A 226,712-nucleotide genomic window follows, 5' to 3' on the forward strand; every position below is an offset into this window, starting at 1 on the left:
CGGCAGCCGGTCCGCCGGGAGGCCGACTCCGCGCAGAGACCAGATGTCGTGGTGGTTGAGCGAGGCGGCCCGCACGTCGACCGGGACCCAGCCGTCCGGCACGGTGAAGGGCAGTTCGCCGACGGTGAGCCCACGCAGCGGCGCGTCGGGCTGGAGTGAGGAGGCGTAAGCGGCGCGCATGATCCGACCTTAGCGCCCGTTAAGTCCCCGCACCGCCCGGTGCCACGCAGTGTGTGAAGTTCGGGTGCGATACGCACCCGAACTTCCCACACCAGGGTTTTCCGTTGTGGAACCAGGCGGGTGGAACGGTCAGGCGAGCTGCGGCGCAGCGGCGACCGGCGGCTCGGCGGCGATCCGGCGCGCCACCCCGTCCTCGACGGCCGCGGCGGCCACCGCGGCCGCCACCGCCGGACCGACCCGCGGGTCCAGCGGCGACGGGACGATCGCCTCCGGCCGCAGGTCGTCCGCCACGATCGCGGCGATCGCGTCGGCGGCGGCCACCTTCATCCGGTCGGTGATCGTCGCCGCCCGCACGTCCAGCGCGCCCCGGAAGATCCCCGGGAACGCCAGCACGTTGTTGATCTGGTTGGGGAAGTCGCTGCGACCGGTCGCGACGACCGCCGCGTACCGGTGCGCGACCGCCGGCGGCACCTCCGGGGTGGGGTTGGCCAGCGCGAAGATGATCGCGCCCGGCGCCATCCCGGCCAGCGCCTCCTCGCCGATGCTGCCGCCGGAGACGCCGACGAGCACGTCCGCGCCGATCAGCGCCTCGGTGATCCCCCCGGTCCGCCCGGAGATGTTCGTGGTGGCCGCCAGCCGCGCCTTGACGTCGGTGAGGTCGCCACGCTCGGCGTGGATGATGCCGCGCGAGTCGCAGACGATCACGTTGGCGCCCTGGACGCCGGCCGCGATCAGGGTCCCGGTGATGGCGACCCCGGCCGCACCGGCCCCGCTGATCACCACGCGCAGGTCCGCGAACCGCCGGCCGAGCAGCCTGGCCGCGTTGCGCAGCGCGGCCAGCGTGACCACCGCCGTACCGTGCTGGTCGTCGTGGAAGACCGGGATGTCCAGCTCGGCGTCGAGCCGCCGCTCGATCTCGAAGCAGCGCGGCGCGCTGATGTCCTCCAGGTTGATGCCGCCGAAGGAGGGCGCCATCGCCTTGACCGTGGCGATGATGCCCTCGACGTCCTGGGTGTCCAGCACGATCGGGATCGAGTCGACGCCGCCGAACTGTTTGAACAGCACCGACTTGCCTTCCATGACCGGCATCGCGGCGCGGGGGCCGATGTTGCCGAGCCCGAGGACCGCCGAGCCGTCGGTGACCACGGCCACCGTGTTGGACGTCCAGGTGTAGTCGGGGTAGAGCGACTCGTCCTCGGCGATCGCCTCGCAGACACGGGCGACGCCGGGGGTGTACGCGAGGGAGAGGTCGTCGCGGCTGGCCAGCGGAACGGTGGCGCTCATCGTCATCTTGCCCCGGCGGTGCAGGTCGAAGACGGGGTCGGCGGCCAGGGCGGGATCGAGCTCGAAACTGAAGTAGGACACGGTGAAACTCCACACTGCATCGACATTGATACGTGGCACCTGCGCGCCCTGGTCGCGAATGTGCGCCGAGGGGGCGGTGCTATGCGGGGATCACCCGGTAACTCGACCACAGCGCGGGTGTGCGCTGGGGATCAGAGGACACTAACTTAACCGGAACGGTCTCGGGTAGTACCGAAATATCACACGCCCGATGACGTCGGCGACGCCGTGAGCACGGGAATCGTCCTGCACGAACGCGTTGTCGCCGAGCAGCCACCACCCGCCGTCGCGCTCCTCGGCGGCCCGTTTCACCACCAGCAGACCGGGCCTCGACCGGAACTGCGCGACGACGATGTCCCCGGTCCTTACCCGCCCGCCCCGGCGCACCACGAGAGCGTCGCCGGCGCGCAGCGTAGGGGCCATGGAGGGACCTCTGACGAGTGCGGTGAACAGTGGGAAATGCCATCTCAAGGCATCAAGCCTCCGTCGCGTTACGCCCCACAGGTAAGGGGTAGGGTCAATCTCGGATCATCGCAAACTCTTTGGAGGAGTCCTGATGCGACTTCCGCGTTTCCTCACACCGAGCACCGTGGTCAGCGCTCACTGCGACCTGCCCTGCGGGGTCTACGACCCGGCCCAGGCCCGGATCGAGGCAGAGTCGATCAAGGCGATCGCCGAGAAGTACCAGGGGAACACCGACCCCGAGTTCCGCACCCGGGCCATCCTGATCAAGGAGCAGCGCGCGGAGCTGGTCAAGCACCACCTCTGGGTGCTCTGGACCGACTACTTCAAGGCCCCGCACTTCGAGAAGTACCCGAACCTGCACCAGCTCTTCAACGAGGCCACCAAGCTCGCCGGCGCCTCGGGCGCCAAGGGCTCGGTCGACCCGGCCGTCGCGGAGCAGCTGCTCGGCAAGATCGAGGAGATTTCCAAGATCTTCTGGGAGACCAAGCAGGCCTGAGTCACGGGCCATGCGGTGGCTCCGTCCGGACGTTCGGACGGAGCCACGCTCGTTTCTCCGCGGCCCCGCACTCCCCCGTTCGCATAATGACCGGCTAAAGTCTCCTGCATCGGGAGGAGGGCTCGGGTGACTCAGCTGATGGAGACGGGGCCTGACGTCGGAGACGACGTCGTTCTGCTGACCGTCCCCGCCGACGGGGGCTATCTCGGTGTCCTCCGGACGGCCACCGCCGGTCTCGCCGCCCGCCTGCACTTCGCGCTCGACGAGATCGAGGACCTGCGCATCGCGGTCGACGAGGCGTGCGCCATGCTGCTCGCCATCGCCACCCGGGGCGCCGAGCTGGAGTGCCGGTTCGCGGTCACCGACGACGCGCTGACCGTCGAGGTCACCGTCTCCACGGTGCGCGGCGCGCGGCTGCCCTCCGAGTCGTCCTTCGCGTGGAAGGTGCTGACCGCCCTCACCACGTCCGCCTCCGCCGAGGCGAACGGGCGTTATGCGACGATCCGTCTGCTGACCCGCCGCACCGAGTTCTGACGTCTCAGCGCACCGTGTGCGCGATGAAGTCGAGGTGCTGCGCCGCGGCCCGCGTCGCGCCCTCGGTGTCCTGCCCGGCCACGCACTCCAGCAGCGTCCGGTGATCGGCGTCGATCCGCTCCCAGTACCCCTCGGGCAGCTCACCGATCACCTCCTCGCCGTACGAAGCCTGGTACAGCGGGCTGCCGACCAGCTCGAACAGCGGGTTGCCGGTGGCTTTGGCGACCGCCCGGTGGAAGGCCGCGTGCGCGGCCAGCATCGTGTCCACGTCGTCGATCGCCGGGTCGAAGAGCGCGCCGCGCAGCTCGACGAGGTGCGCGTCGGTGCGGCGCAGCGCGGCCAGGCCGGCGGCCGGCACCTCGAGTGCCCGCCGCAGCTCCAGCAGGTCGGCGAGGCCGATGTTCGCGGAGTGCGCGAGCAGGGCGAAGCCGGTGGAGAGCCCGTCGGCGAGCTGGGCGGCGTCGGGATGCGCGACGAAGCTGCCGCCGGTCACCCCCCGCGTCGTCACGATCAGATGCTGGCTCGCCAGCAGCCGTAACGCCTCGCGTACCGTGCTGCGGCTGACGCCGATCTTCACGCACAACTCCGGCTCCGGTGGCAGCCGCTCACCGGGTTGAAGTCGCCCTGACGTTATGTCCGCCCGCAACTCGTCTGCGAGCTGCTGATATGCGGGCGGCCGCACCACTGAGCCGGTCACCCGTCCAGGTTAGGCCCTGATCCGCCATCCGGGACCCGGTGAACCCTTTTCAACCCGCATCGAGCCCGCATGGCCCACGGATGCCGGTCAGGGATCGAGCATCGCCGCGCCGCAGCGGTCAGCTGTCGACACCCAGGGCGCGGCTGCTGGCCGGCATCAGGATCAGCACGGCGGTCAGCACGGCCAGCGCGATCATCGCCACGCCCACCGCGACCGGGCCGATCTGGAGCAGAAAACCACCGGTCGCGAGCAGGAAGAGCTGCACCACCACGGCCGGGCCACGAGCGCGGACCCGGCGGCGGCCGAGGGCACGCGCCACCGCGAAGACCGCGAGCGCGGCCAGGGCGGCCATCACGGTGAGCGAGGCGGCCACCGCGACGTTCACCCCACCCCGGGTCAGATCTAGGACGATGAGGTACGCCGTGAGCACAGCGAGTCCCGCGCTCTGCAGGTAGAGGAGCCGCACGCCCCAGTCGAGGGTCGGCGCGCCACTGGTCACGGAATTCTCACCGGTCACTGGTGCACCATACCGACAGCCCTGACGCGCTCCGCCCGGTACAGTGCCGCCCATGCGAGCGTTGCTGGTGGTCAACCCCCGGGCGACGACGACCAGTGAGCGCAGCCGCGACGTGCTGGTCCGGGCGTTACGCAGCGCGGTGGACCTGGAGGTCCGGTACACGGAGCGGCGCGGTCACGCCACCACGCTGGCCCGGGACGCCGCCGAGAACGGGGTCGACCTGGTCGTCACGCTGGGCGGCGACGGCACGATCAACGAGGCGGTCAACGGGCTGCTCACCGCGTCGACCGCGCTCACCGGACTGGCCGGCCCGCTGGCTTACAGGTTGCCCGCCCTCGCCGTGGTGCCCGGCGGCTCCACCAACGTCTTCGCTCGCGCGCTCGGCATGCCCCGCGACTGGGTGGACGGCACCAGCGTGATTCTCGACGGCATCCGGGACGGCCGGCACCGAGTGATCAATCTCGGACGTGCCGATGATCGCTATTTCACCTTCACCGCCGGGCTCGGCTGGGACGCCGCGACGATCCGCCGGGTCGAGCAGTCCCGGCTCCGCGGCCGCACCTCGACACCGGCCCTCTACGCGCGCTCGATGGCCGGTCAGTTCTTCACCGCGATGGACCGGAAGAACCCGCCGCTCGTGCTGGAACGCCCCGGCGAGGACGCGGAGCCCGGCCTGAGCACGGTCATCGTCCAGAACACGGCGCCGTGGACCTATTCCGGCGACCGGGCGGTCAACCCCAATCCGGACGCCTCGTTCGATCTCGGGCTCGACGTGTTCGCCCTGCGCAGGCTGGACGTCCTCCACACCACGCGGACTATGACACAGCTCGCGTGGCGGTCCGGTGATCTACGCGGTAAACAGGTATTACGGCTGCATGACATCGCGGAGTTCACCGTGGTGGCGTCCCGGCCGCAAGCCTTCCAGTTGGACGGCGACTACCTGGGTGAGCGTCAGAAGGTGCACTTCGTGTCCGTCCCGTCAGCGCTACGTGTGATCTGCTGACATCGGGGTACGTGTTTCGGGACGTGCTCACGATCCGTTACAGAAACACGGGCAAAAGGTCGGCGAAACGGCCGGGACCGTACTACATTGATGGGAGCGTTCGTCAACCGGCTCTGGCATGAACCGCAGAACCGGACATAAGGGTACGTGAGCCAGCTCACCCGGCGGGAGAAACTTCCAGCGCTACCCTTGACATCGCGCAAGTTCGTGAAAGCATTCACAAGCGATAAGAAGTAACCGGTTGCTGCTTGTACGCGTTCCTAATCCAGAAGCGCGGAACAGCCACCAAACACTAAAGCTTGCTGACGCTCCGGTGAGCGTACGGGTACAACCCGTCGGACACCACAGCGCACGCATATAGGTAAACAGCACTGTTTTCATTACCCCATCCGAAACAAGGAGTTTGCCGCCATGGACTGGCGTCACGATGCGATCTGCCGCGACGAGGACCCCGAGCTGTTCTTCCCGATCGGGACGTCCGGCCCGGCGCTCCTGCAGGTCGAGCAGGCCAAGGCCGTGTGCCGGCGGTGCCCGGTGACCGAGGAATGCCTCTCGTGGGCACTCGAGTCTGGACAGGACGCCGGCGTATGGGGCGGGATGAGCGAGGACGAGCGGCGCGCTGTCAAGCGTCGTGGTGGCCTTCGGATCAGTCCCGTCACCGCCTGAATCAATCCCCCACACAGCATTTGCGCCCCGGGCCGGACGGCACCGGGGCGTCTTGCTGTTTCGGCCCACTCACACGGCGTTTCCCATTCCCGTGCGCGCTAATGCGATCACGGTACGTTTCCCCGCCGCGGGAAATGATCTCGAAATGAAGATCGAAATGCATTGAGTCGTGACTCGCGCACACTCCGCATAGGACCATCGACAGTTGCCGCCGGATGCCCGTTCGTCGCATAGCGCAGAGTGACCGTCGCACTGAGTGAGTTCGGGCCTCGAAACGGCCGGTTCACAGAAAACTCACAGGCCGTCCCGCTCACTCCCCACGGCTGGTTCCCGGAGCGGTCCCCCGGTCTTCAACCGCACCAAAAGCCCAGCCGAACGTCTCAGGGCTGACGCAAGAGCCTGCGAACCGCACCAGCGACCCAGCCGTCTGTGAGGGCCGGCACAGAGTCTGCTGGACCACACGAAGGGCCCGCCGAGCTCGCTCAGCCGGCGCGCAGGGCCGGCACAGGCTCCAGGAACCGGCTCGACCCGCTCGACCGGCTCTCAGGACGGTCGGCAGGCGGTGGGGACAGCACTGGCGGCCGGCGCTCAGGATGGGCGGCAGGGTTAGGGGTAGCACCTGGGGAACCAGCTGTGGGAGCGGAGAGGCCGGAAAGCGCGGAGCGCCGGCGTCACTCCCCAGGGCGTACCCCGGATGGGTGAATCAGGCCGCGGCGCTCAGCGGGCCGCTGAGGACCGAATCCGCACGCGCTCCGACGAGCCGGACCAACTCGGGCGCGTCACCGAGCGGCTGAGCCGCCGCAACCGCGCCCGCCTCGAGCGCCGACCGCACGGCAAGGTCGTAGAGGAATCCCGGCGCCAGGAAGTAGGCCGCCATCACCACCCGCTGGGCACCGGCCGCCCGCAGCGCCGTGACAGCGTCCCCCGGCCGGGGCCCGGGACCGGAGGCGTAGGCCACCGCCGCAGGCACCCCCAGCCGCTGCCCCAGCACGTCAGCTGCCTCCGCCACCGTGGCACGCGCGGCCGCGTCACGGGTCCCGGCCGACGCCAGAACCACCCCGTCCCAGGGCACACCGTCCACCGGCGACCCACCCGTGGGGGAAAGCGACGCGGCAGAGAAGGACGCGGTCGAGGAGGACGCGACGGGCAGGCGCCGGCACAGGGCGGCGACCAGCAACGGCGAAACCGGCCCCAGAACGTCAGAAGCGGTCACCGAGATCGGCAACGCCTCGGCCTCCCGCACCACCGCCGGCAGGTCGACCCGACCGTGATACGCAGCGGTCAGCAGCAACGGCACCAGCACGGCCTGCCGCCCCGGGAGCGACGCCAGCACGTCCAGCGGCCGGGGCCCGGCATGGTCGAGGTACGAAGCCCGGACCACCCACTCCGGCCGGGCCCGGCGGACAGCCCGGGCCAGGGACTCGGTGGCCACCGCGGCCCGCGGGTCGCGGCTGCCGTGAGCCACCAGGACCACGGCCGGCCGCGCGGCGGAGGTCAGACGTGCAGTCCGCATTCGGTCTTCTCGAACATCGCCCAGCGGCCGGCACGCGGGTCCTCGCCGGCCTTGGTGCGCCGGGTGCACGGCCAGCAGCCGATCGACCCGTACCCCTTCTTGAAGAGTTCGTTGACCGGCACGTTCCACCGGCTGATGTACCGGTCGACGTCGGCCTGGGTCCAGGCGGCGATCGGGTTGACCTTGACCTTGCCCTTGCGGGCGTCGAAGGCGACGACGGGCGTGTTGGCGCGGGTCGGCGACTCGTCGCGGCGCAGGCCGGTGGCCCAGGCGTCGTAGTCGCTGAGGGCCCGTTCCAGCGGCTCCACCTTGCGCAGGAAGCAGCATTCGTCCGGGCTGCGAGCGAACAGCCGCGGGCCGTACTCGCCGTCCTGCTGGCCGACCGTCATCCGCGGGCGGATGGAGCGGACGTTCACGTTCATCGTGCGCGCGACGGTGTCCCGGACCTTGAGCGTCTCCGGGAAGTGCAGGCCGGTGTCGAGGAAGACCACGTCCACGCCGGGCGAGACCCGGGAGAAGATGCTGGCCACCACGGCGTCCGCCATCGAGCTGGTGACGCAGAAGCGCGCGCCGAAGGTGTCGGTCGCCCACTTGGCGATCTCTTCGGCGGAGCTGCCCTCCAGGTCACGGGCGGCCTGCGTGGCCAGCTCCCGAAGCTCGTCGGGCGACCGGCGGGCGGGGTCGGCCGCCCGCTCGGGTTCGGTGGTTCGGGGGGCGGGGCCGGTCCGGAGCGGGGCGGCGGGCGCGCCGAGACTTATCAGGCCCAGGCCCGAGGCGTTCAGGAGACTCATTCGGAAACTCCCTCTACCAGCGCTTTGATGGGTTGTGATCCGGACGGCACCGGCAGGATGCCGACGAACTTGACCGTGAAGACCCGGGCGCAGGAGTGGCACTCCCAGGACCCGTGTGACGTCTCGTTGGGACGGAGGTCCTCGTCACCGCAGTAGGGGCAGTACAGCGGGGCGGATCTGGCGTCGCTCATTTCAGGAGCTCCTCTTCCGCCCGCATCACCCAGTTGGCGAAGGTCTCGCCGTCGGTGCGGCCGTCCAGGTAGTGCCGGGCCACCCGCTCCACGTACTCCGGGAGCTCCTCGGCCGTGGCCTTCAGGCCGCGCAGCTTGCGGCCGAAGCCGGCGGTCTCGCCCTTGGCCATGCCCAGCGCGCCGCCCAGGTGGATCTGGAAGCCCTCGACCTGCTCGCCGTGCGAGTTCATGACGAGCTGGCCCTTGAGCCCGATGTCGGCGACCTGGGTGCGGGCGCAGGCGTTCGGGCAGCCGTTGATGTGCACCGAGATGTCGGCGTCGAAGTCCTTGAGCCGGTCCTCGAGCCGGGCCACCAGCTCCTCGCCGCGCGCCTTGGTCTCGACGATGGCGAGCTTGCAGTACTCGATGCCGGTGCAGGCCATGGTGCCGCGCCGCCAGGCCGAGGGCCGGGCTTCCAGCCCGATCGCGCGGAGACCTTCGATCAGCGGTTCGACCTTGTCGTCGGCGATGTCCAGGACCAGAAGCTTCTGGTACGCGGTGAGCCGCACCCGGTCGGAGCCGTGCGCCTCGGCCAGGTCCGCGAGCCTGGTCAGCTGGGTGCCCGAGGACCGTCCGACGACGGGTGCCGCGCCCACGTAGTTGAGCCCGTCCACCTGCTTGTGCACGCCGATGTGGTCGATCGGCTTCGCCGGCAGCTCCGGCGCCGGGCCGTCGATCAGCGCGCGGCCGAGGTATTCCTTCTCCAGGACCTCACGGAACTTCTCGACGCCCCAGTCGGCGAGCAGGAACTTGAGGCGGGCGCGGTGCCGCAGCCGGCGGTAACCGTAGTCCCGGAAGATCCCGACGACGCCCTCCCAGACGTCCGGGATCTCGGCGAGCGGCACCCAGGCGCCGAGCCGCTCGGCCAGCCGCGGGTTGGTGGAGAGGCCGCCGCCGACCCAGAGGTCGAAGCCGGGGCCGTGGTCGGGGTGGATCACGCCGATGAACGAGATGTCGTTCACCTGGTACGGCCCGTCGGCGAGCCAGGAGACCTGCGACTTGAACTTGCGGGGCAGGTTCGAGTAGCGGGTGTCACCGACGTACCGCTTGACGATCTCGTCGATCGCCGGCGTGCCGTCGAGCACCTCGTCGACCGAGATCCCGGCGACCGGGCTGCCCAGCACGACGCGGGGGCAGTCGCCGCACGCCTCGGTGGTCTGCAGGCCGACCGCCTCCAGCCGGCGCCAGATCTCCGGCACGTCCTCCACCCGGATCCAGTGCAGCTGGATGTTCTGCCGGTCGGTGATGTCGGCGCTGTCCCGGCCGAACTCGGTGGAGATCTGCGCGATGGTCCGCAGCTGGGCGACGCTCAGCGCGCCACCGTCGATGCGGACGCGCAGCATGAAGTACTCGTCCTCGAGCTCCTCCGGCTCCAGCACCGCGGTGCGGCCGCCGTCGATCCCGGCCTTGCGCTGGGTGTAGAGGCCCCACCAGCGGAACCGGCCGCGCAGGTCGGCCGGGTCGATCGAGGAGAACCCCCCGTGGGCGTAGATGTTCTCGATGCGGGCCCGCACGTTGAGCGGGTTGTCGTCCTTCTTGCTGCGCTCGTTCGGGTTCAGCGGCTCGCGGTGTCCGAGCGCCCACTGACCCTCGCCGCGCGCCTTACGAGGGCGGGCGGTCGGCCGTGCAGCGGGAGTGTTGCTGGGCGCCATCTCGGCGTTCCTCCGGGTTTCGTGGGCGCACGCTGCCACCCACGGCCCTGGAGGTTCGTGACATCTGTGTCAGGAGAGGGCCCGGCGGTCGCGCGCCCGAAATGAAAAACGGGCGTCGTCAGGAAGCCGGACACATCGCGCTGCGGACACGGCCGTAGTCCACGTGGCGCCGGGCCACGAAGCGGCGGTCAACTGCAGCGGTCATGTCGGCAAGCCTCTCACGGCGCGCCTATTTGGGCCAGCGCGGTCCAGATTCCGGGAGTGTGTCAGGTAGCACACGGCAAACCTCTTGTAACACTCCGCCCCTAGACTGCGGGCGTGGCGTGTGACTCCCGTCGGAACCGGACCGTGTCGCACCGGAACCGGTGATCCCCCACGATGGTCCGCACCTCGAAGAGCGGTAAACCCCGGGAGACGGTGAACTCCACGCCGTAGAACGTCTTAACCTCACTCGCCGCCCACAGTCCCGCGCCGGTGGCCGCCGGGTCCTGCCGGAACACCAGATCCGGACCGGGCCGCAGCTCCGGGCCCCTCAGCATCGCCGAGAAGCCCGGAGCCGTCGTGTCGTTGCGGTCAGGGTCTCGCGGGACCCGGCCGATAGGCCGTCCGGACCGCCCGCCGGACCGGCCGGCGGTGGTGCTTGCCGACCTTCTCCGCCGCGGGCCAGGCGGCCTCCGGGTCCTCGAGCAGCGGGCGCGGCACGCCCCGCACCAGGGTGTCGAGCGCGCCCGGCAACGGACCGTAGCTCGCGATGCTCTCCCCCACGTGGTAGAGCTCGCCGGTCTCGTCGACGGCCAGCACGAAGGGGTGCCCGACGACGAACGCGCCGACCGGGAACAGCGTCCTCCCGAGATCCGCGCCCCAGGCCGCGAGCCGCTCGCCGTCGCCTTCGCCCAGCAGCGGGTCGAAGTCGAACGCGAGCACCGGCCGGTCCACGAGGCGACCACCGATCGCCACCTCGAGCCCGCCGAACTCGGCGAGGAACTCCGCAGCGGCGCCGTGCATGGCGTACTCCCCGGCGAGGGCGGCACGCCAGGCCTCGACGTCGACCCTGCGGCCCGGGCGCCAGCCGGCCCGGTGCAGCGTCTCAGTCGTCACCTCGTGGAACCGATCCATTACGAAACCTTCCGCTCCAGCACATTCCAGCGGATCCCGAACCATCGTGACAAGAACTTGCACGCGTAGCACGGAACCCAGAGCCGGTTGTGGTTGTGATGTGACGTGGTGTTCTCGATGGTCCTCGCCGAGGCCCGGGCCCCGCGAGGATTGTGGCCGTCATAGACCGCGTCGCTGACGCACGCGACGAGCCCGCACCTGCCGAAGCCCTTCGCCTTCACCTGGATCAGGCTCGGCGCCTTCTGCAGGACCCGCTTCACCTCGGGGTGGACGGCCGCCGGGCTGATACCGCTGGTGCTCCGGTACTTGGCGCCGTTGGGCAGGTACAGCGCCTCGGCCATCTTCGGGCGCGTCTTGCGGGTGAAGTTCTCCTTGTCCTCGGCCACCTTGTTCGCCAGCGCCGTCGCATCGGCGTCGACGTCGCAGAACTCCGCCACGGCGTCGAGTTGGATGAAACCGCCGTTGGTGTTGTGGACGAGCAGGTAGCCGCCGGCTGTACCCACGAAGTAGGTGTGGATGTCGTCGACCGTGAGGTTGTAGACGGTGGTCACCTCGTCGCGGGGGTCCACCGCCAGAACGGTGACCCGGGAACCGTCCGGCCGCAGCAGCTCGTCGTCCCTCTCCAGGTCCTCGGCAGCGAGCCAGGTCCGCTCGTCCTCCTCCCAGAACGGGTGGTTGTGGGTCGCGGTGACCTCGCCGTCCGGCGCGGCGTCGCCATCGGCGTCGATCGTGATGTCGACCAGGTGCTTGGTGCCGGTGCCGCGGATGAGCGCGGTGACCGGGCGGACCCCGGCCGCACCGGTCTCCGGGTCCGACGCCACCACCTGATCGTCGAGCTGCACCTCCTCGATCGGCTTGGACGTGCCGTCGGCGAGCAGCACCGGGGTGCCGGCGGCGAAACTGTTGCAGCCACCGCCCCCACCACCACCGCTCGGCGCCGGGCCGTCGGCCTTCTTGGCCGCGGCCTTGACCGCGCCCGCGCCGCGGGCCGCGGTCTTCGCCTGCCGGACGCCGGGAACCATGCCGGCGATGCCCATGGCGCAGTTCATGGTGTCGCCGCCGGCACAACTCTTGGCGGTGTCGATGGCCCCGGCCACCACGGCGACCGCACCCGCGGCGGCGGCCACGACCTGAGCCGGCGGCGGCAGGACCGCCGCGACCACGGCGACCGCACCGGCCACGTCCGCGATCGTCCCGGCGTTGTTCACGACCGCCTTCGCCGCCGCTGTCGCGCCGGTGGCAACCGCGCTCGACGCCTTCTGCAAACCGTTCTTGACGGCGCCCCAGAAAAGGCCGTCGGGGTCGGCGAAAGTGGTCGGGTTGTTGTTGGCGTACGCGTACGGATGCATCCGCTGCGGTTCGTACTCGTCGATCTCCGGGTCGACGGAGAGGAACGAGCCGGTCCGCGGATCGTAGAACCGTGCGCCGAGCAGCGTCAGCCCGCTCGGATCGCTCACCCCGCCGACGAATCCGCGCTGGCCGGACGGCCACTGCTCAGTGGCGGCGCCGTTGCGCGGGTTGCCGTACGGATCGTTGTACTTGATCGTCTCGACCCGGGTGACCGAGTTGACCGCCCAGCTCGCGGAGTCCTGCTGATCCGCGCCGAGCCAGATGATGTCGCCCTTGCGGTTGGTCGTGTCGGTCCGCGAGGCGATCGTGTCACCGGCGTGCTCGAAGTAGCGCGTCGTGCTCGTGCCCGAGGCCGGCGTCGTCGTGTACTCGTGGCCGTAGAGGAACACGCTCGCCGCGCCGGCCGGGTCGATCCGGGCGATCCGGTTGCCGTCGACGTCGTACACCATGGTGGTGTCGCCCTCCGGCGCGCTGATCCTGGTCAGCTTGCCGTGCGCGCTCCAGGTGTACTTCTCGGTCCGGTCGCCGGTCCTGCGGTACTCGAGGTTGCCGGCGGCGTCCCAGTCGTAGTGCTCGACCTGGTCACCGGTGGTGATGCTGCCGATGGCGTGCGGACGACCGGGCGCCGCCTGATAGGTCGAGGTCCTGCCGGTGACGTGATCGGTCGCCGACGTCCGGGAGCCGTGCTTGTCGAAGGTCCAGGACTTGCGGTACGGGGCCTTGCCACCGATCGTGGCGGTGGACGCGGCGCCGCACTCGGCCGCCTCCTGCGACCAGGCCTGCGTCAGGCGGCGCAGGTAGTCGTACGAGAAGCACTGCACGTCCTCCTCGCCGGGCCGGACGTTGCCGTCCACGTCGACCGGCCGGTTGGCCATCGACAGGACGTTGCCGGCGTCGTCGTAGCTGTACTTCAGCGCGGCGATGTTCGGCACGCTGCCGTCGCGGTCGAAGTAGAACTCCGACAGCCGGCGGGTGACGTTGTCGTAGACGTAGTTCTGGTACGCCTGCGGCTTGTCGCCCACCGGGGTGCCGAGCCAACGGTTCAGCACCTCGCCGTAGGGCGAGTAGCTGGTGCGGTCGACGTAGGTGCGGACCGTTCCGGACGGCGACGACGTGCCCGCCAGCTTCGTGACGTTGCCGAGCTCGTCGTACGTACGGGTGATGATCTCCTTGTCCATCGGCCCGACCTTGGGCAGCGTCGAGCGGTGCAGCAGCCCGTTGGGGGTGTAGGTGTGCGTGGTGACATAGGTGCCCGCCAGGGCGGTCAGCCCGGGCATGGCCGGGATGGTCGACTCCTCGTCGATCACCTGGTAGGCGTCGTTGTACTCGTACACCTCACGGCCGAAGGCGTGACCGTCGACGAATGAGGTCGACCTGGTCGGATGCCCCTTCGCCAGGGTGTCGTAGGTCCACTCGGCCGCCTTGACCCCGTTGAACGTGCGCAGGGTCTGCCGGCCGAGGGCGTCGTACGCGGTGGTGACGACGTTCTTCCGGGCGTCGGTCGTCCTGACGACGTCGTCGGCGTTGTTGTACTCGACCGACGTCTCACCCTTGTCCGGGTCGACGGTGCGGATCTCCCGGCCGCGCAGGTCGTACTCGTACCGCCAGGTGAGCCCGTCCTTGACCACGGTCTCCAGGTCACCGCGCGCGGTGTAGGTGTATCTGGTCGCGTCGAACGCCCCGGCCGGCTCGTCGCCGTGGAACTCGCGCTTCTCGATCACCTCGCCGGTGGCGTTGGTGATCGTGGCGGTCGGCGTGGCGCCCTGCGGTGGCGCGACTGCCACCTGCCAGCCGTCCGGGTTGCCGCCGTAGACCGTGGCGGTGGTCCGCTGCTTGACGTTGGCCGACCACAGCTGCTCCTCGACCACCTGGCCGAGCCGGTCGTACACCGAGACGGTGCGGGCCCGGTCCTCACCCGGGGAGATGGCGAGCAGCGTGGCGCCCGGCCTGCCCTTGGCGTAGTTCTTCGCCGACTCGTACTCGACCTGACCGCGGTCGTTGTACCCGGTGGTGGTGACCAGGCGAGCGTCAGCGCCGTCCTTGGTCTTCAGCCCGTCCTGCTGGGTCTGCACCGCCCGGTACAGCGAGTCGAAGAGGCCGACCTCGGTGGTGTAGCCACCGTCGGCGTTCAGCCGCTTCGAGGTCACCGCGAGCGGGCCGTCGGTGCGTACCAGGTAGCTGAATTCCATGGTGGGCGTCGTGGTGGCCTTGGCCCGGCCGGGCAGCCACACCTTGGTGAGGCGTCCCAGCGCGTCACGCTGCAGATCGGTGCGCTTCTTGTTGGCGTCCAGGATGGACGTCGGCTCCGCCCAGGCCGGGTGCTGATCGGTGATGATCTCGTGGCCGAGCGGGTTGACCGTCCTGGTCTGGGTGACCGGTCCCGGTCCGGCCGGTGTGTAGTAGGTGCGGTTCACCTTGCCGAGCGCGTCCGTGGTGCTCTCGGTCCGCCCGAGGTCGTCGAATCCGGTCCGGGACGTGGTCGTGTACGTCGCGGCGCCGTCCTTCCACCCGGTGAGGGTGTCCACCCGGGTGACCAGACCCTTGCTGGGGACGGATCCGTAGGTTTCGGACTTGTCGTAATAGCTCTTGACGTCCGAGATGATGTCGGCGGGCCGGGACACCGTCGCGGTGCACGCCTTGGCGACCGTCTCCTCCCGCGACGGCAGACCGCGCAGCCACGCGTCCTGGTTGTCGAGGTAGGTGACCCGGGTGCACTGCTCGTCGCCGCCCTTGCTGGTGTCGCCGAGCTCGGACGTGGCAGTGGGAAGCCCCTCGTCGTTGTACTCGGTACGGGTCTCGGTCTGCTGCCAGACCCCGGAGGCGATCAGCTTGCGCGACTTCTCCACCGACGGCGCCACCCGGTACGCCTTGTCCGCGCCACCGGTGCGCTCACGCTCCGCCGTCTGCTTGATCCAGTAGGCGGTGGTCTTCGACTCGGCGACGGTGGCGCCGTCCAGCTTCGCCTCTTCCAGCGGGGAGCCGGCGAGCGCGGGGTGATCGGCGTAGGTGTTGCCCGCGGAGTCGGTGACCTGCACGTTGCGGGTCTTGTCGTCGGGCAGCGGCTGGTCGTCCAGGCCGCGGTAGAAGCGCTTACGGCTGGTCAGGACCGTGTTCGTGCCGGACTGCCCGACGGACGTGGTGACCTGGGCGTATCCCCGCCACTGACCGTACGTCCGGTGCTTCTTCTTGGTGAACTCGCCGTCGTCCCAGCCCCACAGGACGTTGGTGCCGCCGCCCTCGGTCGAATACGCGTACCGGGTGGTGATCGGCGGCTGGTCGGTGGTCCGGTCGTACTGGGTGATCTCGGTGACGACGTACTTGCGGTACCAGTCCAGCGTCGGCTCGCCGTAGCCGTCCGGTGTCCAGTAGACCGGATAGCAGAGCCGGTTGTTGTTCGACGCGGTCGGCAGGTCGTCGGTGTCGCAGTCGGGCTCGGAGTAGGTGACGGTGATGTCCGCGCCGGACTCGGTGCGGATGTTGCTGATCCGGGAGCGGGTGTAGATCGGCACGCCGGCGGCGGCCCTGACCCGGTTCGGCCGCTCGACCCCGGTGAAGATCACCGGCGGGTCGGTGACGGTCCCGCCGACGTGACCGGCGTGGGTGATCGATTCCAGCCACAGCGCGGCGGACTTGGCATCCTTCGGTGCCTTGAACTTGTGCGCCAGCGTCCAGGACTCGACCGGGTCGAACGCGCTGCCGTTGCGGATCTCAGCGGTGATCTTGGTCAGTCGCCGGGTGGAGAAAAAGACCGGCGCCAACTTGTCGGTGCACGGCTCGGCCGCGCACTCCTTGTCCCACGGGACGTCCGGCCAGCTCGCGGCGACCGGCTTGTCGTCCTTGTAGCACTCGTCGACCAGGCACCGGGTGGCGGTGCTGAACACCACGCGAGCCGTCGCGGCCACGCTCGGGTGGGCGGTGTTCAGGCCGTACTCGATGCGCTCGAGGTAGCCGCCGCGGTCGAAGGCGACCCGGTTGTCCTTCTCCCCGGCCGCGCCGTAGTGACCGGTCTCCTTCTTGTAGAAGTACCGGGTCATGTTGCCGTGCACGTCGACCTGCTTGTCCAGCAGCCAACGCCAGGCCTGCTGACACGAGGAGTCCTTGAGCTTGTCGGCGTGGCAGGATTCGCCGTCGTGGTTGCCGAAGACCGGCACGGTCCACCGGGAGTTCGACGAGGTCACCTCGGCGGCGAAGAAGCTGCGGGTGCCGTCCGGGGTGGTGACCACCCAGTGCTCCGTGGTGGCGGCATCCTTGGTCGCCGGGGCGCCCTCGTAGTCGACCTTCCAGTTCGTGGCGTCCTGGGCCGGCCGCCAGCGACCGGTCTTGTCGTCCTTGACCAGCGTCGCGGTGGTGCCACCGAGCGAGACCGTGAGGTTCGGGGACTTCCCCTTCCAGCACTGGTCGGCGGTCTTCTTCTCCTTGTTGTTGGGGTCCTTCTCGTCGACCTTGGCGACATCGTCGGCGCAGCCGACATAGGTGCGCTCGACGTACCCAGGCGAGTAGTCCCAGCCGTCACCGGCCCAGGAGGCCTGGTTGTTGCGGCCGGCCATCCGGCCGTCGACCGCCTGCGACGAGTAGCCGAGCGAAACCTCCGGCACCGGGCCGGGCGCCGGCGGCACCTTGATCGGGTTGCTGTAACTGAACCCGCCGGAGCTGTCGCCGGCCGTCCACGAGCCGGAGGCCTGCAGGTCACTGGCCTTGTAGTCGCCCTCGCCCGATTCGGTGTCCGAGGACACGCTCAGCACGCTGACCGTCCCGGCCGACAGCGCCATCGACGTCGACACCGCCGGCTTCGCCGCGTCCTTGCTCGTCACGATCGCAGTGGCTTCCTGGCACTGCGACACCTGCGGTGTGGTGGCCGCACAGGACGGCAGCCCGATCAGCTTGAGCCGGTCGGCCCAGCCGCCGCCGTAGAGGTCGGCGAAGCTGCCGTAGTCGACGGTGGCCCTCACCTCGCCGTTCTTGTCGCCCTCGACTGCGATCACCGGGCCGCTGAGGCCGAGCTTCTGTGACTGTTCCTCGGGCAGCACCGAGATCTGGACCCGCTCCGGGGCGGGCTTGCCCGGCACCGGCTCCACGGTCACCGGGATCGACCCGGCCTTCGCGGTGACCGCGCGTCCCTGCGCCGAGGCGAGGGAGATCTCCACCGTGCCGGCGGCCGGCCACTTCCCGTCCGCGGGGCCGGTCCACGTCGCGGTGTCGGCCGGGGGCGGAGTCGCCTGTACCCGGAGAGCTCCGAAGTCCTTGGCGGCGACCGGCGGGAGGTCGCGCTCGCCGCTGACCTCCCGGGCCACCCAGTGATAGGTGAGGAACGAGGTGGCCACCAGCGCGGTCACCCCGAGGGCCAGCCCTCGACGTGCCGGTGTGACTATCGTTTTTTCTTCTGACATATCCGTCTTTCTTGAGTCGGATGCGGCCGGCCGGGCGCCGCCGGCGTCCCGGAGTGGGACGCCGGCGACGGCCTGCGTTGATCAGGCGTGGGCGAAGGTGCCGAACAGCTCCGGGTCCACCGTGGACGACCAGACGCGGACGTCGTCGACGATGCCGCCGAGGTAGTTGGAGCGCTGGCCGCCGGTGGTGCCGGCGCAGCCGACGGTCAGCGGACCGGCGGCGTTCCACGGGGCGGACGGAGCGGCGGCGCCGTCGCCCTGCTCGTCACCGTTGACGTAGAACCGGAACTTCTTGGCCGGCAGGTCGTAGACCGCCGCCAGGTGCGTCCAGACACCCAGCTCCGGCGCCGCGGCCGAGGTGATCACCGTGTCCGCCGCGCCCGCGGTGTCACTCTGGGTCATCACGAACCGCCAGCGGCCCGCCGCGAACTCCATCCGGAAGCTCTGCCGGTTCGCGCCCGACTGGGCCACCACGGTGCGGGTGCCGGTCGCCTCGTCCAGGACCACCCAGGCGGTGACGCTGAACGAGCCGTCGGTCGGCACCACCGGACCGGCGGTCTGCGCACACGATCCGGCGGCCAGCGAGAGGCCGAGCGCACCCTGCCGGCCGTTGGCGCGGTCCCGTTCCCAGGAGTAGGCGCCGGCCACGCTCAGGTGCCGGTTGTTGCCGGACCGGTCCTGCAGCTCGGTGCGCTCAGCGGAGGATCCCGGCCCCTCCAGCGGCCACATGCCCTGCAGGGCGACCGGCGGGTTGGCGCCGCGCAGGACGGTCGCCTGGGCGTCGGTCAGCGCGCCGCGCCAGACCCGGACATCGGTGATGCCGCCGTGGAAGTAGTCCCCGCGGACACCGGCGTACTTGGCGCAGCCGATGGTCAGCAGACCCCCGGCCGACCAGTTGCCGCCGGTGCGAGCCACCGACGACACCTTCGTGCCGTTGACGAACAGGCTGATCGTCTTCGTGGTGGCGTTGTAGACGCCGACCAGGTGGGTCCACTTGCCGGCGGTGGCCGCGAAGGCGTCCGTCGTGGAGCCGGCGAACTCGGAGGCGGACGTCTCGTCGTCGGTCGCCTTCATCATCAGCGCCCAGAACGGCACGCCCTGAGCGTTGGTGCGGGCGCCGAGATACCAGCCGCTGACCCGGTTGCCTTCGGCACCGAGGATCGTCTGGTTCATCCGGGTGACGTCGTCGACCTTCGCCCACACGGCGAGGGAGAACGACTCGTCGCTGCGCACCACCGACCGCGGGCTGGTGGCGCACCGGTCACCGGTCACGTTCCACGCCGAGTCCGGCCGGGCGTACTGGTCGCCGGTCCACTCCGGAACCTCGACCGGCGGGGCCGGCGTGGTGGGCTGCGTGGTGGGTTCCTCGGTCGGCTCGGGGGTCTCCTCCGGCACCTCCGGGCTGCCGGTCGGCTCCGGCTCGTTCGGGTCACCGGTCTCGGTGGGCTCCGGTTCCGGGTCCGGCTCCTCGGTGGGTTCCTCGGTCGGCTCCTCGGTCGGCTCCTCGGTGGGCGTGGGCTCGGGGGTCGGCTGCGGGACGGGCCGCGCCGGGACGGTGAGGGCGTAACCGTGCTCGCTGTCGTCCTCGCCGTTCTTGCGCAGCGCCCACCTGGCGGCGATGCCGGCCGGCAGCTCGTTGGCCGCGTCGGCGATCTGCGCCTCGCTGAGCAGACCGCTCCAGACCCCGACCTGGTCGATCGCGCCGACCATGGAGGTGCCGTTGACGGTGGTGTTGGTGCCGCCACAGCCGAGCAGGAGCCGGCCGTCGGCACGCCACGACGGCGTGATCGCGACCGTCTTGTCCAGCTTGCCGTTGACGTAGAGGCCGAGCACCTTGCCGACCGGGTCGACCGTCGCCGCCACGTGGGTCCAGGTGTTGACGACCGGGGACGCGGAGCCGGTGACGACGGTCATCGGGGCGCCGGCGAGGTCACCGGTCGTCACGCCGGTGGCCCAGCGGTCCGCCGTCACGTTGTAACTCAGGACGAAGGACGGCTGGTGCGTACCGGTCATCACCATGATCGTCCGATGTCCGGTCTTGTTCGCCAGCTTCACCCAGGCGCCGGCCGTGAACGAGCCGTCGGTGCGGACCACCGGCGCCGAGTACGCGCAGCCGTTGCCCGCGAGGCTCAGCGCCGCTCCGCCCCGTCCGGCCCGGTCGGCCGTGTAGGTGAGCGCGTCGGTGCCCAGCCACCGCAGGTCCTTCTGCGCGGCGTCGTCGGCCAGGGTGCCGTCCGCGTCGGTGGTGCCGGAGTCGTCACGCAGGTCGTGGGTGAGCCGCCACAGGGCCATCGGCTGGACCAGGGTGACCCGGCCGGTGAACACGTTGTAGACCGCCCGCGCCGACAGGTTCCCCGCGTAGTCCCGGGCCCAGACATAGATCTGGGTCCGGCCGGTGTCCAGCGGGAACGTGTGACTCCCCGTCCCGTCGGTGGCGTTCACCGAGGACTGGACCACATCGGCACCGATGCCGAAGTCGAACCGCTGGACCCCGGAGAGGTTGTCGGTGGAGGTGAAACTCAACGTGATGGGCTTGCCGTGCTCCGGCGTGCCGGCTGACGTCCGCTTGATCACCGGCAGCGACGGCGGCGTGTGGTCCTGCCGGAAATAGCAGTACCCGGTCCAGCCCGTGCTGTCCGGGCCGTCCGTGCCCTGCACCCGCCACTTGTAGCTGCCGTCGGCCAGCGCGGTGGTCACCGGGAAGCTGCCCTCCGCACCCGACTTCACCCACGGTGACGTGAAGTCCGCCGGGGTGGTGGGTCCGGTCAGGTCGAAGACCACCCGCACCGAGCCGTCACCGTCGGACGCCTTGCCGTACAGCGTCGGCTTGCTGTTGTTCATCCACGGGCCGGGTGAGGTCTTGTTGCAGCTGCCGCCCGGGTTGGACCGGATCGCCACCGGCGAGGTCGGCTTGTGCGCGTAGGACGCGATCAGCTTGACCGTACCCCGCTTGATCTTGATCCAGTGGCCGCCGCTCTCGGTGGGCACCCGCAGACCGAAGGTGATCGTGTTGTACGGCTGGTTGACGTGCCGCAGCACGTGCTCCTGCAGCGTGGCCGAGTCGAACCGGAAGCCGGTCGTCGACTGGCCGGAGCAGGCGGTGTTCGCCTTGACCGTCTTGGTCTGCAGCGCCGCGCCGTGCAGCCACTTGCCCTTCATGCCGTCCCACGTGGGCGTGTTGCCGTCCAGCGTGTTGGTCTGCCACAGGCTCAACTTCTCCCCGGCACACCACGCGGTGTGGTTCAGGATGCCCTCGACGGTCGGCTTCGACGTGATCCGTTTGCCGTGCAGCGTCCGGATGTCGAACTGCGCGTGCGCCCGCCAGACCTCCGAGTGGTTGTCCCAGTTGGAGCCGACCCGGATGACCTCACGGGGATAGCTGTCCCCGGAGACCCACTTGGTGTCCGGCTTCAGCTTGTTGACCGGAATCCACTTCTGGTACGTCGGCTGGAACGTCGGGTCGATGTAGAGCGGATAGGTCGCCCCCGACGCGAACAAGGTGTCGTCGGCCTTCACCCGCATCTGGTCGCCGGTGACCGTGACGTCCACCTCGGCCTGCCGGGCATGGCCGCCCGGAGCGCGCACGGTCGACGGGTCCGCCGGGACCGGCGCCGCCTCCAGCACGCCGGCACGCCGGGTGGAGACGGTCGTGCGGTCGGTGCGGTTGGAGTCCCACGCCACCGCCGGCGGCGCCTGAGCGACCACGCCACCGGGGCCGGCGACCTTCAGCTCGCCGTTCGACTCGATCAGGGTGGCGTTGCCGCCGACGGTGTACGACGCCTCCCGGACGGCCGGGTTGTCCGCGGCCTCGGGCGTCTTCACCACCAGGACGTGCGAGAAGCCCCCCGCAACCGCTCGCACCACCAGGTCTGTGCCCGGGTAGACCTCCCGGTAGGTGACCGCGTCACCGTCAGCCTCGCCGGGTGGCAGCGGCTCCGGCCAGGACAGCGTGAAGTCCGCGCCACCCTGCCGGTAGACCACGAAGGGAGCGTCGCCGCCGGCGGAGAACGTCACGTCCGCGGCAGCCCGCGGCCGGAACCGCCCGTCGGCGCCCGGCTCCAGTCCGGTGTCCAGGTCGACCCAGCGCGACCCGCGCTCGACACGCTGGGGCTCCAGATAGGACTCGAAGGTGAACTCGCCGGACGGCAGCGCGACAGCCTTGGTGGTCTCGCTCGCCGCCTCGTTCACCTCGACCGGCTTGCCGCAGAGCTGGGCGAGTCGCTGCGCCGCGAGCTCGGTCTCGGCGACCGGAGCGGCGTCAGCCGTGACCTCGGCCGGGCAGGCCGGCGGGGCCTGAGCCGCGGCCGGAGTGGCCAACGCAGGGAGGAATGTAGACAGAACGGCGAGCGATGTGCAGCCCGCCAACCCGATTCGTATGGATGACACTGAGTGGACTCCCGTGACCCGCGCTCATAGGAATCGGTCGAGCGGGGCCCAGCCACGTGCACAGCCCAAGCAGCGAACTCCGGTCAGCCCCCGCTCGAACCGAGTACGTGGCGATGACCGTAGATACCAAGATCACTCGGTGTCAATATCAAATATCTCAATGTGTTGATCAGAATTTGCCGTACGGACACGGGCGGGGTCAGCGCTTGCCGAGCGGCACCACCAGGACCGCCTCGGTGCCGGCGCCGGACCGCTTGCGCAGCTCGATGCTGCCGCGCAGCTCGCCGGTCGCCAGGGCCCGGACGATCTGTAGGCCGAGCCGGTTGCTGCCGTCGAACTTGAAGTCGTCCGGCAGGCCGCGACCGTTGTCGGCGACCGTCACGTGCAGTTGCTTGCGGAACCGGTGCGCGGAGACCACCACCTCGCCGTACTGGTCCGGGGCCACCTCCTCGGTGTCGTCCTCGGACGCCGGGAAACCATGCTCCACCGCGTTGATCAGCAGCTCGTTGAGCACCATGACCAGCGATGTCGCGATCTCCGCGGGCAGCACGCCGAAGGTGCCCTCACGGCGCATCCGAACCGGGAAACTGGTGGCGGCGACCTCGGTGGCGGCGGTGGCGACCCGGTCGACGATGCCGTCGAACTCGACCGCCTCGTCACTGGACATCGACAGCGTCTCGTGGACCAGGGCGATCGAGGCGACCCGGCGCACCGACTCCTCCAGCGCCATCCGCGCCTCGGGCGCGTCCACCCGGCGGGCCTGCAGGCGCAGCAGCGCGGCCACCGTCTGCAGGTTGTTCTTCACCCGGTGGTGGATCTCCCGGATGGTGGCGTCCTTGGTCATCAGCGCGCGTTCCCGGCGGCGGACCTCGGTGACATCCCGGACCAGGACCAGCGCGCCGATCGGCACGCCGGCGGGCAGCAGCGGCAGCGCGCGGGTCAGCACAGTGGCGCCGCGGGCCTCCACCTCCATCCGGGGCGGGAACTCACCGCGCAGCGAGGCCAGGATCCGCTCGGCCGCGTCGTTGCCCTCCAGCGGGTCGGCGGACAGCCGGCTGGCCAGGTTCGCCAGCTCCTCGCCGACCAGGTGGGCGTTGAAGCCGAGGCGCCGGTACGCCGACTGCGCGTTCGGGCTGGCGTAGGTGACCTTGCCGGAGGCGTCCAGCCGGATCAGCCCGTCCCCGACGCGCGGCGCCGACGTGGTCTCCCCCGGATGCCGCCGCGGCGGGAACGTCCCGTCGGCGACCATCTGGGCCAGGTCGTCGGCGGTCGTCAGATAGTTCAGCTCCAGCTGACTGGGGGTGCGCGCGGTGCTCAGGTTGGTGTCCCGGCCGATCACCGCGATCACCTCGCTGAACGCCTCCTCGAGGTCGTTCTCGTCGCGGCGCCGGACCGGGATCGCCTCGTGGCGGGCGGGCGTGTCGCCGTACCAGACCGGGTCGCCCTCCCGCCAGATCCGCTCCTGGGTGATCGCCACCTCGAGGTGCGCCACCTCCGGCCCGCCGACGATCTTGCCGACCTGGTCGTCCTGGTACGCGGTCGGCGCGGTGACCGGCCGGACCTGGGCGACGCAGAGGAACTCGCGCGGCTGCCGGGGCTCGCCCTTGATCGGCACCCAGAGCAGCAGGTCCGCGAAGGAGAGGTCGGACAGCAACAGCCAGTCACCGGCGAGCCGGTGCAGGTGGTCGATGTCGGCGGGGCCGAGAGTGGTGTGCTCCTCGACGAGATCACGAAGGGTGGACACGGACCCAGCTTATTTCTAGAGGGTGGTGGTGACCTTCTTCAGCCCACGCGGCGCATCGGGATCTTCGCCACGGGCAAGAGCCAGCGCGAGCGCGAGCTTCTGCAGCGGCAGGATGTCGAGCAGCGGACTGTACCGCTCGTCGACCCGCGGCACAGGCAGCCGGACCGAGGCGCCGGGCACGTCGGCGGGACCGATCGTCACCACGTCGGCGCGGCGCTCGCCGAGCCGGGTGACCACGTCGCGCATCGAGCGCCCGCCGGGGCCGTCGCCGACCACCGCGAGCACCGGGATGTCCGAGTCGGCCATGGCGAGCGGGCCGTGCAGCAGATCGGCGCCGGAGAAAGCCAGCGCCGGCAGGTACGACGTCTCCATCAGCTTCAGGGCGGTCTCCCGGGCGGTCGGGTACGCGTATCCCCGGCCGGTGCTGACCAGGCTGGACGCGAACCGGTAGCGCTGGGCCAGCTCGTCGGCCGTGGTGTCGGCGAGGGTCTTCTCGGCGAGCCGGGGCAGCTCGCTCAGCGCGTCCCGCTCCTCGGCGGGCAGCCGGCCGTCTCCGGCCCGGACGCCCTCGACCAGCATCAGCAACGCGAGCAGCTCCGCGGTGTAGGTCTTGGTCGCCGCGACCGCCCGCTCGTGACCGGCCGCGACGTCGATCGACAGCTCGGCGGCCCGGGCCAGCGGCGACTCCGGGTTGTTCGTGACGGCGAGGGTGAGCGCGCCGTTCTCGCGGGCCACACCGAGCACCCCGGTCAGGTCGGGCGAGCCGCCGCTCTGGCTGACGCCGATCACCAGGGACCCGGTGTAGTCGGGCCGGGCGCCGTAGAGCGTGATCGCACTCGGCGAGGCGCTGGCCACCGGCAGACCCAGCCGGATCTCGGTCAGATAGGCGGCGTAGAGCGCCGCGTGGTCGGAGGTGCCGCGCCCGACGAAGACGACGTTGCGCGGCCGGCGGCGAGCCACCTCGGCGGCGACCTCGGCGATGGCCCCGGCGTGCTCGTCCTCCAGGAGCCGGGCGAATCCCGCCGGTTGTTCCGCGATGTCCGCCGACATGCCCTGGCCTCGTTGTGTCACCCGAACCCCCTCAGTGTCCTGTTCTCCGGCGATCCCCCAAGGATCACGCTCATTTGATGCGCAGTCTTGCAAGAAAGAGCTTACTTGGTCAAGGTTTCGAGCACGAGTGCGCAAAGGTGAGGACTGACATATGGCCGCCGTTCCCCTAGGGTCTTTCCTCGTGGATTCCCCCTCCGCCCGCCGTGACCTCGCGCGTGCCCGGGCCGCCCTCGACGCCGGTGAACTGACCGACGCGGCCGGCCACCTGGCGACCGCGCTGGCTCACGCACCCACCCTGCCGGAGACCCACGAGCTGCTCAGCCGTTTGGCTGCACGGTCCGGTGGGGCCCTGGAACTGTTCCCCCTCGAGCCACACCCGGCACTCGGCCGGATCGTGGCCCGCGCGCACCTGCTCGCCGCCGCGGGCCGCCCCGAGGACGGGCTCCCCCTGCTGGTCGCGGCCAGCGGCCAGACACCGGCGGCCGACTGGGCCGGGGTGCCATGGGTGCAGGAGCCGGCCCTCGGCGCGCGGATCGAGCCCGGGCTCCTCGCCCGCACTGTCATGCGCCTGTGCACCACCGTCGGCGACCCCGCGCCGCCGGACACGGTCACCCCGCTCCGGCCGTACCTCTCGGTGGTGCGGCACGCCATCGCGGCGCACGGCGAGCACGCGATGCTGCTCGGCGCCGGCTCCGCGCTGGCCCGGCGGCTCGGCGAGGTGCGGATCGCCGTCGACTGGGCCGGCCGCGGCGCGCGGTCACAGCCCTCCAAGCTGGGCGAGATCTGGCTCGGTTACGCCTTCCGCAGCGCCGGCCGGATGCCCGAGGCACTGGCCGCCCTGCGCCGGGCGGTCGCCTACGACCCCGACGACCTCTCGGTGTACGCGGACGTCGCCGCCACCCTCGCCGACCTCGGCCGCCTCGACGAGGCACTGCGCTGGACCGAACTGGCCCTGGAACGCGACCCGGCCTTCGACTGCGTGGTGCACACCGCCCACCGGCTGCGGTTCCGCGCCGACGGCGACGTCGCCCACCTCGTCTCGCTCGCCGACTTCACCCGCGACCACCCGGACGACGCGCACGAGCACACCGACCTGGAGGAGTGCTGCCGCAACACGCCGTGGCTCGGCGGCATCCCGGCCGGGATGCCGATGTCCGCCGGGCGCCCGCCGGTCAACGCGGAACCCTCGGCCGACGCGCTCGGGCGCCTGCAGCGGATCGCCAGCACGACATGGGCACACCCACCGGCGGCGTACGACCGGGCCCTCGGCCTGATCCTGGTCGAACCGTGGGAGCTGCTCGCCATGCTGGCCCACCCGTCCGTCACCGAGTCCGAGGAGGCCACCGGCGCGGAGGTCTGGGCCTGCCTGGGCCTGCTGCACCACGGCGCCGAGGAACCCTGGCTGGACTCCGCCCGCCGGCGCGTCCTGCTCGGGCTGCTGGACGGCGACGTCGACCGGGTGACCCAGGCCGCGCTGTTCGCGCTCGTCACCTACGCATGGGTCGACCCGGAAGCGCGCGCGGACGTGGCCGCCGTGGTCGCGGGCCGGCTCACCGAGGTGGCCTCCGGCCCGGCCGCGCGCGCAGTCGCCGAGCTGGCCCTCGCCACACCCGGCCTGGACCGGCCCACCCGGGAACTCGCCGCGGCCACCATCCGGGTGCCCGCCGTCCCCCGCCAGCGCGGCCGAGGCCGCTCCCTGCTCCGCTGGCGCCGCGACTGACCCCCGCGGCGCGCCCCGCCGACCGGCTCCCGGGCCAACCGGCTCCCAGCGCCGTCCCGGCAGGCACGACGGCACGCTGAGCGGCCAGAGCCGGGCGCGACGTGGGCGGGGCACGCTGAGCGGCAGAACCGGGCACGCCGGGCCGGTCAACGGCGGTGGGACCGGGATGCGGTCGAACGCCCCTCCGGGACGGAGGAGCGGGACCGCGATGCGGGAGCAGGCAGATCAGCCCGGCGGCCGCGGCACAAGCCCGACCGGGCAACCAGGCCGCGTGGACTCACGAGAGCACCGCGAATACACGTACCAGAAAAGAAATGAAGCGGAAGCGGACCGCTCAGCTCTCGATGACGGCGATGAGATCGCCCTCCTGGACGACATCGCCCTCGTTGACGGCGAGCTGCGCCAGCTTGCCGTCGGACTCCGCCACCACCGGGATCTCCATCTTCATGGACTCGAGGATCACCAGCGTGTCGCCGTCAGCGACAGTGTCCCCGACCGAGGCCACCACTTTCCACACGTTGGCCACCATCTCGGCCCGGATCTCATCCGCCATGTGCCGAATGCCTCCTCGTCCACGCTGTCGAGTTCACACTGCCGGTGAACGTCATCAAACCATGGAACGGGCGCGGGCGAGTCCCGGGCCTCCGGACCGGCCCACTACCATCAGCACCGAGTCAACCGCGGAGAACAGGAGGCCGGCCATGGCCAAGAAGGCCCGGAAGAAGAAGGCTCGTAAGAAGAGCAGCGCCAACCACGGCAAGCGCCCCAACAGCTGAGTTGGCGGACAACTGACGAGGGCCCGGCAGCAGTGCTGCCGGGCCCTCGGTGGGCGAAACACCCGTGTCAGGGGAGGAATTCCCTCGTCTCGCTCTGCACCTCGAGCTGGTCGAGCTTGTGCCGCAGCCGGTCACGCAACTCCGCCGGGGCGCGCTCGTCGCCGCAGCAGCGGCCCACCAGAGCCTTCACGTCATGCTCGATGCCGAACTCGCGCAGACACCCGGAACACTCGTCGAGGTGCTTCTGGATCAGCCGGCGGCGCTCCTCGGAACACTCCAGGTCCAGATAGTTGTAGACCTCGCCGAGGACCAGGCTGCAGTCGCTGTCGTGATCGTCGTTGCTCATCCCGGTCACGCCTCCTGCGGCTCGGCCGCGGGCGTGCGGGTGATACCCCGGTCGGACGCGTACTGCTCCAGCAGCTTGCGCAGATTGCGCCGGCCCCGGTGCAACCGGGACATGACGGTACCGATGGGCGTACCCATGATGTCGGCGATCTCCTTGTACGAGAAACCCTCGACATCGGCGAGGTAGACGGCGAGCCGGAAATCCTCCGGCAAGGACTGCAGCGCTTCCTTGATGTCACTGTCCGGAAGCCGGTCGAGCGCCTCGGTCTCAGCCGACCGCAGACCCTGCGACGTGTGCGACTCGCTCGACGCGAGCTGCCAGTCGGTGATCTCCTCGGTCGGCGCCTGCACCGGCTGCCGCTGCTTACGCCGGTACGAGTTGATGTACGTGTTCGTCAGGATCCGGTACAGCCAGGCCTTCAGGTTCGTGCCCTCTTCGAACTGGTGAAACGCGGAGTACGCCTTGAGGAACGTCTCCTGCACGAGATCCTCGGCATCCGCCGGGTTGCGCGTCATCCGCAGCCCCGCGGCATACAACTGATCCACGAACGGCAGCGCGTCACGCTCGAAGCGCCTCCGGCGCTCGTCGGTTCGCTCCTTCTGGGCCACCCTGGATTCTCCCCTCGACCGCCCCGCCGAGGATACGGGTAGTGCCCCTGTTACGCCTTCGAAAACCGCCGGTGTGCCGACGCTCACCGAAGGTGTCACGATCGGCGCCTCCGCCGCGGGCCACTCGGGAGAGCTCAACAGGCTGCGCACCCGGGTCGCCTCCCGGCCGTCACGCTGGACGTACTCGGTTCCGGCACCCACCAGAATTACCCCTTCCGCTGAAGCATCCAGGTGGTGTAACCGCGAAGGCGCAAGTTGCATTCCGTGCTTGCTGGCCTTCGCTGTCGCTCGGCGGTGGTGCTGTGCTTGCTGGCCTTCGCTGTCGCTCGGCGGTGGTGCTGTGCTTGCTGGCCTTCGCTGTCGCTCGGCGGTGGTGCGCCCCGAGGGGTCGGCGTCCCGGGCACCAAAAACAACGGACGGCTGCGCCTGGTTGTTTTTGGCGCCCGGGACGCCGACGGGCGCACCACGACTTGGGGTGCGGCCAATGGCTGGGCTCAGCGGGGGGGGACAGCGGGTTGAGCTGGGACAGTTGGACGAACTGGGTGGGTGGCGGAGGGATGTGTGAAGTTCGGGTTCGGATTGCGCCGCAACTTCACACACAGGGGTTAGGTGGCCAGGTTTTGGGTGCGGAGCCAGTGGATGGCCAGGGCGGCGGTGGTGGGTGCGTCTTTGCGGAGGTCGTGGGTGGCGCCGGGGCGGGTGATCACTTCGATCAGGCCGGTGGCGGTGGGGATGCCGAAAGGGTCACGGTCGCCGTTGAGGACCAGCGTGGGGATGTCGGTGGGTAGTTCGGCGGCGCGGGACTTCTCGGGCCTGCCGGGTGGGTGCAGGGGGAACGCGAGGGCGAGGACTGCGGCGGCCGCGAGGGGGTGAGCGGTGCGGCAGGCGACGCGGGCTCCGCTGGAGCGTCCGCCGAGGATCAGGGGCGTGGGGGGTACGGCCAGAGCGCGCACGACGGTGATCCACGCCTCGTCGAGGTGCGTGGCCGGGGCGGGGGCGCGGCGGCCGGCGACCCGGTAGGGCTGGGTGACCAGGGCCACGCGAACGCCGGCGGCGACCGCGGCGTCGTGCAGCTCGACGAGGTCGGGGGCGTCGACACCGCCGCCGGCGCCGTGGCCGAGGACCAGCAGGGCGCGGGCCTCGCCGTCGGGGTCGGTGACACGCACGGCGGCTGGGCCGCGTGGTGTGTCGATCGTCCGGGTCTCGCCGGGGCAGGGGGCAGTGGCCGGGGGCCTGCCGGCCCGGGAGCTGTGGGTCCCGGGCCGGGGCGCCTCGGCTTCGCCTGCCTGGGCTCGGCTCGCCTGCGTAGCGGTCTTGCGCGTGGAGCTGGGCACAAGCTCCGTTTCTATCAGCGGCTCACCGGGGTGAGGGTCAGGAAACGGCGTTCCTCGTCGCCTGATTCGTCCTCGACCAGTTCGCCGTCGGCCTGCACGCGTTCCCGCCAGGCCACCAGCATGGCCCGCCGTTCGCGTGGCGTGGTGCCGCCCCAGACGCCGTGGCAGTCGCCGACCTGCAGTGCCCAGGCCAGGCATGGCCCTTGCACATCGCAGGTGCCGCAGAGTGCGACGGCTCCGCCGGACGGCTCGTTCGGCGCCGGAAAGAACGTTTCCGGATCCACGCTCCGGCAGACGCCTCGCGTCCGCCAGGCCTCGTCGGTGCGTCGTTGCGCGATCGCCTCGAGCAGCCGCGGGTCGCGTCGCGCGATGGCCACTTCGTGCGGACGCGGCATGCGCGCTCGTGTCATCAGCCCACCTCCCCCGTGGGACCGGAACTGCTGTGGCGGCCGGGCCGCACCTTACGGTCCAGCACCACTCCGGCGCTGGTTTCTACCGCACCGTACAAGATCAGAACAAGGGGTTGATCTATCTTGAAACAAAGTTGTCGATTTCAAATACCCGCATAAACGACAAAGACCATCGCTGATCTTCTCTCGTTCAGAAAAGTGTCACCTGGACGGCAGGCTCGACGAGGGCCGGACCATTGTTGCGGACATTGCCGACATCGGGGCCGACCGCGCGCACCTCGATGGCGGCCAGATCGCTCTCCGGGAGGGGTCGCAACAGGCTGTCCGGGTCGCCGCCGCCGGCGAGCCAGTCGGACCACCGCTCGGCCGGCAGGATCAGCGGCATCCGGTCGTGCACCCGGGCCAGGCCACCGACCGCCGCGGTCGTCACCACGCTGCAGGTGAGCACCGACTCCGGGCCCCAGGCCGACCAGAGCCCGGCGAAGGCGAGCGGTGAGCCGTCCCCGGTGGTCATGTAGAAGGCCTGCTTCTCCTTGCCGGAGCGCACCCACTCGAACCAGCCGTCGGCCGGCACCAGGCAGCGGCGCCGGGCGAACGACGGGGCGAAGGACCGCAGCGTGGCCACCGTCTCGGCCCGGGCGTTGATCATGCGGGCTCCACCGCGCAGGTCGGGTGCCCACGGCGGCACCAGACCCCAGCGCGCGGTGTCGATCACCCGGGCACCGTGGCTCCGTGACTGGCGCACCAGCGGGACCGGGTCGGTGGGCGCCACGTTCCAGCTCGGCCGCAACGGCTCCGCGACATCGACGGCCTCGAAGAACGTGCTGAGGTCGGCGTTGCTCCGGGTGGTCGCGTATCGGCCGCACATGCGCAGCACGGTACGCCCTGAGCGGCCCTGACGTCCGCCCCTGCCGGCCGGGCCGGAGTCGTTCACGAGAACGTGGGAAACAGCGGGAAGTGTCCCGCCGGGCGGGAATGCGGCCGGGAATTGCCGGGGGCCGACGGCAGAATGGCGACCGTGACTGCTGAACCTCGCCCCTGGCTCGCCCCGTCCGCGTCCGGCCCGGTCACCGCGACCGTGCGGCTTCCCGGCTCCAAGTCGATGACCGCCCGCGCCCTGGTGCTCGCCGCCCTGGCCGAGGGGCCGTCGGTGATCGAGGCGCCGCTGCGGGCGCGGGACACCATGCTGATGTCCGCCGGGCTGCGGGCCCTGGGCGTCGCCGTCGACACCACCGACGACGACCGGTGGCTGGTGGAGCCGGGGCCGCTGCGCGGTCCGGCCCGGATCGACGTGGGTCTGGCCGGCACGATCATGCGCTTCCTCCCGCCGGCCGCCGCGCTGGCCGACGGCACGGTCGAGTTCGACGGTGACCCGCACGCGCGCAACCGCCCGCTGCGGCCGATCGTCGAGGCCCTGCGCTCGCTGGGCGTGGCGATCGAGGCCTCGCCCACCGGCGGGCTGCCGCTCACCGTCAGCGGCGCCGGCCTGGTCGAGGGCGGTGAGGCGGTCATCGACGCCTCCGGATCCAGCCAGTTCGTCTCCGGCCTGCTGCTGTCCGCGCCGCGCTTCACCAAGGGCCTGGTGCTGCGCCACGAGGGCCCGCCGGTGCCGTCCGCGCCGCACCTGCGGATGACCACACACATGCTGCGCGCGGCCGGCGCCACGGTCGACGAGAGCGTGCCCGACGTGTGGGCGGTCGAGCCCGGCGCGTTGCGCGGGCGCACCTGGACCATCGAGCCGGACCTGTCCGGTGCCGCGCCGTTCTTCGCCGCTGCCATGGTCACCGGCGGCGCGGTCACGCTGGCCGGCTGGCCGGCCCAGAGCTGGCAGCCGGTGGAGCGGCTGGCCGAGTTGCTCACCGGCCTGGGCGCCGAGGTGACCCGGACGGCAGACGGCCTCACCGTGCGGGGCACCGGCTCGCTGCACGGCATCACCGCCGACCTCTCCGAGGTGAGCGAGCTGACCCCGGTGGTCGCGGCGCTGGCCGCACTCGCCGACGGCCCGTCCGAGCTGCGCGGGGTCGAGCACATCCGGGGTCACGAGACCGACCGGATCCGCGCGCTCGCCACCGAGCTGGGCAAGGCCGGCGCGGGCGTGACCGAGTTCCCCGACGGCCTGCGCATCGAGCCGCGGCCGCTGCACGGCACCGCCTTCGAGACCTACGCGGACCATCGGATGGCGCACGCCGCGGCGGTTGTCGGCCTCGCCGTGCCGGGCATTCAGCTCACCGACGTAAGTTGTACGTCGAAGACGTTGCCCGAGTTCCCCGAACTCTGGGCGGGACTCGTGGCGAGGAGCTGAAGCTGCCAGGGCGTAAGCGGGAGTACGACGAGGACGACGTCCGGATCCGGCCGGGCCGGTCGTCCCGCCCGCGTACCCGGACCCGGCCCAAGCACGACGACGCCGTGGACGCCCTGGTGATCACGGTCGATCGCGGGCGGTACGGATGCGTCCGCGAGGACGTCGGCGACCTCGAGGTGATCACCGCGATGCGCGCCCGCGAGCTGGGCCGCAAGTCGGTGGTGGTGGGCGACCGGGTGGCCCTGGTCGGCGACGTCACCGGGGCGCCCGGCGCGCTGGCCCGGATCGTCCGCATCGGCGAGCGCACCTCGGTGCTGCGCCGCACCGCGGACGACGACGACACCACCCCCGAGGGCCGGCTCGAGCGGGTGGTGGTCGCCAACGCCGATCAGCTGGTGATCGTCAGCGCGCTCGCCGACCCGCCCCCGCGAACCGGTTTCATCGACCGCTGCCTGGTCGCGGCGTACGACGCGGGCGTCGAGCCGCTGCTCTGCCTGACCAAGGCCGACCTGGCCGGCCCGGAGCAGGTGCTGGACTACTACGCCGAACTCGACCTGCCGCACGTGCTGGTGCGCCCCGGCAGCGACCTGGACGAGCTGCGCGACCGCCTGGCCGGCCGGATCTCGGTCATGGTCGGCCACTCCGGCGTGGGCAAGTCGACGCTGGTCAACCGGCTCGTCCCGGACGCGTTGCGGGCGGTGGGGGTGGTGAGCGCGATCGGCAAGGGCCGGCACACCTCGACCAGCGCGGTGGCGTTGCGCCTGCCGGCGGTCGGCAGGTCACGCAAGGACCCCGGGTGGATCATCGACACCCCGGGGATCCGCAGTTTCGGCCTGGCCCACGTGAGCGCCGAGAGCCTGCTCCACGGCTTCTCCGACCTCGTCGAGGGCACCCTCGACGACCAGCCGAACTGCGGCCACACCGCCGCCGACGCCGACTGCAAGCTGGACGCCTGGGTGGCGGCCGGGCATGCCGACGCGCGCCGCCTGACGTCGTACCGCAGGCTGTTGAGCTCTCGCGCCGGCGAGCCGGACGCGCGTGACCAGGCAGCCGAGGACGGTCCGGCGCACTGACCCCGAAGCGATCTTGAGATCGGCGTGACCCACCCGACCGCGGGCGCTCTCGTGCACTAACTTTCTGGGCATGGCTGGTTATTCGGATGATCTTGCGCTTGCCCACCTGCTGGCTGACACGGCGGACGCCATCTCGACGGCACGGTTCCGGGCGCTGGATCTGCGGGTCGAGGCCAAGCCGGACCTGACGCCGGTCTCCGACGCCGACACCGCGGTGGAGAAGGCGATCCGCGCAACGCTGGCGCGGGCCCGGCCACGCGACGGGATGCTGGGCGAGGAGTTCGGCCGGACCGCCGCGGCGGCCGGCCCCGGCAGCCGGTACTGGGTGATCGATCCGATCGACGGCACCAAGAACTTCGTGCGCGGTGTGCCGATCTGGGCGACGCTGATCGCGCTGATGGAGGGTGACACCCCGGTGGTGGGCCTGGTCTCCGCACCGGCGCTGGGGCGGCGCTGGTGGGCGGCGCGCGGGCAGGGCGCGTTCGCCGGGAAGCACCAGCACGCGGCCACCCGGATCACCGTCTCGTCGGTGCGGAAGCTGACCGACGCGAGCTTCTGTTACGCCAGCCTGAACGGCTGGGCCGAGATCGGCCGGCTGGACCGGATGATGGACATCCTGCTGGGGGTGTGGCGGAGCCGGGCGTACGGCGACTTCTACGGCTACATGCTGCTGGCCGAGGGCGCGCTGGACGCGATGGCGGAGCCGGAGCTGTCGTTGTGGGACATGGCGGCGCTGATCCCGATCGTCACCGAGGCGGGCGGCAAGATCACCGACCTGGACGGGCGGCCGACGGCCGACAAGAGCTCGGTGGTCGGGACGAACGGCCTGCTGCACGAGAGCGTGCTGGCCGCCCTGGCCCGCCGGGGTTGATCGGCTTGGGGGGCCCGGATCGGGCATGAGACCACCCAGCGGGGGTACTCCTTGACCAAGCCCCACAAGGGCGTATGACCGCATTTATGGATTCATGCTCGTCAGCGGCGACGCCGAACCGATCCTCATGCCCGCCGAAATGCGAGGAGGGCACGCGTTATGCACAATGGAGCGATCATGCCGAGCGAGGTTCGTCACCAGGTGGACCGCGACCGGACCTATCCGCTGGTCCGGTTGGCCGGCGTGCTGGACGCCGAGACCGTCGCCCCGATCCGCTCGGCCCTGCTCGACGTCCTCGCCACACAGCCGGAGGCCGTCGTGGTCGACGTGACGGATCTCCAGGTGGCCCAGGCCGAGTCGGTCGCAGTGCTGCGCGAGATCCTCGACGAGACGCGTGACTGGCCGGGCGCCCATCTGGCCCTCGCCGGCCGGGCCGACAACGCGACCTGGCAGCCCAGCGGATGGCCGGTCTGGCCCGCCGCGGCCGACGCCTTTGCCGCGCTGGGCAGTCCGGAGACCGGCCGCCGGGTGAGCCTCGACCTCGAGCCGGTCGTCGGCGCGGCCCGCCGCTCCCGGGAGCTGATCACCGAGGCGTGTGGCCGCTGGGAGCAGCCCGAGCTGGCCGGGAACGCCTGCATCGTGGCGACCGAGATGGTGAACAATGTGGTCGCGCACGCGGGCACCTCGATGAGCGTGCTGCTGGCCACGAACGGCGACGGGATGAGCGTGGCGGTGCGCGACCACTCCCCCACGATCCCGCGGTTCACCGGCCCGGTCGGGCCCACGTCGTACGGCGGACGTGGTCTTCTCCTGATCGACGCCGTGTCGGCACGCTGGGGCCATCTCGCACTCGCCGACGGCAAGGTGGTGTGGGCGACGCTCGAGGCGGAACCGTCCCCCGCGACGCTCGAGGCCGAGCCGTCCTCCACGCAGACCGAGCGTCGGCAGGGTGACGATGCCGGTATGACCGGCCCCACCCGTGGGTAGATTGCGGACATGCGAGACAACGACTACCCGGCCGAGGTCAGCGACCCGGAGGCGTCCGGGCTCCCGGACACCGCCGACGACGACTCCACGGCGTACGACGAGGTTGACAGTCCGCGCTGGAGCGACGGCCCGGACCCGGCGGCGCTCGCCGGTGTGGGTCCCGGCGGCTCGAACCGGTTCGGCGACACCGCCGAGGAGCAGCGGCAGGGCGAGTCGCTCGACCGCCGCCTGCGGCAGGAGGAACCGGACTTCGGCGCCCAGGACGCGGAGCAGCCGCTGCGCGACCCGGTCAGCGAGACGGTGGACGACCCGGAGCAGCGCAACTTCGACCGGGACGTCTGGGAGGCGAGCCCGACCTCGGACCCGCACTCGCCGATCTCGCTCTACGACGACGGCCAGCTCGACGAGGAAAGCCCACGGCCGGTCGGCCGGCTGGTCGCGCCGGACGAGGGCTCGGGCTGGGACGAGGAGCCGGACAGCGTGGCGTACGACGCCGGTGCGGCCGGCGGCGGCGCGAGCGCCGAGGAGCTGGCCATGCACGAGACCCGCGCCCCGCATTACGACTAGGCCGCGGCTCTTGCGCTGAGCCCCCTTCCTCGATCAGAGTGCAGCGCGGACCGGTCGAGGGTGGGGGTCAGGGTTGAAGAGCGCGCGCGTACTGCGGTCGCTGCTGGCGGCCGCGGTGTTCGCCGCCGGTGTCGCACCGGTGGCGCTGGTCGCCGGGCCGGGCACGCCCGCCACGGCGGCCGACACGATCAGCCGCTCGGTGCTCACCGACGACTTCGACGGCGCCGCCGGCAGCGCGCCGGACGGCGGCCGGTGGGCGGTCGACGGCGATCCCCGGGGCGCTCAGCTGACCGGCGAGGGCCAGCTCTGGCTGGCCACCCGGCTCCGCGCTCAGAAGCCGATCACCCAGAAGAACGGGCGGGCGGAGGCACGCATCCGGATGGACCGTGAGGGCGGCGCCTGGCGCGCGCTCGGCGTGCTGGACCGCAACGGCAACCTCCCCGCCGGACGGGTCGAGGTGCTGGGCGACGACCAGGTCGACGACGTCGACTTCCACACATACGTGATCGACTGGTCGCCGGGCGCACTGGTCTGGTCGGTCGACGGCCGCCAGGTCCTCCGGTTCGTTCCCGAGGTCTCCGGCCAGCCGCTGGTGCTGACCCTGAACACGGCCGCCGGCGGGCGCCGGCCGGACACCATGCTGGTCGACCAGGTCCGGGTCACTGCCCAGGTCACCGTGAACGCGACCGGCTGGAAGACCTACACCACGTACAAGCCCGGGAAGTACGTCCGTCACCAGGGCAAGATCTACCGGGTACGGGAGCTGCACACCTCGCTCCCCGGCTGGCAGCCGCCCCTGCTGCCGGAACTTTTCCAGAAATTCTGAGAAAACCCTGTTATCCGGCGGTTCCGGAACCCGTCTCCATTGACCGATGACAGTCGAACTTTAAAGACTGTTACATGTTAATGGTTTCCCTCGCCCCCGGAGGATCCCCCATGCGTAAGTTACGCGTCCTACTCGGCGTGGCCACGGTGGCACTCACCCTGGCCGGCTCCCTCACGATCGCATCCCGCAGCGACACCGCGGACGCCGCGGTCGGCCCGATCACCTGGTCCGACGAGTTCAACGGTGCGGCCGGCACACCCGTCGACGGCTCGAAGTGGAACTTCGACATCGGCGGCGGCGGCTTCGGCAACAGCGAGCTGCAGTACTACACCAACTCGACGAACAACGTCCGGCAGGACGGTCAGGGCAACCTGGCGATCACCGCCCGCCGGGAGAACCCCTCGAACCTCCAGTGTTGGTACGGCAGCTGCCAGTACACCTCCGGCCGGATCCTCACCTCGGGCAAGTTCACCCAGCGGTACGGGCGCTTCGAGGCCCGCATCAAGGTCCCGCGCGGCAACGGCATCTGGCCGGCGTTCTGGATGCTCGGCGACAACATGGGCAGCGTCGGCTGGCCCCAGGCCGGCGAGATCGACATCATGGAGAACGTCGGCAAGGAGCCGAACAACCTTTACGGCACCGTGCACGGCCCGGGTTACTCCGGCGGCGCCTCGATCGGTGGCAAGCGCACGTTCGGCGCCCCGCTCGCCGACGCCTTCCACAACTACGCCGTCGAGTGGTCGCCGAACCTGATCGTCTGGTACGTGGACGGCTCGGAGTACTTCCGGATCACCCCGGCCTCGCTGGGCGGCCGGCAGTGGGTCTTCGACCACCCGTTCTACATGATCCTGAATGTGGCAGTGGGGGGTACCTGGCCGGGCAGCCCGGACGCGAGCACCTCGTTCCCGCAGACCATGCTGGTCGACTGGGTCCGGGTCAACGCCTGGAGCGACTCCACCACCCCGCCGCCGGCCGGCGGGAACGCCCTGAAGAGCAACTGGAACGGGCGCTGCATCGACATCCCGAACGCCAACAACGCCGACGGGACGCGCCTGCAGATGTGGGACTGCAACAACTCCGGCGCCCAGCAGTGGTCGTTCAACAGCGACGGCACCGTGCGCGCGCTGGGCAAGTGCATGGACCCGGCCGGCGGCGCGCTGACCAACGGCACGCCCATCCAGCTGGTCACCTGCAACGGCAACGCGGTGCAGCGGTTCACCCTGTCGGCCGCCGGTGACCTGGTGAACGTCTCCGCCAACCGGTGCGTCGACATCGCCGAGTGGAACAACTCCAACGGCGCCCGGCTGCACCTGTGGGACTGTGTCGGTGGCGCCAACCAGAAGTGGACGCGCGCCTGACCTGCCCGTGACGCGGGGACCGGATCACCGTCCGACGGTGTACCGGTCCCCGTACACGTGCCAGGTCAGCGGCGCGACCAGGTCGAGGTTGGTCCGGCGCAGGAAGGCCCGCTGCGCGGTGTCCACCCGGCTGGTGTCGCGGTGCGCCCGTTCGGTGCGCATCTCGGCGGCCCGGGCGTCCAGGAACGAGCTCAGATAGCTGATCTCGTCACCACCGCGCACGGGCGTACGCCGCGCGGCCACCGCCCGCGCCCGGATCTCCCGAAGGCCGGCCACCCCGTGCATCACCGCCGCGTCGTAGTAGGCGAACTGGCCCAGCGCCCGTAGACCGTCCGCCACGGCCAGCCGCACCGCCGGCGTGAAGTACATCCGGTCGCGGGCAGCGTCCTGCGCCTTCCGGAACTCCGGGTCGGCCGCCGTCGCCCGCCAGGCGCCCCGGAATCCCGGGTCGAGCCCCCGGTGCGAGCCGGAGCCGTTCACCGCCCGCAGAGCGGGCAGATAGCGGGCCAGCTTGTTGCCCGGCCGGCGCCTCGTGTAGTCGGCGACCACGGCCAGCATGTCCGAGGTGCCGGAGCAGAAGCCGACGATGCCGCCGGTGTAACCCCGGCCGTCTTTCAGGTCCTCGATGTATCCGTACTGGCGGCGCCAGTCCAGCGTCGAGTTCTCCGCGCTGGCGACCAGCTTGAAGGCGGTCTCCTTCTTCGCCGCGGCGCTCAGGCCGGCCGCGGCCGGCGGCGTCCTGGCGGTGGCCGGCGCCGATTCGGTCACCGGGGCGGCGGGGCCGGGCCCGTACGCCCGGACGTCCCACAGCGAGTACCCACCCGGCCCACCGCGCCGGGTGGCCAGGACCCGCAGGTAGCGCCCGGTGCCCGCGAGGTTCTTCACGTCGTCCACGCCACCGTTGCCCGACGCCGTGCGGTAGAGGTCGGTCCACACCGCACCGTCACCGGAGACCTGGAGGCGGTACGCCTTCGCGTACGACCCGGCCCAGCTCAGCCGGACCCGGCGCACCTTCTGCGCGGCACCCAGGTCGACCCGGAGCCACTGTGTGCCCGGTCCCGCCGCGCTGGACCAGCGGCTCGCCGGATCGGCGTCGACAGCAGCGCCGGCGGCCCACGCGACGTTCTCGGTGGAGGAGGCCAGAACCGGCCGGCGCTGGGAGATGAGACTGTCCGGAGTGGCGTTGGCAGCCACCGAGACGGTCAGCGGCACACAGGCCACCACCGCGACTCCGGCGCCGAGGGCGATCCGCATCCACCCACGCTAGGGCGCGTCACCTCAGCGACGCTTGCGGTTCCGGGAAATCAACACTATCGCCAATACGACCAGAGCGATGACGCCGACGCAGCAGAGCAGGCCGAACACACCGAAGCCGAGCCCCCGCGACCGGCGGCGGGCGGCCTCCACCGCGAGTTCCGCGACACCGTTGCTCGCCGCCCAGGCGTGCGCCGGTATCACCAGGGCGAGCGTCGCGCCGGTCACGGCCGCCGCGATCCTAGACCACCATTTCACCATGTAATCCATATCCCCAATCCTTACCCATGTACGCAATGGGTAAGGAATCCGGTACTGACGAAGGGGGTAGGGATGGATGCGGATCTGGTCGCCCTGGCGGAGGCCTACGGGGTGGCTACCTGGTACGAGAACTGGCGCCGCAAGCGAACCGAGGTCTCGCCGGAGTCCGTGATCGGGGTGCTCGGCCTGCTCGGCGTGGACGCGAGCACGCCGCAGGCGGTGACCGCCGCGCTGGCCCGGATCGACGACCGCGAGCGGGACCAGCGCCTCCCCGGCACGATCGTCCTGCGGACCGGCGCCACCCGGCCCCTGCCCGTGCCCGGCGTGATCAGCCTCGAGGACGGCGGCACCCGCCGGGTGGACGAGCTGCCGGCCGACCTACCGCTGGGCTGGCACCGGCTCGAGGTCGGCGACCAGCGATGCACCCTGGTCGTCGTGCCGGAGCGACTGCCGGAGGCGCCGGAGACCTGGGGCTGGATGCTCCAGCTCTACACCCTGCACTCGGCCGGTTCCTGGGGCATGGGCGATCTCGGTGACCTGCGGACCTTCGTCGAGGGCTCCGGCGGGGCGGGCCTGATCCTGCTCAACCCGCTGCACGCGATCACGCCGCTGCGGCCGGCCGCGGCGTCGCCGTACTCGCCGTCGAGCCGGCGCTTCGCGAACCCGCTCTACCTGCGGGTGGCGGACACGGAGGCGTACCGGAAGGCGGATCCGGAGCTGCGGGCCCGGGTGGACGCGCTGCGCCCGGCCGCCCCGGCCGACGGCCTGATCGACTACGACGCGGTGCTGGCCGCGAAGCTCGGCGCGCTGGAGTTGCTCTGGCCGCTGGCCGGTCCGGTGGACCTGGACAGCGACCCGGGCCTGACGGACTTCGCCCGGTTCTGCGCGCTCGCCGAGGAGCACGGGCCGAACTGGCAGGAGTGGCCGGCGGAGCTGCGGCGGCCGGACGCGCCCGCCGTGCGGGAGTACCGCAGTGAGCGGATCGCCTTCCACGCCTGGATCCAGCACCTGCTGGAGGAGCAGTTGGCGACGGCCAACGCGGCGGGCCGCGACATGCCGGTCGGCATCGTGCACGACCTCGCGGTCGGCATCGACCCGGGCGGCGCGGACGGATGGCTGCTCCAGGACGTGCTGGCGCCGGGGGTACGCGCGGGCGCGCCGCCGGACGCGTTCAACCAGCTGGGCCAGGACTGGGGTCTGGCGGCCTGGCGCCCGGACCGGCTGGTCGAGACCGGGTACGCGGCGTACCGGGACATGCTGCGGCGGATCTTCCAGCATGCCGGCGGGCTCCGGGTCGACCACGTCGCCGGGCTCTGGCGGCTGTGGTGGGTGCCGCCGGGCATGGGCGCGGCCGAGGGCACCTATGTGCGGTACGACCCCGAGGCGATGCTCGGCATCCTGGCACTGGAGGCGCACCGGGCCGGCGCCGTGGTGATCGGCGAGGACCTGGGCACGGTGCTGCCGGAGATGACCGCGGGTCTGGAACGGCTGAACATGCTCGGCTCCGCGGTGCTCTGGTTCACCCGCGACTACGAGGGTGACGGCGATTACCGGCCCGCCGCCGACTATCCCCGCAACGCGCTGGCGAGCATCTCCACCCATGATCTGCCGACCGCGTCCGGTTTCCTCTCCGGCGAGCAGGTGGAGGTCCGTGCTGAGCTGAACCAGCTGGCCGGCTCGGTGGAGCAGGAGTGGGCGACCTGGCGCAAGGACCGCGACCAGCTGCTCGACCGGCTCCGGGCCGAGGGCCTGCTGGAGCCGGACGCGAGCACCGAGGACACGGTGGTCGCGATGCACCGGTTCCTGGCGCGTACGCCGAGCCGCCTGGTCACCGCGTCCCTGCACGACGTGCTGCTGGAGCGCCGCCAGCCGAACCTGCCGGGCACCTTCGACGAGTACCCGAACTGGCGCATCCCGCTCGGCCCGGACCTGGCCGACGTGACTGAGGACCCGCTGTTCCGCAAGGTTGCCGGAATTCTGGGTAATCGGGGGGCGGAGAGAACACAGCGAGCCGAGAAGGAGGGGACCACCGTGGGCTTCCTGGACAAGGCCAAGGCGTTCGCCGACAAGCACGAGAAACAGGTCGACGCCGCCCTGGAGAAGGTCGGTGACGCGGTGGACCGCCGGACCGGCCACAAGCACACCACGCACATCGACCGGGCCGTCGACGAGGCGCAGAAGCGCACCGGCAACGGCAACGGCAACCCCCGGATCTAGAGAGGACAACCGCCATGGGCTTCATGGACAACGCCAAGGAATTCGCCGACAAGCACGACGAGCAGGTCGACCAGGGCCTGGAGAAGGCCGGCGACCAGGTCGACCAGCGGACCGGCGGCAAGCACGCGGACCAGATCGACCGGGGCGTCGACGAGGCGCAGAAGCGCACCGGGGCCGGCGACACGCAGCAGTGACCCGCGTCCCGCCGCCCGGCCCGGTCAGATCGACAACGGTTCGGGCGGCGGGTCGTCGTCGACCGCGTACAGCATCGGGTGCAACGGCAGATAGTCGTCGCGCTTCTTGCAGCGCGACGGCGGCAGCAGCGACGAGCGGTGCTCGGGGTGCTCCCGGCAGTGCCGCAGGGCGCGGCTGACGGCGTCCGGGTGATGCCGGCCGCCGCCGTACTCGCCGCAGCCGTCGCAGTCCCAGCGCCAGAACGGGGCGCCCTCGTCCGAGGTGTGCCGCCGGATCCGCAGTGGCGGACCCGCCGCCCGGTGCGCGGCCGCCAGGATGGCGGGCATGTCCCCGTCCGGCGGCAGCCCCAGCGGCCGCCGCTGTCCACCGATGATCTCGGCCAGCACGTTGCTCGACATCCGGTCACCTCCGCGCTCCCTGTGCTGGAAACAGTGTGGAACGCGCTTCATGAGCCGGATGGCCGTTTTGAGGAATAAGTCTTAAATAGCGGTGACGAGTCCCAATTTGGAGGCCGCGACGCCGGGGAAGACGCCGGTCAGGTCACCGACACCACACCGGGCCCGGAGGATCTCCCCGATCACCGCACGGTAATCGGTGGTCACCGCCAGATCGCCGTCGAGCAGCTGGCTCGGGGCCAGACCGGGCCACCGGCCGTACACCTGGCCGCCGCGCACGTTGCCGCCCAGCACGAACATCATGTTGCCGTACCCGTGGTCCAGCCCGCCCGAGCCGTTCTGCGCCACCCGGCGCCCGAACTCGCTGATCGTGATCAGCGTGACCCGGCGCAGGCCGGTCTCACCGAGGTCGGCGGCGAACGCCGCGAGCGCCGAGGCGAGCGCTTTGAGCTGGTCGAACATTCGCCGACCGGCCACCGCCGGGCCGAGGTTCTCATGCATGTCCCAGTCGCCGGAGTCGACCGTGGCGCTCATCAGCCCGACGTTGGACTTGATCAGCCGGGCCACGTCGCGCAGCGCCGCGCCGAGCTCGGTCTGCGGATAGATCGCACCGTCGGCCGGCGTGTAACCGACCGCCCGCAGCTGAGCCCCGCGGGCCAGCGCGCCGGTCAGCTGGCCGGCGGTCCGGGCGAGCGCCGGCGGCGCGCCGTCGTAGAGCTTCCGCATCGTGGCCGCGATCGGCCGGTCCGCCTGATCGCCGGTGAGCTGAAGGTCGTCGACCTTGGTCACGCTCAGGCTGGGCGCCGGGCCGCCGAACACCCGGGCCGGCCGGGCGGTACCCATCGCGACCGCGGCGAAGGGGTCGGCCGAGCCGAGCGAGCCGAGCATCCGGTTCAGCCAGCCGGTCCGGATCGAGGTTCCCGGCGCGGCCCGCTCCAGATCCTCCATGGCGGCGAAGTGCGACCGGTTCGGCGCCGGCTGGCCCACCGCCTGCACAGCGGCCAGCTTGCCGGAGGTCCAGTACGGCAGCAGCGGGGCCAGCGCCGGGTTCAGCCCGAAGTACGAGCCGGCGCCGATCAGCTGCGCCTTCGGCACCGCGATGGTCGGCCGGGACGAGTAGTAGGCGGGGTCGCCCGCCGGGACCACCGCGGAGAGGCCGTCGAAGCCGCCCCGCAACGAGAGCAGCACCAGCACGTCGCCGGCGTACGCCGGGTCGGCGGCGAACGCCAGCCCGGTGTCGAGCTGGGAGCCGGCCAGCCCGGCGAACGCCCCGGCGGCGCCGGTGGCCAGCAGCCGGCGCCGGGACAGCGTCGCGCGGCGGGAGTCGTCGCACTCGCAGGCCTCAGTGATCATCATCTTGCCGCTCATCTCAACGCTCATCTCGGCGCTCATCTCAACGCGAAGGACGGGGAGTTCAGCAGCATCCCCATCAGGTACGGGAACATCCAGGTCACAGCGGGGTCGTTCGCCTTCAGCGGCGAGGCCGGCGTCTTCCCGTAGAACTCCGCCAGGGCCACGATCTGCTTGGCCGACGGCGTGACCCCCAGCAGGCGGATGCCGGTCGCCTCGATCAGCGCGCCGTACGTGGCCGGCAGTGCCCCCACCATCCCGGTCGTCAGGTTCGCCGGCCGCACCAGCGTGTCCGGCCACCAGCCGGCCGCGATCGACAGGTGGAAGTTCCACCGGGCCAGCAACCCGGACGGCGCGTCCCATGCGGCCGCCACGTCCGGATAGCCGTTGGGCGGCCCCCAGAACAGCGGCGCCTGGCCGGCGTCCCGGACCATCCAGTACAGGCTCTCCAGGAACTTGGTGCCGGTGGCCGCCGGGCCGTAGCCGAGCGTGCGCACGGTCGCCGCCAGATCCTCCAGCGGGGTACGGGTCTTGGCGCCCACCGACGCCGCGAACTCGGCGGAGGTGAACAGCGCCCGCAGCACCGGGGTGATCGCCGACCGGTTGTCCAGATAGACCTTGACCAGCGCGGTGATCAGGGTGGGCGGCGGCTCGTCGGCGACGAACCGGACGCAGAGCTTGGTCACGATCCGGCGGGCCGTGGCCGGGTGCAGGGCCAGGTAGTCGAGCATGGCCAGGGCCGCGGCCTCGCCACCGGTGGTCGTGGCGTTGACGTGCTGGAACGCGAGCACGCGGACCGCGCCGACGGCGTGCCGGGTGCCGTCGTACTTGTAGCGGCCGGTGGCGTGGTCGACGGTGAGCCCGGTGAGCAGCCGCGCGGCGTTCTGCACGTCCGCCTCGGTGTACGCGAGCCCGACGGTGTGCAGCTCCAGCAGCTCCCGCCCGTAGTTCTCGTTCGGGGCGTCCTTCGACGAGTACCGGTTGTCCAGGTAGGTCAACATCGCCGGGTGCTGGGCCGACGCCTTGAGCAGATCGGAGAACTTCCCGAGGGCGTGCTTGCGGATCACGGTGCGGTCGTAGTCGACCCGGCTGTCCCAGACGTCGCCGGACGGGCTGGTGACGTTGAGGTGGTTGCCCCAGAAGTCGACCATCACCTCGAACAGCTGCCGCTCGCTCCAGATCGCCCGGCCCACTGCGGCGAAGCCGAGCTGCCACATCGGATCCCAGCTGTACTGCTTCAGCTTCCCGGCGGCCACCTGACCGCGGATCTCGGCGATACCGAGCCCGCTCAGCGGCAGCCGGGCGAGCAGGCCGTCGGCCACCTTGTCGGCGATCGTGGCGGGGTTGAGCTGACGGTCCAGCCACGCCGTGGCGCCCAGCCGGCGGATCTCGGCGATCGACGCCGGGCCGGGGCCGAAGGTGGCCCGGCGCAGCAGATGCAGCAGCGGGTCCGCGGGCAGGAAGGACGCCGGGCTCGTCGCGACGGGGGTGGAGGGGGCCGCGGTGGCGGGTGCGCCGATGGCCGGCACGGCCACCGCGCCCACGGCCACCGCCGCCCCGGCCACCACCGCACGCCGTGACAACGGCTGCTCGAATGCGCTCACGCCGGGATACGTCGGAAGTTTCCGTTGTGATCGTTGGGTTCCCCGCGGCGCGCAACCGAGTTGCTCCCGGGATACTGGCCGGATGGCACAGCGCAGGACGTCCCGGGGGCGGGTGGAGACGGTGGGTTCGGGGGTCGCCGAGCTGAGCCCGGACCCGGACCGGGACACCGCCTGGACGCTGCTGCTGGACGGCGCGCCGCAGTCGCACGTCGACCTGGCCGATCCGACCCACCTGCAGTTCGAGTACGTGCGCCGGATGGCCGCCGCCCTCGACCTGGCCGCGCCGGCCGGGCAACCGTTGCGGGCGCTCCACCTGGGCGGCGGCGCGCTGACCCTGCCGCGCTATCTCGCGGCGACCCGGCCCGGCTCGCCGCAGCGGGTGGTGGAGATCGACGGGCCGCTGGTGGAGCTGGTCCGCGCGGCGCTTCCGCTGCCCGCCGATGCCAACATCCGGGTACGCGTGAGCGACGCGCGCGCCGCGGTGGAGGGGATGCGGGACTCCGGGTACGACGTCGTGATCCTGGACGTGTTCGCCGGCGCCCGCACCCCCGCCCACCTCGCCTCGATCGAGTTCATCCGGCAGGTGGCGCGGGTGCTGGCCCCGGCCGGCCGGCTGATCGCCAACGTGGCCGACGGCCCGCCGCTGCGGCACGCCCGCAGCCAGGTCGCCACCATCCGGGCCGCCCTCCCGGAGGCCTGTCTGATCGCCGACGCCGGAGTGCTGCGCGGCCGCCGGTTCGGCAACGTCGTGGTGATCGCCGGCCGCACCCCGCTACCGGTCGACGAGTTGACCCGGCGAGCCGCGGGCGACTGGTTCCCGGGCCGGGTGGAGACCGACCTCGACCGGTTCACCGCGGGCGCCGCCGCCGTCCCGGACGCCACGGCGGTCGCCTCCCCGCTGCCGCCCGAAGGACTCTTCAGTAACCGTAAGTAATCCCCGGATCGGCCGATGGTGCAGCCCGGGCCACCGTGTCTGTCGAATATCCGAAGTTCGAGTGTGATTCGCGTCAGGTGACTGGCGGCACCGCCCGCACCGGGCTGTAATCAGTGCGGCCGCGTGTTGCGTATCGCGGCGACCACGGGGAAGGCAAACATGTTCCACCAGCACTTCCTGTCCGCAGCGGGCACCGATCCGGGACCGCTCGACAGCGGTGAGCGAGTGCTCTGGCAAGGCCGCTGCGCCGTCGCCGAGTACGCGTTCGACGAGGCGTCCTCGCTGCCGCGGTGGACCCTCCCCGAGGAGACGGACGTGCTCGTCACGGACCGCCGGGTTCGCTATACGTATGGGGACGGCACGACGCTGAGTAACGGCGAGATGTTCTGGCTCTGGCCGCAGCACCTGCGCGTGCAACCCGGCAACCGGGAGTCCGGGCGCACCGGGACCGTCACCCAGATCCAGTTGGTCTGCAACGGACCGGACAGCACCCATCCCGCTCTGGTCCTCGCCGGCGGCGCGCTGGCCACGGTCGCCGACGCCGACCGCCTGGCCAACGTGATGCGGCAGGCGATCGCCCGGTTCCGGGTGGAGAACGCCGGCGAGATCGGGGTGGCGGCTGTGCAGGCGCGCCTGCTGTCCCGGCTGGTCATCGGGCCGGAGTTCAACAACTACCAGGGCGGGCAGGGGCAGACGGTGACGCTGCTCGGCGCGGTGCCGGTGCCGGCGCCCGAGGCCGTCCACCAGGAACCCGCCTACGACCAGCCGGTCCACGAACAACCCGCCCACGAGCAGCCCGCCTACGGGCAACAGGCCTACGACCAGCAGGTCTACGAGCAACAGGCCTACCAGCAGCAGGGGTACGACCAGCAGGCGCACGAGTACCAGGAGGCACCCACCTCGGGCAGCCGCGGACATCAGGACCGCCCCGGCATCGCGGCCGACGCCATCCGCGCCGAGCAGGCGATCCGGGCCGAGCAGGACAGCCGTTACGCCGAACCTGACCTGGCGTCCCGCGCCGCGACCCTGGCCGCCCGGGTGGCCAGCCTGATCTCGTCCAACTCCGACGAGAACGACCCGAACCGGGCCACCAACCTCTCCGCGTACCTCACCCCACCGGACAGCGACGGCCGCCGCCGCTGACCACCCGGTCAGCGGCCGCGTCGATCACCTGGACGCGGGGCGCTGATCACCTGGACGCCGGGGCGAAGCAGCGGCCCTCGGCGATCCGCTCGTCGTGCACCTGGTGCGCCCGGCGCAACAGTTCCATCAGCTCGGCCTCCTGACGGACCTTCGCCCGGTGCTTCGGCGGCAACTGCCGCAGCGTCTGCTCGTCGGCCAGCAGCCGGTGGTAGATCTCGTCGCAGTACGCCGGGTCGGTCTCCACGTCGAGGAACTCCTTGGCGTGCCGCCGGGCCGACGAGATGGTGGTGCGCGCCCGGCCCCGCGGGCTGAGCAGCGAGGCCACCACAGTGATCAGCAGCACGCCGATGATGACGGCCAGCGACAGCGCGGTCGGGATCTCGATCACCGGGACCGGCTCGCCCTCGTTGATGAACGGCACGTTGTTCTCGTGCAGCGCGTGCAGGACCAGCTTCACCCCGATGAACGCCAGGATCGTGGCCAGCCCGTACGACAGGTAGACCAGCCGGTCGAGCAGCCCGTCGATCAGGAAGTACAGCTGCCGGAGCCCGAGCAGCGAGAAGGCCGTCGCGGTGAAGACCAGGAAGACGTTCTGCGTCAGTCCGAAGATCGCCGGGATCGAGTCCAGGGCGAACAGGATGTCGGTGCCGCCGATCGCCACCATCACGAGCAGCATCGGGGTGAGCACCCGGCGGCCGTCCTGATGGGTGAAGAGCTTGTCCCCGTCGTACGTGTCCGAGGTGCGCAGGAACCGCCGGGCCAGCCGGACGGCGATGTTGTCCGGCGCCTCGCCCTCGTCCTCGCTCTTGCCCTTGAGCAGGTTGCCGGCGGTGAGCAGCAGGATCAGCCCGAAGATGTAGAAGACCCAGGCGAACGAGTTGATCAGCGCGGCGCCCAGCGCGATGAACCCGGTCCGGGCCACCAGCGAGACCACGATGCCGAAGAGCAGCACCTTCTGCTGGTCGGCGCGCGGCACCTTGAAGCTGGTCATCAGCAGCAGGAACACGAACAGGTTGTCGACCGAGAGGGCCTTTTCGGTCACGTACCCGGCGAAGTACTCGGCGCCCATGGTCGATCCGCCGAACGCCCAGACACCCACGCCGAACAGGACCGCGATCGCGATGTAGAGCGACGACCACACGGCGGCCTCGCGCAGCGTGGGCACGTGCGCCTTGCGCACGTGGAAGAAGAAGTCGAAGAACAGGAGTCCGACGATGAACGTGACGGTCAGAACCCAGACCAGACCGGAGACCTGCGGCATGCGCCCATCTTAGGGGTGATCGGTGTCCGTCACTGCTGAGCGCAGCTGTGCCGCTGTGAGGAACAACGCACCTTCCAGGTTCGCCCTGCGCAGATCCGCGCCGCGCAGGTCCGCGCCGGTGAAGTCGGCTCGGCGCAGGTCCGCGCCGCGCAGATCGGCGCCGATCAGCAGCGCCCCGCGCAGGCTCGCCCCGCGCAGGTCGGCGCCGCGCAGCTGCCGCCCGATCAACTGCCCTCCGCTGTGGTCCGGCCGGCGGCCGCCGAGGCGCGACCGCGCCATCTCGCTGGCCCGGCGCAACAGCGGATTGACCCGGCCCCGGTACGCGTCGACGTCGAGCCCCCGCAGCTGTGCCGGACTGCCGGCCGCCAGTGCGTCCGTCTCGTCCAGCGCGGCGCGCAGCTTCGGGTGCAGCCGCTTCGCCTCGTCCAGTCGCAACGCCTCGGTCAGGTACCACATCAGCTCGTGCAGCTGCCGCACGATCGGCAGCGCCGCGAACATGTCGCCGGCGATGTCCGGGGCGGACCGCCAGTCCCGGCCGCCGAAGGTCTCCTGGGTGATCCGCTGCCCGGCGCCGAAACAGTCGAAGACCACGCAACCCCGGAATCCCTGCTGCGGCAACACGTCGTGAACATCACAACGGAATTCGTCGTTCAGATTCCGACACGGACGCCCAGCGGGCTTGTCGATGGCGAAATCGGAGGACTTGGCGAAAGCCGGGGCAACACAGCAGAGTGCCGCGCAGCGCGCACAATCAGCGGCCAGATCGGTCATTTCTTCCCTTCGTCATTCCGGCGGGCCCGGGTTCGCAGGAATACCGGCCGCCTGCCCGAAATCATAGTTATCGTCGGACACGCGCCTGCCGGTCACCTCCTGGCATCGTCCGGCCAGCTATTTCCACCTGCTGGTTCGCCCACTTCGCTGCCTCCGGGACCACATGACCACACCAGCGGGTAAGGTGCCGATCTGTGTGAACGATGACCGTGAAGGGCCATTGTTCGATAACGTCGCCGTTCAATCGGTGGAGCGGGCACAGTCAGTGCTGCCCCATGACGGAGGACCATTAATGCAAAGCCGACCGAAAACGATTCTCGGCATGGGTAGCGCTTTTGGCATGCTCATTGCCGGCACCAGTCTCTTCGCGGCCGCGCCGGCCGCGGCAGCGACCGCGCCCACCCTGGACACGCCGACCGTCCGGGTCGGCTGGGGCAACATCACGCTGACCGGCACGGCCACGCCCGGCTCCACGGTCTATCTGCGTGAGCGGGCGTACACGTTCGGCCGCGATGTGACCCAGCCCTCAGGCCTGGAGCGCGCCACCCCGTGGGACTACCCGACCACCGACGTGGCCGACCAGACCACCGGCCGGTGGGAGATCGTCCGCACCATGGACTCCGGCTTCGTGTTCGCGGTGGAGGCCGACGGCCTCTACTCGCCGATCGTCGAGGCGCCGCTGCGGGTCGGCGCGGAGTTCTCGGCCACCTCCGCCGGCGCCGGCACCGTCAACTTCACGGTGCGCGCCTCTCCCGACCAGCCCGGCATCCCGGTCACCATCCAGCGTTACACCAGCACCGGCTGGGTCGAGGTCGCCGACGGTGTCACCGAGCTGTCCGGCGACGCCGCCCAGGTCGTCACGTCGGCCACCGGTCAGCCGGCCGGTCAGCACTCCTACCGGGCGTACCTGTCCGAGGATGCAAACCCCGCATATGCCTCCGCCGACAACCTGCTGCTCAGCAACTACTCCCAGCAGGAGCGGATCGCGGTCGCGGGCAGCGGCGGCAGCGACGGCCCGGTCCCGGGCGCCAACCCGACGAACCCCACGCCGGCGCCCACCTCCACCCGGACGCCGGCGCCCACCCCCACCACCACGGCGCCCACACCGCGGCCCACCACACCGTCGCCGCGCCCCACCACCCCGAAGCCCACCACGGCGCCGACCCAGCCGCCGGCCCCCGCACCGGGCGTGGGCTCCGTCCAGTTCACCCGGATCCAGTTCAACGCCGCCGGCGCGGACACCAAGGCCAACAAGAGCATCAACGGCGAGTACTTCCGGCTCACCAACAAGAGCCGGAGCACGCTCAACCTCAAGGGCTGGACCGTCCGCGACCGCGCCGGCAACCTCTACCGCTTCACCAGCAACTACTACCTCTACGCGGGCAAGTACGTGATCGTGCGCACCGGCAAGGGCAACGACAACGCCCACACCCGCTACTGGAACAAGACCAAGCACGTCTGGAACAACGGCGGCGACAGCGCAACCCTCCGCACCGGCGCCAACAAGACCATCGACACCTGCCGCTGGTCCAAGCCAGGCAAGGGCTACACCACCTGCTGACCCACCCCTAACCAGCGAGCCAGCTGCTCCGCACCACCACGGCCCTCCGGCACCCACGCCGGAGGGCCGCACCATTTCCCCAGCCCACCCCCACCTTGAGGCCCCACTGCAAGGCCCCTCGACCCACGCGCTAGACTTACCTCACCGACGCGGGGTGGAGCAGCTCGGTAGCTCGCTGGGCTCATAACCCAGAGGTCGCAGGTTCAAATCCTGTCCCCGCTACGAGTCCTAGGGGCCTCCTGTCCGCAGATTGCGCGGACTGGGGGCCTCTTCGCATTCTGCCTGGGGGCCGAGCCCCCAGACCCCCACGGTGCGGTGGTTGCGGCCACCGCCTCGCCGCGCTGCCGACAGCTTTGACAGCCGGCCATGGGGCCTGCGGCTGCGCGAGGGCCGACTGGGGCTGTACTGAACGTTCAGGGCCGCGCTGAGCGCCCAGGGCCGTGTCGAGAACCCCAAGGCCTGCGTCGAGCACCCAGGGCCGTGTCGAGGGTTCGGGGTAACGGCAAGTGCCCGAGCCCCACCGTGCTCGCTCCGACCGGCACCCGCGGCAAAGGCGCAACCAAGCACCCCCTCGCGCGACCAGACGGAACGCGTAGCCGCTCCTGCCGGCCCCAAGCCGTACAAAAAGAAAAACCAGAAAGAGTGAGAGCTCCCCCACCCGCAACCACCGCACCGTGGGGTCTGGGGGCTCGGCCCCCAGGCAGAAATGCGAAGAGTCCCCCGGTCCGCGCTTTCCGCGGACCGGGGGACTCCAGGACTCGTAGCGGGGACAGGATTTGAACCTGCGACCTCTGGGTTATGAGCCCAGCGAGCTACCGAGCTGCTCCACCCCGCGTCGGTGAGGTAACACTAGCGCACCTGGTCCGGGACCCGCAAAACGGGTCCCGGACTCCGGTGATGGTCAGCCTCCGGCGCTGGGTGCGGGGCTGGCTGCCCCGGAGGGTACGGCCGGCGGTGTGGCGGTGCCGCCGCCGGCCGCGTTGGCCGCGTTCCAGCGGTTGATGGCGTCGTCGAGGGCTTTGAGTGCCTCGCCCTGCTTGACGAAGTCGCCGGACTGCTGGGCCGCCTTGAGGTCGGCGATGGCCTTGTCCACGTCGGCGGCGGCCTGTGCGAGGTCGCCGGTGAGCGGGCCGGCCGGCGGTGTGGCCGGCGGTGTCGCGTTGGGGTCGGCCGTGTCCGGCGGGGTGCCGGGGTTGGTGGTGTTGCCGGGGGGCGCGTTCTTGCCGAGTTCGGCGAGGGCTTTGAGGCCGTCGTTGAGGCTGTCCTCGAGGACGACGAACGTGCCGCCGTCGCCGTAGGACATCAGTACCCGCTGGAGCAGCGGGGCGGCGCCGGCCTGGCTGCTGCGCACGTAGACGGGCTCGACGTAGAGGATGCTGTCGCCCAGTGGCAGCGAGATCAGGTTGCCGTAGAGGACGGTGGCCTGGCCGCCCCGGGTGAGCAGGGCCAGCTGTTGCGAGATGGTGTAGTTGTTGACCATCCGCTGGTGCACCTGGATGGGTCCGGGCACGACCGTGTCGTCGGGGAGCTCCAGCACTTCGATCCGGGGTTTGCCGTCGACGTACGACGCGGAGATCAGCGCCGACATGTTCTCCCGGTTGGCCGGTGTCAGGCCCGAGGTGAGCTGGAAGCGGGACTCCTGCTGTTCGGGCAGCTTCACGTTCAGGTAGAACGGGGGCTGCTTGACGCCGGTCTGCGGCGAGTCCGGCGTGTTCGGCACCTGCCAGAAGTCGTCGCCGGAGAAGAACGTCCGCGGGTCGGTGACGTGGAACCGGGTGAGCAGGTTGCGCTGCACCTTGAACAGGTCGGCCGGGTAGCGGAAGTGGTCGGACAGTTCGGCCGGGATCTGCGCCTTCGGCACCACGAGGTCGCCGCCGAACGCCTTGTTCCAGGCTTTGAGGACCGGGTCCTGGTCGTCGAACTCGTAGAGCTTGACCGTCCCGTCGTACGCGTCGACGGTCGCCTTGACCGAGTTGCGCATGTAGTTGACGTCGTCGCGGGCCAGGGCGAAGGAGCCCTGCCCGGTCAGTTCGTCCCGCGTCTCGGTGGCCAGGTTGATCTTCTGGGCGTACGGGTAGGTCTTCGCGGTCGTGTAACCGTCGAGGATCCAGGTGATCCGCCCGTTGACCACGGCCGGGTACGGGTCGCCGTCGATGGTGAGGAACGGCGCCACCTTCTGGACGCGCTCGCGCGGGGTCCGCTCGTACATCAGCCGGGATTCGCTGTTGACCGCGTCGGAGAGCAGGAAGTTGCTCTCGGTGTTCTTGATCGCGAACACCAGCCGGCGGAAGAAGGATCCGATCTCCACGCCACCCTCGCCGTCGTAGGTGTAGAGCACCGAGGCGTCGGTGTTCTGCTCCTGCGGGCGGTCGAACTCGACGTTCTTCTCCGGGTCTTCCTGGCCGACGATCGCGTATTCGCTGGACTGTTCGCCGAAGTAGATCCGCGGCTGATCCACCTTGATCAGGTCGCTCGACGCGGAACAGTTGTTACCGGTCCGCGCCTCGGCCCCGAGGAAGCCGGAGACGAAGTACGGCAGGCCGGTGCCGCACACCTGGTTGGCCGGCGCCGCCACCAGGCCGTAGCCGTGGGTGTAGACGGTGTGCCGGTTGAGCCAGTTGCGCTGCTGGGCGGTCAGCTTCTCGTCGTTGATCTCGCGAGCGCCGACCACGTAGTCCTGGGTCTTGTTGTTGATCGTGTAGCGGTCCACGTCGAGCTTCTCGCCGAAGTCGTAGAAGCCGCGGGACTGCTGGGACTGGGTGAACGCCTGCGAGACCAGCTGCGGGTCGATCAGCCGCACGTTCTGCGCGCTGGTGTCGGCGGCCAGGTTCTGCGGTGGGGCGCCGCTGTCCGCCCGGTATTGGCTGACCTCGGTGTTCGCCAGCGCGAAGGCGTCCCGGGTGGAGTCGATGGATCTTTGGATGTATTCCTGTTCCTTGTCGAACAGGCTGGGCTTCACCTGGAAGTTCTGCACCGCCAGCGGGTAGATGCCGCCGATGGCCACGGCCGAGACGGCCAGCAGCGCCAGCGACACGCCGGGCCAGACCAGGTTCCGCATCACCGCGTTGGAGAACACGATGATCGCGATCGCCACCACCACCGAGATGTAGGCGAGGATCTCCTTGGCCGGCAGCAGCGCGTTCACGTCGGTGTAGCCGGCGCCGTACAGCCCCGGCGACACGTGCTGCTCCAGCAGCAGGGCCCGGCGGTCCAACACGTACGCCACGGCCTTGAGCAGCACGAAGATGGCGACCAGCGAGGTCAGGTGGGCCCGGGCGGCGGTGGTCATCCGGTCGCCGACGCCCTGCAGGCGGACGCCGCCGAAGATGTAGTGCACCGCGAGCGATCCGATCACCGACAGCACCACCGCGGTGAAGCCGACGCCGAGCAGGTAACGCCAGAGCGGGAACTCGAAGATGTAGAAGGACACATCCACGTTGAACTCGGGGTCGGGCACCCCGAAGCTGCCGCCGTTGCGGAACAGCATCCAGTCGGCCCAGCGGTTCTGCGCGGACAGGCCGGCGAAGAACCCGATGATCAGACTGATCACCGCGATCCAGGTGCCGAGGCGCGGCGCGAGGATCATCCGGTACCGCTCGAGGGTGGCCTGTTCCGCCGAGTGCGGGCGCAGCAGCGGCCGAACCCGGTACGCCAGGTACAGGTTGCCGGCGACGATGAGCGTCATCAGCGCGCCGATCACGAGGAACAGCACGAGCTTGGTCAGCAGCACTCCGGAGAAGACGCTCGTGAACTCGACCTCGGAGAACCACAGATAGTCGGTGTAGGCATCGATGCCCCACCCGAGCAGCGTGAACAGAAGGAATACTCCGACCAGGACGCCGACGGTGACGCGACCGCGCCGGCTCATCCTCGGTAGAGGAGTGTTACGCATAACCAACGTTGGCTCCACACTAGGTCTGGCCGGTGATTCACCTTACGATGTCGCATCCAGCTTCAATACGCGGAAGAACTGTCTCGTTACGACCGGCACGGATCACGCCGCCGAACAGGGGCGGGGTGTCCCACCGGACGCGAACGTCTCGAGCGCGGTGAGCGCGTCGTCCACGGTGGCCACCTCGGCCATCGTCAGATCGGGCACCGCGTTGCGCAGCGCCTCCGAGCAGTTGTCCTTGGGCACCAGGAAGAGCTGGGCACCGGCCTCCTTGGCGCCCACCAACTTCTGCGGGATGCCACCGATCGGACCGACGTTACCGTCATTGTCGATGGTTCCGGTGCCCGCGACGACCTTGCCGCCGGTCAGATCCGCCGGCGTGAGCTTGTCGATGATGCCGAGCGAGAACATCAGCCCGGCGCTCGGTCCGCCGATCTTGTCGAGGTCGATCTCGATGTCGAACGGGTTCGGCTGCTTCGTGCCGATCTCGATGCCGACCCGAGGGGTGTCGTCCTCCCCGGACGTGCGGCTGGTCACCTGCGCCGAGCCGGGCTTGCCGCCACGCTCGTAGCCGACGGTCAGCGTGCTGCCGGCCGGCTTGGCGCGGATCAGCTCGGTCACCTGGGCCGGCCGCTCGATCTTCGTGCCGTCGATGGCGGTGATCACATCGTCGACCCGCAGCACACCCGCGGCCGCGCCGTCCTCGGTGACCTTCGCGACGTAGGTGAGCACCGGGTAGCCCAGCTCCCGCAGGGCCACCGTCTCCGCGCTGGTCTGCGACTCCCGCCACTCCTGCGCGTTCTGCGCCTGGACCTGCTGCTCGCTCTGGTCGGGTGGGTAGATCAGCTCGCGCGGGACGACCGCGTCCTCGCCGCTCAGCCAGCCCCGGATCGCCCAGACCAGCTCCACCTGCGACTGCACGTTGACCGTGGTGAGCCGCAGCTGCCCCTCGGACGTCGAGATCTCGCCCTTCTTGACCTGGATCACCTCGGTGCCGTTGTCCGACCCGAGAGTGTTGACCGTGGGGCCGGGCTTGAGCACCACGTACGGCAGGGGTGCGACCATCACACCCGCTGCCAGGAGAGCGGTGATCAGGGCGCCGAGGATGACGGTGACACCGCGACGTCTCATGCGCGTGAGCGTACCCACCCTGTCTGAGTTCTCTCTGAGCTGATACCTCCCTCGGTCCGCTCCGAGCATTTCGCGCGTACCGTTGGGGACGTGCCTGATATCCCGTTCGGCTTCTCCCTGCCGGGCGCTCAGCCGCCCGACCCCTCCGACCCGCAGCAGATGCAGCAGTTCATGGCGCAGCTGCAGCAGATGTTCGCCGCGCCGGGCAACGGCCCGGTCAACTGGGACCTGGCCCGGCAGGTGGCGGCCAGCCAGCTGTCGGCGACCGGCGACCCGGCGGTGAACATGCTCGAGCGCCACCAGGTCGAGGAGGCGCTCCGGCTCGCCGACCTCTGGCTCGACCCGGTGACCGCGCTTCCGAGCGGCGTCCACAAGGCCGTCGCCTGGAACCGCAACGAATGGATCTACAACACCCTCGACGTGTGGAAGAAGCTGTGCGAGCCGATCGCCGGCCGCATGGTGGGCGCCATGGGTGACCTGGTGCCCGAGGAGGCCCGCGCCCAGCTCGGGCCGATGCAGTCGATGGTCGCCACGCTCGGCGGCGCCCTCTTCGGCGGTCAGCTCGGCCAGGCGTTCGGCCAGCTCGCCGCCGAGGTGCTCTCCGCCGGCGACATCGGCCTCCCGCTCGGACCGGCGGGCACGGCCGCGCTCATCCCGGCCAACATCAAGTCGTACGGGTCCGGGCTCGAACTGCCCGAGGACCAGGTGCGTCTCTACGTGGCGCTGCGCGAGGCGGCCCATCAGCGGCTCTTCGGGCACGTCCCGTGGCTGCGGGCACACGTGCTGACCGCCGTCGAGACGTACGCGAACGGCATCACGGTGAACCGGGAAGCGATCGAGGAGGCGATGAGCCGGGTCGACCCCAGCGATCCCGAGTCGATGCAGGCGATGGCCCTCGAAGGCATCTTCACCCCCGAGGACACCCCGCAGCAGAAGGCCGGTCTGGCTCGTCTGGAGACCGCGCTCGCGCTGGTCGAGGGCTGGGTGGGGCAGGTCGTGGACGACGCGGTCGGCGACCGGCTGCCGTCGGTGGCCGCGCTGGGCGAGGCGTTCCGCCGCCGCCGGGCGGCGGGCGGTCCCGCGGAGCAGACCTTCGCGGCGCTGGTCGGCCTGGAACTGCGGCCCCGCCGCCTGCGGGAGGCCGGCGCGCTGTGGACGGCGGTCACCGAGCAGCGCGGCATCGCCGGGCGGGACGGGCTCTGGGACCACCCGGACCTGCTGCCCACCGATGACGACTTCGCTGATCCGGAGGCGTTCGCCCGCGGCCGGTCGGACTGGGACATCAGCGAACTGGACGGCCTCGAGGACGGCCCGAAGGAGGACTGAGGCCCGGCTCAGGCTTGAGTTCGGGTCAGGCTTGAGTTCGGGTCAGCCGCCCAGGAGGGCTCGGGTGTTCTCCCAGCCCTCCAGGGCGACGTCCAGCGTCGCCAGGTCGGCCGGTCCACGCAGCCGGCGCCACTGCGGGGTGGACGTGACGTCCCCCGGCGCGGGCGCTGTCCTGCGCAGGTGCTGCGGAGACGCGGTGTCCAGGTCGTGGTCGACCAGCCAGCCGGGCGCGGGCAGGCCGGTGGCGACGCCGAACAGTCCGCCGGACGGCCCGCCGGGGGCCACGGCCACCGCTTTGCTCTCCAGCGGCCGCAGAAGCTTGCCCAGGGTCATCCCGGGCACGTCAGGGGCGTCCGCGGCGATGACCGCCGCCTGGTCGAACCCGTCGGCCGCGGCAGCTTCGAGCACCGGCAGCACCGTCGGCTCCGGGATCTCGTAGATCCGCGTCCCCGGCCAGGCGATCTCCTCGGCCAGGTCCCGGTCGGCCGGCACCGCGGCGATCGCTGCCTCTGCCTGCGCCAGGCGGGCCAGCAGATCCACCACGTCCTCCGCCATGGCCGCACGCCACTGCCGCAGGCCGACCCCGGGCGGGCTCCACGGAACCGGCACCAGCAGAACCACCACGACCCGCCGCGTCACCCGCCAACCCTACCGGCAGACCGACAAGCCGGTCAGAAGCTCCCGCCACCCCGACCGCGACCAGCTGGAACACCAGCCGGTCTGAGCACACCCACGTCGCATGGCGCCCGCCGGTGCCGAGGCCACCGAAAGCGACTAGCGAAGCGTGGTTGTTTCAGGTGGCCTCGACACCGGCCCCGAAGGGGGCGATGCCTACGGCGCCGAAGGCGACGTCATGAGCACAGCCGCGACGCCCTCCAGATAGCCTCGGGCGCGTTCGGCCTTGGGGAAGCGGTTGACCAGCTCCCAGAAACGCGCGTTGTGGCTGGGCACGATGAGGTGCGCCAGCTCGTGCAGGAGCACGTAGTCGATGACCCAGTCGGGCATCTCCTGGATGCGGTGCGAGATGCGGATGGTCGCGTCGTCCGGCGTGCAGGAGCCCCAGCGGCCGTTCTGGTTGGTCACCCAGCGGACGCTGGCCGGCGCCACCTGGCCGGCGTGATCGGAGAGGTAGCGGGCGGTGAGCCGGCGGGCGCGCGCAAGCAGTTCGGCGTCGGTGCATTTGAGCCGTTCCTCGCGGGCGGCGAGCCGGGCGAGCATCCGTTCGACCCACTCGTTCTCCTCGGCGCGCGAGAACCGGTCGGGGATGAGCACGACCACGCGCTCCCCGTCGCGGTACGCGGACACCGTCCGTCGCCGGCGCTGGCTGCGCCGCACTTCCACGACAGGCTTGCGCACGCGGGCCATTACCGGCTCGCGCGGCCCAGATTCGGGTTCACGTTGAGACGCTAATCCGCCGGACCCTGGTCACCGCAAGAGTACGGCCAATGAGTGTCAGGGAAATGCGCACTTCGACCGCATATACCCGAAAAAAATTTCCTCACCGGCAACATGGGCCGACATTCGTCAACCTAGACCATCGTCGACTCGCGTGACCAGTGCGCCTCATGTCTGTTTTATGCCTTTCTGAAGGGAATCATCGGCGTGTCCCGGCAAAATGGGTGAAAAGGGTAGTTCGTACCGGCACACTCACGTCGTCGGCGACAGCGCCGACGCTGCGTTGACATGGAACCGGGCTGACCTGGGTAAGTGACCGCCCCGGACGGGTGGCCACATCCGCATGGCCGCGAGCGGTCCAACGCCGCAGGAAAGAGTTCGCGCCCGCGCCGCGAACGGGGCACCGGGCCGGGCGGCCGACGATACGACGAGGAGGAACCGTGGCCGACACCACGTACAACGGCTACTGCGTCAAGTGCAAGGAGAAGCGTGACTTCCAGGGCAACGTGGAGGTCTCGAAGACCGGTATGAACATGGCCAAGGGCAAGTGCCCGGTCTGTGGGACGACCATGAACCGCATCCTGGGCAAGGCCAAGGCGTCGTGACCCGCGTCCGGGGAGGCCGGCCCACCGGCCGGCCTCCCCGGAGGTTTTTCGACAACTGCCGTAACCGTGTCCGGCTGAACACGTTGAGTTAAACGGGATTCTCCACCCCTGTGGATAACTTGCCCAGGGCTGTGGACAACCCGGTGTCAGAGAACCGATCGCCTGTGGATAACGGCACCGCTCCGCAGTTCTACGGTGACACGCTGTCATCCATGAACCGGACACCGGTGCCCCGGCCCACCCTTATCCCCGGGCTGCCCCGCATCTGGCGCAGTCCCGCCGAGCTGCAGATCGGGCTGGACCCGGCGCACGCGGTGCTGCTGCATCTGCCCGATCCCCGCGCCGCGCAGGTCCTCGATCTGCTGGACGGCAACCGGCCCGAACGACTGGTCCTGCTCCGCGCGGCCGAGCTCGGCGTCTCGCCCGATCAGGCGCTCACCATCCTCGATCTGCTCTCCTCCGCGGGCCTCGTGCTGCCCTCGGCGGAGCTGTTGCCACCGGCGCTGCCCGCCGCCGACCGGCACCGGCTGACCGGCGAGGCGGCTGCCATGGCGCTGGACTCCGCCGCCCGGGCGCCCGGCAGCTCCCACCCCGAGCCGTCGCCGGCCCGGGTCCTGCGGCGGCGCCGTGCCGCCCGCGTCGTGATCAGCGGGCGTGGCCGGCTCGCCGCGCCGATCGCGGTCGCGCTGGCCGAGGCCGGGGTCGGCCAGGTCCATCCGGATGTGGCCGGGGTGGTCGGCCCGGCCGAGCTCACCGGCTCCCCTCTCGGCCCGGCCGACGTCGGCAGCCCGCGCCGGGCCGCGGTGACCGCCGCGGTATTGCGCGCGGCGCCCGGCACCGACGTGCGCGGCGGACGCGGCAGCCCGGTCTCCCTGGTCGTCCAGCTCGCGCACGACAAGCCCACCTCGCTGATCGCCGCGGGACATGCCGCCCGGCGCCAGCCGCACCTGGTGGTGGCGATCCGGGACGGCGTCGCGGTGGTCGGCCCGCTGGTGCCCGCCGGCGGTGAGCCGTGCCTGAACTGTGTCGACCTGCATCGCCGCGAGCGGGACGCCGGCTGGCCGGGCGCGCTGACCCCGCCGAGCCCGGACGCGACCGAGCCGTGCGCGGTCACCACCGTGCTGGCCGCCACCGCGTTCGCGACCGGCGAGGCGCTCGCCCATCTGGACGGCCGGACCCCGGAGACGCTGGGCGCCTCGGTGGAGATCGCGGCGCCCGGCCGGTTCCGGCGGCGGACGTGGCCGCCGCACGTCTTCTGCGACTGTCATCGGCGTCGCCGGGGCCGTTCCTTCACAGGACCTTCACCGCATAAGCACCAAACCACCAAGTGACGGGCGGAGTAACCCCCTTCCGTCGGTAACAATGATCTGGTGACGGACATACCGCGTCGTGCAGCTTCCCGGACCGCCAAGCTCGCCGCGCTGCCCCTCGGCTTTGCCGGGCGGACCGCGTTGGGCCTGGGCAAGCGTGCCGTCGGGATGGCGTCCGACGTCATCTCCGCGGACATTCAACAGCGCACCGCCGAGCAACTCTTCAGCGTCCTGGGCCAGCTCAAGGGCGGTGCGATGAAGCTCGGCCAGGCGCTGTCGGTGTTCGAGGCCGCGCTGCCCGACGAGATGGCGGGGCCGTACCGGCAGGCGCTGACCAAGCTCCAGGAGGCGGCGCCGCCGATGCCGGTGGCCAACGTGCACAAGGCGCTCGCCGAACAGCTCGGGCCGGACTGGCGGGACAACTTCGCCGAGTTCGACGACAGCCCGGCCGCGGCGGCCAGCATCGGCCAGGTGCACCGGGCGGTGTGGAAGCTGCCACCGGCCCGCCGCAACGCCAGGCCGAAGACCCTGGCGGTCGCGGTGAAGGTGCAGTACCCGGGGGCCGGTGACGCCCTGATCGCCGACCTCAAACAGCTCGGCCGGCTGGCCGGCATGTTCAAGATCCTGCAGCCGGGCATCGACGTGAAGCCGCTCGTCGCCGAGCTCCGGGAGCGGGTCACCGAGGAACTGGACTACGAGATGGAGGCGGAGACCCAGCGGGCCTTCGCCGCGGCGTACCAGGACGATCCGGAGATCTTCGTGCCCCGGGTGATCGCGTCCGCGCCGCAGATCCTGGTCACCGAGTGGGTCGACGGCGATCCGCTGGCCCGGGTGATCGCCGACGGAACCCCCGAGGAGCGTGACGAGGCGGGCCGGCTGATGGCGGTGCTGCACTTCTCCGCGCCGCAGCGGGCCGGGCTGTTGCACGCCGACCCGCACCCGGGCAACTTCCGGATCCTGCCCGACGGCCGCCTCGGCGTGATCGACTTCGGTGCGGTGGCCCGGCTTCCCGGTGGGCACCCCGAGCCGATCGGCCGGCTGGTCCGGCTCGCCCTCGACGGCGACGCCCAGGGCGTGGTCGACGGGCTCCGGGAGGAGAAGTTCATCAAGCCGGACGACGAGGTCGACGCGGAGGCGGTGCTCGCCTTCCTGCGGCCGATGATCGAGCCGGTGGCGGTGGAGCGGTTCCGGTTCACCCGTGCCTGGTTGCGGTCGGAAGCGACCCGGCTGGCCAATCCGCGCTCCGCGGCGTACCAGCTCAGCCGCAAACTGAACCTCCCACCGTCGTACCTGTTGATCCATCGGGTGACGCTGGGATCGATCGGGGTGCTCAGCCAACTGGAGGCCGAGGCGTCGTACCGGGAGATTCTGGAGAAATGGCTTCCCGGGTTCGCCCCGGTGCCCTGACAGGCGAACGGCGAAAGGCCCATCCGTATCGACGGATGGGCCTTTCTCATTTCCCTGGCAGCGGATCTGTGGAAGGTGGGAATCAGACCCCGAGCTCACGGGCGGCCCGGTGCCGGGCCTCCATCGCGATGCGGCGGGCGGGACGGTAAGCCTCAGGTGCGCGGTCGCTCTGAGGCCGAGGCATTCGGGCTCTGGAGAGCGCCTCTTGGATGAGTCTCATCTTGGTGGCTCCATTCGGGTGCATCTCGGTACTCGTCTTCCGGATCTCGGGTACGTGCATGGGGAGGGTCGTCATCTCAGGCCGCCAACCGGACCGAGTTGCGCGAGTCCAGACCGTTCGCGGCGAGCCGCTCCTCGACCTCGACAGCCAGCTCGGCGTCGCGAGCGACGTCAGCCTTACGCGGACGGCCACGGGGCCGCTTGCGCGGAACCACGGCGCCACGCTCAAAGATCTCGCCGCCCCAGACACCCCAGGGCTCGCTCCGCTCGACCGCGCCGGCGAGGCACTCGGCGCGCAGCGGGCAGTCCCCGCAGAGCGACTTGGCCAGTTCCAGCTGGGCCGGGGAGTCCGAGAACCACAGGTCCGGGTCGAACTTCCGACAGGGCAGGTTTGCCTCGAGCTCGACGTTCGCGTCGATCGGGGCCAGCGCCAGACTCATAAAGCCCGGTCACCTCTCTCTTCTTCTCGATCTTCTGGATCGCAGTCCGGTCGTGCACCGGCTGGTAGCCGGCAAAAAATTAAGGCCGCGGATCCCGGTTACGGGTTCCGCGGCCTCGAGGTGAGCCGGAGGTCTGGTTTATCAGACCGGCCTTCCTCGAGGCGGGACACCGCTGCCACCATCCGTGTAGCGCTTGCGGGAGATGGTGGTGCTGAACCCAGTGGTCCCCTGGTTTCCGTCGACGAGCACCAGAGCCGTTTTGCCCAGCTCGGCCTGGATCAGGACCTGGTGCACCTGCGACACCCGCTCAGCAGCCGCCGCCGGCGCCCACGGGGCGGCGGTGGTCGGCAGAGAAACGGGCAGAGAGCCAACAGGCACGGAGCAGACAGCAGTCGGCAGCATCGACGGACGCATCAGGGTGTTGAGCTTCATCGTTGCCACCTCCTCCGAAACGTTGCTCTCGTGGTGTTGCTGTCTGGTGTTGCCATCGGGTCGTTCGCCCCGGCGAAAACCATCACTCGCCGAGGTGTGTTCTGAGGCTATGCCTGCCCTACAGGAGAGGGCAAACGAATTAACGGACTAGTTTTCAAAGTTTTTTGAGGCGAGGTCATCGGGGCTCGCACCGGCCACCAGAGCGAAGACCGCGTCGCCGTACTGACCGAGTTTGCGCGGCCCGATCCCGGCGATGGCGAGCAGTTCCGCGGGCCCGGCCGGGCGGCGCTCCGCGACCGCCACCAGAGTGGCGTCGGTGAACACGACATATGCAGGGACTTTGAGGTCCGCCGCGGTGGCCGCGCGCCACACCTGCAGGCGCGCGTAAAGGTCCTCGTCGAGGTCGGACGGGCAGGTGGGACAGCGGCCCAGTTTGCGGTCCGCGCCGGCGAGCAGGGTGGTGCCACAGATGCGGCAGGAGGACACCTGCGGACGGCGCCGGTCGGGTTTCCGACTGCGCTCACCGGCGCGTTCGGTGGTGCCGGAACGCTCCAGCTGCGGAAGGAACCGGCACGGACGGCGGGGGCGACCGCCCGGGGCGCGGGACTGGCCGTACGACAGCCACAGCACGTGGCGGGCTCTGGTCACCCCCACGTAAAGGAGCCGGCGCTCCTCCTCGAGCTGGTCGGGTGTTTTCGCGTACGTCGTCGGCAGTGTCCCGTCGGCCAGGCCCACCAGGAAGACCGCGTCCCACTCGAGACCCTTGGCCGAGTGCAGCGAGGCCAGCGTGACGCCCGCCACGGTCGGCGCGTGCTGCTGCTCGGCGCGGCGGGCCAGCTCCTCGTTGAAGGCGGCGAGCGACACGTCACGCTGCACCCGGCCGGCCTCACCGATCGGCAGGATCTCCGGCGTCGCCGCGTACTCCTCGGCGAGGGTGACCAGCGCCGCCAGTGCCTCCCACTGCTCGCGTGCCGCGCCGCCGGGAGGTGGCTGGCCGCGGCTCCAGCCGGTCGCGGAGAGCGCCTGCACGACCGCCTCGACCAGCGGGGTCTCGCCGGGGGTGGAGCGCACCGCGGCACGCAGCGCCACCATCGCCTGGCGCACCTCGGCCCGTTCGAAGAACCGTTCCGCGCCGCGCACCAGATAGGGCACCTCGGCCTCGGCGAGCGCTTCCTCGTACGCCTCGGACTGCGCGTTGGTCCGGAAGAGCACCGCGATCTCGCTCGCCGGGGTGCCGGCCGCGATCAGCTCCCGGCACCGCCGCGCCACCGCCGTGGCCTCGCCCGGCTCGTCCGGGAAGATCTTGAGTTCCGGTTCCGGGCCGCCGGGACGCTGGCCGACCAGTTCCAGGCGCAGTTTCGCCTCGGTGCCCCGGGCCTGCCGGATGACCGCGTTGGCGAGCCCCACCACCTGCGGCGTCGAGCGGTAGTCCCGGACCAGCCGGACCACCACGGCGCCGCGCCGCTGCCGCGGGAAGTCGATCAGGTACGCCGAGGTGGCCCCGGTGAACGAGTAGATCGTCTGGCTGGCGTCGCCGACCACGGTCAGGTCGTCGCGGCCGCCCAGCCAGGAGTCGAGCAGCCGCTGCTGGAGCGGGTTGACGTCCTGGTACTCGTCGACGACGAAGTGCCGGTACTGGTTGCGGATCTGCTCGGCGACGTCCGGGTGCTCCTCGATGCCCCAGACCGCGGCGCGCAGCAGGTCCTCGAAATCGATCACGCCCTGGCGGCGTTTCAGCGACTCGTAGGCGGCGAACACCTCGGCCACCCGGGCCGGCTCGAACGGCGGCTCCCGCAGCGCCTTGGCAGCGGCCACCGCGTACTCCCCCGGCTCGACGAGCGAGGACTTGGCCCACTCGATCTCGCCGGCCAGGTCGCGGGCCGCTGCCCGGTCGGCGCGCACCCCCGCCCGAGCGGCCGCGAGGCCGACCATCCTGGCCTTGCTCTCCATCAGCTCGGGCATCGCCCGGCCCTCCAACAGGCGGGGCGCGAAGTACCGCACCTGCCGCATGGCCGCCGCGTGGAACGTCCGGGCCTGCACGCCACCGGTGCCCAGCGCGGTGAGGCGGGCGCGCATCTCGGCCGCGGCCCGGGCCGTGAAGGTCACCGCGAGCACATGCCTCGGGTTGATCTCACCGGTCGAGGTTCGGTAGGCGATCCGGTGGGTAATCGCACGAGTCTTACCGGTTCCGGCGCCGGCCAGGATGCAGACCGGGCCGGCGGGAGCGGTCACCGCCGTCCGCTGTTCCGGGTCGAGCCCGGCCAGCACCCCATCAGTCCGCACGGTAGGGAATCATGACACCCCCACGGGGCGTTGTGCCTCTCAGCCGCACCGCCGTGTGACCTGTATCGAAGGAGCCTTGACCGATGCTGACCATGTACTCGACGTCCTGGTGTGGTTACTGCCACCGCCTCAAGTCGCAGCTCGACCGTGAGGGGATCGCCTACGACGTCGTGGACATCGAGCAGGACGAGGCCTCGGCCGCGTTCGTGCGCAGCGTGAACGGTGGCAACCAGACCGTTCCGACGCTGAAGTTCTCCGACGGCTCGGCGCTGACGAACCCGTCGATCGTCCAGGTCAAGCAGCACCTGGCCACCATCTCGGCCTGAGCCCGCTCAGCCTGAGCCCCACGAAGGGCCGTCCCCAACCGGGACGGCCCTTTCGCGTGTCTTATGAAATGCGTGTTACGGGATCAGCGCCGGGATGCTCGAGTCGAGCAGGCCGCGCTCCTTGAGCGCGCCGTAGAGCGGCGTGGTCTCCGGGTAGTGGCCCCACTGGTGGTCGCCGTCACCCTTGCCGAAGCCGCCGAGCAGTTGCTTCTGCACCTCAGAGAGGTTGTTCCACTCCGGCCGGCCGGGCAGGTCGGCGACCTCGTCACGGATCGCGATCCAGCGCGGGGTGTAGCCGAAGAAGGCGCCCACGCGGGTGATGTCGGAGTAGTTGTCCGACCGGGCGTGCCAGATGCGCCGGTCGAAGACGACCAGGTCACCGGGGTTCGCGGTGATCTGGACCGCGCCCTCGGGCTGCGGCCACGGGACGCCGCGGCTCGGCGGGCCGGGCAGCCAGTTGGTCTTGTGGCTGCCGGGCAGGACGGTGAAGTTGCCCCGGCCGGTCTCGCTCACGTCGGAGAACCAGTACGCCAGCTTCACCGACAGCATCGGGCGCGGGTCGGTCTCGATCTCCCGGTTCTGCCGGCCGCCGTCCTGGTGCCAGTGCCACCAGTCCTTCTGCTTCTCGTGGATCTGCGGGTGCACGTCGATGTGCGAGTGGTAGACGTGGATGTTCCATCCGAGAAGCGACCAGATGTACTTGAACGCCTTCGGGTGATCGAGGAGAAACGCCAGTTCCGGCACCCCGGCAATCGGGGAGAGTTGGTGCAGAGCCCCCGTCGGCCCGAGCTTTCCGTCTCGCTTGCCCTTCTCGTACGCCCCGAGAATCGCGGTCCGGCCGACCTCGATCTCGCTCTCACTCAGCACCGACGGCACGACGATGTAGCCGTCGCGGTCGAACGCCTCCCGCTCCTCAGCGGACATCGGCGTCCACGCCGGGGCTTCCACCTGGGTCATCGGTTCCCCTCTCGGTCTTTGTAACCAAGACGCGACCAACCCTCGGATTGGTTGCCAGCCGATCGGAGAAATTTTCTTTTTCTCAGCCGCCGGCGGCCAGCCACTTCTCCACGAGATAGAAGGCGATCGAGGAGGCCATGGGCAGGCTCATCGGCACGCCGGAACCCGGGTGCACGTATCCGCCGGCGATCATCTTGGCGATCTCCTCGCGGGTGAACCAGTGCGCCTCGTCGATCTCCTCGGGGTCGAGGAGCAGCGGCTGCGCGGCATCCGCCACGGCGTGGAAGCCCAGCATCAGCGAGCCGGGGAACGGCCAGGACTGGCTGCCGGCGTACCGCAGCGAGGAGAGCCGGATGCCGACCTCCTCACGAACCTCCCGCAGCACGGCGGCCTCGGCGGACTCGCCCGGCTCGACGTAACCCGCCAGGCAGGAGAACCGCCGCATCCCGTCCGGCCCGGTGCCCCAGGCCGAGTTGTGGCCGAGCAGGCAGCGCCCACCCGGTCCGGCCACCCCGTCGTGCACCAGGACGATCATCGCCGGGTCGGTGCGCGGCCACATCAGCTGCCCGTCCGCGTCGGCCCGCGCCCAGCCGGCCTCGACCGCCACCGTCTCCCGCCCGGTCCGCGGCGAGAAGCGGTGACTGCGATGCCAGTTCCCGAGCGCCGCCGCCGCGGTGAACAGCCCCGCGTCCCGGTCGTCGAGGAGGTGACCGATCTCGCGCAGGGTCGCCGCGCGCGTGTCGGCGGCCGGGACGACCGGGGCGTCCACGGTCCAGATCGGGGTGCCGTCGACGTCCTCACCCAGGAACCAGCGCTCCGCCTCCGGCGCCTCGGCCGACGGCACCAGCACCAGCGCGACGCCGCCGCCGGGCCGGTCGCCGACCAGCGACCGGCCACCGCCGGCCATGTCGATCACCAGGACCTGGCCGCGTTCCCAGGCCGCGGCCAGCCACCGGTCGTCCTTGCGGCGGTGCGCGGCCCGGTCCAGCCTGGTCCGGGCCAGCGGCGGGGTGCCGGGCTGTTCGCCCAGGTCGGGTTGCTCCGGTTCGGTCACTGCGTGCTGCGCTCCACGACGGTCAGGGCGGACAACTGCGGCTCGATCTTCTCGGCGTCGCCGAGCACCACGGTCACCGCGCGGGACGGGGCAAGATGTCGCGCCGCCGCGGCGGCGACCTCCTCGCGGGTGGCGGCGGCCAGTGCCGCCGAGTGCTCGCGCAGGTGGTCGAGGCGGAGGCCGAAGCCCGCGTACATGCTGGCCAGACCGGCGAGACCGGCCTGGGTCGACATGCCCAGGCGGAGCGTGCCGAGCGCGTACCGGCGGGCCTGCTCGAGCTCCTCCTCGCCGGGCGGGAGACTGGCGATGCGGCCCAGCTCGTAGAGCGTCTCGAGCAACGAGGGACCGGTCACCTCGGTGGCCACCTCGGCGGCGGCCAGCAGGGCGGAGCCGGCGACGAAGTGCTCGATCACCGAGTGCGACCCGTACGTGTAGCCCTTGTCCTCGCGGATGTTCTCCACCCAGCGGGACGAGAAATAGCCTCCGAAGACGAAGTTGGCCAGGCTCAGGGCTGCGTAACCGGGGTCGGTGCGCGGCACGCCGGGCAGTGCCATCCGCAGCGAGGACTGCACCGAGCCCGGCCGGTCCACGAGGACCAGCGGGCCGGTGACCAGGGCCGGGGTGGGTTCGATCCGACCGTCCGGCGCGGTGCCGGTCCAGCCGCCGAGAACCTTCTCCGCGGTGTCGATCGCCTGGTCCGGATCGATGTCACCGACCAGCACCAGCACCGCGCCCTGCGGGCGGACCCGGGCCTGGTGCAGCTCGAGCAGCGCGGTGTTCCCGACCGCCCGGACCTCGTCCGGCGCCGGGGTCTGCACCGCGTACGGGTGGCTGTCGTAGATCCGCTTCAGCAGCGCGACCCGGGCCAGGTGGGCGGGCTGGCTCAGCGCGACCTGGATGTGGTCGACCAGGCGCTCCCGCTCGGTGACCACCTCCTCGGCCGGGTACGTCGCGTCGGTCAGCACCGACGCGAGCAGCTCCAGCGTCCGGCCCAGCCCGTCGGCGAGGGCGTTGCCGCTGATCAGCAGGCGGTCCGGGTCGAGGCCGGCGGCCAGGCTGCCGCCCACGGCCTGCAGCTCGGCGGCGATGTCGATGCTGGACATCGTGCTCGTGCCGGTGAACAGGGCCTGGGAGAGCAGCGTCGCGGGCGCCAGCGGGGCCCGCCCGAACGGGATGCGCAGACGCACCTCGACCAGCGGCACCGCGGACCGGCGGATCGCGATCACGGTCAGCCCGTTCGGCAGCGTGCGCTCGGCCTCCGGCGGCAGGTGCAGCTCGGCGTCCGGAACAAGGTCAGGAAGGGTCATGCTCACGCTGTGCCTCCTTGGGCATGCTCTCCCGGCCCTCGCCCGCGAGGCCGTCCATCGGTGCGGCTGAGTGCCGCTCGGTGCAGTCGATCATGCCGAGGCTCCCGGGATGACTTCGACGACAGCACGGCGCTCGGGCCGCAGAGTGGCGGCCGCGGCGGCGATCTGCTCGGCGCCGACCTCACTGATCAGCTTCGGCAGCTCGTTGAGCAGCTCCGGTCGGCCGCGCTGCAGTTCCAGCACGGCCATCGGCAGGGCCCGGCCGAGCACCGCGTCGGTGTCGTGCAGCAGGCGGGTCGCCATCCGGGCCTGGGTCCGGTCCAGCTCGCCCGGCTTGAGCCCGTCGGCGGCGAGCCGGTCGAGTTCCTCGTCGATGGTCCGCATCACCTTGTCGGCGTCGCCGCCGGGCGGCAGGTGCGCCTGGAGCAGCATGGCCGTCGGGTTGCGCACCTGGTATTCGTCGCCCATGAAGCCGAGGTAGCCGCCGAGCGTGGTGGCCGTCCGGTCGCGCTGGACCAGACGCTCCACCAGCCGGGAGGCGTCGCCGTCGGTGAGCACCTCGGCGAGGACCGCGAACGGCAGGTAGTCGGCGAAGGCGCCGATCGGGTCGGGCACCCGCCAGCCGGCCGCGACGGCGGGCAACGGAGCGATCCGATCGGTGTACGACTCGCGCCGCTCCCCGTCGAGGTCGGGTTCCGCGAAGTCGGGCAGTTGCGGAGCGGGCCGCGCCGGCACGTCGCCGAAGTGCCGCTCGATCATCGCGGTCGCCTCGGCCACGTCGAAGTCGCCGGCCACCGAGAGCACCGCGTTGCCGCAGGCGTAGTAGCGGTCGAAGAAGCCCTGCGCGTCGGCGACCGTGGCGCTCTCCAGGTCGGCGAAGGAGCCGTATCCGTCGTGGGCGTTGGCGAACGTGGAGAACATCACCGGAGGCAGTTTCAGCCACGGGAACCCACCGTACGGCCGGTTCAGCACGTTGACCCGGATCTCCTCCTTGACCACGTCGACCTGGTTGCGCAGGTTCTCCTCGGTGAGCCGTGGCCCGCGCATGCGGTCGGCCTCGAGGAACAGCGCACGCTCCAGGCCGCCCGCGGGCAGCACCTCGAAGTAGTCGGTGTAGTCCAGGTGGGTGGAGCCGTTGAAGCTGCCGCCCGCACCCTGCACGTGCCGGAAGTGGGCCAGCTTCTCCAGGTTCGCCGAGCCCTGGAACATCAGGTGCTCGAAGAGGTGGGCGAAGCCGGTCCGGCCCTCGGGTTCGCTGCGGATGCCGACGTCGTAGACGACGGCCACGCCGACGACCGGGGCGCTGCGATCCGGCGAGAGGACCACGCGCAGACCGTTGCCGAGGGTGAACCGCTCGACCGGATATTTCGTCGCGGGGATCTTGATTCTGGGCGCCACGGTACGAATCTAGCGTGTCGGCGTCGATCCGCGCCGTAGTCGCCCGATGCGCTCGCACCGCATCTCGTCGCGACCGGCGCGAATCCGGGCCCGGGTTGACGCTCGTCCCCTACTTGATACATCATTCCCATCCAACAGATAGGTAATGCGAAGATTCGGCGGAAGGGGGCGCGCGTCGTGTACGTCTCGGCTCGCACGGACTACGCCGTACGCGCGATGCTCGCGGTCACCGTCGAGCACCCTCGCCTGGTCAAGGCCGCCGGACTGGCGGCCGCCCAGGACATCCCGCTCAGCTTTCTGCAGGGCATCCTGCTGGACCTGCGCCGGGCCGGGCTGCTGCACAGCCACCGCGGCGTGGACGGCGGGTACGCCCTGGCCCGCCCGGCCGAGGAGATCACCGTCGGCGACGTGGTACGCGCCGTCGGCGGCGCCCTCACCACGGTCCGGGGACTCCCCACGTCCACGGCGACCTACCACGGTGCGGCGACGGGGCTGCACGACGTGTGGATCGCCGTCGAGGCCGCCATCGAGGGCGTCGTCGACCACCGGACGCTGGCCGAACTCTCCCAGATCTCAATGAGAACAAATTAGGAGTGAGCATGAGCTCCCGCACCATACGTGCGCTCGCCCTCGCCTCGGCCGCCGTGCTGGCCTCGACCGCCCTGGCCGCCTGCGGCTCGGACGACGAGGGCGCCGCCGCCACGGGCGGCGGGGCCGCCGAGGCGGAGACCCTGCGCCTGGGCTACTTCCCGAACATCACCCACGCCCCGGCCCTGGTCGGCGTCAACCAGAAGTTCTTCGAAGAGGCGCTGGGCACCGGCACCAAGCTGGACCCGAAGACGTTCAACGCCGGCCCGGCCGCGATCGAGGCGCTGTTCTCCGGCGCCGTCGACGCCACCTACATCGGCCCCAACCCGGCGATCAACGGCTGGTCGCAGTCCAAGGGCACGGCGCTGAAGATCGTCGCCGGCAGCACCTCGGGCGGCGCCGGCCTGGTGGTCAAGGAGGGCATCAACACCCCGGCCGACCTCAAGGGCAAGAAGATCGCCACCCCGCAGCTGGGCAACACCCAGGACGTCGCGCTGCGCGCCTGGCTGAAGGAGAACGGCCTCAACGCCGACCAGCAGGGCGGCGGCGACGTCTCGATCCAGCCGCAGGACAACGCGACCACGCTGCAGGCCTTCGCCCAGGGCGCGATCGACGGCGCCTGGGTGCCGGAGCCCAACCTGAGCCGCCTGCTGCTGGAGTCCAAGGGCAAGCTGCTCGTCGACGAGAAAACCCTCTGGCCGAACAGCGAGTTCGTCACCACCCACCTGATCGTCAGCCAGGAGTTCCTGAAGAAGTACCCGGGCACGGTCAAGAAGCTGCTCCAGGGCCACGTCAAGTCGGTCAAGTTCATCGAGACCAACAACGCCGAGGCGCAGAAGGCGGCCAACGACCAGATCGCCGCGCTCTCCGGCAAGCCGCTCAAGGACGAGATCCTGCAGGCCGCCTTCAAGAACCTGAAGTTCACCCACGACCCGATCGCCTCGTCGCTCTACACCAGCGCGAAGCACGCGGAGAGTGTCGGCCTGCTCAAGCCGGTGGACCTGAAGGGCATCTACGACCTGACCCTGCTCAACGAGGTCCTCAAGGCTGACAACCAGCCTGAGGTCAGCGACGCCGCGGCCTGACGGGCGCAGAGGAGGATTCCGTGAGCCTCACCGAGACCACGGACGTCGGACAGGGCGCCGGCCGCGGCAACGCGGTCGTGCGCCTCGACGGCGTCTCGAAGCAGTACGGGTCGGGCGGCAACGCGCTGCTCGCCCTCGACAAGGTGTCGCTGACCGTCGGCAAGGGCGAGTTCGTCTGCCTGCTCGGCGCGTCCGGCTGCGGCAAGAGCACGCTGCTCTCGCTGGTGGCGGGGCTCGACGGGATCAGCGGCGGAACCCTGGACGTCAACGGCGAGCACGTCTCCCTGATGTTCCAGGAGGCTGCGCTCTTCCCGTGGCTCTCGGTGGCCGGCAACGTCGAGCTGGCGCTGCGCCTGCGCGGCGTCGGCCGGGCCGACCGCAAGAAGCGGGCGGCGGAGCTGCTGGAGATCGTCCGGCTGGGCGGCTTCGGCGGCAAGCGGCCGCACGAGCTCTCCGGCGGCATGCGGCAGCGCGTCGCCCTGGCCCGGGCGCTCGCCCAGAACGCCGACGTCCTGCTGATGGACGAGCCGTTCGGCGCGCTGGACGCGATGACCCGCGACATCCTGCACGACGAGCTGGAGCGGATCTGGCGCGAGCAGGAGCTGACCGTGCTGTTCGTGACGCACAACGTCCGCGAGGCGGTCCGCCTCGGCGACCGGGTCGTCCTGCTGAGCAGCCGGCCCGGCCGGGTCATCGAGGACTTCGTGATCGGCCACCCGCGCCCGCGGCGGATCGACTCCCCCGAGGTGGCCGGCCAGGCCGCCGAGATCACCGACCGGCTCCGCGCGGAGGTGGCCCGTCATGCCAACTGAGACCACTCACGACGCGAACCGCAACGGCACGAACCCGGCCGTCGCCGGAGCCGACAGCGCGGCGGCCGACCGGCTCAGCGGCCTCGACGCGCTGGAGCTGGGGCCCCGGAAGGAGAAGGGCAGCCTCGGCCTGCGCGTGTGGCGCAACACCTGGCCCAAGCTGCTCGCCGTCGCGATCGTCATCGCGGCCTGGCAGGCGGTGGTGCTCGCCGAGTGGAAGCCGCCCTACGTGCTGCCCGGCCCGGAGACGGTCTTCACCGACCTGGCCGACCTGATCACCACCGCGTCGTTCTGGGACGGCGTCCAGCTCACCCTGATCCGGGCCCTCACCGGCTTCCTGTTCGCGGTGATCATCGGCACCGTCATCGGCGCGGCGGTCTCGCGGTTCGCGCCGCTGCGGGCGGCCATCGGATCACTGATCACCGGTCTGCAGACCATGCCGTCGATCATGTGGTTCCCGCTCGCGATCCTGCTCTTCCAGATCAGCGAGAGCGCCATCATGTTCGTGGTGATCATCGGGGCCGCGCCCTCGGTGGCGAACGGCCTGATCAGCGGCATCGACTATGTGCCACGGACCTGGCTGCGGGTGGGCCAGGTGCTGGGCATGCGCGGTCTGGCGAAATACCGGCACCTGATCCTGCCGGCCTCGCTGCCGTCGTTCATCTCCGGGCTCAAGCAGGGCTGGGCGTTCTCCTGGCGCAGCCTGATGGCCGGTGAACTGCTGGTCATCGTGCCGGGCGCGCTCTCCATCGGTGTGCGCATGCAGCAGGCCCGGGAGCTCAGCGAAGCCTCGCTGGTCATCTGCTACATCATCGTGGTGCTGGTCATCGGCATCCTGATCGACATGCTGTTCAACACCGCCGACAACGCGCTGCGCAAGCGCTGGGGCCTGACCGGCAGCTAGAGCGGCCGCACCGACTCCAGCACTTCCTCGACGACGTAGTCGAACTGCTTGTGGGTGCCCGGCACGGACACGTACAGCACCGCCGCCGTCGGCTTGCCGACGTCGATGACCGCCACCGCGGACAACTCCTCGGTGGCGGTCAGCCCCGGCGTCGAGAAACGCAGCCGGAACTCGCTCACCCAGGCCGGCCGCCCGCCCAGCACGGTGACCTCGTCGCGGAGCGGCTCCATGGTGTTCGGCTGCGGGTAGTACTCGGCGCGGACGTCCGCCGCGACCTGCCGCCCGACGCATTCCAGATCCAGCGAGACCGCGTCGTTGTCGGCCGCCGGCACCGCTGCGGAAAGGATCGACGCGTGGTACTCACCGCTGCTGTACATCTCGGTCACGAAGTGCTGGCCGACCTTGTAGGGCACCTCCAGCGTGCCGGCCCGCCACACCCGGTCCCAGACCTCCCACGGCCTGCCGTACTTCCGGTACGAGATGCCGGCCTCCGCGTCCTCGGTCCGTTCGCCGGTGGCCGGCGGCGGCGCGGACGGCGCCCGGGTGGCCTCCGCACTCGGTGACCCGGTCGGCGCCGGGCAGGCCAGGGCCAGCGGCGGTCGCACGTCGACCGGCCCGGCCTCGCGCTCCCCGAACGGATCACCGTCACCGGTCAGCAGCACCACCAGCAGAACCGTCAGGCCGATCGCAAGGATCCCGCCCGCCAGCCCACCGAAGATCATCAACTGCCGCCGGCGCCGTCGTGGTCCGTCCGGCGGGGGCGCCGCCGGCTCAGGCGGCGGTGGAGACCCCGGATTCGGTACGCCCGAGGCGGTCACCACACCCGAAGCCCACGACCCGCCCGGCCGGTGACCGGAGGCGCTCCAGGAGTGGGGTTCGGGCATGCTCTCCAGTGAACACCACCGAGGTTCCCGCACGCCGATGCGTGTACCGGGATTGTCCGCCCCGACCCAGGCGGTTCCGTGAAAGTTCGGTTACCGTGCTGCCATGGAACTGGTGTATCCCCCGGTCGTCGCGTTGGCAAAGACGATGTTCCGAGTGCTCGACAACAAGATTCAGATCGAGGGCGCCGAGAACATCCCGGCCACTGGCGGGGCAGTGCTCGCCAGCAACCACTCCAGTTACCTCGACTTCATCTACTGCGGCCTGGGGGCCCAGCCGGCCAAGCGGCTGGTGCGGTTCATGGCGAAGAAGCAGGTCTTCGACCACCGGATCAGCGGCCCGCTGATGCGCGGCATGCGGCACATCCCGGTCGACCGTAAAGCCGGCACCGCGGCGTTCCGCGAGGCCATCGAGTCGCTGAGGCGTGGCGAGGTGGTCGGCGTCTTCCCCGAGGCGACGATCAGCGAGTCGTTCACCGTCAAGGGCCTCAAGTCGGGCGCCGCCCGGATGGCGCAGGAGGCCGGCGTCCCGCTGATCCCGATGGCTGTCTGGGGCCCGCACCGGCTCTGGACCAAGGGCCGCAAGAAGGAACTGACCAAGCGCCACGTGCCGGTCCTCATCAAGATCGGCGAGCCGGTCACGATGCCGGAGGGCGCCACCCCCGAGGCCGTCACGGCGCTGCTCAAGGAGCGGCTGACCGGCCTGCTGGACGCGGTGCAGCGGGCGTACCCGGACAAGCCCTCCGGTGACGACGACCGCTGGTGGCTCCCGGCCCACCTGGGCGGTACGGCTCCGCTCCCACCCGCAAGCGCCTCTGACATCCCGCCGCCGGCAGCCGCTTCTGTCTGACCTCCCGCCACCGGCAGCCGCTTCTGTCCGACCTCCCGCCACCCGCGGTTGGATCCGTCCGAGCCGCCGCCCCTGGCCGCGCACGGCGCGGCATCGTGTTCGGACGGGCGAGCAGAACAATCAAGGGCCTCCGGAACCCCGGAGGCCCTTGCTGTTACCTCGCCCCACCACACGCCTCCGACTGGCGCCCGGGGCTGCTGCGAGGCCCCGGAGCGACCCCAAGAGCCGGCCGGTGCTTCACGGCCGGCGTTGGGGATGCCGGAGCCGCCCCGGAAGCCGGCCGGACCGGAGCTGGAAACGCGAAGAGGTCCCCGGTCCGTGTGGTGTACGGACTGAGGACCTCTCAGATCTCACGCGACTGTGCGGCCGCGGCCGGCGACCGCCAGTCAGACGGGAGATTTCAGACGGACCGGATGTTGGCGGCCTGCGGGCCCTTCTGGCCCTGGGTCACCTCGAACTCCACCCGCTGGTTCTCCTCCAGGCTGCGGTAGCCCGACATCTGGATCGCGGAGAAGTGGGCGAAGACGTCGGCGCCGCCGTCGTCGGGGGTGATGAACCCGAAGCCCTTGTCCGCGTTGAACCACTTCACAACGCCGGTAACCATGCTCGTCTCCTAGACGGTCGATCGTTCCCGACCATTATGGACGGGAACGAAGTGGTAAGGCCCGCATTCTGCGGGGCTCGTGTCGCCGTACTGATCGCCCGTACCGGAGAAACCCGGGTTACGACAAAGAGCGCCTGGGGCAGAATTCCCCACAGGCGCTCCTAAGTACTTGGGAACCAAACACTGACAACGCCGGTGAGCGTATCACGGCGGAGGAGACTGAGAAGTGCTCGGCGTACAACTCGCGCGGCAGTTGAAAGCCGCAGGATTGTCCTGGAAGCCCCAGCCCGGCGACCGGTTCGCGATACCCGACCGCGATCTGGACGACGAGCTCTTCGTGCTCAGCAACATGACGATCCAGGTGCACGACCGTCCGGAAGGGCGCATGATCGGCTTCAACGGGACCACCGAGTGGGCGCTCGACGACGTCGACATGGACGAGACGATCTGGCTGCCCCGCGAGGACCAGCTGCGCGAGCTGCTCGGCGCGACCTTCCGCGAGTTACGGCGGGACGACGGGACCTATGCGGTACGGGTGGAGCTGCTCGGCCGCGAGCATGTCTTCACCGCGTCCAATCCCGAGGAGAGTTACGCCGCCGCGCTGCTGCATCTGCTCGCCGCCGCCGACGCGGGAGGCCGCTGAGGACCTCGCAGCCGCCGAACGGGATGCTGTCGCGCAAGCCCCGCCGACGCGCGGCGCGCGCTGGGTGAGCCGGCGCGGGAAAGCATGCGTCAGAGGGACTCGGCGGGGATCTCCTCGATCAGGGCGGCCAGGGACACGGCGTCCATCAGGTCGGCGGGGCGGACCGTGACTTGCTCACGGACGTAATGGAAGCCGGCGCGGACGTGGCGGACCGGGACGCCGGCCAGGCTGGCCCAGGCGATCCGGTACGCGGAGAGCTGCACCGCGGCGGCCTCGGCCTCGGCGCCGGACGGGCGGCGGCCGGTCTTCCAGTCGATGACGTCGAACCGGTTGTCCGGGTCGGCGAAGACCGCGTCCATCCGCCCACGCAGGACCACGCCGGCGACGGTCGTGGCGAACGGCACCTCCACCTCGATCGGGGTCCGCTCGGCCCACTCGCCGGTCAGGAACGCCTCCTGCAGCCCGGCGAGTTCCTCGTCGCCGGCCGCGCCCTCGTCGGCGGCGCCCGGCAGCTCGTCGATGTCGATCAGCCGGGCCGAGCCGAACCGCTGCTCCAGCCAGGCGTGGAAGGCCGTGCCCCGGCGTGCCTGCGGGGCCGGCCGGTGCGGCAGCGGCCGGCGCAACGACCGCGCCAGGGCCTGCGGGTCCTTGCGGAGGATCACGAGCTGGGAGACGGAGAGGTGCGGGGGCAGCGCCACCTCGATCGGGCCGTCGTGGCGGGTGCGCTCGGCCCGCTCGGCCAGGAGGAGCTGGGCCTCCCGCCGCCAGCGGGCGATGTCCGGATCCTCGGCGTCGGCGGCACGATCGGCCGCCACCGCGACGGCGAGGACCTCCGCACGCTCGGGCGAGCCCGCCGGGGCGGCGCTCACCAAGCCGCCCGGCGAGGCATCGGGCACGTCGCCCGGCACGGCATCCGGCACGGCATCCGGCATGTCGCTCGGCGCGGCGTTTGGTACGGCACCCGGCATGTCGCTCGGCGCGGCGTTTGGTACGGCACCCGGCATGTCGCTCGGCGCGGCGTTTGGTACGGCCCCTTCGCCCGGCGTGACAGCCTCTGGGCGCGGCTTGTGGGCGGTGTGCTCCGGTCGTACCACAGTGGGATCTTGATCGTCGGGGTGATCCCAGCCCGCCTGGTGGGGAATGTAGCTGGGACCGGCCAGGCCGGCCAGATCGGCGGCGAGACCCGCGCGCGCCGCCACCTCGGGGTCGCTCGCGGCGAGGTCGGCGAAGGCCTCGGCGGCGGAGGCGTCCGGGTTCTCGATCATGCGGCGGATCAGGTCGGCGGCGACCTGCATGGCGGGGCGGCGCAGACCGAGCGGGTCGGCGGGCCACTCGGCGTTGGCCACCACGCGGTCGCTGGGATTGGACTCGTCGGGAGCCGGCTCGGGGGTCCAGACGTCGACCACGCCGGCACCCTCCGCGCAGGTCGCGCGGATCTCGTCGAGGAAGACCGACGGGCCGCGCGGGCGCTTCACGCCGTCGCCCCACCAGTAACCGGAGCAGAGCAGCAGCCGTCGCGGGCGGGTGACCGCGACGTAGGCCAACCGCCGCTCCTCGCGTTCGTCGTGCTCGCGCCAGGCCCGGCCGAAGGCGGTGACCGCCGCGGCGACGTCCTTCTGCTCGAGCGCGTCCGAGAGGTCGAGGTCGGGCAGACCGGGCGCGTCGCCGCGCAGCGGGAACGGCAGCACGCCGATGCCGCCGAGATAGTGGTCGGAGCTGCGGGACAGGCCCGGCCAGACGCCCCGGCAGAGGCCGGCCACCGAGACCACGTCCCACTCCAGGCCTTTCGCGGCGTGCGCGGTCAGAATCTGCACGGCACCCTCGGTCACCTCGACCTGGCCCGGTTCCAGGCCGCGCTCCTCCTCCTCGGCGGCGGCCAGGAAGGCGAGGAACCCGGCGAGGGTGCCGCTCTCGTTCTCGCTGATGTACCGGGTGGCCGCGTCACCGAGCGCGTCGAGATGACCGCGGGCGAGACCGGCGTCCCCGGCCGCCCAGCCGCGGACCGCGACCTCGACGTCCAGCCCCATGGTGCGCTCGATGTCGGCGAGCAGGTCGGGCAGCGGCTGGTCCAGGCGCTGCCGGAGGGCGCTGAGCTCCCGGCTGTACGCCCGGAGCCGCTGGTAGCCCTCGGTGGAGTACTGCTGGGGCAGGCCGAGGTCGGCCATCGCCTCGACCAGGGTGGCGTCGTCGAGGCGGTCCGACATGACGCCTTCCGGTTCCTCAGCAGCCTGCCCGGGAGCCGTCCGCGCGGCGGCGATCGCGCGCGCCCGCCGGTGCAGGGCGACCAGGTCGCGCGGGCCGATCCGCCAGCGGGCGCCGGTGAGCAGGCGCAACAGCGAGGCGCCGTCGGTCGGGTCGGCGAGCACGCGCAGGGTGGAGACGACGTCGCGCACCTCCGGCGTGTCCAGCAACCCGCCCAGGCCGACGACCTCGACGGGCAGACCGCGGGCCCGCAGCGCCTCCTCGATCGCCGGGATCTGACTGCGCACCCGGACCAGCACCGCGCTGGTCGGGCGCTTCTCCAGGGGGATCTGCTCGGGCAGGACCGGCATGCCGGCGACCAGACGCCAGGCGGTCAGCATCGAGTCGGCGATCCAGGCGGCCTCGTCCGCGAACGTCGGCAGCAGCGCGCAGGTCACCGTCCGCCCGCCCACCGCCTCGGCCACCCGGTCGGCCGCTTTGAGCACGCCGACCCGGGCGTTCAGCGGGGCGGCGAGGGTGTTCGCCACCCGCAGGATCTCCGGCCGGTTGCGCCAGCTGCGGGTCAGGCTGCGCACCCAGGCGCGCCGGCCGGCCCGGTCGGTGAAATCGTCCGGGAAGCGTTCCAGCGTGCCCGCCGAGGCGCCCCGCCAGCCGTAGATCGACTGGCACGGGTCACCGACCGCGGTGACCGGGTGCCCGCCGCCGAACAGGTTGTTCAGCATCGTCACCTGGGCGTGGCTGGTGTCCTGGTACTCGTCGAGCAGCACGATCCGGAAACGGCCACGCTCGATCTCGCCGACCTCGGGATGGTCCCGCGCCACCCGGGCGGCCCGGGCCATCTGATCACCGAAGTCCATCGCCTCCAGGTCGAGTTTGCGCTGCTCATAGAGGCGGACCAGGGGCAGCAGGGTGAGCCGGTGCTGCTGGCGGCGCAGCGCCTCGGCGACGTCCTTGTAGACGCGGCCCGGGTACTCCTGGATCTCCGCGAAGAAGCGGCCGGTCCAGGCGGCCAGGTCACCCGGAGAGACCAGATGCTCGGCCAGCTCGCCGGAGAGCGCCAGGACGTCGTCGGTGACGGTGCCGGGCGCCCGGTTCAGCCCGGTCATCTCACCGGTGTACGACCGGACCAGCGAGTCGACGATCTGCCAGCGGGCGGCCTCGGTGAGCAGCCGGGCGGACGGTTCGTACCCGGCGCGGAGCCCGTGCTCGGTGACGACCCGCGCGGCGTACGCGTGGTAGGTGGAGATGGTCGCCTCACCGGCGAAGGCGTCGTCCCGGCCCAGGCGGCGGATCAGCTGGCCGAGGCGGGTGCGGACCCGGTGGGACAGCTCGCCGGCGGCCTTGCGGGTGAACGTGAGGCCGAGGATCTCGCCGGGATGCGCGTACCCGTTGGCGACCAGCCAGACCACTCGGGAAGCCATGGTCTCGGTCTTGCCGGAGCCGGCGCCGGCGACGACCAGCAGCGGGTCCACCGGCGCGGCGATGATCGCTTCCTGCTCCGGGGTGGGCGGCGGGAGGCGCAGCATGCGGGCCAGCTCACGCGGGGTGTAGCGGGGACCGGCGTCCGCGCGGGCGCGCGGTGCCGGGGTGTCGGCGAAGAGGGACGGCTGAGTCATCACTGATCCGGTTGTCGGGGGCCCGGCTCGACGACCTGCCGGCCCTTGCCGGAGATGGGGCAGCTGGTGCGGACCGGGCAGACCCGGCACCGGCTGTTGGCCACCGCGGAGAAGGTCGACGCGGCCATCGTCTCGGCGGTGCGGCGAACCATCGAGTACGCCCACTGCGGATCCGTGGCGTCGGCGAGCGGCACCTGCATCTGCTCCCGGGCCTCCTTGCCGGGCCCGAGCTGCACCAGGGCGGCGCCACCGCTGGTCTGCCCGTAGTCCTCGAATGCGCCCGCGTCGACGGCGGTCTGATAGCCGGCGAGCTGCGGATTCTCGGCCACGTCCGCGGACGTGACGGCGGTGCTCTTACCGGTCTTGAGGTCGATGACCACGAGCCGGCCGTCCTCGTCGATCTCCAGCCGGTCCACCCGCCCGGTGAGCTGGATCGGGCGGCGCTCGTCCTCCAGCCGCACGGTGAACTCGTGCTCGATCGCCAGCAGCCGCCGCGGGTTCGCCGCCAGCCAGCGCAGCAGCTTGTCGACCATGCCCTGGGCGCGCTCCTGCTCCGGGCCGGCCATCCAGCGGGCCGCCAGCTCGATCGAGTCGAACCGGGCGGACACGTACTCCACCAGCTTCTCCCGGTCGGCGTTCGCGTCCTCGGCGAGCATCGCGGCGGCGTGCACCAGGTTGCCGATGCCCTGCGCCGGGCCGGCCGGGGGCGCGCCGCCGTGCCGCTCCAGCAGCCAGCGCAGGCTGCAGCGCAGCGCGCTCTCCATCGACGACGGGGTGACCTTGACCGGCTCGCCCTCCTCGACCAGCGGCCGGTCGTCGGAGAGCGGGCGCAGGCCCCACCACTCGTCCGGGTGCGCGCCGGGGACGCCGGCGGCGGCCAGGCGGGCCAGCTCGGCTGCGGCGGCGCGGCGGCGGCCGGGCGTTTCGTCGGCGCCCACCACGACGGTACGAAGTTCGGCCACCAGCGAGGCGAGGGTGAGGGCCCGGGGTGCCCGACCGACGGGAAGCTCGGCCTCGGCGTCGTCGTCGATCAGCTCGACGTCGTTGTCAGGCGGCTCCACGTTGTCGTCAGGCGGCTCGACGTTGTTGTCGGGCCCGGGGTCGGGGCCGTCCGTGTCCTCCGGCGGGCCGGCGTCATCCGGCGGGCCGGCATCGTCGCGCGGGCTGGTGTCCTCCGGCGAGCCTGCGTCGTCTCGCGGGCCCGCGTCGTCCGGTGGGCCGGTGTCCCACGGGTCCGGCTCGGGCGGGTCGGGGGGCTCGGCCGGTGGGGGCGGCTCCGGACCGTCGTTCGGGCGGGGCACGGGCAGCGCCAGCTCGGTGAGGAAGCGGCTCGGCTGCTCCTCACCCACCGAACCGCCCACACTCGCCGAGGCGACCGCCGTGGCGACCAGCCGCCGCCGGGCCCGGGTGACCGCCACATAGAACAGCCGCCGCTCCTCGTCGAGCAGCGCGGACGTCTCGGCGACCACAGCCGCCGCGCCCGAGGCGGGCCGCCCGGCCAGCACGTCGACCAGACGTTCCGAGCCGAGCAGGCTGCCCCGCAGCCGCAGGTCCGGCCAGATGCCCTCCTGCACGCCGGCCAGCACCACGACGTCCCACTCCAGGCCTTTCGCCGCGTGCACGGTGAGCAGTCGCACGGCGTCGCCGCGGTCGGCGCTCGGGGCGATCGAGTCGGCGGGCAGGTCCTGGGCCAGCACGTGGTCGAGGAACACCTCGGTGCGCGCGCCGGGCAACCGGTCGACGAACCGGGCGGCCGCGTCGAACAGCACCACGATCGCGTCCAGGTCGCGGTCGGCGGCCTCGGCCCGCCACTGCCGGGCCCGGCCCAGCTCACGCTGGTCCGGCATGGGGGCGTTGCGGGTGCTCATCGCGTACCACCGGTCGGCGAGACCGCTGGCCCGCCAGACCGCCCAGAGCACGTCCTCGGCGGTGGCGCCGGGCTCGGCGGCAGCCTCCCGGACGACGCTGATCAACCGCGCGATCGTCTGGGCCGGGCGGGCCCAGCGCCGGTCCACCATGTCCAGCCCGGAGGGGTCGCGCACGGCGTCGACCAGCAGCTCGCCGGAGGGCCGCCGGTCACCGGCGGCCAGGGCCAGCGCCCGCAGACCCTGGCGCAGGCGGCGCTCCGCCAGCGGGTCGGCGCCGCCGAGCGACGAGTGCAGCAGCGCGACCGCGGCCTCCTCGTCGAGCACCTGCGGGTCGAGCGCACAGCGCAGGAGCAGCAGGAACGGCGCGACCGCGGGTTGCAGATGCAGCGGCAGGTCCTCGGCGTGGATGACGGTCGGCACCCCGGCGGCGGCCAGGGCACGCTGCACGGCCGGCTGCTGGAGCGCCGTGGACCGCATCAGCACCGCCATCCGCGACCACGGGACGCCGTGCAGCAGGTGTGCCTCGCGCAGCGCATGCGCGATGTAGGCGGTCTCCGCGGCCGGTGCCCGGAACGTCCGCACGACGGCTTCCGGTCTCGGCCCGAACGGATCCGCAGCCGACGCATCCGACGGCGTTGGCCGGCCGACGCTCTCGGGGGCGTCGGCACTTTTGATGGTGTCGGCGCCGTCGGGGGTGTCGGCGCCGTCGGGGGTGTCGGCGCCGTCAGGGGCGTCGGCGCCGTCAGGGGCGTCGGCGCCGTCAGGGGCGTCGGCGCCGTCAGGGGCGTCGGCGCCGTGGGGGGTGGATGCGGTGGCGGGGTCCGGTGGCGGGAACATCGGGCGGTGGCCCACCGCGCCGCGCATGCGCCGGGCCACCCGCAGGGTCGCCGAGAGCAGCGGCGGCGCCGCCCGGTAGTTGATGTGCAGCACGACGGACCCGGCCGGCGCACCCGCTGCCGTCCGGAACAGGTCCGGGAAGGCCGACACCACCTCCGGGTCGGCGCCACGGAACCCGTAGACCGACGAGTCGGGGTCGGCGAAGGCGACCAGCGGCTTGCCGCCGCCGGCGACCTGCGACAGCAGCTCCACCTGGGCCGGGTCGGTCTCGGCCAGCTCGTCGACGAAGACGAACTCGAGGCGGCGGCGCTCGGCCGCCAGCAGGCCGGGATCGTCGGCCAGCAGCCCGGAGGCGGCCCGCACCAGCTCGGCCGGGTCGTAGGCGGTCGAGCCGCGGGTGGTGACGTCGCGCAGGGCGAGCACCGCCACGTATTCCCGGAGGAAGCGCGCGGCGGCGGGCCAGTCGTCGCGGCCCAGGCGCTCGCCCAGCCGGGCCAGCTCGACCGGGCCGACGCCGCGCTCGGCGGCACGCTGCATCAGGTCTCGCAGCTGCTGGGCGAAGGCGCGGGTGGGCAGCGCCGGGCGCAGCGCCTCCGGCCAGCCGATCTGATCCACCGCCTCGGGGTCGCCGACGACGCTCAGCAGCTCCCGAATGATCAGGTCCTGCTCCGGACCGGTCAGCAGGCGCGGGGAGGGCTCGCCGCGCTCGGCCGCGGCCCGGCGGAGAAGCCCGAACGCATACGCGTGGAAGGTGCGCACCAGCGGTTCGTGCACGATCCGCCCGGGGTCGTCGGCGATCCGCGCCTCGATCCGGTCGCGGAGCGCCGCCGCACCGCGGCGGCCGAAGGTGAGCACCAGGATCCGCTCCGGGTCGGTCCCCGCGGCGATGCGTGCCGCGACCGCCTCGACCAGCACCGACGTCTTGCCGGTGCCCGGACCGCCGATCACCAGCAGCGGGCCGTCGGTGTGCTCGGTCACCCGGCGCTGCGTCTCGTCGAGCGGCAACCCGGGCACGACCGCGCGGGGGCGCCGGACCAGCCGATAGGCCGGCCGGCGCACCGGGGAAGGGGGGGCCGGCGTGCTCACGGCATCTATGAGAGCACGCCGGTACGACGTTATTCCGAGCCGAGGGTGTCCTCGATGAGGTCGAGCGCCGCCGGGACGGACCGGGCGACCTGGATGATCTCCATCGCGGCCGGCCGGACGAACTTGTCGTCGACCAGACCGCCGAGCCAGCGCAGCAGGCCGTCGTAGAAGCCGTCCGGGTCGAGCAGCACGATCGGCTTGCGGTGCACGTCGAGGGTCGCGGTGGTCCACACCTCGAAGAGCTCGTCCAGGGTGCCGAGACCGCCCGGCAGGGTGATGAACGCGTCCGAGCGGTCGATCATCACGTTCTTCCGCGCGGCCATGTCGGCGGTGACCAGCAGCTCGTCCGACGCGACGTCGGCGACCTCCAGGTCCACCAGGCACTGCGGGATGACGCCCAGGGTGTGGCCACCGCCGGAGCGGGCGCCGTCGGCGACGGCGCCCATCATGCCGACGCAGCCGCCGCCGGAGACCAGGACGTGGCCCCGTTCGGCCAGCGCCCGGCCGGTCTCGGTGGCGAGGTCGAGCCACCGCTGTTCGAGGGTGTTCGAGGAGGCGCAGAAGACGCAGATCGCCGCCACGTCACCTGGTCCCGTTCGAGTCGGCCAGGGCCGCATCGGCCTCCACGATGATCCGCACCGCCTCGGCGACGTCGTCGGTGACCTGGATCAGGTCCAGGTCCGCCTCACTGATCTTGCCGTCGTCGAGCATCCGCCGTTTCAGCCAGTCCAGCAGCCCGCCCCAGTACTCGGCGCCCATCAGGATCACCGGGAACCGGGTCACCTTCTTCGTCTGGACCAGGGTGATCGCCTCGAACAGCTCGTCCAGCGTGCCGAAGCCGCCCGGCAGCACCACGAAGGCCTGCGCGTACTTGACGAACATGGTCTTGCGCACGAAGAAGTAGCGGAAGTCGATGCCGACGTCGACCCAGTCGTTGAGGCCCTGCTCGAAGGGCAGCTCGATGCCCAGGCCCACGGACATCCCGCCGGCCTCGGTGGCGCCCCGGTTGGCGGCCTCCATCACTCCCGGCCCACCGCCGGTGATCACCGCGTACCCCGCCTCGGCGAGGGCCGCGCCCAGGCTCTCGGCCAGCTGGCACTCGTAGCTGTCCGGGCTGCTGCGGGCCGAGCCGAAGACGCTCACCGCCGACGGCAGATCGGCCAGGGTGTCGAAGCCCTCCACGAACTCGGAGAGGATCCGCAGCGCCCGCCAGGCGTCCTTGGTCTTCCACTCGCCGCGGTGATGGGAGTCGAGCAGTTTCTGGTCGGCCGTGCTCGGCGGGATGGAGTCACGGCGCAACGTGACCGCGCCGCGATGACGTTCCGGCCTGGGCTGTGCCGGCTGGACCTGGGGTCGCCCTTTGGTGCTGTCCGTCATGCCACCAAGGTAGTTCGGACAGTCAGTACCCGGTGAATAACCGGGTGCGTTTCGGTAAGAGGATTGCGACCCGCAGACCTTTTTGCCAGATTGAAGCAACCGACAGTAGCTCCGGCACGTCTGTACTGTTACCGACCTGGCATCACCGGGCTCCCGGCGAAGGAGCAACCACTGTGACCAACCGATACGAGCGCCTCAAGATGCAGCGGCGCATGCAGCGCCAGATCCGCCTCGTGGTGGAGGAACGGCGGGTCGCCTTCGCGGCCCGGGACGCCGAGCCGGCCGTCGATCCCGAGGCGACCATGGAGATAAACCCGCAGGACCTGCAGCTGGGCCTGGTGCCGCAACGCGCGATCGGCCGGGTGGCTGTCCCGCAGGTCTGAGGCGGATCGCACGCTTCAGGGCGCCAGCCAGCGATAGAGCGTGGCCGCACCGTCGCGGATCTTCCCGATCTCGACGTGCTCGTCCGGCGCGTGCGCCAGCGCCGGATCGCCCGGGCCGTAATTGAGCGCCGGGATGCCGAGGGCGGCGAAGCGGGCCACATCGGTCCAGCCGAGCTTGCCGGCGGGCTCGATGCCGATCGCCGCGAGGAACTCCCGGGCCGGCGCGGCGCTCAGGCCGGGCAGGGCGCCCGGCGCGGAGTCGGTGACCTCGAGGTCGTACCCCGAAAAGATCTCTTGCAGATGCTCCAGCGCCTGCTTCTCCGAACGGTCCGGCGCGAAGCGCAGGTTGACGTCGACGTAGCAGTCGTCCGGGACGACGTTGCCGGCGATGCCGCCGGCGATCCGCACCGCGCTCAGGCCTTCCCGATAAGTGCACCCGTCGATGGTCACGGTCCGTGGGTGGTAGCCCTCGAGGCGCCGCAGCACCTCGCCCATCGCGTGGATGGCGTTCACCCCGCGCCACGCCCGTGCCGTGTGGGCCCGGCGCCCCCGGGTGCGCACCCGGACCCGCATGGTGCCCTGGCACCCCGCCTCGACCAGCCCGAACGTCGGCTCGAGCAGCACCGCGAAGTCGGCCTTCAGCCATTTCGGGTGGGACTCGGCGACCAGGTTGAGACCGTTGTGCTCGGACTCGATCTCCTCCGACTCGTAGAAGAGATAGGTGATGTCGTACCGCGGGTCGGGCAGGGTGACCGCCAGGTGCAGGGCGAGCGCGACACCGGATTTCATGTCCGCGGTGCCGCAGCCGTAGATCAGGTCGTCGGAGACAGTGGACGGCCAGTTGTCGTTGAGCGGCACGGTGTCCAGGTGGCCGGCCAGCACGACGCGCTGCGCACGGCCCAGCTTGGTCTTGGCCATGACGGTGTTTCCCAGCCGGCGCACGGTCAGGTGGTCGGCCCGGCGGAGAGAGTCCTCGACGAAGTCGGCGATCGCCTTCTCGTCGCGGGAAACGGACTGGACGTCGACCAGCGCACGGGTCAGCATGACGGGGTCGACCAGCACATCCGGGGTCAGCGGGTTGGCCATGAGCGCACCATACCGGGGCCATATGACGTCGCTGAGGGCTCATCCGAGGTCTAGTAGGGTGCGGTTCGTGGAAACCGCGATCTCGACTTCGCCCGCCTGGGGCATCGGCCTCGCCACCGTCACCGCCGAGGGGCAGGTCCTCGACACCTGGTTCCCCGCGGGGTACCTGGGGCTGGGTGAGGAGCCCGCCGACGCGCCGGCGCTGCCCGCCGGACTGACCGGCACCAAGCTGCTCCCCGGCCTGAGCACGGTCGAGGTCCGCGTGACGCTCAAGTCGCTGGCCGACCCGATCGGGGACGCCTCCGACGCGTACCTGCGGCTGCACCTGCTCTCGCACCGCCTGGTCGAGCCGAACGGCCTGAACCTGGACGGCGTCTTCGGCAAGCTGGCGAACGTGGCCTGGACCTCGGCCGGCCCGTGCCCGCCGGAGCGGGTCGACGAGCTGCGGTTCCTGGAGCGTGCCGCGGGCCGCCAGCTGGCCGTGTACGGCGTCGACAAGTTCCCGCGGATGACCGATTACGTCGTGCCGTCCGGCGTCCGGATCGCCGACGCCGACCGGGTCCGGCTCGGCGCCCACCTGGCGTCCGGCACCACCGTCATGCACGAGGGCTTCGTCAACTTCAACGCCGGCACGCTGGGCACCTCGATGGTCGAGGGCCGCATCGTGCAGGGCGTGGTGGTCGGCGACGGCTCGGACATCGGCGGCGGTTCGTCGATCATGGGCACGCTCTCCGGCGGCGGCAAGGCGAAGATCCGCATCGGCGAGCGGAGCCTGCTCGGCGCGAACGCGGGCGTCGGCATCTCGCTCGGCGACGACTGCGTGGTCGAGGCGGGCACCTACATCACCGCGGCCTCGAAGATCAGCCTGCCGGACGGCCGTGTGGTGAAGGCCATCGAGCTGTCCGGTGTGAACAATCTCCTGTTCTGGCGCAACTCGGTCTCCGGCGCGCTGGAGGCCCGGCCGCGCAAGGGCACCGGCATCGAGCTGAACACCGCTCTGCACAGCAACGACTGACCTACTTCCGCAACGCCGAGGCGGCCGCCGTCCGTACGGCGGCCGTCAGCGTCCGCAGGGTCTGCGACTCGATGCGCCAGTACTGCCAGTAGAGCGGGGCGTCGAGGTACCGGCCGGGGCTGATCTCCACGTACCGGCCGGCGGCCAGGTCGGGCCCGGCGATCTGCTCGGGGACCATGCCCCAGCCGAGCCCGAGCCGGATCGCCTCGTTGAAGGCCGCCGCACCCGGCACGTAATGCATCGGCGGCTCCGGCCGGTCACCCAGGAACCGGTGCTGGAGGCGGTCCTTGCGGTTGTAGCGGAGCATCGGTGCCCGGCTCAGGTCGGAGGCGTCGAAGCCCGGCGCGGCGACCGGCAGGTAACGGATGGCGCCCAGCCGCTCCACCCGGCAGCCCTGGACCGCGACCCGGTCCGAGGTCACCGCCGCCATCACGGTCCCCGCCCGCAGCAGCTCGGCGGTGTGGTCCTCGTCGTCGGTATGCACCTCGAACGTGACGCCCGGCACCTGGGTGAGGACCGGCAGGAACCAGGTGTTTAGCGAGTCCGCGTTCACCACGATCGAGAGGTGCGTGTCGCCGCGGGCCTGGTCGAGCGCCTCGCGTTCGAGCAGTGCCACCTGGCCGGCGAACCGGACCAGCGCCTGCCCGGCCGTGGTCGCCACACACGGTTTGGCCCGGCGCACCAGAACCTGGCCGACGGACTGCTCCAGCGCCTTGATCCGCTGGCTGACCGCGGACGGTGTGACATGCAGCGCACGTGCCGCCGCCTCGAAGCTGCCCAGCTCGACCACGGCCTGGAAGGTAGTCAACTGCACCTGGTCCACGTAAGCAACGCTAATCCATCTTCAGAATGATTAGCTGGAGTGCACGAGGATCCCGCCGTAGGTTCGGCCCATGCTCGCCTCCGCCCTCGCCGGGTTCGCCGCCTCCGCTGTGCTGATCATCGCCATCGGCGCGCAGAACGCCTTCGTCCTGCGCCAGGGACTGCGCCGGGAGCACGTGCTCCCGGTCGTGCTGACCTGCGCGCTCTCCGACCTCGCGCTGATCTCCGCCGGCATCGCCGGCCTGGGCGCGGCGATCAATGCGCAGCCCGGCCTGGTCACCGCGATCCGGTGGGTCGGCGCCGTGTTCCTGCTCGGCTACGCCGTGCTCGCCGCCCGCCGTGCCCTGCGGCCACAGGCCCTCGACCCGGTCGGCAAGGCGCCCGCGACGTTGCGCGCCACGTTGCTTACCTGCCTGGCGCTCACCTATCTCAACCCGCACGTCTATCTGGACACCGTTCTGCTGCTGGGTTCGGTGGCGCAGCAGCACGCCGACCGCTGGTCCTTCGGTGTGGGCGCGGCAGCCGCGAGCCTGGTCTGGTTCAGCGCGCTGGGCGCGGGCGCGCACCGCCTGGCCCCGCTGCTGGCCCGGCCGGCCGCGTGGCGGGTGCTGGACGGTGCGATCGCCGTGATCATGGCCGCGCTCGGCATCACCCTCGCCGTCCAGGCCTGAGGACCTTGACTCTCACCCAAGGTGAGGGTCCAGAGTGAGGCGGGTGAGGAGCGACATGCGGGGCATCGGCGAGGTCGCCCGGGCCAGTGGCCTGAGCGTCAGCGCGTTGCGGTTCTACGACGGGGCCGGCGTGCTGGTCCCGGCCGTGGTGGACGCGTCCACCGGCTACCGGCGGTATACGACGGGCCAGATCACGGCAGCCCGGCTGATCGCCGGCCTGAGACGGGTGGGCATGCCGGTCGCCGAGATCGCGCAAGCGGTCCGAGATCTTGAGACCAACCCTTCCGCGGTCCGGGTGAGGCTGGACCTCCACCTGGCCCGCCTGGAGGCCGGTCTCGCCGATGCCCGTCGTGAGTTCCGCCGCCTGCATTCACTGCTGGACCTGGAGAGCCTGATGACTCGCGTCGCCCTGACCACCACCGATCTGACCGCCGCCCTCGACGCGGTCCGTTTCGCCGCCGCGACGGTGGACGGCCCGATCCCGGCCGGCGTGTTGTTCGAGACCGCCGGCGACACGGTGACGCTGGTCGCGACCGACCGTTACCGGCTGGCCGTGGCGAGCGCCCCGGCCCGGGTCGAGGGCCCACCGGCCCGGCAGTTCCTTTCCCTGGCCTTCGTCGATCAGCTGCGCGCCCTGCCGGCCGGGCCCGTCGTCCTCGACCTCACCGCCGACCGGGTGCACGCCCGCGCCGGCGACCGGACCGTCGAGGACCGGCCGATCGATATCGACTTCCCGGACTACCGCCGGTTGGTGGCCCCGGCCGGGCCGCAGACGCGACGGATCTCCGTGGACGCGGCCGACCTGCGCCGCCGGCTCGCCACGGCGCCCGTCGCGGCTCGCGAGCACGACGGCATGGCGTGGCCCCTGTCGGTCCTGGCGCTGGACCCGGCGGGCAGCCTGCGCGTGGCCGCCGAGGACGAGTGGCAGGCGGATGCCGGTGCGCACGTCGCGGTGCACCGCGAGTTCCTCCTCCAGGCACTCGACGCGGGTGGCGCCGGGCAGCTTCTGCTGGAGCTGGACGGCCCGGTCCGGCCGCTGGCCGTGCGCGTTCCGGGCGACGACTCCCGGTTCTCGCTCCTGATGCCGGTCCGGTGCTGAGCGTCACACCCGTGGCCCCTCTGGTAACCGTTCAGCCACAGTCCGGCACCGGTCCTGTATGGGACGCGTGATCGAGTCGCTGGTCCGGGCGGGACCCCGCTACTTTTCCGATGTGCGCAGCAACCGGCAGGAGCAAGAGCTCAACGCCGCGGCTACCGGCGCCTCCATGACCGGGTGGGAATTCGCCTGGCTGGACGGCCTGGCCGTGGCGTCCGAGCCGTCCTGGTCGTACCTCGACCTGGCCCGCCCGCTGCTGCGCCGGGCGTTCAGCGTGCTCGACCTCGACACCGGCGGCGGCGAGTTGCTGGCCGAGCTCTCGCCCCTGCCCCCGCACACCGTGGCGGTGGAGAGCTGGTCACGGAACACGCCGGCCGCCCGGGAACGCCTCGGCCCGTACGGCGTCTCGGTGCTCACCGAGCTGCCCGCCGGGGAGAACGAGTTCGACCTGGTGCTCAGCCGGCACGGGCGCCTGCCCGCCGCGGACATCGCGCGCCTGCTCAAGCCGGGCGGCGTGCTGCTCACCCAGCAGGTCGGCAGCGACGACCTGGCCGACCTGAACGTCGCCCTCGGCGCGCCACCCCCGCATCCGCGGCGCTGGGACGCGGAGGTCGCGGCGCACTCCCTGGAGTCCGCCGGCCTGCGGGTGACCCAGGTCCGCGAGGAACACCCGCCCGCCGCCTTCCGCGACATCGCCGCGGTCATCCACCAGCTGCGCACGGTGCCCTGGCAGATCCGGGACTTCACACCGCAACGGTACGAGCGGGCGCTCGCCCGGCTGGCGGCCACCATCCGGGCCCGCGGGGAGTTCACCGCACGGGCTCACCGCTTCCTGCTCCAGGCCGAGCGGCCGACAGAGGCGTAAGCCTGATGCCTCTTTCAGGGGATGCGGCGTTAACTCTTTGGTGTCGGAAACCCTGAAATTGTTCGGTGCTCCTTTTTACCAGACGCTTCGTTTCACATTAAAGCTTCACGTTTCCGGCGCTCTGAAGGCGATTTCCGGGCCTCCGCGCCGAGGTCGGACTTGAGCTTCGCGGGTATTCATGTATCGGAGCGTCCGCGCACGTGAAGGCCGGGACGAGTCGTCTCGCGGCCCGTACGCGACGCCTCCGTGGAACGGGTCCGTCACGCCTGCGGGTTAGCCGGATCATCCTGCGCCGGCCACCGGCTCGCACGTAACAGGAGGACGGGAAGAACGATCGCCGGGAAATGGCAATTCCGTCATCTTTGTCGCAGCGCCGGGATGCCGAACGGATCCCGGGACAACCCGATTAACGACGCGCACCCCGATCCGGTCGCTCTCGACTGTGCGGGGATGAGCGCACGCTGATCCGTTCCAGGAGGAACATTCCCATGCGTAAGTTCTCCAAGCGTTCCGTTGCTGTCGTCGCCGGTACCGCCGCAGTCGTCATCGGCGGAGGCGCGGCGTTCGCCGCGGTCAACGGCTGGAACATCGGCGGCAAGGGCACCGCGGAGGCCAAGACCGCGGAGATCAAGGAACTGTCCGCGACGGCGGTGATCAACGGGAACATCTACCCGGGCAAGGTCACCACGATCACGACCAAGATCGACAACCCCAACGAGTTCCCGGTGAAGCTCACCGGCGCGATCGCGCCGACCGGCGCCGAGGTCATTCCGGCCACCCCGGCATGCCTGAGCGCGCTGCCCAACGCCAGCGTCCTCAGCACCAACTTCCCGGGCACCCCCGTCGTGCCCGCCGGAGCGAACGACTTCTCGGTCAACTCGAGCCTGACTGTCGGCAACATCCCGCAGGACTGCGCCAACAAGACGATCAAGGTCAAGTACACGTTCGACAGCGTCAGCCAGGCCTGATCCACATGTCCGGGTGGGGCGGCAGGCCCGCCCCACCTCCACGACCCCGGGACGGTCCATGTTGAAGAGCAGGTGGACGGCTGCCGCGGCGGTGGCGGCTCTGACGGCCGCCGCGCTGATCATCGCGTTCGGGCCGCCGGAGACGCCGGAGGGCGAGACCTTCGTTCTGGTCGGAGGTGGTGGCAGCGACCACCGGGCCGGTCCGCTGCATTTCGAGCTGACGGGCAAGTCGGTGCGCGGTCTCTACCCCGGTGCAGTCAAGCAGATGCGGATCACGGTCGAGAACCCGCTCGGCTTCCGGTTGAGCGTGCGGAAGCTGACCGCGAGGGTCTCCTCCTCCAATCGGCGCGGCTGTTCGGCCACCTCGAAGAACCTTGAGGTTCGGGCCTACAACGGTCCTCTTCCGGTGACGGTGGCCGCGCTGGGCCGGACCGATCTCGGTGGCTCGATCCCGGTGGCCATGCCGCTCGGCGCGACCGAGAGGTGCGCCGGCGCCCGTTTCACCATCTCGATCTCCGGCGTCGGCGATCGGATGACCCGGTGAGGCGCGCCGGGAAGACGCTGCTCATCGGTGCGGTGGTGGCCGCCCTGGGTGCGGCCGGGACGGTCTACGCCTATGCGGGCGGGTGGACCGTTGCGGGTGAGCTCGTGCACTCCGCAAAGGTGGCGAAGATGCCGCGCGGGGTGGAGCCCAGCGTCGCCAAGCAGTCCCACCGGGCCGTCGTGACGTGGAGTGCCCAGCAGATCGCGCCGAACGTGTGGATGGATCACTACGTGGTGACCGCCCACAGCGACAGCACCCCGCCGAAGCCGGACGTCACGCGCACCGTGGCCGCTGCCGGCGGGCCCGTCGAGTCGCTCACCTTCGCCGCCGCCGACGTCGCCGGGGGCCGGTGGCGCTGGACGATCACACCCCGGTTCCGTGATTGGACCGGGGAGAAGAGCCCGTCCAGCCGGCGTCTGACCTTCCCGGACGTGCCGCAGGGCGTCGGCGATCTGGTCGCGCCCAGCCCGGCGCCGGGCGCACCTTCCGAAGCCGCGACGCCGAGGTCCGGAGCACCACGGCCGGCATCGCCGCAGCCCGCGGCCCCCGAACCCGGAAGGCCGGGATCGCCGCCGTCCGAAGAGAAGGACCCGTCGCCGCCGAAGGCGGGTCAGCCCGTGCCGGCCCCGGCCGACGACCCGGAGCCGGCTCCGCCTGGTCCCGCGGAGTCAGCTCCCGTCCCAGCCGCTCCGGCGAGCAGCGGCCCTGCCGCGGCGACGGCCGGCTAGCTGGGAGACCGTCGAGCCCCCGATGCCGCGGCATCGGGGGGTCGAAGTGGGGTGTCCTCACCATGTGATCGGCAGTCTCTACGGTCGCAGGTTTTGGCGATTCGGCCCCAGGGCGCTCGCCGGCCGTTCTCGCTGGATGACCTGGTCACCCGGCCGGGAGACAGTGCACCCCGGGTAATCGCGATGCCCGATTCCATCACCCGACAGGGTTAAGCTCTATGGGTAGACCTGTCCGATTTATGCGCCGCAAGGGCGTACGGAAAACCGATCGTATCGGACATCTCTGTCGTGGAACGTTGTATGAGCGCCGAACAGGCATCATTCCCACCGCCTTCGAGGAGGAGCGAGCCGCATGTCCGAACCGAGCCTTTCCATTGCGGCGTTCGCCGGGGAGACGCCCTCGTGAATCGGCGCGACGTCCTGTCCGGCCGCCCGGACGCGGAGCGGTCCCGACGAAAGGAACCGGACCTGCACATCGAGCTCGAGCCCGCCGACCACGAGGAGCCGACGTGGGAGGTGCGCGGGCCGGGTGCGCCGCGACGCCGGTTCGATCGGCGGGCACGGATGATCCTGGCGGCGGCGGCGATCGCGGCGGTGCTGGCCAACGCGGGTGCGGCGTGGGCGTACTGGCGGTGGAACGGGCCGGACGAGTCTCATCAAGCGGCCGCCGGGACGGTGTTCGAGCTGGCGCTGAGCGGCAGCACCGATCAGCGGCTGCGGTCCGGCGAGGCGGGTGATCTCACGGTCACCGTCACGAACCAGCATCCGGTTCCGATCCGGATCACTTCGATCAAGCGCGGGGCGGGGCCGGTGGCGGCCGACGAAGCGCATCGGGAGTCGGGGTGCGCCGCGCCCCCGGTGACGATCGTGCAGGAGACGTTCGCGGTCTCGTGGGAGGTTCCGAGGAACACCATCGGGGCGTTCATCCTGGAGGACGCGGTCACGATGCGGCCGGGCGGACCGGCGGCGTGCCGCGGGGCGACCTACAGCGTGCCGGTGCAGGCGCGGGCCGAGCGTCCGTAGAACAACCCAGGTTTCTCCGCCCGGCTGACGGTCATATCGAAACCATGAGCGGGAAAATCTCGGTGGTGACCGGCGCGAGCGCCGGAATCGGGCGTGCGGTGGCCCGCCGCCTGGCGGCACGCGGGGACGCGGTGGCGTTGCTCGCCCGCGGCGAGGAAGGGCTCGAGGCGACGGCGGAGGACGTACGGCGAGCCGGCGGCACCGCCCTGCCGATCTCCGTGGACGTCGCCGACTTCTCGGCCGTGGACGAGGCGGCGGAGCGGGTCGAGAAGGACCTGGGCCCGATCGACCTCTGGGTCAACGACGCCTTCTCCAGCGTCTTCGCGCCGTTCCTGGAGATCTCGATGGACGAATTCGCCCGGACCACCGAGGTCACCTACCTCGGTTACGTGCACGGCACCCGCGCCGCGCTGTCCCGGATGCGACCGCGCGACCGCGGCACGATCGTGCAGGTCGGCTCGGCGCTGGCGTACCGCGGGATCCCGTTGCAGACGGCGTACTGCGGCGCCAAGCACGCCGTGCAGGGCTTCACCGAGTCGCTGCGGGTGGAGCTGCTGCACGACAAGAGCAATGTGCACGTCACGATGGTGCAGATGCCCGCGGTGAACACGCCGCAGTTCCGCTGGCTGGTGTCCCGCCTGCCGCGTAACGCGCAGCCGGTGCCGCCGATCTACCAGCCGGAGCTGGCCGCCGACGCCGTGGTCTACGCGGCCGACCATCCGAAGCGCCGGGAGTACTGGGTGGGCGGTTCGACCGCCCTGACGCTGGCCGCGAACGCCGTGGCCCCGGGGCTGCTCGACCGTTATCTGGCCCGGACCGGGTTCGACGACCAGCAGACCGACGAGGCGCGTGATCCGCGCGACCCGGAGAACCTGTGGAAGCCGGCGGACGGGCGGGACGGCGCGGACGCGGGCGCGCACGGCGCGTTCGACGATCAGGCCAAGGACCGCAGCGTGCAGGTGTGGGCCTCCCGGCACCACGGTCTGCTCGCCTCGGTGGCCGGCGGTCTGCTCGTCACGGCCGGCGCCGCCTGGGCCGCCACCCGCCGCTGATCCACGGACGGCGATTGCGGCGGATCAGCCGCGCAGGACCGTCGGCTCCGTGATGGTGACCCGGAGCACGACGCGCGCCTCCACGGTCTGCTGCTGCGGGAAGAGATCGAAACCGGTCCCGGTGTCCGCCACCTCGGCCGCGCCGAACGCCCCCCGCATCACCGGGTGCACGCCGCCGGCCTCCGCGTCGGCGATCTCCACGATGCGGTCGAGGTCGCTGCCGACGGCGGTTGCGTACTCCCGGGCCTTCGCCAGGGCGTCGGCGACCGCGGCGCGGCGCACGTCCGCGCCGGCCCGGCTGCCCGGGCGCAGCTGCCACCAGGGGCCGGAGACCGAGGCCAGCTCCTGCGCGGCCATCTCGGCCAGCAGCATCCCGAGCGCGGTGAAGTCGTTCACCGTCACCGTCGTGGCGACACTTCCCGCGTACGACGTGACGCGCTCGCCACCCCGCTTGAACTCGGGGTGGACCTGCACACCGGCGGTCTCCCGGCGCTCGATCGCGGGGCCGTACCGGTCCAGGACGGCGCCGACCTCGGCGGCCCGCTGCGAGAGCCGGGTCAGCACCACCGCCCGGTCGCGGTCGGCGGCGGACACCACGACGGAGAAGACCGCCTGCTCGGGCGGCACCTCCCGGTATGCCTCGCCGTGCACCACCACGACCGGAGCGGCAGGACTGGTCATCGGCGTCAGCCCGCGAACGGCTCGGCGAGCCGGTCGGCGGCCGCGGCCACCCGCTCGTCGGTCGCGGTCAGCGCGATGCGCACGTGGCGGGCCGCGGCCGGGCCGTAGAAGGCGCCCGGCGCGGCCAGGATGCCGCGGCGGGCGAGCCGGTCCACGGTCGCCCAGCAGTCCTCGTCCCGGGTGGCCCAGAGGTAGAGCCCGGCCTCGGAGTGGCTGATGTCGAAACCGGACTTGGTCAGGGCGGTCCGCAGGGTGTCGCGGCGGGCTGCGTATCGCGCGCGCTGCTCGGCCACATGGGATTCGTCGGTCAGCGCGGCGACCATGGCGGCCTGCACCGGGGCCGGGACGATCATCCCGGCGTGCTTGCGGACCGCGAGCAGCTCATGGACCAGGGCCGGGTCACCGCCGACGAAACCGGCACGGTAACCCGCCAGGTTGGACCGCTTGGAGAGCGAGTGCACGGCCAGCACACCGGTGTAATCGCCGCCGGTGACCTCGTCGGACAGCACCGAGACCGGCGTGGACTCCCAGCCCAGCGACACGTAGCACTCGTCGCTGACCACGATCACGCCGCGCTCGCGGGCCCAGGAGACCACCTTGCGCAGATGCTCGGCGGGCAGCACGCGCCCGGTCGGGTTGGACGGTGAGTTGATCCAGATCAGCTTGATCCGCCGGTCCGGGCCGAGCGCGGTGAGCGAGTCGGACCGGACCACCTCGGCGCCGGCCAGGCGGGCGCCCACCTCGTACGTCGGATAGCAGACGGCCGGGATGACCACCACGTCGCCGGGGCCCACGCCGAGCAGCGTGGGCAGCCAGGCGACCAGCTCCTTGGAGCCGATGGTGGGCAGCACACCGACCTCACCGGACGCGCCGCAGGCCTTCGCCAGCCAGACGGCGAGAGCCGCCCGCAATGCCGGCGTCCCCGCGGTCAGCGGGTATCCGGGCGCGTCCGAGGTGTCCGCGAGGGCCTGCCGGACGAGCGGCGGGACCGGGTCGACCGGGGTGCCGACCGACAGGTCGACGATCCCGTCCGGGTGCGCCGCGGCGATTGCTTTGGCCGGCTCCAGCAGGTCCCAGGGGAAGTCCGGCAGGGCCGACGACCGAGCGTTCAGTGCCCTTCCCCACGCGGGGGCTGGCTGACGATGAACGGCGTGTCCTTGTCGATCTTGCCGACCTTGGAGGCGCCACCGGGCGAACCGAGATCCTCGAAGAACTCGTAGTTCGCGTTGGTGTAGTCCTTCCACTGGTCCGGCACGTCGTCCTCGTAGAAGATCGCCTCGACGGGGCAGACCGGTTCACAGGCACCGCAGTCGACGCACTCATCGGGGTGGATGTAGAGCATCCGGTTGCCCTCATAGATGCAGTCGACCGGGCATTCCTCGATGCATGCCTTGTCGAGAACATCGACGCAGGGCTCAGCGATGATGTAGGTCACGGGTCTTTCCCTTCGAAAGCCACGCCGCGGGTACCGCCGACGACAAATTGCAGAGCCTAGTATTCCCCGCCTAGGGAGGTAATGCGTGCTCCGACAGCAGGATGTGGGACACCGGGTGGTGGTACGGCGAATTGTAGGCGTAACCGAGGGGCGCACGCTCTTCACGGACGCGCTCGGAGACCTGGTCGACCTCACCGAGACCGATCTCACACTCGCCACCGCCAAGGGGACCGTCCGTGTCCCGCTCTCCGAGGTGCACCGCGCCAAGCGGGTCCCGCCGGCGCGGCGGGCCAAGGCGGCCGAGGTCATCGCGCTCGAACTGGCCGCGGACGAGGCCTGGCCGGCCCCGGTCCGGGCCCGGCTGGGCAGCTGGATCCTGCGCGCGGCGGACAACTGGACCGGGCGCGCCAACTCCGCGCTCGCCGTGGGCGACCCGGACCGGCCCCTCGAGGCCGCCATCGATGCGGTCGCCGACTGGTATGCAGGCCGCGGGCAGCGACCTCTGATCAACGCGCCGATGCCGCTCGCCGCCCCGGTGAACGCCGCCCTGGACGAGCGCGGCTGGACCGCCCGGCCGCTCACCCTGGTGCAGACCGCGTCGCTCGGGCCGGTGCTGGCCACCCCGGCCCGCACCGGCCTGCCCCCGGTCGACCTGGCCGACTCCCCCACCGACGACTGGTACGCGATGGTGGCCGAGCACAAAGGCACCCTGCCCGGAGCAGCGTTGCGCATTCTCAACGGCGTACCGGAGACGGTCTTCGCGCACGTCCGCGACGGGGACGGCGACCTGCTCGCGGTGGCCCGGGGCGTGATCACCGGGCCGGACCGCTGGCTGGGGCTCTCCCTGCTGCAGACCACGCCCGCCGCCCGCCGGCGCGGCCTGGCGCAGCACGTGGTCCGCGCGGTCGCCGGATGGGCGGCGCAGCGCGGAGCCGGCCGCGCGTACCTGCAGGTGGAAGAACGCAACGCGGCCGCGGTCACGCTTTACGGCCGGTTGGGGTTCAGCACCCACCACACCTATCTGACGCGCGAAGCGCCCGACGGTCTGGTCTAGCGGCGGACCACCCGGCGCGGGCGCGCGGTCTTGGCCGCGGTGAACGCCTTGAGTGACTTCGAGCGGTAGTCCAGGCCCAGCATCACGGAGATCCAGTACCCGATGAGCGTGCCGGCGACGGCGCAGCCGGCGTAGAGCCAGATCTGCGCGAAGAAGTCGCCCGCCCCGTTGGTGAACGGGCCGTTGCCGCTCAGGAACGGCCCGATCAGCACGGTCAGCAGCATGCCGCCGAGCGCGCCGAACCCGACGTCGGGCAGCCACCCGCTCGGCTTCTCCCGCTGGGCACGGACGAAGGTGTAGGCACCGAGCACGAGCGCGACCAGCGCGAACATGACAATGGTGGCCCGGGTCTGCGCGGCGTCCGAATCGTCGAAGCCGAACCGGATCACCAGGCGGGCCACCGCGTTGATCGCGAACAGTGCGACCGCCAGCACCGTGATCCGGAACCAGCGCTGATGCCTCATCTCGTCCTCCAGGAGTGCGCGGGGATTTCCCGGTCATCTTGGCGGATGGGAGACCCGGTGCACTAGCCCTGAGCGCCGGGCCGGCCGGGACGCGGGCGGACCGGCTTGAGGATCATCCGGTACGAGTACACCGCGAACGTCAGGCTGCCGACCAGGATCATCACCAGCGCCGTCCAGTTCTGGCCGCCCAGCAGGTAGTCGCCCTCGGCGGTGCGGGTGCCCGCGGCGGCCAGCATCAGGAAGGTCCACAGCGCCCACGGCGGGCCGATCGCCCAGCGGCGGCCCGTGGTGGTCACCGCGAACCAGGCGATCGCGAGGTTGGCCACGACCGCGAGCGGCACGGCCAGCGGAACGGCGGCCCCGCTGCCCGCCCACGGCGAGCGGCCGTCGAACAGCAGCGCGAAGCCGCCGGCACGCAACGCGCTCAGCTCGAGCTCGACCGCGACGGTGACGACGGTGGCGAGGATCGAGACGACCACGCCGGCGACCCGGATGATCGGGTCCCAGCCCGCCCACGGTTCGCGCCGGGCAGGCGGGGCCGCCTCCTGCTCCTGCGTCACCTTCTCCTCCACGACGGCCGGCTCGGTCATCGGCCCACGGCGTCCGCGGCCGTCGCCGGCGCGGTGACGTCCAGGCCGCCGAACAGGTCGTCCTCCCAGCGGAACGGCCCCGAGCCGGGGCCTCGCTCACCCTTGACGAGCGTGTAGTACTCCACGCCCATGAACTCGCCGCCGAAGTCGCCGGCGATCCCGTAGAGCCAGGAGTTGTCCGGGATCTGCGAGGCGTGCGCGCGCATCGCCTCGGTCTTCTTCGCGGCGTGGTCGGTGCCGTCGATGCGCGCGGCGATCTGCTCGTCGGGCGTGCCGAAGGGCAGGTCGTCCGCGTTCTTCACCTCGGCGAACGGGTTGCTCTCCGACTCGCGGAACGCCTCCATGCCGTCGTGCAGCACGCTGAGCGGCATCGCCGTCCAGTAGATCTTGGCGGGGCCGTCCGCCCCGGCCAGCTCGGCGGCACGCATCGCGACCCGGTGCGCCTGGATGTGGTCCGGATGACCGTAGAAGCCGTTCTCGTCATACGTGATCATGACCTGCGGCCGGACCTCACGGATGATCTCCAGCAGGTGGCCGGCGGCCTCGTCCAGGTCGGCCTGCCAGAACGCCCGGGGGTGCTCGTTGGTGGGCAGGCCCATCATGCCGGAGTCACGGTAACGGCCGGCACCGCCGAGCATCCGGTGGTCGGTCACGCCCAGCGCGGCGCAGGCCCGCTGCCACTCCACCAGCCGGTAGCCGCCGAGCTGGTCGGCCTGGCCGGCGGCGAGCTGCGTCAGCGCGGGCACATGAATCTCGCCCTCCTCACCCAGAGTGCAGGTCACCAGCGTCACGTGGGCGCCGGTCGAGACGTAGTGCGCCATGGTCGCGCCGGTCCCGATCACCTCGTCGTCGGGGTGGGCGTGCACCAACAGCAGTCGGCGGGCGGGCAGCTCTTCGCTAGCGGTCACGGCCGATACTGTACTGGCGACCACCGGCGAGTCGGCTCAGCGAGCCCGCGGTTTGCCCCTCCCGGGACGGTGTTGATCAGCGATGCTGGGAGCGTGGAATACCCCGCACCCGGGCACGGCGGCCCGCACACCGTGACGATCGGCGCGGACGGCGCGCGGATCCTGTTCCTGCGGTCCTCGGGGCCGGCCGACCCGGACGCCGCCCTCTGGCTGCTCGACCCGGCCACCGGGACGGAGCGCCTGGTCGCCGACGGGCCGGTGCAGTCGTACGCGATCGACCGCGACGCACGCACCGCGGCGTTCGCCCGCAACGGCGAGCTGTTCCGGGCCGACCTGATCGCGGGCACGGTCACCGCTGTCCCCACCGCCGGCCCGGTGCACGACCCGCGCCCCGACCCGGACGGCCACCACATCGGATATGTCACCGACCCGGACGGCCCGGCGGCGCTGCGGGTGGTCGGGCCGGACGGCGACCGGCTGCTCGCCGGTGAACCGGGCAACGCCTGGCGCGAGCACTGCGGCACGATCTCCTGGGGCGTGGCCGGGGCGGGCGCGGCGGAGTTCGGCCGGACCCGCGGCTGGTGGTGGGCGCCCGACTCGTCACAGGTGCTCGCCGTGCGTACCGCCAAGGGGTCCAGCCTGCACCTGCTCGAAATCGACGACGGCTGGGTCGACGTGCACTGGGACCGGGAGACGTACCCGTACCTGGCACAGGTGCGCTGGCACGGCGGCGGGCCGCTGATCACGGTGCTGCGCCGGATGCAACAGCACGGCCTGGTGCTGTCGGTGGATCCGCGGACCGGCGAGACCCAGGTGCACGCGGAACTGGCCGACGCCCGGTGGGTGGAGCCGGTGCCGGGCACCCCGCGGCACCTGCCGGACGGCCGGGTGCTGGTCGGCGGCGAACTCGCCCACGACGGCTTCGACGCGCGCTGCCTCTTCGCCGACGGCAGCCTGCTCACCCCGCCCGGCCTCTACGTGCGGCGGGTGGCCGGCACGCTGCCCCGCGACGGCGGCCCGGCCGGATCGCCGGACCTGATCGTCGAGGGCAGCCTCGGTGACCCGGCTGTGGCGGAGGTGTTCCGGGTGCGTACCTCGCTGGGCGGCGGCGGGCCCGAGGTGACCCGCCTGCCGGTTCCGTGCGGGGTGACCGTCGGCGCCGGACTGATGGTCGCCGGGGAGCGGGTGTGGCGCGGGGACACCGTGGTGGCGACGCTGCGCACGAACGCGGCTCCGCTGCCGTACCGCCCGGAGCCGGTCCTGCAGCGCGTCACCGACCGCAGGCTGCCGGCCGCGGTGCTCTATCCCACCGGCTACGTCGCGGGGACGCGCCTGCCGGTGCTGGTCACCCTCGGCGACGGCCCGGGCCACCAGCAGGTCCGGGCGCGGGCTTCGGCCTGGCAGGAACGGCAGTGGTGGGCCGACAACGGCTTCGCCGTCGTGAGCATCGATTCCCGGGGTACGCCCGGAGTGGCCCCGAGTTTCGAGAAGGCGGTGCACCGGCGGCTGGCTGATCTGGTGCTCGCCGACCAGGCGGAAGCGCTGGCCGCGCTCGTCGGCAAACACCCCGACCTGGACCTGAGCCGGGTCGCGGTGCGCGGCCGGGGGCTGGGTGGCTGGCTGGCGGCGCTGGCCGTTGTCCGCATGCCGGAGGTGTTCCACCGGGCGGTGGCCCGGTCGCCGGTGACGGACTGGGCACAGGTCCCGCCGCCGATCGCCGAGCGGTACCTCGGTGACCCGACCGACTCCGCGGAGGTCTACGAGCACCACAGCCTGGCCGGCGCCGGCGGGTCGGACGACGTGCTGCTGGTCGGCGCGGAACTGCCGGGCTTCCCCTCGGTGCCCGCCGCCACCCCCACCGAGGAGCTGGCCTTCCTCCGAGCGGGGGACTGACTCACGACTACTTGTCGTGAGACGGTGGGTTGTGCGCACAGTTCTCCGTTTCGACAGTGGGCCCTTCACGGAGTCCAGCCTTCTGGCCATCGGCGAGACTCCTCAACGCATCGAGCTCTTCGACGGCAGCCTGCACGTGACCGCGGCGCCCGCCCCTCGCCATCAGTACGTCGCCTCGGAGGTGGCCGTCACGCTGCTGCCGGCCGCGCACAGCGTGGGGTTGCATGTCTTCGAAGCAGTGAACGTCCGTTGTGGGGCCGGTCGCATCCCGATCCCCGATCTGGTGATCACGACGGACATCGACTTCGACGAACTGGTCATCGATGCCTCGGCGGTGCGTCTGGCGTGCGAGATCCTCTCGCCGTCCAACGGCACCATCGACAAAGTCCTCAAGAAGACCTACTACGCGGAAGCCGGCATCCCGTGGTACCTGCTCGTCGACCCGGTACCGGCGACCATGCAGCTGTTCCAGCTGACCGGCGACGGTTATCGGGAGCACTCCGCCGGCGCCTGCGGAGTGCCGTTGCACCTCACTGATCCCGTGGTCGTTTCGATCGACCCGGCGGAGTTGCTGCCGCCGTCGGCGACGTTGTCGGACCCGGCGCATAGGGTCGGTCCATGAGCCACTTCGAGGAGGCGGGCGCGGCGGTGCAGGCCGCGCTCGACGCCGGCGCCCGTTATGCCGATGCCCGGGTCATGGTGCGGCGCACCGAGGCGATGTCGGCGCGTGACGGCGATGTGGAGGATCTGTCCTTCGACGAGAGCGCCGGCCTGGGGGTGCGTGCCCTGGTCGGTTCCAGCTGGGGTTTCTACGCCGTGCCCGACCTGTCCGACGCCGCCGCCCGCGCAGCCGGCCGGCGTGCCGCCCAGATCGCCGCCGCGAGCGCCCGGGTGCCCGGCCCGCCCGCCGGCCTGGTGCCGACCGGCGCCGCCACCGGCAGCTGGGCCAGCGACTGCGTGCTGGATCCGCTCGGTGTCCCGCTCGCCGAGAAGGGTGACCTGCTGGTCCGGGCCACCGCCGCGGCCAAGGCGGCCGGCGCCGACCAGGCCGAGGCCAACTACGCGACCTGGGACACCCGCAAGTGGTTCGTCTCCAGCGAGGGGCACCGCATCGACCAGCACATCCGCGAGTGCGGTGCGGGGGTCACCGCGATCGCGGTCGGCGACGGCGAGATCCAGCGGCGGTCCTGGCCGTCGCACCGGGGGCAGTTCGGCACCCGCGGCTGGGAGCTGGTCGAGGAGCTCGACCTGGTGGGCCACGCGCCGCGGATGGCCGAGGAGGCGCGGGCCCTGCTGACCGCGCCGCTCTGCCCGGCCGGCGAGACCGATCTGGTGCTCGGCGGCGAGCAACTCGCCCTGCAGATCCACGAGTCGGTCGGCCACGCCATCGAGCTGGACCGGATCCTCGGCTGGGAGGCCGCGTTCGCCGGCACCAGCTGGCTCGATCTGAGCCGGCTCGGCTCCCTGCGCTACGGGTCGGACCTGATGAACATCACCATCGATCCCACCTTCCCGGGCGCACTGGGCAGCTTCGGTTTCGACGACGAGGGCACGCCGGCGGCGAAACGGCACGCGGTCCGCGACGGCCGCTGGGTCGGTGTGCTGGCCGGGCGTGATTCGGCCGCGGTGGCCGGGCTGGACTACGCGGGCAGCGTCCGCTCGGACGGCTGGGCCCGGATGCCGATGGTTCGGATGACCAACGTGGGCCTGGAGCCCGGCCCGCACACCCTCGACGAGATCATCGCAGCGACCGACGACGGCGTCTTCATGGACGTCAACCGCTCCTGGTCGATCGACGACCGGCGGCTGAACTTCCAGTTCGGCTGCGAGATCGGATATGAGATCAAGAACGGCAGGCTGGGCCGGATGCTGCGCAACCCGACCTACACCGGCATCGGGCCGCGCTTCTGGCAGTCGATGGACATGCTCTCCGGCGAGACGGTCGCCTGGGGCACGCCGAACTGCGGCAAGGGCCAGCCCGGCCAGATCGGGCACACCGGGCATCCGGCGGCGCCGGCCCGGTTCACCGGGGTGCGAGTGGGGGTGCGCGGATGAGCGGCGCGTCGAGTGGCCGGGCCGGGGCCGAGCTGGAGCTCGCGGCGAAGGTCGTGGAGATGGTGCGGGAGCTGGCGGGCCGGTCCGCCGAGGCCGAGGTGCTGGTGCGGCACGACGCCGAGGCGCTGACCCGCTTCGCGAACTCGATGATCCACCAGAACGTGGCCGACGCGACCACGGCCGTGCGGCTGCGGCTGCACGTCGACGGGCGCACCGCCGGCGGCTCGACCACGGTGACCGGGCCGGACGGATTGCGCGCCCTGGTGGAGCGAACCCTCGCCGCGGCCCGGGTGACCCAGGCCGACCCGGCGTGGCCCGGGCTGGCCCACCCGGCGGCGCTGCAGGTGACGGCCGGTCATCCCGGCTCCGGCGACCGGTCCGGCCTGGCGTTCGGCTTCGACGAGGCGACCGCGCGGGCCACCCCGGCGGAGCGGGCCGAGCGGGTGCACGAGTTCGTGCAGGCGGCCGGCGGGCTGGAGACGGCGGGATACTGCCGGACCGGCTACGTCTCGGCGGCCTTCGCGAACAGCGCCGGCCAGGCCGTGGAGGGCCGGACCGCCGAGGCGGCGATGGACGGCATCGCCCGGGCCGGCGGCGCCGACGGGGTCGCCCGGCTGATGTCGTCGCGGTTCACCGATCTGGACGGCGCGATCCTGGGCGCCCGCGCGGCGGCCAAGGCGGTGGCCGCCCGGGAGCCGGCCGAGCTGCCGCCCGGCGACTACGAGGTGGTCCTCGAGCCGGACGCGGTCAAGGACCTGCTGGAGAACTTCGCCACGTTCGGCTTCAACGGCAGGTCGTGGGTGCGGCAGCAGTCGTTCGCCGAGCTGGGCGCGGAGCAGTTCGACCCGTCGGTGACCATCGTGGACGATCCGCTCGGCAGCCGCGGCGAGCCGGCGCCGGGCCTGCCCTTCGACGACGAGGGCACGCCGCGCCGGACCCTGGTCCTGGTCCGCGAGGGCGTGACCAGGGCGGTGACACACGACCGGACGTCGGCCGCGCACGCCGGGACGGCGTCGACCGGGCACGGTTCGGCGGTCTCCCGCTCGTGGGGGCCACAGGCCACGCACCTGCGGCTGGAGGCGGCCGAGAGGGCGGCCGGGCGGGCCGCCGACGGCGCCGGCTCGATCGCGGCGTCGGCCCGGCCGCTGGTCGCCCGGATGCGCCGGGGCCTGCTGATCACCGATTTGTGGTACACGCGGGTGCTCGACCCGAAAAGCCTGGTGGTGACCGGGCTGACCCGCAACGGCGTGTGGCTGGTGGAGGACGGCGAGATCGTCTCGGCGGTCGGCAACCTGCGGTTCACCCAGTCCTACCCGCAGGCCCTCGGTCCCGGCCGGGTGCTCGGCATCGGCTCGGAGTCGGTGCTGCTGCCGGAGTCCTGGGGCCGGGCGCGCTACGCGGCTCCCGCTTTGCACCTGGCGAGCTGGAACATCACCGGCAACGCGTCCGGTTGATGATCCAGTACAACATCGGTGAGGATCTAACCGGGCCGGGATGGCGAAAATGTGACGCGCGGGGCATCCCCGATCAGCGAAGTGTCCGACCTTCGGCGTAACGTGTGCCCCACATCACTGTCGTACGGCGACTGTTGAGTGGGGCACCGCTGTGTCCGCCGCCGGTCGCCGGCGCAGCTGGGTCGGCACTCTCGCAGGAGATGGAATGACGACGGCAATGAGGCCGGGCGGCGCTCGGGCACGTGCGGCGATCGCGGCGAAGACGCTGCGCACCGACCGGTACTGGTTGGCTCCCCTGATCACCTTCATCGGACTGACGGCCTGGGTCACCTACGCCACGGTCCGGGTCTTCATGCACCAGTGGTTCTTCGTCGAGGAATACCTGTACCTCACGCCGTTCTACTCGCCCTGCCTCACCGACCTGTGCGGCCCGGCAGCCGAGTTCGGCACCCCGCTGCCCAGCTTCTGGCTGCTCCCGGAGGCGGCCTTCACCCTGCCGTTCCTGCTGCTCTTCCGGCTGACCTGCTACTACTACCGGAAGGCGTACTACCGGTCGTTCTGGCTGTCGCCGCCGGCCTGCGCGGTGCCGGACGCCCACAAGAAGTACTCGGGGGAGACACGCTTCCCGCTGATCTTCCAGAACGCCCACCGGTACGCGTTCTACGCCGCCGTGATCATCTCAGTGATCAATACCTGGGACGCGGTCCACGCGCAGACCACCGGCCTCGGGCTCGGCAACGTGATCCTCTGGATCAATGTGATCATGCTCTGGGCGTACACGTTGTCCTGTCATTCCTGCCGGCACATCGCCGGCGGCCGGCTCAAGCACTTCTCCCGGCATCCGGTGCGTTACCGCTTCTGGACGTTCGTCTCGAAGCTCAACACCCGGCACATGCAGCTGGCCTGGATCACGCTCGGCACGCTGGCGCTGACCGACTTCTACATCATGGGCCTCGCCGCCGAGTGGTACTCCGACCTGCGCATCATCAACTGAGGGGCCACGATGACCACCACGATCGAACGACACCAGTACGACGTCGTCGTGATCGGGGCCGGCGGCGCCGGCCTGCGTGCGGCGATCGAGGCCCGGATGGCCGGCAAACGCACCGCGATCATCTCGAAGTCGCTGTTCGGCAAGGCGCACACGGTGATGGCCGAGGGCGGCGCCGCGGCCGCGATGGGCAATGTGAACAGCCGCGACAACTGGATGGTGCACTTCCGCGACACCATGCGCGGTGGGAAGTTCCTGAACAACTTCCGGATGGCGGAGCTGCACGCCAAGGAGGCGCCCGAGCGGATCTGGGAGCTGGAGACGTACGGCGCTCTCTTCGACCGCACCAAGGACGGCAAGATCTCGCAGCGCAACTTCGGCGGCCACGAGTACCCGCGTCTCGCCCACGTCGGCGACCGCACCGGCCTCGAGCTGATCCGCACCCTGCAACAGAAGATCGTCTCGTTGCAGCAGGAGGACCGCCGCGAGTTCGGCAGCTACGACGCCCGGATCCGGGTGTTCCAGGAGACCACGATCACCGAACTGCTGCTCGACGATGACCGGGTGGCCGGCGCATTCGGCTACGACCGGGAGTCCGGCGAGTTCCTGCTCTTCGAGGCGCCGGCCGTGGTGCTGGCCACCGGCGGGGTGGGCCGCAGTTACAAGGTCACCTCGAACTCCTGGGAGTACACCGGCGACGGTCACGCCCTGGCCCTGCGCGCCGGCGCCACGCTGATCAACATGGAGTTCCTCCAGTTCCACCCGACCGGCATGGTCTGGCCGCCCAGCGTGAAAGGCATCCTGGTCACCGAGTCGGTCCGCGGCGACGGTGGCGTGCTGCGCAACTCCGACGGCAAGCGGTTCATGTTCGACTACGTCCCTGACGTCTTCCGCCGGCAGTACGCGGAGACCGAGGAGGAGGCCGACCGCTGGTACACGGATCCGGACAACAACCGGCGCCCGCCCGAGCTGCTGCCCCGCGACGAGGTGGCCCGCGCCATCAACAGCGAGGTCAAGGCGGGCCGTGGCAGCCCGGCCGGCGGCGTCTTCCTGGACATCGCCAGCCGGATGCCGGCCGAGCAGATCGTCCGGCGGCTCCCGTCGATGCACCACCAGTTCAAGGAACTGGCCGACGTCGACATCACCAAGGAACCGATGGAGGTCGGCCCCACCTGCCACTACGTGATGGGTGGCGTGGAGGTGGAGCCGGACACCGGAGCGGCCTTCGGCCGTGTGCAGGGGCTCTTCGCGGCCGGCGAGGTCTCCGGCGGCATGCACGGGTCGAACCGGCTCGGCGGCAACTCCCTCTCCGACCTGCTGGTGTTCGGCAAACGGGCGGGCGAGCACGCCGCGGCCTACCTCGACACGCTCGGCCGGCGGCCGAAAGTGGCCAAGGTGGACGTCGCCGCGGCTGCCGAGGTGGCGCTGGCACCGCTGGCCCGCACCGACGGCGAGAACCCGTACACCCTGCAGCAGGACCTGCAAGCCGTGATGGGCGACCTGGTGGGCATCATCCGCCGGGAGGCCGAGCTGACCGACGCGCTCAAGCGCCTGAACGAGCTGCGGGCCCGGGTGGCGAACGTCGCCGCCGAGGGCGGCCGCCGCTACAACCCCGGCTGGCACCTCGCGCTCGACCTGCGCAACATGCTGGTCGTCTCGGAGTGCACGGCCCGCGCGGCGCTGGAGCGTGAGGAGTCGCGCGGTGGGCACACCCGCGAGGACTTCCCGAAGATGAGCGCCGAGTGGCGGCGCGTCAACCTGGTCTGCTCCCTCGACGAGAGCGGCGACGTGCACCTGGAACGCAAACCGGTGCCGCGGATGCGCGAGGAGCTGACCAAGCTCTTCGAGCACAGCGAGCTGGCGAAATACCTGACCGACGAGGAACTGGCCGAGGTGGAGGCGGACTGATGGGCACCAAACGGCACTTCCGGGTCTGGCGGGGCGACGCCGACGGCGGCGACCTGCGCGACTTCGAGGTCGAGGTGAACGAGGGTGAGGTCGTCCTCGACGTCATCCACCGGCTCCAGGCCACCGAGACGCCCGACCTCGCCTGCCGGTGGAACTGCAAGGCCGGCAAATGCGGCTCCTGCTCCATGGAGATCAACGGCAAGCCGCGACTCGGCTGCATGACCCGGATGTCCACGTTCACCGAGGACGAGACGGTCACGATCACGCCGCTGCGGACCTTCCCGGTGATCCGGGACCTGGTCACCGACGTGTCGTACAACTATGAGAAGGCCCGCGAGACGCCCGCCTTCGCCCCGCCGCCCGGCGTGGCGCCCGGCGACTACCGGATGCAGCAGATCGATGTGGAACGCAGCCAGGAGTTCCGCAAGTGCATCGAGTGCTTCCTCTGCCAGAACACCTGTCACGTGGTCCGCGACCACGAGGAGAACAAGGAGCCGTTCTCCGGTCCTCGGTTCTTCATCCGCGCCGCCGAGCTGGAGATGCACCCGCTCGACGACCGCCGGGACCGCAAGGAATTCGCGCAGGCGACCCAGGGCCTCGGCTACTGCAACATCACCAAATGCTGCACCGAGGTCTGCCCGGAACACATCAAGATCACTGACAACGCGATCATCCCGATGAAGGAACGCGTCGTCGACCGCCGCTACGACCCGCTCGTGTGGCTGGGCCGGAAGATCTTCCGGCGGGACGAGCTGGACGCTGACGGCAATCCGCCGGACCGGGCCCGCCGGGTCCGGGCGCCGGGCAGCGAGCCGGGCAGCCGGAACGTCAACCCGAACACGCCCAGCTCCCGCCGCGGCGAGAACGCGCCGGTCGGCCCCGACGGCCACCTGGACATCGCCGAGCTGCTGGCGCCGACCCAGGGCGGCCCCTCCCCGTTCGGCGACGACGTGACTTTCCCGCTCCCGCCCGAGGAGATCAGGTACAACCCGATCGACCCGGCGAAGCGGAAAGACATCTGAGGACCGCGGCCGGCCGGGCACGACGCCGGGCCGGCCGCGACCACGCCGGCGCACGAGCCGGGGCGGCGGCGTGCCGGGGTGGTCGCGTCGGCCCGAGATGAGTGCGGCGGCCCGAGGTGAGTGCGGCGGGCCGAGGTGGGCGCGGCGGGCCGGAGGTCAACGGGGTTCGGCCGGCTGGTCCGCGGCCGGGCCCAGCTCCAGCTGGGTGATGGCCACGTCGTGCCAGGCGCCGTTCTTGTATCCGATCTTCGGGTGCACGCCGACCGGCTGGAAGCCGAACGACGCGTGGAACGCCATGCTCGGCTCGTTCGGCCGGGTGGTCTTGGCCACGGCCACCCGGTAACCGCGGTCGATCAGGCGGGGCAGCAGAACCTGGTACAACGCCCGGCCGGCACCCGCGCGCCGGTTGTCCTGCTCCAGGTACACACTCACTTCGCACGCCCATCGATACGCGGGCCGCGATGCGAACGGGCCCGCGTACGCGTACCCGATGATCCGGTCCTGGAGGACGGCCACCAGCCAGGCGTGGGCCCGGCCCGCAGCGGTGATCCGCGCCGACATCTCGGTGGGCGTGGGCGGGGACGTCTCGAAGGTGATCGCGGTGTCCAGCACGTACGGCCGGTAGATGGCGGCGCAGGCCGCGGCGTCGTCCGGTGCGGCATCCCTGATCGTCAACTGCATGGCACGATAGTAGCCACCGATGCCACTATAGTGACCCAGATGCAGGACGACCTCACCGCCGGACTGGCTGCCACGCTGCGCGATGCGCGTACCGAGAAGGGGTTGTCGGTGAACGGCCTGGCCGGCCTCTCCGGCGTCTCCCGCGCCATGATCGCGAAGGTCGAGAGCGCCGAGGCCCAGCCGACCGCCGCGCTGCTGGGCCGCCTCGCCGCGGCCCTGGGGCTGACCCTCTCCGAGCTGTTCGCCCGCACCGAGGGCGACCCGCCCCGGCTGGCCCGTCGCCAGGACCAGATCGTCTGGGTGGACCCGGAGACGGGGTATCACCGGCGGTCGGTCTCCCCGGCCGGCGGGCCCACGCAGCTCGTCGAGGTGGAACTGCCGGGCGGTGCGACAGTGGCCTATCCGGCGGACTCCTACGCGGTGGCACGCCACCAGATCTACGTGCTGAAGGGGCGGCTGCGCTTCCACGAGGGCGACCAGACGCACGACCTCGAGGAGGGCGACTGTCTGCGGCTCGGGGCCCCCGCTCCCTGCTCTTACCACAACCCGGGCAAGGAACCCTGCCGTTACCTGGTCGTCCTGACGCGCTGAGAGAGCCAGCGCATCACCTCCTGAGCGTGCATGGCCGGTGCCGCGATCGGATGGAAGACGTGCTCCACCCGGCCATCGTCGATGATCAGCGTGAGGCGGCGGTAGAGGACCATGTCGCCGGCGCCGAACGTGGGCAGGCCGAGGGTGGTGGCCAGGGTCATCCGGGGGTCGGGAATCAGCGGGTACGGCAGGCGCAGGCGGTGCGCGAGCTCTCGCTGATAGCCGGTGGACTGCGCGGACAGCCCGTAGACCCGGCTCGCGCCCGCGGTCAGCAGCTCGGCGTGGTGATCGCGGAACCAGGAGGCCTGCTCGGTGGAGCCGCGCGCGCCCGGGATGGTGAGCAGGCTGTCCGGCAGGTCGACGCCGGGCCTGCCGGTGAGCGGATAGATGAAAACCACGCTGCGCCCGGGCCCCAGGTTGCCGAGGTCCACCGGGCGGCCGTCGGTCCCGTAGAACTCCAGGGTGGGCACCCGCACGCCGATCAACTCGGACGGGTCGGCGCCGGCCCGCCCGGGTTGCGGTGGCCGCACCCGGCCGGCCGCCGACTCCAGGCGCTCGTGCAGGCCGTCGCGCTGGGCGGTGAGCTTGCCGATCCGCTCCTGGAGCGCGTCGATGGCGCTGCGATAGGTGGCGACCGCGGCCGCGCACACGTCGGCGTCCCGCCCCTCGGCCAGGCTCTCCACGAACGGCCGGGTCTCCTCCACGGTGAGACCGAGCGCGGCCAGCTCACGGATCTGCTGCACCAGGCGGACGGCGACCGGCTCGTACTCCCGGTAGCCGTTGCCCAGCCGGCGCGGCACGACCAGTCCCGCCGCCTCGTAATACCTCAGCGCGCGCACCGTGGTGCCGGTGCGCCGCGCGAGCTCACCCACGCGCATGCGGTGACCTCGACCCGACCAGGAGCCGGAGCGCGCCGAGGAACCAGGGCTGGTCGCGCAGGTGACCGTGCCGGCGGTCCCACTCCCCCGACGCGAGATCCGCGCGGAGGGCCTCGACCGCCCGGGTGGTGTCGGCGGCCGGGGCGAAGCCCCAGGCGGACTGCGCGGCCCGCACCCGGGGGTCGAGGAACGCCTCCGGGCGCCCGTAGAAAGCCTCGGTGAACCCGTCCACACAGTCGAGCGGGACGGGCACCTCGATCACCGACGTCGCCGGCCCGATCGCCGCCGCGAGCGAGGCGATCGGCGGAAAACGCCGGCGCTCCGCGGCGACCAGCTCCGGGGTGTAGTGCGCCAGCCACAGCCGGTCCAGCTCGTCGCCGTCGAACGTGAGCACCACGACCGGTCCCCGCGCCACCCGGCGGAGCTCGGCCAGGCCGCGATCGAGGTCGCGCCACTGGTGGACGGTCACCATGGCCATCGCGGCGTCGAAGGAGTCGTCGTCGAACGGCAGGTCCTCGGCGACGGCGTCGACCGCGGGAAGGCTCCGGAGGGACCGCATCGCCGCGGACGGCTCGACCGCCACGACGTAGCGGTCGGCCGGCTCGTAGGAACCGGCGCCGGCCCCCACGTTGAGCACCGTCCGTGCGTCGCCGAGAGCGGTCTGCACCAGGGCGGCTATCCGCGGGTCGGTGCGGCGCTGGACCGCATATCCCCGGCCGTGCGTGTCGTAGTCGAAGTCACCGGCGAGCGCTGCTGTCATACCGGGAATCTAAAGCCGTACCCCAGGGGACGGGTCAAGCGCGGCGCAGCCACGACTCCAGGCCGTCCAGGATCCGCTCCAAGCCGAAGGCGAAGCCCTCCCGGAAGACCTGCTGGGGATCCTGGCCGGCCTGGTCGACCTGCCGCCGCCACTCCGCCAACTCGGGGTGGTCCGGCGCGGACTGCTCCAGGAACGGCTCGAGGCTTCGCGCCACCCCGCGGACGTCCAGCCCGGAACGCTGGATCGACCCGGAGACCGCCGCCTCGGTCGTCGCCGACCCGATGGCGTGCGCCTGCAGCAATGCCGCGGCATGCGAGACCTCGAGCCCGGTGAACCCGGCGGTGGTGAGCAGCACGACCATGCGGTTGCCCATCCGCATCGCGTTCGGCCCGAGGGTGGGACGCAAACCCAGCTGCCCGATCACCCAGGGGTGCCGCAGCAGCGCGGCGCGCATCCCGTTGGCCACCACCGACGCGCCCATCCGCCAGCTCGTGTCACCCGGCTCGGGCACGTAGATCTCGCCGAGCACCTCGTCGACGCAGAGCTCCATCAGCTCGTCCTTGTGCGCGACGTGCCAGTAGAGCGAGGTGGCGCCGGAACCGAGCCGGGTGCCGAGCCGGCGCATGCTGAGGCCCGCCGCACCCTCCGCGTCGAGGATCTCCAGAGCCGTCCGCACGATCTGCTCCCGGGTCAGAGCGGGCTGGTCACCCCGGGTGCGTGGCGGGCGGGTCCACACCGAGTCGGTGAAGTCGGGCATGGTGTCATCCTATCGGCACTCGAACGGCGTGCGAGTTAGCTGTACAGTGTGCGGGTCAATCGAACACCGTACGAGAGAGGGCCGCCGATGCCCGAACGGAATCCTCGTCGCTGGTTGATCCTGGGCGTGCTGTGCCTGAGCCTGCTCGTGGTCGTCGTCGACAACATGGTGCTCAACATCGCGATCCCGTCGCTGATCGTCGATCTCGGTGCGAGCAGCACCCAGATTCAGTGGATCATCGACGCGTACATCCTGGTCTTCGCCGGCCTGCTGCTGACCGCCGGCAGCCTCTCCGACCGGCACGGCCGCCGCCTCGGCCTGGTGTTCGGCCTGATCGTCTTCGGCGCCGCATCGGTGCTGGCCACGTTCTGCGAGACACCGGGCCAGCTGATCGCCGCGCGCGGCCTGATGGGCGCGGGCGCCGCCTTCCTGATGCCCGGCACGCTCTCCATCCTCACCACCGTCTTCGCCGAGGACGAGCGCAAGAAGGCCATCGCCATCTGGGGCTCGGTGCTGATGCTCGGCGCCCTCGGCGCCCCCACCCTGGGCGGGCTGCTGCTGGAGCACTTCTGGTGGGGATCGGTGTTCCTGCTGAACATCCCGATCGCGATCCTCGGCATCGTCGCCGCCCTGCTGATCATCCCGGAGTCCAAGGGCCCGGCGAGCCGCCCCGACCTGGTCGGCGCGGCCACCTCGATGCTCGGCATGGCCGCCCTGGTCTGGGGCATCATCAACGCCCCCGAACACGGCTGGTCGGCACCGCAGACCCTGGGCGGGTTCGCCGTCGCCGCGGTCGCGCTGACCACCTTCGCCGCCTGGGAACGCCGCACCGCCGAGCCGATGCTGCCGCTGGCGCTCTTCCGCGACCGCAACTTCGCCGGCGCCAGCTTCTCGATCGTGCTGCTCTCCTTCTCCACCGGCGGGGTGGTTCTGGCCATCACGCAGTACCTGCAGTTCGTGCTCGGCTACGAGCCGCTCGAGGCGGGCACCGCGTTCATCCCGATGCTGGTCACCGCGATCGTGTTCAACGGCGTCGGCGTGCTGGTGGACAAGCGTTTCGGCGCCCGGGTGGCGCTCTCGGCCGGCCTGCTGCTGATGGCCGCCGGCTTCGGCGTGCTGGCCTCACTGAGCCCCGAGGACGGCTATCTCAAGCTCGCCACGGCGCTGGTGGTCATCGGGATGGGCAGCGGGACGGCCGGACCAGCCGCTTACGGGACGCTGCTCGGCGCGCTGCCGCCCGAGCGGGCGGGCGTCGGGTCCGCCGTCAACGACACGGTGCAGCAGGTCGGGACGGCGCTGAGCGTGGCCGTGCTGGGTGCGGTGTTGACGGCGGCGTACCGTGCCGGCCTGCCGGACGGCGCCGGCGACCCGGCCCGCGCGTCGATCGGCGACGCCCTCGGTGTGGCGGCGGCCACCGGCGACAACGTCCTGGCCCGGCTCGCGCAGAACGCGTTCGTCGACGCCATCGCGGTCACCGCCCTGGTCGGGGTCGCCGGCGGCGTCATCGCCTCGATCGTCGCCGCCTCGGTGCTGCGCCCGAAACCCCGGCCCGAGGGGACACCGGAATCGAACGTGAGTACTAAAGTAGGGGCATGACCGCGAGTTACCAGCCGTCCCTGCTCGATCTGACCGGCGGGCCCACTCCGCCGGACGGTCTCCACCCGGCAGACGCGCCGGCCGGTGTCCTCGAACCGCTGGCCGGCCGCCTGACCCGGCGCCACCTCACCGCCGGCGCCTGGGTCGACAGCCTGCCCGGCTGGATGCACGGCTCGGACGCGGTCTTCGAGACCCTGCTCGACATCGACTGGCGCGCCGAGCGCCGGCAGATGTATGACGGGGTCGTCGACGTGCCCCGCCTGCTCCGCTGGTTCAGCGGCCGCGAGGCGCTCCCGCACCCCGCGCTGGACGCCGCGAAAGCCGCGTTGAACAGCCACTACGCCGAGGAGCTGGGCGAGGAGTTCGTCACCGCCGGCATGTGCCTCTACCGCGACGGCCGCGACAGCGTCGCCTGGCACGGCGACACCCACGGCCGCTCCTCCCGCCACGACACCATGGTCGCGATCGTCTCCTTCGGCTCGCCGCGCAACCTGCTGCTGCGCCCCCGCACCGGCGGCCACGAGACGCTGCGCTTCCCCCTCGGCCACGGCGACCTCATCGTGATGGGCGGCTCCTGCCAGCGCACCTGGGAACACGCCGTGCCCAAGACCGCCAAGCCGGTCGGCCCGCGCGTCAGCGTCCAGTTCCGCCCCGCCGGCGTCGCCTGACCCCCTCACCCAGACCCTGCCGCAGCCTTGGTGATCAGCTCACCCTTTCCCTCTTTTGGTACGCGTAGCCGGGGTCCCCAAACGCAGCTACCCGTCCTGCCGGTTCAGCGCGGCCACCTGCCCGCTCAAGCCTTTGCCGCGACAGCCGGGCTGAGCTGCCCACTCCAGCCCAGCCCTCACCGTGGCGAGTTCGGGCTCGATCCGCACCGCAACTCCCCACGCAGCGCCGTTGACCCGTGAGCGTGGGGAGTTCGGGTTCGGATCGAACCGTAAGTTCCCACGCTGCGAGCCTGCCGCTGTTCGGGCGGCCGGGGTGGATCGGGCGAGGCCGGTGCGGGGTGGAAACGGGTATGGGGAACGGGGTGGGGCAAAGCGACTACCTGCGACGACATCTCGAGGTAACAGGGGCATTGCAAGTGGTTGACGAGCCGGGCGAGAAAGTTACACTCCAAGTGTAAATAGTTGACCTTCATGCTCCACACAGGACTTCCGTCGGTCCTCGCCCGAGGTGGCCATGTCAACAGATCCCCAGCTCAAAGAACTCTCCCTGCAGAACATCAGCGTCCGCTTCGGCGGCCTGACCGCTCTCGACGACGTCTCCCTGCGCGTGGCGCCGGGCCGGGTCGTCGGGGTCATCGGGCCCAACGGGGCGGGCAAGACCACCCTCTTCAACGTCATCTGCGGCTTCGTGGCGCCGTCCGCCGGGTCTCTCACCCTGGACGGGCAGCCGTGGCGGCCGCGACCGCACCACCTCAACCGGCTCGGCATCGCCCGCACCCTGCAAGGTGTCGGCCAGTTCAACGGCATGACCGTGCTGGAGAACGTGATGGTCGGGGCCCGGGGCCGGCGCCGCGAGCAGGAGGCGATGGCCACGCTGGCCCGATGCGGCGTGGACCGCTACGCCGGCGCGCGCCCCGCCGCCCTGCCGTACGCGATCCGCAAACGCATCGAACTGGCCCGCGCCCTGGTGGCGAAGCCGCAGATCCTCATGCTCGACGAGCCGGCCGGCGGCCTGGACGCCGACGAGATCGACTGGCTGGCCGGCCTGATCCGCGAGACCGGCACCACCGTCCTGCTGGTCGAACACCACATGGACCTGGTCATGGCGGTGTGCGACGAGATCCTCGTACTCGACTTCGGCAAGCCGATCGCGCTCGGCACGCCGGACGAGATCAGCAACGACTCCCGGGTGACCGACGCCTATCTCGGCGCCCCCGCCTGATCCACCTCTGACGAGAACACCGAGTGAGCCGGGGATCCGGCTTTCTTCGCCATACCCGAAAAAGCATGAAACGACGGTCCCCGAAGGAGGAACGCCGATGCCGACGCGTACCCCAGGAGAGACGCCATGAGCAGCGCGCTGCTGGAGGTCGAAGGCCTCACCGCGGGGTACGGCGCGGCGCCCGTGCTGCACGACGTGAACCTGACCGTCCAACCCGGAGAGATCGTCGCGGTGCTGGGCGCCAACGGCGCGGGCAAGACGACCCTGCTGCGTACGCTCTCCGGGCTGGTCCGCAGCAGTGCGGGCAGGGTGGTCTTCGACGGCACCGACCTGAACGGCACCAAGGTCGAGCAAATGGTGCGGCGCGGGATCGGGCACGTCCCGGAGGGCCGGGGCGTGGTCACCGAGTTGACCGTGGACGAGAACCTGCGGCTCGGCGGCCTGTGGCGCAAGGACCGGGCCGACGCGAAGAAGGCCCTGGACGAGGTCTACGACCTCTTCCCGCCGCTCGCGCAGCGCCGCGACTTCGCCGGCCATCAGCTTTCCGGTGGCGAGCGGCAGATGCTCGCGCTGGGCCGGGCGCTGGTCGGCCGGCCGCGGCTGCTGCTGCTCGACGAGCCGTCGCTGGGCCTGGCGCCGAAGGTGACCGGACAGATCATGGCCCTGCTGCGGGACCTGCGGGAGCGTACCGGTCTGGCGGTGTTGCTGGTGGAGCAGAACGTGCGCAGCGCGCTCTCCATCGCCGACGTCGGCGTGGTGCTGGCGCTGGGCCGGGTGGTGGTCCGCAACAAGGCGGCGACCCTGCGCGACGACGCCGATCTCCGACACGCGTACCTGGGGTTCTGATGAGCCAATTCGTCTACCTGACGTTCGACGGGCTGAGCCGGGGCGCGGTCTACGCCGCGTTCGCGCTGGCCCTGGTGCTGATCTGGCGGGCCGCCCGGATCGTCAACTTCGCGCAGGGCGCGATGGCGGTGGCGGCCGTCTACGTCGCGTACTCGGTGACGAACGCGACCGGGTCGTACTGGCTCGGATTCGTGGTCGCGATCCTGGCCGGCCTGGTGCTCGGGGTGACCGTGGAGCGGGTGGTGATGCGGTTCGTCGACCACTCGTCGCCGCTCAACGGCGTGGTGGTGGCGCTCGGGCTGGTCCTGGTGATCCAGGGCGTGCTGGGCATCGTGTACGGCAACGAGTTCCGGCCGGCCGAGACACCGTTCAGCCGGGACGCCTTCGAGGTCGGCGGGGTGGCGCTGCTGTCCCGGTACGACATCTTCGTCTTCGTCGCGGTCGGCGCGGTGGTGGGCGCACTTACGCTGCTGTTCACGCGTACGGCGATCGGGTTGCGGATGCGCGCGGCGGCCTTCGCGCCGGACGTGTCGCGGCTGCTGGGCGTGTCGGTGGGCGGGATGCTGACGCTCGGCTGGGCGCTCGCGGCGGCGGTCGGCTCGCTGGCCGGGATGCTCGTCGTCCCGACCGAGCTGGGGCTGCACCCGACCGCGATGGACGTGGTCTTCATCTCGGCGTTCACGGCCGCGGTGGTGGGCGGCCTGGACAGCCCGATCGGCGCGGTCGTCGGCGGGCTGGTCGTCGGGCTCCTGCTCTCGTACGTCAGCGGATACGTCGAGCCCACGGTCGCCCCGATGGCAGTGCTTCTCCTCCTGGTCGTGGTGCTCCTCGGACGGCCCGGCGGACTGTTCTCCAGCTCGAAGGCGAGGGTGGCATGACGGACATCAAGCAGAAAACTTCGAGTGCTCCGGTCGTACCAGACAAGGGCGTGAAGATGCCGGTCAGCCGGCGGCGCCTCGTGCCGGTGTTGGTGATCCTGGCCGGCGCCGTGATCGTGATCGCGCTGACCTACACGCTGCCGCCGTTCCGCAACTACCAGCTCGCGACCGTCGGCGCCTACCTCTGCGTGACTGCCGGCCTGACCGTCCTCACCGGACTGAACGGGCAGCTGTCGCTGGGGCACGGCGCGCTGATGGCGACCGGCGCGTACACCCTCGCGCTCGCCCAGAACAAGTGGCTCAACCTGCCGCTCAGCTTCCTGCTGGCGATCGTGGTCACCACCGCGGCCGGCGCGGTGATCGGCCTGGCCGCGGCCCGGCTGCGCGGGCCCTATCTGGCCGGCCTCACCCTGGCCGTGGCGATCGTGGTGCCGTCGGTGACCAGCACGTTCGACGAGACGTTCAACAGCGACCAGGGCCTGTCGGTGGCGCTGGACCCGCCGCCCGGGACGATCCCGATGGAACGCTGGCAGGCCTGGCTGTGCTGGGCGGGCGCGCTGGTGACCGTGCTGCTGCTGGCCCTGCTCGTGCGCGGCCGGTTCGGGCAGGAGCTGCGCGCGGTGCGGGACGACGAGACCGCCGCGAAGCTCGCCGGAGTGAACGTCCCGCGTACCCAGGTCCTGGCCTTCGTGGTCAGTGCGGCCTGCGCCGGCCTGGCCGGAGCCCTGTTCGCCGTGCTCGCCCAGAGCGTCTCCCCCGGCGCGTTCCCGCTGACCCTGTCGCTGTTCCTGGTGATGGCGATCGTGATCGGCGGCCTGGGCAGCCTGTTCGGCGCGCTGCTGGGCGCGGTGCTGCTGGTGCTGCTGCCCACCCTGTCCCAGTCGATCGCCGAGCAGACCGGATCGCACCGGCTCGAGGGCAACCTCGCGCTGGTCGTCTTCGGTGTGGTGCTCGTCGTCGTCATGCTCGCCGCCCCGGGCGGCCTGGCATCCCTTCGAATTCCGCGATTTCTCAGGAGGCAACGATGAAGTTCTTCGGGAGACGTACCGGTACGGCGCTGGTAGCAACGGTCGTCCTGCTCGCCGCGGGCTGCAGTGAGGACAGCAGCGGCGGCGGGTCGAGCGGCGCCGCGGTGCCCGGGGTGACCGACACGGAGGTCGTCGTCGGCACCCACCACCCGCTGACCGGACCGGCCGCGGCCGGCTATTCGAAGATCTCGCCGGCCACCAAGGCGTACTTCGACTACGTCAACGCGAACGGCGGCATCCACGGCCGTAAGATCACCTACAGGGTGAAGGACGACGCCTACAACCCGGCGACCACCCAGCAGGTCGTACGCGAGCTGGTGCTGCAGGACAAGGTCTTCGCGATCCTCAACGGTCTCGGCACGCCGACGCACACCGGTGTCCTGGACTTCCTCAAGACCAACCGGGTGCCGGACCTCTTCGTGGCCAGCGGCAGCCGCAGCTGGAACCAGCCGGACAAGTACCCGGGCACCTTCGGCTTCAACCCGGACTACACGGTGGAGGGCAAGATCCTCGCCACGTACGTCAAGGAGAACCTGGCCGGCAAGAAGGTCTGCTTCCTCGGCCAGGACGACGACTTCGGCCGGGACATGCTGGCCGGCGTCGAGAAGATCATCGGTGCGGTCGCGGCCAAGCAGAGCTACGTGACCAGCAACCCGAACGTCGGGCCGCAGATGGGCGCGCTCAAGGCGGCCGGCTGCGAGGTCGTCATGCTCGCCACGGTGCCGGGATTCACCGCCCTCTCCATCGGCACAGCCGCGAAGATCGCTTTCAAGCCGCAGTTCGTGGTGAGCAACGTGGGTGCCGACCCGACCACCGTCGGCAAGACCCTGGGCGCCGCCGCGCCGCTGATGGAGGGCATGGTGGCGGCGAACTACCTGCCGCTCAACACCGACGAGGCGAACCCGTGGGTGCAGCTCTTCAAGAAGGTCAACACGGAGCACAACGGCAACGCCGAGTTCGACAACAACGTGATCTACGGCATGTCGGTGGCGTACCTCTTCGTCCAGGCCCTGCAGGCCGCGGGCAAGGACCTGACCCGGGAGGGAATCATCGAGGCGGTGCAGAAGAACGGCTTCCAGGGCCCCGGCACGGTGCCGCTGCGCTTCTCCGCCACCGACCACTCGGGGTACGGCGGAACCCAGCTCACCAAGGTCGAGGGCGGCAAGGCGGTCCTGCTCGGATCCGCGTTCACCACCGATGACAAGGACGCCCCGGTCGCGCCGCACACCGCCGCGGCCGTGACACCGCCGCAGAACGGCGTGCCGGCCGCGTAATATTCGCACTCTGCATGCATAAATATTTCTCTAGGAGGTCGCCGCGATGGCGGATCAGGTAGCAGTCGTGACCGGTGCCAGCCGGGGGATCGGGTTCGCCATCGCGCAACGCCTCGTCGCCCAGGGGTACCGGGTGGCCATCACCGGCCGTGACGCGGTCGCGTTGGAGACCGCCGCGAAGGAGCTTGGCGGCAGCGCCCTGTTCGTCGCCGGCAAGGGCGACGACCCGGCGCACCGGGCCGCGGTGGTGGACACGGTGGCCGAGCGTTTCGGGCCGATCACCACGCTGGTCAACAACATCGGGATCAACCCGGCGTACGGACCGCTGGCCACCCTCGACCTGAACGCCGCCCGCAAGATGACCGAGGTCAACCTGATCGGCACGCTGGGCTGGGTGCAGGAGGCGTTGCGGGGTGGCCTCGGCTCCTCCGGCGGCGACTCCGTCGTGAACATCTCGTCGGTCTCCGGGGTGCGCCCGGCGCCGGGGATCGCCTTCTACGGCACCACGAAGGCCGCGCTCATCCACCTCACCGAGGAGCTCGCCGTCGAGCTGGCGCCGAAGATCCGGGTCAACGCGGTGGCACCCGCCGTGGTCAAGACCCGCTTCGCCACGGCCCTGTTCGAAGGGCGCGAGGAGCAGGTGGCGGCCACCTATCCGATGAAGCGGCTCGGCGAGCCCGCCGACGTGGCCGGCACCGTGGCGTTCCTCTGCTCGCCGGAGGCCGGCTGGATCACCGGGCAGACCATCGTCATCGACGGCGGCGTCACCCTCACCGGGGCCGTCCAGTGAAGCGGGTCGTGGTCACCGGCGCCGGCGGCGGGATCGGGGCCGCACTCGCCCGCCGCTTCGCCGCCGACGGCGCGCGGGTCGTCGTCAACGACCTGAACCCGGACGCGGCCCGCACGGTCGCCGACGAGATCGGCGGCCTGGCCGTCCCCGGCGACGCGGCCTCCGAGGCCCAGGTCCAGGGACTGATCTCCGCCGCCTGGTCGGAGCTCGGCGGGATCGACCTGTTCTGCTCCAACGCCGGGGTCCTGTCGTCGGGTGACGAGAACACCCCGGACGCGCAGTGGGAACGCGACTTCGGGGTCAACGTGATGTCGCACGTCTACGTGACCCGGGCGCTGCTCCCCCGCTGGCTGGACAGCGGCGAGCCGAAACGGCTGCTGATGACGGTCAGCGCGGCGGGACTGCTGACCCTGCTCGGCAGCGCGACGTACTCGGTCACCAAGCACGCCGCCCTCGCGTACGCCGAATGGCTGCGCGCCACGTACGCCCACCGCGGCCTGATCGTGCAGGCGCTCTGCCCGCAGGGTGTCCGCACCGACATGCTGACCCAGGGCAACGCCCGCGGCAGCGGCAGCGCGGCCCTGCTCGCCCAGGGTGCGCTGGAGCCTTCCGCGGTGGCCGAGGTGGCGGCCGCCGCCCTGGCCGGCAACGAGTTCCTGATCCTGCCCCATCCGGAGGTCGCGGAGTACTACCGCTTGCGCGCGAGCGATCCGGACCGTTGGCTGGGCGGCATGAACAAGTTGCAGCGTGGCTTCGAGGTGCCGTCGTGAAAGGCCTGGACCTGGAGAAGCTCCAGGCCTTCCTGGAAAGTCCGCCGCTGACCGCGACGATGTTCGCGGGCGGGCGGTCGAACCTGACGTACGCCGTGACCGACGGGGTGACCCGCTGGGTGCTGCGCCGGCCCCCGCTGGGACACGTGCTGCCGACGGCGCACGACATGGTCCGCGAGCACCGGGTGCTGGAGGCGCTGTCCGAGGCCGGCTTCCCGGTTCCCCGCCCGATCCTGCTCTGCACGGACGAGGCCGTCATCGGGGCGCCGTTCTATCTGATGGAGCACGTCGACGGCACGATCTACCGGGACGCGGCCTCCCTGGCGTCGGTCGACCTGCACACGCTGACGCTGTCGCTGGTCGACACGCTCGCCGACCTGCACGCCCTGGACCCCCCGGCCATCGGGCTGGGCGACTTCGGGCGGCCCGAAGGCTTCAACGAGCGCCAGGTCCGCCGCTGGAAGAAGCAGCTCGACGCGTCCCGCAGCCGGGAACTGGCCGGGATCGAGGAGCTGCACGCCCGTTTGGCGGTGGACATTCCCGCGGGCGGGCCGGGTTCGGTCGTACACGGTGATTTCCGCCTGGACAACGTGTTGATCGGCCCGGACCTGTCGGTCAACGCCGTCCTGGACTGGGAGATGTCCACCCTGGGCGATCCGCTCAGCGACCTCGCGCTGATGCTCGTCTACGCCGGCCGTCCGCTGCTGATCGACGACGGCCGGCCGGTCGCGCCGATCGACCTGCCCGGCCATCCCACCCTCGACGAGATGTCCGCCCGGTACGCCGAACGCAGCAAACGCGACGTCGGCGACCTGCACTGGTACGTGGCGTTCGCCGCCTTCAAACTCGCCGTCATCCTCGAGGGCGTGCACTACCGCTACACCAAGGGCCAGACCGTCGGGCCCGGCTTCGACACGGTGGGGGCGATGGTGCCCGCACTCGTCGAGCAGGGCCACCGCGCACTGGAAGGACACTGATGGACTTCGAGTTCGACGCGAAGACCGAGGACTACCGCAAGCGGTTGCTCGCCTTCATGGACGAGCACGTCTATCCCGCCGAGTCCTCCTTCCACACCGACGGCTGGGAGCCGCCGCCGCTGCTGGCGTCACTGCAGGCAGCCGCGAAGGAGGCCGGCCTCTGGAACCTCTTCCTGCCCGGCGACCACGGCGCCGGGCTGACCAACCTCCAGTACGCCCCGCTCGCCGAGATCACCGGCCGCAGCCCGTCGATCGCGCCGGCCGCGCTGAACTGCGCCGCGCCGGACACCGGCAACATGGAGGTGCTCGCCGAGTTCGGCACGCCCGAACAGCAGGAGCGGTGGCTGAAGCCGCTGCTCGCGGGCGAGATCCGGTCCGCCTTCGCGATGACCGAGCCGCAGGTCGCCTCGTCGGACGCCACCAACATCGGCACCCGCATCGACCGTGACGGCGACGACTACGTCATCAACGGCCACAAGTTCTACATCACCGGCGCGATGAACCCGAACTGCAAGATCTTCATCGTGATGGGCAAGACCGACCCGAACGCCGCCCGGCACGTGCAGCAGAGCCAGATCCTGGTGCCACGGGACACCCCCGGCCTCACGGTGAAGCGGGGCATGACGGTCTTCGGCTACACCGACGGCGACCACGGCGGCCACGCCGAGCTGATCTTCGAGAACGTCCGGGTGCCGGCGTCGAACCTGATCGGCGAGGAGGGCGGTGGGTTCGCGATCTCCCAGGCCCGGCTCGGTCCCGGCCGGATCCACCACTGCATGCGGCTGATCGGCATGGCCGAACGCGCGCTGGAACTGATGTGCACCCGGGCGCTGGCCCGCACCCCGTTCGGCCGGCCGCTCGCCGAGCAGGGCGTCGTGCAGGACTGGATCGCCGAGTCCCGGGTCCGGATCGAACAGGCCCGGCTGCTGGTGCTCAAGGCCGCCTGGCTGATGGACACGGTCGGCAACAAGGGCGCGCACACCGAGATCCAGGCCATCAAGATCGTTGTGCCGTCCACCGTGGAGTGGATCCTGGACAAGGCGATCCAGACGCACGGCGCCGCCGGTGTGAGCCAGGACACTCCGCTGGCCGGTCTGTGGGCGGGTGCCCGTACGCTCCGGCTGGCCGACGGGCCCGACGAGGTCCACAAGCGATCTCTGGCCCACCGTGAACTCAAGCGTCACCGGAGCGGTTCGTGACCACACCACCCCGTGTCGACGGTCGTACCGCGCGGTCCGAACGGACCCGCAACGCGATCGTCGACGCCCACCTCCAGCTGATCCGCGAAGGCGACCTGCGTCCCACCGCGGACCGGGTCGCCAAGCTGGCCGGAGTGTCGCTGCGCGCGCTCTGGAGCCACTTCGCCGACATGGAGGCGCTCATGACGGCCAGTGGGCAGCGCGTCCTGGAACAGCGGGACGCGTCCTACCAGCCGGTCCCGGCGGACCTCCCGCTCAGCGAGCGGATCGAGGCCTTCTGCCGGCAACGCGCCCGCCTGCTGGAGGAGATCGGGCCCGCGGCGCGGGCCTCCGCCCTGAAGGAGCCGTTCTCGGCCGGGTTGCAGCGCTACCGCAAGGTGCATGTGGCACGGGTACGCGATGAGCTCACCAGCACGTTCCCCGACGAGATCGGCGGCGACGAGGACCTGCTGAACGCGCTCACCGCGGTCAGTCAGTGGCCGACGTGGGCGACCTGGCGCGACGCCATGGACCTGTCGGTGGAACGGGCCCAGGCCGCCCTCTCGCACGCGGTCAGCGCGCTGATCACCGGACGGGGCAGCGCGCGTTCGGCCTGATCGCTATCGTGCGTGATCGATGTGCGGCGCTCATCGGGGGACGCCGCCTCCACGCTCCGGAGTGATTCATGCTGTTGCGCCGCACCCTGGCCGCCGGCGGTGTCGCCGCCGTTCTCCTGCTGGCCGGCGCGCCGGCTCACGCCGACGACACCGCCGTCCAGCTGGACCCGGCCGACGAGGCTGTCGTCACGGTGGACCCGGCCGACGCGGCCGCGGATCCGGCCGAGGGGGCCGAAGGCCCGGCCGAGGGGGCCCCGGATCCGGCCGACGAGGCCGAGGGCCCGGCCGACGAGCCCAAGAACACTGTCGTCGCCTTGGACCCGGCCGATCGCGGCAAGGTCGTCAAGGATGCGCGCTTCGAGTGCAGCTTCCCGCGCGGCTGGATCGGCCCGTTCCCGGGCATCGACGTGTGGGTCTTCGACGGGCCCGGCCTGCTCACCGTCACGGCCACCTTCGACACGGACGGCGACAAGGTCGCCGACCAGACGAAATCCGGTGGGGCGTCCGACGCCACGCGCGGAGGCTGGCTACGCATCGACACGAAGCCCGGGTGGAGGCTGGTCGACGCCACCGGCACCTCGCTGGACGCGGAACCGGTCGCCTTCCGGCTGGGCGGCGGCTGCCCAGCGCTGGAGACCCTCACCCCGCCGCCGTCCCCGTCCGTCTCACCCTCCGCCTCGGCTTCTCCGTCGGCGTCGGCGTCGGCCTCGGCTTCGGTGTCGCCGTCCGCCTCGGCCTCCCGCTCCGCGTCGGCGTCGCCCAGTCCCTCGCCCTCGGCGACGCCCGTCCCCGCGCTGCCCATCACCGGCGCGCCGACCGGCGGCGTCCTCGGGGTCGGCGGCGGGCTGCTCGCGGCCGGCGTACTGCTCCTGCTGCTGGAACGCCGCACCCGCCGGTCCGCCGCCTGAGCCGTTCCCTCTTTCGCCGCCGAGTCAGGCGGGGCGGGGCCGGGCGTTGCGCAGCCGGATCCCGCTCAGCCCGGCCGAACTTCTGACGACCTCGTCCCAGAACGGCCACAGGTTGTCGAGCAGCCGCAGCTGGATCCCGGCCCGGGCGTGACAGTCGATCAGGTCACCGACCGGCTCGGGCTCCCCCAGCGGCTCGACCGGCTCGGTGGCCACCCAGGCATGCTCCTCGAACGGCCGGAACCGGGCGGCGTCGAACCGGTAGGCGTACAACGTGGTGGTCCGCATGGCGTCGAGCCAGGCGTATTCGATGGCGTGGACCCGCGTTCCGCAGCCGTCCCCGATGATGCGCGCCCGGTCGGCGGCGGTGGTGTCCGGGCGCACCCAGGCCAGGGCGCGGGGGCACTGCCGCGGAAACCAGTAGCTGGGGGCGTGGTCACTGTCGACGGCCCAGACGTACGCCTCGGGCTGCTGCGCCGTGGCCGCGACATGCGGCACGAAGCGCGTGATCGCCGGATCCTCGGAGAAGTGCAGCACCTGCCCCACTTCAGGCCGCACAGTCCACCTACTCGGTGCCGAGGACCCGCAGGCCGTGCTGCGCCCGGAAGTCTTCGTAGTCACACCTGTGCGGCCGCGCCGGCTGGTGAGCGTGTGCGGGAGCTGGAGACTCACTCATCCCGACCTCCACCGGCTTGCCTTGCAGGTCACTCGAGCACACGCGCGCGGTGGCGCCGGGCGAGGGCCCGGCACCACCGGCAAACGGTCAGAGGATGACGACGGAGCGGGCGCCCTCTCCCCTGGCCATGCGGTCGAAGGCGGCCGGGACCTCGGCCAGCCCGATGCGGTCCGTGATGAGGTGATCCAGCGACAACGTTCCGGCCAGCACGTCGCGGGCCAGCGCCGGCACCTCCACGTCGGCGTCGCCCTGGCCGTACACCGAGGCTCGCAGGATGCGCGCCGAGCTGAAGATGTCGAGGGCTCCGAGCTGGACCATGTCGTCGGCCGCGCCCATGCCCACGACCGTCACCTGGCCGCCGCGGCGGGTTGCCCGCCACGCGGCGCGGATCGTCGACGCCCGGCCGACGCATTCGATGGCGTGGTCGGCGCCGAGCTTGTTCGTGCGGCTCCGGATGTCCTTCGACAGGTTCTCCGACGACACCACGAAGTCGGTGGCCCCGGCCGCCTCGGCCAGGCCCTTCTTGGCCTCCGACACGTCGACCGCGATGACCTGCGCCGCGCCCGCCGCGCGGGCCGCGGCGACGACCGAGAGGCCGACGCCGCCGAGGCCGATGACCAGGACGGACTGGCCGGGCCGCACCTGGGCGGTGTTGCGGACGGCGCCGGTTCCGGTGAGCACCGCGCACCCGAGCAGCGCGGCACGATCAAATTCAAGCTCCTGGGGTACGCGGATGACGGCGTTCTCGGGCACCACCACCTGTTCGGCGAACGCCCCCACGCCGAGGGTCACGTGCACCGGCGCTCCGTCGAGGGTCATCCCGTTCTCCAGCGCGGCCACCCCGGACGAGGTGCTGCACAGCCAGGGTTCGCCGTTCTCGCAGAACCAGCATGTGCGGCAGGCCGGCTGCCAGTTGAGCACGACGCGGTCGCCGGCCGCGGCGCGGGTGACGTGCTCGCCGGCTTCGAGGACCTCACCGGCGGCCTCGTGCCCGAGCACGAGCGGGTGTGGCGGGCGCAGCGTGCCGTTCACCATGGACAGGTCGGAGTGGCAGACGCCGGCCGCCCGGATCCGGATCCGGACCTGGCCGGGGCCGATCTCGGGCAGGCGCAGTTCGACGACCTCTGCCGGGGCCCGGTCGTCGCGGACCACCAGGCCGTTCATGTAGTGGCTCATCGCTGGATCGCCTTCACCTGCTGGAATTCGGCCAGGCCGTACGTGCCCAGCTCCCGGCCGATGCCGGACTGCTTGTAACCGCCGAACGGGGCGAACGGGTTGAACGCGCCGCCGTTGACGTCGACGGCGCCGGTGCGCAGCCGCCGCGCCACGGACAGGGCTCGTTCGTCGGAGCCCCAGACCGCGCCGGCCAGGCCGTACTTCGAGTTGTTGGCGATGGCGACGGCCTCGTCGTCGGAGTCGAAGCTGATGATCGACAGGACCGGGCCGAAGATCTCCTCCTGGGCCAGTTCGCTGTCCGGGTCGACGTCGGCGAAGACGGTGGGCGCGACGAAGTGGCCGGTGGCCGGCACCGGGGCGTCGAGGCCGCCGGCCACCAGGCGGGCGGAGGCCCGTTCCAGGAAGCCGCGGACACGTTCCTTCTGCCCGGCCGAGGCGAGCGGCCCGAGCCGGGTGGCCGGGTCGAACGGGTCGCCGGTGGGGTAGCCGGCGGCGGTCTTCGCGGCCAGCTCGACGGCCTCGTCGTAGTGGCTGCGGTGCACCAGCATCCGGGTCCACGCCGTGCAGGTCTGCCCGGAGTTGAGGAATGCGTTGCCGACCCCGACCTTGACGGCTTTGACCAGGTCGGCGTCCTCCAGGATCACGTTGGCCGACTTGCCGCCGAGTTCCAGCGAGACCTTGGCGATCCGGTCGGCGGCGGCGCGCGAGATGGCCCGGCCGGTGGCGGTGGAGCCGGTGAACGACACCATGTCGACGTCCGGGTGCCCGGCGATGGCCGCGCCGACCACCGGGCCGGTGCCGGTGACCAGGTTCAGCACGCCGGCCGGCAGGCCCGACTCGTGGGCCGCGTCGGCCAGCAGGTACGCCACCAGGGGTGTCAGCTCGCTCGGTTTGAGCACCACGGTGCAGCCGGCCGCCAGTGCCGCGCCCACCTTCGCCACCACCTGATGCAGCGGGTAGTTCCACGGGGTGATCGCACCGACCACCCCGGCGGGCTCGTGCACCACCAGCGAGTTGCCGATGATCTCCTCCTGCGGCGGGCGGGCGGCCAGTTCCGCGTAGCCCGCGAGCACGGTGAGCGGTAGGCCGGCCTGGACCGCCTTGGCGATCTTCAGCGGTGTGCCCAGCTCCAGCCCCACTGTCCGGGCGATCTCGTCGGCCCGGGCGGCCAGGGCCTGGTGCAGGCGGCCGAGGGCCGCGCCGCGCTCGGCCGCCGGTGTGGCCGCCCAGCCGTCGAGGGCCCGGCGCGCGGCGGAGACCGCGAGGTTGACGTCCTCGGCGGTGCCGGCCGGCACGTGCCCGAACGTCTCCTCGGTGTACGGGTTCTCCACCTCGATGCGCTCACCCGAGTCGGGCGGCACCCACGCGCCGCCGAGATAGAGCTCGTCGCGCAACGCTGACGTCATCGGCGTACTCCCTGGTCGTAACGGTCGGAAAGGCCGGAGATGAGGACGTCCAGCCCGAGTTCGAAGGCGCCCTCGTCCACCGCGTGGCGGTGGGCGGCCAGCTCGTGGGCGCGGTGCAGGTGCGGATAGCGCTCGTCGTAGAGGTTGGGGTCGGCTTCGAAGCCGAGCGCGAAGGAGCCGAGCGCGGACCCGGTGATCAGATATCGCATCAGCGCGCCGATGTGGGTGGCCCGCGCCCGGGACCAGCCCGCCTCGATCAGCGCGCCGTAGACGGCCTCGGCCATCGCCAGGCCGAACGGGCGGCGGCCCGGGCCGGTGGCCAGCGCCGGGACGATGTTCGGGTGGGCGGTGAGGACCGCGTGGTACGACTTCGCCCAGAGCCGCAGCCCGTCGCGCCAGTCGCAGTCGGCGAAGACCGAGATGTCGACCTGGGCCACCACCGACTCGGCGACCGCGTCGACGATCTCCGCCTTCGTGGCGAAGTGGTTGTAGAGCGACGGCCCCTGCACCCCCAGCTCGGTGGCGAGCCGCCGCATCGAGAGCGCGTCCATGCCCTCCGCGTCGATCAGCGCGGACGCCGCCTCGACGATCCGCTCACGGGTGAGCAGCGCCTGCCGGGGCCGGGCCATCGCACTCCTTGGACGACGAGCTGAACGAGTCAGGGAAATCAGCACTGGACGCGCAAAAACTTACGCCGCTAGTTTAAGCACAGCTGCGACGTACATCACTCCCGCGCTCGAACAAGGAGGCACAGCATGACGACGCTGTCCCTGGCCACCATCCTGGCCGAGGCCGCGCGCCGGCACCCCGAGAAGGTGGCGGTGGTCGACGCCGGTGGCGCCCGGATCACCTATCCGGAGCTCTGGGAGCAGACGCGGTCGTACGCGGCCGGTCTCCGGGAGCTGGGGATCGGGCCGGGCGACACGGTCGCGGTGATGATCCCGAACGTGGCCGACTTCCCGCGGGTCTACTACGCGGCCCTGGCCGTCGGCGCCCGGATCGTGCCGGTCTCCCTGCTGCTCAACGCCGAGGAGGTGGGCTACCTGCTCACCGACAGCGGCGCCGACCTGCTGGTCACCCACTCGGCGTTCCTGGAGGCCGGCGCGGCGGCGGCCCGGGCGACCGGCACGAAACTGGCCAACGTCGGCCCGCTCCCGGCCGGCCTGCCGAACGCGCCGACCCGGCTGGAGGAGGTGTCGGCCGGGGTGGAGCCGCTGCGTTCCTACGTCACCACGCAGGCCGAGGACATCGCGGTGATCCTCTACACCAGCGGCACCACCGGCAAGCCGAAGGGCGCCATGCTCACCCACCTCAACCTGGTGATGAACGCGGCGGTGAACGTCTTCGACGTGCACCCGCTCACCGGCGACGACGTGGTGATGGGCTGCCTGCCGCTGTTCCACACGTTCGGCCAGACGGTCGGCATGAACGCCACGTTCCGCCTCGGCGGGACGCTGGTGCTGCTCCCCCGGTTCTCCGGCGAGGCGGCCATCGAGCTGATGCTGAAGGAGAACGTGACGATCTTCCACGGTGTGCCGACGATGTACATCGGCCTGCTGGAGGCCGCGGCCAAGGCGGAGAAGCTGCCGAAACTCAAGCTCTGCGTCTCCGGCGGCGCCTCGCTGCCGGTCGCGGTGCTGGAGAAGTTCGCCGGCGCCTTCGGCTCGACGATCTGGGAGGGGTACGGCCTGTCCGAAACCTCACCCACCGCCACCACGAACCAGCCGGCGTTCGGCGCCAAGCCGGGCACGGTCGGGCACCCGATCTGGGGTGTGGAGGTGGAGCTGGCCCGGCCGGAGGTGCCGGAGAGCATCGAGTTCGTGCCCGACGGCGAGCTGGGCGAGATCGTGATTCGCGGGCACAACGTCTTCGCCGGTTACCTCAACCGGCCGGAGGCGACCGCGGAAGCCATCGTGGACGGCTGGTTCCGCACCGGCGACCTGGGCGTGAAGGACGACGAGGGCTTCATCCGGATCGTCGACCGGACGAAGGACCTCATCATCCGCGGCGGCTTCAACGTCTATCCGCGCGAGGTGGAGGAGGTCATCGCCCGGCACCCGGCGGTGCAGCAGGTCGCCGTGATCGGCGTGGCCGACCCGGTGCAGGGGGAGGAGATCTGCGCGGTGGTGGTGCTGGAGGACAAGGGCCTGACCGAGGACGAGCTCATCGACTGGTCGCGGGAACGGCTCGGCAAGCACAAGTACCCGCGTCAGGTCCGCTTCGCCGAGTCGCTGCCGCTGGGCCCCAGCATGAAGGTGCTCAAGCGGGAGCTGCGGGCGCAGTACTCAGGCCAGTAGCGCCGGCAGCTCCGCCACAATCGGTTTGTCGGCGGGCAGCCACGGGACGCTGCCCAGCTGGTCCACGGTCAGCCAGCGCATGGACTGATGCTCCAGCGCCTCCGGCTCGCCGCCGTCGAGCAGGGTGACGGCGTAGACCCGGAGCACGGCCCGGCCGTGGGCCAGCGGCACGTCCGGCCCGACCCGGCCGCCGACGTGCACGCGCACGCCCAGCTCCTCGGCGCATTCCCGGGCGAGCGCCTCCTGCTCGGTCTCGCCCGGCTCCACCTTGCCGCCGGGGAACTCCCACTTGCCGGCCGCCTCGGGCGGCGCGCTGCGTTCACAGGCGAGCACCCGCCCATCCGTGATGATCACTGCCGCCACGATCACCCTCGGTGATGACGTGGGCCTGACGTAATGTTTCGACGGCATGGATTCAAAGATCCCACAAAAGTTCACCGATCAGGTTGCCCGTTGCTGCCCTGATCGTCACGCAAACACGGATATGTGGGCGTGGACACAGTCGTCCCGACGGACGAAACTGTGTGGCACCGAGCATGACGACACGGCGACAGTTCGGCCACAAGCCGGCAACGACGCTAAGGGAGGTGCGGCAATTGCGGGCCAGACGACGCCGAGAATCGGGATCCGATTATCTGAGCGACGCCCTCGCGCTGCTGAGCGGCTGGACCCGCGACGGTGTCCAGCTCCGCAGGGATCTCGCCTGCGACGACAGTCAGCACGCGGCCCTGACCGAACGCATCAAGGTGGCCGCGGACACGCTGCACATCCGCCCCACGATCCGCCGGGTGAACGGTCACACTCAGATCTGCCTGGGCCACACCGACGGGACAGCGATTACCGACGGTGAAGTGACGCTGGCGGCCCGCATAGAGGACTTCTACCGCACCGTGGTGATCGACCGCCCGTGACGGCGCCGACTACGCTGCGCGCATGACTGACGTGGTGTACGACAACAAGGGCCAGCTGGATCAGATCCGGAGCGGTCTGATCGAGGGCGAGCAGATCATCGCCGTCTACGACGCGATCGGCGCGGGCACCGGGTTCATCGGCCTGACCACCAGGCGGATCATCATCCAGGACAAGTCCTACGTCGGTAAGCGCTTCGCGATCACGAGCATCCCGTACGCCAAGGTGAGCAGCGTCAGCGTGATCAGCAACAAGAGCTGGGCCGGCCAGTTCTTCTCCTCGGGCACGATCGCCATCACGGTCGGCACGCACGTCTACGAGATCGAGTTCCGCGGCTCGGACAAGGCGCACCACGTGCACAACCTGATCCTGAGCCGGGCCACCTGAGCGTCAGAGCCGGCCGACCGCCTGCGTGAGGTCCCAGACGTACCGGCGACCGGCGGGTTTCTCGTCCCGCCACACCACCTCCCAGCGCCCGCACGGGTCGCGCTCGGGCTCGCCGATCCGGCCGTACCCCTGCCGTTCCTTCACGCTCGGTGGCTGGTCGCTGTCCGGGAAGCTGAACGTCACCGAGAAGCGGGTGAACGCCGACGGGGTCCCGCTCGCGGTGGGCAACCGGTCCTCCCAGACCAGCTGATCCCAGCCGCGCTCGCGCAGCGGCCGCCACAGACCTCTGGGCCGGTACTCCACCTGCCACTGGGTCGGCGTGGTCATCGCCGGGTCGAAGATCAGCCACAATCGCAGCAGGCGGGTCTGCTCCAGCGGGAGCGCGGTGATTCGACTTGAGCCGGGGCGCCCGTTCGGCCCATGCCTGTGAGCCGATCGGGGGAAATGGCATGCCAGACCGGCCCACCTCCGGCGGTTACCGGTGAGTAACCGTTGATTCCCGCCACCCGCTACCGAGAATCGATGCAGGCACTTCGATCCTCGACCCCCGGAGGCGATCCCCGGTGCTCACCCACCTGCAGCGACCGCTGACCCGCAGATACCGCGCCGAGCTGCTCGGCCACGACCTGGGCCCGGCCGGGGGTGAGGGTGGTCAACCACACCGGCTCAGCGCCGCTCTCGGGGCCAACGCGATCTTCGCCTTCGCGTTCCTGCTCTCCGCCGTGCTGGTGGGTCTCGCCACGGTGGTCCTGCACTGAGCCGGCGAGAACCCCAGCTCTCAGCGGCAGCTTCCGCCTTCACCACCAGGCATGACAGCCATGGTTCTCCTTCTCCGCGCGGATCGGCTCCGTTGGCCTAACGGATCGCTCCCAGCCTAGTGACGCCCCGGGCTCAGTTCCCGGGAACGGTCAGGACCCTGGTCGGCAGCGCCGTCTCCACGACCGAGCCGTCGGCGGCACGCTTCAGTTCGTACCCCAGAGGCCCTTCGCGGTCCGCGACCGCCTCCTCCAGCGTCGTCCCCCGATAGATCAGCCCCGCGCCGTCGTCGGTCGCGTACCCGTCCGGCAGTGTGCCGTCGCCGATCAGCTCGTGCATCTTCGGCCGGCGCTGTTCCTCACCGTCGTAGTGCACCCCGTTGCTGTACGGCAGCCAGCCCAGCCCGTCGGTGAAGCCGCGCAGCTCGAGGCCGTAGCTGTCGGTGCTGCCCCCGACGTGCCAGCAGATCGAGCCGGCCGACACGCCGCTCATCACCACTCCGGCCTGCCACGCGTCGTACAGCATCTCGTCGAGGCCGTGCACCCGCCAGACCGCGCAGAGGTTCGCCACGCTGCCGCCGTCCACCCAGATGATGTCCTGGGCGAGCAGGTGGGCCCGGATGTCGTCGATGTTCGGCATCGGGAACAGCTGCAGGTGCGACATGGTGAACTCGGAGCCGGCGAAGGCCGAGTAGAAGGCGCCGATCCGGGTCTCCGGGTCGCCGGTGGCCTGGGTCAGCACACAGATCTTCGGCGCGCGGCGGGCGTTGGCCAGCTCGGCGGCGAGGTAGTGGACGGCGCCCGGGCGCAGGTCCATCGCGCCGTGCCGGCCGCGGCGGAAGAAGGCACTGGTCGCGAGAATGGTGGGAACGTCGGCGGTCACCGCGACATCATCGCGCACGCGTCGGTGGTCTCCAGCACGAGATCCGCGGCGATGTCGATGGCCAGCGTCAGATGCAGCGGGTCGCTGTTGAGCGCGGCGAACACGGCATCCACCCGGCCCGCGAAGTCGTTCGGCGCGCCGGCCAGCCGCCCGGCCGCGGCGACCGCGCCCTTCTCGTTGATCAGCCAGGCCCCGGCCGCGCCGTGCAGGGCGTGGGCGCAGACCCCGGCCAGCCGGAACAGGCACCCCGCGATGTAGGCGCTGTCACCGCGGGTGACCGCTTTGCGAGCCAGACCGACCAGGAAGTCGGCCTCCCAGAGACCGGCCACGAGCGCGTCCGCGAGCGGACGCGGGAAGACCCGGACGCGGCGCTGGAGCGCGGTCAGCTCACCGGCCGGATCGGCCAGGACGCGGCTCAGGGCCAGTTCTCCGGGGTACGCGAAATCCGGCACCCCCAGTGGATGGCCGGCTTGGGCGTGGAACGAGTATCGGCCGCGCTCGGCCTCCGACCAGCAGTGCAGCACCCGGTCGACGTCGCGGTAGATCCAGTCCACCGGATGTCCGCCGACCTTCAGCCAGCCGCCGCCGTCGACCCACGGCCCCCACTCGCCCGGTTCGGTCACCTTGCTGCCGGCCCCGCCGACCTCTTCGGCCAGCTTTCCCAGCTGCGCCGTGCCGAGCGGCGGCCGGTAGTAGACACCCAGGTCGGTGTCCGACTCGGCCGTATGCGTCTGCCGGGCCCGGCTGCCGCCGAGGACGACCCCGACGACGCCGGGCACGGTGGTCAGACGTCCGGCCAGTGCGGTCAGCTCGGCATCGCTCAGCGGCATGCTCCTACGGTGATCGCCCGGTCCGGGCGGCGCAATCACCGGGTGGCTTTCAACACAGTGTCGCCGGTTCCAGCCGTACGCCGTCGAGGGTCTCCGGACTCAGCAGTTCCAGGTCCTCCTCCGACAGCTGATCGGAACCGCCCAGCTGTGCCGCGCCGCCCTCCTTCCGTTCGTCTTCCCCCCGGGCCGGGCCCTCGTCCGCGGCGGCCTTGCCGGCGCGATCCTGCCGGCAGGCGGAGCGGCCGAGCGGCACGCAGAGGCGCAGACCCGCGCCTTCACAGTCCCGGCCGTGGCGACGGGCGCCGAAAGCCACCACCCGCGGCTCCGGCTCGCGGGTCACGGTGGTGTCGACCAGCCGGCGTTGCGTGGGCTTGCCGTCGACCAGCGTGACCGCGTAGCGCAGGGTCTCCTCGCCGGGCACCCCCGGCGACTGGATGCGCCGGGTGCCGCGCGGCAACGACGGATCGCGGACCAGCCGGGTGGGGAACGGGATCGCCCGCGTCTCCACGTCGGTGCGGGTGGTGACGACGGGCGCGGCCGGGGCGGGTGGCCGGACCGGCGCCGGCGCCACCCGCTCCGCCGGTTCCCCCTTCGCGGCCGGGGTACGCGCGGGGCGCGGCCCCGTCCGGTCGGCGCGGTCGTCGCGCGAGCGGGCCCGGCTGAGCTGATCGGTGGCCGGGGCGGTCGTGGTCGCGTGCGTGGGCACCGGGGTGTGCCGCTGGGGCAGCGGCTCGGCGGCGGCCGCCGCGCGACTCACCACTTCCGGATCGTCGTCCAGCTTCGGCGCGCCGAGGTCGGGTTCGGCGACGGAGCTGTGCTGCGCGGTCGTGGCGTCCTCCCCGCCCACGGTCAGGGTGGCCACGGCGGCCGCGCCCCCACCGATGAGCACCGCCAGAGCGCCGGCGCCAGCGGTCATCCGGACGCCGAACGGCAGCCGGGCCCACCAAGACTTTCGTGGCATTTCGAGCAAATGTTGCCAAGAGTCACTAGTTGTCTGGTTTTGCACCAAAGCATTGTGACTCCCCACGAGCCGGGCGCAAGCCTCGCAGGGTCACCCGAAATGCTGACCGCCGCGCCCCGTGACCACCCTGCCCCGTTACCCCGGCGAGGTGAAAAGTCGACAGATCCGCTGCGGGCGCCTCCGCCGTACGATCGAAGCCATGTCCACCGCCATCACCTCCGCGGCGCCGGGCGACGGCAGCGCCGCGCCGGCGTGCCCCACCCCGCTGAGCCCGCAGGAGGAGGCGGTGATGCGCGCCCTCGGCCGCTTCCTGCTGGTCGTCCCGCGTGCGCTGGACGCCGACCTGACCGAGGAACAGCGCATGTCGCTGAGCGAGTACTCGGTGTTGCGCCACCTCTCCGAGACACCCGGCCGGTTGATGCGGATGAGTGAGCTGGCGTGTGCGTGCGACATGTCGCTCAGCGGCATGACCCGGCTCGCCGCGAAACTGGAGTCTCTCGGCTACCTGCGCCGTGACCGCTGCCCCGAGGACGCCCGCGGCGCCAACGCCGTGCTGACCGACAAGGGCCTGGACCGTCTCCGCGAGGCCTGGCCCACTCATCTGGCCAGCGTCCGCCGCCACATCTTCGACCATCTCGACGGCCTCGATCTGACCCGGCTGGCCGCCGCGTTCTCCGCCATGGCCGCCGACACCTGATCACCGCGTCCCGTCACTTCCACGCCGTGGGCTGACACCGGCCCGTGATCCCACCCTCGGCCCGAGCGAATTGCGATGATGTGCCGGTGTTGAACGCCGGCACGGGCGACCGGATCGCCCGCATCGTCTCCGAGGTGCTCGCCCCCGCTGTGCTGGTCGCCGCGCTGCTGCTGGCCGTCGGCTGGCACGCCGGCGAGCAACCCGGCGTGTCCCGCTGGTGGGGCCTGCCCGGCGCACTGTTCGCCGCGGTCATCCCGTTGGGCTACGTGCTGCACGGCGTCCGCACCGGGCGCTTCACCGACCACCACATCCCGGACCGTGCCGACCGCCGGATCCCGCTCATCTTCGGCACCGGATCCCTGGTCGCCGGCCTGATCCTGCTGATCCTGCTCGGGGCCCCGCGCGAGGTGCTGGCGCTGCTGGCCGCGGGCGGCGTCGGCCTGGGCGTGTTCGCGCTGGTCACGCACTGGTGGAAGATGTCCATCCACGCCGGCGTGGCAGCCGGCACGGTGGCCGCGCTGACCGCCGTCTACGGCCCGGTGGCCCTGCTCGGCGTGCCACTGGTGGTCCTCGGTGGCTGGGCCCGGGTCCGGCTCACCGCACACACCCCCGCGCAGGTCGTCGTCGGCGCCCTGGCCGGCGCCCTGATCGCCGGAACGATCTTCCCCGCGCTCCGCTGAACCCCGCCCGCCGCCGTCAGCTCAACTCGTAAGCGGCCAGCGCGGCGTCCAGCATCCGCTCCTGTTCCCCGGCGGGAAAGGCCTCCGGGTCGGCGGCCGCGAAGGCGGCCATGCCCTCGGCCATGGCGATCAGGCCCAGGGCGACGGTCGACACCCGGTCGCCCGGCCAGTCCGGGGCTGCCGCCGCGGTCAGGCGCTCCACCCGGGAGCGCCACGCCCGGTGGTTGCGGCGGTGCTCGGCGATGAGGTCGTCGTCGGAGACCGCCGCCGCCAGGAAACCCACCCAGACGGTCGACTCCTGACGGTTCTGCGCGGTGATCGCCAGCCCTTGATGCAGCACCGCGCGGAGCGCCGCCCGGGGGGAGCCCGCAGTCGCCTCCAGTTCCTCGACGCGGGCCCGGGTGGTCTCGTGCAGCAGCCGGCGGGCGTGCAGCAACAGAGCCTGCCGGTTCGGGAAGCGATGCATCACCAGCCCGGTGGTGCACCCCGCCGCGGCGGCGACGGCCCGGACGGTCAGGCGCTCCAGGCCCTGCTCGGCCAGAACGCTCCACACGGCCCGGGACAGCGCCTCGCCCTGCGCCGACCGGTCGGCTGATCGTGACACGCGTCGCACCCACCCTTCTCCGTAACAGATGTTACCGTAACCGCTGTTACGAACGGAGGCGCCATGACCTGGACCATCGAACAACGCCCGTGGGACGACCCGGACGGCGCCGCCCTGCGAGCCGCCCAGCGGGTCGAGCTGGACGCGCGGTACGGCTGCGACGACCACGAACCCGGCACCCCACCCTCCGCCGCCGACATCGACGTCTTCCTGGTCGCCGTCGAACCCACCGGCCAGGCCGTCGGCTGCGGCGCCCTCCGCCGCCTCGACCACCACATCGCCGAGGTCAAACGCATGTACGTCGCCCCCGGCAGCCGCGGCACGGGCGTCGCCACCGCCGTGCTGCGGGCTTTGGAGGCCGCCGCCCAGCAACGCGGCTGGACGACGCTGCGCCTGGAGACCGGCGACCTGCAGCCGGATGCGATGCGTTTCTACGAGCGGGAGGGTTACACCCGGATCGCGCCGTTCGGCGCCTACATCGGATCCGGCATCTCGATCTGCTACGAACGGTCCCTGCTCACTCACGACCACTGTGGCATCGGCGAGATCTAGGGTCGCAGGGCGTTCGCGGCCGCGCAGGTGGACGCCAGATCGGCGTGCACGGTGAGGTCGGGCCGGGCCAACCGCAGCTGCTCCACCACGTCGAACCGGCGCGGGTAGCCCGGATCCGCGCCGACCGCCAGCGGCTTCGCCGAGCCCGACCAGCGGCCCAATTCGAAGAGGACGATCGGCTGGATCGTCTCGTGCGAGAACCAGAACAGGATCGCGTCGGCCGCGGCCAGATGCTCGAACTCCCAGCGGATCTGCCGCGCCCCCGCAGCCGGGTCGCTCATCGGGAAGTCCGCGCGGCGCGGGTTGTAGACGGCCGGCCAGGCGGGCCGGAGCAGGTCGATCGCCGTACGCTGCCAGTCCCCCACGTCGCTGATGCCGCCGGCCAGGAAGATGGCCGGGCGCGGCGCGTCTCCGGCGCCTTCAGGCGCAACGATGACTCTCATCGGGCGTCAGGCCTTGGGGGCAGGGCTCAGCACCACCGACACGACGTCGCCTTCGCCGATGCCCTCGGCCTGGCGCACGACGTCCTTCAGCGGGACCAGGTAGCGGCCCTCCCGGGGAAACAGCGCCGTCCGGAACTCGGTGTCCCCGATGACGGCGCGCACCGGCACCTGTCCCCAGTAGACCAGCGACCGTGCCGCCTCCTTGAGCTCGGCGCTGTCGGACTCCGGCATCGCCACGAAGTAGTACGGCGCCGGCCCGCGCCACTCGATGACCTCGCCCTCGAATGTCCACTCCACGAGCGCGAGCGTAGACGGCCGGCACCGCGCCCGAAGCAGACTGGTCTCCGTCGCCGTGGAACTCGACGAGCCCACCCGGTTGTATGTGCCGACCGCGATTCACCGGATCGAGCTGCGCACCACAACGCCGTTCACGATCACACTCGATCTGAACGGGCTGGTGCCCAGTCGCAAGAGCTGAGCCGGGCCTCGGCCCCGTCAAACGTTGAACCGGAACTCCACCACGTCGCCGTCCTTCATGACGTAGTCCTTGCCCTCCATGCGGACCTTGCCGGCGGCCTTGGCCGCGGCCATCGAGCCCGCCGCCATCAGATCGTCGAAGCTGACGATCTCGGCCTTGATGAAGCCGCGCTGGAAGTCCGAGTGGATGACGCCGGCGGCCTCGGGGGCCGTCGCGCCCACCGGGATCACCCAGGCGCGGGCCTCCTTCGGGCCGGCCGTCAGATAGGTCTGCAGGCCGAGGGTCTCGAAGCCGACGCTGATCAGCCGGTTCAGGCCGGGCTCGGTCTGGCCGGTGGACTGCAGCAGCTCCAGGGCCTCGTCGTCGTCCAGCTCGATCAGCTCGGATTCGATCTTCGCGTCCATGAAGACGGCCTCGGCCGGGGCGACCAGCGCACGCAGCTCGTCGAGGAACGCCGCGTTGCCCAGCTCGGCCTCGTCGACGTTGAACACATAGAGGAACGGCTTCGTGGTGAGCAGGTGCAGCTCGCCCAGCAGCTCCAGCTCGATGCCCGCGGCCTTCGCGCCCTGGTAGAGCGTGACACCGTCGTTGAGCAGCTTGAACGCGGCCTCGGCGGCGGCCACCGTGGCGGCCTTCTCCTTCTTGAGCTTGGCCTCTTTCTGCAGGCGGGGCAGCGCCTTCTCGACCGTCTGCAGGTCGGCCAGGATCAGCTCGGTGTTGATCGTCTCGATGTCGTCGGCGGGTGAGATCTTGCCGTCGACGTGCAGCACGTTCGGGTCGGAGAACGCGCGCACCACCTGGCAGATCGCGGACGCGTCACGGATGTTAGCGAGGAACGCGTTGCCCCGGCCCTGGCCCTTGGACGCGCCGCGGACGAGGCCGGCGATGTCGACGAAGCTCACCGGCGCCGGCAGGATCTTCTCGCTGCTGAACAGCTCGGCCAGCTTCCCCAGCCGCTCGTCGGGCAGCCCGACCACGCCGACGTTGGGCTCGATCGTCGCGAACGGGTAGTTCGCGGCGAGCACGTCGTTCTTGGTGAGGGCGTTGAACAGGGTGCTCTTGCCGACGTTGGGCAGGCCGACGATTCCGATGGTGAGGCTCACGGAACGCCAGTCTACGGGTTGCGGCCGGCGACGCGGTCAGCGGAAGAAGCGCCGCAGTTCGGCGGCGACCCGGGCAGGTCTGCCGCTGTTGTCGGCGGCGGAGTGCCCGACGCCGCTCAAGGTCACCCGGCGGACCCGCGGCAGGACCGGCTCGAGGTCGTTCAACACCCTCTTGAGGTACGCCGGGGAGCGCTCGCCGCCCATCAGCAGCGTCTCGGCCGTCACCGCCGCATAGACGTCCAGCGGACCGGCCGCGCCCTCGACGACGGCCGCGTCCAGGCGCATCGTCGGGATCAGCTCGCCGATCTTCTTGCCTTCCCCGCTGCGGATGGCGAGGCCGAACAGCGGGATCAGCGCGGCCCGGGGCACGTATCGCAGGTCGCCGGTGCCCTTGATCACCGAGGCGAACGCGGCCGCGCGCCGGCCCTGGGCGAGCTCCTTCTCATAGCGCGGCAGCCAGGCGACCGGATCGTAGGAGCCGGCGAATTTCAGCGGCGGCTCGTAGAGGGCGAGCCGTTCGATGGGCAGCTCCAGCGCCGCACGGAGCGCGACGACCGCGCCGGAGCTGAGCGCGAAGACGTTGCGCGCGCCGGTGCCGTCGAGCACCGCCCGCAGATCGTCGATCTCGGTGCGCAGGCTGTGGTCGTACGCCGCAGGACCGCTCTTTCCCCGGCCCCGGCGATCCGGGACGTAGACGGTGAAGTCGGTGGCGAGGTTTTTCGCCAGCTTCGTGAAGTTCGCTGAGGACATCATGCCGCCGTGCAAGAGCACGATCTTGGGGCCGCCGCCGTGGCCGAAGGTGCGCCACCGAATGTCGATCCGTGTCGCCGTGTTCGTCATACTGTCAACCGTAGTTGACGACTGCCAATCTCGTCAACCAAGGTTGACACGGAACGGTCATGTCCGAAACCCGCCAGCCACAATGCCCCGGCCGGGCGCAGACTCGACGGCATGGAACTGGACTTCGAACGCTGCTACCGCGCCGTCGACAGCCGCGACCAGCGGTTCGACGGCTGGTTCTACACGGCCGTACGCACCACCGGCATCTACTGCCGGCCGTCCTGCCCGGCAGTCACGCCGAAACGCGCGAACGTCACGTTCCACCCCAGCGCGGCCGCCGCCCAGCGCGCCGGATATCGGGCCTGCCGCCGCTGCCGGCCCGACGCGGCACCCGGCTCACCCGAATGGGACGCCCGCGCCGACGTGGTCGGCCGGGCGATGCGCCTGATCGGCGACGGCGTGGTGGACCGCGAAGGAGTTTCCGGGCTGGCCGGCCGGCTCGGCTACACCGAACGGCACCTCGGGCGCATGCTCACCGCCGAACTCGGCGCCGGACCGCTCGCGCTGGCCCGGGCACAGCGCGCACAGACCGCCCGAATCCTCATCGAGACGACCGACCTGGGACTCGCGGAGATCGCGTTCGCCGCCGGATTCGGGAGCGTGCGGCAATTCAACGACACGATCCTTTCGGTGTACGCCCAGCCGCCCAGTGGCCTGCGTCCTGAAAAGCGGGGCAGTGCCGCAGAGGCCGGCAGCATCCCGTTGCGGCTCGCCTACCGGCCGCCGCTGCATGCCGGGTCGCTGCTCGAGTTCCTGGGGGCGAGGACGTTGCCGGGAGTGGACGAGCTGGACGGAGAGACGTACCGGCGAGGGCTGCAGCTGCCACACGGGAACGCGGTCGTGGCGTTCCGGGTGGCGGAGCGGTGGGTGCACGCGAATTTGAGGCTCGGGGACGTGCGGGACCTGGCGCCCGCGGTGGCCCGGTGCCGTCGCCTGCTGGACCTCGACGCGGATCCGGTGGCGGTGGACGGTCTGCTCAGCGAGGACCCGGCGCTGCGGGACATGGTGGAGAAAGAGCCGGGGGTGCGGGTTCCGCGGGCGGTGGACGGGTTCGAGATGGCGGTGCGGGCCGTGGTCGGGCAGCAGGTGAGCGTGGCCGGGGCGCGGACTGTGGTGGGGCGGATCGTGCGGGCTGCCCGGGACGCCTCCGCGAAGGGCGACGAGGCAACGCCGGCTGCCGATCCTTCAGGGGGGCCCTCCCCCTCTCCCCTGACCACCACCGGCGGGCCGCTCACCGGATTTCCGGCAGCGAGCATCGTCGCCGACCTCCCCGACGCGGCGTTCGGCATGCCGGCCGCACGCCGCGACACCATCCGGGCGCTGGCGCACGCCGTCGCCGACGGCAAGCTCGACCTCGAGCCCGGCGCCGACCGCGCCGAGGCCGTCGCCCGGCTCACCGAACTGCCCGGCATCGGCCCGTGGACGGCCGGTTACGTCGCCATGCGCGCGATCGGCGACCCCGACGCCTTCCTCGAAACAGATCTGGCCGCCCGCCGCGGCGCCGCGGCACTCGGCCTGCCGGACACCGCCAAGAGCCTCCTCGCGCATGCCGAACGCTGGCGTCCCTGGCGTTCCTATGCGCTCGTCCGTCTCTGGCGGGCTGCCTAGAACCTACCGGCCCGCCGACGCCGGCGGCCGTTATCCACAATCCCCCGTTGTCCACAGGCCGGCGGGCAAGATTCCGTGCGTTCGGCAAGGCTGGGCGCTCCTGTGAGGAGACACATGATGCTTCGTTATTCGACGTTCGACACCCCGGCGGGTCCGTTCACTGTGGTCGCCACGCCTGAGGGCACCGTGCGGGCGTCCGGGTTCACCACCGACGTGGCTGAGCTGATGCGCCTGGTCCATCCGGCTCTTGCGGAGCCGGTCGAGGCCGACGACGACGTCGGACCGGCGCGGGCCGCGGTCCGCGACTATCTCGACGGCGACCTGACCGCGTTGGACGGGGTGCCTGTCGAGCAGCGGACCAAGGGCGAGTTCCTGCGGCACGCGTGGGTGGTGATGCGCGAGATCAAGCCGGGCGCCCCGGTGACGTACACCCGATATGCGGAGCTGGCCGGCCGGCCGACGGCGGTCCGCGGCGCCGCGTCGGCGTGTGCGCGTAATGCGGTGGCGCTGTTCCTGCCGTGCCATCGGGTGCTGCGGACCGATGGGTCGCTGGGCGGATATCGGTGGGGCCTGCCGGTCAAGAAGTGGCTGCTGGCGCACGAATCGGCCGGCTGAGCGGTGATCGGGCACGCTCGGCCGGCGGATCATGCGTACGCGCCGGCCGGGCACCCTCAGCCGGCAACCACGCACCCAAAAGCCAACGGATCATGCGTGAGCTCGCCGTGACTGGACCCGCCGCCCTCGTTCGCCCCGCGGCCCGGAGCAGCCCACCCACCCGCGGGTTTACCATGATCGACCTCGGCAAGCTGGAGGGGCCCGGTGTCGATCTATCTGAAGCCACAACTGTGGTGGCGTGCCGCCATCGTCGCCTGCGCGGTCGCCGGGCTGCTGATCGGCGAGCACCGCATCATCTACTACACGTGCCAGAGCAACCTGATCGTGATCGGCTACTTCGCCGGCTGCGTCTATTGGATGGTGCGGCGCAACACCGTCGACGCCCCCGCGCCGCGACTGCGCGGACCGGTCACCCTCTGGATCCTGATCACCTGCCTGATCTCGCATTTCGTGCTCAACCACGGGGAGAGTCCGCTGCCGGGTCTCAGTGACCCGGATCCGGCGACCGCGCTGCGGAACTGGTCGGCCTTCCTGGTGCACTACGTGGTACCGATCATGGTGGTGGCGGATTGGACGGCTTTCGGGCCGCGCCGGCAGGTGCGCTGGCGCGATCTTCCGTTGTGGCTGCTCTTCCCGCTGGGGTACGGCCTGACCAACATCCTCCGGGCGATCGCGTTCCCCACGGCGCCCAACCGCTATCCGTACCCCTTCCTGGATCCGGGGGTGCAGGGCGGTTACGGCGGCGTGGCGACGCAGATGCTGATCCTCGCCGTCGAGTTCGCCGTGCTCGCCGCCCTGCTGATCGGCGTCGACCGGCTCGCCGCCCGGCTGACCCGCCGGACCCTCGACAGCGACCCGGCGCACGACACCGACGCGGCGCACGACCGGGGCCCCGGGGACGGCAGCGACACCGCACCCGCGAGCGACCCGGCGCACGACAGCGAGCCGGCAACCGCTGCGGGCCGCTCTCCGACCAGCGCGGACGCGTTGTCCACAGGAGGCTAAAAGGTCTCGCGGGCACCGGGACACCCGCCTACGCTGACCGGCATGACTGATACGGGAACCGGACGCCCCGGTCTCCCCGAGCGGCCGTCGCTGGACGGGCTCGAGGAGAAGTGGGCGTCGCGCTGGCAGGGGGAGGGCACGTACGCGTTCGACCGTTCCAAGGAGCGGGCGGACGTGTTCGCGATCGACACACCCCCGCCGACCGTATCGGGGTCGTTGCACATCGGGCACGTCTTCTCCTACACCCACACCGACACGGTCGCGCGGTTCCAGCGGATGCGCGGCAAGACCGTCTTCTATCCGATGGGCTGGGACGACAACGGGCTGCCCACCGAGCGGCGGGTGCAGAATCTGTTCGGGGTCCGCTGCGATCCGGCGCTGCCCTACGACCCGCAGTGGCAGCCTCCTTCCGAGCGGCCGGAGCGGCCCGTCTCGATCTCGCGGCGCAACTTCGTCGAGCTCTGCGGCCGGCTGACGGTCGAGGACGAGAAGGCGTTCGAGGCGCTGTGGCGGCGGCTGGGATTGTCCGTCGACTGGGAATTGACCTATACGACGGTCGGCGAGAAGGCGCGGGCGGTCTCGCAGCGGGCGTTCCTGGCAAACCTGGCGCGCGGCGAGGCGTACACGGCGGAGGCCCCCACCTTGTGGGACGTCGGCTTCCGGACCGCGGTCGCCCAGGCCGAGCTGGAGGATCGGGAGCGGCCCGGTGCGTACCATCGGCTGCGCTTCCACGGCCCGGACGGCCCGGTCGAGGTGGACACCACGCGGCCTGAGCTGCTGCCGGCCTGCGTCGCGCTGGTCCATCATCCGGGCGACCCCCGCTTCGCGGGTCTCACCTCGGTGCGGACCCCGTTCTTCGATGTCGAGGTCCCGGTCCGTGCGCACCCGCTCGCCGCGGCGGACAAGGGTACGGGCATCGCGATGGTCTGTACGTTCGGCGACCTGGCCGACGTCACCTGGTGGCGCGACCTGGACCTGGAGACGCGGGTGGTTCTGGGGCGCGACGGGCGGTTCCTGCCGGACCGGCCGGCCGGTGTGGGATCGGCGGCCTATCAGGCGTTCGCCGGCCTGACCGTCAACGCGGCCCGCCGGGAGGTCGTCCGGCTGCTGCGGGAGTCCGGTGATCTGATCGGGGAGCCGCAGCCGATCAGTCATCCGGTCAAGTTCTACGAGAAGGGCGACTCGCCGCTGGAGATCGTCACCAGCCGGCAGTGGTTCATCCGCAACGGCGGGCGGGACGACGAGCTGCGGGAACGGCTGCTGGCGCGGGGCCGCGAGCTGCGGTGGGTGCCGGAGAACATGCGGCATCGGTACGACCATTGGGTCGGCGGCCTGACCGGCGACTGGCTGATCAGCCGGCAGCGGTTCTTCGGTGTGCCGATCCCGATCTGGTACCGGCTCGACGACGCTGGCGAGCCGGACCACAGTCAGCTTCTCATACCGGACGATTCGGCGTTGCCCGTCGACCCTTCCTCGGAATGTCCGCCCGGCTTCACCGAGGATCAGCGCGATGTTCCGGGTGGCTTCACCGCCGATCCGGACGTCATGGACACCTGGGCGACGTCGTCGCTCAGCCCGCAGATCGTCACCGGCTGGAGCACCGACGAGGATCTGCACCGCCGGACCTACCCGATGGATCTGCGGCCGCAGGGGCAGGAGATCATCCGGACCTGGCTGTTCTCCTCGGTGCTGCGCGCCGACCAGCTGACCGGCGCGCTGCCGTGGAAGCGGGCGGTCCTGAACGGCTGGGTGCTCGACCCGGACCACAAGAAGATCTCGAAGTCGCAGGGCAACGCGGTGGTCACCCCGGTCGCCCTGCTGGAGCAGTACGGTTCGGACGCGGTGCGGTACTGGGCGTCGAGCGGCCGCCCCGGCGCCGACCTGGCGTTCGAGCCGGCCCAGCTCAAGGTCGGCCGCCGGCTCGCCACGAAACTGCTGAACGCGTCGAAGTTCGCGCTCGGCCTCGGCGCGGCGCAGGCGTTGCGGGCCCCGGTCACCGAGCCGCTGGACCGGGCGATGCTGGGCCGGCTGTCGGCGGTGCTGACCGAAGCGACCACGGCGTTCGACCAGTTCCAGCACACCGACGCGCTGCAGACGGCGGAGACGTTCTTCTGGACGTTCTGCGACGACTACATCGAGCTGGTCAAGGACCGGGCGTACGGGTCGGGTCCGGGCGCCGAGTCGGCGCGGGCCGCGCTCGCCGCCGGGCTGTCGGTGCAGTTGCGGCTGTTCGCGCCTTTCCTGCCCTACGTCACCGAGGAGATCTGGGCCTGGTGGCGGTACGGGTCGGTGCACCGCGCCACCTGGCCGACGATCTACGAGCTGAGCCGGGTGGCGCCGGAGAGCGATCCGTCGCTGCTCGACCTGGCCGGTGAGGCGCTGCGGCAGGTCCGCCGGGCCAAGTCGGACCGGAAGCTGTCGATGCGGACCGAGGTGCCGCTCGCCGAGGCGCTGGGGCCGGCGGCTCTGCTGGACCGGCTGGAGTCGATCGAGGGCGATTTCCGGGCGGCCGGGCGCATCACGAAGCTGGACCTGCTCCGGGACCGGACCGCGGAGCTGGTCATCGCCTGCGCGTTCTGAGCCGTCGGGCGCCGGGGTCACGGCCCCGGCGCCCGACCTGGCCAAACCGCAGTGAGCGGGGTGGCGGTTGGTCCACCATAGGAGGCATGTCGATCGCACCGGAGGAGGTCGAGGCGCCGGCCCGGGACGCGGTCCTCTTCCGCTCCTCGCCGGCACGCACGTTCCTCACGGTGTTCTCCGTGCTGATCGTCGCCTACCTGGCGGTCTCCCCGGTGGTGGCGATGATCGCCCGGGACACCGGGGACCCGTGGTGGGTCACCGCCCTGCAGGCGGTGATCGTCGGCGCGACGGTGGCCGGGGCGTACGCGCTGTCCGCACGAGCCGCGCTCACCACCTGGATCCGCGTGTCCGCCGGTGGCCTGGAACTGGCGTCCCAAGACAGCGACCCGATCCTGCTGGACTGGGCGGACATCGCCGCCGTGGTGATCCGCCGGGACGGGTTGCGCACGATCCTGGAGATCGTCCCGGCCGACCTGGACGACGTGCACCCGGTGCAGGACACCCGTACCGGTGGGCCGGCGCTGGCCGACACCCCGCGCGGGCCGGCGTTCACCGCCGACCTGACGCAGATCTGGCCGAGCCCGCGGGCGCTGCGGCGGGAGCTGTCCCGCCGGATGCGTCTGGCCTCCGGTTCCTGAGCGAGCCTCAGAAGTCGCCGCCGCCGAAATCTCCGCCGCCGAAGTCCCCGCCGCCGAAATCTCCGCCGCCCCAGTCACCGCCGGCGACGTCGCCGCCCATGTCCCCCATGTCGCCGGCGCCCATGTCACCGTCGAAGTCGCCGAAGCCGGGGGCGAGCAGCGCGTCGAAGATGAGCATGCCGCCGAGAACCCCGGCCCCGGCGCCGAGTGCCGTCTTCCAGACCGGCGTTGAATACCAGCCGGCGGGCACCGGGCGTCCCTGGACACGGCCGCCCGGGTAGTAGTACGGCGTCTCCGTTCCTGGCCGCGGGCCCGCCTTGTAGGCGTGGCCCTGCACGGTGACCTCGCGTTCCTGCGTGAGGTGCCCGGTCCCGGCGGAGCCGGACAGCTGCGGGACGTCGGGGCCCGGATCGATGCCCATCGCGGTGCGCGCGGCCCGCACGTACGCCAGGCCCTCCAGCGCCGACTCCCGGGCCAGCTCGTACTGCCGGACCGTGTTGGCCTGCTGCAGCTGGCCGCCGGCCGCGTTGTACCGCTCGCTCGCGTCGGCGAGCGCCTGCCGGGCCGCCGGGTCCTCGGAGCTGAGGTTCATAACCTGGCCGCCGAGCCGTTCGTACCACCGCTGGGCCTCGGCGCGGGCGTCCTCGAGCTGGGTCTGCCGCCGGGCCCGGCCACTGCGCTGCGCCGCGGCGATCACCAGGAGCACCACGACGAGGATTGCCAGGATCAGCAACACGCTCTTCATGTTTTCCACGGTACCCCCGCGAGTCACCAGACAGCTCTCTGGCAATCTGCGGAGGTGACCTTGTCGACACTGGCTGTGATTCTCGTTTGTCTGGTGGCCGGCGCCGCCCTGGGCTGGCTGGCGGCCCGGGCCCGCGCGTCCGCCGACATAGCCCGGCTGGAGGCCACCCTGGCCGCGGCCCGCGACGGCGAGCAGCGCCTCGAACAGTCGCTGCGGGCACTGTCCTATGAGGCGACCGCGCAGTCGCAGGAGGCGGTGGCCCGGGCGGTGGCGCCGCTGCACGAGACGCTGCGCCGCTACGAGGACCGGGTCGCCCAGCTCGATCACGACCGGGTCGACGCGTACGCCGAGTTGCGCGAGCAGGTCCGGGCCATGGGTGTGGTCTCGGGCGAGCTGCGGACCGAGACCCGGCAGCTGGTGGCCGCACTGCGGGCGCCGCAGGTGCGCGGCCGCTGGGGCGAGCATCAGCTGCGGCGCATCGTGGAAGCGGCCGGCCTGCTGGAGCATTGCGACTTCGCCGAGCAGGTGACCGCCTCGACCGATGAGCAGGGCGTCCGGCCGGACCTGGTGGTGCAGCTGCACGGCGGGCGCACGGTGGTGGTCGACGCCAAGGCGCCGCTGGAGGCGTACCTGCAGGCGATGGAGGCACGCAACGAGCGTGACCGGGACGCCTGCCTGGACCAGCACGCCCGGCACCTGCGGGCGCATGTGGACGCGCTGTCCGGCAAGCGGTACTGGACGGCGTTCGAGTCGACACCGGACTTCGTGGTGCTGTTCGTGCCGGCCGATCCGTTCCTGGACGCGGCGCTGCAACGGGATCCGTCGCTGATGGAGTACGCGTTCCGCCGCAACCTGGTGCTGGCCACCCCGGCGACGCTGATCGCGATGCTGCGGACCGTCGCCTACTCCTGGCGGCAGGAGGCGCTGACCCGCAACGCCGCCGCGGTGCACGGCCTGGCCCGCGAGCTGTACGGGCGGTTGTCCACGCTGGGCGACCACGTGGACAAGCTGGGGACCTCGCTGGCGGGGGCGGTCACCGCGTACAACCGGGCGGTGGGGTCCCTGGAGTCACGGGTGCTGGTCAGCGCCCGCAAGCTGGCCGAGATGGGTGTCTCGGACGAGGATCTGCTCCCGCCCGTGCAGGTGGAGGTCGCCCCGCGGCAGCCGCAGGCACCCGAGCTCAGCTAGCCCGCGCCACCCGCAGAGCCCACCCTCCCAGGGGGCAGCCCCCGCAGACCATTGTGGTGCACGAACGGGATCTTCGCGGATTGCCCTGTGGACAACTCGCGCCTGTGGATGACGCCTAGCCCGCAGCGCGGGCGGCAGCCGCCGCCTTCATGTCGCGGCGCAGTTCCTGCGGCAGCGAGAAGGTGAGGCGCTCCTCGGCGGTGGTGTATTCGGTGACCTCGCCGAAGCCGCGCTCGGCGAGGTGCGCCAGCACCTCCATCACCAGATCCTCCGGGACGCTCGCACCGGACGACACACCGACCGTCGTCGCGCCCGCCAGCCACTCGTCCTGGATCTCGTGGGCGTAGTCGACCAGGTGGCCGGCCCGGGCGCCGGCGCCGAGGGCGACCTCGACCAGGCGCACCGAGTTCGACGAGTTGGTGGAGCCGACCACGATCACCACGTCGCAGTCCGGTGCGATCTCCTTGATCACGTGCTGCCGGTTGGAGGTGGCGTAGCAGATGTCGTCGCTGGGCGGCGACTGCAGCAGCGGCAGCCGGGTCTTCAGCCGGGCCACGGTCTCCATCGTCTCGTCGACCGAGAGTGTGGTCTGGGAGAGCCAGACGACCTTCGACGGGTCGCGGACGACGACGTTGTCCACGTCGTCGGGGCCGTCGACGAGCTGGATGTGCTCGGGGGCCTCGCCGGCGGTGCCGATGACCTCCTCGTGCCCTTCGTGGCCGATGAGCAGGATGTCGTAGTCCTCGGCGGCGAACCGCTTGGCCTCGTGGTGCACCTTGGTGACCAGCGGGCAGGTGGCGTCGATCGCCTTGAGGTTGCGCTCACGTGCCTGGTCGTGCACCTCGGGGGCCACGCCGTGGGCGGAGAAGACCACGGTGGCGCCCTCGGGCACCTCGAAGTTCTCCTCGACGAAGATCGCACCGCGGGCTTCCAGGGTGTTCACCACGTGCTTGTTGTGCACGATCTGCTTGCGCACGTAGACCGGGGCGCCGTAGAGCTTCAGCGCCTCCTCGACGGTCTGCACGGCGCGGTCGACGCCGGCGCAGTAACCACGCGGCTTGGCGAGCAACACACGCTTACGAGCTTCAGTCACACGGCCATGGTACGTGGCCCGCCGCACCTGCTGCTCTCCTGCGATCAGCACCACAGCGGTTGCGCGTTCCGGTGATACTGCGCTGATGGCATCGACCACGGCCGGGGCGCTCCGGGCGGTGGCCGGCGGGCTGAGCCTGCCGGCCGGCGTGGTGTTGCTGCTGGTCACCCCGTTCGGTGAGGTCACGGCGGGGGTGTTCGCGGGCCTGGCGGTGGTCGCGGGCGCGCTGGTGCTGCTGCGATGGAACCGGCTGGGACTGTCCGGACGGATGGTCGCGGTCGCCGCGGTGGTGGCCGGGTTCGCCGGAACGGTGGCCGGGCTTGCCGTGTCCGTCACCGAGATGTGCTGCATGTTCGGTTACGAGGAGGCCCGCGGCTGGCCGTACGCGTGGCTGTCCCGCGGCGCGGTGGCCGACACACCCGCCGAGGCGATCAGGCTGGCCGAGGCGGGCGGTTGGCGACTTGCCGCACCGGTACGCCTGGTGGTGGACGCGGTCGTCTGGTCGTACGCCGGCACGGCTCTGTTCGCGATGATCAGCCGGTGGCGCCGCGCCCGGCGTGACCGACCCGGCGTTCCGGCGCATTCTGCCTGATCAGGCGGGATACTCAGGGGCATGAGCCCCTCGATCCCGGCGGTGTTCCGGGTGATGACCGGCTGGTTCTGCGCCGGCATCGGGGCCCTGAACCTCGCGGTGGAGGCGGACGGCGGGCTGACCCCCGCGTACGCCGCCTTCCACGGGGCGCTGCTGCTCGGCGGCATGTTGCTGCTCTCCCGGCGGCGGCTCGTCCCGAGTCCGGCCGGCGCGGTGCTCGGCGGTGTGGTGCTGGCCGGTGCGATGGCGCTGGGTCTGCTGGTGATGCGGGGCTGTCCCTACCCGCTGGACGGCCCGAAGTCGCTGGTCATCGACGTGATCTTCTGGGTCTGTACGGGGCTGCTGGTGCTCGCCGCGATCGCGGGGACCGAGGCCAGGCTGCCGGAGCGGCGCACCCCGGTGGACCTGGCGCGGTACTCCGGCCACGCCGAGCCGGGGAATGTCGGTGGGCTTCCGTAATCTGGCCGGGTGACCCAGCCGGAGAAGAGCACCGCCGACGAGCCGTGGCCGGTTCGCGTGGTCAGCCAGAAGATCGGGGCCTGGATCGCGAAGCTCGGCTGGGTGTGGGTGGACGGTCAGGTCGCCCAGATCAGCCGGCGGCCCGGGTCGGGCGTGGTCTTCCTGACGTTGCGCGACCCGTCCGCCGATCTCAGTCTGACCGTCACCGCGCACCGTGACGTGCTCGACGCGGGCGCGCCCGAGCTGGCCGAGGGTGCCCGGGTCACGCTGCACGCGAAACCCGAGTTCTATCCCGCCCGCGGCACGCTCAGCCTGCGCGCCGACGAGATCCGGCAGGTCGGGCTCGGTGAGCTGCTGGCCCGGCTGGAGAAGCTGAAGCGGCTGCTCGGCGCGGAGGGGCTCTTCGCGCGTGAGCGCAAACGCCGGCTGCCGTTCCTGCCGGCGAGGATCGGCTTGATCACCGGGCGGGCCAGCGCCGCCGAGCGTGACGTGCTGATGAACACCCGCCGCCGCTGGCCGGCCGTCGACTTCCGGGTGATCAACGTGCCGGTGCAGGGGCCGACCGCGGTGCCGCAGATCATCGACGCGCTCAAGGTGCTGGACAACGACGACACCGTCGACGTCATCGTGATCGCCCGGGGCGGCGGCAGCGTGGAGGACCTGCTGCCGTTCTCCGACGAGGCGCTGTGCCGTGCGGTGTTCGCGGCGCGGACCCCGGTGGTCAGCGCGATCGGGCACGAGACCGATGCGCCGCTGCTCGATTATGTGGCCGACCTGCGCGCCTCCACACCCACCGACGCGGCCAAGCGGATCGTGCCCGACCTCGCCGACGAGGTGCGGCTGATCGGCCACGCGCGCAACCGGCTGGACCGGGCGGTGCTCGGGATGATCGACCGGGAGTCGCACCGGATCGAGGCGTGGCGGTCACGGCCGGTGCTGGCCCGGCCGGAGTCGCTGATCGATCAGCGGGCCACCGAGGTGACCGCGCTGCGTGACCGGGCCGGGCGCAGCCTGGAGCACCAGCTGCGCCGCGCCGACGACGACCTGCGGCACACTGTCGCCCGGCTGCGCGCGCTGTCGCCGGCCGCCACGTTGCAGCGGGGCTACGCGATCGTGCAGCGGGCGGACGGGCACGTCGTGCGCGCCGCGGACGAGGTGGGTGAGGACGACCTTCTGCGGATCCGGCTGGCGGAGGGCGAGTTGCAGGCACGGGTGGGGAGCGTTGATGAGTGACGAGAAGCTGAGCTACGAGCAGGCACGCACCGAGCTGGCCGGGGTGGTGGAGCGGCTGGAGCAGGGCGGCGGCAGCCTGGAGGAGTCGCTGGCGTTGTGGGAGCGCGGGGAGCAGCTGGCCGACGTGTGCCAGCGGTGGCTGGACGGGGCCCGCGAGCGGATCGAGGCGGCCCGGGCCGCGCGCGGAGAGCAGGGCTAGCCGAGCGAGGCGGCGAGGGTTTCCAGGTTCTTCTGATCGGTCTTGCCGAGGACCACGATCGTCCGGTTCTGTTCGGTGGCGATCAGGGCGGTCTCACCCGGCCGCCCGCTGTAGACGAGCCAGGTCCGGGCGTCGTCGCGGAACGTGCCGATGCGGGCACCCTCCGGGCCGACCTCGGCGGGGACCAGCGTGGCCGACGGGACCGAGCTCTGCACCAGCAGGACGGGGTCGTCGTCCGGGTCGACGTAACCGATGCGCAGGGTGGCGCCATCGGTCTCGCGGCGGAAGGTGGCGGAGACGACGTGCCAGTCGTCGCCGAGGCCGGCCGGCTGGGCGACGGTGAACTCCTGGGACGCCTGCTGGATCGCCGAGGACGGGTCTTTGGTGATCGGGGCGTCGCCGTCGAAGAGCACCCGGTACATCGTCAGGAACAGGGCGATCGGGATCAGCAGCACCAGCAGCGAGATGATCATGTCGCGGGGGCGGCGGGCCTCCCGCTCACGGGCAGGCACGCCCTGTTCCGCAGCGGGTGCAGCCGTCGCCGCAGCGGGTGCAGCCGTCGCCGCGGTTTGCTCCGCCCGCACAGCGCCCGGCTCCGCGGTCACAGCGACCGGCTCCGCGGCCACCGCGACCGGCTCCGCGGCCACGGCAGCCGGCCCCGGTGCGGCGGCCGGATCGCTTGTGGGCGGCACGGCAGCGGGCGGCACGGCGGCAGGCTGGGACGGCGACGGCGATGCGGGTTCCACGGCCCCATTGTTAACCATGTCGCTGAATCGAGACTTGGCGCGCCCTCTGATGCCAGGATCGGAGGACCTGAAGCCCCGCAACGTCGCGAGGAGGCCCGCCGTGCCCGCCCGAGTCCCCCAGGATCTCGACCGCAACATCGCCCTCGATCTGGTCCGTGTCACCGAAGCCGCCGCGATGGCGGCCGGCCGCTGGGTCGGCCGCGGCGACAAGAACGGCGGTGACGGCGCCGCCGTCGACGCCATGCGCAAGCTCATCAACTCGATCCAGATGCGCGGGGTCGTCGTCATCGGCGAGGGCGAGAAGGACGAAGCCCCGATGCTGTTCAACGGGGAGCGGGTCGGCGACGGCACCGGTCCGGAGGTGGACGTCGCGGTCGACCCGGTCGACGGCACCACGCTGATGAGCAAAGGCATGCCGGGTGCGGTCGCGGTGCTCGCGGTCGCCGAGCGGGGCGCCATGTTCGATCCGAGCGCGGTCTTCTACATGGACAAGATCGCGGTCGGGCCGGACTGCGCCGACGTCGTCGACATCAACGCCGGCGTGACGGAGAACCTGCGGCGCATCGCCCGGGCGAAACGGTCCAGCGTCTCCGACGTGACGGTGTGCATCCTGGATCGTCCGCGCCACGCCAAGCTGGTCGAGGAGGTGCGGCAGGCGGGCGCGAACATCAAGTTCATCTCGGACGGTGATATCGCCGGGGCGATCTCCGCGGCCCGGCTGGAGTCCGACGTCGACGTGCTGATGGGCATCGGCGGCACACCGGAGGGGATCACCGCCGCGTGCGCGCTGAAGTGTCTGGGCGGCATGATCCAGGCGAAGCTGTGGCCGCGCGACGACGCGGAGCGGGAGAAGGCGCTCGCCGGCGGGCACGACCTGGACCGGGTGCTGACCACCGACGACCTGGTCACCGGCGACAACTGCTTCTTCGTCGCGACCGGGGTGACTTCCGGCGACCTGCTCAAGGGCGTGCGGTACAGGGAGGGTGGCGCGCACACCCAGTCGATCGTGATGCGGTCGAAGAGCGGGACGATCCGGGTGATCGACTCGTATCACCGGCTGGAGAAGCTGGCGTTGTACTCCGCGGTGGACTTCGACGGCCACCTGCCGACGGTCCCGATGGGCGACCCGGTGATCTGACCGTAGTAAGCCGCAGAAAGGCGGACCGCCGGGCCCGGCCACCCACTTCAGCCCGGCGGCCGCGCTGCGGCCCGGAGTGGGCAGGCGGTCGCGGGGTAGCCACCGCGCCGGCCATGGCTCGTACGAAATGTGGGTGGAAAGGCTCGTCAGAAGGGTGAGCGGGGGCGGCGCCGCCGGAAGACGATCGCCGCGATCACGCCGCCGATGAGGCCGAGCAGGTGGCCCTGCCAGGAGACGCCGGGGTCGGTGGGCAGGATGCCGTACAGCTGGTACCAGTACAGCAGGCCGATCAGCAGGGCCACCCCGAAGTTCCACCAGCTGCGCTCGACGAGGCCGCGGGTGAGCAGCATGCCCAGATAGCCGAAGATGACGCCGCTGGCGCCGACCACCACGCTGCGCGGGTCGCCGACGAACCACACGCCGATGCCGGTGATCATCACGATCAGGAACGTCGACCAGATGAACCGTTTCGCGCCGCCGGCTAGCACGAACGTGCCGAGCAGGATGAGCGGCACCGCGTTGCCGTAGAGGTGTTCCCACCCGGAGTGCAGGAACGGGCTGAACAGGATGCCGTCCACGCCCTCCATGCGGTGCGGGATGATGCCGCCGGCCAGGTCGAGCGTGCCCTGGCCGAGGGCGACGTCGATGACCTCGATCAGGAAGAGCACCGGGACCACCGCGCACATGGTCACGAAGGCGCGTCCCAGCGCGGCGTAGAACGCCTCTGTCCCGAACCGTGCGGCCTCGTCCTCGCGCGCGTCCGTCCACCCGTACCCCATGCTTCGATGGTGTCAGGGCGGCGCATCCCCGGCCACTCGGGGAAGCTGCGGAAATGCTGGGACTCAGCCGAGCCGGCGGATGGCGGCCCGGATCGCCGGCCGGAACTTGGAGATCTGGGTGTAGACGCCGAAGTAGCCGTCCCGGGCGCAGCCCAATCCCCAGCTCACGATGCCGACCTGCACCCAGCGACCGTCCGGCTCCTGCCGCACCATCGGCCCGCCGGAGTCGCCCTGGCAGGTGTCCACGCCGTGCTTGCCGGCGCAGATCGACTCGTCCCGAACAAGATCGACACCAGCTTTCTTGTACGCCTCGGCGCACTGCTCGTCCGTGATGGTCGGCACACTCGCGTAGTGCAGCTGCCGTTCCTGCTGCAGCGACGCCTCCCGGGTCTGTCCCCAGCCCATCACGGTGAACGTGCCGGTGTCCCCGGCCGGTGACTCCGCCAGCTCGATCGGCGGCAGCTCGAGGGCCCGGGCCAGCTTGACCACCGCCCAGTCGTCGCCGCGGGTCTCGGTGACGAACCCGGTGGCCCGGATCACCTCGACCGACTTGACCGTGATCGCGTTCTTCGCGTCGAGGTCCGCGACGCCCGCAGTCACTTCGATCTTGGTGTTGCGCCCGGTCTTGCCGGCGCAGTGGCCCGCGGTGAGCACGACCCGGGGGGCGACGACAGTGCCGCCGCAGCCCATCGACAGCCGCACCACCCAGGGGAACTTGCCGGCTGCGGCGACCTGGCCGCCGACCACCTCGCGGATCGGGCGGTCACCGTCGGCGGCCCGGGCCGGGGCGGGCGCGGCGCTCAGCAGCGCGACGGCGGCGGCCAGGAGAACCGAAGCGGCATTTCGGACCATACTGACATTTGATCACAGCAGAACAGGGCCGCGCGGCGTGCCGCGCAGCCCTGTTCGAAACGACAGGTCAGTACCAGCCGACGTTCTGAGAGTGCTGCCAGGCGCCGCAGGGGGTGCCGTAGCGGCCCTTGATGTAGCCCAGGCCCCACTTGATCTGGGTGGCCGGGTTGGTCTTCCAGTCCGAGCCGGCCGAGGCCATCTTGCTGCCCGGCAACGACTGCGGGATCCCGTACGCCCCGGAGCTGCGGTTGGTGGCCTTGTAGTTCCAGCCACTCTCCTTCTTCCACAGCTTGTCCAGGCACGGGAACTGGCTGAGGGCGAAGCCCCGGTCGAGCATGATGGCGCAGCCGATACCGCGGCTGCCGCTGTATTCGTCGCAGGACTCCGGGATGTCGCCGGTGAAGGCGACCGGCCCGCCGGACTCGGCGGCCTCCTGGGCCTTCTTGCGCTCGGCGGCCTCCTCGGCGGCCTTCTCCTCGGCGATCGCCTTCTTCTCCAGCGACCGCGCCTTGCCGGCCGCCGTCCGGGCCTCCGCCGCGGCCTTGGCCGCCGCGGCGTCCTCCGCCTGGTTGCGGTACGCCCGGGCAGCCGCGTGGTCGGCGGCGCGCGCCTTCAGCAGCTGGATCTCGTCGGCCTCCGCCTGGACCACGAGCCTGGCCTCGGCGCTCTGCCGCTCGATGTCCTGGTTCTGACCGAGGTAGACGCCACCGGCGAGGCCGGTCAGGAGGAGAGCGACGGACGCCGCACGAACTCCGAGCCGGCTCCAGAGCCGCTTCACGAAGATTCCCTTCGTCGGGGGCAATGACGCTGCGCACACCCACCGTCACTGTCGGTGGATCGCGCCGCGAGCACCGCGACCCGGCGGTCGCTGTCACAGATCCGTGAGGAATCAGCCTGGTGCCCGCCGAACACCATGGCGCAAGGTGAAGTAGATGTGAAATGCCAGCGCGGTGTTGTGAGCTTAGTCACAAGCTTTTTTCCACCATTCCGGCTCAAAAACACCGCGCCGGCGTCATCTCACAGAGGGATCTCCTCCAGCAGGTCGGTGACCACCTCGGCGATCGGGGAGCGCTCCGAACGGGTCAGGGTGACGTGAGCGAAGATCGGGTGCCCCTTCAGCGCCTCGATCACCGCTGTCACACCGTCGTGCCGGCCGACCCGCAGATTGTCACGCTGAGCGACGTCGTGGGTGAGGACCACCCGCGACCCCTGGCCGATGCGCGACAGCACGGTCAGCAGCACGTTGCGTTCCAGCGACTGCGCCTCGTCGACGATCACGAACGCGTCGTGCAGGCTCCGGCCCCGGATGTGGGTCAGCGGCAGCACCTCGAGCATGCCGCGGGCCAGCACCTCCTCGACCACGTTCGCGTGCACCACCGCGCCGAGGGTGTCGAAGACCGCCTGCGCCCAGGGCGACATCTTCTCCGACTCGCTGCCGGGCAGATAGCCCAGCTCCTGGCCGCCGACCGCGTAGAGCGGGCGGAAGACGACGACCTTCTTGTGGCGGTTGCGCTCCATCGTCGCCTCGAGGCCGGCGCAGAGCGCCAGCGCCGACTTGCCGGTGCCGGCCCGGCCGCCCAGCGAGACGATGCCGATCGACTCGTCGAGCAGGATGTCCAGTGCCACCCGCTGCTCGGCGGACCGGCCGCGCAGGCCGAACGCGTCGCGGTCGCCGCGGACCAGCTTCACCGTCTTGTCCGGGTTGACCCGGGCGAGTGCCGAACCGCGCGACGAGTGGATCACCAGGCCGGTGTGGCAGGGCAGCGTCTCGGCCTCCTCCACCTCCAGCTCGTCACCGGAGTAGAGGGAGCCCACCTGCTCCTCGGAGAGCTGCAGGTCGGCCATGCCGGTCCAGGTCGGGTCGCTGGCCTGACCGTGCCGGTACTCGTCGGCGGTGAGGCCCACCGCGGCGGCCTTCACCCGCAGCGGCATGTCCTTGCTGACCAGGGTGACCTCCCGGCCCTCCGCGGCCAGCCCGAGCGCCACCGACAGGATCCGGGTGTCGTTCGAGTCGTTGCGGAAGCCGTGCGGCAACGCGCTCTGGTCGGCGTGGTTCAGCTCGACCCGCAGCGTCCCGCCCTCGTCGTTGCAGAGGACCGGCTGATCCAGCCGGCCGTGCTTGATACGCAGCTCGTCGAGCATCCGCAGCGACTGCCGCGCGAACCAGCCGAGCTCGGGGTGGTGACGTTTGCCCTCCAACTCGGTGATGACCACGAGCGGGATGATCACCTCATGGTCGGTGAACCGGCGGAACGCCGCCGGGTCGGACAGCAGGACCGAAGTGTCCAGGACGAAGACCCTGCCGGCAGGGGCGGGCTCCGCGTCGGCGTGCCGGTCGCGGGGCTTGCGGCGCCCCGTGGTGGCACGGCTGCTGGAGACTGTTTCGGCCGGGTTCATGTCGACCCCGGCATCCGTACGGCGAGATGTCACAGGCCTGCTCCAGCGGGCGTGCAACCCGGTCCGCCCGCGGTCCGCCACCTCCGGCCGCCGAGACCTTGCACGGGGTCGGATTGCGGGCCCCGTGGCGCAGTTGTCGCAGGTCCGGGCCGACCGGCTGGCTCGGGAAAGCCCCGTGCCATGACCCAAACGCTAGCGGTCAACAGCGTCCTGCGGTAGAGCGCAATATCGCCTCCCGCACGGGTGACGCTCGCCGCAAGCGAAAATCACCCGGCATAAAAGACGACCATCCGCGGGTAGTCTGACTTGCGTGGCAGAGACTGCACGTCCGACACATCCGCTGAGCATCGACGAGGCGTGGGCGTACACCGCCGAGCACGCATCTGCGACGACCTTCTTCTTCGACTTCGACGGTGTCCTCTCCCCCGTCACCGACGACCCCGACGCCTCCCAGCCGGTGCCCCAGGTGCACGGCGTGCTGGAGCAGCTGGCCGCGGTCGTCGCCCGGGTGGCCATCGTCTCCGCCCGTCCGGTGAGCTTCCTGCGGTCGCGCTTCGCGACGTTGGAGCACGTCGACCTCTACGGCCTCTACGGCCTGGAGGTCTGGCACGACGGCGAGGTCGTCACCGAGCCCGCCGCCCTGGAGTTCGTGCCGACCATGGCCGGCCTCGCCGACCAGGCCCGCGCCGAGCTGCCCGCCGAGATCCTGGTGGAATACAAGCGCCTGTCCGTGGCCCTGCACTACCGGGTCGCGCCGGACCTCGCACCGGCCGTCGAGCGCTGGGCCCACGAGCAGGCCGAACGCCACGGCCTGCGGATCCAGCGCGGCCGCATGGTCGCCGAGCTCAAGCCGCCGGTCGACCAGGACAAGGGCATGGTCATCACGGAGGGCGTCCGCAACGCCGGCTGCGCCTGGTATTTCGGCGACGACATGTCCGACATCAAGGCGTTCGACGCGCTGCGCGCCCGCGAGGCCGTCGACCCCGGCTTCTTCGGCATGGCCGTCGCCGTCGCCAACCCGGAGACCGGCGCCGAGGTCTCCAGCGCCGCCGACCTCACCCTCGACTCACCGGACGCGGTCGCCGCCTTCCTCACCGACGGCCTGCGCCGCTTCTGAGCGCTGCCCGGCCACCGCCGCTCCGCCGAAGTCACCGCGCAGACGGGTCAGGCGCCGTAGCGGCGCTGGCGGCCGGCGTAGGAGCGCAACGCCCGCAGGAAGTCGATGCGCCGGAAGTCGGGCCAGTTGGCGTCGTGGAAGTAGAACTCCGAGTGCGCCGACTGCCACAGCAGGAACCCGGACAGCCGCTGCTCCCCGCTGGTGCGGATGACCAGGTCGGGGTCGGGCTGGCCGCGGGTGTAGAGGTGTTCGGCAATGTGCTCGACGTCGAGGATCTCGGCGAGCTCCTCCAGGGTGCCGCCGGACGCCGCGTGCTCGTAGAGCAGGGACCGGACCGCGTCGGTGATCTCGCGCCGCCCGCCGTAGCCGACCGCCATGTTCACCTCGACGCCGCCGGTGCGGCCGCGGGTGCGCTCCTGGGCAGCCTTGAGTGACGCGGAGGTGGCGGCCGGCAGCAGGTCCAGGGCGCCGACCATGCGCAGCCGCCAGGGGTTGCCGTCCTCGGCCAGCTCGGTCGCCAGGTCCTCAATGATCTTGACGAGCGGGTCGAGTTCGGCGGCCGGGCGGCGCAGGTTGTCGGTGGCGAGCAGATAGAGCGTGACGTGCCCGATGCCGGCCTGGTCGCACCAGGTGAGCAGCTCCTTGACGCGGGTCGCGCCGACCCGGTGCCCGTCGTTGGGGTCGACGAAGCCCATCTCGCGGGCCCACCGCCGGTTGCCGTCGCACATCACGCCGACGTGCCGGGGCACGGGTTTACCGGCCAGCTTGCCCGCCAGCCGCCGCTCGTAGAAGGAATAGACCAGGGAACGCAGACTCATCACCGCAAAGCGTATCCACCCCGGCCCCGGGCTCAAGCGCCGACGGTCCCGCGGGGGACCATCCGCAGCATGATGCGCCCGATCGTGCGAGCGTCGAGCAGTCCGTCCGCGAGACCGAGGTCCACCATCCGGGCGAAGACGGCGGGGTCGGCGGCCGCGGCGCGCACCGCGGCGTCGGCGACCCGGGGCCAGCTGGTGAGCCGGGCCGCCGCCGCGGAGTGCCGCAGGTGCCGGCCGAGCCGGTGGCGCAGCGCGTCGCGATATCGGTGCGCCACGTCGCGCGGCCCGCGTGCGGCTTCGGCGCCGGCCAGCGCGCCGGAGAGCACGGCGTAGAAGATGCCCTCGCCGGTCAGCGGGTTGATCAGTGAGAGCGCGTCGCCGGCGAGCAGCACGGGGCCGCGGCCGGCCGCCGGCCGGTGGGTGGACAACGGCAGGTGGTGCCCGCGCAGGCCGGTCGGCTCGCTGCCGGGCAGGAGATCGTCCAGACGCTTGCGCAGGTACGACCGGGACAGCGCCGTCCCGCGCAGCAGCTCCCCGTAGCCGACGTTGGCGGTGCCGTCGCCGATCGGGAACTCCCAGGCGTACGCCGGCCAGCGCTGCCGGGTGGTGACGATGAGCTGCTCGCTCGCGGCGGTGGGGCGGTAGCCGCGGATCGCGATGGCCAGGTGCCCGGACGGGTTGACCGGGACGCCGAGCGAGCGGCGCACCACCGAGCTCGCGCCGTCGGCGCCGATCACCACGCGCGCCCGGAAGGTGCCGTCGATGACCACGGTTCGCTCGGCGCGTACCCCATGGACCTGGTGTTTGTGCAGCTCGGCGCCGGCGGCGACGGCAGCCACCACGAGGCGCTCGTCGAGGACCCGGCGGGGTACGACGTGGGCCGCCCGGGGCAGGCGCCGGGCCGCCGCCGGCCCGCCCGGCGCGACCAGCCGCAGCCGTTCCACCGGCCGGTGCCCGGCGGTGACGTCGGGCACGCCGAGCGTGGTGAGCACGTCGACGGCTTCCGCGGCGATCCCGTCGCCGCAGGTCTTGTCGCGGGGGAAGTCCGCGCGGTCCAGCAGCAGGACGCGGGCGCCGGCCCGGCAGGCGGCAAGTGCCGCCGCCGAGCCGGCCGGGCCCGCACCGATCACCGCGACGTCATAGACATCCGTCCCCATCAGGGGATGGTGCCCTACGCCTTCTCGAGGCGCGCGCGCAGAGCGTCGAGTTCGGCCCAGAGCACCGCGGGCAGTTTGTCGCCGAACTTCTGGAACCACTCGGTGACCTGCGGGATCTCCGCGAGCCACTCGTCGGTGTCGACCTTGAGCACGGCTTCGAGGTCGGCCGGATCGAGGTCGAGGCCGGTGAGGTCGATCGCCGCCGGCGTCGGCACGTGCCCGATCGGGGTCTCGATCGCGTCGCCCCGGCCGTCGAGGCGCTCGACGACCCATTTGAGCACCCGGCTGTTCTCGCCGAAGCCCGGCCAGAGGAACCGGCCGTCGTCGCCGCGGCGGAACCAGTTCACGTAGAAGACCCGGGGCAGCTTGTCGGCGTCGCCGGAAGCGCCCTTGGCCATGTCGATCCAGTGCTGGAAGTAGTCGCCGGCGTGGTAGCCGATGAACGGCAGCATCGCCATCGGGTCACGCCGCACGACGCCGACCTGCCCGACCGCGGCCGCGGTGGTCTCGCTGGACAGGGTGGCGCCGAGGTAGACGCCGTGCACCCAGTCGCGGGCCTCGGTGACCAGCGGGACCGTGGTCTTGCGGCGGCCGCCGAACAGGATCGCGTCGATCGGGACGCCACGCGGGTCGTGGTATTCGTCGGCAAGGATCGGGCATTGCTCGATCGGGGTACAGAACCGGCTGTTCGGGTGGCTGGACGGGGTGTCGGCGCCGGGCGTCCAGTCGTTGCCCTTCCAGTCGGTGAGGTGCGCCGGCGGCTCACCCATGCCTTCCCACCAGATGTCGCCGTCGTCGGTGAGCGCCACATTGGTGAACACCGAGTTGCCCTTGGCCAGGGTGCGCATGGCGTTCGGGTTGGTGTGGAAGTCGGTGCCCGGCGCGACGCCGAACAGCCCGAACTCGGGGTTGGTGGCCCAGAGCCGGCCGTCTTCACCGAAGCGCATCCAGGCGATGTCGTCGCCGATGGTCTCGACCTTCCACCCGGGCAGGGTGGGCTCGAGCATGGCGAGGTTGGTCTTGCCGCAGGCCGACGGGAAGGCGCCGGCGATGTAGCGGACCCGCCCTTCCGGCGAGGTGAGCTTCATGATCAGCATGTGCTCGGCGAGCCAGCCCTCGTCGCGGGCCGCCACGCTGGCGATCCGCAGCGCGAAGCACTTCTTGCCGAGCAGCGAGTTGCCGCCGTACCCGGAGCCGAACGACCAGATCTCCCGGGTCTCCGGGAAGTGCGAGATGTACTTGGTCTCGTTGCAGGGCCAGGCGGCGTCCTGCTCGCCCGGGGCCAGCGGCGCGCCGACCGAGTGCAGGCACGGGACGAAGTCGGCGTCGTCGCCCATCGCCTCCAGGACCGCGGCCCCCATCCGGGTCATGATGCGCATGCTGGCCACTACGTACGGGCTGTCGGTGAGCTCCACGCCGAACATGGGTTTCACGGGGTTGTCATCCGGTTTTCCGCCGCGGGAATGCTCAGGGTCGAGCGGGCCCATGCAGAACGGGACGACGTACATCGTCCGGCCGGCCATGCAGCCCCGGTACAGACCGGTCATGGTCCGCTTCATCTCGGCCGGGGCCATCCAGTTGTTGGTGGGACCGGCGTCGGCCTCGTCGACCGAGCAGATGAAGGTGCGTTCCTCGACCCTCGCCACGTCGGACGGGTCGGTGCGCGCCCAGAACGAGTTCGGTTTCTTCTGCTCGTCGAGTCGGACCAGTGCCCCGGACGCGACGAGTTCGTCGGTGAGGCGGGTCCACTCCTGTTCCGAACCGTCGCACCAGACGATCCGGTCGGGCGTTGTCAGGGCGGCGACCTCGTCGATCCACGCCAGCAGGCGGGTGTGCGAGGTGGGGGGCTGCGAGGCAGGGGGCTCGGACAAGTGAAGCTCCTTCGGTCGGCACTGACCAATGACGAAGGTGCCGGAGAGCTCCGGCGCCTTGTCATGGGAGTTACGTCAGCGTAAGCCGCAAGGACGATCAGTTCATCGGCCGAACCTGTGGACAACCGCACAATCTATGGCGACTGTGCGCATAGACGATCGATTCTTCGCCGCTTGGTACACCAACGCGCAGCACGACCGTCGATGAGGCCGCCTGGGCGGTGCCACACCGGCCTAGACGACAACTTTCACAAAAAGGACTTAACACCTTAGACTTTCACCTAATCGGGCTTTCCTCGCAGATACGGCCACTTCCGACCACTTCCGGCCACAGGAGGCGGCATGACGATCCCGGGCAACGACGCGGATTCGGACATCGACCTGCTGGCCGCCGTCCGCGCCGGCGACACCGCCGCGTTCGGGACGCTCTACGAGCGCCACCATGCGGCCGCCCGCAAGTTCGCGTACGGGCTGACCCGCGACCCCGCCGACGTCGACGACCTGGTCGCCGAGACGTTCGCCAAGGTGTTCGCGACGCTGCGCGCCGGCCGCGGGCCGCTGGTGGCGTTCCGGGCGTACCTGCACACCACCATGCGGCACGTCTGCTACCACCGGGCCAAGCTCGACCGCCGGCTGGAGTTCACCGACGATCTGACCCGGTACGACCCGGGCGAGCCGTTCACCGACCCGGCCCTGGACCGGCTGGAGCGCAGTTTCGCCGCGGCCGCCTTCCGCCAGCTCCCGCCGCGCTGGCGCGACGTGCTGTGGCAGACCGAGGTGGAGGGCAGCACGCCGGCCGAGCTGGCGCCGCGGATGGGGCTGACACCGAACGCGGTGGCAGTCCTCGCGCACCGCGCCCGGGAAGGGCTGCGCAGCCTCTATCTCCAGCAGCACGTGACCGCTGCGGATCACCCGGAGTGCCGCTGGGCCGGTGAGCGGCTGGGCGGCGAGGCCCGGGGCCGGCTGGCGGCGCGCGACGCCCATCGGATGCGGACGCACCTGGCGTGGTGCGCCGACTGCCGGGGGCGACTCGACGAGATCCGCGAGGTGGACGGTTTCCGGCACGCACCGTATCGGCAACGTCACCATGCCGAGACGTCCGGTTAAGACTCGGCGGCGAGGACAGCGTGGGATGACCGCCGCCGGTACCCTCGAACGCGTGTCACCGAACCCACCGCAGCCCCGTGGCCTGCGCACCCGGCTCCGGGCGCTGGTCCGTGAGGTGGGCAAGTTCGGCGTGGTGGGCGGCATCGCGTTCGCCGTGGATCTGGCGATCTTCAACTACCTGCTGCAGTCCGGCAGTGAGACGCTGACCGCCAAGACCCTCTCCACCACGGTGGCGACCACGCTGGCGTTCCTCGGCAACCGGTTCTGGACCTGGCGCCATGGTGATCACACCCACATGGCCCGGCAGTACACGATGTTCTTCGTGCTCAACGCGATCGGGCTGGGCATCGCCCTGACCTGCCTGGCGATCAGCCATTACGGTCTCGGCCGGATCTGGCCGGTGCTGCAGACCCCGGTGGCCGACAACATCGCGGGGCAGCTCGTGGGCACCGCGATGGGTACCATGTTCCGATTCTGGTCATATCGCCGATTCGTTTTCCGGGTCACCGACGCCCCGGCCGAGGACGACCCCCTGTCCCCCGGACCGCACCGTGCCGGGAGTATGACGTCGCCGTCGTCGGCCTCCCAGTGACTCGGCGTCATCGCCCCCGTTCCCGTAAGGTTGCCCAATGCCCTCAGCCAGCACGCTGACGGACCGCCTCCGCCGTCTTGCTCCGGAAGCCATCGCCTTCGGCACCATCGGCGCCTGCAACACCGCGCTGTACCTCGCGATCACCTACGTCCTGCTGCCGATCGGCGCCGTGAAGGCGAGCGTGGTGGGCACGGTCGTCACCACCACCCTGGCGTACCTGGCGAACCGCTACTGGACGTACCGGCACCACACCCGGACCGCGATGCGCCGCGAGTACACCCTGTTCTTCGGGTTCAACCTGGCCGGCATGGTCATCCAGTCCGGTGCGATCACCATCGGCAAGTACGGGTTCGGGCTCAACGAGCAGACCGACAAGATCGCCTTCATGGTCGTGACCGTGCTGGGCATCGGGTTCGCGACGATCTTCCGCTTCTGGGCGTACCGCACTTTCGTCTTCCTGAAGCCGCCGGTCGACGGGCACGAGGGCGCCATCACCGAGATGGACGCGACCGCCGGGCTGGCCGAGCTGAGCGCCGTGGACCACCCCGGCAGCGCGGCCCGGCTCGACCTCAAACCGGAGCTCGAACCTAACGCCTGAACAGGCTGCGCCGTTCCTTCGCCGGCTCGGCCGGCTCGGCCTCCACCGCGGCGTCGTCCTCGTCCTCGTCGGCCGGGGCGTGCTCGATCAGCTCGTACAGGGTGGTCTGCACCCACTGGGCGTCCGGCACCCCGGTCAGCCGAGCGCTCTGCTCACCGATCGAGTCGACGGTCAGCGTGCCGCTGCCGAACATCCGGTCCAGCAGCGACTGGCTCAGCGCGTGGTCGTTGACCCGGTTCAGCGGCAGGTCCCGGCGTTCCCGGGTGAGCACGCCGTGCTGCACCAGGATCCGCTCGTCGGTCAGCACGTAATGCGTGCAGCGCCAGGCGAGCAGCGGGCGGAGTCCATGACGGACCCCGTACCACAGCATGATCGTGGCGACCATCAGCAGCCCGATCCGGCCGCCCTCGTTGTCCGGCAGCATCACCCAGGCCAGGATGAAACCGGCCAGTGTCAGCAACAGCACCAGGGCCGGGAGCACCGCCGCCCGCCAGTGCGGACGCAGGTGGAGGACGACCTCCTCCTCGTCCACGAGCACATCGTCGGGAAACGCCACGCGGTCAGCGTACGTGCAGCACGTCACCGGCCGAGACCTGATGATGGGCGGCGTCCTCCGTACGGATCACCAACTGCCCGTCCCGGTCCACAGTGACCGCCTCGCCGGCCAGCTCCCCGCCGCCCGGCAGCAGCACCCGCACCGTCCGGCCGATCGTGTCGCAACCACGCCTGTACTCCCCGAGCAGGCCGCACATCTCGGCGTCCCCGCCGGTCTCACGCCAGCCGGTGTACCACCGGTCCAGGCCACGCAGCAGAGCCCGCAGCAACGGCTCCCGGTCGGCGCTCTCCGCGCCGGCCACCAGCAGCGACGTGGCCGGCACACCAGTGGTGGCGGGCAGCTCCTCGGCTCGCGTGCTGACGTTGAGACCGATCCCGATCACCACCGCGTCGCCGGCGACCTCGGCCAGGATCCCGGCGCACTTGCGGTCGCCGACGAGCAGGTCGTTCGGCCATTTCAGGGCGGCCTCCACCTTCGCCACCCGGGTCACCGCCTCGCGCAGCGCCACTCCCGCGAGCAGCGGCAGCCAGCCGATGCCGCCCACCGGCGCCGCCGGCCAGCCGCGCTCCGGGTCGGCGGCGCCGGGGCGCAGCACGACGCTCACGGTCAGCCCGGCGCGCGGCGGCGAGACCCACTGCCGGTCCCGGCGGCCCCGCCCGGCCACCTGGCTCTCGGCCACCACCACCAGGCCCTCGGGGGCGCCGGCGCGGGCCGCCTCGATGGCGTCCGCGTTGGTGGAGCCGGTCTCGGCGCGCAGGTCCAGCCGCGACCACAGACCGCCCGGCACGACCAGGGCCCGGGTCAGCGCCCGGGCGGACAGTGGTGGGCGGTCCAGGTCGGAGAACGGCGAAGCTGCCACCCCGGCAGCCTAGCCCGCACTTCTCCAGCGATGGCCGGGCTGGTCAGACGTGCGGTCCCGCGGAGTGGCGGCTGACATATCCGGGCTCCGCGCGGTCGGTGGGCCGCGGGCGGGGGCGCGGGCGGGCCCGTTCCCCCCGGGTGTGCCGGGAGCCGGTGTCCGTGCCGTCCTCGCGGGTGCGCCATGACCGGGGCAGCCGGATCCGGCGGGCCTCCTCGTCGCCGGTCCACCTCGGCACCAGCGTCGTCGGCTCCGCGGCCTGCACCGGCGTCAGGTCGAAACCGGTCGCCGGCTCGTAGTCGGGCACCGGTGGCAGCCGCTCCACCGGGATCGGCCAGCCGTACCCACGGGCCGACGGCTCCGGGTCGTTGTAGAGGCTGTCCGGCACCGGCGTCCAATAGTCACCGGCCGGCGGGTTCGCGTCGTCCAGATCCCGGTAGCGGGGCCGGACCCAGTCCTCGACCCGGTCGCCGTACCCCCGGTCGGAGCGGTCGACGTCGCGCACCGCCCACGGGTCCGTCGCGGGCGGGTGCGTACCGGACGCCGTCGCGGTCCAGCCCTCGTCCCGGTGGGGATCGCGATAGCCGCTGTCGTCGTCGTACTCCGGATCGACACGTTCCGGCTCGGCGCCCGCTTCCTCGCCCGGCTCGTGGTCCTCGTACCCGGCCAGGACACCGTCACCCGCCGGATCGGCCACCTCCGGCTCGTCGTCGTCGGCCAGGCCGATCGAGGCCAGGCCGCCGCTGACGGCGCCGGCCAGGAGCCGCGGACGGCCCGCCTCCGCCTCTGCCGGCTCCACCTCCGGCAGTTCCTCTTCCGGCTCGACCCGTTCGAACTCCGTCGACGGGAACATCGCGGACTCGGGCTCACGGGACCGGCGCACCATCGCGGGCGCGGCTTCCGGCTGCGCCGGCGGGTACGCGGGGGCCTTCGAACGCCGGCGGCCCGAGGCGCCGGCCCGGGTCGCGCGACGAGCCCCGCCGCCGAAGATCACGGCGCGGAAGCTGATCAGCGTGGCGAGGCCACCTGCGATGAAGGCGAGCCCTGCCGCGGTCATCCAGTTCGTCACGACCGGAGTAACGAATGGGGCATTCGGAATGAAACGCACACGTAGCGACGCCCCGCCGGTGTGCCGTTTACGATCGTCGCGTGGACGACACCGTGACATCGCAGCCCGACATCCACACCACCGCCGGGAAGCTCGCCGACCTTTCCCGGCGGACCGAGGAGGCGGTGCACGCCGGCTCGGCGCGGGCCATCGAGAAGCAGCACGCCCGCGGCAAGAAGACCGCGCGGGAACGCATCGAGCTGCTGCTCGACAAGGACTCCTTCGTCGAGCTCGACGAACTGGCCCGGCACCGGTCGACCGCCTTCGGCCTGGAGAAGAACCGGCCGTACGGCGACGGTGTGGTCACCGGGTACGGCACGATCGACGGCCGTCAGGTGTGCGTGTTCTCCCAGGACTTCACGGTGTTCGGCGGCTCGCTCGGCGAGGTGTTCGGCTCCAAGATCGTCAAGGTGCTCGACCTGGCGATGAAGATCGGCTGCCCGATCATCGGGATCAACGACTCCGGCGGCGCCCGCATCCAGGAGGGCGTGGTCGCGCTCGGGCTGTACGCCGACATCTTCTTCCGCAACGTGCGGGCCAGCGGCGTGATCCCGCAGATCTCCCTGATCATGGGCCCGTGCGCGGGCGGCGCGGTGTACTCCCCCGCGATCACCGACTTCACGGTGATGGTCGACCAGACCTCGCACATGTTCATCACCGGGCCGGACGTGATCAGAACGGTCACCGGTGAAGAAGTCGGCATGGAGGAATTGGGCGGCGCCCGCACCCACAACACCCGCAGCGGCAACGCGCACTACCTCGCCAGCGACGAGGAGGACGCGATCGACTACGTCCGGGCGCTGCTGTCGTACCTGCCGTCGAACAACCTCGACGAGCCAACCATGTTCGACGCGCCCTCCCCCGAAGAAGACGATCTCGCTCTCGACACCCTCATCCCGGACTCACCCAACCAGCCGTACGACATCAAGAAGGTCGTTGAAGCGGTCGTCGACGACTTCCTCGAGGTGCAGCCGCTCTACGCGCAGAACATCGTGGTGGGCTTCGGCCGGGTCGAGGGCCGCCCGGTCGGCGTGGTCGCCAACCAGCCGATGAACCTGGCCGGGACGCTGGACATCGCGGCCTCGGAGAAGGCGGCCCGCTTCGTGCGGACCTGCGACGCGTTCAACATCCCGGTGCTGACCTTCGTCGACGTGCCCGGCTTCCTGCCGGGGACCGGGCAGGAGTGGGACGGCATCATCCGGCGCGGGGCGAAACTGATCTACGCGTACGCGGAGGCGACCGTCCCCAAGGTCACCGTGATCACCCGCAAGGCGTACGGCGGGGCGTACGACGTGATGGGGTCCAAGCACCTGGGCGCGGACGTCAACTTCGCCTGGCCCACCGCGCAGATCGCGGTGATGGGCGCGCAGGGCGCGGTCAACATCCTCTACCGGGCCGAACTCGCCGGCGCCGACGATCCGGCCGAACGCCGCGCCGAGCTGATCCGGGAGTACGAGGACACCCTCGCCAACCCGTACATCGCTGCGGAACGCGGTTACGTCGACGCGGTCATCCCGCCGTCGCAGACCCGGGCGCAGGTGACCCGGGCGCTGCGGATGCTGCGCACCAAGCGGGAGACGCTGCCGCCGAAGAAGCACGGCAACATCCCGCTCTGAGCGCTCAGAGCGGGTGACGCAGCAGCAGCACCCCGCCGTAGACGAGGGCGGCCATCGAGGCCGCCCAGAAGAACGCGACGAAGAAGGCGGTGGACAGGCCGGTCTGCCCGGCCAGCACGGTGGTGTCCGGCTCGCCGCCCTTCGACCACACCCGGAACAGCTCCGGGATCTGCCGCACCCCGCCCATCAGCAGAAACCACACCCAGAAATACGCGAAGACCAGTTGCGCCTCGCTGGTGCCGCGCATCGCGATCAACCAGAGCACCGCGCCGGTGAGCGGCACCGCGATGAACCCGAAGAAGTTGCGCACCATCAGCAGCAGCATGGCCACGAGGCCGAGCGACCCGAGCAGCACCACGCGCGGCGCGACACCGTGCACCAGCATCCAGGCACCGGCGAATCCGAAGATCGACGGACCCAGGTAACCGGCCAGGAACGAGACGAAAACCGCGAGCCAGCCACCTTCTCGCCGGAAGCCGGTCTCGCCGTCGCCACCCCGGGACACCTTGATGTAGCTGATGCCCCGGCCGAGGAGAAGACCGAACAACGCGTGCCCGCCCTCATGAGCGACCGTGATGGCATGCGTGGTTAACCGCCACAACGGCACCGCCGCGACGAAGGCGAGCACTCCCGCCGTCCATGCCATGCTCGGTGCCGCCTCCATGGCGGCAAGTTATGCGAGCGCCGCCCCGGGCGGCATCACCAGATCATCCATTTCTATGGATGGCCGGTCACTGCACGGCCGAACTCACCTCGGGAAGCCACTGGCCGGCGAGCAGGAAAGCGCCGGTTCCCAGGGCGACGAGGTTCACCACCAGGAAGACGCCGACCCAGAACAGGGCGGGCAGGTGCGTGAGCCGGGCGAGCTGGTCGGCGTCCGAGTCGCGCATCCGGCCGCGACTGCGCAGCGCCTGCAGCTCGAAGACCGGCCGGACACCACCGATCAACAAGAACCAGACGCAGGCGTACGCGAAAGCCGCCTGCACCTCCGGCGACGCGTACCAGGAGACGACGAAGACAATCGCGCCCGTCACCAGCAGCGAGATCACGCCGAACAGGTTCCTGATGTTGATCAGCATGAGCAGCAGCAGGACCACCGCGAGCCAGAGCAGCAGCGTGATCCGGTTGCCGCCGAGCAGCCAGGCGCCGAGCACACCGACGAGCGACGGCGCGATGTAGCCGCCGAGCAGGGTGACGATCATGCCGGGGCCGGTCGGGCGACCGGCCGAGAGCGTGAGCCCGGACGTGTCGAACTCCAGGCGGATACCGCGCAGCTTGCGGCCGGTCAGCAGCGCGAAGAGCGCGTGACCGCCCTCGTGCGCGATCGTGACGGCGTTACGGGCCACCCGCCAGATCGGGCGGATCGCCACCGCGAGGAACCCGGCCACCGCCGTCAGCAGCACGAGCATGCCGGGCGGATCCGGCTGAGCACCGAGGAGCTGGTCCCAGAGGTCAGTCACACCGTCGATCGAGAGCACGCCGGGGACTGTAGCCGATCACGCTATGCGCTACGGCGTACCACCGTCTTCGAGTTCGCAGCAGGCGCCGTACGACCGTCCGCGCTATGCGCGGCGGCGCGTCACTACCTTCGCGGGCTGAGGTTGGGTGCGCCGGCCGAGGGAACGCGCGGCGACCACGCCGCCCGCCACCACGGCGACGCCGAGAACGATGAGCAGGGTGGTGAGCAGGCCCGCGGCCGCAACGACGAGCGCCACGTCGGCGATCGCGACCAGCATCCACAGCGCGATCGTGGGCTTCCTGCCGTGTCGTCGGCAGTTCATGGTGTACCTCCATCCGTGATGCTGAATAACTACCCAGCCATCCGGATCTCACTCCTGGAGGTCGTCTCAGCGCTTCGCGAAGCCGGCGGTGATCGCCTGCCACTCCTTCTGCGACTCCTCCCAGGCCTCCGGGGAGGTGTACCAGGAGAGTATGTAGGTGGTGCCGTCGATCGCGAACGCCCGGCGGACCACGTGCTGCCCGTTGCCGCTGTCGGTCTTGTAGGTGAACTCCCAGTCGGCGGCCTTGCCGTGATAATCGACCTCGGTGACGCCGATCCGCTGGTAGCTGCGGTAGCGGCCGGTCTGCTGCTGGTCGATGAACTCCACCGGGTTGCCCAGCGGCGAGTTGATCACATCGACCCGGACCATCCGGTTGTTCCAGCTCAGCTCCAGCCCGCTGCCGCCCCCGCTGCCCTTGACACTGCCGGGCACCGGGAAGCTGAAACCGGACGCCCGGTAGGTTCGCCAGCCGTCCGGCAGCCCGGCCGCGGCCGGCGAACTGCTCCGCGGCGCGGCCGAACTCGGCTTCGTGGCACCGCCGGCAGCGCCCTTGTCCGGGGCGGGCTTGCCGGTCGCGGCGGCCTTGGTCGGGGCGGCGGTGGTAGTGGTGTCCTCCGGGTCCGAGCCGAACGCCTGCACCAGGATGATGCCGACGAGCAGCACGAACGTGAGCACGATGCCGAGACCGACCGCGGCCTGGCGGCGGGTCAGCGTGGTGCCGAGGATGGTGATCCCGCTGGTGCGGCGGGCGGCCGGGCGGGCGCTGATCGGCGTCCAGGCCGGACGGTTCGACCGGGCGAACCCGGGCGGGCGGAAATCGCTGACGACCCGGGTCTCGGAGTCGGCGGGAGCAGGGCGCACATCGCTGACCACCCGGGTCGCTGAGTCGGCCGGAGCCGGGCGCAGGTCACCGACGACGCGGGTTGCCGAGTCGGCTGCGGGCGGTGCGGGCGGGACGACCGCGGTGAGGTCGACGAAGGAGGTCTTGTCGGCGTCCGCGGCCGGCTTCTCCGTCGCCGGCTCGGGTGCGGGCGGCTCGGCTTCGGCGTCCGCAGCTTCAGGCTTCGTCTCCTCGGCCGTTGTCTCCTCGGCCGTTGTCTCCTCGGCCGTCGCCGGCTCCGGGCCTTCCGGGGTGTCGGCCTGCTCGTTCGGGGCGGACGCCTGGGCGTCCTCCGCCTCGGGTTCCGCTTCCTCGGGCTCTGCTTCTTGAGACTCCGACTTCTCGGGCGTGTCGGCCGCGTGCCCCTGCTCTGTCCCGGTCGCCTCTTCGGCGGGCGCGGCAGTCTCCGGCGCGGCTTCCGCCGTGGTTTCCGCAGCCTCGGGCGTAGTGGTGCCGGCCTCGGCGGGGACAGTCTGGGGTGCGGCGGACGTCACCCCGGCCGGCAGAACCGTGGTCCCCTGATCGGGCGACACCGGGTTGGCCGGCTCACCGGCGGGCATCACCGTGGTCGCCTGGTCGGCCGGAGCGACCGGGGTGACCGGCTTGGTCGGCGCGGTCCCGGCGGGCACCACCGTGGTGGCCTGGGCAGCACTGTCCGACGGCTGCACGACGGGGAACGCCCCGGTGGCGGCGGCCAGCGACCGCTCGTGCTCGGGGGCGGCCTTCTTCCGCCGGTTGGCGGCGACGTCGGCGGCCGTGAACCCGATCCGGGTCGGGGTTCCCGGGGTGGACGCCGACTTCCCCGGCGACTGCGGGACAGCTGCGGTCGCACGGCCAGGCGTAGCGCCCTGCGGGCCCCGTGGTGCGGTCGGTGACGCGTACGGCGTACCCGAAAGAGGTTTTGTCTCGTCCGGAACCGGCGGCGTGTCGAGCCGAGTCGCGTCGAGGGGTTTGCCTCGCGGCGGGTTGTCCGCCGGCGCCGAACCGCTGACCGGCGCCTTACCCTGCGCGAACGTGGGACGGACCCCCGGCTGTGGTCCCGCCTTGACCGGCGGGCGCGGGCCGGGCACCACCGGCGCCGAACCGGTCGCCGGCCCCGGCGCGAACCCGGAGCCCGGCAGCACCGGCGGACCACCCGGGCCGCTCGGCAGCGACGGCCGCTCCCGGCCGACACCCGGCCGGCGCATGGTCGGGCTCATCGGCAACGTCACCCGGCCGCGGCGCCCGGCGGCACGAGCCAGCAGACGCTCGGCCTCCTCGGCGTCGATGCGGTGGGCGGGATCCTTACGCAACAACCCGTTGAGGACGGACTTGAGCGGCCCCGCGTTCCGCGACGGCGGAACGTTCTCGGTGGCCAGCGCGGCCAGCGTGGCGATCGCCGACGGGCGGGCGAACGGCGACTGCCCCTCCACCGCGGCGAACAGAGTGGCGCCCAGCGACCAGAGGTCCGCCGCGGGCCCCGCCGTGCCGTCCCGGGCCCGCTCCGGAGCGATGTAGGCCGGCGATCCCAGCACCAGCCCGGTCCGCGTCACGTTGGGGTCGCCGGGCACCGTCGCGAGACCGAAATCGGTCAGCACCACCCGGCCGTCGGCACCGAGCAGCACGTTGCCCGGTTTCACGTCCCGGTGCACCACGCCGGCCCGGTGCGCGGCCCGCAGCGCGTTGAGCACACCCAGGCCGATCTCAGCCGCCCGCACCGGATTGAACGGCCCGTCGGCAGCCAGGGTGTCCTGCAGCGACCGGGACGCCACGTACTCCATGACGATCCACGGGTCGGCGTCGGTGCGCAGCACGTCGAAGACGCGAACCACGTTGATGTTGTTGAGCCGGGCGATCGCACGCGCCTCGCGCAGCGACCGCTCCCGCATCTCCTGGCGCTCACCCGGCGTCAGCCCCGGCGGCGGCACGAGCTCCTTGATGGCCACGTCCCGGTGCAGCACGACATCGGTCGCCCGCCAGACACGCCCCATCCCGCCCTGACCGAGCGGCGCGACGAGCCGGTACCGATCAGCGACAACGAGTGGGGGAGAAGAAGACATCACGCAGAAAATACCTGGTTCTGTCGAGCGGCCGCGAATTGATCAGCCGAGTGTGGGACACGTGTCACCGGAACTCCGGGCACCCGTCGTACGCTCGGTTGATGAATGAGGAACCGCTGGTCAGCGTCGTACGGGGAAGCCTAGACGATCATGAGCTGGCCGCGTTGGCCGCCATCCTGACATCTCGATCCACTTCGGTCAATTCCGAAACGCCGCACCGGAAGCCCTCAGACTGGATCCGATCAGCCAGACCAGGCGCCGCCCCGCGCACCTGGCGCACCTCCGCGCTACCCCGCTGACAGCCCACCCGGGCGACTAGCCTTCATTGGTTCGGTCAGCGTCGATGCCCGGGTGGAGGTCCCATGATCCCTGACGAGGACCTGGGTGCGGCGTGGCTGCGCGACTATGGCCACACCGACTTCGGCGACATCGAAGCGGACATCCTCGCGATGGAAGAGTTCGCGGCCCGGCTGAAAGCAGACGTCGAACGCAATTACGCGCCGCGTGCACTTGCCGTGAGCGACACGATGATGACGGCATTGCCGGCGGCAGACGAACGCTTCAGCGAACTCCACTCCTTCCTGCGAGCGCTGGACGACGCACAACAGGCCACACAGCAGAACGTCTACCGCTACATCAACGGCACGTATGGCCTAGCTACTGCCGCGGGCGAAGTGGGCCAGATGTATCGAGGCGCGGACGCCTACGCTCGCGCCAAGGTCGCCGACGTGGAAGCCGGCTTCCGCGCTTCCGGCCACTTTCCGAGCGATCGGAAGGCGCCCGATGCGTGATCCCGCAAGCATGAGCGGAACGAACTGGTCGGCTCTTCGCGTCGACCAGATGTGGTCGATGATCGAACAACACGACGGGACCATTCTCTACCCGATCATCAACGGGTGGCGGCGGTCATATGAGCTGGTGCTTCAGCATCTCTCGAGTGTTCAACGCTACCGCGAGAGCCTGGCGGCCGCTTGGCCGCCGGATCGAAGCCCCGCCGCAAGGGCATACCTGGACCGGCTCGACGTACTCATCAAAAGCCTTCAGGAGACATACGAGGCTGCCACCTTGAACCACCGCGCGTTCTCCTTGGCGACCAGCGCGTTGGACTCGACACGCCGAACTATGCACGAGATCGAGCGGGAGTACACCGCGAATCAAGCGATGCTGGCAGCCCATCGGGAGCAGATGCGGTTGCACCACTTGGTGGGCGGCAAAGCGAAGGGTGTGCCGCCTCAGCCGCCGATCGCGGAGGCGCGGCAGGCGGAATTAGAACAAAGAGCCCGTAGGGCGATGTCCAACCTGAGCGGCGAGTTGGCCGAGGCACAAATCGCCCTGATCAAGCCCGCTACATACACAAGTTCAAGCATCGTGAGCATCCGCGATGAACGTTTACACCTAGCATCGGCGAGTGAATCATCCGCATCCGAAAAAGCGTTCCTCGATCGTCCCGTCGCCGGAAATTCGACTACCCCCTCGGCCGCTTCACCGTCAGCCGTGCCCTCTGACGAATCCGAAAGCTTTCCAGCCCCGCGAGGGCCTGCACTTGCAGGAACGAGCCCCGGCTATCTAAAGCAATCACCGGCCCTCATTCCACCTTCGCCTTCTGTGGCCCACCCCGAAGCAAGAAAAATACGTCCTCCTCTGGGCGTGATCGGCCCCACGCCACTTGTAACGAAGCCGTCCAGTAATACGCCAGCTGCGTCAAGCCATTCGAGTCATCGCACTAGTACTCAACCAACAATTCCGGGGGCCGTTATCGGTGCAGTGCCTCGGCCAACGCCAGACCGAAGCTCACAGACGGTCCAGCGAGTCAATCCGGTAGGTGGAGTCATAGGACCTCAGTACCCACCCGTTATAAGTTCGAATACGGCGACCAACACGCCTGGCAGAAGGAGCACGAGAACCACGAGGACTGATGAAGTTTGGGAAGTACCACAGGGAATAGATCCAATTTTGCAGCCCTCCCAGGAAGAACCCGTTGACCCAGGTCCAGCAATAGGCCTCCCGCGGAAATGACCGAAATCAAGAAGTGGATCTGCAGTAGCGTTGCACTTTGCATCACGCTTCTTCCAACGAGCCGCCGAGTTGACGATGTCCGGGAGCGGCAATGGTTCATCAAATACTTGAGCATCGCTCGCGCACATGAGATAAACACTGGCAATGGCGTTGTCATCGGACTTCCGGATACCGGCGTCTTCCCGCACCAGGACTTCAAGAGTAATCTCCTGAGAGGCACTGACACAGGACCCGAAGGGGACGGAACCGGCCAAGTCGATCAGATTGGGCATGGCACGGAGATGGCTGGCCTTATAGCGAGCCATGGCCGACCGCGGCAATCTGGAACATTGGGCATTGCCCCGTCTGCCGAGGTACTGCCGATCAAATCATTCGGGACTACAGATGACGGCTTAGGCTTGACCGAAGGAATCGCTTGGGCAGCTGAGCATGGCGCTGACGTTATTAGCATTTCATCATCAATCGCGCCGTCACGGAAACTTCGTGAAGCAATTGCATCAGCAGGCCACCAAGACTCTATTGTTGTCGCTGGCGCGGGAAACCGACCAAAAGACCTTTTTCTTGGGCACCCCGCGGCAATCCCTGGCGTTCTTGCCGTGGGGGCCATCGGACGGGACGGGAGACACGCCACCTTCTCAGTTGAAGACCGCAAGGTGGAGATCTGCGCGCCTGGAGTACAAATAGTAACCACCGGCCCCAACGATACGTACTTAGAAGTCGACGGCACTTCCGCGGCTGCGGCCATTGTTTCGGGGGCGGCTGCTCTGGTCAGGTCCAGGTTCCCGGAGCTTTCGGCACCGGAAGTCATCCACCGGCTCACGTCGACCGCCACGGACATCGGACCGCCGGGGCGGGACGACGAGTGCGGCTTCGGGGTGCTCAACGTAGTCAAAGCGCTAACCGCCGACGTGCCCCCGCCGACCCCCTCAGCTACACCAGGCGGAACCCCCTCGAGCGAACCTCAGGCCGGCGCCGAACCCCCGTCACGATCTCGAAGTGCGACCGTCTTGGCATGGAGCGCGGCGATTGTCGCTCTCGGGGCTGTGGTCGTTTTTCTCACTCTTCGGCGACGCCGGCGGGATCTGTAGGCGCCGGAACGACGGCGACATACGCCCATTTGGGTGGGTTTCTCGAGGTCTCAGCTCGACGAGGAAAGTGCTTATCCACAGGGTCACCCACAGGCAAGTGACCGATAGAGACCACCATTCACGAGACCGTCTCACAAAACGCGGGTGGTTGTTCGCGATCTCGACTGAAACATGCCGCTTGCTAGCACTTTCGCGCCCCTGCGGCTTGTAGTCTCCTTTTTCGTGCAGACCGACATCGCGTACCGCCTGATTCTCGCCTCGGCCAGCCCTGCCCGGCGGGCCCTGCTCACCGGGGCCGGGATCGACGCCGAGGTCATCGTCAGCGGGGTGGACGAGAGCGTCGTCGACCACGAGGACGCGTACACCACGAGTTTGGCGCTCGCCCGGATGAAGGCGCGGTCCGTGGCGGCCAACCTGCCGGCCGATCCGGCGGCGCTGGTGTTGGGCTGTGATTCGGTGCTGGCGTTCGAGGACGAGGTGTTCGGCAAGCCGGCGCACGCGGACGAGGCGGTCAAGCGCTGGATGGCGATGCGCGGCAAGTCGGGGGTGCTGCACACCGGGCATCACCTGACCGGGCTGGTCAGCGGGCTGCAGGCGGAGGCGGTGGGCACCACGGTGGTGCATTTCGCGGACGTGAGCGACGCCGAGATCGAGGCCTATGTGGCGTCGGGTGAGCCGTTGCAGGTGGCGGGCGCGTTCACGCTGGACGGGCGGGGCGGGGCGTTCGTGGACCGGATCGAGGGTGACCCGGGCAACGTGATCGGGCTGTCGCTGCCGCTTCTGCGCAATCTTCTGAGCGAGATGGGCGTGCCGATCACGTCGCTCTGGCGCCGCTGAGCAAAGCCGCTGCACAACAGCCGCTGCGCCACAGCCGCTGCCCAAGAGCCGCTGCGCCACAGCCGCTGCGCCACAGCCGCTGCGCAAGAGCCGCTGCGCAAGAGCCGCTGCGCAAGAGCCGCTGCGCAAGAGCCGCTGCGCAAGAGCCGCTGCGCAGAAACGGCCAAGGATGATCTGGCAGACCCCCGCTACCGCACGCTGCGGGCGAACTCCCGCGCCGCCCACCACACGGCCACCCCGGCCAGCACAGCCGTGATGAGCAGCCCCTGCCAGATCTCCGGCGCGCCCAGGTCGCCGCGGAACAGCGCCCGGCTGCCGTCGACCGCCCACGAGAACGGGTTCCACTGGGCCACCCCCTGCAGCCAGCCCGGGGCGTAGGTCAGCGGCAGCAGGATCCCGGAGAGCAGCAGGACCGGCTGCGCCACCGTGTTCATCACCGGCGCCAGTGCGTCCTCGCTGCGGACCTTGAGCGCCACCCCGTAGCTGACCGCCGAGGTCATCAGCGCGATCAGTGCCAGCATCACGTACGCCAGCAGGATGTTGCCGAGGAAGACCCGCAGGTCGAACAGGAACGCCAGCAGCGTGATGATGACTGCCTGGGCGAGCAGCGACACCACGTCGCGCAGGGTGCGGCCGAGCAGCATCGCCAGCCGGCTGACCGGCGTGACCCGGGATCGTTCGATGACGCCGGCCTTCAGTTCGGCGATCAGGCCGAAGCCCTGGAAGAGGCCACCGAAGATCGCCAGCATGACCAGCATGCCGGGTACGAAGATCTCGTACGCCTCGGCGTCGGTGGCGACCTGCAGTGCCGGCCGCAGCAGGGGTGCGAACAGCAGCAGGTACATCACCGGCTGGAAGATGCCGACCAGCACCCAGACCGGGTTGCGCAGCAGCAGCCGCATCTGGTTCTCGAAGATCAGCCAGGTGTCGCGGAGGAACTTCATCACGCACTCTCCCGCAGTGAGCGGCCGGTTTTGGCGAGGAACACGTCGTCGAGGCTGGGCCGGTGCAGTTCTATGCCGGTGAGTGGCACCCCGGCCGCGTCGAGGGACCGCAGGATGTCGGGGATGGCGGCCGCGCCGTCGTCGACGTGCAGCCGCAGCGAGTCGTCGAGGCGGTCGCTGGGGTAGGACGACAGGACGGTGGCTGCGGCGTCCACCGAGCCGGGTGGCAGCGAGACCCGGACGGTCTCGCCGGCCAGTGAGCGTTTCAGTGCCGACGGCGTCCCGGACGCCACGATCTCGCCGTGGTCCATGATGGAGATCCGGTCGCAGAGCGCGTCCGCCTCGTCGAGGTAATGCGTGGTGATGAACACCGTCATGCCTTCGTGGCGCAGGCGCCGGATCTCGTCCCACATGTGAGCGCGGCTCTGCGGGTCGAGCCCGGTGGTGGGCTCGTCGAGGAAGAGCAGCCGGGGCTCGTGGATGATTCCGAGCGCGATGTCCACCCGCCGCCGCTGGCCGCCGGAGTACGTCCGGGTCTTGCGGTCGGCGAACTCGGACAGTTGAAAGGCGGACAGCACGCGCGCCGCCCGGGCCCGGGCCTCGGAGCGGGACACGCCGTAGAGCCGGGCCTGCAGCACCAGCTCCTCGACCGCGGTGGATTCGTCCCAGGTGGCGCCGCCCTGTGCCACGTATCCGATGCGCCGTCGCACCTCGCCGGGCTCGCGCCGCAGGTCGGCGCCGGCGATCGTGGCGGTGCCGCCGTCCGGCTCGATGAGGGTGGCCAGCATGCGCAGCGTGGTGGTCTTGCCGGCCCCGTTGGGGCCGAGGAAGCCGAAGATCTCGCCTTCTGCGACGTCCAGGTCGATGCCGCGGACGGCCTCGACGGCGGGTCCCCGGCGCGAGGTGAAGGACTTGCGCAGTCCGGAGGTGGCAATCATGCGAGCCACTATAGTCAAATTTGACTAAACGGCGATACCCGATTCGACGCGGTCGGCGGTCCGCTCGCACCAGGCGATCTCCGCCTCGGACCGGGCCACGGCGAGCTCCCACATCCAGGCGACGAAGACCGGCTTCTCCGCGGCCCATTCCGCGCCGAGCAGACCGCGGAGCGACTCGGTCTCCTCCCGCAGCTGATCCGCCCGGTGCCGGAGCGCCGCCGACGCCTCCTCCGGCGGCAGGGACGGCAGGAACGAGAACGCCGCCAGGAACGGGTCCGGCGGCGAGGAGACGTTCCACCAGTACGTCCGCAGCAGCGACTCGAACTCGGCCACGCCCTTGCCGGTGATCTCGTACGTGGTCCGCGCCGGCCGCGCACCGACCTGCTCGGTGGCGACCTCGCAGAGCAGCTCGTCGTCGGTGAGTTTCCGCAGGCCGTGATAGATCGACCCGGGCTGGACGTTGGCCCATTTGTCGGCGTTCCAGGTGAGCAGCGTCCGGCGTACGTCATAGCCGTGCACGGGCTGCATCAGCTGCACCACACCGAGGATCATCATGCGAGTCGCGGACACTACCCAAGAGTAGAACGACCGTTAGGCTCATAGCCGTGCGGAAGATTCTGATCGCCAACCGCGGCGAGATCGCCCTCCGGGTCATCCGGGCCTGCAAGGACGCCGGCCTCACCAGCGTCGCCGTCTACGCCGACAGTGACCGCGACGCGCCACACGCGCGTCTGGCGGACGAGGCCTACGCGCTGGACGGCGAGACCGCCGCCGAGACCTATCTGCGCATCGACAAGCTGCTCGACGTCGCCGCCCGCAGCGGCGCCGACGCCGTGCACCCGGGATATGGGTTCCTCTCCGAGAACGCCGAGTTCGCCCAGGCGGTGCTCGACGCGCAACTGATCTGGATCGGTCCCACGCCGCAGGCGATCCGCGACCTCGGCGACAAGGTCACCGCGCGGCACATCGCGCAGCGGGCCGGTGCGCCGCTGGTGCCCGGCACCTCCGAGCCGGTCGCCGACGCGGCCGAGATCGTCACGTTCGCCGAGCGCCACGGCCTGCCGGTGGCGATCAAGGCGGCCTTCGGCGGCGGTGGCCGAGGGCTGAAGGTGGCGCGCACGATGGAGGAGATCCCCGCGCTGTTCGAGAGCGCGACCCGGGAGGCGGTGGCCGCTTTCGGTCGCGGCGAGTGCTTCGTCGAGCGCTACCTGGACCGGCCGCGGCACGTCGAGGCGCAGGTGCTGGCCGACACGCACGGCACCGTCGTGGTGGTCGGCACGCGCGACTGCTCGCTGCAGCGCCGCCATCAGAAGCTCGTCGAGGAGGCGCCCGCGCCGTTCCTCACCGCCGAGCAGCGCGCCGAGATCCACGAGAGTGCCAAGGCGATCTGCCGGGAGGCGGGCTACCACGGCGCCGGCACTGTGGAATACCTGGTAGGCCAGGACGGGACCATCTCGTTCCTGGAGGTCAACACGCGCCTGCAGGTGGAGCACCCGGTCAGCGAGGAGACCACCGGCATCGACCTGGTCCGTGAGCAGTTCCGGATCGCGGCGGGTGAGCCGCTGCCGTTCACCGAGGATCCCGCGCCGCGCGGGCACGCCATCGAGTTCCGGATCAACGGCGAGGACGCGGGCCGCAACTTCCTGCCGGCGCCGGGCACGGTCACCGAGCTGGCCTGGCCGGCCGGACCCGGCGTGCGGGTCGACTCGGGCGTGGTGAAGGGCAGCGTCGTCGGCGGCAACTTCGACTCGATGCTGGCGAAGATCATCGTGACCGGCGCGACCCGGGCGGAGGCCCTGGAGCGCTCCCGCCGGGTGCTGGACGAGACGGTGATCGAGGGGATCGCCACGGTGCTGCCGTTCCACCGTGCGGTCGTCCGCGACGACGCGTTCACCGGCGAGCCGTTCACCGTGCACACCCGCTGGATCGAGACGGAGTGGGCCGGCGGGGTCGAACCGTTCGCGGCCGGCGCCCCGGCGGGCGGCGAGGCCGCCGAGCGCGAGACCGTCGTGGTCGAGGTGGGCGGGCGGCGCATCGAGGTGCGCCTTCCCAAGACCTTGTTCGGGGGTACGCGCGAAAGCGCCCCCACCCGCAGCGCGAACCGTTCCCGCGAGCGGCGTGGCGCGTCGGCGGCCGTGGCCGGCAACGCGCTCGCCGCCCCGATGCAGGGCACGATCGTCAAGGTGGCCGTGCAGAACGGCGACGAGGTGGCCGAGGGCGACACCGTGGTCGTGGTCGAGGCGATGAAGATGGAGCAGCCGTTGCAGGCGCACCGGGCGGGCACCGTGGCCGGCCTGGCCGTCGAGGTCGGCGCCACGATCACCGCCGGCACCGTGGTCTGCACGATCGACTGACCGCCGGGCCGTTCTGTCGGGTGGCCGTCACCGCGACGCACCGGCGGCGTGCCATTCTCACGGACAGCGACCGGGCCATCGCACCGTCACTGAACAGGACGGGCCGCCGATACGGGACCTACCGGCGGCCCGCTGCCGCGATGCCGGGGATCACCGGGACCCCTGGCCGCGGGCAGTCCAACGGTACGCCCGCCGCCGCCGGAGCCGGAAAAGGAGGCGCGCGGGGATGAACACGGCCCGTAGCGTGTCCGGCATCACCGCTGTGCCGACCGGGTGGGGGAGCATGCTGAACACAGCGCACTCTCAGCAACGCCCACGGACAATGCCGTGAGTCCCGAAGCCGTGAGGTGACCCGCCGATGACCGAACTGTTGACCGTGCTGGCGACACCCGCGTGGGCGTACCTTGCCCTGTTCGGTTTTCTGGCGGTGGACGCCCTGGTGCCGGTCGTGCCGATCCAGGCCATCATGATCACCTCAGGGGCGCTCACCGTCTACGGCAATCTTGATCTGGCCGCGGTCATCGCGGTAGGGGCGTTGGGCATGTTCACCGGTGACGCCGTCGCGTTCGTGCTGGGCCGGTCCACCGGCGACCGGCTGAGCGCCCTGCGCGCCCGGTTCGCGCCGCGCAACGAGGACGCCGACCCCTCCAAGACCCGCCGGGCCGCCGAGCGCTTCACCCGGGGTCTGCGCCGCCCCGGCCCGCTCGTGATGCTGCTCTGCCGGTTCGTGCCCGGCGGCCGGATGGCGTCCGGTTACCACGCCGGCCGCACCGGTTACCCGGTCAAGCTCTTCGTCGCCTATGACGGCCTGGCCTCGCTCAGCTGGGCGTGTTACGGCGGGCTGGTCGGGCACCTGGGCGGCACCGCGATCACCCAGTCCGCGTGGCGGCTGTTCGCGATCGCGGCCACCGCCGCGGTGATCTTCGGCACGGCCGGCTGGATCCTGGCCCTCTTCGGCGGCAAGCCGGACGAGGAGGACCAGGAGGACACCGAAGCCGCTACTGGATCTCGTGCAGCATGAGCTGACGGGCGGCCTCGGCGATCGAGCCGGACAGCGAGGGATAGATCGTGATCGTGTGGGCCAGCTGGTCCACGGTGAGGTTGTTCTCGATCGCCATGGTGATCGGCAGGATCAGCTCGCTGGCCTTGGGCGCCACCACCACGCCACCGATGATCTGGCCGGTGGCCGGGCGGCAGAAGAGCTTCACGAACCCGTCCTGGAGGCCGGCCATCTTGGCCCGGGCGTTGCCGGTCAGCGGCAGCATCACCTGCCGCGCCGGGGTACGCCCGGAGTCCACCTCGTTCTGGGAGACCCCGACGGTGGCCAGCTCCGGGTCGGTGAAGACGTTCGCTGAGACGGTCCGCAGCCGCAGCGGCGCCACCGCCTCCCCCATCGCGTGCCAGATCGCGATCCGGCCCTGCATCGCGGCCACACTGGCCAGCGGAAGCACCCCGGTGCAGTCGCCGGCGGCGTAGATGCCCGGCACGTTGGTCCGCGACACCCGGTCCACCGTCACGTAACCGCCGTCGCCGACCGCCACCCCGTACTCCGCCAGACCCAGGTCGCCGGTGTTCGGCACGGCGCCGACCGCGATCAGCGCGTGCGAGCCCTCGATCACCCGGTCGTCGCCGAGGGTGACCTGCACGCCGGAACCGGTGTTGACCACCGACTTGCCCCGTGCCCGGCTCAGGATCGTCATGCCGCGGTCCCGGAAGACCCGCTCGATCGCCATGGCGGCGTCGGCGTCCTCGTGCGGCATGACCCGCTCCCGGCTGGAGACAAGCGTCACACGCACACCCATCGCCAGGTACGCGCTGGCGAACTCGGCGCCGGTCACGCCGGAGCCGATCACGATCAGATGCTCGGGGAGCTCGGTCAGGTCGTACACCTGGCGCCAGTCCAGGATCCGCTCGCCGTCCGGGCGCGCGGTGGGCAGCACCCGCGGGGTCGCGCCGGTGGCCAGCAGCACAGTGGTGGCCTCGACCGCGTAGTCCTCCCCGCCGTCCGGGGTGATCAGCACCTGGTGGGTGTGGCCGAGCCGGTCCTCGCCGAGCCGGGCCCGGCCGCGGACCACGTCCACCCCGGCCTTGACCAGCTTGGTCTGGATGTCGCCGCTCTGTGCCAGCGCCAGCTTCTTGACCCGCGCGTTCACCGCCACGGCGTCGACGCTCACGGTCTCCAGGCCGGCCGCGCGGATGCCGAACCCCTCGTTGTGGTGGTACCCGGTCATCACCTCGGAACTGGCGATGAAGGCTTTGGAAGGCACACAGTCGGTCAGGACGCACGCGCCGCCGGGACCGTCCGCCTCGACGAGGGTCACCTCCGCGCCGAGCTGTGCGGCGACGAGGGCGGCTTCGTAGCCACCTGGCCCCCCACCGATGATCACGATCCGGCTCACGACTTCCGACCTCCAACTAGCGGAAAACCCACGATTAACCCCGAAGGGACGTGCCGACACGCACGTTCCATATTCTCACCACCCGCCGCTACGACTATCGTCGTCGCCGTGCGTCACTACGCCGCGTATGGCTCGAACCTGGACCCCGCCCGCATGCGGGCCTACTGTCCGCACTCGCCGATGGTCGGCGTGGGGTGGATCGAAGGCTGGCGCCTCACCTTTGCCGGTGAGGGAGAGATGGGCTGGGAGGGAGCGGTAACCACGATCGTCGAGTCACCCGGCGACCGGGTGTTCGTCTCCGTCTACGACGTCCACCCGTGGGACGCGGCACAGCTCGACGAGGTCGAGGGGGTGACCGCCGGGGCGTACCAGAAGCTCACCGTGCGTGTCTCGACGCTCGACGGTGAGGTGACCGCCTGGGTCTACGTCTTCGCCGGGTACGAGGGCGGCATGCCGACCGCGTGGTACCTCTCGGAGATCGCCAATGCCGCCGAGAAGGCCGGCGCACCCGACGATTACGTCGAGGAGCTGCGCCGCAGGCCCACCGCGACCCCGAAGCCGGAGATCTAGTCTCCGGCCGCTGTGACGGTGGTCTCGTAGACGTCGGCCCGGTACAACGGCGTCATACCGACCTTGAAGTACAGGCGCGCGGCGTCGGTCGGGTTGGCCAGGTCGACGCCGAGGCCTGCCTTCGTGCGGCCCTTGGCGCCGTAACGGGCGAAGGCGTGCCGCAGCAGTGTCTCGCCCACACCCCGCTTGCGGTACGGGCGGAGCACGGCGAGGTACCGCACCCAGCCCTCGTCGTGGTCCTCGTCACCGCCGTTGCCGCCGGACTGCAGCGCCCCGGCCACCACGCCATCGACCTCGGCGACCAGCCACTCGTCGAAGGCCACCCCGGTCTCGGCCTCGAACTGCCCGCGCCAGTCCGGATATGACACGGCCGGATGGTCGGAGTCCCGGAACGCCTCCTCGACGACGGCGTGGAACCGCCGCATCTCGGCGTCGTCGCCGGCCCGCACCGGCCGGACGGTGACCCCGGCCGGCGGTGCGGGGGCGGCCGGCGCGACGCCTGCCAGCGACAGCTGCATCCGGGCGTGCTGCTTGAGGAAGACGAAACCGGCCTCGGTCAGCGCCTCGATGTGGCTCGTCTCGTTCGGTATCGCGGCCGCGCGTATCGCGTAGACGTCGTGGCCGAGCTCGGCGGCGCGTTCGGCCATCCGGCCCATCAGCAGCCCCAGCAGCGGCCTGCGGGCCGGCTCGCCGCGCCCGGGCCACACGTAGACCTCGGCGAAGTCGCGCGCCTGCCCGGTGGTGTTGCGCGGGTACGCCCAGCCGACGAGGCGGCCCGCCGGGTCCAGCGCGACCCACGAGTCCCGGGCCATGTCCGTGTGCGGCCCGGTCAGTTCCTCGCGCACCTCGTCGCTGGTGAAGTCCGGCTCCCCCACCGAGGCGATGTCGACGGCGTGCACCAGCTCCAGGATCGCGGGCACGTCGTCGAGGGTGGGCCGGCGGGTCCTCCAGCCGGCGGGCAGCGCGGTCATGCCGGCATCCGACCACGCCCGTGCGGCCGCCGCCAACCGACTTTCCCGTCCCGCCCGGCGGAGCGGGGCCTATCGGGTCAGGCGATGACTCAGCGACTCGAGCAGTCCGGCGAACTCCACCCGCTCCTGCCGGTCCAGCGCCGCGTACGCCTGCCCGGCCAGCGAGTTGGCCACCGCCTCGGCCCACATCAGACGGCGCACCAGCGGACCGGCCGGCGGGTACGGCGGCTGCCAGCCGAACGCCACGGCGCCGGTCTCGCCGTCCGGGCCGGCGATGATGGCCTCGATCGGGGTGAGGCCGCCGGCCCGCACCGCGATCACGTAGACCCCCTGCCGGTGCTCGTGCAGCAGGTGCAGCAGCACCGCGGCCCGCGCGCCGGCGGTGGTGTCCGGCGGCGGCATCGCCCGCCAGGCCGCGAACAGCGGCAGGCCGGCCGGGTCCACCGCGTCGACGACCCGGCCGCCCAGCTCGAGCAGGCGGGCCAGCCGGGGGAAGGCGCTCAGTTGCTCGGCGCCCCAGGTGCACAGCTCGTGCAGGTGCCAACCGGCCACTTCGGACGGTGCGGACGTCTTGGCCGTCGCCTCCCAGCCGTCGGTCACCGCTTCCGGCGCTATGAAGGCCAGCACGGAGGCCGCCGTCTCCGGTCGGACCTCACCGAGCGCGCCAGCCCGGGCCGAGACGTGATAGGCCCAGCCGGAGAGGCCCAGCAACCGGGCACGGCGCAGGGTCTGCGGTGATTCCGCGAAGGCGCCGATGATGGTGGCGAGTCCCGCTTTGGCGTTCGCCGCTGCCTGTTCCGGGGTCACCTGCCCGATTCTGCTCTCCTTGCGCGGGGAAAGAAAACGCTCCCCGATCGTGACTGTCTCATCTGTTAGGACCGTCCTAGTCGGATTCGTCCGCTTCCAGGTCATCGAGGGCGGCCTGCACGTCACCGACCTGCCGCCGGGCGGCCGCCGCCTCCCGCTCGGCGGTGCGCCGGGCGAGTTTGCGGCGGGCCACGTCGGCCACCGCCTCGGTGCGCCGTCGCTCCATCTCGGCCAGTTCCGCCTCGAGGTCCTCGACCAGGTGCTCGGCGTCGCGCTCGGCGCTCTCCGCCCGTTCCAGCTGACCGTCGGCGCGCCGTTCGGCGGCCATCGCGGCGCTCAGCTGCCGCTCCAGCTCGCGGCGCTTGCGCTCGTTCTCGCGCCGCCGCTGCTCGGCCGCGGCCCGTTCGCGGGCGGTGGCCGTCCGCTCCCGGGCCGGGCCCTCGGTCTCCGGCGTTTCTGGCTCATCCTCGGCGGAGTCGGCGGACGTGTCCGTGACCAGCCGCAGCCGGGGCCGCGGCACCTCACCGAACCCCGCATAGGTGGCCGCCCGGATCAGCCGGCCGCTGCGCACCTGCTCGGCGATCTCCGGTTCTGCCAGCGCCGCGGTGAGCGTCGCCTCCACCTCCGCCAGCGGCAGCCGCGCCGCCGGTGTCCCGGCCTCCACCGCCAGCTTGCGGGCCGTCACCACCAGCGCCGACACGAACTGCCGGCGCTGCGTGGAGAGTTCCCGCAGCTGCTCACCCTGCAACTCGCGCTGGGCGGCACGCAGCGCGGTGGCCAGCTCGACCAGCTCCCCGATGAGGTCCGGGCGCTTCATCGCGAGCAGGTTGACCACCCAGGCCGCCACGGTCGGCTTCTTCAGCGCGGCGAGCCGCTTGGCCGTCTCCCGGTCGCCGCCGCGGCGGGCCTCGTCGACGGCGGCGGCCCGGCTCGCCACGAAATTGTCCGGCGGCTCCTCGTAGAGCCGCCGGACGATGCTGTCGGTGCTGCTCGGCACGTCAGTCGAGCACCGTGCCGGGCGCCAGGCGCTGATATCTCGTATCGGAGAAGCTCTCCAGGTGCTTGCCGTAGATCGCGGCGCCCCGCTCGTTCACCAGCCCGTCGTGCAGCGCGAAAGCCCGCGCGGGCCGCACGGTCCGGGCGAACTCCAGCGACTCCGCGATCGTCGCCCAGGGCGCGTTCAACGGCACGAACAGAGTCTCCACCTCCTGGTCCGGCAGCGCGAACGAGTCACCCGGGTGGTACAGGTTGGTGGCACCGTCCGAGACGAGGAAGCCCAGGTTCGCGAAGACCGGCACGTACGGATGGATGATCGCGTGCTGGCCGCCGAACGCCCGGATCCGGTAGCCGGCCGCCTCGAACTCCTCCCCCGCCCGCACCGCGGTCGTCGCGCCGGCCACGTCCGCGAGGAGTGGCAGCACCGCCTCGTGCGCGAAGATTCGCAGGCCGGGCCGCCGGGACACCGCCGCGGTCACCGCCGCCACGTCCAGGTGGTCGGCGTGCTCGTGGGTGACCAGCACAGCATCCGCACCGGCCAATGCGGACGACTCGGAGAATTCACCAGGATCCACGACGAGCACCCCCGCGCCTTCGACCCGTAGGCAGGAATGCGTGAACTTCGTGACGCGCACGGGACCCCTCCGCAGCTGAATCGTGACCGGTCATCTCGCAGTCTGCCGGAACCGGACCGTGTCCGCCGTACGTCCCACGGTCAATCACTTTGAGATCGGAGCGACGATGCATAAACGGGGAACCATCAAGCTGGCCGGCGCGGTGCTGCTCGCCGGCGCCCTCCTGGCCGGCTGCGGCGCCGACAACTCCAGCGACACCAACTCCTCCGCCGGGGCGCCCGCCGAGGCGCCCGCTGCCGGCCGGGTGGCGGACCAGGCACCGCCCGCCGCCGGCGAGGCCGAACAGGGCCAGAACACCACCGCGCAGGCGCCGGACCTCCGCGTCGACCAGCGCTCCATCATCTACACCGGGTCGATCACCGTCCGGGTGGAGGACGTCACCGCGGCGGCCGCCCAGGCCACCGGCATCGCCTCCGCGTCCGGCGGCTTCGTCGGCGCCGACGACCGGCGCACCGGCGACAGCTCCGACACCGCCAACCTCACCCTCCGCGTGCCGGCCGCCAAGTTCAACGCGGTGGTCGACCAGCTCGCCAAGCTCGGCACCGAGGAGGTCCGCGGCATCAACACCGAGGACGTCACCGAGGCCATCGTCGACCTGGACGCCCGGATCGCCGTGCAGAAGGCCCGGGTGGACAGCGGCCGCAAGCTGCTCGGCCAGGCGAAGAGCCTCGACGACCTGGTCATGCTGGAACGCGAGGTGGCCACCCGCGAGTCCGACCTGGCCTCGCTGGAGGCGAAGAAGCGCCGGCTCGCCGACCTGACCGCCCTCTCCACCATCACGGTCGTCCTGCTCGACCCGGACGCCCGCGCCACCGATCCCGACGACGACGCGCCCGGCTTCCTGGCCGGCCTCTCCGGCGGCTGGAACGCCCTGACCGCGTCGCTCGCCGTCCTGATGACCGTGCTCGGCGCCCTGCTCCCGTGGCTCGTCGCCTTCGGCCTGCCGGCCTGGGCGATCTTCTGGGCCGTCCGCCGCTACCGGCGCCGCCGCACCCTGACCCCGGACACCACCGGCACCCCGTAACCCTCACCGGCATCTGCCGGAAAAATCAAGATCCCTGCGGATGTACGAGACACGACCGGTCCCGCGCCACAGCGCGACGACCTGCCCACTCCCGCCTCTGCCGCGCCCGCCGGGCGGAGAGTGGGTGGTCGCGCGGCGGAGCTGCACGTGGATCACCACCGCTCACGCCCGGCGGGCGCGGCATCGCAGTGACCCGGCAATCAGGTCGCGGGGTGGCCCCGGGACTCGTCCTGGGCGTACCCCCGCCTGATTCTTGTGATCAGAAAGCGCCCGTCGAGAGCGCGGCCAGCGCGGTGTGCGTCATGATCCGCACCCCGTGGCCGATGCAGCTCTCGTCCACGTCGAAGTCACCCTGGTGCAGGTCGTGGCGGACGTCCGAGCCGGGAACGCCGGTGCCGAGGCGGATCATCGCGCCGGGGACGTGTTCCAGGTAGAACGAGAAGTCCTCGCCGCCCATGCTCAGCTCGGCCTCGACCACCCGGTCGGCGCCGAGGGCCGCGCCCGCCGCGCCGGCGATGATGGCGGAGGCCATCCGGTCGTTGATCACCGGTGGGACGCCGCGGGTGTACGTGATGTCGACCTCCGCGCCGGTCGGGGCCACCACGTCGCGGATCAGCTTGCTGATCAGGTCGGGGGCCTCGCGCCACGCGTCGCGGTTCAGGATGCGGACCGTGCCGAGCAGCTCGCCGGCGCCGGGGATCGCGTTGAACGCCTGGCCGGCGTGGACGGCGCCCCAGACCAGCGAGACACCGGCCCGCGGGTCGACCCGGCGGTCGAGCAGCGCGGGAACGTCGACGATGACCCGGCCGAGCGCGTGCACCAGGTCGGCGGTCAGGTGCGGGCGGGCGGTGTGGCCGCCGGGCCCGGTGAGCGCCACCCGGACGGTGTCGGCGGCCGCGGTGAACGGGCCGGAGCGCACCCCGACCAGGCCGGCGGGCAGCTGCGGGTAGCAGTGCAGCGCGTAGATCGCGGCGACGTCCTTGAGCGCGCCGGCGGCGATCACCTCGGGGGCGCCGGAGGGGATCGCCTCCTCGGCGGGCTGGAAGATCAGCCGGACCCGGCCGGGCAGCTCGCCCTGCTCGTGGAGCTGGGCCAGGGCCAGGCCGAGACCGAGCAGGATGGTGGTGTGCACGTCGTGGCCGCAGGCGTGGGCGAGCTCGTCCACGGTGCTGCGGTACGGCACGTCCTTCATGTCCTGCAGCGGCAGCGCGTCGATGTCGGCGCGGAACGCGATGACCCGGTCACCCTCGCCGATGTCGCAGACCACGCCGTTGCCGCGGGGCAGGATGCGCGGCGTGAGACCGGCCACGGTCAGCTCGCGGGCGATCAACGCGGCGGTCTCGAACTCGGAGTGTGACGGCTCGGGGTGGGCGTGGATGTGCCGACGAATCGCTACCAGCTCGGCACCCCGCGCCGCCAGCCAGCGGTCCAGCTGGCCAGGGAGGGGATCAGCACCGGGCAGCGGCCCGGGCCACGCCGTCTCGGCGCCCTCGGGCGCCGTCAGAGCAGTAGTCACGTCGGATTCCGTATTCACTCTCGAAGGTTTGTCGGGTTTCGCAACGCGCGACAGCATAATCCGTTTTCGATCACGCTGTGTAACGGTCGGGTAAACATGCCGGCCCCGCGGTGCAGCGCTGCGAACGAGGTCATGCGGGCGCACGGGAGGTCGTCCCGGCCCGCCACCTCCTCAACTGGTAGTCGATCGCGGAGGTGACGCGACAGACTGGGAGTACGTCGTGCTGCTCAGAACCGTTCCACCGGGCGATGCACGCCCCATACCCCGCGCAGCGTGTGGCATACCTCCCCCACGGTGGCACGGAGACGCAACGCCTCTTTCATCAACGGTAGGACGTTCACACTTCCGGCGGCGCCCTTCGCCAGATCTGCCAGGGCGGCCTGGACGGCGGGGTCGTCGCGGTCGGCCCGCAGCCGGGCGAGGCGGGCCACCTGGGCGGCCTCGATCGCCGGATCGACCCGCAGCGGCTCGTACTTCTCCTCGGTGTCGGCGACGAACCGGTTGACCCCGACGACCACCCGCTCCGCCGCGTCGATCTCGGTGGCGATCCGGTACGCCGACGTCTCGATCTCGCCCTTCTGGAAACCCTGTTCGATGGCGTCGACCGCCGACCCGTACTCGAAGACCCGGTCGATCAGCGCGGTGGCCTCCTTCTCCACCGCGTCGGTCAGCGCCTCCACCGCGTACGACCCGGCGAACGGGTCGACGGTGCCGGTCAGCCCGCTCTCGTAGGCGAGCACCTGCTGGGTACGCAACGCGAGCCGGGCGGACTTCTCGGTGGGCAGGGCGAGCGCCTCGTCGTACGCGTTGGTGTGCAGCGACTGGGTGCCACCGGCGATCGCGCCCAGCGCCTGGACCGCCACCCGGATCAGGTTGACCTCCGGCTGCTGGGCGGTGAGCTGCACGCCCGCGGTCTGGGTGTGGAACCGCAGCATCATCGACTTCGGGTTCTTCGCGCCGAAGTCGTCGCGCATGATCCGGGCCCACATCCGCCGCGCAGCGCGGAACTTGGCGATCTCCTCGAGCAGTGTGGTGCGCGCCACGAAGAAGAACGAGAGCCGGGGTGCGAAGTCGTCCACCGCGAGGCCGGCGGCGATCGCGGCCCGCACGTACTCGATGCCGTTGGCCAGGGTGAAAGCAATCTCCTGCGCGGGCGACGCGCCGGCCTCGGCCATGTGGTACCCGGAGATGGAGATGGTGTTCCACTTCGGGATCTCGGTGCGGCAGTAGGCGAACGTGTCGGCGACCAGGCGCAGCGACGGCTTGGGCGGGAAGATGTACGTCCCGCGGGCGATGTACTCCTTCAGGATGTCGTTCTGGATGGTGCCCTGCAGCGCGCTGCCCGGCACGCCCTGCTCCTCGGCGACGAGCTGGTAGAGCAGCAGCAGCACCGAGCCGGGCGCGTTGATCGTCATCGACGTGGAGACCTGGTCCAGCGGGATGCCGTCGAACAGCTGCCGCATGTCGTCGATCGAGTCGATCGCCACCCCGACCTTGCCGACCTCGCCGTGCGCGATCGGATCGTCGGAGTCGTACCCCATCTGGGTGGGCAGGTCGAACGCCACCGAGAGGCCCATGGTGCCGGCCGCGAGCAGCTGGTGGTACCGCGCGTTGGACTCGGCCGCGGTGCCGAAGCCCGCGTACTGCCGCATGGTCCACGGCCGCCTCGTGTACATCGTCGGATAGACGCCACGGGTGTACGGGTATTCACCGGGCTGCTCGTCCCCGGTGTCCGCGGGCACGTCGGCGGGGCCGTACACCGGCTTGATCGGGAAACCCGACTCTGCGTTCACAGGTAGATCCTAATGCTCGTTCAGGCGGCCCACAGTGAGGGATTTGGCACCGAGCGTTCCGGTCGGAGCACCGTGGGCCATCCCCCGGTCACGCAGGGTCGAGAAGTAATTAACACTCCGGCCGCGACTTTTGTTACTCGGCCCGCAGCGGGCAAGATAGCGGGGTTGGCCGACAGCCCCTATACCCCCTCGGTGGCATCCTCAGTGACTCAGATTCCGACGTGGAGCGGTGGCAACAACGCTCCGATCAGCGGACGTGCAGCCCCGGGCACGCTCATCGGCGGGCGGTACACGCTGCGCGCCGCGGTGGGTCACGGCGGCATGGGAACGGTGTGGCGCGCGGCGGACACGCTGCTGCGCCGGGACGTGGCGATCAAGGAGGTCATCCTCCCGCCCGGCCTCGCCCCGAGCGACCGTGACGCGATGTACGAGCGGACCATGCGCGAGGCCCGCGCCGCCGCCGCTCTCCAGCACCCCGCCGTCGTCCAGGTCTACGACGTGGTCCACGAGAACGGCCGCCCCTGGATCGTGATGGAGCTGCTGGACGCCCGCAGCCTCGCCGACATGGTGATCGAGGACGGCCCGGTCAATCCGCGCGTGGTCGCCAAGATCGGCATCGCCCTGCTGGGCGCTCTCGAGGTCGCGCACGCCCACGGCGTGCTGCACCGGGACGTGAAGCCGGCGAACGTGCTGATCTGCCAGGACGGCCGGTGCGTGCTGACCGACTTCGGCGTCGCCCGGATGCCCACCGACATTCAGCTGACCACGCCGGGCATGGTGCTGGGCTCGCCGCACTTCATCTCGCCGGAACGGGCCATGGGCCACGAGTTCGGCCCGCCGAGCGACCTGTTCTCGCTCGGCGTGACGCTCTACACGGCCATCGAGGGCCGCCCGCCGTTCGACAAGGGCGACCCGATCGAGACCATGCACGCGGTGGTCGAGGACCCGCCGGCCCCGGTGGTCCGGGCCGGTTCGCTCGCCCCGGTGCTGATGGGCCTGCTGGAGAAGAACCCGGCCCAGCGGATGGACGTGCAGACCGCGCGCACCATTCTCCGCCAGCAGCTGGCCGGGCCGCTGGCCAGCAAGAGCCCGCCGCACATGATGACCGACCCGTACTCGGTGGTCTCCCAGCCGCGCCCGGTCAGCCCGGCGCCCGCGGAGACCCAGCCGATCCCGCCACAGCCGACCGGCCAGATCGGCGGCCGGGCCATGCTGCAGCCGGGCGAGTCGCTCACCGACCACCTGGCCAAGCTGGAGCAGCAGAACGCGGGCGGCGGGCGCCGTCGCGCCCCCGAGCAGGCCGCCGCGGCCGCGATGCCGACCGGCATGCTGCCCGCGCACCAGATCCCCTCCGCCGACCCGACGAGCGTCATCCCGCCGCAGAACTCGTGGACGCCGCACGCCCGCCCCGGCACCGTGGTGGCCAGCCCGTCGGTGAAACGCCGCCAGGCGATCGAGAACGTGACCCGGGTCGCCCGGGAGACCACCTCGAAGGCGGTCACCACGTTCCAGGGCTGGCCGCGCAACAAGCAGCTGATCTCCGGCGGCGCGGCCGCGGCGGTCGTGCTGATCCTGGTGCTGGTGTTCGCGTTCGCCGGCCGCGACGACAAGCCACCGGCGGAGCCTGCGGCCCAGCCGCCCGCGGCCCAGCCGGCCGCCGACGTCGAAACCCAGGACTACGAGGGCAACGCCGCGGTGAGCGTGAAGGTCCCGGCCGGCTGGACCCGGTCGGCCGGCGGCGTCTACGTCGACTACATCGACCCGGACAACAAGCTGCGCAAGGTGCGGGTCCTGGTGGAAAAGGGCTCGATTCCCCCCACCAAGTTCGTCAGTGAGACCGCGCCGGCCGGGCTGAAGAAGTCGAAGAACTGCCCGGCGCCGTTCACCGCGGTCGGCACCCAGCAGGTCGACGTCGCCGGCAACCCCGGCGCCGAGCTGGAATACACGTGCGGCAGCGGCGAGAACAAGCGGCACGGCATCTGGCGGATGACCACGGTGAACAAGAAGATGTACTCCTTCTACCTCACCACCACGGACGCCGACTTCGCCGACAGCAGGAAGTACTTCGACGCCATGGCCGAGAGCTTTCAGCTGAACCTGTGACGGCGGCTGTGCTATCAATCCCTGATGGCGTCCGAAGTTGATGTTGACCTGATCGCCCGGGCCGAGGCCTGGCTCGCCGACGACCCCGACCCGGTGAGCCGGGCCGAGCTGCGCGAGCTGATCGACGGCCTGCCGGCCACCGCGGCCGAGCTGCGGGACCGCTTCTCCGGGCCGCTCACCTTCGGCACCGCCGGGCTGCGCGGCCGGCTCCGGGCCGGCCCCAACGGCATGAACCTCGCGGTGGTCACCCAGGCGGCGGCCGGGCTGGTCGGCTGGCTGGCCGCACAGGGCGGGCAGGGACCGCTGGTGATCGGGTACGACGCCCGGCACGGCTCCCGGGAGTTCGCCGAACAGACCGCCCGGGTCGCGACCGGCGCCGGCCGTCCCGCCCTGCTGATGCCCCGCACACTGCCCACACCGGTCCTGGCGTACGCGGTGCGGGCCCTCGACGCGGTGGCCGGCGTGATGGTTACCGCCAGCCACAACCCGCCCGAGGACAACGGCTACAAGGTCTACCTGGGCCGGCAGCTGGGCGGACCGGCCGGGGACGGCGCGCAGATCGTGCCGCCGGCCGACGCCGGCATCGAGGCCGCCATCCGGGCGGCCGGCAGCCTGACAGCGGTCCCGCTGGGCGACCCGGGCACCCTTCTCGACGAGACGATCTTCCAGGGGTACGTCCGGAGCGCCGCCGCCGTGCTGTCCGAGGGCGGCCCCCGCGCCCTGAGCGTCGCGTACACGCCGTTGCACGGGGTGGGTGGGGAGACGGTGACCGCCGCGTTCACCGCCGCCGGATTCGCGCCTCCTGCCGTGGTCGCGGAGCAGGCTGAACCGGATCCGGCGTTCCCGACCGTGGCTTTCCCCAATCCGGAGGAGCCCGGCGCCATGGATCTGCTGCTGGCGCTCGCCGAAGCGACCGGAGCCGACCTGGCCATCGCGAACGACCCGGACGCGGATCGCTGTGCGGTGGCCGTCCCGCAGGCCGGCGGCACGTGGCGTGCTCTGCGCGGGGACGAGCTCGGCGTCCTGCTGGCCGACCACCTGATCCGCCGCGGGGTCCCCGGCCTCTATGCGACCACGATAGTCTCGTCCGCCCTGCTGGGCCGGATCTGCGCCGCCCGGGGGGTGCCCTATGCGGAGACCCTCACCGGGTTCAAATGGATCGTGCGGGCGGCGGAGGACCTGGCGTTCGGCTACGAGGAGGCGCTGGGGTACTGCGTCGCTCCGGGGATGGTCCGCGACAAGGACGGCATCACGGCTGCGCTGCGGGTGGCCGAGCTGGCCGCCGAGCTGAAGGCCGTGGGGCGCGGGCTCGGGGACCGGCTGGACGAGCTGGCCGTCGAGTTCGGCTTGCACGCCACTGACCAACTGTCGGTGCGCGTCGAGGACCTCGCCGAGATCGGCCGGGCCATGACGCGGGCGCGGCAGAATCCGCCGGAAATTCTGCTGGGGGCGCCGGTCGACGTGACCGACCTGCTGCCGGAGAACGATGTGTTGACGCTGCGCACGGCGTCGACACGTGTCGTGATCCGGCCGTCCGGGACCGAGCCGAAACTGAAGGCCTACCTGGAAGTGGTGGAGCCGGTGCGGGACGGCGATCTGCGGGCTGCCCGGGAGCAGGCGACGGAGGCTCTCGCGGTGCTGCGGAGAGAAGTCGCCACGGTCCTGGGAGTGTGACGCCCTCAACCGCAAGCTTGCGTGTGACCTTTCGGCGCGAAACGCACCCCAACTTCACACACCCACCCGCGGCGCAGATCCCCTGAGCCTTCCGCCGGAGGCGAAAGGCTGCCGGGAAACAGCGGCGGGAGAGCGGCAGCAACCGCTCTCCCGTCACACGAAGAAGAAATCAGACGATCTTGGGCGCACCGAGCGCGGCCGAGATCGCCTTGCCCAGCGTCGCCACCACCAGCGCCACGCTCGGCCGCACGATGGAGTCCTCCAGACTCACGTCCCCGACGAACCCGGCATTGCTGGCGATCTCCTGGAGCCGCGCGTGCGCCCGCTCGCTGTCTTCCTGCGGAAGCTTGAGCGCCGGCTCCATCCGGGCCGCCACCAGCAGGGTGGCCAGCGCGGCAGTGCGTTCGTCCGGCGGGGTGTCGCTGGTGAGCGCGGCTGCCAGGCGCTGCCGGATCTCGGCCTCGTAGGCGTGGTCGGTGGTCGGGTAGCGGTGCACGTGGATGACGCCCATCTGGGTCTCGTCCACGTCCTGCACCACGCCGCGGGCGCACAGATCCTCCAGGACCCGGGTGCGCAGCCGGTGCCGGAGGCGCTGCAGCCACTGCGCGGGGGTGTGCGGCTCCTCCGCCGACACCTTCTCCAGGACGGCGTCGGCCACCGGGTCGCCGAGCGGTGTGGCGTCGACCACCTTCAGGTAGCCGTCCGCCGCGTAGGCGATCCGGTTCGCCAGCGCCAGGTCGATCAGGATGGCCGCGGCCATGCCCAGGTCGAGCCCGATACGCGAGCCGGTCGCCTTACCGGTCTGGTCGTCGTACGCGAGGAGGAGAAGTTCCTCAGCGAGCGGGATGGGGGTCATATCACGCAACGATAGTGCTCCGGGTCACTCGTGCAGATCCTCAGGTCGGTCACTTCCGCTTGACGCCCAGCGACTCGGGCCAGGCGCCACCGTTGAAGACGTTGGCCCAGCTGTCGCTGATGTGCCCCACGTCGATCGCCCAGCGCCCCATCCGGGACAGCCAGGCGCTGACCAGCGTACCGGCCGGGCCGAGGGAGAGCAGGTACAGCTTCTCCGGGTCCTCGTCCTCCAGCACCTTCATCAGGCGGGGCAGGTCGGCGTACGCGTTGATCGGGGTGGAGTAGATGAACGAGCTGCTCTTGACGTTGTCGAAGAGCTGCGGGGTCAGCGTGAACCGGGAGTTCTCGCCGGTGATGATGCAGATGTCCCGGTCCTGCCAGACCTGCCGCCACATCTCGAGGCCACGGTCGCCGAGCTGCTGGAAGAAGATCGGCCGGGAGACGTGGCTGTTGCCGTATTTCAGGTCGGTGCGCAGCAGGGGCCGCACCTCGTGCCAGATGTCGACCCAGACGCCGGACCAGTGCAGGTTCCGGTACGGGTACGGGAAGCCCAGCATCAGGCGGTCCCGGTCGTACCCGTCGAAGCGCAGCACCTGGCGCAGCTCGGAGGCGAGACCCGGCGACCAGGGCTGGAACTTCAGGTTGAAGTCCGAGCGCAGCATCGTCTTGAACTCGCCGTCGCCGAACCGGGCGAAGCTCACCCGCTCGTCGATGATCCGCTGCACGGTGTCCTCGAACGTCAGCTGGTGCTCGCCGGTGAAGGCGATCACCTCGTTGATCACGTCCTTGGTCAGCAGGGTCCGGAAGACCTCGAGGTACTTGCGCTGCTCCTGCAGCTCCCACCGGATGTCGGTGAGCAGCTTCCGGTCCTCGGCCTGGCGCTTGCGCTCCTCGACCTTCCGCTTCTCCGCGGCTTTGCGCTTCTCCTCGGCGGCCTTGACGTCGGCCTCGGACTTGAAGACCTCACGAAACACTGCGTGTCCCTAGCGGTAGTCGATGGACTTAACGGATTCGGCGGCCGGCGGCGAGCATCGCGTCGGCCAGCCGGGCGGCGGCGTGCCCGTCGTCAAGGTCGCTGGCCCGCTCGGTGAACGCCTTGTAGCGGGTGGCGTACTGCTCGCGGACCTGGTCGGCGTCCCGGACCGCGTCGATCACCTCGTCCGAGGTGGCGAGCAGCGGTCCCGGCGCCTCCGCCTCGAAGTCGAAGTAGAAGCCGCGCAGGTTGTCCCGGTAGTTCTCCAGGTCGTACGTGAAGAACAGCATCGGCCGGCCGGTGCTGGCGAAGTCGAACATCACCGAGGAGTAGTCGGTGATCAGCACGTCGGCGATGGCCAGCAGGTCGGCCATGTCGGGGTAGGCGGAGACGTCGTAGACGAAGCCGTTGCCGGCGCCGCGGATCTCGTCGACCACGTTCGGGTGCCGCCGCACGAGCAGCACGTGGTCGTCGCCGAGCCGTTCCCGGGCCGCTTCCAGGTCGAGCATCATCGTGATCTTGTACTGGCCGCCGGCGTAGTACTCGTCGTCGCGCCAGGTCGGCGCGTAGAGCACCACCTTCTTGCCGGCCGGCAGGCCGATCCGGCCGCGCACGTCGGCGACGATGGCGTCGCGCTTCGCGCCCTCGGCGAAGAGGATGTCGTTACGCGGGTACCCGATCTCCAGCATCTCGCCCTTGTAGCGGAAGGCGCGGCGCAGGATCGGCGTGCTGAACGTGTTCGGCGAGACCAGGTGGCTCCAGTTCTGCGCCTCGGCCTCGAGCTTCTCGAAGTACTGCTTGTCGGCGAACTGCAGGTCCTCGATGTCGAAGCCGATCCGCTTGAGCGGGGTGCCGTGCCAGGTCTGGATGACGACCTGACCCTCACGCCGCTCGAACCAGCCGGGCAGGTGCTGGTTGGTGACGATGTAGCGGCTGGTGGCGAGCGCCTCGTACCACTCTTGGCGCCAGAGTGCGACAGCCCGGGCGGTCTCCGGCACCGCGGCCTGGCCGTCCGAGACCACCCAGAGGTGGCCCAGCGGCAGCCCGCGGGCGACCAGTTCCTCGTGCACCGCGCGCGGGCTGTCCGAGTATTGCCGGCCGGTGAAACTGTTGTAGAGCACCACGTCGCGCAGCGGGGTCTTGCGCATCCGCGGGTAGAGCTCGGTGCGGCTGCGCTGGCCGTTGGCCTTGCCGCGCTCCTCGTCGGTCAGCGCGGTCCGGACCCGGATCACGGTGCGCTGGTCGGTGAGCCACTCCAGGGTGACCCGCTGCGGATCGGCCGGATGCGACAGCGGCAGGTTGTCCAGCCCGCTCGCGGAGATCGGCAGCGGCCGGATCGGGCCGTCACCGACGCGGTGGAAGAGGTTCCAGGTGCCGGCGCGCAGCCGCACGTCCCAGCCGAAGCTCGGCACCCGCAACGGGTCCAGGTCCAGGGTCCAGGTGTCGCCGTCGATCTCCACCGGGAACGCGACGGTCTGCCGGGCGTTCGAGATCCGGGCGATCACGCACAGCTCGCTCCAGTCGCCCCCGGGCGGGACGGTGCCGGTCAGCCGGAAGCCCGAGCTGCCCGCGGCGATGCCGGTGAGCGCGGGAGACAGCGGCATCGCGGTGAGCACCGGGTGGCCTTTGCCGTCCGGCAGCAGGTTGATCATCCGGCCGTTCCGGTACAGCGGCGGCCAGGTGAAGAACTCGTGCACGGCCAGCCGGATCGGCGTGCTGTGCTCGTCGCCGGGCGCCAGCTCGACGTCCCAGCGCTCGCCCGGCTCACCCGGGAGCAGCTGCGGGTAGTCGGTGCCGGGCGGGGCCAGGTCGGTGATCGGCACCCGGAAGACGAACTCGTCGTCCTGGATGTCGACGGGGTAACTGCGCCAGACGATTCCCGAGGTGCGCGAGAGCCGTGCCGTCGCCGGCCGCCGGTTCGCCCCGGTCACCTGCCCGCGGATCTCCAGGTCGTCGCCGACCACGGCCCCGCCGGTGATTCGGGCGCCGACGTGCTCGACGTGCAGCTGCACCTTGCCATTGGTGATCACGGGGGTGACACGCACGTCCTTGTCGACGTACGTGCTGGTGAGTCGGATCGGGTTGGCGTGCTCGCCGATCGTCAGCGGGCCCTTGCTCTTCTGTCCCAGGCCGAGGACGCCGACCACCACGGTCCAGATGCCGTCGTGCCACTCGCCGTCCTCGCCGCGCAGCATCTGCACGTCGATCTCGGCGTCGAAGCCCGACCAGTCGTACGAGATGCTCGGGCTGCCGTGCACCGCGGTGGCGTCGATGCACCGGTGGTTGACCAGCGGCAGGCGCTTGGTCCGGCGCCCGTTCTCGTCGCGCAGCCAGAGCAGGCGGGTGGTCGACCAGGCGTGCGCGGCGGCCTGGCCGGGGATGAACGCGTGCCCGCGCAGGTGCAGCTTGTCGCCGCGCCACTGGGCGTCGTGCAGCCGGGTCCGCGGGCGGGGGATGCCGGCCAGGAACAGCGACCGCGGCACGTTCGGCAGGCGGTCCTCGAGGAACATCAACCGGTGGTACCGGCGCAGGCCCTTACGGACGATGCGGTGCCGGGACCGGACGGTCGGGATCATCTCCAGCAGCTCCGGCAGCATCCGGTTGCGCACCAGGCGCCACAGCACCCGGTTCGCCGCCGGCACTTCCTCCCAGACCCGCGCGTCGACGCCCTCCAGGTAGCGGTTGCAGCCGTCGAGGAAGATCTGGCGGTACTCGTCGCCGACCCGGGGCAGCTCCCGCATGAAGATCATCAGGTCGCCCTGCAGCACCGAGGCGTCGTAGATCCGCTTGATCTTGTGCTGCTTGTGCTTCGCCAGGAACTTGCTGACCTGCTCGACCCCGGCCAGCCGGTCGACGAAGCCGCGCACCTCGTCCCGCCGCTGGGTGATCGACTTGTCCTGGCCCTCGCGCTCGCGCCAGTAGTAGACCGGCACGTCCAGCACGTCGACCGTCTTCGCCAGCACGTGCGCCGGGACGATCACCGGGGTGTCCTCGTAGAGCACGCCCTCCGGGAAGGCCAGCTTGTGCTGATCCCAGAAGCTGCGGCGGAAGACCTTGTTCCACGCGGTGCGGTCGTCCATCAGCGAGGGCTGCTTGCTGACGTGGGTGCGCAGCGAGGTGGTGGCGAACGCGGTCCGGTGCAGACCGGACTGGTGCACCCCGCGGCTGGTGAGCCGCATGACGTTGCCGGAGGCGAAATCCGAGCCGGTCTCGGTGATCGAGGCGATCAGCAGCTCGGTGGCGGCCGGCGGGACGACGTCGTCGCTGTCGACGAACATCAGGAACTCCCCGGTGGCATGCTCCACACCGGTGTTCCGCGCCGCGCCCAGACCGGCGTTGGCCTTGGTCACCAACTTGAACCGAGAGTCACGACGGGCGAACGCCGCGGCGATCTCACCACTCTCGTCGGTCGACCCGTCGTCGACCATGATTACTTCGAGAGCCGAGTAGTACTGAGCGGCGATCGACTCGAGGCACTCGTCTAGGTACGGCGCCACGTTGTAGATCGGCACGACGACGCTCAGCACGGAATCCATCCCGTGACCCTCCTGATTCAATGCCCGGGACCGATGACTGGCGCGGGGTGCCCCGGCGCAACCCTACGCGCCGGCTGTTCGGCGAACGTTAGCAGACGCGCAAACCCCTACGTGAGGGCTGTTCATCACGTTCTGTAGCCCTGTGGCGGATTCGTCACCCGCACGATGCACTAGGGTCGTCCCGGTGCAGGCCATCGTCGCCACGCTGGGCTACGTCTTCTCCCCCGATCGTCGCAGCATCCTGATGATCCGCCGGGACGCGCGCCCGGACGACATCCACTTCGGCTATTACAACGGCCTCGGCGGCAAGGTGGAGCCCGGTGAGGACGTGGTCACCGGGCTGCGCCGCGAGATCCATGAGGAAGCCGGCATCCACTGCACCGGCGTCGACCTCGCCGGCACCATCTCCTGGCCCGGCTTCGGCCGCGGCGGCGAGAACTGGCTCGGCTTCCTGTTCCGGGTGACCGCCTGGACCGGCACCCCGCACACCGCCAACGACGAGGGCAGCCTGCACTGGATGGAGATCTCCGCGGTGCTGGCCGGGGAGGTGCCGATGTGGGAGTCCGACCGGCACTTCCTGCCGCTGGTCTTCGCCGACGAGCCGTCGGTCTTCCACGGCGTGATGCCGTTCGCCGCCGGCAAGGCGCAGAGCTGGTCCTACACCACGACCTGACCGGCTGCGTGGGGACTTGCGGTGCGGAGCGCACCCGAAGTTCACACACCACAGTGCGGGTGCGTGTGAACTACGGGTGCGGAGCGCACCCGTAGTTCACACGCTGCGGGTCGCGTCGGCCGGAGGGCGCGCTGCGGCCTGGAGTTGCAGGGGGTCGCGGTGTGGCCCCGGGCGGGGTGGCTGCGGTTGGGGAGTTGTGGGCGTACGACCGCAGGGCCGGAAAGAGGAAGCACCCGCGGCCTGGAGAGGCGACGGGTGCTGGTGATCGCGCAGCGTGGCGGGAGCCGGTGGGTCAGAAGCGGCGCATCCCGCCGAACTGGCGGTCGCCCGCGTCGCCGAGGCCGGGCACGATGTAGGCCTTGTCGTTGAGCCCCTGGTCGATGGAGGCGGTGACCAGGCGCAGCGGCAGGCCGGAGTCACCGAGGCGGTCGATGCCCTCGGGGGCGGCCAGGACGCAGCAGATGATGATGTCGGTGCAGCCGCGGTCGGCGAGCAGCTTGCAGCAGTGCAGCAGCGAGCCGCCGGTGGCGAGCATCGGGTCGAGGACCAGGACCGGGCGGCCGGTGAGGTCGCCGGGCAGGGACTCCATGTATGCCCGGGGCTCGAGCGTCTTCTCGTCGCGGGCCAGGCCGACGAAGCCCATCGAGGACTCGGGGAGCAGGCCGAGCGCGGCGTCGGCCATGCCGAGACCGGCGCGCAGGACCGGCACGATCAGCGGCGGGTTGGCCAGCCGGGTGCCCTCGGTGGGGGCGACCGGGGTCTCGATCGCGTACTTCTCGATGGCGAAGAGCCGGGCCGCCTCGTAGACGACCATGGTGGTCAGCTCGTGCAGCGAGGCACGGAAGACGCCCGAGTCGGTGTCGGCGCGGCGCATCGCGGTGAGCCGGGTCTGGGCCAGCGGGTGATCTACGACAAGGACGTCCACGCCGCCCAACCTACCGGTCAATCAAGATCAACTGGCAACCCCCCGCGTAGAATCGCCTTCATGACTGTGACAGCAGCCACCGAGCTGTCCGATCTCCGCTCCTTCCTGCACGGATTGCCCGGAGTCGACAAGGTCGGCGTCGAGGCGCGGGCCGCTGCGCTGGGCACCCGGTCGGTCAAGACGAGCTCCAAGGCCAAAGCCATCGACCTCGCGATCCGGATGGTCGACCTGACCACCCTGGAGGGCGCCGACACCCCGGGCAAGGTGCGCGCGCTCTGCGCCAAGGGGAGGCGGCCGGACCCGGCCGACCCGACGTGCCCGCCGGTCGGCGCGATCTGCGTCTATCCGGCCATGGTCGAGGTGGCCGCGGCCGCGCTGGCCGGCTCGGGCGTGCACCTGGCCAGCGTCGCGACCGCGTTCCCGTCCGGACAGGCGCCGCTCGCCGTGAAGCTGGCCGACACCCGCGCCGCCGTCGAGGCCGGGGCCGACGAGATCGACATGGTGATCAGCCGGGGCCGGTTCCTGGCCGGGGACTACCGCGCGGTGTTCGACGAGATCGTCGCGATCAAGGAAGCCTGCGGCGGGGCCCACCTCAAGGTGATCCTGGAGACCGGGGAGCTGGCCACCTACGACAACGTGCGGCGCGCGTCCTGGCTGGCGATGCTGGCCGGCGCCGACTTCATCAAGACGTCCACCGGCAAGGTCTCGGTGAACGCGACCCTGCCGGTGACCCTGGTCATGCTCGAGGCCGTCCGGGACTTCCGGGAGCGGCACGGGCGGCAGGTGGGCGTGAAGCCGGCCGGCGGGATCAAGACCACCAAGGACGCCATCAAGTACCTCGTGATGATCAATGAGACGGTCGGCGACGACTGGCTCGACCCGGACTGGTTCCGGTTCGGCGCCTCGTCGCTGCTCAACGACCTGCTCATGCAGCGGACCAAGCTCACCACCGGCCACTACGCCGGTCCGGACTACTTCACCCTGGACTGAGCCTTCTAGGCGGCTTCGCCGCACTGCAAGGGAACCCCACATGCAGATGTTCGAGTACGCACCGGCACCGGAATCCCGCTCCGTGGTGGAGATCGCCTCCTCCTACGGACTGTTCATCGACGGCGAGTTCGAGCCGGCCAAGGACGGCGGCGCCTTCAAGACCGTCAACCCGGCCACCGAGGAGGTCCTCGCCGAGGTCGCCATGGCCGAGCCGGAGGACGTGGACCGGGCCGTGGCGGCGGCCCGCCGGGCGTTCGGCCCCTGGTCGGCGCTGCCCGGCTCGGAACGCGCGAAATACCTGTTCCGGATCGCCCGGATCATCCAGGAGCGCTCGCGCGAGCTGGCGGTGCTGGAGTCGCTCGACAACGGCAAGCCGATCAAGGAGTCGCGGGACGTCGACCTGCCGCTGGTCGCCGCACACTTCTTCTACTACGCGGGCTGGGCCGACAAGCTGGCGTACGCGGGGTTCGGCGCCGACCCGAAGCCGCTGGGCGTGGCCGGCCAGGTCGTGCCGTGGAACTTCCCGCTGCTGATGCTGGCCTGGAAGATCGCTCCCGCACTGGCCACCGGCAACACCGTGGTGCTCAAGCCGGCCGAGACCACGCCGCTGTCCGCGTTGTTCTTCGCCGACGTCTGCCGGCAGGCGGGGCTGCCGGCGGGCGTGGTGAACATCATCACCGGCGCCGGCGACACCGGGGCCCACCTGGTGCAGCACCCGGACGTGAACAAGGTGGCCTTCACCGGGTCGACCGAGGTGGGCCGGCAGATCGCCCGCACGGTGGCCGGCACCGGCAAGCGGCTGACCCTGGAGCTGGGCGGCAAGGCGGCGAACATCGTCTTCGACGACGCGCCGATCGACCAGGCGGTCGAGGGCATCGTGAACGGCATCTTCTTCAACCAGGGGCATGTCTGCTGCGCCGGTTCGCGGCTGCTGGTGCAGGAGTCGATCGCCGAGGAGCTGCTCTTCTCGCTGAAGCGCCGGATGGCCACGCTGCGCGTCGGCGACCCGCTGGACAAGAACACCGACGTCGGTGCGATCAACTCCGCTGCGCAATTGGCGCGTATTACCGAATTGTCGGAAATAGGTGCCAGTGAGGGCGCCGAGCGCTGGTCGCCGGCGTGCGAGTTGCCGGACCGGGGCTTCTGGTTCGCGCCGACGATCTTCACGGGCGTGACCCAGGCCCACCGGATCGCCCGCGAGGAGATCTTCGGGCCGGTGCTGTCGGTGCTGACCTTCCGGACCCCGGCCGAAGCGATCGAGAAGGCCAACAACACGCCGTACGGCCTGTCCGCCGGCATCTGGACGGAGAAGGGCTCGCGGATCCTGTCGGTCGCCGACAAGCTCCGGGCCGGCGTGGTGTGGGCCAACACCTTCAACAAATTCGACCCGGCGTCGCCGTTCGGCGGTTACAAGGAGTCCGGTTACGGCCGGGAGGGTGGCCGGCACGGCCTGGAGGCTTACCTTGCCTAGACTTTCCGTTCGCAAGACGTACAAGCTCTACATCGGCGGCAAGTTCCCGCGCAGCGAGTCAGGACGGACCTTCGTGGTGAACGGCGACAACGTGGCCCTCGCCTCCCGCAAGGACGCCCGGGACGCGGTGGTCGCGGCCCGCGGCGCCCAGCCGAAATGGGCCGGCGCGACCGCCTACAACCGCGGTCAGGTGCTGTACCGGATCGCCGAGATGCTGGAGGCCCGGCGCGCCGAGTTCGTGGCACTGGGCGTGCCGGCGGCCGAGGTGGACGCCGCGGTGGACCGCTGGGTCTGGTACGCGGGCTGGTCCGACAAGATCGCCCAGGTGGCCGGCGGCGCCAACCCGGTCGCCGGGCCGTTCTTCAACATCTCCGCGCCGGAGCCCACCGGCGTGGTCGCGGTGGTCGCCCCGGACTCGCTGCTCGGCCTGGTCAGCGTCATCGCCCCGGCCGTGGTGACCGGCAACACCGTGGTGGTCATGGCCGCCGGCCCCCAGGTCGCGATCACCCTGGCCGAGGTGCTGGCCACCTCGGACGTGCCCGGCGGCGTGGTCAACATCCTCACCGGCGGGTACCCGGAGACCGCACCCTGGCTGGCCGCCCACGCCGATGTGAACGCCGTCGACCTGACCGGGGTGGCCGACGCGGGCCTGGCCGCCGAGCTGGAACGGGCCGCCGCGGGCACGCTGAAGCGGGTGGTCCGCCCACCGGCCGGTGGCACCGGCTTCACCGGTGACCCGGGGCTGCGCCCGATGACCGCTCTCCTGGAGACCAAGACCGTCTGGCACCCGAAGGGCCACTGAGTTGGCGGCGACACCGGGGACGGGGCGGCTGTCACACAGCGTTGCCGACTAGGGTGTGTGCCCAGAGTCACCCGTCCCGCCACCCCCAGAACACCCGGAGGTCTTACCGTGACCAGCCAGTCCGACGAGCCCGAGGCGTCCGCGCCCGTGGCCGAGAAGTCCTCGACCGACGGGGGTGCCGGTCGGGAGCTGTGGGAGAGCGTCCGCATCCAGCCGGTGGAGATCGCTCTGCCTGGCGGCGTCGGCCTGACCCTGCGGGCGTACCGGAAGGCGTCCGAGCTGACGCCGACCGAGATCGAGGTCGATGAGGACGACCCGTTCGAGAACCGCAAGCGCGCCCTCGCCGTGGACGAGGACGACGAAGAAGGCGTCATCGTCGACGAGGAGTACGAGGCGTTGCTCGCCGAGAACTCCGAGAAGGGTGATGCCGACGAGCCCGATCCGGCTGACTTCAAGGACGAGCCGGAGGAGGTGGCTGCCAAGGAGGGCGATGAGGAAGTGCCCATGTTCCTCAGCCACAAGGGCCGTCTGCTTGCTTTCAAGAGCGCCGAACCGCTGGTCTCCTTCCTTCGTTCGGGTGCACCGCACGATCTCGCACAATTGGACACCTGGGACACCGTCGTGGAGCGGGTAGAGTCGAGCGACATCGACCCGCTGCCGGAAGATCGCTACGAGCTCGACCTCGTGGTGGAGAACCTGCGTGGCGGTCACGACACGTGGGACCTACCGCTGCTCATCGCCGCTGGTGAAGTGGCCCGAGACCTGGGTTATGCGCTCCGCCTCAAGCCGGTGATCCTGGCGCTGTCGCCCGGCTCACCGCTCGACGACCTCGACAACTCGCTCCGCGCCGCGGAAAGTGGCGGAATGGGCGGTTTCTTCGGCCGTCGGCGATTGAAGAAAATCGGCGCGCAACAGGCGAGTTTGGGCTGGCGCTCCGTCATCGGCAAGATCTCTGCTGCTGTGGACTGGCGTGACTGACCGATTACCAGGGAACATCAGTCCTTGGCCACAGAGAAGCAGCAGTCCCGGGGAGGAGGACGACGCCGTGGCGCTCGTGCGCGTTTACTGCGGTCTGGCGTCGGCTGATGACGCGGTGCGATCGGCCTCGGCCGCGCCACTGACCATCGCCGTGGTGGACGACGCAGGCCGGCTGCTCGGCCTTCACGAGGTCAGCGACGACCCGGGCGGCTACGCCCAGCTGGGCACGCTGCTCGTGGAACGGACGACCGGCTTCACCGACGCGGCGATCGCCGCCGACAGCGACGACCACGTGGTCACCTCGCTGCTGACCGCGGCCGGCCGGCCGCTGGTGGTGGTCGACGACGACGACGCGGACGACTTCGCCGAGCGCTTCGCCGACGACGACTCCCCCGAGGAGATGCAGGCGCCCGCCGCCGCCCGGCGTGCGGTGGGCCTGGCCCGTGCGCTCCAGGCCGGCGCGATCGCCGCGGTGACCCTGCCCACTCCCCGGGACCTGGTCAGCTACAAGCCCGTCCTCGCCGCGCACGTGGCGATGCTGAACGGCCGGGACGCGGCCGCCTCCGCGCTGCGTGAGGTGTTGCGCGAGCTCTACCCGGCCGCCCTCCGGGCGTACCCGGACCCCGCACACCACCTCGCGCTGGCCGTCCTCGACGCGCTGCCCGAGCCGGGCCGGCTCACCGGCCGGGGCGACCCGGCGGACACCGCCCACGACGTCGCGGCGGAGCTCACCCGCGCCGGCGCGGGCACCGAGGACGAGGTCATCGCCGCGGTCACCGCGCTGCAGGTCGCGATCAGCGAGTCGCCGCGGCGCGGTGGCGTCAACAAGTCGCTGGCCCCGGCCGCCGCCGAGGCGGTCCGGCAGTCCATCGCTGCCGTCCGCTCGTGCGACGCCGCCTGCACCGCCCTGGTCGGCACCCTCAGCGCGCGGGCCACCCCGCAGTCCAGCACGCCGAACGTGGGCCGTCGCTCTGCAGCCCGCCGGTCCGCCGAGCCCGCAGCGGCGCCCGTCCCGGTGCTGCCCAACAACGACAGCTCGCGCTTCGGCCGCCGCAGTCGCCCCGAACCGGCCACCACCGGCGCCGGCCCGGCCACCCCACGGCCGATGACCGCACCGCCGACCGCTCCGGACCCGATCGGCCCGCCCCCGGTGGCACCGGCCGCGGCCAACGGCCTGCCCGGCCGCGCCGGTCCGGGCAACCGCCCGGTCTCGGTGCCGCCGCCTCCGCCCGGCATGACCCCGATCACCCCGGGGACCCGCCCGGTCCCGTCCACCCGGACGCCGCTCTCGCCGGGATCGGTGCCGCCGGTCACCCGGACGCCGCTCTCGCCGGGATCGGTGCCGCCGATATCCCGCACGCCCGCTTCCCCTGGATCCGTGCCGCCGCTCTCGCGGACGCCCGGTGCGCCCGGCTCGGTGCCTCCGGGCGGGCGGAACAGCACTCCGGCCGACGCCGGTGAGCCGTTCCGGCCCACCATCACCAACGCCGAGATCACCCGGGCGCGGGCCGAGCGTCAGCGCACGGTCATCCCGCCCCGCCCGACCACCCGGCAGCCGTCCACGGCCACCGGCACGAGCACCGGCGCGACCGACTACAGCCTGCCGATGCCCACCCAGCGGCCGGCGCAGGAGACCCCCGAGCCCGGCTCGCGGGCCAACTGGCCGCTGCTCAACAGCGGCGACGACGCCGCGGCGCCCGCCGCCTCGGTCAGTTCCCCGCCCGCAACCGGTCGGGTCAAGCCCCCTTGGCAGGACATGCCGAAGGAGCCGCCCTCGCTGCGGCTGATCGAGGGACGGGACTCCGGTCTGGAGCCGATCGGTGGCCCGCCGCCGCTGCGTGTGATCGACGGCGACAGCCGCGCCAACGCGAACAAGCTCACCGCACTCGACCGCAGCACCACCCCGCCGGTCCCGGTCGACGGCAACGACGGCGACCTGCTGATCTTCGCCGCGGCCCGGTCCGCCTGGTTCACCGGCCCCAAGGAGCCGGAGCGCCCCGACTGGGCCAACCCCAACGACAGCGGCTGGCGCGCGGCGGAGAAGGCGGCCACCCCGGCCGTGGCCGCCGAGACCTCGGCCGGCCTGCCGAAGCGGGTCCCCCAGGCCAACCTGGTGCCCGGATCGCCGCTGCGCGACGAGCGCCCGCTGCGGATCGTGCGGGACGCCGCGTCGATCGCCGCCCACACCACGGGGTATTTCCGGGGCTGGCGGCGCGGGCAGGAGATCGGCGGGTTCGCGATGGGCGGCCGGCCGGGACGGGAAGCCGCAGGCGGCTGGGACTTCACCCGGGACGGTCAGCCGTCGGACGAATACCGGAACAACAACGCCACGTACGGCGGGCGCTGAGCGATCAGCCGGCCGAAAGCGGCGCAGTGATGTGGCAAGGGCCGCGACCCGAGGGGTCGCGGCCCTTGCGCGTGCCTGACGCCTGCGGCATGCGGGCCATCGTCCTCGACTTCTTCGGTACGCTCACCGACCCGTCCGCCGAGGTGCTGCGGGCGCGGGCGTTCGCCGCCACGGCAGAGGTGCTCGGTGTGCCGGCCGACCGGTTCGGCGCGGCGATGGCGGGCAGTTTTCCGCAGCGGGTGGTGGGGGCGCTCGGCGACACCGCTGCAACGCTCCGGGAGATCGCCCGCCGGTGCGGGGCCGATCCGGACGAGACGCGGCTCGCCGCCGCTGTGCGGAGCCACCACGCGGGGGCTGAGCGGGTCCGTGTACCCCGGGACGGCGCCCTGGCAACCCTCGGGCGGCTCCGGAGCGACGGATACCTTCTGGGGCTTCTCAGCGACTGTTCGAGTGAGCTGTGCGAGGCGTGGGCGGAGACGCCGTACGCCGCCCGGATCGACGTGCCGGTCTTCTCGTGACGGGAAGGGCGCCGTAAGCCTGATCCGCGGCTCTACGCGACCGTGGCGGCCCGGCTGGGCGTGGCACCCGGGGAATGCTGGTTCGTCGGGGACGGCGGAAGCCGGGAGCATGCCGGCGCCCGGGCAGCCGGTATGCGACCGGTGCTGGTCACCAACGCCGGTCATCCGGGGGCGCACGACCTCCGCGACGATCCGGACCCTTACCTGCCGGACCTGGCCGTCGACGAGCTCGCCGAGCTGTCCGGTCTGCTGAGCCGGCCCTACGCCCCGGAACGCCCCAGCGAAGCGATCAACTGACGCAGAGTAGTCGAACCTGGACGCGCGAAAGCCCCGCTCCGGCCTGCGGAGCGGGGCTTCACCTGTTCGTCAGGCGGGCGCTACCGCGCGCGTGCGACGCATCGTCAACACGTACTCAACCAGCGAGATGAGGACGTTCTTCGTCGACTCACGGTTGCGGGCGTCGCAGCTCACGACGGGCACGTCGCTCGAGATCGCCAAGGCGTCCCGCACGTCCTGCGCGTTGTGGTACTGCATGCCGTCGAAGCAGTTTATCGCCACGAGGTACGGCAGGCGCCGGTGCTCGAAGAAGTCGATCGCGGCGAAGCAGTCGGCGAGCCGACGCGTGTCCACCATGACGACTGCCCCGATGGCGCCGCGCACCAACTCGTCCCACATGAACCAGAATCGTGTCTGGCCCGGGGTTCCGAACAGATAGAGGATCAGGTCGCGATCGATGCTGATCCGGCCGAAGTCCATGGCCACAGTGGTGGTCATCTTGCCCGGCACCTGCCGATTGTCATCGACACCCACACCGGCCGAGGTCATGATCGCCTCAGTGGTCAGCGGGGTGATCTCCGAGACCGAACCCACGAGCGTCGTCTTACCGACGCCGAAGCCACCGGCGATGACAATCTTCGCCGATGTCACGCGTCCGCCAGCGGCGGGACGGTGCGACATGTCAGAGCCTGCGAAGTCCACTCAGCACCCTTTCCAGCAGTTCCGTGCCTACCGCGTCGGTCTCGTCTTCGAGCGAGGTGGGCTCGTACACCGCAACCAGACCATCAGTGGCCATGTCAGCGACGATCACACGTGCCACACCGAGCGGCAGTTGCATGCGTGCGGCGATCTCGGCAAGGGACTGAACGCGCCCCCCGTCGCACATCGCCGCGATGTACTGATGCTCGCTTCCACCCTGCCCGCCGCGGATCATTCCGGAACGGCCGCGCACGGTTGTCTCGACCAGCGCTTCCAGCGCTATCTCAAGTTTCGGCCGGGTCCGACCGCGGGTCACGGCATACGGCCTGACCAGCGCGCCAGTCGGCTCATCGCGTTCAGGCATCGTCACCGTCAACCCCTCCCTCGGTCCCTCGAAGTGTATTGGTTGTCAAAGTTAGTGCCAGTAGCCGGCTGGAGCGTACCCGCGGCGCGAAACCGCAGGCAAACCCCCGGTTGGTGCCGGCCCGCCGTCTTTTCAGCCCAGCACGCCGGCCGCGGAGCGCGGCGCGGGGGTCAGGGCCTCACCGACACGGTCGACCAGGAGCGCCATCTCGTAGCCCACCTGCCCGACGTCACAGCTGCGAGCCGCGAGCACCGCGAAGGATGATCCGTCGGAGATGGACATCAGGAACAAGAATCCGTTGTCCATCTCGACGACCGTCTGGAGGACGGCACCGCCCTCGAAGCATCGGGCGGCGCCCTGGGTCAGGCTTACCAGGCCGGACGCGATGGCCGCCAACTGATCGGCACGGTCCCGCGGAAGGTCCCGCGAGGCCGCGAGGAGCAGGCCATCGGCGGAGACCGCGATCGCGTGCGCAACCCCGGGAACGCGGTCGGCGAAGTTGGCCAGAAGCCAACCGAGATCCTGCGTAGATGTCATGCCTCATGCTCCTTGCCAGCCTGCGAGGGCTGCTGCCCTCCCGGAGTCTCCTCCAGGTTGGTCGATTGTTCCTTGGTGCGACCGCGCTGCACACCCCGGTGGTACGCGGAGAGAAGACCGCGGACACCTTCGGGGGTACGACGTTGGACGGAGGTACCGCCCCGGTCAACACCGCCGGGGACGAGTTGCGCCATTGGTGTGCGCTTCGGCAGGCCTGACGTGGTGGTGACCTCGACCGGCGCCTCGGCAGCCTTGCGGGCCGCCTGCCAGCCGTCGTCAGCCGCGGTACGCCACGAGTTGGAGCCCGACGCACCGTTGCCGTTGCCATTGCCGTTGCTGTAGGAACCGGCCGCGGCCGGAGCCCCGACCGGAGCCGGGTCGCGCGTCTCGGGAGACGCGGCCTGCTGCGGCACACCCGCGGTCCGGACCGGCTCGCCGGTCGGGATCCGCTGGGAGACGACCGACTCCTCGCCCGCTCCGGTGACCGTGGTCCGCGCCGCCGGCTCGTCGCGAGCGGTGGTGAACCAGGCCGACTCGAGCTCCCGGAAGATCGGCAGCTCCATCGTCTCGTCGGCGAACGGGACCGCACCCTCCTGGTGGGCCGACGCCTGCGCCGCGGCGATCTGTGCGGCGGCGGCGGCCTGCGCCTCCTGGGCGGCGGCCACCTCGGCACCGGACGGCACCGCCGGGGCCGGGGCCGGCACGGGGGCCGTCTGCGGGTTGGTGGGCGGAGCCACCTTGGGCTGCGGCTCGTAGTTGTCCGGCCGGTAGCGCGGCAGCTCGGCGGTCATGTCAAGAGCCGCGGCCAGGTTTTCCGGCACGTGTGGGGTCGCGCCCGTCTCACGCTCGGCGGCGACCGGCGGCCAGGCCGGCGGCGCCGAGGCGAAGGGGGTGCGCTGGTCCATCGGCGGGCTCGAGGCCGGAGCCGCCGAGACCGGGTTGTTCGGAGCCGCGGAAACCGGCGGTGCGGAGACCGGAGGCGCGGAGACCGGAGGTGCCGAGACCGGCGGAACCGGCGGGGCCGACACCGGCGGCATGAAGTTGCGGCTCTGGCTCTCCGGGTTGGCCGGGAGCTGGCGCGGGATCGTCGCACCGTAGCCGTTGCTCTCGCCGTCGGGCCGCGGCAGGTCGCCGCCGCGCCGCTGGGCGAGGTCGTCGAGACCGGAGAAGCCCTGCGGTCCGGACGGGAGCGGCGGGATGAGCTCGTTGCTGCGCGGGCCGTGGAAGCCGTTGGACGAACCGTTGCCGCCGCCGTTGAGGCCGCCGCCACCGCCGTTGCGGCCACCACCGTTGAGGCCGCCGCCGTTCATGCCACCGAATCCGGGAGGCGCGGCGCCGGTCAGGTCGGACCAGGCCGGCACGGAGCCGTTGCTGCCGTTGGTCATCGGCTCGAACGGCCGGCCGCCGCCACCACCGTTGCCACCAAAGCCACCCTGACCGCTTTCCAGGGCGAGCGGCTCGCTGTAGGCCGGGATCGCGGACGGTGCGGACGGCGCGTTGGGGTCGCCGTAGACACCGTGCATGCGGGCCGAGGCCGCGGCGGCCAGCACCGAGACGGGCAGGCCCACCTCGGCGACGGTGCCGCGCTCACGGTCGGCCGGCCGCAGCTCGACGCGGACGCCGTGCCTGTTGGCCAGCCGGGCGACCACGACGAGGCCCATCATCCGGGAGACGGCGACGTCCACCGTGGGCGGGTTGGCCAGCCGCTCGTTGAGGTCGCGCAGCTGCTCGCGGCTGATGCCGATGCCGTGGTCCTCGACGGTGAGCAGCGCGTTCTCGCCGACCCGGCGCGCCTCGACGAGGACGTTCGAGTTCGGCGGGGAGAACGCGGTCGCGTTGTCGAAGAGCTCGGCGACCAGGTGGACCATGTCGTTGACGGCGTGCGCCGCGACCTCGATGTCCCGGTCGATGACGCCGAACTCGATGCGGGTGTAGTGCTCGACCTCGGACTGCGCGGCACGCAGCACGTCGATCAGAGCGGCCGGCTCCCGCTGCACACGGGTCGAGTCGGCACCGGCGAGGACCAGGAGGTTCTCGTCGTTACGCCGCATTCGGGTGGCCAGGTGGTCGAGCTGGAAGAGCTCGGCCAGCCGGTCCGGGTCCTCCTCGCCGCGCTCCAGCCGGTCCAGGTGACCGATGAGCCGGTCGACCAGGATCTGCGAACGGCGGGCCAGGTTGACGAACATCGTCGCGACGGAGGCACGGAGTGCGGCCTGCTCGGCGGCGGTCCGCACCGCCTCGAGGTGAACCGCGTTGAACGCCTCGGTCACCTGCCCGAACTCGTCCCGGCTGCGGACCGGGAGTGGCTCGGCGATCTGGTCGGCCACCTGCGCCGGGGTGAGCGACGCGGAGAGCGCCGGGTCACGCAGCCGGCTCACCGCGTGCGGGAGGCCGAACTGTGCCACCGCGAGTGCGCCCTGGCGGAGCTCACGCAGCGAGCGGGCCATCGAGCGTGCGACGAGCCAGGCGAAGAGGATGGCCAGCAGCAGCATGCCGAGCAGCACGCTGGTCTCCAGGAAGACCTGCTGGTTGGTCTCGTCGCGCAGGTCGGTGGCCTGGGCCACGATCTGCTCGTCGAACTGTGTCTCGACGGTGCGGAACAGGTCGTTGTAACCGCTCATCGCTTCTTCCCACCCGTTGGTGGTCAGGAAGTCGAGGCGATCGGTGTTGCCCGGCTGCAGCGCCGTGAGCGGGATGGTGAGGTTCGTCGCGGCCCGTTCTTTCGGGCCCTGCACGGTGTTCGCGAACGTCTGCTTCTCGGTGTCGGTGCCGACCGCCTGCAGAGTGTCCTGCGCCAGCGAGTAACCGACCTGGGTCCGGACGAAGGCGTTCTTGAGACCGGCGGCGAAGTTCTTCTCGGCCATGACCTCGTGGCCGATGAACCGCTGTTGCGCGATGAAGTCCTTGGACCGGGCGACCGCGGCCACCACACGCAGCCGGTCGCTCAGGTCGGGGTTGATCGCCAGTTGGGCCGAGATGTCGCGGACCTGGAGCAGGTCGTCGATGAGAGCGGTGTAGGTGCTCTCGACGGTGTCGGCGCCGGGGTCCTTGCCGTCGGTCTTGCCGACCTTGCTCCGGAACGACGGCAGGTCCACCAGGTTGCGGTCGAGGCGCAGCAGCAGGATCCGGACGTTCTCCGGAACGTCCTCCAGGGAGCCCTTCTGCTGAACATACGGCGCCTTGGCCGCGTCGACGTCACCGTGCTCGTCGTTGTAGAGCTTCTCGGCGTTGTCGAACGCACCCTGGTCCCCGGAGGCCTTGGAGAGCGCCATCATCATGCCGTAGGTCCGCTCGGCCTGGAGGTGGTCGACGAGACCACCGGCCGTCTGGGACAGCACCGAGAGGGTCCGGGCGCGCTCCGCGTTGCTGGCCTCCGCGATGTGGTCCACGAGGCCGTTGACGCCAACGATGATCGTCGCCACGGTCGGGACCAACATGATCAAGCCAAGCTTCGACCAGATTGGTAGGTCTCGCAGCCGACCAGCGGGTCGGCGCAGACGCGACATGACGCCGTTCGCCGTGTCGGGGCGCTTGCTCACGTCACCGTCCTCCTGATTCGGGCCCGGCATTCGGCTCGCCGGGCACCGCGCACGGCCGACTCGCCGGGTCGGGCCCCCGAGATTCCATCACGACAAGTGTCAAAGAGAAAGGGCAGCCGGACACGGACCGGTTGTGTGACGCGATGTTGCAACATCGAAGTTGGACATCGCCGGTCCATAATCACTGCCTGTAGAAGCGCACATCTCTCAAGGTCACTCACCCGGTCGGCACGGCTTGGGGGGTGGATGCTGGCCGACCGGGTCCCGATCGTAGTCGATCGCGTTGGATACGACGATGGCTCGTGTTCCGGCGATCGGCAAGGCGAGATGCCGGATTCTGCCGACTCTGCAGGCGGCAGTCTAACCGAACGGTGGAGCCCGGAAGCCTGACAGTCGATTTCTTTTGACGTACGTTCGCCTTTATCCCAGAAAAGGGACTTAACCCAACAACTTGGCGTACGCCGGCTTGATGACCTCGTTGATGAGCACCAATCGCTCGTCGTACGGGATGAACGCCGACTTCATGGCGTTGATCGTGAGCCACTGCAGCTCCATCCAGCCCCAGCCGAACGCCTCGCAGAGCAGCGTCATCTCCCGGGACATCGAGGTGCCGCTCATCAGGCGGTTGTCGGTGTTGACCGTGACCCGGAAGCGGAGATCGTGCAGCAACTTGATCGGATGCTCGGCGATCGACGGGGCGGCGCCGGTCTGCACATTGGACGACGGGCAGAGCTCGAGCGGGATCCGCTTGTCCCGGACGTAGGCCGCGAGACGGCCCAGCACCGGCGGCGCGGACTGGGTGCCGCCGGTCGCGGTGGCCGCGCTCGGGCCGGCCGCCCCGGCGGCGATGTCGTCGACGATGCGCACGCCGTGCCCGAGCCGGTCGGCGCCGCACCACTGGATGGCCTGCCAGATCGACGGCAGCCCGAACGCCTCGCCGGCGTGGATGGTGAAGTGGAAGTTCTCCCGCTGCAGGTACTCGAAGGCGTCGAGGTGGCGGGTGGGCGGGAAGCCGGCCTCCGCGCCGGCGATGTCGAAGCCGACCACGCCCGTGTCGCGGAACCTGACGGCCAGCTCGGCGATCTCCTGGGAGCGCGCGGCGTGCCGCATCGCGGTGAGCAGCGTGCCGATCCGGATCGGGGTGCCGGCGGCGGCCGCCTCGGTGCAGCCCTCGCGGAACCCGGCGTGCACTGCCTCGACCACCTGGTCCAGCGTCAGGCCGCGCTCCAGGTGCTGCTCGGGCGCATAACGCACCTCGGCGTAGACGACGCCGTCGGCGGCCAGGTCCAGCGCGCACTCCTTGGCCACCCGGTGCAGGCCGGCCTCGGTCTGCATGACCGCCACGGTGTGCGCGAAGGTCTCCAGGTACCGTTCCAGCGAGCCGGAGTCGGCCGCCGCGACGAACCACTCGCCGAGCCGCTCCGGGTCCCGGGTGGGCAGTTCGTGATCGACGTCGGCGGCGAGTTCCACGACGGTGGCCGGCCGCAGACCGCCGTCCAGGTGGTCGTGGAGAAGAGCCTTCGGTGCCTTGACGATGTCCGGGTGCGCGATGCCAGCCATCAGAAGAGCCTAGAGGGAAGCCCCCGATGATCGACGGCGCAATTCCGTATCTGCGGTGCCCGGTGTGCCGGGAGCAGCTCACCCGCGTGGACCGGGCCCTGCGCTGTGCCCGGCGGCACAGCTTCGACATGGCGAGGCAGGGGTACGCGGACCTGAGTGCCGGGCGCCTGCCGCACACCGGTGACTCGGCCGAGATGGTGGCCGACCGCGAAGCGTTCCTGGCCGCCGGCCATTACGGCTTCATCGCGGAGGCGCTGGCCGAGCACGGAACCCTGGCCGAGCCCGCAGACGATGACGGCAGGCCGGGGTACGGCGGGCTGCAGGACGGCGGGCTCGTCGTGGACGCCGGCACCGGGACCGGCGACTACCTGGCCCACGTCCTGGACTCCGCGCCGGCGGCCGTCGGGCTCGGTCTGGACGTCTCCAAGGCCGCCCTGCGCCGGGCCGCCCGCGCGCATCCCCGGGCCGCCGCCGTGCTGACCGACCTGTGGCGTCCGCTGCCGATCGCCGACGGCGCCGCCCACCTGATCCTGAACGTCTTCGCCCCGCGCAACGGCCCGGAGTTCCACCGTGTGCTGCGCCCCGGCGGGCTGCTGCTGGTGGTCACCCCCGCCGCCGACCACCTGCACGAGCTGGTCACCGCACACGACCTGATCCGGGTCGACCCGGCGAAGGCGGAACGGGTCGCGGATAGCCTCGGCGACCGGTTCACGCAGGTGGCGGGGACCGAGCTCCGGCGCACGCTGACGCTGACGGCCACCGAGGCGCGCACGTTGGTCGGCATGACGCCGAGCGCGCGGCACGTTCAGGCGGAGACGCTGCCCACAGCGGGACTCACGGTGACTGCCGCGGTCGATCTGGCGGTCCATCAACCCCGATCTTCGCGGGTACGGGTGAACGACGAAGCCTGAGTGGCAGCTCCGCCCGGCGGTCGCGGCACAGGCGTGACCCGGGCAGCCGGTCGCGCGGACCGGGCAGAGCCCCGTGGTTCGGCGGGACCCGCCGGCTCGTACAAGAAGAAGAGATCTGAGGGTGCCGGAAGCACCCCGCTCTCACACCGAGAGATCGACCTCTTCCCACTCCGGCGGCTTCTCGTGGTAGGGCCCCTGGAAGACGACCGCCCATTCCAGGGCCCACCGGCGCTGGCCGATGGCGTTGCTGTCCACCTCGCCGGGCAGCGGGCGACCGTGCCGCTCCGCCTCCTGATAGGCCCAGTCCAGGCAGTAGTAGAGGTCGAGCAGGACGGCGGCCTCGATCGGGTCGCGGGTCGCCACCAGCGAGCGGGACCGCCAGCTGGCGAACGACTCACCGGCCGGGAGGTCCGGCATCTGGTTCATCAGGCGTTCGTCGGGCGGCACCGTGGGATCCAGGTGCCGGCTCAGGCCGAGCAGCCAGCCCAGGGCGAAGACGGCGTCGTGGTGCAGCACGAACGAGCGGTGGTCGCCTTTCGCGCCGATCACGAACTGCCACTCCGGCGGGGTGACGAACTCGACCAGGTGCGAGGCGAGCAGCCAGCTCATCGCCGCCTCGGTGGGCATGCCGAAGCAGCGGGCCACGACCACGTGCAGGACCGTGGCGCGGGCCTCCAGCTCGGCGACCGGGCGCAGCTCGACGGTGTCGCCCGCCTCCCAGACCAGCGGGAACGCCAGTGGCGGCAGGGGCAGCCCGAGCCGCGCGAGCTCGTCGAGGCTGGCCTCGCGAACCGCGCGGGGATCCGGAGCGGCCTTCGTCATGGTCGGTCAGGCTATGCGGTCCAGCAGAAGGCTGACAGGGGAGGTCGGCCCGGTGCCGACGACGACCGCGGCGGCGGCCTCGTCGCGGGCCACCGGGATCCGTGACTCGTCGTCGGCGCGCAGCTCCAGCAGCACGTCACCGGCCCGGACCCGGTCGCCGGGACGCACCTTGAGCTGCACGCCGGCGCCGTAGCTGACCGGGTCCTCCTTGCGGGCCCGGCCGGCGCCGAGACGCCAGGCCGCGATGCCCGCGCCGAAGGCGTCGATCGACTGGACCACGCCGTCCTCGGTCGCCCGCAGCACCTCGGTGTGCGCCGCGGTGGGCAACGGCGCGTCCGGGTCGCCGCCCTGCGCGCGGATCATCGCCCGCCAGGTGTCCATCGCCTTGCCGGAGGCCAGCGCCTTCTCCGGGTCGGCGTCGACGCCCGCGGCGGCCAGCATCTCGCGGGCCAGTGCCAGGGTCAGTTCGACCACGTCGGCCGGCCCGCCGCCGGCGAGCACCTCGACCGACTCGGCGACCTCGTTGGCATTGCCGATCGCGAGGCCGAGCGGGGTGCTCATGTCGGTGAGCAGGGCCACCGTCGTGACACCGGAGTCCTGGCCGAGCCGCACCATGGTCCGGGCCAGCTCGCGCGCCTGCTCCAGGTCCTTCATGAAGGCGCCGGAGCCGACCTTGACGTCCAGCACGAGCGCGCCGGTGCCCTCGGCGATCTTCTTGCTCATGATCGAGCTGGCGATCAGCGGGATGGCCTCGACGGTGCCGGTGACGTCGCGCAGGGCGTAGAGCTTGCGGTCGGCCGGGGCCAGGCCCTCACCGGCCGCGCAGATCACCGCGCCGATGTCCTGCAGCTGGCTCTTGAACTCGTCGTTGCTCAACCGGGCCCGCCAGCCGGGGATCGACTCCAGCTTGTCCAGGGTGCCGCCGGTGTGGCCCAGCCCGCGCCCGGAGAGCTGGGGCACGGCCACCCCGCACGCGGCGACCAGCGGGGTCAGCGGCAGGGTGATCTTGTCGCCGACGCCGCCGGTGGAGTGTTTGTCGGCGGTCGGCCGGGACACCGAGGAGAGGTCCAGCCGCTCGCCACTGGCGATCATCGCGGCGGTCCACCGGGCTATCTCGGCGGGCGTCATGCCCCGGAGCAGGATCGCCATCGCCAGCGCGGACATCTGCTCGTCGGCGACGATCCCCCGGGTGTACGCGTCGACCACCCAGTCGATCTGCGCGTCGGAGAGCGTGTGGCCGTCCCGCTTGGCGCGGATCACGTCCACCGCGGCGAACCCACTCACTGTGCCTCCCAGCGCTGCGGAATGCCCTCGGGCAGGTCGCCCTCACCGGCCCAGGAGAGTCCCCCCTCGGCGTCCACCACCACGACCCGGGGGCTGCGGACCAGTCCCCAGGCCACGGCGGCGGCCGCGGCCGGGAAGTTCGGGCCCTCCTCGAGGATGCCCTTCTCGTCGGCGGTGCCGGGCTCACCCGACGAACGTTCCCAGTAGCCGGTCCAGATCGTCTCGCCGCCGGACATGTCCGGGTGGACGAAGACCGTGCCCCGGCCGCGCCACTTGGCCAGCTCGGCGGGCACCTCGGCGCCGCCGGCCGGGCCGGTGACCCGCTCCATGTCCTCGTAACCGAACGCGTGCGGCAGCAACTCGGTCATCCGCAGCGGCCGCGGCAGCGCCTCGACCAGAAGCTCCGGGCCGCCGTGCTCCCAGAGCAGCTGGCGGCACCGGCCGCAGGGCATCAGCGGCGCGCCGGTGGCATCCACGCAGGAGATCGCCACCAGGCGCCCGCCGCCGGTCGCGTGCAGCGAGCTGACCAGCCCGCACTCGGCGCACAGGGTCATGCCCAGCGAAGCGTTCTCGACGTTGCAGCCGACCACGACCCGGCCGTCGTCGACGAGCCCGGCCACGCCGACCGGGAAGTCGGAAACAGGGACGTAGGCGCGCCGCATCGTGTCGATGGCGGTGGCGCGCAGCCCCGCCCAGTCGATCTCCATGGTTCCGATTCTGCCGTACGACGTGGGGTGATCAGCTCTTGACGTAGGGAAGACCGTCCGCCGCCGGCGCACGGACCCGGCCCACCAGGCCGGCCACCGCGACGATGGTGGCGAGGTACGGCAGCATGTTCAGGAACTGGCTGGGCACCGGGCTGCCGACGGCGCTCAGATAGGTCGCCAGTTTCTGGGCGAACCCGAAGAAGAGCGCCGCGCCGAGCGCCCCGAACGGGGAGTACCGCCCGAAGATCAGCGCAGCGAGCGCGATGAATCCGGCGCCGGCCGTCATGTTCTTGGTGAAGCTGCCGGTCGCGACCAGCGTGAAGTACGCCCCGCCGAGTCCGGCGACCACGCCGCCGAGCAGCACGTTGGTGTACCGCAGGCCGCGGACCCGGACGCCGACGGTGTCCGCCGCGGTGGGGTGCTCGCCGACCGCCCGGGTCCGCAGGCCCCAGCGGGTCCGGCTGAGCCCGAAGTGGATGGCCACCACCAGGAGCAGCGCGACCCAGAGCAGCAGGTTCGCCTCGAACAGCACCGGCCCGACCACCGGGATGTCGGCCAGCCCGGGGATACGCCAGGTGGGCATCTGCGGCGGGGTGTTGTAGCTCTGCGCGTCGGGCTGCATCAGCCGCTCGTAGAGGAAGCCGGTGATGCCGAGCGCGAAGAGGTTGAGCACCATGCCGACCACGGTCTGGTCGACGAGGTACCGGATGGAGAGCACGGCCAGGATCGCGGCGATGATCACGCCGCCCACCGCGGCACTGATCAGACCGGCCCAGACGCTGCCGGCCATGGTGCCGATCAGCGCGCCGGCGAACGCGCCCATCAGGAACTGGCCCTCGATCGCCACGTTGACCACTCCGGAGCGCTCGCCGAGCACACCGGCGAGCGCGCCGAGGATCAGCGGGAGCGCCAGCTGGAACGTGCCGCTCGTGGTGTCCACCAGCGGCAGGAACTTGCCCGCCACCTGCCAGCAGAGGAAGGACAGGACGAAGGCGAGGATGCCGAGCGCGAGCAGAGCGTTCTGCCGGCGCCGGGCCAGCCCGGCGACAAGCACACCGCCGGCGGCCACGGTCAGGATGCCGAAGAGCACGGCGCCGAACTGGCCGTTGATCGACAGTGCAGCGCCCTCGGCGTCCTCGCTCAGGGTGAAACGGGCTGCCTCGCTGGGCGCGAGCGCACCGAAGAGGACGGTGGCCAGCAGGCCGATGATGATCAGACCCAGGCCGAGGCGGCGCTGCCGGGTCCAGAACGGCTCCGGAGCGGCGACCGCGGCCGGCTCCTCCACAGTCGTGGTCGACATGTCTTTCAGCCCTTCGCCAGGGTGACGCCGGCACGCAGGTTGCGGGTGGCACGCAGTCGGAAGATCGCCTTCACCAGGGCAGGGGCGGCGATGAAGATGACGATCAGGGCCTGCAGCACGGTGACCAGCTCCAGGGAGATGCCGGAGAAGGACTGCATCCGGTTGCCGCCGGCCCGCAATGCGCCGAACAGCAGCGCGGCGAAGAACGTGCTCCACGGCTTGTTGCGGCCCAGCAGCGCGACCAGCAGCCCGTCGAAGCCGATGTTGCCGGCCACCGCGGGAGTGAGCGCGTGCGCCGTGCCGAGCACCTGGGTGGCGCCGCCGAGACCGGCCAGGGCACCGGCCACGGCCATCAGCAACGCGTACGTCCGGGCCGGGCTGATGCCGGCGGTCCGGGCGGCGTGCGGGTTGGCGCCCACGGCCCGCACCTCGAAGCCGAACGCCGAGCGGTTCAGCAGCCAGGCGACACCGGCCGTGGCCGCCAGCGCGAACAGGATGCCGAGGTGCACCCGGAGCACACCGCCGAACGAGGGCAGCATCGCGCTCTCGGCGACCGCCTTGCTGATCGCGTCGGTCCGGCCCGGGTCCTGGATGCCGTTCTGCAGCACCAGCCAGGACAGGAAGAGACCGGCCGTGTAGTTGAGCATGATCGTGGTGATCACCTCGTGGGCCCCGGTGCGGGCCTTCAGGATGCCCGGGATGAAGCCCCAGATCGCGCCGCCGATCGCGCCGGCGAGCAGCGCGACCAGCATGTTGACCACGAGCGGCAGGCCGAACGAGAAGCCGACCACGCCGGCCGTGATGCAGCCGAGCACCGCCTGGCCCTGGGCGCCGATGTTGAACAGACCGCCGCGGAACGCCAGCGCCACCGACAGGCCGGTGAAGACCAGCGGCGCCGCGTAGGTGAGCGTCTCGGAGAGCGGGGCCAGCGCGTCCTGCCAGGTGCCGGTGCCGGAGAACCACGCCGAGTACGCCGCCGGGTCGCCGAGCGCGCCCTTGAGCAGGTTCGAGTACGCCGTGACGATCAGGTCCCAGCTCGCCGTCAGCGCGTCGGCCGGGCGTGCGGTGAAGTAGGCGAACTTGGCCAGCACCGCCGAGTCGGAGACGACGATGAGCACGGCGCCGATCACGAC

At 71.1% G+C, this 226,712-nt stretch carries 213 protein-coding genes, 2 tRNA genes and 3 pseudogenes (2 of these 218 running past the window's edge); 105 read left to right on the plus strand and 113 right to left on the minus strand.

The window, feature by feature from the left end; translation table 11 throughout:
• The 3 genes from AC0NH5_RS03580 to AC0NH5_RS03590 form a co-directional block, all read right to left on the minus strand.
• A protein-coding gene (locus AC0NH5_RS03580; protein WP_474399814.1) for a zinc-binding dehydrogenase crosses the window boundary here: on the minus strand, window positions 1-180 show its start. The gene continues 762 nt to the left of window position 1, outside the view; 180 of the gene's 942 nt are visible here — the first part of the coding sequence; it begins with the start codon at window positions 178-180; its stop codon lies off the left edge, out of view.
• 129 nt (window positions 181-309) lie between these two features.
• Window positions 310-1,470: an NAD(P)-dependent malic enzyme gene (locus AC0NH5_RS03585; RefSeq protein WP_474400346.1), complete on the minus strand. Its 1,161-nt coding sequence runs from the start codon at window positions 1,468-1,470 to the stop codon at window positions 310-312.
• A gap of 216 nt (window positions 1,471-1,686) precedes the next feature.
• The gene (locus AC0NH5_RS03590; RefSeq protein WP_474399817.1) at window positions 1,687-1,995 is read right to left on the minus strand and encodes a S26 family signal peptidase; all 309 of its coding nucleotides are present in this window, start codon (window positions 1,993-1,995) and stop codon (window positions 1,687-1,689) included.
• Window positions 1,996-2,080: 85 nt separating this feature from the next.
• Between AC0NH5_RS03590 and sodN the strand changes: the two genes are divergently transcribed.
• Window positions 2,081-2,485, plus strand: coding sequence for a superoxide dismutase, Ni (gene sodN, locus AC0NH5_RS03595; RefSeq protein WP_474399819.1), 405 nt, complete (start codon window positions 2,081-2,083; stop codon window positions 2,483-2,485).
• Between the two features lie 138 nt (window positions 2,486-2,623).
• A complete protein-coding gene (locus AC0NH5_RS03600; protein ID WP_474400348.1) occupies window positions 2,624-3,019 on the plus strand; it encodes an ATP-binding protein in 396 nt (131 codons plus the stop codon).
• Window positions 3,020-3,023: 4 nt separating this feature from the next.
• Here the strand turns inward: AC0NH5_RS03600 and AC0NH5_RS03605 are convergent, their stop codons facing one another.
• Together AC0NH5_RS03605 and AC0NH5_RS03610 are read right to left on the minus strand one after the other, a co-directional pair.
• Window positions 3,024-3,716, minus strand: a complete 693-nt coding sequence (locus tag AC0NH5_RS03605) for a FadR/GntR family transcriptional regulator (protein WP_474399820.1) — start codon at window positions 3,714-3,716, stop codon at window positions 3,024-3,026.
• 118 nt (window positions 3,717-3,834) lie between these two features.
• On the minus strand, window positions 3,835-4,233 hold the full coding sequence (locus tag AC0NH5_RS03610) for a hypothetical protein (RefSeq protein WP_474399823.1): 399 nt from the start codon (window positions 4,231-4,233) through the stop codon (window positions 3,835-3,837).
• 52 nt (window positions 4,234-4,285) lie between these two features.
• On the opposite strand from AC0NH5_RS03610, the gene AC0NH5_RS03615 reads away from it, so the two are divergent.
• Both AC0NH5_RS03615 and AC0NH5_RS03620 read left to right on the plus strand, forming a co-directional pair.
• Window positions 4,286-5,236 carry a diacylglycerol/lipid kinase family protein gene (locus tag AC0NH5_RS03615; RefSeq protein WP_474399825.1) on the plus strand — a complete coding sequence of 317 codons (951 nt, stop codon included), beginning with the start codon at window positions 4,286-4,288 and terminating at the stop codon, window positions 5,234-5,236.
• 411 nt (window positions 5,237-5,647) lie between these two features.
• Window positions 5,648-5,902, plus strand: a complete 255-nt coding sequence (locus tag AC0NH5_RS03620; protein ID WP_364220501.1) for a WhiB family transcriptional regulator — start codon at window positions 5,648-5,650, stop codon at window positions 5,900-5,902.
• Between the two features lie 703 nt (window positions 5,903-6,605).
• Here AC0NH5_RS03620 and AC0NH5_RS03625 read toward each other — a convergent pair.
• The 10 genes from AC0NH5_RS03625 to AC0NH5_RS03670 form a co-directional block, all read right to left on the minus strand.
• The gene (locus tag AC0NH5_RS03625) at window positions 6,606-7,415 is read right to left on the minus strand and encodes a sirohydrochlorin chelatase (protein ID WP_474399827.1); all 810 of its coding nucleotides are present in this window, start codon (window positions 7,413-7,415) and stop codon (window positions 6,606-6,608) included.
• Window positions 7,397-8,206 (minus strand): phosphoadenylyl-sulfate reductase, encoded by an 810-nt coding sequence (locus AC0NH5_RS03630; RefSeq protein ID WP_474399830.1) that lies wholly within the window; start codon window positions 8,204-8,206, stop codon window positions 7,397-7,399. The genes AC0NH5_RS03625 and AC0NH5_RS03630 overlap by 19 nt, the downstream gene beginning before the upstream one ends.
• A complete protein-coding gene (locus tag AC0NH5_RS03635) occupies window positions 8,203-8,397 on the minus strand; it encodes a hypothetical protein (protein WP_474400372.1) in 195 nt (64 codons plus the stop codon). Before AC0NH5_RS03635 ends, AC0NH5_RS03630 begins: the two co-directional genes overlap by 4 nt.
• Window positions 8,394-10,088, minus strand: a complete 1,695-nt coding sequence (locus tag AC0NH5_RS03640; RefSeq protein ID WP_474399833.1) for a nitrite/sulfite reductase — start codon at window positions 10,086-10,088, stop codon at window positions 8,394-8,396. The genes AC0NH5_RS03635 and AC0NH5_RS03640 overlap by 4 nt, the downstream gene beginning before the upstream one ends.
• A gap of 305 nt (window positions 10,089-10,393) precedes the next feature.
• Window positions 10,394-10,627, minus strand: coding sequence for a hypothetical protein (locus AC0NH5_RS03645; protein ID WP_474399836.1), 234 nt, complete (start codon window positions 10,625-10,627; stop codon window positions 10,394-10,396).
• A gap of 34 nt (window positions 10,628-10,661) precedes the next feature.
• The gene (locus tag AC0NH5_RS03650; RefSeq protein WP_474399838.1) at window positions 10,662-11,204 is read right to left on the minus strand and encodes an SUKH-3 domain-containing protein; all 543 of its coding nucleotides are present in this window, start codon (window positions 11,202-11,204) and stop codon (window positions 10,662-10,664) included.
• Window positions 11,204-17,941: a polymorphic toxin-type HINT domain-containing protein gene (locus AC0NH5_RS03655; protein WP_474399841.1), complete on the minus strand. Its 6,738-nt coding sequence runs from the start codon at window positions 17,939-17,941 to the stop codon at window positions 11,204-11,206. Before AC0NH5_RS03655 ends, AC0NH5_RS03650 begins: the two co-directional genes overlap by 1 nt.
• An 81-nt stretch (window positions 17,942-18,022) precedes the next feature.
• Window positions 18,023-22,258 carry a LamG-like jellyroll fold domain-containing protein gene (locus tag AC0NH5_RS03660; protein WP_474399844.1) on the minus strand — a complete coding sequence of 1,412 codons (4,236 nt, stop codon included), beginning with the start codon at window positions 22,256-22,258 and terminating at the stop codon, window positions 18,023-18,025.
• Window positions 22,259-22,526: 268 nt separating this feature from the next.
• Complete coding sequence (locus tag AC0NH5_RS03665) at window positions 22,527-24,071, minus strand: sensor histidine kinase (protein ID WP_474399847.1); 1,545 nt, start codon at window positions 24,069-24,071, stop codon at window positions 22,527-22,529.
• 15 nt (window positions 24,072-24,086) lie between these two features.
• Complete coding sequence (locus tag AC0NH5_RS03670) at window positions 24,087-25,121, minus strand: SIS domain-containing protein (RefSeq protein WP_474399850.1); 1,035 nt, start codon at window positions 25,119-25,121, stop codon at window positions 24,087-24,089.
• Window positions 25,122-25,272: 151 nt separating this feature from the next.
• On the opposite strand from AC0NH5_RS03670, the gene AC0NH5_RS03675 reads away from it, so the two are divergent.
• A complete protein-coding gene (locus AC0NH5_RS03675) occupies window positions 25,273-26,841 on the plus strand; it encodes a tetratricopeptide repeat protein (protein ID WP_474399853.1) in 1,569 nt (522 codons plus the stop codon).
• 334 nt (window positions 26,842-27,175) lie between these two features.
• Here the strand turns inward: AC0NH5_RS03675 and AC0NH5_RS03680 are convergent, their stop codons facing one another.
• Complete coding sequence (locus AC0NH5_RS03680) at window positions 27,176-27,394, minus strand: biotin/lipoyl-binding carrier protein (RefSeq protein WP_474399855.1); 219 nt, start codon at window positions 27,392-27,394, stop codon at window positions 27,176-27,178.
• 148 nt (window positions 27,395-27,542) lie between these two features.
• Here AC0NH5_RS03680 and AC0NH5_RS03685 point away from each other — a divergent pair, with 148 nt between their 5' ends.
• Entirely contained in the window at window positions 27,543-27,617 is a 75-nt protein-coding gene (locus AC0NH5_RS03685; RefSeq protein ID WP_369752275.1) for a 50S ribosomal protein bL37, read from the plus strand.
• A gap of 67 nt (window positions 27,618-27,684) precedes the next feature.
• Here AC0NH5_RS03685 and rsrA read toward each other — a convergent pair whose 3' ends face one another.
• The 5 genes from rsrA to AC0NH5_RS03710 all read right to left on the minus strand — a co-directional run bounded on the left by rsrA (window position 27,685) and on the right by AC0NH5_RS03710 (window position 31,183).
• Entirely contained in the window at window positions 27,685-27,963 is a 279-nt protein-coding gene (gene rsrA / locus AC0NH5_RS03690; RefSeq protein ID WP_474399858.1) for a mycothiol system anti-sigma-R factor, read from the minus strand.
• A gap of 5 nt (window positions 27,964-27,968) precedes the next feature.
• A complete protein-coding gene (locus tag AC0NH5_RS03695) occupies window positions 27,969-28,772 on the minus strand; it encodes a sigma-70 family RNA polymerase sigma factor (protein WP_474400350.1) in 804 nt (267 codons plus the stop codon).
• Between the two features lie 404 nt (window positions 28,773-29,176).
• Window positions 29,177-29,737, minus strand: a complete 561-nt coding sequence (locus tag AC0NH5_RS03700; protein WP_474399861.1) for an alpha/beta hydrolase family protein — start codon at window positions 29,735-29,737, stop codon at window positions 29,177-29,179.
• 182 nt (window positions 29,738-29,919) lie between these two features.
• Window positions 29,920-30,315 carry a WhiB family transcriptional regulator gene (locus AC0NH5_RS03705; RefSeq protein ID WP_474399864.1) on the minus strand — a complete coding sequence of 132 codons (396 nt, stop codon included), beginning with the start codon at window positions 30,313-30,315 and terminating at the stop codon, window positions 29,920-29,922.
• Between the two features lie 190 nt (window positions 30,316-30,505).
• Window positions 30,506-31,183, minus strand: coding sequence for an SOS response-associated peptidase (locus AC0NH5_RS03710; protein ID WP_474399867.1), 678 nt, complete (start codon window positions 31,181-31,183; stop codon window positions 30,506-30,508).
• Window positions 31,184-31,324: 141 nt separating this feature from the next.
• Between AC0NH5_RS03710 and aroA the strand changes: the two genes are divergently transcribed.
• The 7 genes from aroA (at window position 31,325) to AC0NH5_RS03745 (ending at window position 38,299) form a co-directional block, all read left to right on the plus strand.
• Entirely contained in the window at window positions 31,325-32,617 is a 1,293-nt protein-coding gene (gene aroA, locus AC0NH5_RS03715; RefSeq protein WP_474399870.1) for a 3-phosphoshikimate 1-carboxyvinyltransferase, read from the plus strand.
• Window positions 32,618-32,619: 2 nt separating this feature from the next.
• On the plus strand, window positions 32,620-33,690 hold the full coding sequence (gene rsgA / locus AC0NH5_RS03720) for a ribosome small subunit-dependent GTPase A (RefSeq protein ID WP_474400352.1): 1,071 nt from the start codon (window positions 32,620-32,622) through the stop codon (window positions 33,688-33,690).
• 70 nt (window positions 33,691-33,760) lie between these two features.
• Window positions 33,761-34,561 (plus strand): histidinol-phosphatase, encoded by an 801-nt coding sequence (gene hisN, locus AC0NH5_RS03725; protein ID WP_474399873.1) that lies wholly within the window; start codon window positions 33,761-33,763, stop codon window positions 34,559-34,561.
• A 177-nt stretch (window positions 34,562-34,738) separates the two neighbouring features.
• Window positions 34,739-35,548, plus strand: a complete 810-nt coding sequence (locus tag AC0NH5_RS03730; RefSeq protein WP_474399875.1) for an ATP-binding protein — start codon at window positions 34,739-34,741, stop codon at window positions 35,546-35,548.
• Between the two features lie 9 nt (window positions 35,549-35,557).
• A complete protein-coding gene (locus tag AC0NH5_RS03735) occupies window positions 35,558-36,115 on the plus strand; it encodes a DUF5709 domain-containing protein (protein ID WP_474399878.1) in 558 nt (185 codons plus the stop codon).
• Between the two features lie 73 nt (window positions 36,116-36,188).
• Window positions 36,189-36,941, plus strand: coding sequence for a carbohydrate-binding protein (locus tag AC0NH5_RS03740; RefSeq protein ID WP_474399880.1), 753 nt, complete (start codon window positions 36,189-36,191; stop codon window positions 36,939-36,941).
• Between the two features lie 110 nt (window positions 36,942-37,051).
• On the plus strand, window positions 37,052-38,299 hold the full coding sequence (locus tag AC0NH5_RS03745) for a family 16 glycosylhydrolase (RefSeq protein ID WP_474399882.1): 1,248 nt from the start codon (window positions 37,052-37,054) through the stop codon (window positions 38,297-38,299).
• 24 nt (window positions 38,300-38,323) lie between these two features.
• Here the strand turns inward: AC0NH5_RS03745 and AC0NH5_RS03750 are convergent, their stop codons facing one another.
• Together AC0NH5_RS03750 and AC0NH5_RS03755 are read right to left on the minus strand one after the other, a co-directional pair.
• Window positions 38,324-39,553 carry a chitosanase gene (locus AC0NH5_RS03750; protein ID WP_474399883.1) on the minus strand — a complete coding sequence of 410 codons (1,230 nt, stop codon included), beginning with the start codon at window positions 39,551-39,553 and terminating at the stop codon, window positions 38,324-38,326.
• A gap of 24 nt (window positions 39,554-39,577) precedes the next feature.
• On the minus strand, window positions 39,578-39,823 hold the full coding sequence (locus tag AC0NH5_RS03755) for a hypothetical protein (protein ID WP_474399886.1): 246 nt from the start codon (window positions 39,821-39,823) through the stop codon (window positions 39,578-39,580).
• 63 nt (window positions 39,824-39,886) lie between these two features.
• Here AC0NH5_RS03755 and malQ point away from each other — a divergent pair, with 63 nt between their 5' ends.
• Together malQ and AC0NH5_RS03765 are read left to right on the plus strand one after the other, a co-directional pair.
• Window positions 39,887-42,031, plus strand: coding sequence for a 4-alpha-glucanotransferase (malQ, locus tag AC0NH5_RS03760; protein WP_474399888.1), 2,145 nt, complete (start codon window positions 39,887-39,889; stop codon window positions 42,029-42,031).
• Window positions 42,032-42,045: 14 nt separating this feature from the next.
• On the plus strand, window positions 42,046-42,225 hold the full coding sequence (locus AC0NH5_RS03765; protein WP_474399890.1) for an antitoxin: 180 nt from the start codon (window positions 42,046-42,048) through the stop codon (window positions 42,223-42,225).
• 24 nt (window positions 42,226-42,249) lie between these two features.
• Here the strand turns inward: AC0NH5_RS03765 and AC0NH5_RS03770 are convergent, their stop codons facing one another.
• From AC0NH5_RS03770 to AC0NH5_RS03780, 3 genes are all read right to left on the minus strand, one after another.
• On the minus strand, window positions 42,250-42,624 hold the full coding sequence (locus AC0NH5_RS03770) for a hypothetical protein (protein ID WP_474399892.1): 375 nt from the start codon (window positions 42,622-42,624) through the stop codon (window positions 42,250-42,252).
• Between the two features lie 81 nt (window positions 42,625-42,705).
• On the minus strand, window positions 42,706-44,001 hold the full coding sequence (locus AC0NH5_RS03775) for a DUF1501 domain-containing protein (protein ID WP_474399894.1): 1,296 nt from the start codon (window positions 43,999-44,001) through the stop codon (window positions 42,706-42,708).
• Between the two features lie 8 nt (window positions 44,002-44,009).
• A complete protein-coding gene (locus AC0NH5_RS03780) occupies window positions 44,010-45,575 on the minus strand; it encodes a DUF1800 domain-containing protein (RefSeq protein WP_474399896.1) in 1,566 nt (521 codons plus the stop codon).
• An 82-nt stretch (window positions 45,576-45,657) separates the two neighbouring features.
• Here AC0NH5_RS03780 and AC0NH5_RS03785 point away from each other — a divergent pair, with 82 nt between their 5' ends.
• Together AC0NH5_RS03785 and AC0NH5_RS03790 are read left to right on the plus strand one after the other, a co-directional pair.
• The gene (locus tag AC0NH5_RS03785) at window positions 45,658-46,509 is read left to right on the plus strand and encodes a spermidine synthase (protein WP_474399897.1); all 852 of its coding nucleotides are present in this window, start codon (window positions 45,658-45,660) and stop codon (window positions 46,507-46,509) included.
• A 159-nt stretch (window positions 46,510-46,668) separates the two neighbouring features.
• Complete coding sequence (locus AC0NH5_RS03790) at window positions 46,669-47,652, plus strand: translation initiation factor 2 (protein ID WP_474399899.1); 984 nt, start codon at window positions 46,669-46,671, stop codon at window positions 47,650-47,652.
• A gap of 274 nt (window positions 47,653-47,926) precedes the next feature.
• Here AC0NH5_RS03790 and AC0NH5_RS03795 read toward each other — a convergent pair.
• Window positions 47,927-48,913 (minus strand): annotated as a pseudogene (locus tag AC0NH5_RS03795) (TerC family protein); the annotation flags it as partial.
• Window positions 48,914-48,922: 9 nt separating this feature from the next.
• A complete protein-coding gene (locus tag AC0NH5_RS03800; protein ID WP_474399901.1) occupies window positions 48,923-49,534 on the minus strand; it encodes a pentapeptide repeat-containing protein in 612 nt (203 codons plus the stop codon).
• Window positions 49,535-50,006: 472 nt separating this feature from the next.
• Between AC0NH5_RS03800 and AC0NH5_RS03805 the strand changes: the two genes are divergently transcribed.
• Window positions 50,007-51,245, plus strand: a complete 1,239-nt coding sequence (locus AC0NH5_RS03805; RefSeq protein WP_474399903.1) for a lamin tail domain-containing protein — start codon at window positions 50,007-50,009, stop codon at window positions 51,243-51,245.
• 148 nt (window positions 51,246-51,393) lie between these two features.
• Window positions 51,394-51,467, plus strand: a tRNA-Met gene (locus AC0NH5_RS03810).
• Between the two features lie 539 nt (window positions 51,468-52,006).
• Here AC0NH5_RS03810 and AC0NH5_RS03815 read toward each other — a convergent pair.
• The 3 genes from AC0NH5_RS03815 to AC0NH5_RS03825 form a co-directional block, all read right to left on the minus strand.
• Window positions 52,007-52,080 (minus strand) — tRNA-Met (locus tag AC0NH5_RS03815).
• Window positions 52,081-52,146: 66 nt separating this feature from the next.
• A complete protein-coding gene (locus AC0NH5_RS03820; RefSeq protein WP_474399905.1) occupies window positions 52,147-55,113 on the minus strand; it encodes a UPF0182 family membrane protein in 2,967 nt (988 codons plus the stop codon).
• 126 nt (window positions 55,114-55,239) lie between these two features.
• Window positions 55,240-56,268: a YlbL family protein gene (locus AC0NH5_RS03825; RefSeq protein ID WP_474399907.1), complete on the minus strand. Its 1,029-nt coding sequence runs from the start codon at window positions 56,266-56,268 to the stop codon at window positions 55,240-55,242.
• Between the two features lie 90 nt (window positions 56,269-56,358).
• Between AC0NH5_RS03825 and AC0NH5_RS03830 the strand changes: the two genes are divergently transcribed.
• Window positions 56,359-57,594, plus strand: a complete 1,236-nt coding sequence (locus tag AC0NH5_RS03830; RefSeq protein ID WP_474399908.1) for a zinc-dependent metalloprotease — start codon at window positions 56,359-56,361, stop codon at window positions 57,592-57,594.
• Window positions 57,595-57,636: 42 nt separating this feature from the next.
• On the opposite strand, the gene AC0NH5_RS03835 is transcribed toward AC0NH5_RS03830, so the two are convergent.
• Window positions 57,637-58,233: a hypothetical protein gene (locus tag AC0NH5_RS03835; protein WP_474399909.1), complete on the minus strand. Its 597-nt coding sequence runs from the start codon at window positions 58,231-58,233 to the stop codon at window positions 57,637-57,639.
• Between the two features lie 192 nt (window positions 58,234-58,425).
• Window positions 58,426-58,959 (minus strand): M48 metallopeptidase family protein, encoded by a 534-nt coding sequence (locus tag AC0NH5_RS03840; protein WP_474399910.1) that lies wholly within the window; start codon window positions 58,957-58,959, stop codon window positions 58,426-58,428.
• 470 nt (window positions 58,960-59,429) lie between these two features.
• Here AC0NH5_RS03840 and AC0NH5_RS03845 point away from each other — a divergent pair, with 470 nt between their 5' ends.
• The 3 genes from AC0NH5_RS03845 (at window position 59,430) to AC0NH5_RS03855 (ending at window position 62,311) form a co-directional block, all read left to right on the plus strand.
• Window positions 59,430-59,594 (plus strand): DUF5679 domain-containing protein, encoded by a 165-nt coding sequence (locus AC0NH5_RS03845; protein WP_014447433.1) that lies wholly within the window; start codon window positions 59,430-59,432, stop codon window positions 59,592-59,594.
• Between the two features lie 212 nt (window positions 59,595-59,806).
• Entirely contained in the window at window positions 59,807-60,925 is a 1,119-nt protein-coding gene (locus AC0NH5_RS03850; protein ID WP_474399911.1) for a hypothetical protein, read from the plus strand.
• Between the two features lie 39 nt (window positions 60,926-60,964).
• Window positions 60,965-62,311: an ABC1 kinase family protein gene (locus AC0NH5_RS03855; RefSeq protein ID WP_474399913.1), complete on the plus strand. Its 1,347-nt coding sequence runs from the start codon at window positions 60,965-60,967 to the stop codon at window positions 62,309-62,311.
• Window positions 62,312-62,607: 296 nt separating this feature from the next.
• Here the strand turns inward: AC0NH5_RS03855 and AC0NH5_RS03860 are convergent, their stop codons facing one another.
• The 3 genes from AC0NH5_RS03860 to AC0NH5_RS03870 form a co-directional block, all read right to left on the minus strand.
• Window positions 62,608-62,970: a WhiB family transcriptional regulator gene (locus AC0NH5_RS03860; RefSeq protein ID WP_474399915.1), complete on the minus strand. Its 363-nt coding sequence runs from the start codon at window positions 62,968-62,970 to the stop codon at window positions 62,608-62,610.
• 141 nt (window positions 62,971-63,111) lie between these two features.
• Window positions 63,112-63,402, minus strand: coding sequence for a hypothetical protein (locus AC0NH5_RS03865; protein WP_474399918.1), 291 nt, complete (start codon window positions 63,400-63,402; stop codon window positions 63,112-63,114).
• 147 nt (window positions 63,403-63,549) lie between these two features.
• Window positions 63,550-65,685, minus strand: a complete 2,136-nt coding sequence (locus AC0NH5_RS03870; RefSeq protein ID WP_474399920.1) for an ATP-dependent DNA helicase UvrD2 — start codon at window positions 65,683-65,685, stop codon at window positions 63,550-63,552.
• Window positions 65,686-65,768: 83 nt separating this feature from the next.
• Between AC0NH5_RS03870 and AC0NH5_RS03875 the strand changes: the two genes are divergently transcribed.
• Window positions 65,769-66,011, plus strand: coding sequence for a mycoredoxin (locus tag AC0NH5_RS03875; protein WP_474399923.1), 243 nt, complete (start codon window positions 65,769-65,771; stop codon window positions 66,009-66,011).
• 75 nt (window positions 66,012-66,086) lie between these two features.
• Here AC0NH5_RS03875 and AC0NH5_RS03880 read toward each other — a convergent pair whose 3' ends face one another.
• From AC0NH5_RS03880 to AC0NH5_RS03895, 4 genes are all read right to left on the minus strand, one after another.
• On the minus strand, window positions 66,087-66,968 hold the full coding sequence (locus tag AC0NH5_RS03880; protein ID WP_474399925.1) for a phytanoyl-CoA dioxygenase family protein: 882 nt from the start codon (window positions 66,966-66,968) through the stop codon (window positions 66,087-66,089).
• A gap of 82 nt (window positions 66,969-67,050) precedes the next feature.
• Window positions 67,051-68,022: an NAD(+) diphosphatase gene (nudC, locus tag AC0NH5_RS03885; RefSeq protein WP_474399927.1), complete on the minus strand. Its 972-nt coding sequence runs from the start codon at window positions 68,020-68,022 to the stop codon at window positions 67,051-67,053.
• On the minus strand, window positions 68,019-69,329 hold the full coding sequence (locus AC0NH5_RS03890; protein ID WP_474399928.1) for a M16 family metallopeptidase: 1,311 nt from the start codon (window positions 69,327-69,329) through the stop codon (window positions 68,019-68,021). The genes nudC and AC0NH5_RS03890 overlap by 4 nt, the downstream gene beginning before the upstream one ends.
• Before the next feature lie 90 nt (window positions 69,330-69,419).
• Window positions 69,420-70,727, minus strand: coding sequence for a M16 family metallopeptidase (locus AC0NH5_RS03895; protein ID WP_474399930.1), 1,308 nt, complete (start codon window positions 70,725-70,727; stop codon window positions 69,420-69,422).
• A gap of 177 nt (window positions 70,728-70,904) precedes the next feature.
• Here AC0NH5_RS03895 and AC0NH5_RS03900 point away from each other — a divergent pair, with 177 nt between their 5' ends.
• The 4 genes from AC0NH5_RS03900 to AC0NH5_RS03915 are packed head-to-tail and all read left to right on the plus strand — an operon-like array spanning window position 70,905 to window position 74,116.
• Entirely contained in the window at window positions 70,905-71,318 is a 414-nt protein-coding gene (locus AC0NH5_RS03900) for an RrF2 family transcriptional regulator (protein WP_474399932.1), read from the plus strand.
• Between the two features lie 8 nt (window positions 71,319-71,326).
• Window positions 71,327-72,400: an ABC transporter substrate-binding protein gene (locus AC0NH5_RS03905; RefSeq protein ID WP_474399934.1), complete on the plus strand. Its 1,074-nt coding sequence runs from the start codon at window positions 71,327-71,329 to the stop codon at window positions 72,398-72,400.
• A gap of 20 nt (window positions 72,401-72,420) precedes the next feature.
• Window positions 72,421-73,212 carry an ABC transporter ATP-binding protein gene (locus AC0NH5_RS03910; RefSeq protein WP_474399936.1) on the plus strand — a complete coding sequence of 264 codons (792 nt, stop codon included), beginning with the start codon at window positions 72,421-72,423 and terminating at the stop codon, window positions 73,210-73,212.
• On the plus strand, window positions 73,202-74,116 hold the full coding sequence (locus AC0NH5_RS03915) for an ABC transporter permease (RefSeq protein WP_474399939.1): 915 nt from the start codon (window positions 73,202-73,204) through the stop codon (window positions 74,114-74,116). Before AC0NH5_RS03910 ends, AC0NH5_RS03915 begins: the two co-directional genes overlap by 11 nt.
• Here the strand turns inward: AC0NH5_RS03915 and AC0NH5_RS03920 are convergent.
• A complete protein-coding gene (locus tag AC0NH5_RS03920; protein WP_474399942.1) occupies window positions 74,113-75,000 on the minus strand; it encodes a hypothetical protein in 888 nt (295 codons plus the stop codon). The genes AC0NH5_RS03915 and AC0NH5_RS03920 overlap by 4 nt on opposite strands.
• A gap of 103 nt (window positions 75,001-75,103) precedes the next feature.
• On the opposite strand from AC0NH5_RS03920, the gene AC0NH5_RS03925 reads away from it, so the two are divergent.
• Entirely contained in the window at window positions 75,104-75,847 is a 744-nt protein-coding gene (locus tag AC0NH5_RS03925; protein ID WP_474399945.1) for a lysophospholipid acyltransferase family protein, read from the plus strand.
• A gap of 400 nt (window positions 75,848-76,247) precedes the next feature.
• Here the strand turns inward: AC0NH5_RS03925 and cspE are convergent, their stop codons facing one another.
• Entirely contained in the window at window positions 76,248-76,451 is a 204-nt protein-coding gene (cspE, locus tag AC0NH5_RS03930) for a transcription antiterminator/RNA stability regulator CspE (RefSeq protein ID WP_014447450.1), read from the minus strand.
• Between the two features lie 226 nt (window positions 76,452-76,677).
• On the opposite strand from cspE, the gene AC0NH5_RS03935 reads away from it, so the two are divergent.
• Window positions 76,678-77,094, plus strand: coding sequence for a pilus assembly protein CpaE (locus AC0NH5_RS03935; protein ID WP_474399949.1), 417 nt, complete (start codon window positions 76,678-76,680; stop codon window positions 77,092-77,094).
• An 89-nt stretch (window positions 77,095-77,183) separates the two neighbouring features.
• On the opposite strand, the gene AC0NH5_RS03940 is transcribed toward AC0NH5_RS03935, so the two are convergent.
• From AC0NH5_RS03940 to AC0NH5_RS03955, 4 genes are read right to left on the minus strand one after another with little or no spacing between them, the layout of a single operon-like run.
• Complete coding sequence (locus AC0NH5_RS03940; RefSeq protein ID WP_474399952.1) at window positions 77,184-80,912, minus strand: ATP-dependent helicase; 3,729 nt, start codon at window positions 80,910-80,912, stop codon at window positions 77,184-77,186.
• A complete protein-coding gene (locus AC0NH5_RS03945; RefSeq protein WP_474399955.1) occupies window positions 80,912-84,703 on the minus strand; it encodes an ATP-dependent helicase in 3,792 nt (1,263 codons plus the stop codon). The genes AC0NH5_RS03940 and AC0NH5_RS03945 overlap by 1 nt, the downstream gene beginning before the upstream one ends.
• A 29-nt stretch (window positions 84,704-84,732) precedes the next feature.
• On the minus strand, window positions 84,733-85,284 hold the full coding sequence (locus tag AC0NH5_RS03950) for an LOG family protein (protein WP_474399958.1): 552 nt from the start codon (window positions 85,282-85,284) through the stop codon (window positions 84,733-84,735).
• 1 nt (window position 85,285) lies between these two features.
• A complete protein-coding gene (locus AC0NH5_RS03955; protein WP_474399960.1) occupies window positions 85,286-86,080 on the minus strand; it encodes an LOG family protein in 795 nt (264 codons plus the stop codon).
• A 173-nt stretch (window positions 86,081-86,253) separates the two neighbouring features.
• On the opposite strand from AC0NH5_RS03955, the gene AC0NH5_RS03960 reads away from it, so the two are divergent.
• Window positions 86,254-86,463 carry a hypothetical protein gene (locus tag AC0NH5_RS03960; protein WP_474399963.1) on the plus strand — a complete coding sequence of 70 codons (210 nt, stop codon included), beginning with the start codon at window positions 86,254-86,256 and terminating at the stop codon, window positions 86,461-86,463.
• A 15-nt stretch (window positions 86,464-86,478) separates the two neighbouring features.
• Here AC0NH5_RS03960 and dapE read toward each other — a convergent pair whose 3' ends face one another.
• Window positions 86,479-87,549: a succinyl-diaminopimelate desuccinylase gene (gene dapE, locus AC0NH5_RS03965; protein ID WP_474399966.1), complete on the minus strand. Its 1,071-nt coding sequence runs from the start codon at window positions 87,547-87,549 to the stop codon at window positions 86,479-86,481.
• 67 nt (window positions 87,550-87,616) lie between these two features.
• Here dapE and dapD point away from each other — a divergent pair, with 67 nt between their 5' ends.
• Window positions 87,617-88,564, plus strand: a complete 948-nt coding sequence (gene dapD, locus AC0NH5_RS03970) for a 2,3,4,5-tetrahydropyridine-2,6-dicarboxylate N-succinyltransferase (protein WP_474399969.1) — start codon at window positions 87,617-87,619, stop codon at window positions 88,562-88,564.
• A 1-nt stretch (window position 88,565) separates the two neighbouring features.
• On the opposite strand, the gene AC0NH5_RS03975 is transcribed toward dapD, so the two are convergent.
• On the minus strand, window positions 88,566-89,387 hold the full coding sequence (locus AC0NH5_RS03975) for a LysR family transcriptional regulator ArgP (RefSeq protein WP_474399972.1): 822 nt from the start codon (window positions 89,385-89,387) through the stop codon (window positions 88,566-88,568).
• A gap of 70 nt (window positions 89,388-89,457) precedes the next feature.
• Here AC0NH5_RS03975 and AC0NH5_RS03980 point away from each other — a divergent pair, with 70 nt between their 5' ends.
• The 8 genes from AC0NH5_RS03980 (at window position 89,458) to AC0NH5_RS04015 (ending at window position 96,333) form a co-directional block, all read left to right on the plus strand.
• Window positions 89,458-90,057 carry a LysE/ArgO family amino acid transporter gene (locus AC0NH5_RS03980; protein WP_474399975.1) on the plus strand — a complete coding sequence of 200 codons (600 nt, stop codon included), beginning with the start codon at window positions 89,458-89,460 and terminating at the stop codon, window positions 90,055-90,057.
• Window positions 90,058-90,112: 55 nt separating this feature from the next.
• Complete coding sequence (locus AC0NH5_RS03985; RefSeq protein ID WP_474400354.1) at window positions 90,113-91,156, plus strand: DNA polymerase III subunit beta family protein; 1,044 nt, start codon at window positions 90,113-90,115, stop codon at window positions 91,154-91,156.
• A gap of 58 nt (window positions 91,157-91,214) precedes the next feature.
• Window positions 91,215-92,018 carry a methyltransferase gene (locus AC0NH5_RS03990; protein ID WP_474399978.1) on the plus strand — a complete coding sequence of 268 codons (804 nt, stop codon included), beginning with the start codon at window positions 91,215-91,217 and terminating at the stop codon, window positions 92,016-92,018.
• 488 nt (window positions 92,019-92,506) lie between these two features.
• A complete protein-coding gene (locus tag AC0NH5_RS03995) occupies window positions 92,507-92,986 on the plus strand; it encodes a hypothetical protein (RefSeq protein WP_474399981.1) in 480 nt (159 codons plus the stop codon).
• Between the two features lie 58 nt (window positions 92,987-93,044).
• The gene (locus tag AC0NH5_RS04000) at window positions 93,045-93,530 is read left to right on the plus strand and encodes a hypothetical protein (protein ID WP_474399984.1); all 486 of its coding nucleotides are present in this window, start codon (window positions 93,045-93,047) and stop codon (window positions 93,528-93,530) included.
• Window positions 93,527-94,258 carry a hypothetical protein gene (locus AC0NH5_RS04005; RefSeq protein ID WP_474399987.1) on the plus strand — a complete coding sequence of 244 codons (732 nt, stop codon included), beginning with the start codon at window positions 93,527-93,529 and terminating at the stop codon, window positions 94,256-94,258. Before AC0NH5_RS04000 ends, AC0NH5_RS04005 begins: the two co-directional genes overlap by 4 nt.
• A 402-nt stretch (window positions 94,259-94,660) precedes the next feature.
• On the plus strand, window positions 94,661-95,281 hold the full coding sequence (locus AC0NH5_RS04010) for a hypothetical protein (RefSeq protein ID WP_474399990.1): 621 nt from the start codon (window positions 94,661-94,663) through the stop codon (window positions 95,279-95,281).
• 44 nt (window positions 95,282-95,325) lie between these two features.
• Window positions 95,326-96,333, plus strand: coding sequence for an SDR family oxidoreductase (locus tag AC0NH5_RS04015; protein ID WP_474399993.1), 1,008 nt, complete (start codon window positions 95,326-95,328; stop codon window positions 96,331-96,333).
• A 24-nt stretch (window positions 96,334-96,357) separates the two neighbouring features.
• Here AC0NH5_RS04015 and AC0NH5_RS04020 read toward each other — a convergent pair whose 3' ends face one another.
• The 3 genes from AC0NH5_RS04020 to fdxA are packed head-to-tail and all read right to left on the minus strand — an operon-like array spanning window position 96,358 to window position 98,449.
• Window positions 96,358-97,014 carry an SIMPL domain-containing protein gene (locus AC0NH5_RS04020; RefSeq protein WP_474399995.1) on the minus strand — a complete coding sequence of 219 codons (657 nt, stop codon included), beginning with the start codon at window positions 97,012-97,014 and terminating at the stop codon, window positions 96,358-96,360.
• 5 nt (window positions 97,015-97,019) lie between these two features.
• Entirely contained in the window at window positions 97,020-98,126 is a 1,107-nt protein-coding gene (gene dapC / locus AC0NH5_RS04025) for a succinyldiaminopimelate transaminase (protein ID WP_474400356.1), read from the minus strand.
• Window positions 98,123-98,449 (minus strand): ferredoxin, encoded by a 327-nt coding sequence (gene fdxA / locus AC0NH5_RS04030; RefSeq protein ID WP_474399998.1) that lies wholly within the window; start codon window positions 98,447-98,449, stop codon window positions 98,123-98,125. The genes dapC and fdxA overlap by 4 nt, the downstream gene beginning before the upstream one ends.
• A gap of 85 nt (window positions 98,450-98,534) precedes the next feature.
• Here fdxA and AC0NH5_RS04035 point away from each other — a divergent pair, with 85 nt between their 5' ends.
• Window positions 98,535-99,503, plus strand: a complete 969-nt coding sequence (locus tag AC0NH5_RS04035; RefSeq protein WP_474400001.1) for a GNAT family N-acetyltransferase — start codon at window positions 98,535-98,537, stop codon at window positions 99,501-99,503.
• Here AC0NH5_RS04035 and AC0NH5_RS04040 read toward each other — a convergent pair.
• The 3 genes from AC0NH5_RS04040 to mshB all read right to left on the minus strand — a co-directional run bounded on the left by AC0NH5_RS04040 (window position 99,500) and on the right by mshB (window position 101,465).
• Window positions 99,500-99,967: a hypothetical protein gene (locus tag AC0NH5_RS04040; RefSeq protein WP_474400004.1), complete on the minus strand. Its 468-nt coding sequence runs from the start codon at window positions 99,965-99,967 to the stop codon at window positions 99,500-99,502. The genes AC0NH5_RS04035 and AC0NH5_RS04040 overlap by 4 nt on opposite strands.
• Window positions 99,968-100,029: 62 nt before the next feature.
• A complete protein-coding gene (locus tag AC0NH5_RS04045) occupies window positions 100,030-100,557 on the minus strand; it encodes a hypothetical protein (RefSeq protein ID WP_474400007.1) in 528 nt (175 codons plus the stop codon).
• Window positions 100,554-101,465, minus strand: a complete 912-nt coding sequence (gene mshB / locus AC0NH5_RS04050) for an N-acetyl-1-D-myo-inositol-2-amino-2-deoxy-alpha-D-glucopyranoside deacetylase (RefSeq protein WP_474400008.1) — start codon at window positions 101,463-101,465, stop codon at window positions 100,554-100,556. The genes AC0NH5_RS04045 and mshB overlap by 4 nt, the downstream gene beginning before the upstream one ends.
• Window positions 101,466-101,558: 93 nt before the next feature.
• Between mshB and AC0NH5_RS04055 the strand changes: the two genes are divergently transcribed.
• From AC0NH5_RS04055 to AC0NH5_RS04085, 7 genes are all read left to right on the plus strand, one after another.
• Window positions 101,559-103,358 (plus strand): S9 family peptidase, encoded by a 1,800-nt coding sequence (locus AC0NH5_RS04055; RefSeq protein WP_474400011.1) that lies wholly within the window; start codon window positions 101,559-101,561, stop codon window positions 103,356-103,358.
• Between the two features lie 31 nt (window positions 103,359-103,389).
• Window positions 103,390-103,980, plus strand: coding sequence for a Uma2 family endonuclease (locus tag AC0NH5_RS04060; RefSeq protein ID WP_474400013.1), 591 nt, complete (start codon window positions 103,390-103,392; stop codon window positions 103,978-103,980).
• Window positions 103,977-105,413 (plus strand): TldD/PmbA family protein, encoded by a 1,437-nt coding sequence (locus tag AC0NH5_RS04065; protein WP_474400016.1) that lies wholly within the window; start codon window positions 103,977-103,979, stop codon window positions 105,411-105,413. Before AC0NH5_RS04060 ends, AC0NH5_RS04065 begins: the two co-directional genes overlap by 4 nt.
• Entirely contained in the window at window positions 105,410-106,867 is a 1,458-nt protein-coding gene (locus AC0NH5_RS04070) for a TldD/PmbA family protein (protein ID WP_474400018.1), read from the plus strand. Before AC0NH5_RS04065 ends, AC0NH5_RS04070 begins: the two co-directional genes overlap by 4 nt.
• A 205-nt stretch (window positions 106,868-107,072) precedes the next feature.
• Window positions 107,073-107,861, plus strand: a complete 789-nt coding sequence (locus AC0NH5_RS04075; RefSeq protein ID WP_474400021.1) for a hypothetical protein — start codon at window positions 107,073-107,075, stop codon at window positions 107,859-107,861.
• 9 nt (window positions 107,862-107,870) lie between these two features.
• Window positions 107,871-109,766, plus strand: coding sequence for a fumarate reductase/succinate dehydrogenase flavoprotein subunit (locus tag AC0NH5_RS04080; protein ID WP_474400023.1), 1,896 nt, complete (start codon window positions 107,871-107,873; stop codon window positions 109,764-109,766).
• Complete coding sequence (locus AC0NH5_RS04085) at window positions 109,766-110,788, plus strand: succinate dehydrogenase/fumarate reductase iron-sulfur subunit (RefSeq protein WP_474400025.1); 1,023 nt, start codon at window positions 109,766-109,768, stop codon at window positions 110,786-110,788. The genes AC0NH5_RS04080 and AC0NH5_RS04085 overlap by 1 nt, the downstream gene beginning before the upstream one ends.
• 156 nt (window positions 110,789-110,944) lie before the next feature.
• Here AC0NH5_RS04085 and AC0NH5_RS04090 read toward each other — a convergent pair whose 3' ends face one another.
• Entirely contained in the window at window positions 110,945-111,469 is a 525-nt protein-coding gene (locus AC0NH5_RS04090) for an N-acetyltransferase family protein (RefSeq protein WP_474400027.1), read from the minus strand.
• Between the two features lie 39 nt (window positions 111,470-111,508).
• Here AC0NH5_RS04090 and AC0NH5_RS04095 point away from each other — a divergent pair, with 39 nt between their 5' ends.
• Window positions 111,509-112,060 (plus strand): helix-turn-helix domain-containing protein, encoded by a 552-nt coding sequence (locus AC0NH5_RS04095; protein WP_474400030.1) that lies wholly within the window; start codon window positions 111,509-111,511, stop codon window positions 112,058-112,060.
• On the opposite strand, the gene AC0NH5_RS04100 is transcribed toward AC0NH5_RS04095, so the two are convergent.
• From AC0NH5_RS04100 to AC0NH5_RS04110, 3 genes are read right to left on the minus strand one after another with little or no spacing between them, the layout of a single operon-like run.
• Window positions 112,036-112,938 carry a MerR family transcriptional regulator gene (locus tag AC0NH5_RS04100; protein ID WP_474400032.1) on the minus strand — a complete coding sequence of 301 codons (903 nt, stop codon included), beginning with the start codon at window positions 112,936-112,938 and terminating at the stop codon, window positions 112,036-112,038. The two genes, AC0NH5_RS04095 and AC0NH5_RS04100, sit on opposite strands and share 25 nt — an antisense overlap.
• Window positions 112,925-113,698 (minus strand): class I SAM-dependent methyltransferase, encoded by a 774-nt coding sequence (locus AC0NH5_RS04105; RefSeq protein WP_474400034.1) that lies wholly within the window; start codon window positions 113,696-113,698, stop codon window positions 112,925-112,927. The genes AC0NH5_RS04100 and AC0NH5_RS04105 overlap by 14 nt, the downstream gene beginning before the upstream one ends.
• A gap of 34 nt (window positions 113,699-113,732) precedes the next feature.
• A complete protein-coding gene (locus tag AC0NH5_RS04110; RefSeq protein ID WP_474400036.1) occupies window positions 113,733-114,455 on the minus strand; it encodes a TetR/AcrR family transcriptional regulator C-terminal domain-containing protein in 723 nt (240 codons plus the stop codon).
• 87 nt (window positions 114,456-114,542) lie between these two features.
• Here AC0NH5_RS04110 and AC0NH5_RS04115 point away from each other — a divergent pair, with 87 nt between their 5' ends.
• From AC0NH5_RS04115 to AC0NH5_RS04175, 13 genes are all read left to right on the plus strand, one after another.
• Window positions 114,543-116,051: an MFS transporter gene (locus AC0NH5_RS04115; RefSeq protein WP_474400039.1), complete on the plus strand. Its 1,509-nt coding sequence runs from the start codon at window positions 114,543-114,545 to the stop codon at window positions 116,049-116,051.
• Window positions 116,048-116,719 (plus strand): alpha-ketoglutarate-dependent dioxygenase AlkB, encoded by a 672-nt coding sequence (locus tag AC0NH5_RS04120; protein WP_474400042.1) that lies wholly within the window; start codon window positions 116,048-116,050, stop codon window positions 116,717-116,719. Before AC0NH5_RS04115 ends, AC0NH5_RS04120 begins: the two co-directional genes overlap by 4 nt.
• Before the next feature lie 514 nt (window positions 116,720-117,233).
• On the plus strand, window positions 117,234-117,941 hold the full coding sequence (locus tag AC0NH5_RS04125; protein ID WP_474400045.1) for an ABC transporter ATP-binding protein: 708 nt from the start codon (window positions 117,234-117,236) through the stop codon (window positions 117,939-117,941).
• 126 nt (window positions 117,942-118,067) lie between these two features.
• Entirely contained in the window at window positions 118,068-118,787 is a 720-nt protein-coding gene (locus AC0NH5_RS04130) for an ABC transporter ATP-binding protein (RefSeq protein ID WP_474400048.1), read from the plus strand.
• A complete protein-coding gene (locus AC0NH5_RS04135; RefSeq protein WP_474400051.1) occupies window positions 118,787-119,665 on the plus strand; it encodes a branched-chain amino acid ABC transporter permease in 879 nt (292 codons plus the stop codon). The genes AC0NH5_RS04130 and AC0NH5_RS04135 overlap by 1 nt, the downstream gene beginning before the upstream one ends.
• The gene (locus tag AC0NH5_RS04140) at window positions 119,662-120,693 is read left to right on the plus strand and encodes a branched-chain amino acid ABC transporter permease (protein WP_474400053.1); all 1,032 of its coding nucleotides are present in this window, start codon (window positions 119,662-119,664) and stop codon (window positions 120,691-120,693) included. The genes AC0NH5_RS04135 and AC0NH5_RS04140 overlap by 4 nt, the downstream gene beginning before the upstream one ends.
• The gene (locus tag AC0NH5_RS04145) at window positions 120,690-121,967 is read left to right on the plus strand and encodes an ABC transporter substrate-binding protein (RefSeq protein ID WP_474400055.1); all 1,278 of its coding nucleotides are present in this window, start codon (window positions 120,690-120,692) and stop codon (window positions 121,965-121,967) included. The genes AC0NH5_RS04140 and AC0NH5_RS04145 overlap by 4 nt, the downstream gene beginning before the upstream one ends.
• 46 nt (window positions 121,968-122,013) lie before the next feature.
• A complete protein-coding gene (locus AC0NH5_RS04150) occupies window positions 122,014-122,757 on the plus strand; it encodes an SDR family oxidoreductase (RefSeq protein WP_474400058.1) in 744 nt (247 codons plus the stop codon).
• Complete coding sequence (locus AC0NH5_RS04155; protein ID WP_474400061.1) at window positions 122,754-123,527, plus strand: SDR family oxidoreductase; 774 nt, start codon at window positions 122,754-122,756, stop codon at window positions 123,525-123,527. The genes AC0NH5_RS04150 and AC0NH5_RS04155 overlap by 4 nt, the downstream gene beginning before the upstream one ends.
• Window positions 123,524-124,504, plus strand: coding sequence for a phosphotransferase family protein (locus AC0NH5_RS04160; protein WP_474400064.1), 981 nt, complete (start codon window positions 123,524-123,526; stop codon window positions 124,502-124,504). The genes AC0NH5_RS04155 and AC0NH5_RS04160 overlap by 4 nt, the downstream gene beginning before the upstream one ends.
• On the plus strand, window positions 124,504-125,703 hold the full coding sequence (locus AC0NH5_RS04165; RefSeq protein ID WP_474400066.1) for an acyl-CoA dehydrogenase family protein: 1,200 nt from the start codon (window positions 124,504-124,506) through the stop codon (window positions 125,701-125,703). Before AC0NH5_RS04160 ends, AC0NH5_RS04165 begins: the two co-directional genes overlap by 1 nt.
• Window positions 125,700-126,299, plus strand: a complete 600-nt coding sequence (locus AC0NH5_RS04170; RefSeq protein ID WP_474400069.1) for a TetR/AcrR family transcriptional regulator — start codon at window positions 125,700-125,702, stop codon at window positions 126,297-126,299. The genes AC0NH5_RS04165 and AC0NH5_RS04170 overlap by 4 nt, the downstream gene beginning before the upstream one ends.
• A gap of 68 nt (window positions 126,300-126,367) precedes the next feature.
• On the plus strand, window positions 126,368-127,207 hold the full coding sequence (locus tag AC0NH5_RS04175) for a hypothetical protein (protein WP_474400072.1): 840 nt from the start codon (window positions 126,368-126,370) through the stop codon (window positions 127,205-127,207).
• 24 nt (window positions 127,208-127,231) lie between these two features.
• Here AC0NH5_RS04175 and AC0NH5_RS04180 read toward each other — a convergent pair whose 3' ends face one another.
• The 4 genes from AC0NH5_RS04180 to AC0NH5_RS04195 form a co-directional block, all read right to left on the minus strand.
• Complete coding sequence (locus tag AC0NH5_RS04180) at window positions 127,232-127,762, minus strand: DUF6886 family protein (protein WP_474400075.1); 531 nt, start codon at window positions 127,760-127,762, stop codon at window positions 127,232-127,234.
• 205 nt (window positions 127,763-127,967) lie between these two features.
• Window positions 127,968-129,056, minus strand: a complete 1,089-nt coding sequence (locus tag AC0NH5_RS04185; RefSeq protein ID WP_474400078.1) for an alcohol dehydrogenase catalytic domain-containing protein — start codon at window positions 129,054-129,056, stop codon at window positions 127,968-127,970.
• Complete coding sequence (locus AC0NH5_RS04190; RefSeq protein WP_474400081.1) at window positions 129,053-130,462, minus strand: aldehyde dehydrogenase family protein; 1,410 nt, start codon at window positions 130,460-130,462, stop codon at window positions 129,053-129,055. The genes AC0NH5_RS04185 and AC0NH5_RS04190 overlap by 4 nt, the downstream gene beginning before the upstream one ends.
• Window positions 130,459-131,091, minus strand: a complete 633-nt coding sequence (locus AC0NH5_RS04195) for a TetR family transcriptional regulator (protein ID WP_474400084.1) — start codon at window positions 131,089-131,091, stop codon at window positions 130,459-130,461. The genes AC0NH5_RS04190 and AC0NH5_RS04195 overlap by 4 nt, the downstream gene beginning before the upstream one ends.
• A gap of 126 nt (window positions 131,092-131,217) precedes the next feature.
• On the opposite strand from AC0NH5_RS04195, the gene AC0NH5_RS04200 reads away from it, so the two are divergent.
• A complete protein-coding gene (locus AC0NH5_RS04200; protein WP_474400087.1) occupies window positions 131,218-132,759 on the plus strand; it encodes a long-chain-fatty-acid--CoA ligase in 1,542 nt (513 codons plus the stop codon).
• On the opposite strand, the gene AC0NH5_RS04205 is transcribed toward AC0NH5_RS04200, so the two are convergent.
• Complete coding sequence (locus tag AC0NH5_RS04205) at window positions 132,748-133,170, minus strand: (deoxy)nucleoside triphosphate pyrophosphohydrolase (protein WP_474400090.1); 423 nt, start codon at window positions 133,168-133,170, stop codon at window positions 132,748-132,750. The genes AC0NH5_RS04200 and AC0NH5_RS04205 overlap by 12 nt on opposite strands.
• Before the next feature lie 185 nt (window positions 133,171-133,355).
• On the opposite strand from AC0NH5_RS04205, the gene AC0NH5_RS04210 reads away from it, so the two are divergent.
• Both AC0NH5_RS04210 and AC0NH5_RS04215 read left to right on the plus strand, forming a co-directional pair.
• Window positions 133,356-133,670, plus strand: a complete 315-nt coding sequence (locus tag AC0NH5_RS04210) for a 4a-hydroxytetrahydrobiopterin dehydratase (RefSeq protein WP_474400358.1) — start codon at window positions 133,356-133,358, stop codon at window positions 133,668-133,670.
• 22 nt (window positions 133,671-133,692) lie between these two features.
• On the plus strand, window positions 133,693-134,055 hold the full coding sequence (locus AC0NH5_RS04215; RefSeq protein WP_474400093.1) for a PH domain-containing protein: 363 nt from the start codon (window positions 133,693-133,695) through the stop codon (window positions 134,053-134,055).
• Window positions 134,056-134,058: 3 nt separating this feature from the next.
• Here AC0NH5_RS04215 and AC0NH5_RS04220 read toward each other — a convergent pair whose 3' ends face one another.
• Entirely contained in the window at window positions 134,059-134,382 is a 324-nt protein-coding gene (locus tag AC0NH5_RS04220) for a hypothetical protein (RefSeq protein WP_474400096.1), read from the minus strand.
• 236 nt (window positions 134,383-134,618) lie between these two features.
• On the opposite strand from AC0NH5_RS04220, the gene AC0NH5_RS04225 reads away from it, so the two are divergent.
• Entirely contained in the window at window positions 134,619-134,813 is a 195-nt protein-coding gene (locus tag AC0NH5_RS04225; protein WP_474400099.1) for a hypothetical protein, read from the plus strand.
• Window positions 134,814-134,946: 133 nt separating this feature from the next.
• Here the strand turns inward: AC0NH5_RS04225 and AC0NH5_RS04230 are convergent, their stop codons facing one another.
• The 3 genes from AC0NH5_RS04230 to AC0NH5_RS04240 are packed head-to-tail and all read right to left on the minus strand — an operon-like array spanning window position 134,947 to window position 137,484.
• Entirely contained in the window at window positions 134,947-135,693 is a 747-nt protein-coding gene (locus AC0NH5_RS04230) for a Type 1 glutamine amidotransferase-like domain-containing protein (RefSeq protein WP_474400101.1), read from the minus strand.
• Complete coding sequence (locus AC0NH5_RS04235; RefSeq protein ID WP_474400103.1) at window positions 135,690-136,523, minus strand: nucleotidyltransferase domain-containing protein; 834 nt, start codon at window positions 136,521-136,523, stop codon at window positions 135,690-135,692. Before AC0NH5_RS04235 ends, AC0NH5_RS04230 begins: the two co-directional genes overlap by 4 nt.
• A gap of 49 nt (window positions 136,524-136,572) precedes the next feature.
• A complete protein-coding gene (locus tag AC0NH5_RS04240; RefSeq protein WP_474400104.1) occupies window positions 136,573-137,484 on the minus strand; it encodes a G5 domain-containing protein in 912 nt (303 codons plus the stop codon).
• A 199-nt stretch (window positions 137,485-137,683) separates the two neighbouring features.
• On the opposite strand from AC0NH5_RS04240, the gene AC0NH5_RS04245 reads away from it, so the two are divergent.
• On the plus strand, window positions 137,684-138,181 hold the full coding sequence (locus AC0NH5_RS04245) for a MarR family winged helix-turn-helix transcriptional regulator (protein ID WP_474400106.1): 498 nt from the start codon (window positions 137,684-137,686) through the stop codon (window positions 138,179-138,181).
• An 86-nt stretch (window positions 138,182-138,267) separates the two neighbouring features.
• Window positions 138,268-138,861, plus strand: a complete 594-nt coding sequence (locus AC0NH5_RS04250; protein WP_474400109.1) for a phosphoesterase PA-phosphatase — start codon at window positions 138,268-138,270, stop codon at window positions 138,859-138,861.
• Window positions 138,862-138,877: 16 nt separating this feature from the next.
• Here AC0NH5_RS04250 and AC0NH5_RS04255 read toward each other — a convergent pair whose 3' ends face one another.
• On the minus strand, window positions 138,878-139,465 hold the full coding sequence (locus AC0NH5_RS04255; protein WP_474400112.1) for a TetR family transcriptional regulator C-terminal domain-containing protein: 588 nt from the start codon (window positions 139,463-139,465) through the stop codon (window positions 138,878-138,880).
• A gap of 63 nt (window positions 139,466-139,528) precedes the next feature.
• Here AC0NH5_RS04255 and AC0NH5_RS04260 point away from each other — a divergent pair, with 63 nt between their 5' ends.
• Window positions 139,529-140,017, plus strand: coding sequence for a GNAT family N-acetyltransferase (locus tag AC0NH5_RS04260; protein WP_474400115.1), 489 nt, complete (start codon window positions 139,529-139,531; stop codon window positions 140,015-140,017).
• On the opposite strand, the gene AC0NH5_RS04265 is transcribed toward AC0NH5_RS04260, so the two are convergent.
• Window positions 140,014-140,460, minus strand: coding sequence for a nucleoside 2-deoxyribosyltransferase domain-containing protein (locus AC0NH5_RS04265; RefSeq protein WP_474400118.1), 447 nt, complete (start codon window positions 140,458-140,460; stop codon window positions 140,014-140,016). The genes AC0NH5_RS04260 and AC0NH5_RS04265 overlap by 4 nt on opposite strands.
• Window positions 140,461-140,466: 6 nt before the next feature.
• Window positions 140,467-140,757: a DUF1905 domain-containing protein gene (locus AC0NH5_RS04270; protein WP_474400120.1), complete on the minus strand. Its 291-nt coding sequence runs from the start codon at window positions 140,755-140,757 to the stop codon at window positions 140,467-140,469.
• Window positions 140,758-140,812: 55 nt separating this feature from the next.
• Between AC0NH5_RS04270 and AC0NH5_RS04275 the strand changes: the two genes are divergently transcribed.
• Window positions 140,813-140,938 (plus strand): hypothetical protein, encoded by a 126-nt coding sequence (locus AC0NH5_RS04275; RefSeq protein ID WP_474400123.1) that lies wholly within the window; start codon window positions 140,813-140,815, stop codon window positions 140,936-140,938.
• Between the two features lie 17 nt (window positions 140,939-140,955).
• On the opposite strand, the gene ychF is transcribed toward AC0NH5_RS04275, so the two are convergent.
• Together ychF and AC0NH5_RS04285 are read right to left on the minus strand one after the other, a co-directional pair.
• Window positions 140,956-142,041: a redox-regulated ATPase YchF gene (gene ychF / locus AC0NH5_RS04280; RefSeq protein ID WP_474400126.1), complete on the minus strand. Its 1,086-nt coding sequence runs from the start codon at window positions 142,039-142,041 to the stop codon at window positions 140,956-140,958.
• Between the two features lie 36 nt (window positions 142,042-142,077).
• Window positions 142,078-142,881 (minus strand): alpha/beta fold hydrolase, encoded by an 804-nt coding sequence (locus tag AC0NH5_RS04285; protein WP_474400129.1) that lies wholly within the window; start codon window positions 142,879-142,881, stop codon window positions 142,078-142,080.
• Between the two features lie 111 nt (window positions 142,882-142,992).
• On the opposite strand from AC0NH5_RS04285, the gene AC0NH5_RS04290 reads away from it, so the two are divergent.
• From AC0NH5_RS04290 to AC0NH5_RS04310, 5 genes are all read left to right on the plus strand, one after another.
• Window positions 142,993-144,489 (plus strand): DNA-3-methyladenine glycosylase 2 family protein, encoded by a 1,497-nt coding sequence (locus AC0NH5_RS04290; protein WP_474400131.1) that lies wholly within the window; start codon window positions 142,993-142,995, stop codon window positions 144,487-144,489.
• Window positions 144,490-144,606: 117 nt separating this feature from the next.
• Window positions 144,607-145,104 (plus strand): methylated-DNA--[protein]-cysteine S-methyltransferase, encoded by a 498-nt coding sequence (locus AC0NH5_RS04295; RefSeq protein ID WP_474400360.1) that lies wholly within the window; start codon window positions 144,607-144,609, stop codon window positions 145,102-145,104.
• A gap of 204 nt (window positions 145,105-145,308) precedes the next feature.
• Window positions 145,309-146,109: a Pr6Pr family membrane protein gene (locus AC0NH5_RS04300; RefSeq protein WP_474400134.1), complete on the plus strand. Its 801-nt coding sequence runs from the start codon at window positions 145,309-145,311 to the stop codon at window positions 146,107-146,109.
• A 42-nt stretch (window positions 146,110-146,151) separates the two neighbouring features.
• Window positions 146,152-148,689 carry a valine--tRNA ligase gene (gene valS / locus AC0NH5_RS04305; protein ID WP_474400136.1) on the plus strand — a complete coding sequence of 846 codons (2,538 nt, stop codon included), beginning with the start codon at window positions 146,152-146,154 and terminating at the stop codon, window positions 148,687-148,689.
• 86 nt (window positions 148,690-148,775) lie between these two features.
• Window positions 148,776-149,327: a hypothetical protein gene (locus tag AC0NH5_RS04310; RefSeq protein ID WP_474400139.1), complete on the plus strand. Its 552-nt coding sequence runs from the start codon at window positions 148,776-148,778 to the stop codon at window positions 149,325-149,327.
• A 7-nt stretch (window positions 149,328-149,334) separates the two neighbouring features.
• On the opposite strand, the gene AC0NH5_RS04315 is transcribed toward AC0NH5_RS04310, so the two are convergent.
• Complete coding sequence (locus AC0NH5_RS04315; RefSeq protein ID WP_474400142.1) at window positions 149,335-150,072, minus strand: OmpH family outer membrane protein; 738 nt, start codon at window positions 150,070-150,072, stop codon at window positions 149,335-149,337.
• Between the two features lie 54 nt (window positions 150,073-150,126).
• Between AC0NH5_RS04315 and rmuC the strand changes: the two genes are divergently transcribed.
• Window positions 150,127-151,260, plus strand: coding sequence for a DNA recombination protein RmuC (gene rmuC, locus AC0NH5_RS04320; RefSeq protein ID WP_474400145.1), 1,134 nt, complete (start codon window positions 150,127-150,129; stop codon window positions 151,258-151,260).
• Between the two features lie 115 nt (window positions 151,261-151,375).
• Here the strand turns inward: rmuC and AC0NH5_RS04325 are convergent, their stop codons facing one another.
• Complete coding sequence (locus tag AC0NH5_RS04325; protein WP_474400361.1) at window positions 151,376-152,380, minus strand: 4-hydroxy-3-methylbut-2-enyl diphosphate reductase; 1,005 nt, start codon at window positions 152,378-152,380, stop codon at window positions 151,376-151,378.
• Between the two features lie 58 nt (window positions 152,381-152,438).
• On the opposite strand from AC0NH5_RS04325, the gene AC0NH5_RS04330 reads away from it, so the two are divergent.
• Genes AC0NH5_RS04330 through AC0NH5_RS04345 form a run of 4 tightly spaced genes read left to right on the plus strand, consistent with a single transcriptional unit; the run spans window position 152,439 to window position 154,836 of the window.
• Window positions 152,439-152,945 carry a hypothetical protein gene (locus tag AC0NH5_RS04330; protein ID WP_474400148.1) on the plus strand — a complete coding sequence of 169 codons (507 nt, stop codon included), beginning with the start codon at window positions 152,439-152,441 and terminating at the stop codon, window positions 152,943-152,945.
• 21 nt (window positions 152,946-152,966) lie between these two features.
• Window positions 152,967-153,404 (plus strand): hypothetical protein, encoded by a 438-nt coding sequence (locus AC0NH5_RS04335; protein ID WP_474400151.1) that lies wholly within the window; start codon window positions 152,967-152,969, stop codon window positions 153,402-153,404.
• Window positions 153,405-153,413: 9 nt separating this feature from the next.
• Window positions 153,414-154,637, plus strand: a complete 1,224-nt coding sequence (gene xseA / locus AC0NH5_RS04340; protein WP_474400153.1) for an exodeoxyribonuclease VII large subunit — start codon at window positions 153,414-153,416, stop codon at window positions 154,635-154,637.
• Window positions 154,630-154,836: an exodeoxyribonuclease VII small subunit gene (locus AC0NH5_RS04345; RefSeq protein WP_474400155.1), complete on the plus strand. Its 207-nt coding sequence runs from the start codon at window positions 154,630-154,632 to the stop codon at window positions 154,834-154,836. Before xseA ends, AC0NH5_RS04345 begins: the two co-directional genes overlap by 8 nt.
• Here the strand turns inward: AC0NH5_RS04345 and AC0NH5_RS04350 are convergent.
• The gene (locus AC0NH5_RS04350) at window positions 154,833-155,582 is read right to left on the minus strand and encodes a DUF4245 domain-containing protein (protein WP_474400157.1); all 750 of its coding nucleotides are present in this window, start codon (window positions 155,580-155,582) and stop codon (window positions 154,833-154,835) included. The two genes, AC0NH5_RS04345 and AC0NH5_RS04350, sit on opposite strands and share 4 nt — an antisense overlap.
• A gap of 49 nt (window positions 155,583-155,631) precedes the next feature.
• Here AC0NH5_RS04350 and glpX point away from each other — a divergent pair, with 49 nt between their 5' ends.
• Window positions 155,632-156,720, plus strand: a complete 1,089-nt coding sequence (gene glpX / locus AC0NH5_RS04355; protein WP_474400161.1) for a class II fructose-bisphosphatase — start codon at window positions 155,632-155,634, stop codon at window positions 156,718-156,720.
• 146 nt (window positions 156,721-156,866) lie between these two features.
• On the opposite strand, the gene AC0NH5_RS04360 is transcribed toward glpX, so the two are convergent.
• The 4 genes from AC0NH5_RS04360 to AC0NH5_RS04375 form a co-directional block, all read right to left on the minus strand.
• Window positions 156,867-157,499, minus strand: a complete 633-nt coding sequence (locus AC0NH5_RS04360) for a rhomboid family intramembrane serine protease (protein ID WP_474400164.1) — start codon at window positions 157,497-157,499, stop codon at window positions 156,867-156,869.
• 63 nt (window positions 157,500-157,562) lie between these two features.
• Complete coding sequence (locus tag AC0NH5_RS04365; RefSeq protein ID WP_474400167.1) at window positions 157,563-158,351, minus strand: S1 family serine peptidase; 789 nt, start codon at window positions 158,349-158,351, stop codon at window positions 157,563-157,565.
• A gap of 67 nt (window positions 158,352-158,418) precedes the next feature.
• The gene (locus AC0NH5_RS04370; RefSeq protein ID WP_474400170.1) at window positions 158,419-159,129 is read right to left on the minus strand and encodes an aggregation-promoting factor C-terminal-like domain-containing protein; all 711 of its coding nucleotides are present in this window, start codon (window positions 159,127-159,129) and stop codon (window positions 158,419-158,421) included.
• A gap of 239 nt (window positions 159,130-159,368) precedes the next feature.
• On the minus strand, window positions 159,369-160,781 hold the full coding sequence (locus tag AC0NH5_RS04375) for a PhoH family protein (RefSeq protein ID WP_474400173.1): 1,413 nt from the start codon (window positions 160,779-160,781) through the stop codon (window positions 159,369-159,371).
• 277 nt (window positions 160,782-161,058) lie between these two features.
• Between AC0NH5_RS04375 and otsB the strand changes: the two genes are divergently transcribed.
• Window positions 161,059-161,865 (plus strand): trehalose-phosphatase, encoded by an 807-nt coding sequence (gene otsB, locus AC0NH5_RS04380; protein WP_474400176.1) that lies wholly within the window; start codon window positions 161,059-161,061, stop codon window positions 161,863-161,865.
• Window positions 161,866-161,912: 47 nt separating this feature from the next.
• On the opposite strand, the gene AC0NH5_RS04385 is transcribed toward otsB, so the two are convergent.
• Genes AC0NH5_RS04385 through AC0NH5_RS04395 form a run of 3 tightly spaced genes read right to left on the minus strand, consistent with a single transcriptional unit; the run spans window position 161,913 to window position 165,711 of the window.
• Window positions 161,913-162,683 carry an isoprenyl transferase gene (locus AC0NH5_RS04385; protein ID WP_474400179.1) on the minus strand — a complete coding sequence of 257 codons (771 nt, stop codon included), beginning with the start codon at window positions 162,681-162,683 and terminating at the stop codon, window positions 161,913-161,915.
• 32 nt (window positions 162,684-162,715) lie between these two features.
• Window positions 162,716-163,939: a geranylgeranyl reductase family protein gene (locus AC0NH5_RS04390; RefSeq protein WP_474400183.1), complete on the minus strand. Its 1,224-nt coding sequence runs from the start codon at window positions 163,937-163,939 to the stop codon at window positions 162,716-162,718.
• Entirely contained in the window at window positions 163,855-165,711 is a 1,857-nt protein-coding gene (locus tag AC0NH5_RS04395) for a phosphoenolpyruvate carboxykinase (GTP) (protein WP_474400186.1), read from the minus strand. Before AC0NH5_RS04395 ends, AC0NH5_RS04390 begins: the two co-directional genes overlap by 85 nt.
• A 342-nt stretch (window positions 165,712-166,053) precedes the next feature.
• Here AC0NH5_RS04395 and AC0NH5_RS04400 point away from each other — a divergent pair, with 342 nt between their 5' ends.
• Genes AC0NH5_RS04400 through AC0NH5_RS04410 form a run of 3 tightly spaced genes read left to right on the plus strand, consistent with a single transcriptional unit; the run spans window position 166,054 to window position 168,008 of the window.
• Entirely contained in the window at window positions 166,054-166,818 is a 765-nt protein-coding gene (locus AC0NH5_RS04400) for a sigma-70 family RNA polymerase sigma factor (protein ID WP_474400189.1), read from the plus strand.
• Complete coding sequence (locus AC0NH5_RS04405) at window positions 166,799-167,410, plus strand: GtrA family protein (RefSeq protein ID WP_474400192.1); 612 nt, start codon at window positions 166,799-166,801, stop codon at window positions 167,408-167,410. The genes AC0NH5_RS04400 and AC0NH5_RS04405 overlap by 20 nt, the downstream gene beginning before the upstream one ends.
• Before the next feature lie 37 nt (window positions 167,411-167,447).
• Window positions 167,448-168,008: a GtrA family protein gene (locus tag AC0NH5_RS04410; protein WP_474400195.1), complete on the plus strand. Its 561-nt coding sequence runs from the start codon at window positions 167,448-167,450 to the stop codon at window positions 168,006-168,008.
• Here the strand turns inward: AC0NH5_RS04410 and AC0NH5_RS04415 are convergent.
• The 3 genes from AC0NH5_RS04415 to AC0NH5_RS04425 are packed head-to-tail and all read right to left on the minus strand — an operon-like array spanning window position 167,998 to window position 170,492.
• Entirely contained in the window at window positions 167,998-168,564 is a 567-nt protein-coding gene (locus AC0NH5_RS04415) for a PH domain-containing protein (RefSeq protein ID WP_474400198.1), read from the minus strand. The two genes, AC0NH5_RS04410 and AC0NH5_RS04415, sit on opposite strands and share 11 nt — an antisense overlap.
• Before the next feature lie 4 nt (window positions 168,565-168,568).
• Window positions 168,569-169,423: a biotin--[acetyl-CoA-carboxylase] ligase gene (locus AC0NH5_RS04420; RefSeq protein WP_474400201.1), complete on the minus strand. Its 855-nt coding sequence runs from the start codon at window positions 169,421-169,423 to the stop codon at window positions 168,569-168,571.
• A 43-nt stretch (window positions 169,424-169,466) separates the two neighbouring features.
• Window positions 169,467-170,492, minus strand: coding sequence for a hypothetical protein (locus AC0NH5_RS04425; RefSeq protein ID WP_474400204.1), 1,026 nt, complete (start codon window positions 170,490-170,492; stop codon window positions 169,467-169,469).
• A gap of 92 nt (window positions 170,493-170,584) precedes the next feature.
• Between AC0NH5_RS04425 and AC0NH5_RS04430 the strand changes: the two genes are divergently transcribed.
• Window positions 170,585-172,147: an acyl-CoA carboxylase subunit beta gene (locus tag AC0NH5_RS04430; protein ID WP_474400363.1), complete on the plus strand. Its 1,563-nt coding sequence runs from the start codon at window positions 170,585-170,587 to the stop codon at window positions 172,145-172,147.
• Window positions 172,148-172,151: 4 nt separating this feature from the next.
• Here the strand turns inward: AC0NH5_RS04430 and AC0NH5_RS04435 are convergent, their stop codons facing one another.
• The 4 genes and pseudogenes from AC0NH5_RS04435 to AC0NH5_RS04450 form a co-directional block, all read right to left on the minus strand.
• The gene (locus tag AC0NH5_RS04435) at window positions 172,152-172,811 is read right to left on the minus strand and encodes a M50 family metallopeptidase (RefSeq protein ID WP_474400206.1); all 660 of its coding nucleotides are present in this window, start codon (window positions 172,809-172,811) and stop codon (window positions 172,152-172,154) included.
• Window positions 172,812-172,878: 67 nt separating this feature from the next.
• The gene (locus AC0NH5_RS04440) at window positions 172,879-173,625 is read right to left on the minus strand and encodes a M50 family metallopeptidase (protein WP_474400208.1); all 747 of its coding nucleotides are present in this window, start codon (window positions 173,623-173,625) and stop codon (window positions 172,879-172,881) included.
• An 84-nt stretch (window positions 173,626-173,709) separates the two neighbouring features.
• Window positions 173,710-173,928, minus strand: coding sequence for a hypothetical protein (locus AC0NH5_RS04445; RefSeq protein WP_474400210.1), 219 nt, complete (start codon window positions 173,926-173,928; stop codon window positions 173,710-173,712).
• A 1,653-nt stretch (window positions 173,929-175,581) separates the two neighbouring features.
• Window positions 175,582-176,847 (minus strand): annotated as a pseudogene (locus tag AC0NH5_RS04450) (serine/threonine-protein kinase); the annotation flags it as partial.
• 101 nt (window positions 176,848-176,948) lie between these two features.
• Between AC0NH5_RS04450 and AC0NH5_RS04455 the strand changes: the two are divergent.
• From AC0NH5_RS04455 to AC0NH5_RS04470, 4 genes are all read left to right on the plus strand, one after another.
• A complete protein-coding gene (locus tag AC0NH5_RS04455; protein ID WP_474400212.1) occupies window positions 176,949-177,146 on the plus strand; it encodes an acyl-CoA carboxylase subunit epsilon in 198 nt (65 codons plus the stop codon).
• A 63-nt stretch (window positions 177,147-177,209) separates the two neighbouring features.
• A complete protein-coding gene (locus AC0NH5_RS04460; RefSeq protein ID WP_474400214.1) occupies window positions 177,210-177,638 on the plus strand; it encodes a hypothetical protein in 429 nt (142 codons plus the stop codon).
• A gap of 1,221 nt (window positions 177,639-178,859) precedes the next feature.
• Window positions 178,860-179,951 (plus strand): S8 family serine peptidase, encoded by a 1,092-nt coding sequence (locus AC0NH5_RS04465; RefSeq protein WP_474400216.1) that lies wholly within the window; start codon window positions 178,860-178,862, stop codon window positions 179,949-179,951.
• Between the two features lie 222 nt (window positions 179,952-180,173).
• The gene (locus AC0NH5_RS04470; protein ID WP_474400218.1) at window positions 180,174-180,788 is read left to right on the plus strand and encodes a Maf family protein; all 615 of its coding nucleotides are present in this window, start codon (window positions 180,174-180,176) and stop codon (window positions 180,786-180,788) included.
• A gap of 188 nt (window positions 180,789-180,976) precedes the next feature.
• On the opposite strand, the gene AC0NH5_RS04475 is transcribed toward AC0NH5_RS04470, so the two are convergent.
• The 3 genes from AC0NH5_RS04475 to AC0NH5_RS04485 are packed head-to-tail and all read right to left on the minus strand — an operon-like array spanning window position 180,977 to window position 183,240.
• Complete coding sequence (locus AC0NH5_RS04475) at window positions 180,977-181,732, minus strand: ABC transporter permease (RefSeq protein ID WP_474400365.1); 756 nt, start codon at window positions 181,730-181,732, stop codon at window positions 180,977-180,979.
• On the minus strand, window positions 181,732-182,670 hold the full coding sequence (locus AC0NH5_RS04480) for an ATP-binding cassette domain-containing protein (protein WP_474400220.1): 939 nt from the start codon (window positions 182,668-182,670) through the stop codon (window positions 181,732-181,734). Before AC0NH5_RS04480 ends, AC0NH5_RS04475 begins: the two co-directional genes overlap by 1 nt.
• A 24-nt stretch (window positions 182,671-182,694) precedes the next feature.
• On the minus strand, window positions 182,695-183,240 hold the full coding sequence (locus tag AC0NH5_RS04485) for a helix-turn-helix transcriptional regulator (protein WP_474400222.1): 546 nt from the start codon (window positions 183,238-183,240) through the stop codon (window positions 182,695-182,697).
• Window positions 183,241-183,275: 35 nt separating this feature from the next.
• Between AC0NH5_RS04485 and AC0NH5_RS04490 the strand changes: the two genes are divergently transcribed.
• Entirely contained in the window at window positions 183,276-185,024 is a 1,749-nt protein-coding gene (locus AC0NH5_RS04490; protein ID WP_474400224.1) for an acetyl/propionyl/methylcrotonyl-CoA carboxylase subunit alpha, read from the plus strand.
• Window positions 185,025-185,382: 358 nt separating this feature from the next.
• Window positions 185,383-186,045, plus strand: coding sequence for a DedA family protein (locus AC0NH5_RS04495; protein WP_474400226.1), 663 nt, complete (start codon window positions 185,383-185,385; stop codon window positions 186,043-186,045).
• On the opposite strand, the gene AC0NH5_RS04500 is transcribed toward AC0NH5_RS04495, so the two are convergent.
• Window positions 186,023-187,423, minus strand: a complete 1,401-nt coding sequence (locus AC0NH5_RS04500; protein ID WP_474400228.1) for an NAD(P)H-quinone dehydrogenase — start codon at window positions 187,421-187,423, stop codon at window positions 186,023-186,025. The two genes, AC0NH5_RS04495 and AC0NH5_RS04500, sit on opposite strands and share 23 nt — an antisense overlap.
• A 108-nt stretch (window positions 187,424-187,531) precedes the next feature.
• On the opposite strand from AC0NH5_RS04500, the gene AC0NH5_RS04505 reads away from it, so the two are divergent.
• A complete protein-coding gene (locus AC0NH5_RS04505) occupies window positions 187,532-187,993 on the plus strand; it encodes a gamma-glutamylcyclotransferase (RefSeq protein WP_474400229.1) in 462 nt (153 codons plus the stop codon).
• Here AC0NH5_RS04505 and AC0NH5_RS04510 read toward each other — a convergent pair.
• From AC0NH5_RS04510 to AC0NH5_RS04525, 4 genes are all read right to left on the minus strand, one after another.
• Window positions 187,990-188,964: a GNAT family N-acetyltransferase gene (locus AC0NH5_RS04510; RefSeq protein WP_474400230.1), complete on the minus strand. Its 975-nt coding sequence runs from the start codon at window positions 188,962-188,964 to the stop codon at window positions 187,990-187,992. The genes AC0NH5_RS04505 and AC0NH5_RS04510 overlap by 4 nt on opposite strands.
• Window positions 188,965-189,033: 69 nt before the next feature.
• On the minus strand, window positions 189,034-189,771 hold the full coding sequence (locus AC0NH5_RS04515; RefSeq protein WP_474400232.1) for an SCO6745 family protein: 738 nt from the start codon (window positions 189,769-189,771) through the stop codon (window positions 189,034-189,036).
• A gap of 76 nt (window positions 189,772-189,847) precedes the next feature.
• On the minus strand, window positions 189,848-190,768 hold the full coding sequence (locus tag AC0NH5_RS04520; protein ID WP_474400233.1) for a hypothetical protein: 921 nt from the start codon (window positions 190,766-190,768) through the stop codon (window positions 189,848-189,850).
• 1 nt (window position 190,769) lies between these two features.
• Window positions 190,770-191,402: an MBL fold metallo-hydrolase gene (locus tag AC0NH5_RS04525; RefSeq protein WP_474400235.1), complete on the minus strand. Its 633-nt coding sequence runs from the start codon at window positions 191,400-191,402 to the stop codon at window positions 190,770-190,772.
• A 106-nt stretch (window positions 191,403-191,508) separates the two neighbouring features.
• Between AC0NH5_RS04525 and AC0NH5_RS04530 the strand changes: the two genes are divergently transcribed.
• A complete protein-coding gene (locus AC0NH5_RS04530; RefSeq protein ID WP_474400237.1) occupies window positions 191,509-192,426 on the plus strand; it encodes a DUF4349 domain-containing protein in 918 nt (305 codons plus the stop codon).
• 259 nt (window positions 192,427-192,685) lie between these two features.
• On the opposite strand, the gene AC0NH5_RS04535 is transcribed toward AC0NH5_RS04530, so the two are convergent.
• Both AC0NH5_RS04535 and AC0NH5_RS04540 read right to left on the minus strand, forming a co-directional pair.
• Window positions 192,686-193,942 carry an amidohydrolase gene (locus AC0NH5_RS04535; protein ID WP_474400239.1) on the minus strand — a complete coding sequence of 419 codons (1,257 nt, stop codon included), beginning with the start codon at window positions 193,940-193,942 and terminating at the stop codon, window positions 192,686-192,688.
• 227 nt (window positions 193,943-194,169) lie between these two features.
• On the minus strand, window positions 194,170-195,735 hold the full coding sequence (locus AC0NH5_RS04540) for an acyl-CoA mutase large subunit family protein (protein ID WP_474400241.1): 1,566 nt from the start codon (window positions 195,733-195,735) through the stop codon (window positions 194,170-194,172).
• A gap of 204 nt (window positions 195,736-195,939) precedes the next feature.
• Here AC0NH5_RS04540 and AC0NH5_RS04545 point away from each other — a divergent pair, with 204 nt between their 5' ends.
• Both AC0NH5_RS04545 and AC0NH5_RS04550 read left to right on the plus strand, forming a co-directional pair.
• Complete coding sequence (locus AC0NH5_RS04545; protein WP_474400242.1) at window positions 195,940-197,838, plus strand: serine/threonine-protein kinase; 1,899 nt, start codon at window positions 195,940-195,942, stop codon at window positions 197,836-197,838.
• Between the two features lie 24 nt (window positions 197,839-197,862).
• Complete coding sequence (locus AC0NH5_RS04550) at window positions 197,863-199,512, plus strand: phospho-sugar mutase (RefSeq protein ID WP_474400244.1); 1,650 nt, start codon at window positions 197,863-197,865, stop codon at window positions 199,510-199,512.
• Between the two features lie 169 nt (window positions 199,513-199,681).
• On the opposite strand, the gene AC0NH5_RS04555 is transcribed toward AC0NH5_RS04550, so the two are convergent.
• The 3 genes from AC0NH5_RS04555 to AC0NH5_RS04565 are packed head-to-tail and all read right to left on the minus strand — an operon-like array spanning window position 199,682 to window position 204,876.
• The gene (locus tag AC0NH5_RS04555) at window positions 199,682-200,368 is read right to left on the minus strand and encodes a GOLPH3/VPS74 family protein (RefSeq protein WP_474400246.1); all 687 of its coding nucleotides are present in this window, start codon (window positions 200,366-200,368) and stop codon (window positions 199,682-199,684) included.
• 49 nt (window positions 200,369-200,417) lie between these two features.
• Window positions 200,418-201,341: a GT-D fold domain-containing glycosyltransferase gene (locus AC0NH5_RS04560; RefSeq protein ID WP_474400248.1), complete on the minus strand. Its 924-nt coding sequence runs from the start codon at window positions 201,339-201,341 to the stop codon at window positions 200,418-200,420.
• 28 nt (window positions 201,342-201,369) lie between these two features.
• A complete protein-coding gene (locus AC0NH5_RS04565; RefSeq protein WP_474400250.1) occupies window positions 201,370-204,876 on the minus strand; it encodes a bifunctional glycosyltransferase/CDP-glycerol:glycerophosphate glycerophosphotransferase in 3,507 nt (1,168 codons plus the stop codon).
• A 184-nt stretch (window positions 204,877-205,060) separates the two neighbouring features.
• On the opposite strand from AC0NH5_RS04565, the gene AC0NH5_RS04570 reads away from it, so the two are divergent.
• Window positions 205,061-205,549: an NUDIX hydrolase gene (locus AC0NH5_RS04570; RefSeq protein ID WP_474400251.1), complete on the plus strand. Its 489-nt coding sequence runs from the start codon at window positions 205,061-205,063 to the stop codon at window positions 205,547-205,549.
• A gap of 292 nt (window positions 205,550-205,841) precedes the next feature.
• On the opposite strand, the gene upp is transcribed toward AC0NH5_RS04570, so the two are convergent.
• Window positions 205,842-206,474, minus strand: coding sequence for a uracil phosphoribosyltransferase (upp, locus tag AC0NH5_RS04575; RefSeq protein ID WP_474400253.1), 633 nt, complete (start codon window positions 206,472-206,474; stop codon window positions 205,842-205,844).
• Between the two features lie 60 nt (window positions 206,475-206,534).
• On the opposite strand from upp, the gene deoC reads away from it, so the two are divergent.
• The 7 genes and pseudogenes from deoC to AC0NH5_RS04610 all read left to right on the plus strand — a co-directional run.
• Window positions 206,535-207,464, plus strand: coding sequence for a deoxyribose-phosphate aldolase (deoC, locus tag AC0NH5_RS04580; protein WP_474400254.1), 930 nt, complete (start codon window positions 206,535-206,537; stop codon window positions 207,462-207,464).
• 46 nt (window positions 207,465-207,510) lie between these two features.
• Window positions 207,511-208,935: an aldehyde dehydrogenase family protein gene (locus AC0NH5_RS04585; protein WP_474400367.1), complete on the plus strand. Its 1,425-nt coding sequence runs from the start codon at window positions 207,511-207,513 to the stop codon at window positions 208,933-208,935.
• Entirely contained in the window at window positions 208,928-209,737 is an 810-nt protein-coding gene (locus tag AC0NH5_RS04590) for an aldehyde dehydrogenase family protein (RefSeq protein WP_474400255.1), read from the plus strand. Before AC0NH5_RS04585 ends, AC0NH5_RS04590 begins: the two co-directional genes overlap by 8 nt.
• Window positions 209,738-209,845: 108 nt before the next feature.
• Complete coding sequence (locus tag AC0NH5_RS04595) at window positions 209,846-210,715, plus strand: DNA primase (RefSeq protein ID WP_474400256.1); 870 nt, start codon at window positions 209,846-209,848, stop codon at window positions 210,713-210,715.
• Between the two features lie 67 nt (window positions 210,716-210,782).
• Entirely contained in the window at window positions 210,783-213,062 is a 2,280-nt protein-coding gene (locus tag AC0NH5_RS04600) for a serine/threonine-protein kinase (protein WP_474400257.1), read from the plus strand.
• A 65-nt stretch (window positions 213,063-213,127) separates the two neighbouring features.
• Complete coding sequence (locus AC0NH5_RS04605) at window positions 213,128-213,580, plus strand: HAD family hydrolase (RefSeq protein WP_474400258.1); 453 nt, start codon at window positions 213,128-213,130, stop codon at window positions 213,578-213,580.
• Window positions 213,581-213,595: 15 nt separating this feature from the next.
• A pseudogene (locus tag AC0NH5_RS04610) lies at window positions 213,596-213,877 on the plus strand (HAD family hydrolase); the annotation flags it as partial.
• 69 nt (window positions 213,878-213,946) lie between these two features.
• Here AC0NH5_RS04610 and AC0NH5_RS04615 read toward each other — a convergent pair.
• The 5 genes from AC0NH5_RS04615 to AC0NH5_RS04635 form a co-directional block, all read right to left on the minus strand.
• The gene (locus AC0NH5_RS04615; RefSeq protein ID WP_203725129.1) at window positions 213,947-214,537 is read right to left on the minus strand and encodes a GTP-binding protein; all 591 of its coding nucleotides are present in this window, start codon (window positions 214,535-214,537) and stop codon (window positions 213,947-213,949) included.
• Between the two features lies 1 nt (window position 214,538).
• Entirely contained in the window at window positions 214,539-214,919 is a 381-nt protein-coding gene (locus AC0NH5_RS04620) for a DUF742 domain-containing protein (RefSeq protein ID WP_474400369.1), read from the minus strand.
• A 132-nt stretch (window positions 214,920-215,051) separates the two neighbouring features.
• Window positions 215,052-215,456 (minus strand): roadblock/LC7 domain-containing protein, encoded by a 405-nt coding sequence (locus AC0NH5_RS04625; RefSeq protein WP_014447580.1) that lies wholly within the window; start codon window positions 215,454-215,456, stop codon window positions 215,052-215,054.
• Entirely contained in the window at window positions 215,453-218,995 is a 3,543-nt protein-coding gene (locus AC0NH5_RS04630; protein ID WP_474400260.1) for a sensor histidine kinase, read from the minus strand. Before AC0NH5_RS04630 ends, AC0NH5_RS04625 begins: the two co-directional genes overlap by 4 nt.
• Before the next feature lie 438 nt (window positions 218,996-219,433).
• The gene (locus AC0NH5_RS04635; RefSeq protein WP_474400262.1) at window positions 219,434-220,555 is read right to left on the minus strand and encodes an adenosine deaminase; all 1,122 of its coding nucleotides are present in this window, start codon (window positions 220,553-220,555) and stop codon (window positions 219,434-219,436) included.
• Window positions 220,556-220,581: 26 nt separating this feature from the next.
• Between AC0NH5_RS04635 and AC0NH5_RS04640 the strand changes: the two genes are divergently transcribed.
• Window positions 220,582-221,466 carry a putative RNA methyltransferase gene (locus tag AC0NH5_RS04640; protein WP_474400263.1) on the plus strand — a complete coding sequence of 295 codons (885 nt, stop codon included), beginning with the start codon at window positions 220,582-220,584 and terminating at the stop codon, window positions 221,464-221,466.
• Window positions 221,467-221,607: 141 nt separating this feature from the next.
• Here AC0NH5_RS04640 and AC0NH5_RS04645 read toward each other — a convergent pair whose 3' ends face one another.
• The 5 genes in view from AC0NH5_RS04645 to AC0NH5_RS04665 are tightly spaced (at most 31 nt apart) and all read right to left on the minus strand, a layout consistent with a single transcriptional unit that may run on beyond the window.
• A complete protein-coding gene (locus tag AC0NH5_RS04645; protein WP_474400265.1) occupies window positions 221,608-222,288 on the minus strand; it encodes a DUF4272 domain-containing protein in 681 nt (226 codons plus the stop codon).
• A 6-nt stretch (window positions 222,289-222,294) separates the two neighbouring features.
• Window positions 222,295-223,572 carry a thymidine phosphorylase gene (locus AC0NH5_RS04650; RefSeq protein ID WP_474400267.1) on the minus strand — a complete coding sequence of 426 codons (1,278 nt, stop codon included), beginning with the start codon at window positions 223,570-223,572 and terminating at the stop codon, window positions 222,295-222,297.
• Window positions 223,569-224,279 carry a cytidine deaminase gene (locus tag AC0NH5_RS04655; protein WP_474400269.1) on the minus strand — a complete coding sequence of 237 codons (711 nt, stop codon included), beginning with the start codon at window positions 224,277-224,279 and terminating at the stop codon, window positions 223,569-223,571. The genes AC0NH5_RS04650 and AC0NH5_RS04655 overlap by 4 nt, the downstream gene beginning before the upstream one ends.
• Before the next feature lie 31 nt (window positions 224,280-224,310).
• The gene (locus AC0NH5_RS04660) at window positions 224,311-225,579 is read right to left on the minus strand and encodes an ABC transporter permease (protein WP_474400271.1); all 1,269 of its coding nucleotides are present in this window, start codon (window positions 225,577-225,579) and stop codon (window positions 224,311-224,313) included.
• Window positions 225,580-225,584: 5 nt separating this feature from the next.
• A protein-coding gene (locus tag AC0NH5_RS04665) for an ABC transporter permease (protein WP_474400272.1) crosses the window boundary here: on the minus strand, window positions 225,585-226,712 show its 3' portion. It continues 138 nt past the right edge of the window; 1,128 of the gene's 1,266 nt are visible here — the last part of the coding sequence; its start codon lies beyond the right edge, outside the window; the stop codon is at window positions 225,585-225,587.

Source organism: Actinoplanes sp. 13, from assembly GCF_056134165.1.

Bases quoted from the DNA above. Each gene is read 5' to 3' on its own strand.
- AC0NH5_RS03920 (WP_474399942.1), bottom strand. From the start codon at position 75,000: ATGCCCGAACCCCACTCCTGGAGCGCCTCCGGTCACCGGCCGGGCGGG.
- AC0NH5_RS04020 (WP_474399995.1), bottom strand. From the start codon at position 97,014: ATGACCAGTCCTGCCGCTCCGGTCGTGGTGGTGCACGGCGAGGCATAC.
- AC0NH5_RS03635 (WP_474400372.1), bottom strand. From the start codon at position 8,397: ATGAGCGACGCCAGATCCGCCCCGCTGTACTGCCCCTACTGCGGTGAC.
- AC0NH5_RS03850 (WP_474399911.1), top strand. From the start codon at position 59,807: ATGAACCGGACACCGGTGCCCCGGCCCACCCTTATCCCCGGGCTGCCC.
- AC0NH5_RS03710 (WP_474399867.1), bottom strand. From the start codon at position 31,183: ATGTGCGGCCGATACGCGACCACCCGGAGCAACGCCGACCTCAGCACG.
- AC0NH5_RS03925 (WP_474399945.1), top strand. From the start codon at position 75,104: ATGGAACTGGTGTATCCCCCGGTCGTCGCGTTGGCAAAGACGATGTTC.
- cspE (WP_014447450.1), bottom strand. From the start codon at position 76,451: ATGGTTACCGGCGTTGTGAAGTGGTTCAACGCGGACAAGGGCTTCGGG.
- AC0NH5_RS04330 (WP_474400148.1), top strand. From the start codon at position 152,439: ATGGCATCGACCACGGCCGGGGCGCTCCGGGCGGTGGCCGGCGGGCTG.
- AC0NH5_RS03865 (WP_474399918.1), bottom strand. From the start codon at position 63,402: ATGAAGCTCAACACCCTGATGCGTCCGTCGATGCTGCCGACTGCTGTC.
- AC0NH5_RS03675 (WP_474399853.1), top strand. From the start codon at position 25,273: ATGGCCGCCGTTCCCCTAGGGTCTTTCCTCGTGGATTCCCCCTCCGCC.
- AC0NH5_RS04130 (WP_474400048.1), top strand. From the start codon at position 118,068: ATGAGCAGCGCGCTGCTGGAGGTCGAAGGCCTCACCGCGGGGTACGGC.
- sodN (WP_474399819.1), top strand. From the start codon at position 2,081: ATGCGACTTCCGCGTTTCCTCACACCGAGCACCGTGGTCAGCGCTCAC.
- AC0NH5_RS03890 (WP_474399928.1), bottom strand. From the start codon at position 69,329: ATGACCCTTCCTGACCTTGTTCCGGACGCCGAGCTGCACCTGCCGCCG.
- AC0NH5_RS03615 (WP_474399825.1), top strand. From the start codon at position 4,286: ATGCGAGCGTTGCTGGTGGTCAACCCCCGGGCGACGACGACCAGTGAG.
- AC0NH5_RS04260 (WP_474400115.1), top strand. From the start codon at position 139,529: ATGACCTGGACCATCGAACAACGCCCGTGGGACGACCCGGACGGCGCC.
- AC0NH5_RS04310 (WP_474400139.1), top strand. From the start codon at position 148,776: ATGTCGATCGCACCGGAGGAGGTCGAGGCGCCGGCCCGGGACGCGGTC.
- AC0NH5_RS04065 (WP_474400016.1), top strand. From the start codon at position 103,977: ATGAGCCACTTCGAGGAGGCGGGCGCGGCGGTGCAGGCCGCGCTCGAC.
- AC0NH5_RS03860 (WP_474399915.1), bottom strand. From the start codon at position 62,970: ATGAGTCTGGCGCTGGCCCCGATCGACGCGAACGTCGAGCTCGAGGCA.
- AC0NH5_RS04175 (WP_474400072.1), top strand. From the start codon at position 126,368: ATGCTGTTGCGCCGCACCCTGGCCGCCGGCGGTGTCGCCGCCGTTCTC.
- AC0NH5_RS03620 (WP_364220501.1), top strand. From the start codon at position 5,648: ATGGACTGGCGTCACGATGCGATCTGCCGCGACGAGGACCCCGAGCTG.
- AC0NH5_RS04140 (WP_474400053.1), top strand. From the start codon at position 119,662: ATGACGGACATCAAGCAGAAAACTTCGAGTGCTCCGGTCGTACCAGAC.
- AC0NH5_RS03730 (WP_474399875.1), top strand. From the start codon at position 34,739: ATGCCGAGCGAGGTTCGTCACCAGGTGGACCGCGACCGGACCTATCCG.
- AC0NH5_RS03990 (WP_474399978.1), top strand. From the start codon at position 91,215: ATGGGACGCGTGATCGAGTCGCTGGTCCGGGCGGGACCCCGCTACTTT.
- AC0NH5_RS04480 (WP_474400220.1), bottom strand. From the start codon at position 182,670: ATGATTGCCACCTCCGGACTGCGCAAGTCCTTCACCTCGCGCCGGGGA.
- AC0NH5_RS04405 (WP_474400192.1), top strand. From the start codon at position 166,799: ATGCCGAGACGTCCGGTTAAGACTCGGCGGCGAGGACAGCGTGGGATG.
- glpX (WP_474400161.1), top strand. From the start codon at position 155,632: ATGCCAGGATCGGAGGACCTGAAGCCCCGCAACGTCGCGAGGAGGCCC.
- AC0NH5_RS04565 (WP_474400250.1), bottom strand. From the start codon at position 204,876: ATGGATTCCGTGCTGAGCGTCGTCGTGCCGATCTACAACGTGGCGCCG.
- AC0NH5_RS04070 (WP_474400018.1), top strand. From the start codon at position 105,410: ATGAGCGGCGCGTCGAGTGGCCGGGCCGGGGCCGAGCTGGAGCTCGCG.
- AC0NH5_RS04495 (WP_474400226.1), top strand. From the start codon at position 185,383: ATGACCGAACTGTTGACCGTGCTGGCGACACCCGCGTGGGCGTACCTT.
- AC0NH5_RS04410 (WP_474400195.1), top strand. From the start codon at position 167,448: ATGCCCTCAGCCAGCACGCTGACGGACCGCCTCCGCCGTCTTGCTCCG.
- AC0NH5_RS04145 (WP_474400055.1), top strand. From the start codon at position 120,690: ATGAAGTTCTTCGGGAGACGTACCGGTACGGCGCTGGTAGCAACGGTC.
- AC0NH5_RS04080 (WP_474400023.1), top strand. From the start codon at position 107,871: ATGACCACCACGATCGAACGACACCAGTACGACGTCGTCGTGATCGGG.
- AC0NH5_RS04615 (WP_203725129.1), bottom strand. From the start codon at position 214,537: ATGTCGCACCGTCCCGCCGCTGGCGGACGCGTGACATCGGCGAAGATT.
- AC0NH5_RS04165 (WP_474400066.1), top strand. From the start codon at position 124,504: ATGGACTTCGAGTTCGACGCGAAGACCGAGGACTACCGCAAGCGGTTG.
- AC0NH5_RS03915 (WP_474399939.1), top strand. From the start codon at position 73,202: ATGCCAACTGAGACCACTCACGACGCGAACCGCAACGGCACGAACCCG.
- AC0NH5_RS03820 (WP_474399905.1), bottom strand. From the start codon at position 55,113: ATGAGCCGGCGCGGTCGCGTCACCGTCGGCGTCCTGGTCGGAGTATTC.
- AC0NH5_RS04335 (WP_474400151.1), top strand. From the start codon at position 152,967: ATGAGCCCCTCGATCCCGGCGGTGTTCCGGGTGATGACCGGCTGGTTC.
- AC0NH5_RS04205 (WP_474400090.1), bottom strand. From the start codon at position 133,170: ATGCCGTCGAAACATTACGTCAGGCCCACGTCATCACCGAGGGTGATC.
- AC0NH5_RS04125 (WP_474400045.1), top strand. From the start codon at position 117,234: ATGTCAACAGATCCCCAGCTCAAAGAACTCTCCCTGCAGAACATCAGC.
- AC0NH5_RS04660 (WP_474400271.1), bottom strand. From the start codon at position 225,579: ATGTCGACCACGACTGTGGAGGAGCCGGCCGCGGTCGCCGCTCCGGAG.
- AC0NH5_RS03995 (WP_474399981.1), top strand. From the start codon at position 92,507: ATGCGTAAGTTCTCCAAGCGTTCCGTTGCTGTCGTCGCCGGTACCGCC.
- AC0NH5_RS04090 (WP_474400027.1), bottom strand. From the start codon at position 111,469: ATGCAGTTGACGATCAGGGATGCCGCACCGGACGACGCCGCGGCCTGC.
- AC0NH5_RS04550 (WP_474400244.1), top strand. From the start codon at position 197,863: ATGGCGTCCGAAGTTGATGTTGACCTGATCGCCCGGGCCGAGGCCTGG.
- valS (WP_474400136.1), top strand. From the start codon at position 146,152: ATGACTGATACGGGAACCGGACGCCCCGGTCTCCCCGAGCGGCCGTCG.
- AC0NH5_RS04120 (WP_474400042.1), top strand. From the start codon at position 116,048: ATGACCGCGAGTTACCAGCCGTCCCTGCTCGATCTGACCGGCGGGCCC.
- AC0NH5_RS04645 (WP_474400265.1), bottom strand. From the start codon at position 222,288: ATGACGAAGGCCGCTCCGGATCCCCGCGCGGTTCGCGAGGCCAGCCTC.
- AC0NH5_RS04295 (WP_474400360.1), top strand. From the start codon at position 144,607: ATGCTTCGTTATTCGACGTTCGACACCCCGGCGGGTCCGTTCACTGTG.
- AC0NH5_RS04200 (WP_474400087.1), top strand. From the start codon at position 131,218: ATGACGACGCTGTCCCTGGCCACCATCCTGGCCGAGGCCGCGCGCCGG.
- AC0NH5_RS04315 (WP_474400142.1), bottom strand. From the start codon at position 150,072: ATGAAGAGCGTGTTGCTGATCCTGGCAATCCTCGTCGTGGTGCTCCTG.
- AC0NH5_RS04465 (WP_474400216.1), top strand. From the start codon at position 178,860: ATGACCGAAATCAAGAAGTGGATCTGCAGTAGCGTTGCACTTTGCATC.
- AC0NH5_RS04235 (WP_474400103.1), bottom strand. From the start codon at position 136,523: ATGCCGCTGAGCGATGCCGAGCTGACCGCACTGGCCGGACGTCTGACC.
- AC0NH5_RS04000 (WP_474399984.1), top strand. From the start codon at position 93,045: ATGTTGAAGAGCAGGTGGACGGCTGCCGCGGCGGTGGCGGCTCTGACG.
- AC0NH5_RS03625 (WP_474399827.1), bottom strand. From the start codon at position 7,415: ATGCGGACTGCACGTCTGACCTCCGCCGCGCGGCCGGCCGTGGTCCTG.
- AC0NH5_RS03585 (WP_474400346.1), bottom strand. From the start codon at position 1,470: ATGACGATGAGCGCCACCGTTCCGCTGGCCAGCCGCGACGACCTCTCC.
- AC0NH5_RS03670 (WP_474399850.1), bottom strand. From the start codon at position 25,121: ATGTCGGCGGACATCGCGGAACAACCGGCGGGATTCGCCCGGCTCCTG.
- AC0NH5_RS04455 (WP_474400212.1), top strand. From the start codon at position 176,949: ATGAATGAGGAACCGCTGGTCAGCGTCGTACGGGGAAGCCTAGACGAT.
- malQ (WP_474399888.1), top strand. From the start codon at position 39,887: ATGGATGCGGATCTGGTCGCCCTGGCGGAGGCCTACGGGGTGGCTACC.
- AC0NH5_RS03955 (WP_474399960.1), bottom strand. From the start codon at position 86,080: ATGACGGACAGCACCAAAGGGCGACCCCAGGTCCAGCCGGCACAGCCC.
- AC0NH5_RS04195 (WP_474400084.1), bottom strand. From the start codon at position 131,091: ATGGCCCGGCCCCGGCAGGCGCTGCTCACCCGTGAGCGGATCGTCGAG.
- AC0NH5_RS04435 (WP_474400206.1), bottom strand. From the start codon at position 172,811: ATGGAGGCGGCACCGAGCATGGCATGGACGGCGGGAGTGCTCGCCTTC.
- AC0NH5_RS03770 (WP_474399892.1), bottom strand. From the start codon at position 42,624: ATGTCGAGCAACGTGCTGGCCGAGATCATCGGTGGACAGCGGCGGCCG.
- AC0NH5_RS04220 (WP_474400096.1), bottom strand. From the start codon at position 134,382: ATGACCACGCCGACCCAGTGGCAGGTGGAGTACCGGCCCAGAGGTCTG.
- AC0NH5_RS04475 (WP_474400365.1), bottom strand. From the start codon at position 181,732: ATGAAGTTCCTCCGCGACACCTGGCTGATCTTCGAGAACCAGATGCGG.
- AC0NH5_RS03980 (WP_474399975.1), top strand. From the start codon at position 89,458: ATGCTCGCCTCCGCCCTCGCCGGGTTCGCCGCCTCCGCTGTGCTGATC.
- AC0NH5_RS03600 (WP_474400348.1), top strand. From the start codon at position 2,624: ATGGAGACGGGGCCTGACGTCGGAGACGACGTCGTTCTGCTGACCGTC.
- AC0NH5_RS04585 (WP_474400367.1), top strand. From the start codon at position 207,511: ATGTTCGAGTACGCACCGGCACCGGAATCCCGCTCCGTGGTGGAGATC.
- AC0NH5_RS03745 (WP_474399882.1), top strand. From the start codon at position 37,052: ATGCGTAAGTTACGCGTCCTACTCGGCGTGGCCACGGTGGCACTCACC.
- AC0NH5_RS03775 (WP_474399894.1), bottom strand. From the start codon at position 44,001: ATGAGCGTTGAGATGAGCGGCAAGATGATGATCACTGAGGCCTGCGAG.
- AC0NH5_RS03650 (WP_474399838.1), bottom strand. From the start codon at position 11,204: ATGGATCGGTTCCACGAGGTGACGACTGAGACGCTGCACCGGGCCGGC.
- AC0NH5_RS04445 (WP_474400210.1), bottom strand. From the start codon at position 173,928: ATGAACTGCCGACGACACGGCAGGAAGCCCACGATCGCGCTGTGGATG.
- AC0NH5_RS04640 (WP_474400263.1), top strand. From the start codon at position 220,582: ATGATCGACGGCGCAATTCCGTATCTGCGGTGCCCGGTGTGCCGGGAG.
- AC0NH5_RS04360 (WP_474400164.1), bottom strand. From the start codon at position 157,499: ATGGGGTACGGGTGGACGGACGCGCGCGAGGACGAGGCCGCACGGTTC.
- AC0NH5_RS04265 (WP_474400118.1), bottom strand. From the start codon at position 140,460: ATGAGAGTCATCGTTGCGCCTGAAGGCGCCGGAGACGCGCCGCGCCCG.
- AC0NH5_RS04115 (WP_474400039.1), top strand. From the start codon at position 114,543: ATGCCCGAACGGAATCCTCGTCGCTGGTTGATCCTGGGCGTGCTGTGC.
- AC0NH5_RS03640 (WP_474399833.1), bottom strand. From the start codon at position 10,088: ATGGCGCCCAGCAACACTCCCGCTGCACGGCCGACCGCCCGCCCTCGT.
- aroA (WP_474399870.1), top strand. From the start codon at position 31,325: ATGGCGACCGTGACTGCTGAACCTCGCCCCTGGCTCGCCCCGTCCGCG.
- AC0NH5_RS04530 (WP_474400237.1), top strand. From the start codon at position 191,509: ATGCATAAACGGGGAACCATCAAGCTGGCCGGCGCGGTGCTGCTCGCC.
- AC0NH5_RS04045 (WP_474400007.1), bottom strand. From the start codon at position 100,557: ATGACCGAGCCGGCCGTCGTGGAGGAGAAGGTGACGCAGGAGCAGGAG.
- AC0NH5_RS04460 (WP_474400214.1), top strand. From the start codon at position 177,210: ATGATCCCTGACGAGGACCTGGGTGCGGCGTGGCTGCGCGACTATGGC.
- AC0NH5_RS03985 (WP_474400354.1), top strand. From the start codon at position 90,113: ATGCGGGGCATCGGCGAGGTCGCCCGGGCCAGTGGCCTGAGCGTCAGC.
- AC0NH5_RS03750 (WP_474399883.1), bottom strand. From the start codon at position 39,553: ATGCGGATCGCCCTCGGCGCCGGAGTCGCGGTGGTGGCCTGTGTGCCG.
- AC0NH5_RS04510 (WP_474400230.1), bottom strand. From the start codon at position 188,964: ATGACCGCGCTGCCCGCCGGCTGGAGGACCCGCCGGCCCACCCTCGAC.
- AC0NH5_RS04075 (WP_474400021.1), top strand. From the start codon at position 107,073: ATGACGACGGCAATGAGGCCGGGCGGCGCTCGGGCACGTGCGGCGATC.
- rsrA (WP_474399858.1), bottom strand. From the start codon at position 27,963: ATGAGCAACGACGATCACGACAGCGACTGCAGCCTGGTCCTCGGCGAG.
- AC0NH5_RS03790 (WP_474399899.1), top strand. From the start codon at position 46,669: ATGTTCCACCAGCACTTCCTGTCCGCAGCGGGCACCGATCCGGGACCG.
- AC0NH5_RS04040 (WP_474400004.1), bottom strand. From the start codon at position 99,967: ATGAGGCATCAGCGCTGGTTCCGGATCACGGTGCTGGCGGTCGCACTG.
- AC0NH5_RS04110 (WP_474400036.1), bottom strand. From the start codon at position 114,455: ATGCCCGACTTCACCGACTCGGTGTGGACCCGCCCGCCACGCACCCGG.
- dapE (WP_474399966.1), bottom strand. From the start codon at position 87,549: ATGGCCAACCCGCTGACCCCGGATGTGCTGGTCGACCCCGTCATGCTG.
- AC0NH5_RS03735 (WP_474399878.1), top strand. From the start codon at position 35,558: ATGCGAGACAACGACTACCCGGCCGAGGTCAGCGACCCGGAGGCGTCC.
- AC0NH5_RS04150 (WP_474400058.1), top strand. From the start codon at position 122,014: ATGGCGGATCAGGTAGCAGTCGTGACCGGTGCCAGCCGGGGGATCGGG.
- AC0NH5_RS04365 (WP_474400167.1), bottom strand. From the start codon at position 158,351: ATGGTCCGAAATGCCGCTTCGGTTCTCCTGGCCGCCGCCGTCGCGCTG.
- AC0NH5_RS04400 (WP_474400189.1), top strand. From the start codon at position 166,054: ATGACGATCCCGGGCAACGACGCGGATTCGGACATCGACCTGCTGGCC.
- AC0NH5_RS04620 (WP_474400369.1), bottom strand. From the start codon at position 214,919: ATGCCTGAACGCGATGAGCCGACTGGCGCGCTGGTCAGGCCGTATGCC.
- AC0NH5_RS04215 (WP_474400093.1), top strand. From the start codon at position 133,693: ATGACTGACGTGGTGTACGACAACAAGGGCCAGCTGGATCAGATCCGG.
- AC0NH5_RS04245 (WP_474400106.1), top strand. From the start codon at position 137,684: ATGTCCACCGCCATCACCTCCGCGGCGCCGGGCGACGGCAGCGCCGCG.
- AC0NH5_RS04015 (WP_474399993.1), top strand. From the start codon at position 95,326: ATGAGCGGGAAAATCTCGGTGGTGACCGGCGCGAGCGCCGGAATCGGG.
- AC0NH5_RS03785 (WP_474399897.1), top strand. From the start codon at position 45,658: ATGGCACAGCGCAGGACGTCCCGGGGGCGGGTGGAGACGGTGGGTTCG.
- AC0NH5_RS03880 (WP_474399925.1), bottom strand. From the start codon at position 66,968: ATGACCCAGGTGGAAGCCCCGGCGTGGACGCCGATGTCCGCTGAGGAG.
- AC0NH5_RS04635 (WP_474400262.1), bottom strand. From the start codon at position 220,555: ATGGCTGGCATCGCGCACCCGGACATCGTCAAGGCACCGAAGGCTCTT.
- AC0NH5_RS04135 (WP_474400051.1), top strand. From the start codon at position 118,787: ATGAGCCAATTCGTCTACCTGACGTTCGACGGGCTGAGCCGGGGCGCG.
- AC0NH5_RS03680 (WP_474399855.1), bottom strand. From the start codon at position 27,394: ATGGCGGATGAGATCCGGGCCGAGATGGTGGCCAACGTGTGGAAAGTG.
- AC0NH5_RS04625 (WP_014447580.1), bottom strand. From the start codon at position 215,456: ATGACATCTACGCAGGATCTCGGTTGGCTTCTGGCCAACTTCGCCGAC.
- AC0NH5_RS03805 (WP_474399903.1), top strand. From the start codon at position 50,007: ATGGGTAGCGCTTTTGGCATGCTCATTGCCGGCACCAGTCTCTTCGCG.
- AC0NH5_RS04240 (WP_474400104.1), bottom strand. From the start codon at position 137,484: ATGCCACGAAAGTCTTGGTGGGCCCGGCTGCCGTTCGGCGTCCGGATG.
- AC0NH5_RS03905 (WP_474399934.1), top strand. From the start codon at position 71,327: ATGAGCTCCCGCACCATACGTGCGCTCGCCCTCGCCTCGGCCGCCGTG.
- AC0NH5_RS04105 (WP_474400034.1), bottom strand. From the start codon at position 113,698: ATGACAGCAGCGCTCGCCGGTGACTTCGACTACGACACGCACGGCCGG.
- AC0NH5_RS04185 (WP_474400078.1), bottom strand. From the start codon at position 129,056: ATGAGCCACTACATGAACGGCCTGGTGGTCCGCGACGACCGGGCCCCG.
- AC0NH5_RS03840 (WP_474399910.1), bottom strand. From the start codon at position 58,959: ATGGCCCGCGTGCGCAAGCCTGTCGTGGAAGTGCGGCGCAGCCAGCGC.
- AC0NH5_RS03630 (WP_474399830.1), bottom strand. From the start codon at position 8,206: ATGAGTCTCCTGAACGCCTCGGGCCTGGGCCTGATAAGTCTCGGCGCG.
- AC0NH5_RS03705 (WP_474399864.1), bottom strand. From the start codon at position 30,315: ATGACACGAGCGCGCATGCCGCGTCCGCACGAAGTGGCCATCGCGCGA.
- hisN (WP_474399873.1), top strand. From the start codon at position 33,761: ATGGCTGGTTATTCGGATGATCTTGCGCTTGCCCACCTGCTGGCTGAC.
- AC0NH5_RS03825 (WP_474399907.1), bottom strand. From the start codon at position 56,268: ATGAGACGTCGCGGTGTCACCGTCATCCTCGGCGCCCTGATCACCGCT.
- AC0NH5_RS04095 (WP_474400030.1), top strand. From the start codon at position 111,509: ATGCAGGACGACCTCACCGCCGGACTGGCTGCCACGCTGCGCGATGCG.
- AC0NH5_RS03755 (WP_474399886.1), bottom strand. From the start codon at position 39,823: ATGGATTACATGGTGAAATGGTGGTCTAGGATCGCGGCGGCCGTGACC.
- AC0NH5_RS04190 (WP_474400081.1), bottom strand. From the start codon at position 130,462: ATGACGTCAGCGTTGCGCGACGAGCTCTATCTCGGCGGCGCGTGGGTG.
- AC0NH5_RS04385 (WP_474400179.1), bottom strand. From the start codon at position 162,683: ATGAGTCTGCGTTCCCTGGTCTATTCCTTCTACGAGCGGCGGCTGGCG.
- AC0NH5_RS03645 (WP_474399836.1), bottom strand. From the start codon at position 10,627: ATGCTGAGGGGCCCGGAGCTGCGGCCCGGTCCGGATCTGGTGTTCCGG.
- deoC (WP_474400254.1), top strand. From the start codon at position 206,535: ATGACTGTGACAGCAGCCACCGAGCTGTCCGATCTCCGCTCCTTCCTG.
- AC0NH5_RS04290 (WP_474400131.1), top strand. From the start codon at position 142,993: ATGGAACTGGACTTCGAACGCTGCTACCGCGCCGTCGACAGCCGCGAC.
- AC0NH5_RS04555 (WP_474400246.1), bottom strand. From the start codon at position 200,368: ATGACCCCCATCCCGCTCGCTGAGGAACTTCTCCTCCTCGCGTACGAC.
- AC0NH5_RS03875 (WP_474399923.1), top strand. From the start codon at position 65,769: ATGCTGACCATGTACTCGACGTCCTGGTGTGGTTACTGCCACCGCCTC.
- AC0NH5_RS03940 (WP_474399952.1), bottom strand. From the start codon at position 80,912: ATGACTCAGCCGTCCCTCTTCGCCGACACCCCGGCACCGCGCGCCCGC.
- AC0NH5_RS04100 (WP_474400032.1), bottom strand. From the start codon at position 112,938: ATGCGCGTGGGTGAGCTCGCGCGGCGCACCGGCACCACGGTGCGCGCG.
- AC0NH5_RS04085 (WP_474400025.1), top strand. From the start codon at position 109,766: ATGGGCACCAAACGGCACTTCCGGGTCTGGCGGGGCGACGCCGACGGC.
- AC0NH5_RS04655 (WP_474400269.1), bottom strand. From the start codon at position 224,279: ATGGAGATCGACTGGGCGGGGCTGCGCGCCACCGCCATCGACACGATG.
- AC0NH5_RS03655 (WP_474399841.1), bottom strand. From the start codon at position 17,941: ATGTCAGAAGAAAAAACGATAGTCACACCGGCACGTCGAGGGCTGGCC.
- AC0NH5_RS03765 (WP_474399890.1), top strand. From the start codon at position 42,046: ATGGGCTTCATGGACAACGCCAAGGAATTCGCCGACAAGCACGACGAG.
- AC0NH5_RS04285 (WP_474400129.1), bottom strand. From the start codon at position 142,881: ATGACGAACACGGCGACACGGATCGACATTCGGTGGCGCACCTTCGGC.
- AC0NH5_RS04345 (WP_474400155.1), top strand. From the start codon at position 154,630: ATGAGTGACGAGAAGCTGAGCTACGAGCAGGCACGCACCGAGCTGGCC.